At 63.6% G+C, this 226,552-nt stretch carries 236 protein-coding genes and 1 pseudogene (2 of these 237 cut by a window edge); 109 read left to right on the forward strand and 128 right to left on the reverse strand.

Annotated features, from left to right (window positions below):
- The 7 genes from NY08_RS13725 to NY08_RS13755 all read left to right on the forward strand — a co-directional run.
- On the forward strand, positions 1-1,266 hold the 3' portion of the coding sequence (locus NY08_RS13725; protein WP_045196899.1) for a hypothetical protein. 15 nt of this gene lie to the left of the window's left edge; only the last 1,266 of its 1,281 coding nucleotides appear in the window; its start codon lies beyond the left edge, outside the window; its stop codon occupies positions 1,264-1,266.
- Positions 1,263-1,967: a DUF998 domain-containing protein gene (locus tag NY08_RS13730; protein ID WP_052683804.1), complete on the forward strand. Its 705-nt coding sequence runs from the start codon at positions 1,263-1,265 to the stop codon at positions 1,965-1,967. Before NY08_RS13725 ends, NY08_RS13730 begins: the two co-directional genes overlap by 4 nt.
- The gene (locus tag NY08_RS13735; protein ID WP_235386897.1) at positions 1,964-2,950 is read left to right on the forward strand and encodes a glycoside hydrolase family 16 protein; all 987 of its coding nucleotides are present in this window, start codon (positions 1,964-1,966) and stop codon (positions 2,948-2,950) included. Before NY08_RS13730 ends, NY08_RS13735 begins: the two co-directional genes overlap by 4 nt.
- A 48-nt stretch (positions 2,951-2,998) precedes the next feature.
- A complete protein-coding gene (locus NY08_RS13740; RefSeq protein WP_235386898.1) occupies positions 2,999-4,285 on the forward strand; it encodes a glycosyltransferase family 2 protein in 1,287 nt (428 codons plus the stop codon).
- On the forward strand, positions 4,266-6,518 hold the full coding sequence (locus NY08_RS13745; protein WP_052683805.1) for a hypothetical protein: 2,253 nt from the start codon (positions 4,266-4,268) through the stop codon (positions 6,516-6,518). The genes NY08_RS13740 and NY08_RS13745 overlap by 20 nt, the downstream gene beginning before the upstream one ends.
- Before the next feature lie 214 nt (positions 6,519-6,732).
- The gene (locus tag NY08_RS13750; protein WP_082073801.1) at positions 6,733-7,590 is read left to right on the forward strand and encodes a glycosyltransferase family 2 protein; all 858 of its coding nucleotides are present in this window, start codon (positions 6,733-6,735) and stop codon (positions 7,588-7,590) included.
- Positions 7,587-8,549: a glycosyltransferase family 2 protein gene (locus tag NY08_RS13755; protein WP_045196901.1), complete on the forward strand. Its 963-nt coding sequence runs from the start codon at positions 7,587-7,589 to the stop codon at positions 8,547-8,549. Before NY08_RS13750 ends, NY08_RS13755 begins: the two co-directional genes overlap by 4 nt.
- Positions 8,550-8,591: 42 nt before the next feature.
- Here NY08_RS13755 and NY08_RS13760 read toward each other — a convergent pair whose 3' ends face one another.
- Together NY08_RS13760 and NY08_RS13765 are read right to left on the reverse strand one after the other, a co-directional pair.
- Entirely contained in the window at positions 8,592-11,012 is a 2,421-nt protein-coding gene (locus NY08_RS13760) for a glycoside hydrolase family 2 protein (RefSeq protein ID WP_045196902.1), read from the reverse strand.
- Entirely contained in the window at positions 11,009-12,013 is a 1,005-nt protein-coding gene (locus NY08_RS13765) for a DUF1839 family protein (RefSeq protein WP_045196904.1), read from the reverse strand. Before NY08_RS13765 ends, NY08_RS13760 begins: the two co-directional genes overlap by 4 nt.
- Positions 12,014-12,371: 358 nt before the next feature.
- Between NY08_RS13765 and NY08_RS13770 the strand changes: the two genes are divergently transcribed.
- Positions 12,372-13,310 carry an endonuclease/exonuclease/phosphatase family protein gene (locus tag NY08_RS13770; protein ID WP_045196906.1) on the forward strand — a complete coding sequence of 313 codons (939 nt, stop codon included), beginning with the start codon at positions 12,372-12,374 and terminating at the stop codon, positions 13,308-13,310.
- Positions 13,311-13,332: 22 nt separating this feature from the next.
- Here NY08_RS13770 and NY08_RS13775 read toward each other — a convergent pair whose 3' ends face one another.
- Positions 13,333-14,691, reverse strand: a complete 1,359-nt coding sequence (locus NY08_RS13775) for an Hsp70 family protein (protein WP_045196908.1) — start codon at positions 14,689-14,691, stop codon at positions 13,333-13,335.
- Positions 14,692-14,834: 143 nt separating this feature from the next.
- On the opposite strand from NY08_RS13775, the gene NY08_RS13780 reads away from it, so the two are divergent.
- Together NY08_RS13780 and NY08_RS13785 are read left to right on the forward strand one after the other, a co-directional pair.
- Positions 14,835-15,344: an arsenate reductase/protein-tyrosine-phosphatase family protein gene (locus NY08_RS13780; protein WP_045196910.1), complete on the forward strand. Its 510-nt coding sequence runs from the start codon at positions 14,835-14,837 to the stop codon at positions 15,342-15,344.
- 90 nt (positions 15,345-15,434) lie between these two features.
- A complete protein-coding gene (locus NY08_RS13785) occupies positions 15,435-15,815 on the forward strand; it encodes a hypothetical protein (protein WP_032396102.1) in 381 nt (126 codons plus the stop codon).
- A gap of 17 nt (positions 15,816-15,832) precedes the next feature.
- Here NY08_RS13785 and NY08_RS13790 read toward each other — a convergent pair whose 3' ends face one another.
- From NY08_RS13790 to NY08_RS13800, 3 genes are read right to left on the reverse strand one after another with little or no spacing between them, the layout of a single operon-like run.
- The gene (locus NY08_RS13790) at positions 15,833-17,620 is read right to left on the reverse strand and encodes an ABC transporter ATP-binding protein (protein WP_045196912.1); all 1,788 of its coding nucleotides are present in this window, start codon (positions 17,618-17,620) and stop codon (positions 15,833-15,835) included.
- 31 nt (positions 17,621-17,651) lie between these two features.
- Positions 17,652-18,107, reverse strand: a complete 456-nt coding sequence (locus tag NY08_RS13795) for an ATP-binding protein (protein WP_052683806.1) — start codon at positions 18,105-18,107, stop codon at positions 17,652-17,654.
- 21 nt (positions 18,108-18,128) lie between these two features.
- Positions 18,129-18,509, reverse strand: coding sequence for an STAS domain-containing protein (locus NY08_RS13800; protein ID WP_371828371.1), 381 nt, complete (start codon positions 18,507-18,509; stop codon positions 18,129-18,131).
- 80 nt (positions 18,510-18,589) lie between these two features.
- On the opposite strand from NY08_RS13800, the gene NY08_RS13805 reads away from it, so the two are divergent.
- On the forward strand, positions 18,590-19,006 hold the full coding sequence (locus NY08_RS13805; RefSeq protein WP_045196914.1) for a fluoride efflux transporter FluC: 417 nt from the start codon (positions 18,590-18,592) through the stop codon (positions 19,004-19,006).
- Entirely contained in the window at positions 19,003-19,368 is a 366-nt protein-coding gene (locus NY08_RS13810) for a CrcB family protein (protein WP_045196916.1), read from the forward strand. Before NY08_RS13805 ends, NY08_RS13810 begins: the two co-directional genes overlap by 4 nt.
- Positions 19,369-19,378: 10 nt before the next feature.
- Here the strand turns inward: NY08_RS13810 and NY08_RS13815 are convergent, their stop codons facing one another.
- The 7 genes from NY08_RS13815 to NY08_RS13845 form a co-directional block, all read right to left on the reverse strand.
- On the reverse strand, positions 19,379-19,954 hold the full coding sequence (locus NY08_RS13815; protein ID WP_045196918.1) for a YdcF family protein: 576 nt from the start codon (positions 19,952-19,954) through the stop codon (positions 19,379-19,381).
- Positions 19,955-20,004: 50 nt separating this feature from the next.
- Entirely contained in the window at positions 20,005-20,211 is a 207-nt protein-coding gene (locus NY08_RS13820; protein WP_032396107.1) for a hypothetical protein, read from the reverse strand.
- 79 nt (positions 20,212-20,290) lie between these two features.
- Positions 20,291-21,025, reverse strand: a complete 735-nt coding sequence (locus NY08_RS13825) for a MerR family transcriptional regulator (protein WP_045200403.1) — start codon at positions 21,023-21,025, stop codon at positions 20,291-20,293.
- Between the two features lie 112 nt (positions 21,026-21,137).
- Positions 21,138-22,661, reverse strand: coding sequence for a flavin-containing monooxygenase (locus tag NY08_RS13830; protein WP_045196921.1), 1,524 nt, complete (start codon positions 22,659-22,661; stop codon positions 21,138-21,140).
- Positions 22,658-23,578: a hypothetical protein gene (locus tag NY08_RS13835; protein ID WP_032396109.1), complete on the reverse strand. Its 921-nt coding sequence runs from the start codon at positions 23,576-23,578 to the stop codon at positions 22,658-22,660. Before NY08_RS13835 ends, NY08_RS13830 begins: the two co-directional genes overlap by 4 nt.
- Position 23,579: 1 nt before the next feature.
- A complete protein-coding gene (locus NY08_RS13840; RefSeq protein WP_045196922.1) occupies positions 23,580-24,458 on the reverse strand; it encodes an SDR family NAD(P)-dependent oxidoreductase in 879 nt (292 codons plus the stop codon).
- Positions 24,455-25,462 (reverse strand): alpha/beta hydrolase, encoded by a 1,008-nt coding sequence (locus NY08_RS13845; RefSeq protein ID WP_327205141.1) that lies wholly within the window; start codon positions 25,460-25,462, stop codon positions 24,455-24,457. Before NY08_RS13845 ends, NY08_RS13840 begins: the two co-directional genes overlap by 4 nt.
- A 107-nt stretch (positions 25,463-25,569) precedes the next feature.
- On the opposite strand from NY08_RS13845, the gene NY08_RS13850 reads away from it, so the two are divergent.
- A complete protein-coding gene (locus NY08_RS13850) occupies positions 25,570-26,664 on the forward strand; it encodes a ferredoxin--NADP reductase (protein WP_052683807.1) in 1,095 nt (364 codons plus the stop codon).
- A gap of 16 nt (positions 26,665-26,680) precedes the next feature.
- On the opposite strand, the gene NY08_RS13855 is transcribed toward NY08_RS13850, so the two are convergent.
- The 3 genes from NY08_RS13855 to NY08_RS13865 are packed head-to-tail and all read right to left on the reverse strand — an operon-like array spanning position 26,681 to position 29,741.
- Positions 26,681-27,358: a TetR/AcrR family transcriptional regulator gene (locus NY08_RS13855; RefSeq protein ID WP_045196924.1), complete on the reverse strand. Its 678-nt coding sequence runs from the start codon at positions 27,356-27,358 to the stop codon at positions 26,681-26,683.
- Positions 27,355-28,176, reverse strand: coding sequence for an alpha/beta fold hydrolase (locus tag NY08_RS13860; RefSeq protein WP_082073802.1), 822 nt, complete (start codon positions 28,174-28,176; stop codon positions 27,355-27,357). The genes NY08_RS13855 and NY08_RS13860 overlap by 4 nt, the downstream gene beginning before the upstream one ends.
- Positions 28,173-29,741 carry a flavin-containing monooxygenase gene (locus NY08_RS13865; protein ID WP_045200410.1) on the reverse strand — a complete coding sequence of 523 codons (1,569 nt, stop codon included), beginning with the start codon at positions 29,739-29,741 and terminating at the stop codon, positions 28,173-28,175. The genes NY08_RS13860 and NY08_RS13865 overlap by 4 nt, the downstream gene beginning before the upstream one ends.
- A gap of 199 nt (positions 29,742-29,940) precedes the next feature.
- Here NY08_RS13865 and NY08_RS13870 point away from each other — a divergent pair, with 199 nt between their 5' ends.
- Both NY08_RS13870 and NY08_RS26650 read left to right on the forward strand, forming a co-directional pair.
- Entirely contained in the window at positions 29,941-30,135 is a 195-nt protein-coding gene (locus tag NY08_RS13870) for a hypothetical protein (protein ID WP_045196926.1), read from the forward strand.
- A gap of 153 nt (positions 30,136-30,288) precedes the next feature.
- Positions 30,289-30,879 (forward strand): CsbD family protein, encoded by a 591-nt coding sequence (locus tag NY08_RS26650; protein WP_082073804.1) that lies wholly within the window; start codon positions 30,289-30,291, stop codon positions 30,877-30,879.
- A gap of 74 nt (positions 30,880-30,953) precedes the next feature.
- Here NY08_RS26650 and NY08_RS13885 read toward each other — a convergent pair whose 3' ends face one another.
- The 6 genes from NY08_RS13885 to NY08_RS13910 all read right to left on the reverse strand — a co-directional run bounded on the left by NY08_RS13885 (position 30,954) and on the right by NY08_RS13910 (position 36,429).
- Positions 30,954-31,250 carry a hypothetical protein gene (locus NY08_RS13885; RefSeq protein ID WP_032376174.1) on the reverse strand — a complete coding sequence of 99 codons (297 nt, stop codon included), beginning with the start codon at positions 31,248-31,250 and terminating at the stop codon, positions 30,954-30,956.
- A 105-nt stretch (positions 31,251-31,355) separates the two neighbouring features.
- On the reverse strand, positions 31,356-32,321 hold the full coding sequence (locus NY08_RS13890) for an alpha/beta hydrolase (RefSeq protein WP_442970842.1): 966 nt from the start codon (positions 32,319-32,321) through the stop codon (positions 31,356-31,358).
- A gap of 177 nt (positions 32,322-32,498) precedes the next feature.
- Positions 32,499-33,776 (reverse strand): hypothetical protein, encoded by a 1,278-nt coding sequence (locus NY08_RS13895; RefSeq protein ID WP_045196931.1) that lies wholly within the window; start codon positions 33,774-33,776, stop codon positions 32,499-32,501.
- Between the two features lie 95 nt (positions 33,777-33,871).
- The gene (locus tag NY08_RS13900) at positions 33,872-35,194 is read right to left on the reverse strand and encodes an NAD(P)/FAD-dependent oxidoreductase (protein ID WP_045196933.1); all 1,323 of its coding nucleotides are present in this window, start codon (positions 35,192-35,194) and stop codon (positions 33,872-33,874) included.
- Positions 35,195-35,303: 109 nt separating this feature from the next.
- Entirely contained in the window at positions 35,304-35,930 is a 627-nt protein-coding gene (locus NY08_RS13905; RefSeq protein ID WP_045200413.1) for a DUF305 domain-containing protein, read from the reverse strand.
- Between the two features lie 82 nt (positions 35,931-36,012).
- Positions 36,013-36,429 (reverse strand): DUF6153 family protein, encoded by a 417-nt coding sequence (locus NY08_RS13910; RefSeq protein WP_045196934.1) that lies wholly within the window; start codon positions 36,427-36,429, stop codon positions 36,013-36,015.
- 127 nt (positions 36,430-36,556) lie between these two features.
- Here NY08_RS13910 and NY08_RS13915 point away from each other — a divergent pair, with 127 nt between their 5' ends.
- Entirely contained in the window at positions 36,557-37,435 is an 879-nt protein-coding gene (locus tag NY08_RS13915; protein WP_045196936.1) for a universal stress protein, read from the forward strand.
- Positions 37,432-39,822, forward strand: coding sequence for a phosphoketolase family protein (locus tag NY08_RS13920; protein ID WP_045196938.1), 2,391 nt, complete (start codon positions 37,432-37,434; stop codon positions 39,820-39,822). The genes NY08_RS13915 and NY08_RS13920 overlap by 4 nt, the downstream gene beginning before the upstream one ends.
- Before the next feature lie 19 nt (positions 39,823-39,841).
- Here the strand turns inward: NY08_RS13920 and NY08_RS13925 are convergent, their stop codons facing one another.
- Together NY08_RS13925 and NY08_RS13930 are read right to left on the reverse strand one after the other, a co-directional pair.
- A complete protein-coding gene (locus NY08_RS13925; protein WP_045196940.1) occupies positions 39,842-40,726 on the reverse strand; it encodes a universal stress protein in 885 nt (294 codons plus the stop codon).
- Entirely contained in the window at positions 40,723-41,565 is an 843-nt protein-coding gene (locus NY08_RS13930; RefSeq protein ID WP_144407366.1) for a universal stress protein, read from the reverse strand. Before NY08_RS13930 ends, NY08_RS13925 begins: the two co-directional genes overlap by 4 nt.
- A gap of 315 nt (positions 41,566-41,880) precedes the next feature.
- Here NY08_RS13930 and NY08_RS13935 point away from each other — a divergent pair, with 315 nt between their 5' ends.
- From NY08_RS13935 to NY08_RS13950, 4 genes are all read left to right on the forward strand, one after another.
- Entirely contained in the window at positions 41,881-42,831 is a 951-nt protein-coding gene (locus tag NY08_RS13935) for an ABC transporter ATP-binding protein (protein WP_045196944.1), read from the forward strand.
- A complete protein-coding gene (locus NY08_RS13940; protein WP_045196948.1) occupies positions 42,828-43,658 on the forward strand; it encodes an ABC transporter permease subunit in 831 nt (276 codons plus the stop codon). The genes NY08_RS13935 and NY08_RS13940 overlap by 4 nt, the downstream gene beginning before the upstream one ends.
- Before the next feature lie 151 nt (positions 43,659-43,809).
- Positions 43,810-44,370, forward strand: coding sequence for a flavodoxin domain-containing protein (locus tag NY08_RS13945; RefSeq protein WP_045196949.1), 561 nt, complete (start codon positions 43,810-43,812; stop codon positions 44,368-44,370).
- 232 nt (positions 44,371-44,602) lie between these two features.
- The gene (locus NY08_RS13950) at positions 44,603-44,920 is read left to right on the forward strand and encodes a DUF1003 domain-containing protein (RefSeq protein WP_442970844.1); all 318 of its coding nucleotides are present in this window, start codon (positions 44,603-44,605) and stop codon (positions 44,918-44,920) included.
- A 23-nt stretch (positions 44,921-44,943) separates the two neighbouring features.
- Here NY08_RS13950 and NY08_RS13955 read toward each other — a convergent pair whose 3' ends face one another.
- The 3 genes from NY08_RS13955 to NY08_RS13965 form a co-directional block, all read right to left on the reverse strand.
- The gene (locus tag NY08_RS13955) at positions 44,944-45,444 is read right to left on the reverse strand and encodes a flavodoxin domain-containing protein (protein ID WP_045196951.1); all 501 of its coding nucleotides are present in this window, start codon (positions 45,442-45,444) and stop codon (positions 44,944-44,946) included.
- Positions 45,445-45,468: 24 nt separating this feature from the next.
- Entirely contained in the window at positions 45,469-45,897 is a 429-nt protein-coding gene (locus NY08_RS13960) for a hypothetical protein (protein WP_144407367.1), read from the reverse strand.
- Between the two features lie 284 nt (positions 45,898-46,181).
- Positions 46,182-47,561 (reverse strand): rhodanese-like domain-containing protein, encoded by a 1,380-nt coding sequence (locus tag NY08_RS13965; RefSeq protein ID WP_045196955.1) that lies wholly within the window; start codon positions 47,559-47,561, stop codon positions 46,182-46,184.
- 124 nt (positions 47,562-47,685) lie between these two features.
- Between NY08_RS13965 and NY08_RS13970 the strand changes: the two genes are divergently transcribed.
- Positions 47,686-48,459 (forward strand): sulfite exporter TauE/SafE family protein, encoded by a 774-nt coding sequence (locus tag NY08_RS13970; RefSeq protein ID WP_045196956.1) that lies wholly within the window; start codon positions 47,686-47,688, stop codon positions 48,457-48,459.
- Here the strand turns inward: NY08_RS13970 and NY08_RS13975 are convergent.
- Positions 48,434-49,864, reverse strand: a complete 1,431-nt coding sequence (locus tag NY08_RS13975; RefSeq protein ID WP_045200417.1) for a DUF4389 domain-containing protein — start codon at positions 49,862-49,864, stop codon at positions 48,434-48,436. The two genes, NY08_RS13970 and NY08_RS13975, sit on opposite strands and share 26 nt — an antisense overlap.
- 193 nt (positions 49,865-50,057) lie before the next feature.
- Here NY08_RS13975 and NY08_RS13980 point away from each other — a divergent pair, with 193 nt between their 5' ends.
- The 6 genes from NY08_RS13980 (at position 50,058) to NY08_RS14005 (ending at position 53,189) form a co-directional block, all read left to right on the forward strand.
- A complete protein-coding gene (locus NY08_RS13980) occupies positions 50,058-50,414 on the forward strand; it encodes a three-helix bundle dimerization domain-containing protein (RefSeq protein WP_045196958.1) in 357 nt (118 codons plus the stop codon).
- Between the two features lie 9 nt (positions 50,415-50,423).
- Positions 50,424-51,014, forward strand: a complete 591-nt coding sequence (locus NY08_RS13985) for an Rv1733c family protein (RefSeq protein ID WP_144407369.1) — start codon at positions 50,424-50,426, stop codon at positions 51,012-51,014.
- A gap of 139 nt (positions 51,015-51,153) precedes the next feature.
- Positions 51,154-52,209, forward strand: a complete 1,056-nt coding sequence (locus NY08_RS13990) for a zinc-dependent alcohol dehydrogenase family protein (RefSeq protein ID WP_045196962.1) — start codon at positions 51,154-51,156, stop codon at positions 52,207-52,209.
- Positions 52,206-52,409, forward strand: a complete 204-nt coding sequence (locus NY08_RS13995; protein WP_045196964.1) for a hypothetical protein — start codon at positions 52,206-52,208, stop codon at positions 52,407-52,409. The genes NY08_RS13990 and NY08_RS13995 overlap by 4 nt, the downstream gene beginning before the upstream one ends.
- Before the next feature lie 132 nt (positions 52,410-52,541).
- Positions 52,542-52,850 (forward strand): WhiB family transcriptional regulator, encoded by a 309-nt coding sequence (locus NY08_RS14000; protein WP_094630240.1) that lies wholly within the window; start codon positions 52,542-52,544, stop codon positions 52,848-52,850.
- Positions 52,851-52,970: 120 nt separating this feature from the next.
- Entirely contained in the window at positions 52,971-53,189 is a 219-nt protein-coding gene (locus tag NY08_RS14005; RefSeq protein WP_045196967.1) for an ANTAR domain-containing protein, read from the forward strand.
- A gap of 143 nt (positions 53,190-53,332) precedes the next feature.
- Here the strand turns inward: NY08_RS14005 and NY08_RS14010 are convergent, their stop codons facing one another.
- Entirely contained in the window at positions 53,333-54,547 is a 1,215-nt protein-coding gene (locus NY08_RS14010; RefSeq protein WP_032396126.1) for an EAL domain-containing protein, read from the reverse strand.
- Positions 54,548-54,990: 443 nt separating this feature from the next.
- Here NY08_RS14010 and praA point away from each other — a divergent pair, with 443 nt between their 5' ends.
- Together praA and NY08_RS14020 are read left to right on the forward strand one after the other, a co-directional pair.
- Complete coding sequence (gene praA, locus NY08_RS14015; protein WP_032396127.1) at positions 54,991-55,500, forward strand: alkane oxidation protein activator PraA; 510 nt, start codon at positions 54,991-54,993, stop codon at positions 55,498-55,500.
- 49 nt (positions 55,501-55,549) lie between these two features.
- Positions 55,550-56,266 carry a hypothetical protein gene (locus NY08_RS14020; protein WP_045196968.1) on the forward strand — a complete coding sequence of 239 codons (717 nt, stop codon included), beginning with the start codon at positions 55,550-55,552 and terminating at the stop codon, positions 56,264-56,266.
- A gap of 63 nt (positions 56,267-56,329) precedes the next feature.
- Here the strand turns inward: NY08_RS14020 and NY08_RS14025 are convergent, their stop codons facing one another.
- From NY08_RS14025 to NY08_RS14045, 5 genes are all read right to left on the reverse strand, one after another.
- Positions 56,330-57,439: a GGDEF domain-containing protein gene (locus tag NY08_RS14025; protein WP_045196969.1), complete on the reverse strand. Its 1,110-nt coding sequence runs from the start codon at positions 57,437-57,439 to the stop codon at positions 56,330-56,332.
- A 97-nt stretch (positions 57,440-57,536) separates the two neighbouring features.
- Positions 57,537-57,755 carry a hypothetical protein gene (locus NY08_RS14030; protein ID WP_032396392.1) on the reverse strand — a complete coding sequence of 73 codons (219 nt, stop codon included), beginning with the start codon at positions 57,753-57,755 and terminating at the stop codon, positions 57,537-57,539.
- A 398-nt stretch (positions 57,756-58,153) separates the two neighbouring features.
- Positions 58,154-58,525, reverse strand: coding sequence for a hypothetical protein (locus NY08_RS14035; protein ID WP_144407370.1), 372 nt, complete (start codon positions 58,523-58,525; stop codon positions 58,154-58,156).
- A 143-nt stretch (positions 58,526-58,668) separates the two neighbouring features.
- Positions 58,669-59,337, reverse strand: a complete 669-nt coding sequence (locus tag NY08_RS14040) for an SGNH/GDSL hydrolase family protein (protein WP_082073805.1) — start codon at positions 59,335-59,337, stop codon at positions 58,669-58,671.
- A gap of 34 nt (positions 59,338-59,371) precedes the next feature.
- Complete coding sequence (locus NY08_RS14045) at positions 59,372-61,201, reverse strand: DUF4012 domain-containing protein (protein WP_045196975.1); 1,830 nt, start codon at positions 61,199-61,201, stop codon at positions 59,372-59,374.
- Between the two features lie 456 nt (positions 61,202-61,657).
- Here NY08_RS14045 and NY08_RS14050 point away from each other — a divergent pair, with 456 nt between their 5' ends.
- Genes NY08_RS14050 through NY08_RS14070 form a run of 5 tightly spaced genes read left to right on the forward strand, consistent with a single transcriptional unit; the run spans position 61,658 to position 65,051 of the window.
- The gene (locus NY08_RS14050) at positions 61,658-62,881 is read left to right on the forward strand and encodes an alkane 1-monooxygenase (protein ID WP_045200419.1); all 1,224 of its coding nucleotides are present in this window, start codon (positions 61,658-61,660) and stop codon (positions 62,879-62,881) included.
- Complete coding sequence (locus tag NY08_RS14055) at positions 62,881-63,045, forward strand: rubredoxin (RefSeq protein ID WP_032396131.1); 165 nt, start codon at positions 62,881-62,883, stop codon at positions 63,043-63,045. Before NY08_RS14050 ends, NY08_RS14055 begins: the two co-directional genes overlap by 1 nt.
- Positions 63,042-63,215 carry a rubredoxin gene (locus NY08_RS14060; RefSeq protein ID WP_032396132.1) on the forward strand — a complete coding sequence of 58 codons (174 nt, stop codon included), beginning with the start codon at positions 63,042-63,044 and terminating at the stop codon, positions 63,213-63,215. The genes NY08_RS14055 and NY08_RS14060 overlap by 4 nt, the downstream gene beginning before the upstream one ends.
- Positions 63,212-64,420 (forward strand): NAD(P)/FAD-dependent oxidoreductase, encoded by a 1,209-nt coding sequence (locus NY08_RS14065; RefSeq protein WP_045196978.1) that lies wholly within the window; start codon positions 63,212-63,214, stop codon positions 64,418-64,420. The genes NY08_RS14060 and NY08_RS14065 overlap by 4 nt, the downstream gene beginning before the upstream one ends.
- Before the next feature lie 10 nt (positions 64,421-64,430).
- Entirely contained in the window at positions 64,431-65,051 is a 621-nt protein-coding gene (locus NY08_RS14070) for a TetR family transcriptional regulator (RefSeq protein WP_045200423.1), read from the forward strand.
- 173 nt (positions 65,052-65,224) lie between these two features.
- On the opposite strand, the gene NY08_RS26605 is transcribed toward NY08_RS14070, so the two are convergent.
- Positions 65,225-65,350, reverse strand: coding sequence for a hypothetical protein (locus NY08_RS26605; RefSeq protein WP_256980354.1), 126 nt, complete (start codon positions 65,348-65,350; stop codon positions 65,225-65,227).
- A gap of 61 nt (positions 65,351-65,411) precedes the next feature.
- Between NY08_RS26605 and yczR the strand changes: the two genes are divergently transcribed.
- Entirely contained in the window at positions 65,412-66,875 is a 1,464-nt protein-coding gene (gene yczR / locus NY08_RS14075; protein ID WP_045196980.1) for an aminotransferase-like domain-containing protein, read from the forward strand.
- A 136-nt stretch (positions 66,876-67,011) separates the two neighbouring features.
- Here yczR and NY08_RS14080 read toward each other — a convergent pair whose 3' ends face one another.
- Complete coding sequence (locus tag NY08_RS14080) at positions 67,012-67,461, reverse strand: YdeI/OmpD-associated family protein (protein ID WP_045196982.1); 450 nt, start codon at positions 67,459-67,461, stop codon at positions 67,012-67,014.
- 113 nt (positions 67,462-67,574) lie between these two features.
- Positions 67,575-68,042, reverse strand: coding sequence for an SRPBCC family protein (locus NY08_RS14085; protein WP_045196984.1), 468 nt, complete (start codon positions 68,040-68,042; stop codon positions 67,575-67,577).
- A 99-nt stretch (positions 68,043-68,141) separates the two neighbouring features.
- Here NY08_RS14085 and NY08_RS14090 point away from each other — a divergent pair, with 99 nt between their 5' ends.
- Together NY08_RS14090 and NY08_RS14095 are read left to right on the forward strand one after the other, a co-directional pair.
- Positions 68,142-68,750, forward strand: coding sequence for a ClpP family protease (locus tag NY08_RS14090; RefSeq protein ID WP_045196986.1), 609 nt, complete (start codon positions 68,142-68,144; stop codon positions 68,748-68,750).
- Positions 68,747-69,373: a ClpP family protease gene (locus tag NY08_RS14095; RefSeq protein WP_045196988.1), complete on the forward strand. Its 627-nt coding sequence runs from the start codon at positions 68,747-68,749 to the stop codon at positions 69,371-69,373. The genes NY08_RS14090 and NY08_RS14095 overlap by 4 nt, the downstream gene beginning before the upstream one ends.
- On the opposite strand, the gene NY08_RS14100 is transcribed toward NY08_RS14095, so the two are convergent.
- From NY08_RS14100 to NY08_RS14115, 4 genes are all read right to left on the reverse strand, one after another.
- Positions 69,331-69,633 (reverse strand): helix-turn-helix domain-containing protein, encoded by a 303-nt coding sequence (locus NY08_RS14100; RefSeq protein WP_032396143.1) that lies wholly within the window; start codon positions 69,631-69,633, stop codon positions 69,331-69,333. The genes NY08_RS14095 and NY08_RS14100 overlap by 43 nt on opposite strands.
- Before the next feature lie 45 nt (positions 69,634-69,678).
- Positions 69,679-70,116, reverse strand: coding sequence for a protein-tyrosine phosphatase family protein (locus NY08_RS14105; protein WP_032396144.1), 438 nt, complete (start codon positions 70,114-70,116; stop codon positions 69,679-69,681).
- A 20-nt stretch (positions 70,117-70,136) separates the two neighbouring features.
- Positions 70,137-70,808, reverse strand: coding sequence for a class I SAM-dependent methyltransferase (locus NY08_RS14110; RefSeq protein WP_045196990.1), 672 nt, complete (start codon positions 70,806-70,808; stop codon positions 70,137-70,139).
- Between the two features lie 62 nt (positions 70,809-70,870).
- Positions 70,871-71,719, reverse strand: a complete 849-nt coding sequence (locus tag NY08_RS14115) for an alpha/beta fold hydrolase (RefSeq protein ID WP_045196992.1) — start codon at positions 71,717-71,719, stop codon at positions 70,871-70,873.
- A 55-nt stretch (positions 71,720-71,774) separates the two neighbouring features.
- Here NY08_RS14115 and NY08_RS25555 point away from each other — a divergent pair, with 55 nt between their 5' ends.
- The gene (locus tag NY08_RS25555) at positions 71,775-72,185 is read left to right on the forward strand and encodes a MerR family transcriptional regulator (protein ID WP_045196994.1); all 411 of its coding nucleotides are present in this window, start codon (positions 71,775-71,777) and stop codon (positions 72,183-72,185) included.
- Between the two features lie 66 nt (positions 72,186-72,251).
- On the opposite strand, the gene NY08_RS14125 is transcribed toward NY08_RS25555, so the two are convergent.
- Entirely contained in the window at positions 72,252-73,100 is an 849-nt protein-coding gene (locus NY08_RS14125; RefSeq protein ID WP_045196996.1) for a helix-turn-helix transcriptional regulator, read from the reverse strand.
- A 111-nt stretch (positions 73,101-73,211) separates the two neighbouring features.
- Between NY08_RS14125 and NY08_RS14130 the strand changes: the two genes are divergently transcribed.
- Both NY08_RS14130 and NY08_RS14135 read left to right on the forward strand, forming a co-directional pair.
- Entirely contained in the window at positions 73,212-73,607 is a 396-nt protein-coding gene (locus tag NY08_RS14130; RefSeq protein WP_032396149.1) for a DUF1761 domain-containing protein, read from the forward strand.
- 209 nt (positions 73,608-73,816) lie between these two features.
- Complete coding sequence (locus NY08_RS14135; RefSeq protein WP_200893111.1) at positions 73,817-74,653, forward strand: phosphotransferase family protein; 837 nt, start codon at positions 73,817-73,819, stop codon at positions 74,651-74,653.
- On the opposite strand, the gene NY08_RS14140 is transcribed toward NY08_RS14135, so the two are convergent.
- Positions 74,647-75,057, reverse strand: a complete 411-nt coding sequence (locus NY08_RS14140; protein ID WP_045196999.1) for a polyketide cyclase — start codon at positions 75,055-75,057, stop codon at positions 74,647-74,649. The genes NY08_RS14135 and NY08_RS14140 overlap by 7 nt on opposite strands.
- The gene (locus tag NY08_RS14145) at positions 75,054-75,809 is read right to left on the reverse strand and encodes a helix-turn-helix domain-containing protein (protein ID WP_158462552.1); all 756 of its coding nucleotides are present in this window, start codon (positions 75,807-75,809) and stop codon (positions 75,054-75,056) included. The genes NY08_RS14140 and NY08_RS14145 overlap by 4 nt, the downstream gene beginning before the upstream one ends.
- Before the next feature lie 120 nt (positions 75,810-75,929).
- Here NY08_RS14145 and NY08_RS14150 point away from each other — a divergent pair, with 120 nt between their 5' ends.
- Together NY08_RS14150 and NY08_RS14155 are read left to right on the forward strand one after the other, a co-directional pair.
- On the forward strand, positions 75,930-76,601 hold the full coding sequence (locus tag NY08_RS14150; protein WP_045197000.1) for a TetR/AcrR family transcriptional regulator: 672 nt from the start codon (positions 75,930-75,932) through the stop codon (positions 76,599-76,601).
- Positions 76,598-77,530, forward strand: a complete 933-nt coding sequence (locus NY08_RS14155) for a TIGR01777 family oxidoreductase (RefSeq protein WP_045197002.1) — start codon at positions 76,598-76,600, stop codon at positions 77,528-77,530. Before NY08_RS14150 ends, NY08_RS14155 begins: the two co-directional genes overlap by 4 nt.
- Positions 77,531-77,549: 19 nt before the next feature.
- Here the strand turns inward: NY08_RS14155 and NY08_RS14160 are convergent, their stop codons facing one another.
- Genes NY08_RS14160 through NY08_RS14170 form a run of 3 tightly spaced genes read right to left on the reverse strand, consistent with a single transcriptional unit; the run spans position 77,550 to position 80,994 of the window.
- The gene (locus tag NY08_RS14160; protein ID WP_032396155.1) at positions 77,550-78,305 is read right to left on the reverse strand and encodes an SDR family NAD(P)-dependent oxidoreductase; all 756 of its coding nucleotides are present in this window, start codon (positions 78,303-78,305) and stop codon (positions 77,550-77,552) included.
- A complete protein-coding gene (locus tag NY08_RS14165) occupies positions 78,302-79,858 on the reverse strand; it encodes an acyl-CoA synthetase (protein WP_045197004.1) in 1,557 nt (518 codons plus the stop codon). Before NY08_RS14165 ends, NY08_RS14160 begins: the two co-directional genes overlap by 4 nt.
- An 11-nt stretch (positions 79,859-79,869) precedes the next feature.
- Positions 79,870-80,994, reverse strand: a complete 1,125-nt coding sequence (locus tag NY08_RS14170) for a DUF5938 domain-containing protein (RefSeq protein WP_032396157.1) — start codon at positions 80,992-80,994, stop codon at positions 79,870-79,872.
- A gap of 246 nt (positions 80,995-81,240) precedes the next feature.
- Between NY08_RS14170 and NY08_RS14175 the strand changes: the two genes are divergently transcribed.
- Positions 81,241-81,879 (forward strand): TetR/AcrR family transcriptional regulator, encoded by a 639-nt coding sequence (locus NY08_RS14175; protein WP_032396158.1) that lies wholly within the window; start codon positions 81,241-81,243, stop codon positions 81,877-81,879.
- Here NY08_RS14175 and NY08_RS14180 read toward each other — a convergent pair.
- On the reverse strand, positions 81,873-83,081 hold the full coding sequence (locus NY08_RS14180) for a citrate synthase (protein ID WP_235386900.1): 1,209 nt from the start codon (positions 83,079-83,081) through the stop codon (positions 81,873-81,875). The genes NY08_RS14175 and NY08_RS14180 overlap by 7 nt on opposite strands.
- An 89-nt stretch (positions 83,082-83,170) precedes the next feature.
- Here NY08_RS14180 and NY08_RS14185 point away from each other — a divergent pair, with 89 nt between their 5' ends.
- Entirely contained in the window at positions 83,171-84,316 is a 1,146-nt protein-coding gene (locus NY08_RS14185; protein ID WP_045197007.1) for a citrate/2-methylcitrate synthase, read from the forward strand.
- 281 nt (positions 84,317-84,597) lie between these two features.
- Positions 84,598-84,648, forward strand: a pseudogene (locus tag NY08_RS26440) (hypothetical protein); the annotation flags it as partial.
- Between the two features lie 93 nt (positions 84,649-84,741).
- Here NY08_RS26440 and NY08_RS26445 read toward each other — a convergent pair.
- From NY08_RS26445 to NY08_RS25565, 3 genes are read right to left on the reverse strand one after another with little or no spacing between them, the layout of a single operon-like run.
- Complete coding sequence (locus NY08_RS26445; RefSeq protein ID WP_045197009.1) at positions 84,742-86,097, reverse strand: MFS transporter; 1,356 nt, start codon at positions 86,095-86,097, stop codon at positions 84,742-84,744.
- Positions 86,097-87,029 carry an NADP-dependent oxidoreductase gene (locus tag NY08_RS14195; protein ID WP_235386901.1) on the reverse strand — a complete coding sequence of 311 codons (933 nt, stop codon included), beginning with the start codon at positions 87,027-87,029 and terminating at the stop codon, positions 86,097-86,099. The genes NY08_RS26445 and NY08_RS14195 overlap by 1 nt, the downstream gene beginning before the upstream one ends.
- Positions 87,026-87,706, reverse strand: a complete 681-nt coding sequence (locus NY08_RS25565; RefSeq protein WP_045197011.1) for a DsbA family oxidoreductase — start codon at positions 87,704-87,706, stop codon at positions 87,026-87,028. The genes NY08_RS14195 and NY08_RS25565 overlap by 4 nt, the downstream gene beginning before the upstream one ends.
- Positions 87,707-87,755: 49 nt before the next feature.
- Between NY08_RS25565 and soxR the strand changes: the two genes are divergently transcribed.
- Positions 87,756-88,259 (forward strand): redox-sensitive transcriptional activator SoxR, encoded by a 504-nt coding sequence (soxR, locus tag NY08_RS14205; RefSeq protein ID WP_045197012.1) that lies wholly within the window; start codon positions 87,756-87,758, stop codon positions 88,257-88,259.
- A 39-nt stretch (positions 88,260-88,298) separates the two neighbouring features.
- On the opposite strand, the gene NY08_RS14210 is transcribed toward soxR, so the two are convergent.
- The 6 genes from NY08_RS14210 to NY08_RS14240 form a co-directional block, all read right to left on the reverse strand.
- Entirely contained in the window at positions 88,299-89,060 is a 762-nt protein-coding gene (locus NY08_RS14210; RefSeq protein ID WP_045197014.1) for a class I SAM-dependent methyltransferase, read from the reverse strand.
- A 126-nt stretch (positions 89,061-89,186) separates the two neighbouring features.
- Positions 89,187-89,522, reverse strand: a complete 336-nt coding sequence (locus NY08_RS14215) for a hypothetical protein (RefSeq protein ID WP_052683811.1) — start codon at positions 89,520-89,522, stop codon at positions 89,187-89,189.
- A 3-nt stretch (positions 89,523-89,525) separates the two neighbouring features.
- A complete protein-coding gene (locus tag NY08_RS14220; protein WP_045197018.1) occupies positions 89,526-89,972 on the reverse strand; it encodes a hypothetical protein in 447 nt (148 codons plus the stop codon).
- A 655-nt stretch (positions 89,973-90,627) separates the two neighbouring features.
- Positions 90,628-90,993, reverse strand: coding sequence for a hypothetical protein (locus NY08_RS14230; protein WP_045197022.1), 366 nt, complete (start codon positions 90,991-90,993; stop codon positions 90,628-90,630).
- Positions 90,994-91,005: 12 nt separating this feature from the next.
- A complete protein-coding gene (locus tag NY08_RS14235; RefSeq protein ID WP_045197024.1) occupies positions 91,006-91,575 on the reverse strand; it encodes a cysteine hydrolase family protein in 570 nt (189 codons plus the stop codon).
- A gap of 24 nt (positions 91,576-91,599) precedes the next feature.
- The gene (locus NY08_RS14240) at positions 91,600-92,100 is read right to left on the reverse strand and encodes a MarR family winged helix-turn-helix transcriptional regulator (RefSeq protein ID WP_045197025.1); all 501 of its coding nucleotides are present in this window, start codon (positions 92,098-92,100) and stop codon (positions 91,600-91,602) included.
- Between the two features lie 104 nt (positions 92,101-92,204).
- Here NY08_RS14240 and NY08_RS14245 point away from each other — a divergent pair, with 104 nt between their 5' ends.
- From NY08_RS14245 to NY08_RS14260, 4 genes are all read left to right on the forward strand, one after another.
- Positions 92,205-93,122 carry an EamA family transporter gene (locus NY08_RS14245; protein ID WP_052683813.1) on the forward strand — a complete coding sequence of 306 codons (918 nt, stop codon included), beginning with the start codon at positions 92,205-92,207 and terminating at the stop codon, positions 93,120-93,122.
- A 292-nt stretch (positions 93,123-93,414) separates the two neighbouring features.
- Positions 93,415-93,786, forward strand: a complete 372-nt coding sequence (locus NY08_RS14250; protein WP_045200437.1) for a PLD nuclease N-terminal domain-containing protein — start codon at positions 93,415-93,417, stop codon at positions 93,784-93,786.
- Positions 93,787-93,818: 32 nt separating this feature from the next.
- Positions 93,819-94,700 (forward strand): SMI1/KNR4 family protein, encoded by an 882-nt coding sequence (locus NY08_RS14255; RefSeq protein ID WP_045197027.1) that lies wholly within the window; start codon positions 93,819-93,821, stop codon positions 94,698-94,700.
- A gap of 363 nt (positions 94,701-95,063) precedes the next feature.
- Positions 95,064-95,315 carry a hypothetical protein gene (locus NY08_RS14260; RefSeq protein WP_045197029.1) on the forward strand — a complete coding sequence of 84 codons (252 nt, stop codon included), beginning with the start codon at positions 95,064-95,066 and terminating at the stop codon, positions 95,313-95,315.
- A gap of 221 nt (positions 95,316-95,536) precedes the next feature.
- Here NY08_RS14260 and NY08_RS14265 read toward each other — a convergent pair whose 3' ends face one another.
- Genes NY08_RS14265 through NY08_RS14290 form a run of 6 tightly spaced genes read right to left on the reverse strand, consistent with a single transcriptional unit; the run spans position 95,537 to position 100,795 of the window.
- Positions 95,537-96,298 carry an HpcH/HpaI aldolase family protein gene (locus NY08_RS14265; RefSeq protein ID WP_032396170.1) on the reverse strand — a complete coding sequence of 254 codons (762 nt, stop codon included), beginning with the start codon at positions 96,296-96,298 and terminating at the stop codon, positions 95,537-95,539.
- Between the two features lie 9 nt (positions 96,299-96,307).
- A complete protein-coding gene (locus tag NY08_RS14270) occupies positions 96,308-97,264 on the reverse strand; it encodes an aldo/keto reductase (RefSeq protein WP_045197031.1) in 957 nt (318 codons plus the stop codon).
- Positions 97,261-98,100, reverse strand: a complete 840-nt coding sequence (locus NY08_RS14275) for an ATP-binding cassette domain-containing protein (RefSeq protein WP_045197033.1) — start codon at positions 98,098-98,100, stop codon at positions 97,261-97,263. Before NY08_RS14275 ends, NY08_RS14270 begins: the two co-directional genes overlap by 4 nt.
- On the reverse strand, positions 98,097-98,921 hold the full coding sequence (locus NY08_RS14280) for an ABC transporter ATP-binding protein (protein ID WP_052683814.1): 825 nt from the start codon (positions 98,919-98,921) through the stop codon (positions 98,097-98,099). Before NY08_RS14280 ends, NY08_RS14275 begins: the two co-directional genes overlap by 4 nt.
- Before the next feature lie 3 nt (positions 98,922-98,924).
- Entirely contained in the window at positions 98,925-99,863 is a 939-nt protein-coding gene (locus NY08_RS14285; RefSeq protein WP_045197035.1) for an ABC transporter permease, read from the reverse strand.
- Complete coding sequence (locus NY08_RS14290; RefSeq protein ID WP_032396405.1) at positions 99,863-100,795, reverse strand: ABC transporter permease; 933 nt, start codon at positions 100,793-100,795, stop codon at positions 99,863-99,865. Before NY08_RS14290 ends, NY08_RS14285 begins: the two co-directional genes overlap by 1 nt.
- Positions 100,796-101,123: 328 nt before the next feature.
- On the opposite strand from NY08_RS14290, the gene NY08_RS14295 reads away from it, so the two are divergent.
- From NY08_RS14295 to NY08_RS14320, 6 genes are all read left to right on the forward strand, one after another.
- Positions 101,124-102,701 carry an ABC transporter substrate-binding protein gene (locus tag NY08_RS14295; protein ID WP_052683968.1) on the forward strand — a complete coding sequence of 526 codons (1,578 nt, stop codon included), beginning with the start codon at positions 101,124-101,126 and terminating at the stop codon, positions 102,699-102,701.
- A gap of 20 nt (positions 102,702-102,721) precedes the next feature.
- Positions 102,722-103,933 carry a sialidase family protein gene (locus tag NY08_RS14300; protein WP_045197037.1) on the forward strand — a complete coding sequence of 404 codons (1,212 nt, stop codon included), beginning with the start codon at positions 102,722-102,724 and terminating at the stop codon, positions 103,931-103,933.
- On the forward strand, positions 103,930-104,622 hold the full coding sequence (locus NY08_RS14305; protein WP_045197039.1) for an SDR family NAD(P)-dependent oxidoreductase: 693 nt from the start codon (positions 103,930-103,932) through the stop codon (positions 104,620-104,622). Before NY08_RS14300 ends, NY08_RS14305 begins: the two co-directional genes overlap by 4 nt.
- A gap of 74 nt (positions 104,623-104,696) precedes the next feature.
- Entirely contained in the window at positions 104,697-105,878 is a 1,182-nt protein-coding gene (locus NY08_RS26450; RefSeq protein WP_045197041.1) for a four-carbon acid sugar kinase family protein, read from the forward strand.
- Complete coding sequence (gene pdxA, locus NY08_RS26455) at positions 105,875-106,888, forward strand: 4-hydroxythreonine-4-phosphate dehydrogenase PdxA (RefSeq protein ID WP_045197043.1); 1,014 nt, start codon at positions 105,875-105,877, stop codon at positions 106,886-106,888. The genes NY08_RS26450 and pdxA overlap by 4 nt, the downstream gene beginning before the upstream one ends.
- A 9-nt stretch (positions 106,889-106,897) precedes the next feature.
- Entirely contained in the window at positions 106,898-107,662 is a 765-nt protein-coding gene (locus NY08_RS14320) for a DeoR/GlpR family DNA-binding transcription regulator (protein WP_032396176.1), read from the forward strand.
- 69 nt (positions 107,663-107,731) lie between these two features.
- Here NY08_RS14320 and NY08_RS14325 read toward each other — a convergent pair whose 3' ends face one another.
- A complete protein-coding gene (locus NY08_RS14325) occupies positions 107,732-108,958 on the reverse strand; it encodes a GGDEF domain-containing protein (RefSeq protein ID WP_158462556.1) in 1,227 nt (408 codons plus the stop codon).
- A 163-nt stretch (positions 108,959-109,121) separates the two neighbouring features.
- Between NY08_RS14325 and NY08_RS14330 the strand changes: the two genes are divergently transcribed.
- From NY08_RS14330 to NY08_RS25205, 4 genes are read left to right on the forward strand one after another with little or no spacing between them, the layout of a single operon-like run.
- The gene (locus NY08_RS14330) at positions 109,122-110,327 is read left to right on the forward strand and encodes an MFS transporter (RefSeq protein ID WP_045200442.1); all 1,206 of its coding nucleotides are present in this window, start codon (positions 109,122-109,124) and stop codon (positions 110,325-110,327) included.
- Between the two features lie 14 nt (positions 110,328-110,341).
- Positions 110,342-110,698: an ArsR/SmtB family transcription factor gene (locus tag NY08_RS14335; RefSeq protein ID WP_032396178.1), complete on the forward strand. Its 357-nt coding sequence runs from the start codon at positions 110,342-110,344 to the stop codon at positions 110,696-110,698.
- A 27-nt stretch (positions 110,699-110,725) separates the two neighbouring features.
- Positions 110,726-111,265: a copper resistance CopC family protein gene (locus tag NY08_RS14340; protein WP_045197047.1), complete on the forward strand. Its 540-nt coding sequence runs from the start codon at positions 110,726-110,728 to the stop codon at positions 111,263-111,265.
- A gap of 35 nt (positions 111,266-111,300) precedes the next feature.
- Positions 111,301-112,032, forward strand: a complete 732-nt coding sequence (locus NY08_RS25205; protein WP_052683815.1) for a TetR/AcrR family transcriptional regulator — start codon at positions 111,301-111,303, stop codon at positions 112,030-112,032.
- Here NY08_RS25205 and NY08_RS14350 read toward each other — a convergent pair.
- The 3 genes from NY08_RS14350 to NY08_RS14360 form a co-directional block, all read right to left on the reverse strand.
- Positions 112,005-112,973 (reverse strand): AurF N-oxygenase family protein, encoded by a 969-nt coding sequence (locus NY08_RS14350; protein ID WP_045197048.1) that lies wholly within the window; start codon positions 112,971-112,973, stop codon positions 112,005-112,007. The two genes, NY08_RS25205 and NY08_RS14350, sit on opposite strands and share 28 nt — an antisense overlap.
- A 224-nt stretch (positions 112,974-113,197) precedes the next feature.
- Positions 113,198-113,524 carry a hypothetical protein gene (locus tag NY08_RS25865; protein WP_045200446.1) on the reverse strand — a complete coding sequence of 109 codons (327 nt, stop codon included), beginning with the start codon at positions 113,522-113,524 and terminating at the stop codon, positions 113,198-113,200.
- Between the two features lie 191 nt (positions 113,525-113,715).
- Positions 113,716-114,150 (reverse strand): hypothetical protein, encoded by a 435-nt coding sequence (locus tag NY08_RS14360; protein WP_045197050.1) that lies wholly within the window; start codon positions 114,148-114,150, stop codon positions 113,716-113,718.
- Positions 114,151-114,359: 209 nt separating this feature from the next.
- Here NY08_RS14360 and NY08_RS25215 point away from each other — a divergent pair, with 209 nt between their 5' ends.
- The 3 genes from NY08_RS25215 to NY08_RS14375 all read left to right on the forward strand — a co-directional run bounded on the left by NY08_RS25215 (position 114,360) and on the right by NY08_RS14375 (position 116,541).
- Positions 114,360-115,208, forward strand: coding sequence for a GGDEF domain-containing protein (locus NY08_RS25215; protein ID WP_268748799.1), 849 nt, complete (start codon positions 114,360-114,362; stop codon positions 115,206-115,208).
- 94 nt (positions 115,209-115,302) lie between these two features.
- Positions 115,303-115,917 carry a class I SAM-dependent methyltransferase gene (locus NY08_RS14370; protein ID WP_045197052.1) on the forward strand — a complete coding sequence of 205 codons (615 nt, stop codon included), beginning with the start codon at positions 115,303-115,305 and terminating at the stop codon, positions 115,915-115,917.
- 138 nt (positions 115,918-116,055) lie between these two features.
- Positions 116,056-116,541 (forward strand): DinB family protein, encoded by a 486-nt coding sequence (locus tag NY08_RS14375; RefSeq protein ID WP_235386903.1) that lies wholly within the window; start codon positions 116,056-116,058, stop codon positions 116,539-116,541.
- 6 nt (positions 116,542-116,547) lie between these two features.
- On the opposite strand, the gene NY08_RS14380 is transcribed toward NY08_RS14375, so the two are convergent.
- Together NY08_RS14380 and NY08_RS14385 are read right to left on the reverse strand one after the other, a co-directional pair.
- Positions 116,548-116,838 (reverse strand): hypothetical protein, encoded by a 291-nt coding sequence (locus NY08_RS14380; protein WP_052683818.1) that lies wholly within the window; start codon positions 116,836-116,838, stop codon positions 116,548-116,550.
- 100 nt (positions 116,839-116,938) lie between these two features.
- On the reverse strand, positions 116,939-117,967 hold the full coding sequence (locus NY08_RS14385) for an ABC transporter substrate-binding protein (protein ID WP_045197056.1): 1,029 nt from the start codon (positions 117,965-117,967) through the stop codon (positions 116,939-116,941).
- 176 nt (positions 117,968-118,143) lie between these two features.
- Between NY08_RS14385 and NY08_RS14390 the strand changes: the two genes are divergently transcribed.
- From NY08_RS14390 to NY08_RS14410, 5 genes are read left to right on the forward strand one after another with little or no spacing between them, the layout of a single operon-like run.
- The gene (locus tag NY08_RS14390) at positions 118,144-119,160 is read left to right on the forward strand and encodes a dioxygenase family protein (protein WP_045197058.1); all 1,017 of its coding nucleotides are present in this window, start codon (positions 118,144-118,146) and stop codon (positions 119,158-119,160) included.
- A gap of 40 nt (positions 119,161-119,200) precedes the next feature.
- A complete protein-coding gene (locus NY08_RS14395) occupies positions 119,201-119,434 on the forward strand; it encodes a twin-arginine translocase TatA/TatE family subunit (RefSeq protein WP_045197060.1) in 234 nt (77 codons plus the stop codon).
- Complete coding sequence (gene tatC, locus NY08_RS14400; RefSeq protein ID WP_052049758.1) at positions 119,431-120,219, forward strand: twin-arginine translocase subunit TatC; 789 nt, start codon at positions 119,431-119,433, stop codon at positions 120,217-120,219. The genes NY08_RS14395 and tatC overlap by 4 nt, the downstream gene beginning before the upstream one ends.
- Positions 120,207-120,647 carry a preprotein translocase gene (locus NY08_RS14405; protein ID WP_032396187.1) on the forward strand — a complete coding sequence of 147 codons (441 nt, stop codon included), beginning with the start codon at positions 120,207-120,209 and terminating at the stop codon, positions 120,645-120,647. Before tatC ends, NY08_RS14405 begins: the two co-directional genes overlap by 13 nt.
- Before the next feature lie 49 nt (positions 120,648-120,696).
- Positions 120,697-121,719 carry a hypothetical protein gene (locus NY08_RS14410; RefSeq protein ID WP_045197062.1) on the forward strand — a complete coding sequence of 341 codons (1,023 nt, stop codon included), beginning with the start codon at positions 120,697-120,699 and terminating at the stop codon, positions 121,717-121,719.
- Here the strand turns inward: NY08_RS14410 and NY08_RS14415 are convergent.
- On the reverse strand, positions 121,679-122,650 hold the full coding sequence (locus tag NY08_RS14415; protein WP_082073807.1) for an oxygenase MpaB family protein: 972 nt from the start codon (positions 122,648-122,650) through the stop codon (positions 121,679-121,681). The two genes, NY08_RS14410 and NY08_RS14415, sit on opposite strands and share 41 nt — an antisense overlap.
- Positions 122,651-122,712: 62 nt before the next feature.
- On the opposite strand from NY08_RS14415, the gene NY08_RS25220 reads away from it, so the two are divergent.
- A complete protein-coding gene (locus NY08_RS25220) occupies positions 122,713-123,321 on the forward strand; it encodes a TetR/AcrR family transcriptional regulator (protein WP_144407373.1) in 609 nt (202 codons plus the stop codon).
- Here NY08_RS25220 and NY08_RS14425 read toward each other — a convergent pair.
- Both NY08_RS14425 and NY08_RS14430 read right to left on the reverse strand, forming a co-directional pair.
- Complete coding sequence (locus tag NY08_RS14425; RefSeq protein ID WP_158462558.1) at positions 123,318-123,923, reverse strand: YveK family protein; 606 nt, start codon at positions 123,921-123,923, stop codon at positions 123,318-123,320. The genes NY08_RS25220 and NY08_RS14425 overlap by 4 nt on opposite strands.
- Before the next feature lie 410 nt (positions 123,924-124,333).
- Positions 124,334-125,953 (reverse strand): polysaccharide biosynthesis tyrosine autokinase, encoded by a 1,620-nt coding sequence (locus NY08_RS14430; RefSeq protein ID WP_045197064.1) that lies wholly within the window; start codon positions 125,951-125,953, stop codon positions 124,334-124,336.
- 388 nt (positions 125,954-126,341) lie between these two features.
- Between NY08_RS14430 and NY08_RS14435 the strand changes: the two genes are divergently transcribed.
- Positions 126,342-127,127: an SGNH/GDSL hydrolase family protein gene (locus NY08_RS14435; RefSeq protein ID WP_045197065.1), complete on the forward strand. Its 786-nt coding sequence runs from the start codon at positions 126,342-126,344 to the stop codon at positions 127,125-127,127.
- A gap of 6 nt (positions 127,128-127,133) precedes the next feature.
- On the opposite strand, the gene NY08_RS14440 is transcribed toward NY08_RS14435, so the two are convergent.
- From NY08_RS14440 to NY08_RS26275, 4 genes are read right to left on the reverse strand one after another with little or no spacing between them, the layout of a single operon-like run.
- The gene (locus tag NY08_RS14440; RefSeq protein ID WP_032396193.1) at positions 127,134-127,844 is read right to left on the reverse strand and encodes an SGNH/GDSL hydrolase family protein; all 711 of its coding nucleotides are present in this window, start codon (positions 127,842-127,844) and stop codon (positions 127,134-127,136) included.
- A complete protein-coding gene (locus NY08_RS14445) occupies positions 127,831-128,934 on the reverse strand; it encodes a glycosyltransferase (RefSeq protein WP_045197068.1) in 1,104 nt (367 codons plus the stop codon). The genes NY08_RS14440 and NY08_RS14445 overlap by 14 nt, the downstream gene beginning before the upstream one ends.
- 8 nt (positions 128,935-128,942) lie before the next feature.
- Entirely contained in the window at positions 128,943-129,473 is a 531-nt protein-coding gene (locus NY08_RS26270) for a DapH/DapD/GlmU-related protein (protein WP_045200458.1), read from the reverse strand.
- Positions 129,473-130,072, reverse strand: a complete 600-nt coding sequence (locus NY08_RS26275; protein ID WP_045197070.1) for a serine acetyltransferase — start codon at positions 130,070-130,072, stop codon at positions 129,473-129,475. Before NY08_RS26275 ends, NY08_RS26270 begins: the two co-directional genes overlap by 1 nt.
- A gap of 180 nt (positions 130,073-130,252) precedes the next feature.
- Between NY08_RS26275 and NY08_RS14460 the strand changes: the two genes are divergently transcribed.
- Positions 130,253-131,191, forward strand: a complete 939-nt coding sequence (locus NY08_RS14460) for a cellulase family glycosylhydrolase (protein WP_045197072.1) — start codon at positions 130,253-130,255, stop codon at positions 131,189-131,191.
- On the opposite strand, the gene NY08_RS14465 is transcribed toward NY08_RS14460, so the two are convergent.
- The 7 genes from NY08_RS14465 to NY08_RS14495 all read right to left on the reverse strand — a co-directional run bounded on the left by NY08_RS14465 (position 131,143) and on the right by NY08_RS14495 (position 138,250).
- Positions 131,143-132,408, reverse strand: a complete 1,266-nt coding sequence (locus NY08_RS14465) for a glycosyltransferase family 4 protein (protein ID WP_045197074.1) — start codon at positions 132,406-132,408, stop codon at positions 131,143-131,145. The genes NY08_RS14460 and NY08_RS14465 overlap by 49 nt on opposite strands.
- Positions 132,408-132,926: an acyltransferase gene (locus NY08_RS14470; RefSeq protein ID WP_045197076.1), complete on the reverse strand. Its 519-nt coding sequence runs from the start codon at positions 132,924-132,926 to the stop codon at positions 132,408-132,410. Before NY08_RS14470 ends, NY08_RS14465 begins: the two co-directional genes overlap by 1 nt.
- Positions 132,923-134,308: a lipopolysaccharide biosynthesis protein gene (locus tag NY08_RS14475; RefSeq protein WP_235386905.1), complete on the reverse strand. Its 1,386-nt coding sequence runs from the start codon at positions 134,306-134,308 to the stop codon at positions 132,923-132,925. Before NY08_RS14475 ends, NY08_RS14470 begins: the two co-directional genes overlap by 4 nt.
- 29 nt (positions 134,309-134,337) lie before the next feature.
- Positions 134,338-135,141 (reverse strand): glycosyltransferase, encoded by an 804-nt coding sequence (locus NY08_RS14480; protein WP_045197080.1) that lies wholly within the window; start codon positions 135,139-135,141, stop codon positions 134,338-134,340.
- Positions 135,131-136,039, reverse strand: coding sequence for a glycosyltransferase family 2 protein (locus tag NY08_RS14485; RefSeq protein WP_045197082.1), 909 nt, complete (start codon positions 136,037-136,039; stop codon positions 135,131-135,133). Before NY08_RS14485 ends, NY08_RS14480 begins: the two co-directional genes overlap by 11 nt.
- Positions 136,036-137,469 (reverse strand): hypothetical protein, encoded by a 1,434-nt coding sequence (locus tag NY08_RS14490; RefSeq protein WP_235386907.1) that lies wholly within the window; start codon positions 137,467-137,469, stop codon positions 136,036-136,038. Before NY08_RS14490 ends, NY08_RS14485 begins: the two co-directional genes overlap by 4 nt.
- Before the next feature lie 232 nt (positions 137,470-137,701).
- Positions 137,702-138,250, reverse strand: coding sequence for an acyltransferase (locus tag NY08_RS14495; RefSeq protein ID WP_045197084.1), 549 nt, complete (start codon positions 138,248-138,250; stop codon positions 137,702-137,704).
- A 242-nt stretch (positions 138,251-138,492) separates the two neighbouring features.
- Here NY08_RS14495 and NY08_RS14500 point away from each other — a divergent pair, with 242 nt between their 5' ends.
- Positions 138,493-140,655 carry an acyltransferase family protein gene (locus NY08_RS14500; protein ID WP_045197086.1) on the forward strand — a complete coding sequence of 721 codons (2,163 nt, stop codon included), beginning with the start codon at positions 138,493-138,495 and terminating at the stop codon, positions 140,653-140,655.
- 189 nt (positions 140,656-140,844) lie between these two features.
- Positions 140,845-142,203 carry an O-antigen ligase family protein gene (locus NY08_RS25575; RefSeq protein WP_082073809.1) on the forward strand — a complete coding sequence of 453 codons (1,359 nt, stop codon included), beginning with the start codon at positions 140,845-140,847 and terminating at the stop codon, positions 142,201-142,203.
- 133 nt (positions 142,204-142,336) lie between these two features.
- Here NY08_RS25575 and NY08_RS14510 read toward each other — a convergent pair whose 3' ends face one another.
- Positions 142,337-142,861, reverse strand: a complete 525-nt coding sequence (locus NY08_RS14510) for an SGNH/GDSL hydrolase family protein (RefSeq protein WP_144407374.1) — start codon at positions 142,859-142,861, stop codon at positions 142,337-142,339.
- Between the two features lie 779 nt (positions 142,862-143,640).
- Between NY08_RS14510 and NY08_RS25580 the strand changes: the two genes are divergently transcribed.
- On the forward strand, positions 143,641-144,438 hold the full coding sequence (locus NY08_RS25580; protein ID WP_200893112.1) for a WecB/TagA/CpsF family glycosyltransferase: 798 nt from the start codon (positions 143,641-143,643) through the stop codon (positions 144,436-144,438).
- Here the strand turns inward: NY08_RS25580 and NY08_RS26460 are convergent.
- The 18 genes from NY08_RS26460 to NY08_RS14590 all read right to left on the reverse strand — a co-directional run bounded on the left by NY08_RS26460 (position 144,425) and on the right by NY08_RS14590 (position 166,907).
- Positions 144,425-145,075 (reverse strand): glycosyltransferase family 4 protein, encoded by a 651-nt coding sequence (locus NY08_RS26460; protein WP_235386908.1) that lies wholly within the window; start codon positions 145,073-145,075, stop codon positions 144,425-144,427. The two genes, NY08_RS25580 and NY08_RS26460, sit on opposite strands and share 14 nt — an antisense overlap.
- A 1,053-nt stretch (positions 145,076-146,128) precedes the next feature.
- Positions 146,129-146,971 (reverse strand): glycosyltransferase family 2 protein, encoded by an 843-nt coding sequence (locus NY08_RS25595; RefSeq protein ID WP_158462562.1) that lies wholly within the window; start codon positions 146,969-146,971, stop codon positions 146,129-146,131.
- The gene (locus tag NY08_RS25600; RefSeq protein WP_082073813.1) at positions 146,958-148,079 is read right to left on the reverse strand and encodes a polysaccharide pyruvyl transferase family protein; all 1,122 of its coding nucleotides are present in this window, start codon (positions 148,077-148,079) and stop codon (positions 146,958-146,960) included. Before NY08_RS25600 ends, NY08_RS25595 begins: the two co-directional genes overlap by 14 nt.
- Positions 148,070-149,056, reverse strand: a complete 987-nt coding sequence (locus tag NY08_RS25605) for a nitroreductase family protein (RefSeq protein ID WP_158462564.1) — start codon at positions 149,054-149,056, stop codon at positions 148,070-148,072. Before NY08_RS25605 ends, NY08_RS25600 begins: the two co-directional genes overlap by 10 nt.
- 52 nt (positions 149,057-149,108) lie before the next feature.
- Entirely contained in the window at positions 149,109-150,377 is a 1,269-nt protein-coding gene (locus NY08_RS14520) for a lipid II flippase MurJ (RefSeq protein WP_158462566.1), read from the reverse strand.
- Positions 150,378-151,195: 818 nt separating this feature from the next.
- A complete protein-coding gene (locus tag NY08_RS14525) occupies positions 151,196-152,191 on the reverse strand; it encodes a GDP-L-fucose synthase family protein (RefSeq protein WP_442970747.1) in 996 nt (331 codons plus the stop codon).
- Positions 152,188-153,210 carry a GDP-mannose 4,6-dehydratase gene (gmd, locus tag NY08_RS14530; RefSeq protein ID WP_032366985.1) on the reverse strand — a complete coding sequence of 341 codons (1,023 nt, stop codon included), beginning with the start codon at positions 153,208-153,210 and terminating at the stop codon, positions 152,188-152,190. The genes NY08_RS14525 and gmd overlap by 4 nt, the downstream gene beginning before the upstream one ends.
- A 62-nt stretch (positions 153,211-153,272) precedes the next feature.
- On the reverse strand, positions 153,273-154,784 hold the full coding sequence (locus NY08_RS14535; RefSeq protein ID WP_082073815.1) for a sugar transferase: 1,512 nt from the start codon (positions 154,782-154,784) through the stop codon (positions 153,273-153,275).
- Positions 154,785-155,281: 497 nt separating this feature from the next.
- Positions 155,282-156,601, reverse strand: a complete 1,320-nt coding sequence (locus NY08_RS14545) for a UDP-glucose dehydrogenase family protein (RefSeq protein ID WP_045197102.1) — start codon at positions 156,599-156,601, stop codon at positions 155,282-155,284.
- 199 nt (positions 156,602-156,800) lie between these two features.
- Positions 156,801-157,100 (reverse strand): hypothetical protein, encoded by a 300-nt coding sequence (locus NY08_RS14550; RefSeq protein ID WP_094645992.1) that lies wholly within the window; start codon positions 157,098-157,100, stop codon positions 156,801-156,803.
- A 51-nt stretch (positions 157,101-157,151) separates the two neighbouring features.
- Positions 157,152-158,657 (reverse strand): sugar transferase, encoded by a 1,506-nt coding sequence (locus NY08_RS14555; RefSeq protein WP_235386909.1) that lies wholly within the window; start codon positions 158,655-158,657, stop codon positions 157,152-157,154.
- Between the two features lie 254 nt (positions 158,658-158,911).
- The gene (locus tag NY08_RS14560) at positions 158,912-159,763 is read right to left on the reverse strand and encodes a sialate O-acetylesterase (protein WP_045197106.1); all 852 of its coding nucleotides are present in this window, start codon (positions 159,761-159,763) and stop codon (positions 158,912-158,914) included.
- Positions 159,764-159,777: 14 nt separating this feature from the next.
- A complete protein-coding gene (locus NY08_RS14565; protein ID WP_045197108.1) occupies positions 159,778-160,995 on the reverse strand; it encodes a lipase family protein in 1,218 nt (405 codons plus the stop codon).
- Positions 160,996-160,999: 4 nt separating this feature from the next.
- A complete protein-coding gene (locus NY08_RS14570) occupies positions 161,000-162,271 on the reverse strand; it encodes an acyltransferase family protein (RefSeq protein ID WP_045197109.1) in 1,272 nt (423 codons plus the stop codon).
- Positions 162,272-162,287: 16 nt separating this feature from the next.
- The gene (locus NY08_RS14575; protein ID WP_045197111.1) at positions 162,288-163,526 is read right to left on the reverse strand and encodes a lipase family protein; all 1,239 of its coding nucleotides are present in this window, start codon (positions 163,524-163,526) and stop codon (positions 162,288-162,290) included.
- Positions 163,523-164,200 carry a YveK family protein gene (locus NY08_RS14580; protein WP_045197114.1) on the reverse strand — a complete coding sequence of 226 codons (678 nt, stop codon included), beginning with the start codon at positions 164,198-164,200 and terminating at the stop codon, positions 163,523-163,525. Before NY08_RS14580 ends, NY08_RS14575 begins: the two co-directional genes overlap by 4 nt.
- Positions 164,197-165,441 (reverse strand): alpha/beta hydrolase family protein, encoded by a 1,245-nt coding sequence (locus NY08_RS14585; protein ID WP_045197116.1) that lies wholly within the window; start codon positions 165,439-165,441, stop codon positions 164,197-164,199. Before NY08_RS14585 ends, NY08_RS14580 begins: the two co-directional genes overlap by 4 nt.
- Positions 165,442-165,446: 5 nt before the next feature.
- Entirely contained in the window at positions 165,447-166,907 is a 1,461-nt protein-coding gene (locus NY08_RS14590) for a polysaccharide biosynthesis tyrosine autokinase (RefSeq protein WP_045197117.1), read from the reverse strand.
- Between the two features lie 110 nt (positions 166,908-167,017).
- Here NY08_RS14590 and NY08_RS14595 point away from each other — a divergent pair, with 110 nt between their 5' ends.
- The 10 genes from NY08_RS14595 to NY08_RS14640 all read left to right on the forward strand — a co-directional run bounded on the left by NY08_RS14595 (position 167,018) and on the right by NY08_RS14640 (position 178,609).
- Positions 167,018-168,439: an O-antigen ligase domain-containing protein gene (locus tag NY08_RS14595; protein ID WP_235386910.1), complete on the forward strand. Its 1,422-nt coding sequence runs from the start codon at positions 167,018-167,020 to the stop codon at positions 168,437-168,439.
- 138 nt (positions 168,440-168,577) lie between these two features.
- Entirely contained in the window at positions 168,578-170,071 is a 1,494-nt protein-coding gene (locus NY08_RS14600; RefSeq protein WP_235386911.1) for a cellulase family glycosylhydrolase, read from the forward strand.
- A gap of 427 nt (positions 170,072-170,498) precedes the next feature.
- Positions 170,499-171,632 (forward strand): glycosyltransferase, encoded by a 1,134-nt coding sequence (locus tag NY08_RS14605; RefSeq protein WP_045197118.1) that lies wholly within the window; start codon positions 170,499-170,501, stop codon positions 171,630-171,632.
- Positions 171,629-172,624 carry a GDP-mannose 4,6-dehydratase gene (locus NY08_RS14610; RefSeq protein ID WP_045197119.1) on the forward strand — a complete coding sequence of 332 codons (996 nt, stop codon included), beginning with the start codon at positions 171,629-171,631 and terminating at the stop codon, positions 172,622-172,624. Before NY08_RS14605 ends, NY08_RS14610 begins: the two co-directional genes overlap by 4 nt.
- A complete protein-coding gene (locus NY08_RS14615) occupies positions 172,621-173,595 on the forward strand; it encodes a GDP-mannose 4,6-dehydratase (protein WP_045197120.1) in 975 nt (324 codons plus the stop codon). The genes NY08_RS14610 and NY08_RS14615 overlap by 4 nt, the downstream gene beginning before the upstream one ends.
- Positions 173,592-174,209 carry an acyltransferase gene (locus NY08_RS14620; protein ID WP_032396559.1) on the forward strand — a complete coding sequence of 206 codons (618 nt, stop codon included), beginning with the start codon at positions 173,592-173,594 and terminating at the stop codon, positions 174,207-174,209. Before NY08_RS14615 ends, NY08_RS14620 begins: the two co-directional genes overlap by 4 nt.
- Entirely contained in the window at positions 174,209-175,276 is a 1,068-nt protein-coding gene (locus NY08_RS14625) for a glycosyltransferase (protein ID WP_045197121.1), read from the forward strand. Before NY08_RS14620 ends, NY08_RS14625 begins: the two co-directional genes overlap by 1 nt.
- Positions 175,277-175,306: 30 nt before the next feature.
- Positions 175,307-176,467 carry a lipopolysaccharide biosynthesis protein gene (locus NY08_RS14630; RefSeq protein ID WP_045197122.1) on the forward strand — a complete coding sequence of 387 codons (1,161 nt, stop codon included), beginning with the start codon at positions 175,307-175,309 and terminating at the stop codon, positions 176,465-176,467.
- Entirely contained in the window at positions 176,464-177,573 is a 1,110-nt protein-coding gene (locus NY08_RS14635) for a glycosyltransferase (RefSeq protein ID WP_045197125.1), read from the forward strand. The genes NY08_RS14630 and NY08_RS14635 overlap by 4 nt, the downstream gene beginning before the upstream one ends.
- 1 nt (position 177,574) lies before the next feature.
- Positions 177,575-178,609: a hypothetical protein gene (locus tag NY08_RS14640; RefSeq protein ID WP_235386912.1), complete on the forward strand. Its 1,035-nt coding sequence runs from the start codon at positions 177,575-177,577 to the stop codon at positions 178,607-178,609.
- Positions 178,610-178,616: 7 nt separating this feature from the next.
- Here the strand turns inward: NY08_RS14640 and NY08_RS14645 are convergent, their stop codons facing one another.
- From NY08_RS14645 to NY08_RS14655, 3 genes are read right to left on the reverse strand one after another with little or no spacing between them, the layout of a single operon-like run.
- Positions 178,617-179,237 (reverse strand): GntR family transcriptional regulator, encoded by a 621-nt coding sequence (locus tag NY08_RS14645; RefSeq protein ID WP_045197128.1) that lies wholly within the window; start codon positions 179,235-179,237, stop codon positions 178,617-178,619.
- Positions 179,238-179,265: 28 nt separating this feature from the next.
- A complete protein-coding gene (locus NY08_RS14650; protein WP_052683822.1) occupies positions 179,266-180,210 on the reverse strand; it encodes a pyruvate carboxyltransferase in 945 nt (314 codons plus the stop codon).
- Entirely contained in the window at positions 180,210-181,454 is a 1,245-nt protein-coding gene (locus NY08_RS14655) for a CaiB/BaiF CoA transferase family protein (RefSeq protein WP_045197130.1), read from the reverse strand. The genes NY08_RS14650 and NY08_RS14655 overlap by 1 nt, the downstream gene beginning before the upstream one ends.
- Before the next feature lie 168 nt (positions 181,455-181,622).
- On the opposite strand from NY08_RS14655, the gene NY08_RS14660 reads away from it, so the two are divergent.
- The 5 genes from NY08_RS14660 (at position 181,623) to NY08_RS14680 (ending at position 186,182) form a co-directional block, all read left to right on the forward strand.
- The gene (locus NY08_RS14660) at positions 181,623-182,969 is read left to right on the forward strand and encodes a 2-hydroxycarboxylate transporter family protein (RefSeq protein ID WP_235386913.1); all 1,347 of its coding nucleotides are present in this window, start codon (positions 181,623-181,625) and stop codon (positions 182,967-182,969) included.
- Between the two features lie 72 nt (positions 182,970-183,041).
- The gene (locus NY08_RS14665) at positions 183,042-183,704 is read left to right on the forward strand and encodes a TetR/AcrR family transcriptional regulator (RefSeq protein WP_045200476.1); all 663 of its coding nucleotides are present in this window, start codon (positions 183,042-183,044) and stop codon (positions 183,702-183,704) included.
- A gap of 92 nt (positions 183,705-183,796) precedes the next feature.
- Positions 183,797-184,951, forward strand: coding sequence for an FAD-dependent oxidoreductase (locus NY08_RS14670; RefSeq protein ID WP_045197132.1), 1,155 nt, complete (start codon positions 183,797-183,799; stop codon positions 184,949-184,951).
- A 74-nt stretch (positions 184,952-185,025) separates the two neighbouring features.
- The gene (locus tag NY08_RS14675) at positions 185,026-185,310 is read left to right on the forward strand and encodes a hypothetical protein (protein WP_082073817.1); all 285 of its coding nucleotides are present in this window, start codon (positions 185,026-185,028) and stop codon (positions 185,308-185,310) included.
- Positions 185,311-185,384: 74 nt separating this feature from the next.
- Complete coding sequence (locus NY08_RS14680; protein ID WP_052683823.1) at positions 185,385-186,182, forward strand: hypothetical protein; 798 nt, start codon at positions 185,385-185,387, stop codon at positions 186,180-186,182.
- Positions 186,183-186,184: 2 nt separating this feature from the next.
- Here NY08_RS14680 and NY08_RS14685 read toward each other — a convergent pair whose 3' ends face one another.
- A complete protein-coding gene (locus NY08_RS14685; protein WP_032396566.1) occupies positions 186,185-186,592 on the reverse strand; it encodes a hypothetical protein in 408 nt (135 codons plus the stop codon).
- A 125-nt stretch (positions 186,593-186,717) separates the two neighbouring features.
- Here NY08_RS14685 and NY08_RS14690 point away from each other — a divergent pair, with 125 nt between their 5' ends.
- The gene (locus tag NY08_RS14690; protein WP_045197138.1) at positions 186,718-187,161 is read left to right on the forward strand and encodes a VOC family protein; all 444 of its coding nucleotides are present in this window, start codon (positions 186,718-186,720) and stop codon (positions 187,159-187,161) included.
- On the opposite strand, the gene NY08_RS14695 is transcribed toward NY08_RS14690, so the two are convergent.
- Entirely contained in the window at positions 187,158-188,918 is a 1,761-nt protein-coding gene (locus NY08_RS14695; RefSeq protein ID WP_045197140.1) for a 2-isopropylmalate synthase, read from the reverse strand. The genes NY08_RS14690 and NY08_RS14695 overlap by 4 nt on opposite strands.
- 177 nt (positions 188,919-189,095) lie before the next feature.
- Here NY08_RS14695 and NY08_RS14700 point away from each other — a divergent pair, with 177 nt between their 5' ends.
- Complete coding sequence (locus tag NY08_RS14700) at positions 189,096-189,776, forward strand: FadR/GntR family transcriptional regulator (protein WP_045197142.1); 681 nt, start codon at positions 189,096-189,098, stop codon at positions 189,774-189,776.
- 159 nt (positions 189,777-189,935) lie between these two features.
- Positions 189,936-190,286 (forward strand): hypothetical protein, encoded by a 351-nt coding sequence (locus NY08_RS14705; protein WP_235386914.1) that lies wholly within the window; start codon positions 189,936-189,938, stop codon positions 190,284-190,286.
- Between the two features lie 7 nt (positions 190,287-190,293).
- Here NY08_RS14705 and NY08_RS14710 read toward each other — a convergent pair whose 3' ends face one another.
- Positions 190,294-190,674, reverse strand: coding sequence for a VOC family protein (locus NY08_RS14710; protein WP_045197144.1), 381 nt, complete (start codon positions 190,672-190,674; stop codon positions 190,294-190,296).
- 102 nt (positions 190,675-190,776) lie between these two features.
- Here NY08_RS14710 and NY08_RS14715 point away from each other — a divergent pair, with 102 nt between their 5' ends.
- The 5 genes from NY08_RS14715 (at position 190,777) to NY08_RS14735 (ending at position 195,573) form a co-directional block, all read left to right on the forward strand.
- A complete protein-coding gene (locus NY08_RS14715; protein ID WP_045200483.1) occupies positions 190,777-191,829 on the forward strand; it encodes a YihY/virulence factor BrkB family protein in 1,053 nt (350 codons plus the stop codon).
- Positions 191,830-191,887: 58 nt separating this feature from the next.
- Positions 191,888-192,865 carry a bile acid:sodium symporter family protein gene (locus tag NY08_RS14720; protein WP_045197147.1) on the forward strand — a complete coding sequence of 326 codons (978 nt, stop codon included), beginning with the start codon at positions 191,888-191,890 and terminating at the stop codon, positions 192,863-192,865.
- A gap of 171 nt (positions 192,866-193,036) precedes the next feature.
- Positions 193,037-194,017 (forward strand): SDR family oxidoreductase, encoded by a 981-nt coding sequence (locus tag NY08_RS14725; RefSeq protein WP_045197150.1) that lies wholly within the window; start codon positions 193,037-193,039, stop codon positions 194,015-194,017.
- On the forward strand, positions 194,014-194,799 hold the full coding sequence (locus NY08_RS14730) for an SDR family NAD(P)-dependent oxidoreductase (RefSeq protein ID WP_045197152.1): 786 nt from the start codon (positions 194,014-194,016) through the stop codon (positions 194,797-194,799). Before NY08_RS14725 ends, NY08_RS14730 begins: the two co-directional genes overlap by 4 nt.
- A gap of 57 nt (positions 194,800-194,856) precedes the next feature.
- A complete protein-coding gene (locus tag NY08_RS14735) occupies positions 194,857-195,573 on the forward strand; it encodes a TetR family transcriptional regulator (RefSeq protein ID WP_032396574.1) in 717 nt (238 codons plus the stop codon).
- Positions 195,574-195,707: 134 nt separating this feature from the next.
- Here NY08_RS14735 and NY08_RS14740 read toward each other — a convergent pair whose 3' ends face one another.
- The 5 genes from NY08_RS14740 to NY08_RS14760 all read right to left on the reverse strand — a co-directional run bounded on the left by NY08_RS14740 (position 195,708) and on the right by NY08_RS14760 (position 199,983).
- Complete coding sequence (locus tag NY08_RS14740; protein WP_032397218.1) at positions 195,708-195,962, reverse strand: WhiB family transcriptional regulator; 255 nt, start codon at positions 195,960-195,962, stop codon at positions 195,708-195,710.
- Between the two features lie 69 nt (positions 195,963-196,031).
- Positions 196,032-197,345 (reverse strand): MFS transporter, encoded by a 1,314-nt coding sequence (locus tag NY08_RS14745; RefSeq protein WP_052683824.1) that lies wholly within the window; start codon positions 197,343-197,345, stop codon positions 196,032-196,034.
- Positions 197,342-198,205 (reverse strand): fumarylacetoacetate hydrolase family protein, encoded by an 864-nt coding sequence (locus tag NY08_RS14750; RefSeq protein WP_032396576.1) that lies wholly within the window; start codon positions 198,203-198,205, stop codon positions 197,342-197,344. Before NY08_RS14750 ends, NY08_RS14745 begins: the two co-directional genes overlap by 4 nt.
- A 36-nt stretch (positions 198,206-198,241) precedes the next feature.
- Positions 198,242-198,928 carry a DUF4286 family protein gene (locus NY08_RS26100; RefSeq protein WP_052049850.1) on the reverse strand — a complete coding sequence of 229 codons (687 nt, stop codon included), beginning with the start codon at positions 198,926-198,928 and terminating at the stop codon, positions 198,242-198,244.
- The gene (locus NY08_RS14760; protein WP_200893113.1) at positions 198,928-199,983 is read right to left on the reverse strand and encodes an NAD-dependent epimerase/dehydratase family protein; all 1,056 of its coding nucleotides are present in this window, start codon (positions 199,981-199,983) and stop codon (positions 198,928-198,930) included. Before NY08_RS14760 ends, NY08_RS26100 begins: the two co-directional genes overlap by 1 nt.
- Positions 199,984-200,105: 122 nt before the next feature.
- Between NY08_RS14760 and NY08_RS14765 the strand changes: the two genes are divergently transcribed.
- Both NY08_RS14765 and NY08_RS14770 read left to right on the forward strand, forming a co-directional pair.
- Positions 200,106-201,275 (forward strand): PucR family transcriptional regulator, encoded by a 1,170-nt coding sequence (locus tag NY08_RS14765; protein ID WP_045197155.1) that lies wholly within the window; start codon positions 200,106-200,108, stop codon positions 201,273-201,275.
- Positions 201,276-201,360: 85 nt separating this feature from the next.
- A complete protein-coding gene (locus tag NY08_RS14770; RefSeq protein WP_045197157.1) occupies positions 201,361-201,810 on the forward strand; it encodes a GNAT family N-acetyltransferase in 450 nt (149 codons plus the stop codon).
- Between the two features lie 13 nt (positions 201,811-201,823).
- Here NY08_RS14770 and NY08_RS14775 read toward each other — a convergent pair whose 3' ends face one another.
- From NY08_RS14775 to NY08_RS14790, 4 genes are all read right to left on the reverse strand, one after another.
- Complete coding sequence (locus tag NY08_RS14775; protein ID WP_158462568.1) at positions 201,824-202,567, reverse strand: EAL domain-containing protein; 744 nt, start codon at positions 202,565-202,567, stop codon at positions 201,824-201,826.
- Between the two features lie 45 nt (positions 202,568-202,612).
- Complete coding sequence (locus tag NY08_RS14780; protein ID WP_235386915.1) at positions 202,613-203,905, reverse strand: lipase family protein; 1,293 nt, start codon at positions 203,903-203,905, stop codon at positions 202,613-202,615.
- A 21-nt stretch (positions 203,906-203,926) separates the two neighbouring features.
- Positions 203,927-205,519, reverse strand: coding sequence for a GMC oxidoreductase (locus tag NY08_RS14785; protein ID WP_045197158.1), 1,593 nt, complete (start codon positions 205,517-205,519; stop codon positions 203,927-203,929).
- A 102-nt stretch (positions 205,520-205,621) separates the two neighbouring features.
- On the reverse strand, positions 205,622-206,173 hold the full coding sequence (locus NY08_RS14790; protein ID WP_045197160.1) for a TetR/AcrR family transcriptional regulator: 552 nt from the start codon (positions 206,171-206,173) through the stop codon (positions 205,622-205,624).
- Between the two features lie 95 nt (positions 206,174-206,268).
- On the opposite strand from NY08_RS14790, the gene NY08_RS14795 reads away from it, so the two are divergent.
- Positions 206,269-207,573 (forward strand): carboxylesterase family protein, encoded by a 1,305-nt coding sequence (locus tag NY08_RS14795; protein WP_235386917.1) that lies wholly within the window; start codon positions 206,269-206,271, stop codon positions 207,571-207,573.
- Between the two features lie 19 nt (positions 207,574-207,592).
- On the opposite strand, the gene NY08_RS14800 is transcribed toward NY08_RS14795, so the two are convergent.
- Genes NY08_RS14800 through NY08_RS14815 form a run of 4 tightly spaced genes read right to left on the reverse strand, consistent with a single transcriptional unit; the run spans position 207,593 to position 210,520 of the window.
- Positions 207,593-207,973: a hypothetical protein gene (locus tag NY08_RS14800; RefSeq protein ID WP_045197162.1), complete on the reverse strand. Its 381-nt coding sequence runs from the start codon at positions 207,971-207,973 to the stop codon at positions 207,593-207,595.
- A gap of 11 nt (positions 207,974-207,984) precedes the next feature.
- A complete protein-coding gene (locus NY08_RS14805) occupies positions 207,985-209,127 on the reverse strand; it encodes an NAD(P)/FAD-dependent oxidoreductase (protein WP_045197164.1) in 1,143 nt (380 codons plus the stop codon).
- On the reverse strand, positions 209,124-209,321 hold the full coding sequence (locus NY08_RS14810) for a ferredoxin (RefSeq protein WP_045197166.1): 198 nt from the start codon (positions 209,319-209,321) through the stop codon (positions 209,124-209,126). Before NY08_RS14810 ends, NY08_RS14805 begins: the two co-directional genes overlap by 4 nt.
- Positions 209,318-210,520, reverse strand: a complete 1,203-nt coding sequence (locus tag NY08_RS14815; RefSeq protein ID WP_045200495.1) for a cytochrome P450 — start codon at positions 210,518-210,520, stop codon at positions 209,318-209,320. Before NY08_RS14815 ends, NY08_RS14810 begins: the two co-directional genes overlap by 4 nt.
- A 160-nt stretch (positions 210,521-210,680) precedes the next feature.
- Between NY08_RS14815 and NY08_RS14820 the strand changes: the two genes are divergently transcribed.
- Positions 210,681-211,358 carry a TetR/AcrR family transcriptional regulator gene (locus tag NY08_RS14820; RefSeq protein WP_045197169.1) on the forward strand — a complete coding sequence of 226 codons (678 nt, stop codon included), beginning with the start codon at positions 210,681-210,683 and terminating at the stop codon, positions 211,356-211,358.
- Between the two features lie 6 nt (positions 211,359-211,364).
- Here NY08_RS14820 and NY08_RS14825 read toward each other — a convergent pair whose 3' ends face one another.
- Together NY08_RS14825 and NY08_RS14830 are read right to left on the reverse strand one after the other, a co-directional pair.
- Positions 211,365-212,126, reverse strand: a complete 762-nt coding sequence (locus NY08_RS14825) for a lysophospholipid acyltransferase family protein (RefSeq protein WP_045197171.1) — start codon at positions 212,124-212,126, stop codon at positions 211,365-211,367.
- A 98-nt stretch (positions 212,127-212,224) separates the two neighbouring features.
- A complete protein-coding gene (locus tag NY08_RS14830) occupies positions 212,225-213,205 on the reverse strand; it encodes an NmrA family NAD(P)-binding protein (RefSeq protein ID WP_045197172.1) in 981 nt (326 codons plus the stop codon).
- Between the two features lie 170 nt (positions 213,206-213,375).
- Here NY08_RS14830 and NY08_RS14835 point away from each other — a divergent pair, with 170 nt between their 5' ends.
- Positions 213,376-214,257, forward strand: a complete 882-nt coding sequence (locus NY08_RS14835) for an alpha/beta fold hydrolase (protein ID WP_045197174.1) — start codon at positions 213,376-213,378, stop codon at positions 214,255-214,257.
- Positions 214,258-214,327: 70 nt separating this feature from the next.
- Here NY08_RS14835 and NY08_RS14840 read toward each other — a convergent pair whose 3' ends face one another.
- The 3 genes from NY08_RS14840 to NY08_RS14850 are packed head-to-tail and all read right to left on the reverse strand — an operon-like array spanning position 214,328 to position 217,717.
- Positions 214,328-216,118 carry an FAD-dependent monooxygenase gene (locus NY08_RS14840; RefSeq protein ID WP_045197176.1) on the reverse strand — a complete coding sequence of 597 codons (1,791 nt, stop codon included), beginning with the start codon at positions 216,116-216,118 and terminating at the stop codon, positions 214,328-214,330.
- Positions 216,115-217,041, reverse strand: a complete 927-nt coding sequence (locus tag NY08_RS14845; RefSeq protein ID WP_045197179.1) for a fumarylacetoacetate hydrolase family protein — start codon at positions 217,039-217,041, stop codon at positions 216,115-216,117. Before NY08_RS14845 ends, NY08_RS14840 begins: the two co-directional genes overlap by 4 nt.
- A 40-nt stretch (positions 217,042-217,081) precedes the next feature.
- Positions 217,082-217,717, reverse strand: a complete 636-nt coding sequence (locus NY08_RS14850) for a VOC family protein (RefSeq protein ID WP_045200497.1) — start codon at positions 217,715-217,717, stop codon at positions 217,082-217,084.
- A gap of 118 nt (positions 217,718-217,835) precedes the next feature.
- On the opposite strand from NY08_RS14850, the gene NY08_RS14855 reads away from it, so the two are divergent.
- Both NY08_RS14855 and NY08_RS14860 read left to right on the forward strand, forming a co-directional pair.
- Entirely contained in the window at positions 217,836-218,444 is a 609-nt protein-coding gene (locus tag NY08_RS14855) for a TetR/AcrR family transcriptional regulator (protein ID WP_045197181.1), read from the forward strand.
- A 271-nt stretch (positions 218,445-218,715) separates the two neighbouring features.
- Positions 218,716-221,070: a transketolase-like TK C-terminal-containing protein gene (locus NY08_RS14860; RefSeq protein WP_045197183.1), complete on the forward strand. Its 2,355-nt coding sequence runs from the start codon at positions 218,716-218,718 to the stop codon at positions 221,068-221,070.
- Between the two features lie 166 nt (positions 221,071-221,236).
- Here the strand turns inward: NY08_RS14860 and NY08_RS14865 are convergent, their stop codons facing one another.
- Positions 221,237-221,668 (reverse strand): type II toxin-antitoxin system Rv0910 family toxin, encoded by a 432-nt coding sequence (locus tag NY08_RS14865; protein WP_032396598.1) that lies wholly within the window; start codon positions 221,666-221,668, stop codon positions 221,237-221,239.
- Positions 221,669-221,808: 140 nt separating this feature from the next.
- On the opposite strand from NY08_RS14865, the gene NY08_RS14870 reads away from it, so the two are divergent.
- Together NY08_RS14870 and NY08_RS25235 are read left to right on the forward strand one after the other, a co-directional pair.
- Positions 221,809-223,011, forward strand: a complete 1,203-nt coding sequence (locus NY08_RS14870) for an oxidoreductase (RefSeq protein WP_045197188.1) — start codon at positions 221,809-221,811, stop codon at positions 223,009-223,011.
- A gap of 70 nt (positions 223,012-223,081) precedes the next feature.
- On the forward strand, positions 223,082-223,747 hold the full coding sequence (locus tag NY08_RS25235) for a TetR/AcrR family transcriptional regulator (protein ID WP_052049861.1): 666 nt from the start codon (positions 223,082-223,084) through the stop codon (positions 223,745-223,747).
- Here the strand turns inward: NY08_RS25235 and NY08_RS14880 are convergent.
- The gene (locus tag NY08_RS14880) at positions 223,744-224,499 is read right to left on the reverse strand and encodes a TspO/MBR family protein (RefSeq protein WP_045197190.1); all 756 of its coding nucleotides are present in this window, start codon (positions 224,497-224,499) and stop codon (positions 223,744-223,746) included. The genes NY08_RS25235 and NY08_RS14880 overlap by 4 nt on opposite strands.
- Positions 224,500-224,568: 69 nt before the next feature.
- Between NY08_RS14880 and NY08_RS14885 the strand changes: the two genes are divergently transcribed.
- Positions 224,569-225,765 carry an alpha/beta hydrolase family protein gene (locus NY08_RS14885; protein ID WP_045197192.1) on the forward strand — a complete coding sequence of 399 codons (1,197 nt, stop codon included), beginning with the start codon at positions 224,569-224,571 and terminating at the stop codon, positions 225,763-225,765.
- Positions 225,759-226,552, forward strand: the 5' portion of a protein-coding gene (locus NY08_RS14890) for an alpha/beta fold hydrolase (RefSeq protein WP_045197194.1). 70 nt of this gene lie beyond the right edge of the window; the window shows 794 of its 864 coding nt (coding positions 1-794); it begins with the start codon at positions 225,759-225,761; its stop codon lies off the right edge, out of view. The genes NY08_RS14885 and NY08_RS14890 overlap by 7 nt, the downstream gene beginning before the upstream one ends.

Genomic DNA, 226,552 nt, shown 5'->3' on the forward strand with positions numbered 1-226,552 from the left:
CGCGCCAGCTCGTTGGACATGCTGCGGTCCGATTCGCGCATCGTGACCGTCCTGGGACCGGCGGACTTCGGCGATCTCGCCCGGGTGCAGAGCCGCGTACTCGCACTGGCCTCGATCGGTCCTGCCACACGGCTGGGCCTGCGCGCAGACCAGTCCTCGGCGGGCTGGGTCTACGAACCGGAACGGGTGCTCGAGCACATCGCCGATGGACCGGCCGTGGGTCGCGAGCAACTGGCCAAGGAACTCACCGAGTTCTCGCACGCGTCCACGCCCGGGATTCCTCTTCGGATGCGTCTGGCCGGTCGCTACCTGTTCCTCGATCTCAATCACGGTCTCGGCGACGCTCTGTTGCCGGTCGACCTGTTCGCGTACCTGGCCGACGCGCGTCCGGATGCACCGCTTCCGGCGTGGGCCGACCGTGCCGTCGACGGCCATCCTCTTCGAAAGGCCCTGCTGCGCTGGGTCGTTCGCAATCCCAGGAAAGTCGTCGACACGATCTACGACCGCGTACGCCCCGGCTCGAATCACGAGTCCACCACCTCGGCCGCCGCACCCGACACCCCGTCGCCGTCGGCATTTCGGCCGTGGGCACCCTCGGCCGCGGTGGCCACCGCGGTGACCCGGCTCGGTACCACCGACGCGATCCGGCGGTGGCGGGAATCCCATCTGCCCGGCGCGAGCGTCAGCGCGGTGATGTGCGCTGCGGTGGCCTCGGCGTTCGCCCGCACGTCGTTCCCCCTCGATCGTTCTGCTGCCTTCCTGTTCGACTGCAGGCGATACCTTCCGCCGTCGTCCGTGGTGCTCGGCAACTTCGCGGCCGGGATCGGCTTCACCGACATCGATCCCACCTCGGCCGGGGACGTGAACGACGCACTGGCCGGTGCCATCGCCAAGGGCCGTCCCATCGCGTCGGCGACGATCAGCACCATCAAGTACAAGCGAGAGCACCGGGCCGTGTCCGGTGTGTTCGACGACCGCGTACCGGTCCGGCCCAAGGTCAAGCTCATGTACTCCGATGTCGGTAGAGTCAGGCAGCTGGAGCCGGTCTCCTGGTTGGCCGAGCCCGCCGACCGCGCCTTCTTCGTGATCGCCGATCCGGGTCGACCGGAGTCGGTGATGATCACGATGGAGACCATCGGTTCGGTCGTCTTCGTCTCGGCGTCGTTCCACGACAATGTTTTCGACAGCCACACCGTGCAGGCCGCACTCGATCTCGTAGCGGCAGACCCCCTCGCATTGCTCGCCCCTCAGGAGAAGACCGCATGACCACCGAAGCGAAACGCCCCACGAAACCCGATGCGAACCGGCCGACGTCGAACACCGTCGCGCCCGCGCGCTCGAGTTTCGTCGCCCATGTCGCTCGGTGGGCCGGCCTGTCGGTGGTGCAGTTCGTCCTCGTCGAGTACATCGTGTCGGCCACGTGGCGCGGGCTCTACAGCTACCGGAACAACTACATCAGCGAGCTCGGCATCCCGTTCTGCGGGCCCACCGGCAACTGGCCGTGCAGCGAGCTCTACGTTCTGCTCAACGCGTCGATGGTGCTGTTCGGCGTGGCGATCGCGGCCGTGGGCGGATCCTGGTACATCGTCCGCCGAATCGACGGCAGAGCCGCCTCGTTCTTCGTCGTCGCAGGTGCCGGTGCCATCACCGCAGGCGTCGTCAACCAGGGCGTGAACTACCCGATCCACTCGTTCGGGGCCACCGTGTTCTTCGTGTTCGGAAACTTCGGCCTCGTCATCGCGGGCGGGCACGGAAGCCTGCGACGCCCCATCCGCGTCGTGGTCACCGCGCTCGGAGCCGTCGGGCTGGCCGGCTACTTCGCCTATATGAGCGGTCACGAGTTCGGACTCGGTATCGGCTCCATGGAACGCATCGCCACCTATGCGCTCCTCGTGGGCATAGTCGTACTGTCGGTGTCGCAGTTCAAGGCGACGCGGGTACCGAAGACCGGCGACGAGACCACGTGAGTCGTCACGCCGCATCCAGCCGAGAGTCCGGCGCGGGGACCGTCGAGGTTTCGCGGCTTCCCGGAACCGGACTCATCGTCGAGCCTCCCCGACGGCGGTGGCCGTCCGTGCTGGCGTTCCTGATCGTGCTCGGTCTGGTCGTGGCAGGCACGGTGTACGGGCTTTCTCACCGCTCGGACGGAGCCGACATCGATCCCGACTCCACCGCTGGAGGCACCGTCGACGCGAGTTCCACGACGTCGGCGTCCAACACTGCCGCCGCCAAGCCCGGATTCACCGTCTACGACGACTTCTCTGGGACGGCGGGCGACGCCGTGTCGGACGACCGCTGGAGTCACGACGTGGGACAGACCGGTTGGGGCAACAACGAAAAGCAGAATTACACCGATTCGACCGAGAACTCGTCTCTCGACGGTGACGGCCACATGGTCGTCAACGCGATGCGCAACGGTGACGGGTACACCTCGGCCCGCGTGACCACCAAGGACAAGTTCGAGTTCACCTACGGCCGCGTCGAGGCTCGGATCAAGATGCCGGCCGGAGCCGGACTGCATCCGGCTTTCTGGATGCTCGGTACCGACCTGGACTCCGTCGGCTGGCCGCTGTCCGGCGAGATCGACATCATGGAGACGCTGAACCAGGCCGACCAGTACCACACCGGAATCCATGCCCCCCAACCCGATTCGTTGACGAGCCAGAAAGTGGACGCGGGCGGCATTCCCCCGGAGCCGCTGTCCGAGAACTTCCACACCTATTGGGTCGAGCGGTCGCCGGGCCGCGTGACCACCGGTATCGACGGCACCACCTTGGCGACCGTCACTCCGGACGACCTGATCGGCGGCGACGATTACTGGGTCTTCGACAAGCCGTTCTTCCTGCTGTTCAACGTCGCGGTCGCCGGCGACTGGCCAGGTCCCACCGACAACTCCACGCCGTTTCCGGCGACGATGTCGGTCGACTGGGTGCGGTATCGCGCCGACTGAGACCGAGCTGCACTTGCCCGTACGTGTCACCCCGAAAGGACCATCCCCGTGTTACCTCCCGCGCTCCCCAGACACCAGGCTCCCGAATGGGACGGTGCCGTGTGGATCGGTGACATCGACCTGGAGCAGGATCTTCCGGAGTTTCTCGCCCTCGACGACTCCGATGGTTACCGCCGTGCCCGACTGTTGATCCGACGCGGACTCGACCCGCTCGGCTTCGTCGAACTCGATGTCGTCGACGGCGCGATCGCGGCACACGACGTGCGGCGGGCTGCGATGTCGCTCGCGCAGGTTCCGATGCCCGACGCGCTGCCCGACCCCGATGGGACGCTGCCGCCGATCACCGTGGTGATCTGCACCCGCGACCGAGTCGAGCACCTGAAGGGCGCGCTCGCGTCGGTGTCCGCTCTGGACTACCCCGACTTCGAGGTGGTCGTCGTCGACAACGCGTCCCCGACCGATGCCACGCAGCAGTACGTTCGCGGGCTGGGCGACCCCCGCGTTCGCGTCGTGTTTGAGCCGACGGCGGGTCTGTCGAGGGCAAGGAACACGGGGTTGCGGGCGGCGCGACACGACATCGTCGCCTTCACCGACGACGACGTCGCCGTGGATGCGAGGTGGTTGCGGAGCATCGCGCGCGGTTTCGGGCGGGCCGATGGGGTGACGTGCGTGTCCGGCATCGTGCCCAGTGGCGAGATCAGAACTCAGGCGCAGGCGTACTTCGATCGCCGCGTCGGGTGGGCGAGTTCGGTGACTCCTCGGGTCTACGACCTGAAGAATCCGCCGGCCGACGTGCCGCTGTTTCCGTTCCAGGTCGGGATGTACGGGACCGGAGCCAATTTCGCCGTCGACCGCGGGCGGATGTTCGACCTGGGAGGATTCGACGAGGCGTTGGGAGTGGGATCTCCGACCAACGGCGGTGAGGACCTCGACATGTTCTTCCGAGTGCTGATGGCCGGCGACAAGCTGGTCTACGAGCCCGCCGCCATCGTGTGGCACCGTCATCGCGCCGATTCGGAGGCGTTGGCGGTACAGGCCCGCGGATACGGACTCGGACTCGGCGCGTGGCTGTACACGGTCGCCACCGACCGCAGATCGGCTGTGTTGGCCGCCACGGTGGCCGTCCGCCGACTCGGCAGCGCGATTCGGTTGTCCGCCAAGATGAGCAAGGTCGCCTCCCCTCCCGACGATCTCGCTGCCGACCTTCCCGACGGCATCGGCCGGATGGAACTGCTGTCCATCGCCAAAGGCCCCGCGGCCATCCGGCGCAGCAGGCGCGAAGGTCGCGAACGCACTCCTCTGGCGGGGGTGAACCGTGACCCAGTCCTCGACTGATTCCGGATACCGGTCCATCGCGGATCTGCGGCACAAGCTGTTCGTTCCGTCCGATTGGACCGTCGACTGGCCCGTCGGCACCACCGACTCCGCTGCAGGAACACGGCGGCGCGCAGGTAGCCGACTGCGCTACGCCGACATCAGCGTTCTCGCTGCGCTGTCCGGTCTGACCTCCATGATCGCGCTGCCGACACTGGTTCGCGTCGTGCTTCTGACGGTCCTGCTGTTCTTCGGACCTGGGGCCGCGATCCTGTCCTGGGTCCGTATTCCTCGCACCGCGGTTCCTGCCGCCCTGCCGATTCTGAGCATCTCGGTGGTGACCCTGATGGTGTCGGCGGCGATGTGGGGCTACCGCTGGTCGCCCCGGATGTGGACGTTGTGGCTGTGTCTGGCCCTGATCGGGTCGTCGCTGCTCTGGTACCGCAAGCACGGCCGTCCCGACCTGCCGGTGTGGATCTCGCGGGCACGTGAGGTCGTCGCTCCGTCGTCGCGAGCGTCCGCCCTCGCCCACGTGCGGTTCGTGCTGACCGATCGCGAGACGTTGCGACGCAACGTCGCCGGCCTGATTCTGGCGTTGGCGTTCTTCCTGTGGCTGCCGCTGTTGCCGGGTCTCGAGCGCGCGACGTACTCGCAGTTCGGGCTGTTGACCGCCGGAACCGGCCCCGGACTGGTGCTGTGCATGGTCCTGGTCATGGCGGCGTTCCTGATCGCGTTGCGGCGTCATCAGCTTCGCACCATGGTGGTCGCCATCGGCCTGGCCATCGTGGTGCAGCGATTCACCGTCACGCTCGTCACGTCCGCTCCGATCTACGACTGGACGTACAAGCACGTCGCCGTCACGGAGTTCGTTCTGGATCTGAACCGACTGGCACCGGGCGGCGTCGACATCTACAGCGAGTGGCCCAGCTTCTTCCTCGTCTCGGCCTGGTTCCAGCACGTCACCGGATACGACACGCTGTCCCTGGCGCACGTGTTCGCGCCGTTGATCCACGTGGTGCTCGCGGCGGCCGTCTACGGCCTCGCACGGGTCATGAAGTTCGACAAGCGCGCAGCGATCACGGCGGCGATGCTCGCCGAGGTCATCAACTGGGTTGGCCAGGACTACTACTCACCGCAGGCGTGGGCGCTACTGCTCGCCGTGGGCTTCCTGGCGCTGTTGATGTCCTCGACACTCACCAGGTCCGCGGCGTACGTGTCCATCGTTCCGTTCGCGGCACTGGTCCCCACGCACCAACTGACCCCGTACTGGCTGATGGCCGTCACCGGCGTGCTGCTGGTGACGCGACGAGCCAAGCCGTGGTGGTTGATGATTCCGCTCGGCATCATCTTGCTGGGATACCTGTATCCGCGACTGCCGATCGTGGCACCGTACGGACTCTTCCAGGGGTTCGATCCCGTGCAGAACGCCGCGAGCAACGTCGAGGCGGAGGGTGTGCTCGGCAAACAGATCACGTCTCTGGTCTGCCGCGCACTCTCCGGTGGGGTGTTCGTGCTGGCGTTCGCCTCGGCCGTCTACGCCTGGCGCACCAAGAAGACGTTCTGGGCTCCGATGGTGATGGCATTCGGCTCGATCATGCTCCTCGCCGGCCAGAGCTACGGCGGTGAGGCGATCTTCCGGGTGTACCTCTATGCGATTCCCGGTTGCGTGCTCCTGATCGTTCCCCTGTTCCTGGCACTGTTCGATCGGACGCCGTCCCAGGATCGCCCCTCCCGGGCCCGCAGGCTCACCGCCAGGACCTCGGTCGCGGTCGCCACTGCCGGGGCCATCGGCTCCGCTGTACTGGGCTTGCAGAGCTACTTCGGCCTGTGGCCGATCGTCCTCGAGAATCGCGAACAGATCGACGACGCCCGAGCGGTGGCCGCGCAGTCGCCGAACGGAACCGCGATCACGATGCTGTACTCCTCGGGCTACCCGGCCCGGTCGACGTCGGACTACGGACGACTGACCGCGGCCAACGAATACTGGGACGTCCCGCTCTACGCGCTCGGCCCCGAGTACATGGAGGGCTTCCCGACGCCCGAGAAGCTCGGCCAGATCGACTACAACGCGTCGATCAGCGACACACCTACCTACATGGTGCTGACTCGTCAGTCGCTCGAGGCGATGCAGTACTACGGTTTCGTCGCCGACGATGCGGTCGCCCGTTTCCGGCAGTGGCTCGCCACCAATTCGGCGTGGTCGGTGCGGTATCAGGACGCCGACACGATCGTCTATCAGTACCGATCTCGTTGATTCGGTTCACAAACTATGACGTGAATCTCCAAACAATCTTCCAGTTGGTTTGTTTGCAGCTTGACAAACCAGCAGCTTCTTTTAAGCTTGCTTTCAGTCAAAGGAAACAGGTTCTTACGCTTCAGAACGAACGTCAAGGCACTGTCTGTGGATGCGGCGGGGGTCGATTCACGGAGCTCGGAGACATCTGCCCATCGCACTCGACCCATGTGGAATGGATATGTTGAATCGTCAGAATCCCCGCGTCAGTGTCGTCATCCCGACGCTCAACGAGGCCGCGAACCTTCGTCACGTCCTCCCCCTGCTCTCTCACGATTACGAGCTCGTGCTGGTCGACGGTGGATCCGTCGACGGCACCATCGACGCGGCACGCGAGATTCGCGGTGACATTCGCATCATCAAGCAGACCCGCAAGGGCAAGGGCAACGCGCTCGCATGCGGCTTCGAGGCCGCTACCGGCGACATCATCGTCATGTTCGACGCCGACGGTTCCGCCGATGCCGCCGAGATCCCGCGCTTCGTCGACGCCCTGATCGCCGGTGCCGACTTCGCCAAGGGCAGCCGGTTCTGCGAGGGTGGCGGGAGCCACGACATCACTCCGCTGCGCCGCGCAGGCAACGGTGGCCTGCACCTCGTGGCCAACACGCTCTTCGGAACTCGCTTCTCGGATCTCTGCTACGGCTACAACGCTTTCTGGCGCGATCTGGTGCCGGTCCTCGACCTGCCCGTCGTCGATCAGCCGGGTGCCGAGGGCATGATGCTCTGGGGCGACGGTTTCGAGATCGAGACCATCATCAACTGCCGCTTCGCCGAGGCGTCCGTGCGCATCGAGGAAGTGCCGAGCGTCGAACTGGCCCGCATCTACGGCCAGAGCAATCTGCGCACGTTCTCGGACGGCTTCCGGGTGTTGCGCACCCTGATGACCGAACGCATGCGTGCCCGCAGGATCAAGCGCAGGTCCATCGTGCGTCCGTTGCGTGAGTCGATCGACGCCCGTACCGACATGGACCTCGAGTTCGAGGCTCTGGAGTCGTACAACGAGGTTCTCGAACTCCGCGAGAAGACGGCGTGAGTCTGCCGACTTCCTCGGTAGTCATCTGCGCGTACACGTTGGCTCGATGGTCCGAACTCCGGACCGCCGTGACGGCCGTCCTCGACCAGGACGTGCCTGCCGACGAACTGATCGTCGTCATCGATCACAATGCGCAACTGGCCGAACGCGCACGCGACGAGTTCTCGCCGCTGCACCGGAGCGTGAACGTGGTGGAGAACAACCACCCTCGCGGCCTCTCCGGAGCGCGCAACACCTCGCTCGATATCGCGACCGGTGAGATCGTCGTCTTTCTGGACGACGACGCCTCACCGCGCACCACAGAGTGGCTCGGAGCCATTCTGTCCCATTACTCGGACGATGCCGTGTACGCCGTTGGGGGCTCTGCATACCCGGTATGGCCGGACAAGCGTCCGGCCTTCTTACCGGCCGAGGTAGTGGGTGAACCCGGCGAACTCGATTGGGTCGTCGGGTGCACCTACCGCGGGCAGCCGACGGAAACCGCTCAGGTCCGCAATCTCATGGGCGCGAACATGTCGTTCCGCCGTGAGCCCGTCGTCGCACTCGGCGGATTCGTCTCCGGCATCGGCCGGATCGGACGTGTCCCCCTCGGCTGCGAGGAGACGGAGTTGTGCATCCGTCTGCGCCAGACGCATCCGGACGCCCAGATCGTGTTCGATCCTTCCATCGTCGTCGATCACACGGTCAGTGCCGACCGCACTCGTCCGCGCTACCTCATCACGCGCAGCTACGCCGAGGGCGTGTCCAAGGCCGCCATCGCCCGGTTGATCGGGGCCGAGGACGCACTGTCCTCGGAGCGGGCGTACACCGCCAAGATTCTGCCTCGTGCGGTCGGCCGGGAGACCAGCGCCGCTGCGCGCGGCAACCCGGCACGCGCATGGGGTGCGATGGCCGTGGTGGCAAGCGTCGGTGCAGCCGGAATCGGCTATGCCCGAGGCAAACTGAGCACGAGCCGCTAGCAGCACGTGCACAGAACTTCGTAGCCCACTACGAATTTCTGCTCACGACCTCGGTGCCACCGAGGCCCGCTCCACCGAGTTGAGCGCGCGCACATGTCCGCGCGGTGCACTCGCGCCACGACCGACGAGGGTCAGGGTACGAGGTTCGTTCGGTGCCAGGTGGAACCACGAGTCCGACGCCTCGAAACCGTCGATGTCGACGCAGACGTACTGCGCCGGCCAGTCGGCTCGGACGGTCAGTTCCCAGTTCCCCGAGATCGTTTCGACGACACTGGCGACCAATCCCACCGTGTTCTGCCGACTCTGCGCGCCGACGAGCGCGGTGGTTCGCGCAACCTCCACACCATTGTCGTCCGAGAACACGACCGTGACGGCGGAGTAGGTTCGACTGCCGAAGCGGTAGGCATGGTTGGCGTCGGTGAAGGTACCGACGATCGAATCCACGGTCAGTGTGACGGATCCGTTCGCCGGGGCGTGCACCGCACGTTCGTACTCGTGGCTGCCGCGGGAGGCGTGCAACACCACTCGGATACTGCCCGAGCGTGCCGGCCCGTCGTTGACCAGTTCCACCGAATAGCCGTCGAGTCCGTTGTCGGACAACAGCAATGCCACCGGGGCGCTTGCCCGCGCCAATGCGTAGAAGGGAGCCTTGGGCACACCGGCGGTGTCGACGATGCCCCAGCCTGCGCCGGGGACGGTGTCTCGTAGCGTCAGCACGAGGGCTCCGGCGCACCCAGAGGATGCTCGACGCCAATGGCCGAACGCTTCGGTGAAGGCTTCGACGATCGCCGCTCTGCCGTAATCGAGGTACAGCTCTGCGTCGTCCCGCCGGATCAGGTGCGGGTCGACGCCGAAGATCGTGCGTACGTAGTGATCTCGCACGTCCTCGAAATCCCAGGACGAGCCGCGGTCACGGGGGACGGCGGCCTTCCAGTCCGGGTGGTGACCGGCGACGGCCGCGGACCCGAAGAATTTCTCCACCTGCGCCCGCTCCGGGGGGACTGCGAAGGCCAGGCATTCTGCCGCGAAACGCACGCCGGCAGTGCGGATATCGGACAGTGGCCGGAGGTATCCGCCCACGCCGAAGTAGTGCGCGATGCCGTCGCCCACGTGTGTGTGCAGTTCTCCGCTCACGCTGGACGGGCTCGATGTCACGTACGCGACTCCGGGTAGTCGATCGGCGAGAAAATCGGGAACGACGCTGTCCAGCATCGTCATTCGCTGATCATCGGCCGCGAGTCCCACCATCGTGGGTTGCTGCTGGGTCTCGCTTCCGCCACTGACGACCATCAGGGCAGGGTTGGCCGAGACGATGTCGGCGAACGCGTCGAGCTCGCGGGTGACCGCTGCGGTGTAAGCGTCGTCGGTGGGCGGGTCGATGGTGCCGAACATGACGTCCTGCCACACCATGATGCCCAGTTCCGCACACAGGGACCAGAATTCGGGCTGCTCGTACACCAGGGTGCCGACGATGCGCACCATGTTCAGGCCCGCCGACCGGAGCTGCTCGAGTGCCGCCCGCAGTTCGGGCTCCGGCGACCACAACCGCACCGGGTCAAGCGGGGTCCAGGTTCCTCCGCGACAGAAGACGTTCTCACCGTTGACCGTCAGGACCGCGCCGCCGGCCGTGCGGTCCAGGTCGACCGTACGAAACCCGACGACGCCCATGGGATGCACGACGCCGTCCACCTCGAGCGCGACGCGATAGGTCCGCGGTCGGCCGTGAGTGTGGGGCCACCAGAGTTCGACATCGGGTAGCGTCACCGACCGGTCGATGTGCTCGACGGTTCCGAGTTCGACCGTGTGAACTCCGGACACGGTGTCGTCGATCATGATTCGAGCCGCCCCTGGAGCATCGAGCTCGGCGCGCAGTGTGACGATGCCGTCCGTACCCGATACCGCCGTCGACAGGGCGACACGACGAACGTCGGGGATCACCGACATCGACACCGGGCGCCACGGTCCGACCGGTACCGGAAGGGGCCCGTACACGGGTGCGCGTCCGAGCATCGTCGTCCGCTCGTGCCTCAGCCCTTGCGCGGCGATCATCGACGATCGCCAGCGACCGCGTGCGCGTCGAGACTTCAGATGCGCACTCAGCGATTCGATGTGGACGGCGATGGCGACGGTGTCACCGCAGTCCGTCAGATCGAGAGTCTCGGGAACGAACATCGACGTCACGGTTCGGTGGTGGACGCCGTCGATCCAGATCTGGGCACGGGTTGCGATGCCACCGAATCTCGTTCGCACCCGGCGATGGTCACCGGTGGGGACATCGGCGACGAACCACCAGTCGTGATCGTCCGGATTCACTGCCAGTGAGCTTCCGAGCGCGGTGGCAACCGTGCCCGGCACCACCGCGTCGATCCAGTCGAGATCGTCTCGTAGGTCGCGGGGGTCGAGAACGGAACCGGCGTCGGTTCGGGCCAGACGCCACCGAACGCCGTCGAGCAGATCGATCACGTGCCCAATGCACCCGCAACGATGTCCATGGCCGCCATCCAGTTCTTGCTCATCTCGATCAGCGGCTCGTCGAGCACCACGTCCCGGCCACGTGCTGCGCGTGCCATCCGGAACTGAACGGCCTTGGCACCGGAGGCGGCGGCGAGAAAGTGCGGAGCGGCAACGGCGGCGCCCGCCACGCCTCGGCCTTCGAGGTAGTGCACATAGTTCGCGGCGAGTTCTGCCGTTGCGCCGAACTGCCGGAGCAGGCCGAACGACCACAGATGGAAGGCGTCGGGGCCGGCGGTCTGCACGAGCGGGATGTCGGCGATGATACGACGGGCGAGCGCATCGACCGGGTTACCCGGAGCGCGGCGCACCAGGTGTGCGCGAGCGACATCGAGGTCACGGTCACCGAAACCGGCGTCGAGAACCGCGGCGTCCACTTTGATCTGCTCGACGTACGGCAGCAGCACCTCGGCGTGCGGTTCCGGAGCGAGATTGAAGATGCCGTCGAAATCGGCCCCGGTGAGCTCGAAGTAGCCCCGATTGTGGAAGTACCCCATCACCTTGGCGTCGCGATCGATGAGGTTCGGCACGATGGTGGTCTTGGTGTGCTGATTGCGGTAGCTGGTCCCTGCGGTGTCGGGCAGCCAGAAGCCGTCGACCTCGACGGTGACGTGGATGCCGTCTTCCAGGCCTTCGACGACGTGCTCGAGCACCGGGCGCCACACGTTCATCTCGGCGACACCGATGCCGTACAGGGTGCGTAGGTCCTCGGGCGCGATCTTCACGAAGTCCCACTGTCGCCCGTCGCATCCGGCGCTCAGCACGAAAGCGAGAGCGGGGGTCGGATCGGCACAGAACGAATGCAGAACTTCGATCCACAGGTCGACGTAACAGTTGGTTTCGGTCCAGATGCGGTCGTGATTGTGTATCGGGTGCGGTCGGTAACTGATGGGGTCGAGTTCCAGGACTCGAAGGCTGGTCCCGAGCCTGTCCAGCACTGCATCGTTCGACATGAAGCCTCTCCTACCGGATCGAATGTCGGACGGTCCCCGAGCCGCATTTGTCCGTATTGCCTGTATCCAGGCCCCTAATTCTAACGAATCGGTTTGTTCTTCGCACTCGATCGGACGGTAGGATTGTTTTTGCCCGGACGAACTACCTGCGCGGCCACCACCTCGACAGCAGTGATTCCTGACCCCGATACCGGGGGCAATCACAGAGCGAGCAGTCGGTTCCGCGCCGGTAATGCTGGTGCGCAGCTTGTTCGTGATGGCACTTACACAATGGCTCTGAGCTGGGCACATGCCGAGTGTAGACAACACCTGACACATCCACGCCCAACTCGGGTTCGCATGAGGAGGCACACGCGCGATGCGCCGTTTTGCAACCAGCGCCGCGCTGGTCATCGGCTGGGCTCTGCTCGCAGCCGTAGTCGGAATGTTCCTCGTTCGCCAGATAGGTGTGACGGAGATCACTTTCGTTGCCTTCGTCGTCGGCGCTCCGTATCTCGGTATCGCTTCGATCGTCGCCGTGCTGTTGTTCGCCGCGGCGCGCTCGCGTATCGGATCGGCCGTCGCAGTACTGGTGACCATCGCGGTGGTCGGGGTTCAGGTGCCGATGTTCCTCGCGGACGGCCCGGACAACACCGGACCGGAACTGTCGGTCCTGACGATCAACGTGGCGCACGGTGACGCCGACGCCGCGTCCATCGTCGACGCGGTGCGCAGCAACGATGTCGACATTCTCGCTGTCCAGGAACTGACCCCGGAAGAGGTCACCGATCTACAGGCCGCGGGCATCGACGACCTTCTGCCGTTCTCCTTCACCGCTGCGCTCCCGGTCGCCGATGGCACCGGACTGTGGAGCCGCACCCCGCTGACCGACGGCACCCGCCTCGACAACTTCGGATTCGTACCGGTGCAGGCGAGAACCACCGTCGACGGGCAGGAGCTGACCGTCGTGTCCTTCCACGCCATGTCTCCTGCCACACCGCGCCACACCACCGAGTGGGATGCCGACCTGGCCCGGATGCGGTCGATCATGGACACCTACCAGGGCACTGTGCTGGTCGCCGGCGATTTCAACGCCACCAACGACCACCGGCAGTTCCGCACGCTGGCATCGTCCCCGTTCTCCGACGCGGCAGACGGGGCGGGTGCCGGCCTGTTCCGCACGTTCCCGTCGGAGCGTCCGCTCGCGCGCCTGGACCATGTGGTGACGAGTGAGAACGTCCGCGCCCGGTCGGTCGAGCCGTTGGCGATCCCGGACAGCGATCACCTGGCCGTTCTCGCGGAGTTGCAGCTGCCCTGAACTGGGCGGCCGCCGGCACCGGCTAGAAGCGGGGCAACTCGATCACCGGTGCGGGCGGAAGCTGGATCTGCGGCAACTGGATCTGCGGCAGGCCGGGGATCAGCGGAGCCGGGGCCGGCGCTGGAGCAGGCGCGGCGGGCGGCACGTATTCCGGCTCGGAGTACGTCCGAGCCGGAGCCTGAGCTGCCTCGGTGGTCGGCGGCACGGTGGTGGTGGGTGCTGCGGTGGTGGGCGGCACGGTGGTCCTCGGCGTCGTGGGCTCCGCAGTGGCGGGTGCGGTCGTCTCGGTCGGTGCACTCGTCGGCTCCGTGGAGCTGCCGCCGTACCCCAGGGACAACCCCAGTGCGGCGACTGCGACGAGACCGCCTGCGACCAGTACTGCGCCGCGCACCTTGCGCTTCGAGTCGGCGGGCTTGTCGGCTCCGGGCTCCGGGCTCAACCAGTCCGGAGCCCCGGTCAACGATGCGGGATCGGACGGAGACTGCCGAACGCCCGGCTGCGGGCCCGGTCGGCGCGGTGCGTCGGCCACCGGAGTCGCGAGCAGCGCCGCGCCGCGTGCGGCCACCGATTCCGGGTTCGCCGGGGTTACGACGGGGAGGCCGATCCACGCCGTGAGAATCGATTCGACCAGCGGGATGCGTGCTCCACCGCCGATGAGGAACAGCGCGTCGACGTGCTTGGGTGACCGACTGATCACGTCACGGACCAACCGTGCCGAGTACTCGATCGGAACGGTCACCAGAGACTCGAACGACTCGCGCGAGATCAGGATCACGCCGCCGTCACCGGGCAGGCAGACCGCGCCGCTGGTCGAGAGCTGCTCCTTGGCCACTCGGCATCGCGCGGTGAACTCGCTCAGTTCCTGGTTGTCGGCGATGTCGACGCCCTGCTTGGCGAGCTGGTTGTCCGAGATGAGCCGATCGAAATCGTCGCCGCTGATGTCGATGGTGCGCTCGGCGAGCAGGACCTGCCCGGTGCCGCGGTCGATGACACTGATCGTCAGTCCGGAGCTGCCGAGATCGTAGAGAGCGATGGTGCCGAAGTGTCCCAGTTCGCCCGACGCCTCGAGGTACTGCAACGCTGCTCGCGCCTCGGGAACCAGTCGGTAGTTGTAGAGCCGCTGACTCGCCATCGCCTGCTGGATCTCGCCGAACTGCTGCTGGTCTCGATACGCGACGCCCGTCGCTTGCACCGGTCCGCCGTCGCCCGGCTGCGAGAGCACGACGCCGATCGATTCGGCGGCCAATTCCTCCGCGCGGTCCCAGTAGGCGTCGACGGTGTCGTGGTGGAAGTCGAGCCGACCCGAATCCTGAGGGCGCGCGTCGGGACGAGCCATGCGCACGGCACTGGCTCCCACCGACACGCCGAGAACTTCGGTCATTACCCGCCTTCGGTCGACTTCCCCGTGAACACACGCCGAGACTCGATGTCACGAACGAGTCTCGATCCCCCTGCCAATGGCTCACTGTAGCGCGTCCCGCAGTGCACAGTGCAGCACCCGACCACAGCACTACAGTTGCGGGCATGCGCGTTCTGTTCGTCTGCACCGGGAACATCTGCCGATCGCCCACAGCCGAGCGACTTGCGGCTGCTTTCGCGCGCGAGGGCGGGTTCGAGCTGACCGCGAGCAGCGCCGGAACGCAGGGTTTGACCGGACATGCCATGGACCCGACGGCTGCGACGGTGGTGACGCAGCTCGGCGGCGACCCGGACGGTTTCGTCGCCCGACGCCTCACGCCTGCGATCGCTGCCGACGCCGACCTCGTTCTGACGATGACGGCGGCACACCGAGACGCCGTTCTCGCCCTTGCACCGCGACAGATGCGTCGCACCTTCACGCTGCTCGAGGCGGCCGGTCTCGCTGCCGCGTCGGGCGCGAGCACCGTCGCCACCCTGGCCGACGCACGGGCGGTGCACCGTGTCGACACACTCGACATCGGCGACCCGTATCGGCGTGATCACTCGGTGTACGAGCAGGCCGGGGAGTTGATCGCGGAGACGCTGCCTCATGTTCTGCGGTTGGCGACCCAGTGACCGTCCACCTCTCACCACTCCGCTCGCTGAGGTAACGTTCTCGCATCATTGCCGACCATCCGGGTCCGGCCACGGCGTTAGGGTCTGTGCATGCGCGACAAGGTCATCGCGTCGGCAGCAGTGGCGAGCGCCGGCGTGGCCGTCGCAGTGGGTTTGACCATCGGCGCTCTCGGTGGTGCGTTCGACGACTCGAGCGAGACCGTTCGTCCGCCGGCTCTGAAGTCGGACAGCCTGAGTTCGGTCGAGACGACACCGACCTCGACGATCGTCATCGTCCCGCCGTCGCCCACATGGCAGGTCGCGGTACCCACCACCGCTCGCCCCACGACGACGACTCCGGATCGGCCCGAGACCACGACGCGTAGTCCGCGCCGAACCCCGTCCTCGGACCGCACGACGACCACCACCTCGACGGAGGATTCGGACGACGAGAGCAGCACCACGGAACCCGAGTCGGACGCCGGGCCCTAGGCGCCGGCCTGGTGTCATCAGCCGGGCTTCGTCAACGCCGTGTTGTCACCGATTCGCAACGCGGCCACCAGTTCTCGGTAGAGCGAGTCGGTGTTCATGAGCTCGGAGTGCGTGCCTCTGGCGCGGACAACTCCGTCCTCCATCACGAGGATCGTGTCGGCGTCGAGCACGGTGGACAACCTGTGCGCGATGGTCACGACGGCCGAGTCGGTCGCGATCGATCGGATCACCTCGTGGATCGCCGCCTCGGTGCGGCCGTCGACCTGGGCGGTTGCCTCGTCGAGCAGAAGAATTTCCGGACGCCGAACGATGGCCCTGGCCAACGCAATTCGTTGACGCTGTCCACCGGAGACGGTCGATCCGATCAGGTCGGTGTCCAGCCCTTCGTCCAACGCACGGATCGCCGAGTCCAGATGCACCGATTCGAGCGCCGCCCAGATGTCGGCCTCGCTGGCCTCGGGATGGCTGAACAGCAGGTTCTCTCGAATCGAGCCGGGAAGAACCGGCGTCTCCTGTTCCACGTAGGACAACCGGGCTCGTACCTCGTCGATGGTCAGCTCGTCGTACGGGGTTCCGCCGAGCCTGATCTCGCCGGCCTCGGGCGTCAGGAAGCGCAGGATCAACGAGAAGACGCTGGTCTTGCCCGCCCCCGACGGTCCGACGATCGCGGTGTGTCCACGCGCGGGCACCTCGAGGTCCATCCCGCGCACGGCCGGCTCCCTACCCGGTGCGTATCGTGCTGTGACGCTGCGGAATTCGAGGGCCGGAGCGGGCGCACGGGTCTTCTCCGACCGGTTCGAAGCCGTCTCCCCTTTCTCGGTGACCAGGTCGTCGATCTGGCGAATACGGGCCGCCGCAGCCATACCGGCCTGCAGTGCGGTGATGTTCGTGGCCAGTGTGGACACCGGGCCCATCACCTGGAATGCGTACAGCAGAAACGCGATCAGGCTGGACACGGCCAGCGCTCCGGTACTGACGCGATAGCCGCCGAGGCCGAGGATTCCAATGATCGCCAACTGCACTCCGCCTCCGGCGAACGTCCATGCCAACGCGGAGATCTTGACCGCCCTGACGCTGTGCTGCGCGGAGATTCGCGCCTCGGAGATGACTCGCTCCGATTCGCGGGCCTCGGCCCTGCTGGACTTGACGGTCCGAATCGCCCGCAGCGTGCCGTCGAGAATTCCGCCGAGGCGGCCCACTGCCTCCTGGGATTGCCGCTGTGCGACGGCGATCGGAGGCATCAGGCGAGCGAACAGCACCGCGATCGCAATGATGGCCACGGCGATCGCGCCGAGCAGCACCAGATCCAGCACGGCCATGAGAATCAGTGCGCCGACGAGGCCGACCACACTGTTGACTATTGCCACCAACGCATTCGAGGTGGCCTCGCGTAGCAGAACGGTGTCGGAGGTGACCCGGGTGACGAGTTCTCCGGTGGGCCGGGTGCCCAGACTTCCGACGGTGGCACCGAAGTACTTGCGCACGATGGATTTACGGGCGTCCAGGACCACGCGTTCGGCCAGGACCCCCAGCACGATCCATTGCAGATACAGAACCAGTGAGCCCACCACCAGCAGACCGACCAGGATCAGCACTGGCATTATCAGAGACGAGTCGGTGCCGAGACCGTCGAGCACTCCTTTGGCGACCATCGGCGTCGCCAGGGCTGCTCCGGTGCCGATCAGACCGAGTGTCAGGCCGAGCGAGAGAGTCCGGCGGTGCGGGCGAACGAACTGCCACAGCACGCGCAGATTCGGGACCGTGATCTTCTTCTTCTCTGCCGTAGCGATCTGCACGTCGACCATGGCACCAGTGTGCCGGATCGGGCGGTGGGGTCTAGGTCGCGTTCCAGATCATGTGCACGGTCGTACCGTCCTGGTCCGAGGTGACGGCGGCGCTGTCGGCCAGCGCCCGCATCAGCGGCACACCACGCCCGCGGTTGGGATCGGAGTTGTGCGATGCCCAGTCCCCGCGATCGGTCACCCGCACTTCTATCCGACCCTCCGCGGCACATGTGACTCGAATGTCGAGTGTCCCGCGATCGGTGTGGTCTCGATACGCGTGCTCGACGCTGTTCGCTATCGCCTCGTACGTGGCCAGCACCACGTCGTACGCACGATCGGGGTCGACGCCCGCATTGCCCAACCAGTCACCGAGCTCACGACGAAGCTCCGACGCTCGATCCGCATCGGCAGGTTCACCGGTGAACAGCAGTTCTTCCATTCGCGCACCTGCCGTCGAGATCGAGCTGTCGGTACGTGAGTCGTCACCTCCGAAGAGAGTCGCCATCATGAATCCCGTCTACCCAAAAGTTCAGGATCTACCCGCATGAATTGCAACGAATGCTTCGTCGACCGTTGCATAGATTCCGAACACCTCGTCCAAACCGACGAGAGTGAGAGGCCGTCCGGTCGCCGGACCGTCCGCGACCACTGCAAACCCGGCCTCGCCGCCGAGCTGCTGATGCGTCGACGCCAGCAGGGACATGCCCGCGGAGGCGAGAAATCCCACATCACTGAGATCGATCACCACAGCCGTCGGCGATTTCTCGAGCACGAGAGCGACCGACTCGGACAGATCGGGAGCAGTCACCAGATCCAGTTCACCGGACACCGCCAGAACGACGTCCTGGTCACGCCATTCCACGATCACATCGAAGTGCTGGGGCCCGAGGCCCATGTCGTCCGCAGTCACACGAAGACTTTACCTCGCCTCCCCCTGGCGGACTTTCTCCCGATCGGCCGACCGACCCGACTCCCGTTAGGCTCGCTTCGGTGATCGAGGGACTGCACAGCGCGAACCGTCGCGAATCTCGTCGTCGTTCGGCCGGCGAATACGTCGCGGTCACGGTCGGCGGCGCGTTCGGTGCGGCGTTGCGGTACGAGGTCTGGACGTGGCGGGCATCGCCGAGGTGGCTGCTGGTGAGCACGTTCGGTGTGAACGTGTTCGGATGCCTCGTCGTCGGTGCGGCGTTGGGGTATCTGTGGGGCCGACCGGCTCCGGTTGCCCGTGCAACAGTGTTCGGGCTGGCGTGCGGGTTCACCACGTTCGGTCTGTACGCATTCCACGCCGTCACGCATCGTGGTGCATGGAATTCGGTTGTCTATCTGCTGGCCACACCGGTGGTGGCGCTCGTCGCGATGGCATTCGGCGCGGCGATCACGAGGCCGAGGACGGGCAGCGCTCGATGACGACGATGCTCCTGGTGGCCGCCGGAGGCGGACTCGCTGCGCTCGGGCAGTTCGTGTTCTCGCACGCGATCAGGTCTCGGCGACGGTTGTCCGCACTGAATCTGGTGGCGTGCGCGACCTTGGGACTGGTGTTCGCGCTCGATCCACCGGACCGGTTTCGTTCGCTCGTTGGCGTCGGATTTCTGGCCTCGGTGGCTCCGATGGCCACCGTGGTGCTGGCCACGCTTCGGCTCACTCGGGATCAGCAGTATCGCAGCGCTGCAACGTTCTTCGCGGCCAATGTGGTGGGCGGTATCGCCGCGGTGATGTTCGGGTTCCTGGCGTGGAAGTCCGGGATCACGCTCTATCACAAGATCGTCTGACTCGGATCCGTCAGTCGCTCGTCGAGTCCTCGCACGACCCCTGCAATCCGGCCTTGACGAATCCGGCGATCTGATAGAGGTAGGTGAATTCCCATTCGACGAGGGAGAAGTCGTAGGAGCGTGGCGTCGGACGCATGGTGACGGTGCCGTCGAAGCATCGATCGAAGATGTAGCGGGCGCGCGGTAGGTGATATCGCCAGGTGACGACGATGACGTGGTTCCACCCGCGTTCGCGGGCGAGTTCCTGGGTGAACATGGCCTCTCCGCGCGTGGTCGACGGCACCGGCGGGATACACAGCACCTCGAACTTCTGTGACGATGTGGCACACGCCTTCTTCATCGTCGAGTCACCGGATCCGTAGGGGTCGGAGAGCACAACCGTCTTCGCCAGACCCTGTTCGGCGAGCGAGATTCCGTAGGCCTCGCGGCCGTCGTGTTCACCGCCCAGTACGACGATCGCGTCGGCCGTGGTCAGCGGATCGACGCGAGCCTTGGTGAACGTGACGTATCCGCCGACACCGATCGCGGACACCAGGACAACAGGGATCGCGAAGGCGAGAAACAGCAGCAGGCGTCCGCGGAACACCTCCCCAGGTTAGGGAAGGCGCTCCGCGGGCGCGCGGTCAGCGACTCACATCACTCACTCGGCTGCGGAACCGTGACGTTGCAGTCGGTCACCTCGGGGTTGATACCGAAGTAGTTGAGCGGGCCTGCGACGACGGTCAGGGCGATGGTGCCTGCGCCCGCGCAGTTCTCCGGTGCGCTCTCGAAATCTCCACGCTGGTACGACGCGAATGCGCCGATGATCAACCAGACGAGAACGATCAGTGTTACGAACCTCATGGTGCCCCCTTAGGCGGTCAGCCGCCGTTCGGCTGTCGGGAGCCAGGTATGTCCGATTGTCGCAGTCTTCAAACTGTGCCTAGTCGTTCTGCCTGGCCAACGTCTGCGACAGGTAGTCGCTCAGTGCCTGTTCCTGGACGCGATCGAGGGCGCGGGCGAGTTCTGCCTGTGCCGATTTCATCGCCAGTGCGCGCATCTTCTCGAACATCTCGGTCGTCTCGGCCACCTCCCCCGATTTGGGGAGCCAGCCGGGACCGTGTTGGTTGATCAAGTGGTCGGTCACGCTGCCCACCATCGACTCGGCGATGGCGTTCATCTTCGAGGCGGTTCGTTCGTGTTGGTCGAGCAGTTGTTCCAGGGTGAAGCCGTACTGGCTCAGATCGACGAACACCTCGAGGAGGGTGGGGTCGAGAATCTCGCATTGGTCCCCGTCGATTCTGATCAGTTTCGCTTCGATCAGTCGGGCAACGATGTCGTCGTTGTCCTCGCCGAGAAATTGCGCGATCAGTTCGACGGGAATGATCGTGGTCTCGGCCGACGACCACTTGCGAGTCACGATTTCCTGCAGGCCCAGTATCTCTTCCAGGTCCTTGCCCTGCTCCCAGCCCGAGAGGAAATCCGCGATGTGCGCCGAGGTGAAACCCCGCTGGAGCAGCGAGTCGATCACTTTCAGTCGCGTCAGGTGATCGTCGTTGTAGATGCCGACTCGTCCTCGGAGCGTGGGCGGCGGCAGCAGACCGCGTTCCTGGTACGCCCGCACGTTGCGAGTGGTCGTCTTGGCCTCTCGGGCCAAGTCGTCGATTCGATACTCCACCGAGCTCCCTACCTCCGCCGCGCGTCGACCCACAGGATATACGTCGACAACGCGGCGGAAGGAGGATCGCAGTCCGAACGTCAGCACGTCGACGGGCTTGCTCCGGAGCAATTCACGACCGGACGACGGCCCGTGCCGGTTCGAGCGGCACGTCGACGCGGCGCGGAACGATGGTGAAGTCGTCCTGCTCGACGTGGCGGAGTTGATCGACGTACTGGGTGGCGAAGCCGGGGAACATGGTGGCGTTGAAGCCGTCCTCGGTGAGATACCAACTGCTGCAACCGGAATTCCAGGTCGTCTTGGCGAGTTTGCGCTGCATGTCCTCGTTGTACGCATCCTGGACGTCCTGGCGTACATCGGCGCTGTGCAGATTTCCCTCGAGCACGAGAGAGATCGCCTCGACGAGGTAATCGATCTGCGCCTCCATGTACACCAGCGCCGAACTGTGCCCCGGGCCGGAGTTGGGACCGAACGTGAAGTACATGTTCGGATAGCCCGATACCGCAATACTCTTGTACGCCTTGGCCCCTGCGCTCCACTCGTCGGCCAGCACCCGACCGTCGCGTCCGGTGATCGGTATGGGAGTCCCGGTATTCGAGACGTCGAATCCGGTGGCGAACACGATCGCGTCGAATTGGTGCTCGATTCCTTCCACGGTCCGAATTCCCTTGGGCGAGAGCGTCGCGATCGGCCAGGTCACCAGCGTGCAGTTCGGCTTCTGCAGCGCCGGGTAGTAGTCGCTGGTCATCAGCAGTCGCTTGCAGCCGGCCCGGAAGCGAGGTGTCAGCTGCCGCCTCAGCCAGGGATCGCGAACCTGACGGCGCAGATGGGCTCGCCCGACCGTTTCGACGATGCGTGTCAACGGGGTCTTCCACACGACACCGAGTGCGACGGATTCGTGACCCCAGAACCACAGCGACCGGGCCAGGGTCTGGGCCTGCGGGAACCGCGCGTACAGACGCTGCGTGCTGTTCCGCGTTCTCCGATTGACTCGGGGCAGCGTCCACCCGGGGGTGCGCTGGAACACCTTGACCGTATCGGCGATCTTCACCAGTTCGGGAACGATCTGCACGGCGCTCGCTCCGGTTCCGACGACGGCGATCTTCTTACCCGCGAAGTCGTAGTCGTGATCCCACCGAGCACTGTGAATCTTGCGCCCCTCGTAGGTGTCGATTCCGCGGATGTTCGGCAGGCTGGCGTTGGCGAGCGGCCCCGACGCCATGACCACGGTGCGTGCCCGAACATCGGCATGCCCGTCGATGCTCAGGTGCCAGTGCCCGGACGCCTCGTTCCAGATGATGTCGACGACGTTGTGCCCGAATCGAATACGCGACTCGATGTCGAACTCGTCGACCATCGTGTGGATGTAGTCGAGAATCTCGCTACTACCGGAGTAGGTGTGCGACCAGTTCGGATTGGGCGCAAAACTGTACGAGTACAACCGGGACGGGATGTCGCACGCCGCGCCCGGATAGGTGTTGTCGCGCCAGGTTCCGCCGACGGCGCTGCCGCGTTCGAGGATGACGAAGTTCTCGATACCTCTGCTGCGCAGTCGGATGGCGGAGCCGATTCCGGCGAAACCTGCACCGACGATCACCGCGTCGAGTACGGCTTCGCGCACGTCGAACTCGCTCATGCGACGGGCTCGTACGTCAGTTCCTTGGCCCAGGTCGGCTCGGAATTGAGTGTCCTGCTCGGGTATCGGCGAGTGAGCTTCACCAGCCCGTCCGCCAGGACGTGGTACGGGTGCTTGCGGTTGATCACGATGCTGCCGTGCCACTGCACGATGCGATACATCGGTACCCGCAAGGCCACCGGGCTGCGTTCCCCGACACTCTTGAATCGCTTCATCGCGGTGTACAGCCGCTCCTCGTCGACGCCCATCTCGACGATGTTGTCGCGCATCTTGTTCAGCAGCGGGATGTACCGCAGGGTGCCGACGATGAGGGCGGGGTTCATCCACGCCCCGACGGTGTCGACCAAGATCTTGCGCATCCGCGAATGACCGAGCAGTTCGATGACCGCGAAATCGACTGCCAGGTGGCGTGATTCGTCGGAGTTGATCTTCTTGAAGACCGCCTGACAGACCGGATCCTCGATCTCGTCCATGATGAATTTCACCAGCGCGCCGTCCAGCGCCACCTCGAGCATCGGTATGACGGTGCCCAGCACAGCCAGCGACAGTCCGTCGGAATGCTTGTCGAGCCAGTCGATCACGAGCTTGACGTTGATGTTGGGCTCGGGCATCTCGTCGCCGTCGAGCATGCCCCAACGACGCATGAGAGCGAGCTCGGCGTTGGCGTGCTTCTGCTCCTCGGCGTGGAAGTAGCGATAGATCTCCGCCAGCGTCTCGTTCGGAGCCTTGAGCGCCATCGCCGCGAAACCACGAGCGCCCACGTTCTCGATCCACATCAGATCCGACATGAAGGGCTTGAGTTTGGCGTGCAGCTCGGGACCGATGGTCTCGGCGCCGGGGCCGTCCCAGTCGATGTCCGCCAAGGCCCACTGACGGTCCTTGATCTTGGTCAACATGTCTTCGAAATCCATTGCCATGTCAGGCTCCTGTGGTCGTCGAGGTGAAAGATTCGTTCTTCGCCTGCTGCTGCTCGGCGGGCATCACACGATTGAGCAACCCGAGAAAACGCACGTAGACCGCGGGCAGCAGTCTCTTGAATCGCCAGACTGCCTTGGCGTCGAACTGGGGCACGACGTAGAGCCGACCCCGGTCGAAGGCGTCGAGGGTTCGGGCAGCGATCTTGTCGGGAGACCGTCCGGTCCAGCGCATCGCGAACTCGGCCAGCCGCGACGAGCCGGCGGTGATTCGGCCGTCGACGGCCACGTTGGTCTTGACGAACGTCGGGCACAGAACCGACACCCGTACACCGGTACCCGACAGCTCCGCCGCCATCGTTTCCGACAGGCTCATCACTGCGGCCTTGCCGACGTTGTACGGACCCATCAGCGGCGCAGCGGCAAAGCCTGCCGCGGACGCGACGTTGATGATTCCGCCCTCACCGGCGGCACGCAGTCCAGGGGTGAACACCTCGCAGCCGTGGATCACACCCCAGAGGTTGATTCCCAGAGCCCAGTTCCAGTCCTCGAAACCGATGCTGCCGACCGGCTTTCCGCCGATTCCGACGCCTGCGTTGTTGATGACCACCGTGGTGGGCCCGTCGAATTCGATGCCGGCCCGCAGCGCCAGCTCCTCGACGTTCTCGCGAATCGACACATCGCATTCGACGGCGTATCCGGTGCCGCCGAGAGCGTTCACCATCGCGACGGTCTCCTGCGCTCGCGGCAGCGAGATGTCGGCGCACATGACGGCTCCTCCGCGACGAGCCAGTTCGAGCGCGAACGCACGGCCGATGCCGCTGCCCGCGCCGGTCACCACCGCTCTCGACCCGTACGAGGGTCTTCCGGCCTTGGTCCTCATCTGCTCACCTGTTCCTTCGAATCATGTTGTCCGACTTGACTGTCGAGTGCCCTGGTGACGAACTGGGCTGCACGCTCGAGCGCATGTTCGGCCTCGGGTATCAGCCGTGGGAGGGCCTGGAACACGTGCATCTGATCGGGCCAGATTTCGAGTTCGCTGCTGCCTCCTGCCTGGTCGATCATCGAGTGCAGATGCCGCGCATCGCCCCGCAGCATCTCGGCTCCGCCCACTTGGATCAGCGTCGGTGGCAGCTCTCGCACACGGCCGAGATCGAGCCGTAGTCGGGGGAGGCTCGCGTCGTGGCCGTCCGTGTAGAGCGAGACCAGTCCTCGCGCCGCCTTCGCCGAGATCATCGGGTCCTTCCGTAAGCGCTCCATCCGGGCCGAGAGCTCGAAATCGAGATCGATCAGCGGCGAGAACAGCACCATCGCTCCCGGTTGCGGCGTGCCGGTCCGGTCGTTCTCGATCAGCAGGTCTGCGGCCAGGTGTCCACCGGCCGAGTCCCCGGCGATGACGATGTTCGCAGCGTCGTACCCCTGACTCAGCAGCCAGCGGTACGCGGCTTCGAGGTCGTCGGCCGCCGCGGGAAACGGGTGTTCCGGGGCGAGCCGATAGTCCACCGTGAACACCGGCAGGCCGGTGGACCTGGACAGCCTCGCGGTCAGGCCACGATGCGTCCGCGCCGAGCAGATGACGTAGGCACTGCCGTGGATGTAGAGGATCACTCGCTGCCCTGGCGTTCGGCCGGGCGCTCGCACCCATTCGCCGCGCACCGAGCCGTCGGCCACCAGGTCCACCGTCGTTCCCTTCGGCACAGGACCGAACAGGTTCATCGAGGTGGCGACGAGGCGTCGAGAGAACTCGATGCCGCCGCGGGAGGTCGGGAGCAGGTTCGTCACCGGGCGCAGAAGCAGCCGAGTCGTCACGGCAGCGAGACGTGTTCGCCTGCAGCCTGATCGCGATACGCCGTGCGGCAGATGATCGTCGTCGATGATCGAGGTCACGTGATCACTGTCACCCTCTATTCGCCATTTGTCAATGGCCTATTAATTGGTGGTGAAGTGTGGAACAGTGACGGCCGACACCATGTACGCAAGGAGAGCGAGCACACGTGACGATTTTCGAGAGCTCACCATCGGCGGATCTCGATACCTCTGCCATCGGTCCCGAGGACAGGATCTTCGAGGTGGAGATCGCCGAGGTGACCTACGAAATCGACGATGCGATCTCTCTCGGTTTCAGGGTGCCCGAGGACCACGAAGACCGGTTTCGGTACGAGCCGGGTCAATTTCTCACCCTCGAGATTCCGTGCACCGACGGCGGTTCGGTGGCCCGCTGCTACTCCTTCTCGAGCTCCCCCGTCCGTGACCCGCTCCCCACCGTGACAGTGAAGCGCATCCAGGGCGGAGTGGCGTCACACTGGTTGCACGACAACGCCGTTCGCGGGATGCGACTGAGAGCGCTGAAACCGTCGGGTATGTTCGGACCCGAGAGCTGGGACGTGGATTTCGTCCTCATGGCCGCAGGCAGCGGGATCACCCCGATCATGTCGATCGTCAAGACCGCCCTGTTCGAGCACGACAATCGGATCACCCTCGTCTACGCCAACCAGAACCGTGACTCGGTGATCTTCGGGGAGCAGCTGACCGAACTACGGTCTCGCTTTCCCGATCGTCTCGACATTCACCATTGGTACACCTCGGATTCGGGGCTACCCACCGCTGTCGGACTGGCGTCGATGGACGCGACAGTTCCCGACGAATGCGAGGCGTTCCTGTGCGGGCCTGCGCAGTACATGAACGTCGCCGAGGAATGGCTCACCCTTACCGGCACGACCGCGCACAGAACCCATCGAGAGGTGTTCTCCTCCTTCGAGTCCAATCCGTTTCGGACCGCCGACACCGAGTTGCCCCACCGAACCGATGCGAACTCCGTCACCGCTCGGGTCGAGATCGACGGAATGGACACCGAGTTCACCTGGAATGCGGACACGAAGCTGCTCGACCGCCTCCTCGAACTCGGTCTCGATCCGCCGTACGTGTGCCGCGAAGGAACCTGCGGCGGGTGTGCCTACACGCTCACCGAGGGCACCGTGACCATGCTCGCGAACGAGACTCTCGACGAGTACGAACTCCAGCACGGCGTCCGATTGGCGTGCCAGTCCGTGCCCGATTCGACGACGGTTCGCGCGGTGTTCGACCGCTGATGCCGGAGTGGGGCGTTCAGCCCTCGAGCGTCAGCGAGTGAGGCTCCGACGTGAAGGTCGCAGCCGATCCCGCGGCGCGAGCTATGCCTGCGATTCCGCCCCAGACCATCATGGTGAGGTAGTCGACGAGTTCGTCGGCCGTCATGGTTCGATCGAAGATCCACCAGTGCGATGCCAGCCGGACCGCACCGATCATGGCGAATGCGATGGGCATCGAGCCGGCCGTCGAGAACTCGCGCTCTCCGAATCTGTCGATGATGACCGTGGCCAGCAAGTCTGCGATCAGCCCCTCCGCCGCGGTGATGATCTCCTGATTGCCGCTGACTGCATTGTTGGCGTGGACGTAGATGTAGATATCGGGATCGGTGGCGACCGTCGTGACGTAGGCACCGATCACTGCGCGGGTGAGCCGGTACTCGTCGAGGTCCTCGGACATCGCGTCCTGGATCCGAGGCATCAGTGCAGTCTCGACGTATCGAGCCATCGCGGCGTCGGCGAGACCCTTCTTGTCGGTGAAATGTTTGTACAGAACGGTTTTCGAGACACCGTTCGCGGAGGCGATGGCATCCATACCCACGTCGTGTCCGTGCTCGCGAATTGCTGCCAGTGTGCGATCGAGCAGTTCACGTCGCCGGGTGATTCTGTGCTCGCGCCACCGGTCGCTACGACCGTCCACCTTCACCGCAACGCTCATGCCGATTGCGATACCGCTCGTGATCCCCTCAGCAGAATCGACGCCACCAACTCCGGATCGTCCGACATCGGCACGTGTCCGAGCCCCGGGTACGTCGTCACGTCGGCCTGCGGAAAGATTCGACGCACCAGCGGTGCCTGGTACACCGGCAGAACCCAGTCGCGACGCCCCCACGCGACGGTGACGGGAACGGTCTCGTCGACCGGAACGCTGAAGCGCGGCACCGCGTTACCCGCTGCGTCGATCGCACGGTTGGTGGTGATGCTCAGCGCATCGATCGTGGCCGTCGCCGCCGGAACTCGCCACGGCTTGGCGTAGAACACGCCGTTGGCGATCGTACGACCGACGACGTTCCTCATGACGGCCGGTGCGATCGGACCGATGACCCGGGACGCGGCCCTGAGAAAGCGAAAGACGAGCAGTGCTCGTGTCTGATCCCAGTGGCCGCGGAAGAAGCCCGCCGGTGAGAGTGCGGTGGCCGAGGCGACCGACCCACGGGCCGCGAGCTCGAGTGCGAAGTACCCACCCAGCGAATTTCCGGCCACGTGTGGCTTCTCACCGTCCACGGCCACGTGCTCGAGGAAGCGCTCGAGCTCTGCCACGATCCACGGACCGAGGTCGAATTCCTCGGTGGGCAGTTCCGGTGACGCTCCGTGGCCGGGCAGATCCACCGTCACCACTCGCCGGTGCCGTGCCAGAGTCTCGACGACGCTGTCCCACGCGTGTTGCCGGTGCACGATGCCGTGAATGAGCACCAAGGTAGGGCCCTCACCCCGGATCGTGTGAGCCAGGGTGAGTCCATCGATGTCCGACGTCACTGCATACCGATCTTTCTCGGCTGGATGCGATACACGTTCGCCGTTCCCGACGAGGCCGTCCCAGCCGCACTCGACTTCGCCGCACGGCCGAAGGTCATCGATTCCGTCAGATCGTCGAACCGTGCGTCGATTCTGTCCAGAATGTAGTTCTGGCGCACCGACCACGGGCGTTCGGTCCCCGATTTCGGTAGCTCGTTCAGAGACCGCGTGACGTAACCGGCCGCCAGATCGACGACCGGACGAGAGTCGACAGCTTTGCCCTGCCGGTCCGGGATCGCATGGGTGTATCCGTGAGATCGCATGTACACCAGGAGTTTGGCCACAGCCTGCGCTGTCATGTCCGCCTTGAGCGTCCACGATGCGTTGGTGTACCCGATGGACCATGCGACGTTGGGTACGTCCTCGAGCATGTGGCCCTTGTAGACGAACTTGTCGTGCGCTTCGAGCCGCTCACCGTCCAGCGACAACTCGATACCGCCGAACGCCTGCAGCTTCAATCCCGTTGCGGTGACGATGATGTCGGCCGGGATTTCGTCGCCCGATTCCAGCAGGATGCCGTCGGCGGTGATCTCGGCGATTCGGTCGGTCACCACGCTCGCTCGACCGGAGCGGATGGCCTCGAACAGATCGCCGTCGGGTACGACGCACAGCCGCTGGTCCCACGGGGCGTACGTCGGCTTGAAGTGCTTGTCGACGTCGTACCCTCGCGGCAGTTGGGCTTTCGTCATCGCGCGAAAGACCTTGCGGGCCGTCTTCGGTGCACGGCGGCAGAGCTGGTAGGAACCGACCATCAACAGGGCGTTGCGCCAGCGAAGTGCGCTGTGCGCGAGCGTGTCCGGAAGCAGGCGTTTGGTGATCGTGGTGAACGGATCGGTCATCGGCAGCGACGCTATGTAGGTCGGTGAGCGCTGCAGCATCGTCACCGACGCGGCCTCGGCCGCAAGCGTGGGCACCAATGTGATTGCGGTTGCTCCACTTCCGATCACGACGACCTTCTTGCCGGAGTGATCGAGGTCCTCGGGCCACTGCTGCGGATGCACCACCTGACCGGTGAACTCGTCCAGCCCGGGAAGGTCGGGGGTGTACCCGCCCGAATAGTCGAAGTAGCCGGTGCACAGGAACAGGAATCGACTGCGGTAGGTCGTGGGAACACCGTTCGTCAGGGCGTCGACCGTCCACATGTCCGTCGACGAGTCCCAGTTCGCTGCGGTGACCATGGTCGAGAAACGCGTGCGCTCGTCGATTCCGTTGGCGTAGGCGGTATCGACGATGTAGTTGCGGATGTCTTCTCCGTGAGCGAGCAGTGTGTCGCCCTGCCACGGCGTGTGCGGGAACGAGAACGTGAAGATGTCACTGTCGGAGCGAATACCGGGGTATCGGAACAGATCCCAGGTACCGCCTGCTCGCTCGCGACCTTCGAGAATCGCGTAGCTGAGCTCCGGCGCCATCTGCTGCAAGCGATATGCGGCTCCGATGCCCGATATACCGGCACCGATGATGAGAACGTCCTCGACGTTGTCGTCGGAACCGTCGAACTCGGGCCACCGACCTTGGCTTTTCGTCACGCCGCGCCTCACTGTTTGCCGAACACCACCGCGATTTCGACCGATCGAGCAGGCAATCGCGACCTACATCACACAATGTGCCATTGACGAGTGGTGATGTCAATGGCAGCCTCGACGCATACCGATGAGAGGAATCCATCATGAACCTCACACCCTCCGTTGGGAGTGGAGCCCACGGAACGACCCGTGAGCTCACCGGATGCACCCCCATCTCGACCGGGACCAGTACCCGATGACTCCCGTGGTGGTCGGGGCCGCAGGAGTCATCGCTCTCCTTCTGTTCACCTCGCGCGGCGCAGGCATGGACTTCGACCGACGCGCCCTCGCCGGCGCGTACAAGCCGACGCGGTCGACCTGGCCGAAGCGACTGCGGAGCCGTCGACGCCAACGATGAACCCGGAAGCCCCGACCGTCGATAGTGACCCATCACACTCCTGTAGGACGTATGTTTCGGAGCAGCCGGATCGACTCATACTTATCGGCGTCGTCCGCGACGCCCCCAGCTCCGGATGTCCGGAGACGACCTACACGAAAGAGGTACGCACCGATGGCCGACTTCATCGACAAGGCTCAGCACAAGGCAGAGGAACTGGCCGGGACTGCGAAGGAGAAGGTCGGCGAGGCCACCGGTGACGACAGCCTCCGCGCCGAGGGTGCAACGGATCAGGCCAAGGCCAACACCCACCAGGCTGCAGACTCCGTGTCCGACGCGGCCGAGAATGTGGCCGACACCGCAACCGATGCCGCCAAGGAAGCCAAGCACGCAGCCTCCGACGTTGCCGACAAGGCCGCCGACGTGGCAGAGGATGTCAAGGACACGGTCAAGGACAAGGTCCAGAACGTCGACGTCGACGATGTGAAGGAGAAGGCCTCCCAGGTCGCCGACAAGGCAGCCGACAAAGCCTCCGCCGTCGCCGACGACGTCAAGAACACGGTTCGCAACATCGACAGCGACGATGTCGCCCAGGCCGCGAAGGTCGGCACTCCGGTCATCGCCGCCATCGCAGCCGCAGCCGGTGCCGTCGCGTTCGTGCTGATCCGTCGACGCAACCGTCGCCGCAGCGCCGCTCACCTGTTCGTTCCGTCGAAGCGCACCACCCGCAAGCTCGCCAAGAAGGCACGCAAGCACAGCTTCTGAAGGTAAGTGCACAGAGAAGCCCCGCCTCCCGTTCGAGGCGGGGCTTTTCTCGTCCCTACACCTTTTGTTCGTCCCTACAGGGGCTTGAGTGCCCGGCTCGGCACCCAGTGCGTGACGGTTTCGCTTCGGTCTCGCGACATCAACTCGTACGTGACGCGACCGAGCCAATCCCCGTCCACGGTGATGGACCATTCGACCAGGTCGCCCGGTACGACGCGTCGTACGTCGAATCCCTCGGGGTTGAACTTCGACGCGTGGTGTGGCGGTAGTGGATAGAGGATGTTCAGGTCGATCCAGACCTTCAGCGGCGGGCGGAGCAACTTGAAGGGGCGCACGGCGGACGCCGGTCGAGGTTGTGCGCGCCGTGCCATCGTTCGATCATACGTTCGATTTCTGCGCCGATCCACCGCCTCGGGAAACGAAGAACGGCCACCTGCACGCGGGGTGCAGGTGGCCGTTGTTCGGTGTTCCGAGGATCAGATGCCGAGCGATCCCGCCAGGAAGGGCCAGGACTTGTGCAGGTCGTCCTGCCAGTAGCCCCACGAGTGGTTTCCGATCGGGCGGAAGTCCACGGTGGCCGGGATGCCGAGCTGGTCGAGGCGCTTGGCAAGGTTCGAGGTGCAGAAGTTGGTGGCAACTTCGATGCCGCCGCCGACGATGACCTGGTTGGCGAGCGTCGCCGGATCGTTCTTCAGGCGCGGGTTGGCGTAGGTGTCGTTCGGTGCACCCGGCAGGCCGCTACCGGTGCTCATGTAGATCTGCGTTCCGCGGAGCTTCTCGGCGTTGAGCAGCGGATCGTTCTCGCGCCACACGGGGCCGTCGAGCGGTCCCCACATGTTCTCGACGTTGCCGCCGCCGTAGGTCTCGACGACGAGCTTGACGAACTGCTGACCGATGGGGTCGGAGGTCTGAGCGCAGCCACTGTAGGCAGCGACGCCGGTGAACTTGCCCGGGTACTTGATCGCGATGTTGAGAACCGAGGTGCCCGTCATCGACAGCGCTGCGAGCGACTGGCGGCCGTTGGTGTCGAACTGGGCGTCGATCAGCGGGGGCAGTTCTTCGCCGAGGAAGGTGCTCCACTTGTTGCTACCGAGCTTCGGATCGTCCTGCAGCCAGTCGGTGTAGTACGACCACTTGCCCTTCTGCGGGGTCACGATGTACGCGTTCTTGTCCGAGAAGAAGGCCTCGGCGTCGGTCTGCGACTGCCACGATGCTGCATCCTCGCCGCCGCCTGCGCCGTTGAGCAGGTACAGCACCGGGCGGGACACGCTCTCGTCGGCGGGGCGCTGCACCGTCACGGGAATGGTGCGGTTCATCGACGCCGAGAACACCTGGAGCTGAACCTGGCGGTTGTCGAGGGTGTTCACCGACTCGATTCGCGATCCGTTGCTCGACTGCGTCGTGGCCGCAGGCAGTTCGTCTGCGGACGCGACGGGCGTCATCAGCGCGGTCGGAAGAATCGCCACTGCGAGGGCGACGGCCGTAGCCGAACCGATTCGCCGGAAGCCGTGTCGTCGAGATCGTGGCACGCTGTTTCACCTTTTCGTCGAGTTACACCGGTCGAGTCTCTACATCGGCCGAAGATGAGGTGACGTTACCTCGAGCAACCGTCCGAAGCGTCACGGACCGGACGATTCCGAGACTCGATCGTGATGGTCCGGGCGGTCGCCGCGGGTGGCGAAAATGCAGGCCGCGACGACGATCACCGCAGTCACCACACCCACGGGCAGCGGCGAATACAGCGAGACGATGGGCCGCTCGTAGTCGTCGGATGTGCCGTCCGTCCAGAAGAATTCTCGCGGCGGCACCGGAGCCGACACCCAGAACAGCGTCAGCGCGAACGGAATCAGGGGCGTGATGCTCGACGCCACCGCGCGCACCGGTTGCATCGATCCGACGGCCAGGCCGAGGGCGACCGGATACAGAGTGCAATACGCAACGGTTCCAACGACATTGACCGCACCGTCGTCGATCGCGAGCAGACCGGTGGCCGTGACCACGGCGAGCAGCACGAGCGCGAGGGTCGACAGGTCTCGGTGCAGACCCACCCGTACTGCGCCGACGAACAGCACAGCGGCGGCAGCGAATACCCACCACGACGCGTTGGACCATCCCAGCGAGTTCACCCCGGACACCGCGATCGCCAACCCCAGCATGAGGCATCTCCCGTCGCGACCGTCGAGCTTCAGCGCGACGGCGTACGTCGATACGACGGCGATCACCACGGCGAACATCCACAGCCTCGTCGTCGACGCCGTGTTGCCGAGGTAGGTGTAGACGATCAGGTACACGAGGGCGAGTACGCCGACGACTGCAGCATCGGACGCCTCGAATCCGATCACGAGTGCTCGCCGGGCCGTCGCGACCAGCAGCACTGCGGTCACGAGGAGAACGAGCAATGGGACGGTCGATTCGACGTAAAACGGTGCCAGACCATCCATCCACCGCCCCTCACGCGGTCCGCGTAGCGCAGAGATCGCGTCGTAGAACAGCATCGAGCCCAGCAGCCCTGTTGCGATGCCGGCAGACGGAACTCTGCGTCCGCCGACGATGACACCGCATACGCCCACCAGAGCGCCCGCGCCGAGGGCGTTGGTGGTCACCGCTTGATTGGCGGCGATCGGCACGAACGACGGCAGTGCAATCACCATTGCCCCGACCGCCGCGGCCACTGCAGCCGCTACCGAGGAGTGCCGAGAATGTACGACGGCCAGCACGAGCACGGCCACCGACACGGCCAGGAAGCCTGCCCACTGCGCGGAGACGAACGCCCCGTACCACTTGCCCGACGACTCGATGTGGAACACATCCCAGCCGAGCGATTCCCGAATCGAGTATCCGGCAACGAATCCACCGCATACCGTTGCCAGAACGGACCCGTACCGATCTGCGATCATGTCTCGAACTTAGAGGTGCTGCCTCGGAGCCGGGGACACGACAACCGCACAAGCTGACTCCGTCGACGCCTGCAGCAACTGACGTGACAAGGAGATCAGTTGTACGGCTTCCGCGCCGTTTCGGGGTCGCCGTAGGTGATGGCTCGTTCGCGTCGGGTGCCGGTGGCCAGGGTTGCGGCCCAGTTGATCAGTGTCCCGACGCGATTGCGGTTGCCGGCGAGGAACGCGATGTGGATGACGCCCCACGAGACCCAGCCGAGGAACCCGGACATGCGCAGCGGCCCGGCCTGCACCAGTGCGTGTCCGCGGGCGATGTAGGCCGCGGTTCCGAGGTCTCGGTACTTGAAATCCTTTCGCGCAGAGGCGGTTAGGTCCGCTGCGATTGCCGCGCCCGCCGCTCGGCCGCCCTGCATGGCCACCTCGGCGACTCCCGCAAGCTTGTTCAGCGACATGATGTCTCCGACGACGAAGACGTTGGGGTGTCCGGGGATCGAGAGATCCGGTTGCACGGCGATGCGTCCCGATCGGTCCTGCTCCACTCCCATGGCGTCGGCGAGTTGCTTCACGAACGGGACAGCTTCCACGCCTGCGGTCCACAGCACGGTGCGGGTGTCGTAGCGTGTGGCGGTCTTGGGTTCGGCTTTGGCCGTGACCTCGACGTCGGTGGCCGTGACGTCGGTGACGTGTACACCGAGATGCGTTTCCACGCCGACGGCATCGAGGGTGCGTTGCGCTTTCTTCGTCAGCGAGTCGGGGAACGATTCGAGTACGCGGTCGCCGCCGTGGAACAGCAGAACTCGCGCTTCCGACGGGTGAATCGAATCGAACTCCTTTGCCAACGCTCTGGTGGCGAGTTCTCTTATCTGGCCGGCTAATTCGACTCCGGTCGGGCCTCCACCGGCCACCGCGAAGGTGAGCCACGGCCTGCGCTCCTCGGGGGTGGGGAGAGACTCGGCCATCTCGAAGGCGGAGATCAACTTTCGTCTGATCGCAAGGGCGTCGTCGAGGGTCTTCATGCCCGGTGCCCACTGCACGTATTCGTCGTGGCCGTGGTACGCCTGCTGCATTCCGACGGCGACGACGAGGTAGTCGTAGGGCAGCTCGAAGGTCGAGCCGTCGAATCGGCTCGCCGTCACCACTCCGCCGTCACCCGCTGAGCCGTCGACACCGGGGGTCACCGAGGTCGCTTCACCCAGTGCCACATACACGTTCTTCTGTTTGCGCAGCAGGTGTCGCAGCGGACTGGCGATCGAGCCCTCCGACACCAGACCGGTGGCGCATTGGTAGAGCAGCGGCTGGAAGACGTGCGAGGTACCGCGCTCGAGCACGGTAACATCGACGTCTTCGTTGCGCAGACGCCGTGCCGCGTGGAGTCCGCCGAATCCTCCACCGATGACCACAACCCGTCGACGTGCCATTGCGAACTGTCTCCCTCGGACCGATGTGCGGAGAAGGATTCTCCGATTTTTCAGCGTACTCGAGGGCCGCACCCCCGATACGGGGATGCGGCCCTCGCTTCGGTGCAGCTCAGCCGAGCAACGTCCGCATGGTGTCGATTTCCTGCTGCTGTGAGGCCACGATCGTGCGAGCCATCTCCTGTGCTTGCGGGAATGTCCCGTCTTCGATCTCCACGTTCGCCATCTCGATCGCACCTTCGTGGTGCTCGATCATCATCGTCAGCCACTGACTGTCGAACTCGCCACCGGTGGCCGCGCTCAATGCGTCCATGTCCTGCTGAGTCATCATGCCCATGCCCGAGCTGTGGTCCATACCGCCCATGTCCATGTCCATGTCGGGCATGGGCTGGCCCCACTCTGTGAGCCAGGCGGTCATCCGGTCCATCTCGGGTTGCTGAGCGGCTTCGATCGCCGACGCCAAGGCCACTACGTCCGGATTCTCGGTGCGGCCCTCGACCATTGCCGCCATCTCGACCGCCTGCGCATGGTGCGGGTACATCATCTGCGCGAACATCACGTCCGCATCGTTGAATTCTGCCGACGCGTCGGCCTGGTCAGACGACGCCGAGGATTCCGACGACGAGTTCGGCGACCCCATCGAATGGCCGTCCATCGACGAGTCGTCGCTACTGCAGCCGGCGAGAAGGAATGCGCTCACGGTGGCAGCGGCCAGCGAAGAGACGAGTGTTGTACGCATGTGAATCTCCTTGAACAAGTGCGAAATACAGGGATCTGGGTATGCCGATTCGCCGGTGGTCGTCCGTCCACCGGGCTCCCTGTCACACTCGCAAGGTCACCGATCTGTCCAGCTCCCAGAGGGTCCACGGCGGCGCACGCTCCGAGATGGAGTCGGTGCGCCCACCGATACCGTCGTCCGACATCGGGGCGTGGACGACATCGACGCTCGTCGCCGGGACCGACAACGCAGCCCACGCCACCGTGGTTCCCGCGCACGGATGCATCATCTGATGCGTCGACGGGCAGTCGTGTTCGCCGGCCGCCACCTGTACCGGATCCTCGTGGTGGGTCGTCGACGCCATGGCAGCGTGTTCGCTGCTCACCGACATGGTCGGTGTCACCGAGTGCATCAGCAGCACCCCGAGGATCGTCAGCGCGATCAGCAATCCGGTCGCCGAGGCGAAGCCCGGCGACTGCGTCGGATCACTGAATGCATGACATCGACGATAGCAAGACATACCCCCTAGGGGTAACTGGTAGGGACTTCCGCCCCGCACCGAAGGACTTCCGCCTCTGTCCGCATCGGCCCCACTCGGTAATGCTCGAGGTGTTCCACACGCGAAGGTCAATGGACGGGACAAGGTCATGACTGCATCGAACCGGATAGTCGTCGGAGTCGACGGATCCGCCACATCCCTCGGCGCGGTCCGCTGGGCGACGCGCGAGGCTGTTCGACGCCACGCCCCGCTCGAGCTGGTCACGTCGTCGCTGTTTGCACCGGGAACCTACGGTGACGCCATCAGCCTTCGGATGGGCGCGTTCACGGACCCCGATATCGAGGCCAAGCGTGTGCTGACCGCAGCGGTCGATGCTGCGCACAAGACGGCGGCCGGTAATTCACTGATTCTCGACACTCGCCTCGAGCACGGCTCCGCTGCAAGAAACCTGACGCATTTCGACGTCGCACCAGCCATGATCGTGGTCGGGTCGAGGGGTCTCGGCGAGTTCACCGGCGGACTGATCGGGTCGGTCAGCACCGCGGTGGTATCGCACGCCAAATGCCCTGTGGCAGTGATCAAGTCGACCATCGTCGGCGACGGACCGGTCGTCGTCGGTGTGGATTGCACGTCCAACAGCCAACCGGCCATCGGGTTCGCCCTCCAGGAAGCATCGCTGCGGGGGGTCGACCTCGTTGCGGTGCACGCCTGGAGCGACCTCGAACTGGGCAGCGTGTTGACGCGCGACGACGAGGGACCGTGGGTCGACTCCGAACTCGCCGAGAAGACGTCGTTGGCGGAGAGCCTGGCCGGATGGTCGGAGGACTATCCGGACGTCACCATCCACCGGGTGGTGGTTCGGGACAGGCCGGTTCGTGAACTGGTCCGTGCGTCCGATACTGCGCAGTTGATCGTCGTGGGGAGCCGTGGTCGGGGCGGATTCGCGTCGATGCTTCTCGGTTCCACCTCACGTGCGGTGCTGCATTCGGTGGACGTTCCCGTCGTCGTCGTTCCCACGAACCGATGACCACGCCGACCGTCGACACCACATACGATTCCGAGAAACTGGACGCAGACCTGCGTTATTGGGCTGCGGCGAACTATCTGACGGTGGCTCAGATCTACCTGCAGGACAACGTATTGCTGCGTCGGCCACTGGAAGCGGAGCACATCAAGCCGAGGCTGCTCGGGCATTGGGGCACCAGTCCCGGCCTGTCGATGATCTACACCCTCCTCAACCGCGTGATTCGCCGAACCCATTCGGACTGGCTGTACGTCACCGGGCCGGGACACGGCGGCCCGGCGATGGTGGCGAACACCTACCTCGAAGGCACGTACAGCGAGATCTACCCGGACATCTCGCTCGACAGCGACGGAGTCCGACGGCTGTGCCGTCAATTCTCCACTCCCGGAGGCATTCCGAGCCACGTGAGCGTACAGACCCCGGGCAGCATTCACGAGGGCGGCGAGCTGGGCTACGCCCTCGTCCACGCCGCCGGCGCAGCGTTCGACAATCCCGATCTGATCGTCGCCTGTGTAGTCGGGGACGGTGAGGCCGAAACCGGTCCCCTGTCCGGTTCGTGGAAGATCCCCGCCTTTCTCAACCCGGTCCGTGACGGCGCAGTGTTGCCGATCCTGCATCTCAACGATGGAAAGATCTCCGGCCCGACGGTTCTCGGCCGTAGCGCCGACCTGGCAGTCGAACGCTTCCTACGGAGCCAGGGGTGGACACCGATCTTCGTCGAGGGCACCGACCCGCGAGAGGTGTTCCCGGCCCTCGAATCTGCCCTCACTCGCGCCCACGATGCGATCGGGAGAGTTCGGCACGCCGCACGAGGCGGCAACCCACGAGGCGACATCGCCTGGCCCGCCATCGTTCTGCGTACGCCCAAGGGCTGGACCGGTCCGCACGAGGTGGACGGCAAGCGCATCGAGGGCACCCACTGGGCGCACCAGGTGCCGTTGTCGGGTGTCCAGGAGAATCCTGCACACCTGGAACTGCTCGAGAAGTGGCTGCTGTCCTACGATCCCCGATCGTTGTTCGACGACAACGGTGCCCCGGTGGCGTCGATTCGGGAGCTCGTACCGTCGGGCACCGAACGTCTCGGTGCCACCCCGTACGCAAACGGCGGTGTGCTGCTGCAGCCCTTGGTCATTCGAGACCTCGAGAACTACGCGCTCACCGTCGAGTCCCCTGGTCGCACGTCGCACGAGACGACCACCGTACTCGGGGAGATGATGCGCGATATCTACCTCGACAACGCCCAGCCCAACGGCGGCGGCAACTTTCGCCTGTTCTGTCCCGACGAGACCGCGAGCAACCGCCTGCAGGCCGTGTTCGAGGCCACCGACCGGTGCTGGCAGCTGCCGACCACCGAGTTCGACGACGATCTCGGTCCCGACGGCCGCGTGATGGAGGTGCTCAGCGAGCATCTGTGCGAGGGCTGGCTCGAGGCGTACTTGCTGTCGGGTCGACACGGCCTGTTCGCGAGCTACGAGGCCTTTGCCATGGTGAGCGTGTCGATGCTGATCCAGCACACCAAGTGGCTCCAGCACGCGGCAACGCTCCCCTGGCGCGCACCCGTTGCGTCGCTCAACGTGCTGCTCACCAGCACGTGTTGGCGCAACGACCACAACGGATTCAGCCATCAGGGTCCCGGGCTGATCGACGCGGTGATTCCCCTGGCGCCGGACGTGGTGCGCGTATGGCTGCCACCGGACTCCAATACCCTGCTCGCCGTTGCCGATCACTGCTTCCGCAGTCGAGGTCACGTCAACGTTCTGGTGGTGGACAAGCAGAGTCACCCGCAGTATCTGACGCTTCCCGAGGCACGCGCGCACGCAGCGGCCGGTGCGTCCCGCTGGGACTGGGCCGGCACCGAAGTGGCCGATGCCGACGAGGACCCCGCGATAGTGCTGGCCTGTGCCGGCGACGTGCCGACCGAGGAAACCCTCGCTGCCGCAGACTTGTTGCGCACGTGGACTCCCGAACTCAGGGTTCGCGTGGTCAACGTCATCGATCTGATGGCGCTGCTCCCCGTCGTCGATCATCCGCACGGATTCTCCGACGAGCAGTTCGTGGATCTGTTCACCGCGTCGGTCGATGTGGTCTTCGCGTTCCACGGTTATCCCCGTGCGGTGCATCAACTGGTGCACGGCAGACCCGAACCCCAACGGTTCCACGTTCGCGGATTCATCGAACAGGGCACCACGACAACACCGTTCGACATGGTGGTGCTGAACAAGATCAGTCGGTATCACCTCGCGCTCGCTGCACTGGACCGAGCGCACACTGCGCCGGCCGGTGCCGAGGAACTGCGGCAGCACTGCCAGGACCGACTCGCACGACACGACGCCTACATCCGGGAGCACTTCGAGGACCTCCCCGAGATTCGGCAGTGGCGGTGGTCGTGACTACCGAACCCGTGGAGCGCTACCCGCGGGCGATGATCAACGGACAGTCGACGCGGTGGGCCAGCGAACGGACGGTGGATCCGAGAAGTCGGTCGCCGAAACCGTTGCGGCCGGTCGAACCGACGACGACGGCCTGCGCACGGGGTGATACCTCGAGGATCTTCTCGACCACATTGCCGCGCAACACCATTTGCTGAACCACTACATCCGGATATTGTTCGCTCCAGCCGGACAGGCTCTCGGCCAACACGGTTCGACCGTTCGACACGATCGCGTCGGATCTGTCGGTCTCGGACGCATCGGGTGACGAGATCGGTTCGTCCGTCGACACGTGGACTGCAACCAATTCTGTTCCTCGGAGTGAGGCCTCTTCGAATGCCAACCGAACAGCCTTCTGGTTGTCCGGCGACCCGTCGATTCCGAGGACAACAGGGCCTCGTGACGAATCCACCTCGACGCTTCCCGGCACGATGACCACTGGGCAGTGCGCTCGAACCGCCACCGCGGTGCTCACCGAGCCGAGCAGTTCGGCGAAGTATTCGCCGTTGCCGCGCGAGCCGACCACCATCATCGACGCACTCGAGCTCTGATCGAGCATGGCCTGAATCGTCGGTCCCACAATCGATTCGCTCATGATGGTGAGCGCGTCCGGGTTCTTCACCGAACGTCGAGCAACCAGCGACGCCCAGGCCAGGGTCGACTCTGCGACTGTGTGCTCCTCGGAGCCGATGTGAGACGGCAGCGCGACGAAACTCGTGTACGGGACCTTGACTTGGTAAGCGGACACCAGCTTCACCGGTAGTCCACGCAACTCGGCCGCACGCGCGGCCCAACCGACTGCGTCGAGCGAGGAGCCGGAGCCGTCGACACCGACGACGATCGGAGACTGCCTCGAGGTACTCATGCGTGCGGGACGACGAGGACGGGGCAATGGGCATGCCGCAGTACGGCGGTCAGTGTTCGTCCCGGCACTCGGTCTCGTTCGTGACCGACCACCATCAGCTGGGCTGTCTCGGACACAGCGACCAACTCCGATCCTGAGTCGGCCTCGGCGTACACCGACGCCACGCGAATGTTCGGGTAGTCCGCGCCGAAGGGTTCGAGCCGAACGTCTATTGCCGATTCGGGATCTAACCCGTCAGCAGGGCCACCGAGGGCGGACGCGAGAATGGATGCGGCAGATCGGGTGTGCACCGCCAGCACGCTGGTCCCCCGCATCGACGCCTCGCAGAATGCCTGAGCCACAACGACGTCGGTTCCGATCACGTCGGCATCCCCCAGTGCCGCGACCACAGGGCCGCGACGTTCGGCGTCGAAGTGACGGACGATCGCTACGGGTCGAGGCGAGGCTTCGACCACTGCACCGACCGTCGATCCGAGCACCGCGGCGGCCACTGCACCGACGGCGGTGGTTCCCAGTACGAGCAGGGACGCGGATCCGGCTTCCGTCGCCATCACCGATTCGGGACTTCCCTGCAGCACGATCGATTCGACCGTAACGCCCGGGTCGGTCTCCGCCGCCACCTCCGCTGCGCGGCTCAACGCCGCACACGCGTAATCACCGTCCACGTCCGGCGCCCCGTAGACGGTTTCGGGCATCGCATGTTCGTCGATCACGTGTACCAAGCGAAGGGTTGTGGTTCGCCCTCGTGCTTCGTGCACGGCGAAGCGGACGGCATCGAGTGCCGTCTCCGACCCGTCGGTACCCACAACGACCGGACCGGTGGTGTGTGAAGTGTTCATCAGCTGCCTCCCGACGGTGCTCACGTACAGCCGAAACGCTACGAGCGCGCAATCACAGGTCGCAACAGTCCGAGGTCATCGAAATCGGCGACCGAAGTCCCCCCTCACAGATGCACTTGTCCCGACGCGCGGGCGACGGTCCGTCGAGTCTGATGGAACTTCGACACCACGAAGGAGGTACGCCGTGACAACGACTCTCACAAGTCCGGAGGCTCGACCGTGCCGTGTCGCTGCGAGAGACCGTTCGGTCACCGCCGCACACGGTGCAGTTCGCACCCGAATGTCGATGGGATCCGGTGCAGGAGCGTCGACGCGATGAGCAGTCCGATCGAGGTGCGTTCGCTCGTCAAGCAGTACGGTGGCAAGACCGTCATCGACGATATGTCGTTCGTCGTTCGACGCGGTTCCGTAACAGGCTTTCTCGGTCCCAATGGTTCCGGAAAGTCCACAACCATGCGGTTGATAGTCGGATTGGATCATCCGACCAGCGGCACGACGCTGGTCAACGGTATCCCGTACGCACATCTACCTCGCCCTCTGCTGACCGTCGGCACTCTGCTGGACTCGGAGGCCGTACATCCGGGCAGATCGGCGTACGACCACTTACGCTATCTTGCTCAGACACAGGGCATTTCCAAGCAACGTATCGCCGAGGTGCTCGAGCTGGTGAGCCTGAGTGACGTCGGCCGCGAACGGGCCGGCTCGTACTCACTCGGCATGCGTAAACGACTGGGCCTGGCCGCAGCGCTCCTGGGTGATCCGCCTGTGTTGATCTTGGACGAGCCCGTCAACGGCCTGGACCCGGACGGTATCTACTGGATGCGAAACCTCATGAAGCACCTCGCCGGCGAAGGCCGGACGGTGTTCGTCTCGAGTCATCTCATGGGCGAAATGGCGCAGACGGCAGATCATCTCGTCGTCATCGACCGTGGGCGAGTGATCGCCCAATGCACCCCGAGCGAGTTGATTGCGCGAAGCAGTGAGGCGTCGGTGGCGGTGACCTCGTCCGACTCGACGTTGCTCGCCTCATTCATCCGAGAGGCCGGTGGTCACTGCGTCGTCAGCGGTCCGCAATCGCTGACCGTACGTGGGATGTCTGCGCATCGGGTCGGTGAACTTGCGCAACAGCGCGGGATAGCGATCTACGAACTGACTCCGCGGGAGGCATCCCTCGAAGAAGCCTTCAGGAAGCTGACACATCTTGGCGACTTCGTCGACCAGGAGCGCCCGCTCGCCTCCCACACCACCGCAGGTGGTTCGTCATGAGCGCAACGTCCACCCCGGTCGCTCCTCTCCACAGGACGCGGGCCGCGTCGATCGTCGGAATCGCGAAGTCCGAGTACACGAAGTTGATCTCGCTTCGCTCCACGACCTGGTCGCTGGCGTTGCTGGTGCTGATCACAGTCGGTTTCACCGGATTCTTCATGTGGTTCACCGTCGCGTACTGGGACCGAATGGACCCGATCTCTCGATCTCAGGTCCTTGCCGACCCCGGCCGTCAGATTCTCGGTGCCGGCTTCCAGCTCGGCCAGTTGGCCGTCTGCGTCCTCGGGGTTCTGGTCATCACGAGCGAATACGCCAGCGGCACGATCCGGGCCAGTCTTCTCGCAGTGCCGTCGCGGATTCCCGTGTTGATCGCGAAATCGGCAGTGTTCGTTGTCCTCGTCTTCGTCGTCGGTGAAATCGCTGCTTTTCCGACGTTCTTCCTGGGGTCGGCGATTCTGCGATCTCAGGTTTCGGTAGCGCTGAGCGACCCGGGGGTTCTGCGCGCGGTGATCGGGGTCGGGCTGTATCTGGCTCTGCTCGGCGTGATGTCGATTGCTGTCGGTGCCATCGTGCGACACACCGCCGGAGCGATCACCGGAGTCATCGGCTTCGTCCTGGTTCTGGCACCCCTGGCACAGTTGCTGCCCGGCACCGTCGGCAAACACATCGCGGCGTACCTGCCCTCTCAGGCGGGAAGCATGATCGCCTCGCCCCGGCAAGCACCGAGCGATCTCCTCTCCCCCTGGGAGGGATTCACGGTCGGTGTCATCTGGACTGCGCTGCTGATCGTGCTGGCGGCGTATCTCCTGCGACGACGGGACGCGTGAGACCGACGTCGAGGCCTGCGTTGCGCGTCGCTCACTTTCGACAGTTCATGCCGGGTCGTAAGTCCCTGTTCGGAGGAGACTGCACGGCGCACAGTGGTTCATCGAATCTCACGGCAATTCGACCGAAACCGAACCGACGACGGGACATCACATGCGTATCCTGATCGCGACCGCCAGCCGCCACGGATCCACCCGAGAGATCGGACACTGGCTCGCTTCGGCGCTCTCGCGCGAACTGTCCAGGGGCGACCTCAGGGCCACTGTCGACGTTCGCGACGCATCGGATGTGGACAGCATCGCCGAGTACGACGCGGCGATCATCGGTAGCGGGGTGTACATGGGTAGATGGCTCCGAGACGCCCGCAGGCTGGTCGCCAGAGAGCAGGCCGAGCTGAGAACCCTTCCGGTGTGGCTCTTCTCGAGTGGTCCAGTGGACGACAGCACTGGGGCCCAAGGTCAGCCGAAAGAACGGAAGGCGAGAGAAGGCAAGGCGGACTGGGCGATCGAACACCGTACGTTCGGGGGCAAGCTGGACCGGTCACAACTGTCGCGATTCGAGCGCGCGGTTGTTCGGTTGATCGGTGCCTCGGACGGTGACAGCAGATCATCGGCCGAGGTCTGTCGTTGGGCAGAAGACATCTGCCGTGTCCTCGCCGAACGGTTGCCGCACTCCAACTCCGCCGTCGACCGACGCCCAGCACCGGACGCGTAGTGATCGCGCTTTCCATGCCGTGGGCGCATACGGAGTCGAACGGCCTCGACAGCATGGGCGTTCGTCCCTGGCGCGTCCGGCCGCCGTCGAACACACTCGACGCCATGAATTCTGCTGCACACTCTCGATCGATGACAAGCCGATGATGAACCTGTGGAGGAAGCATCCGGGTGTCCGAACCGGTGATGCACTGACCGTCGGTGAGCGAGCCGCAGATTACGTCCGAAACGGTATGGGTTCGTGGCCGTTCGTGTTCCTGTTCGTCAGCGTGATGGCGCTGTGGGCCGCGTACAACCAGAACGATGGATTCGATCCGTACCCCTTCATTCTGCTCAACCTGTTCCTGTCGATGATCGCGGGACTTCAAGGTGCCATTCTGCTGATTTCCGCCAAACGCGCAGATTCGGTCAGCAGCGAGGTTGCCGTGCATACGCTTTCGAATACTGCCCTGCTACAGGACATGATCGAAGCCAATACCGTCTTGACCGAATCGGTGGCTCGGTTGGCGGAAGAGATCCACACGCACGTCTGCCCGGCGGCGCACCGCTGACGGTGCAGGACTGCCGCCAGCGGTCACGACCCACATTCCCCTCCCTCGAGCCAGGCGATTATCTCCCGAGCCCAATTGCACACGAGTACCCAGTCTCGGAAGTCTCCGGCCATCGCACCGGAACCGAAGAACACCTGGCGTTCCCCCACCGAGAGCGCGTCCACGTCGAGCCGTCCGGGAAACGTTCGATGCGCCCGGGCATTCAACACCGAGACTGCATGTGCGGCATCGGCGGTGTCGTTGACCGGTCGCTCACTCGAATGCAACGGCCCGCAGGAGAACAGCCATACGGGCGGATGCGCCGACCTCGACACTCGGTCTACCAAGCCGTTGACCGACGGGACCCAGCGATCGGAGTAGACGGCGCTGCCGATGACCACAGCGTCGTAGCGTCCGACGTCGTCGACGGAGTCAGGAGCACACAGATCCACATGGGCACCGTCGTGCCGAAACACCCGCGCCATCTCCTGCCCGAGCGACTCCGTTGCACCGTGACGCCCCGCCGCCGCAACCAGTATCTCCACTCGTTCGGCCCTCCATCTCCGGCGTCACGCGCGGCGAGCTGTGACACGGTTCGTGAGCACCGTTATTCGCCACCCACGTAGTGCGACGATGACGCCCAGCGCACCGAAACAGGCTTGTAGCCAGCTTGTTTCACCGATCACCATCGGCTGGACGACAATCCAGGCAGCAAGCAGCACCCCGGCCGTGTGAGCGATGGGTCCGGTCTTGCCGCCACCCGCGAGCGCCGACGCGGCCGCCACTCCCATCGGGACACCGACCACCAGGACCAACGCGATCGCGGCGAGAGCAGGACTCGACATCGGTAGTCGCGCCTGCGCGTCGGCACCGAGGTCGATCGCACCGGAGGCCAATCCGATCGCGCCGGCGAACGCGTTGACGGAGATCCCGGCGCACACCGCACCCAGCCACGGCCACCTCCGGCTCTGGTGGGTCAGTTCTCTTGTCGTGGACATGAGTTCATCGTGGCCCCGCGGGCAACACAGGAGCCAGGGAAGAAGGTCCACCCTTGCGGGGACTTCTCTCCTCGCAACGGTTCACCGACCGAAGAACGACCGAACAGTTCGACGTCGCTCGGTCGGCGGTGTCGAACTTTTGCGGCAGGTGCAGCGGTCGGAGGCCGACACCGATCGCAGGACGTCGTCGACGTGCCGACCGCAACCACCCCATCCGGTCTTGTGGCACGTGGCGCAGACAACGGGGTAACACATGACTGTCTCCTCTACGAGTCGATGGGATATCAGGCCGACGCGTGGGCTTCGGCCCATGCGTCGTAACCGCCGAGTAAGTCCGAGACGTTCTCGAATCCGTGCGCTCGGAGCAGTGATGCGGCCACACTGGAACGCCACCCGCCGGCGCAATGCACCACGATGGGCCTCCCTGTCGGCACATGTTCGAGTCGAGTTCTCATCTGCGCCAACGGTATCGGCGTTGTGTTCGGAATGGTGCCGATGTCGCGTTCGCCGGGGTTGCGGATATCCACCAGCGTGACGTCGTCCGCTGCCAGCAGTGCGTCGAGCTGCGCGACGGTGGTGCGCTCGGCGGGCTCGACCAGTTCGGTCAGTGCCGCGGGAAATCTTCCGTCGCGGTCGACCTCGAGATAGCCGATGACGTTGTCCGACCCGACTCTGGCCAGCCGCACTGCGGCTTCCTGCTCGTCACCCGGATACGCGACGAGAACGATGCGTCCGCCGATCTCGGCTACCATTCCACCGGTCTCGGCGAAGCGACCGTCGAAGCCCACGTTGATCGATCCCCGAAGATGACCGATCGCGAAGTCGTCCACGCTGCGCGCGTCGAGCACTCGTGTTCCGGCAGCAAGCTCGGCTCGCATTGCCTCGGGAGTCAGCTCGGGAACGGTGCGGCTCGACGACAGCAGTGGATGGATCTGCTTGTTCAGTGCGGCGTCGGCGGAGAAGTACGCCGGTGCTGCGGGCTGGCCGTCGGTGACGAGCGCAACGAAGGCCTGCTCGGTCATCGGTTGCACCGACGGGTTGGTAGACCGCTGCTCACCGATGGTGGAGGTCAGCTCGGTGGACAGGTTCTTGCCACAGGACGATCCGGCTCCGTGAGCCGGCATGACCACGACCTCGTCCGGCAGTGTCATCAGGATGTCGTGCACCGTGCGATACATCGCTTCGGCGAGATCGCCCGTGGATCCGTCCCCGGGATTGACCAGGTCCGGTCGCCCGACATCGCCGATGAAAAGAGAATCGCCGGTGAGCACGGCTGTGGGTGTGGCACCGGGATGGTCACGAACCAGCACCGAGATCGATTCCCACGTGTGGCCGGGAGTGGAGAGAATGCCGAGTTCGACCTCGCCGAGCGAGAGGCGTTCACCGTCGCGTAGTCGTCGGATGGGATATTCGGTCTCGGCGGCTTCACCGAAGCCGATCCACGCGCCGGTGGCGTCCATCAATTCGAGGTGGCCGGAGACGAAGTCGGCGTGGAAATGAGTGTTCACGACACCCTCGATCGTGAGTCCGAACTTCGCCGCGTCGTCGAGGTATTCGGCGATGTCGCGACGCGGATCGACGACGATGGCCCGGCCGGTGCTCTCGTCTCCGATCAGATACGAAGCGTGGGAGAGGCATTCGAGGTAGTACTGCTCGAGGATCAATATTCCTCCGTCTGACGCGCACCATGCGAGTTTCGCCGGGTGGTAGACACAGTGTCGTATACCCCCTAGGGTATGTCAAGTACCCCCCAGGGTATCGAGTCGCACCGATGATTGGAAACGAACGATGACAGTGGTGCTGGCGCTCGGATTCGGTGCCTCGATCGGAATTCTGCTGGGCCTGCTCGGCGGAGGCGGCTCGATTCTCGCCGTTCCGGTGTTGGTGTTCGCTGTGGGGTTGGAGGTAGAGGAAGCAATCCCCGTCTCGTTGATCGTCGTCGGTGCGGCATCGGCAGTCGGGGTGCTACCGAAGCTGCGCGCTCGGCGCGTCGAATGGCGGCTTGCGGTCGTCTTCGCGGCGAGCGGCATTCCCGCGACCTTCGCCGGGAGCGCCGTCGGCCGATTGCTTCCGGACGAGGTCTTGCTGCTCGGCTTCGCTGCCGTGATGGTGGCGGCCGGCGCTCGAATGCTCGCCGAGCGTGGGGATATCGGAACGGCCTGCAGAACCACGGGTTCGGGTATCGACTGGCGACACTGCGCGCCACGTTCCATTCCGGCCGGTCTTGCCGTCGGATTCATGACCGGACTGTTCGGCGTCGGAGGCGGTTTCCTCATCATTCCGGTGCTGGTGCTCGCGCTCGGAATCGAGATGTCGGTCGCGGTAGGCACCTCGTTGGTCATCATCGTCGCCAACTCTGTCGCCGGTCTGTTCTCGCATCTGAGCGGCACCGGTATCGACTGGTCCATCACAGTCCTCTTCGCGGGCGCGGCAACAGTCGGATCCCTCCTGGCCGCGCGCTGGGGCACGCGAGTCGACACCGATCGACTGCAACGCCTGTTCGCCTACCTGGTCTTCACGGTGGCTGGATACGTCGTCATCGACGCGGTTCTACTGAGCTGACCGTCACGTCGTCCGGACCCAGGTCGAGCCGGAAGGGTGGATACTCGTCGGTCATCAGGGCGGCATACGCGGCGACCCGAAACACCCACCGGTTGATGCCGAGCACGAAGTCGAACAGACCTGTCGGATATCGCCCGGTGAACAGAAGCGAGACCGCGGCGATCAGCACGAGCATTCCCAGTACCGAACCGAAGATGTACGGCTGCCCCGTAGCCCCGACGCCTCCACCGCTCCCCGCCACCCGGAAGCCCGCATACCATCCTCCCGCCAGCAGGGAGAGCACCAGGTAGTGCGGTAGCGCCAGCAGCCACCACTTGATCAATACCATTCCGCGCGAGAGCTTTTCGGGGTATTCGACCGTGAGGTCGGCGGGATGGTCGGTACGGTGCAGGGTGAACGGCGGGTATCGGTCGGTCCCCAGCGCGGAGTACGAGTAGAACTGCACACGCCACACCCAGCGGAGGACGCCGACATTGAAGTGGAACAATCCACGCGGATACTTCCCGGTGAACAGAATCGCCAACCCGGCTACGAATGTGGTGACGAGAAATCCGGCGGCCAGGAACATCAAGACGATGTAATGGGGCACTGCCAGTATCCATTTCACGATCCACAGGCCGCGGGAAAGGGACGCAGGACGTTCCCCGGTCAGCGTCAGCGGATATGGGGTCGATTCGGTCGATATCGGTACCGCGCGGGTTCGTTCGGACGGGTCCGATTCCGAGGAGTTCTCGGACGTGGACCGCTTCCCGAGCCCGGAGGCTCCGAACACGATCGATCCGACACCGACGACGAGAACGACGGCAGCGGCCGCCAGGACAGATGTGGCCAGCGGTCCGAGCGACTGCACCCGAACCCCTACTCTCACCTGCGCGTCGACCCCGGCACTCCCGTCCGCGTTCATCACGACCAGCGTCCACGAGCCACCCCGAGGCTTCCATTCCACTTGCGTTGTCCCGGTTCCGCTTTCAAGGGCCACCCACCACGGCTGGTCCAGAGGCGGAGCAGCATCGGCACCGCCGGCGACGTTGTCGTAACGAGCACGGAAGGGAGCGAACTCGACGTCGGTGACCTCGGTGTGTGCCACGCCGCGAAGATAGTTGTCGACCTCGGCAGTCGGCGCGATGCCGATCAGTACCTCGCGACCGGGGTCGGACCCGGCGACACGGGTCACGACCGTCACCTTGTCCACGATCTGCGAGTCGATCGAATCCGGAACCGAAATATTCTCGGACACAAGCGCACTCGCCGCCGTCGTGAAATTCTCGGTCGGTGAGGCGATCAGACCGTCGTCGTCTTGCGCGGCGTAACCCCAGAACAAGACCGCGCCGACGGCGAACAGCGCGAAGGATGCGAACGCCACAACGCATCCGATGACGAGTGCGAAAATCCTCGTGATTCCCATCGAGATCCTTCGGTCGGTACCGGCACGATTGCAGGACATCGGGCAGTCCGGACCACGCTACGAGGCCGGGAAGAACCACAGAGGGGTCATCGGTAACCGGCTTGTCGACGAAAGGCCCTGCATCCCAGAAGCCACATCGGTCAGCCTCGAGTACACAGTCTTCCTGTCCATGACCGCGAGGTAGGCGCTATTCATGACCATCACCGATTCGGCACCGACGACGTGGCCGACGACCGGCGAACTGACGTCCATCGCGAACATGCTCGCTGCGAGATTTCCCGATCTGTCACGCGGGGATGTCGACGATGCGGTGCACGCCACCTACGACCGGCTCGACTCGACCGCCCGCGTTCGCGGCCATCTGTTTGCGCTGACCGCCAATCGAGCCCGAGTGATCCTCGAACAACTCTCGAAGCCGAGCGATCGATCGACCCTCGTCGTTCGGCGTAGGCCCACAGCTCTCGAGGGATCGGGACCTTGTGCCCTTACCGGCCACCGTTCGACGGCGGACACTGACGATCGACGGATGGTTCGGTTCGGGCGGGAGTAGGTGACGGTCATGTTCGCAGAACACGTACACCGAGTGTGGCGACGGAGTCCGTGGACCTCCAACCCATTGATGCGCCTACCCGACAGGATCGAGCGAACGGCTGTCTTCGTCGGAACAGCGTTGCTGCTGTTGCTCGTTCCGGTCGCGGCAACGATCGGCTCGTTGACCTACAGCGATCTGTCATTGCGCTCTCAGCACCAACGCGCAACGTACGTTCACGTCGATGCCCGGGTCGTGGAGGTGCCGACGCGATCGCGCATGGACGATGACGCCCCCTTCAGCGTTACCGCGATCGTGCAGTGGAATGCGCCAGACGGGTCCCCGCGTTCGGATTCGATTCAGGTGCCCTCGGACGTGCAGATCGGCGACACGACACCAGTCTGGATCGGCGCGGACGGACATCTCGCGCGCACTCCCGACACCGCCGCCTCGGCTGTCGTCAACGGAGCCACCACTGCCGTGTTCGTGTGGTTTCTCGGGGCCGTCGTCATCGGTGGCCTGGTGTATCTCACTGCGGTGTTCGCCGACCGCTCGCGCATGCGGGCGTGGGACCGAGACTGGTACCGCTTCGTCCAGGCCCGTGACCATCCCTTGCGGTAGTGCACTCGATCATCGACTGTGACAACAGGTTCGGACGCTCCGTGCGTCCTCCTCCCACCATCGAAGGAGGCAAAATGACTCCACTGGTCGATTGCGGTCCGCCGGCTCCGACCGGTATCGCCACCGCCGGTGCTCGGTGATGGACTCGAAGGCTAATCGGCAGCAACGTGGAAGGGTCTGGCGCACTACGTTTCCGGGCTCGGTGGACAACAGCCCGTTGCAGCTCGTCGAGGAAGCCCGTCCGATCCCCGAGGAGGGAGAATTGCTGGTCGCGATTGAGTCCTGCGGGGTGTGCCGGACGGATCTGCACGTGGTCGAGGGCGACCTGCCGGTGCACTCACCACATGTCGTGCCCGGACACGAAGCGGTGGGTATCGTGTCCGCCGTCGGGTCGGATTCGGTCACTGCCTTCCGGATGGGAGATCGAGTGGGTATCCCGTGGCTTCGGCACACGTGCGGAACCTGCTCGTTCTGTGCTTCGGGGCGAGAGAATCTCTGCTCTCGGTCTTTGTACACCGGTTGGGATCGTGACGGCGGATTCGCCGAATGGGCTGTCGTCCCTGCCGAATACGCCCTGGCGTTGCCGACCGGGTACACCACCGCCGAACTGGCTCCGCTGCTGTGCGCAGGAATCATCGGTTACCGAGCCCTGCTACTCGCCGAACTACCCGAACACGGTGTCCTCGGTCTCTACGGATTCGGTGGGAGCGCGCACATCGTCGCACAGCTCGCTCGCGCCGACGGTGCGGCCGTGCATGTGATGACCAGAGACCTGGTCGCGCGTGAGTTCGCGATGTCACTCGGAATGGACTCCGCACAGGACACTTTTGCCACTGCGCCCCAGAAGCTGGACGCCGCGATCGTGTTCGCACCGATCGGCGAGATCGTTCCGGTCGCGCTCGATGCTCTGGTGCCGGGTGGCACCGTAGTCCTGGCCGGTATTCACATGACCGACAGCCCGGCCCTGAACTACCAGCAGCATCTGTTTCACGAGAAGCGCCTACGCAGCGTCGAAGCGAACACACGCGAAGACGCGCGGGCATTCCTCGACATCTGCAACCGAATCCACCTTCGAGTCGAGACCACCGTGTACCCGTTCGATCGGGTACCGGACGCCTTGCGCGATCTGCGGCACGGTCGATTCGCCGGTGCAGCAGTCGTGACGATGCGCCCCGGAGAGGAGACGATGTCATGAGCGATGTGGACATCGCGTTCGGTTCCGCGCGTGGCGATTACGAACGCGAGCTCATGCGAAGCCCGCTGGCTGCGCAACTGTGCGTGGTCGAGCGTCTGATGCAGGCGATGATGGTCGAGCAGGGGGTGCGGCACCCCCGAGATCTGGTGGCGACGGCGGTGCTGCCGTCGGTCGGGCACTCGGCGCTGAACTCCGCCTGACGTCTGCGCCGTCCTACCCGGTCGACTCCGGTGGGCCCAGGGGCGGCGCAAGGTATTTGGGTGTTTCGAGTTCCTCGCAACGGGGAACAGAGGTCGTGGAACGATCGGCACGACGCGAAACGGATCACGACGATGACGGATGACCAGGTCTGGCGCCTCAAGGGTGCGTGCATCGACGACATGGATGCATACGACTCGCAGCAACTTCCCCGCCACGGACGTAAGCGAGCAGAGCGGGCGTGGCGTCTGTGCGCCGACTGCCCGGTGCTGCGTGAGTGCGCCGAGCAGACGGCTCGCGACATCGAGTCGGGTCGCATTCCGGTGGGAGTGGTCGTCGCCGGTGCCGCGTATCACGACAACGCGAGCAACGGTCGTCGTACCGACGCGTACCGGACGCTCGAATTCCTTATCGGGCGGCCACTTTCCAACCCTGCAGCCTGATCACGGCGCGGTAACGGAACGCTACGAACCAGGTCACGGCGACAACTCTCTTCGACGCGTTTTCGGCGCGTCATTCAGTGTCTGACCTGCGGCGTTCCAACTCGGGTGACAATAGTGCGCATGGATGCAGGGGAGTCGTCGCACGTCGGCGAGCCGAGTGATGTGCAGAAGGCTCTCGACAAGCGCGCACCCATCGAACAGGCCAAGGGCATCCTGATGGCCATGCATCGCATCGGCCCGGAGGCTGCGTTCGACATGCTCATCGAGCAGTCTCAGCGCTCCAATCGCAAGCTGCGCGAAGTGGCACTCGACCATATTCGGTGGGCCACAGCCCGGTGAAGAAAGAAGATGGCCTCGCACGCTGTGTTTTCAACGTGCGAGGCCTAGGCGATGGAGTAGTCCGGACTACACAATCGCTTGTGTGCCGTATGCCCTGACGCGGCCACCCGAAACATAGCCGGTCGGGAGCTCGGCAGAAGGACTCAGAAGCGCGCCAGAATTGCTCGGGCACAACGAACTACGGTCGCGCGGTCGTAGGACATCACGTAATCGAACTCACGGTCGGCGTCCACCTCACCGCGATGTAGGTCGATTGCTGCCAGCACACCGCAGAAGTGCGGGCCGAGAACCACGACGTTCCACTCCTCGACGAGCGGATCCATCGGGTCGAGGGGCGCATGCACGATGCCGCCCTCTTGCACGTAACCCATGCCTACGCCGTAGACGCCGGCGTAGGAGATCTGCTCGGTCATCGACACCCAGCGGCTGCGGGTGGTCGGGGTGAAGTGTTCGGCGCGCTGAAAAGTACCGAGTACCAATGTCTCCGGCCCAGCAGCCGCGGCCTGCATCTCGAGCGAGGTGCTCATCGCCACCAGCAGTCGCTTGGTGCTGCGCGTTGCCGTCTTGCCTGCGGAGGCAATGCCGTACGGCGATTCGGCGGCGACGGTCGGCGTGCTCCAGGTCGGGAACGGAGGCATCACCTCGGCCGCGTCGGAAGGTAGCTCTTCCGTCGATTGCGCGGCCGGATACAGCTCTCCCACCCCGTAGGTGGCACCGAGTCCGAGTGCGCGGGTCCGATGCAGCGCACTGTCGACCCCGCTCGCCACGACCACGGCTCCGGTTCGTTCGACCTGAGCCGAGACGGCGTGAGCGGTACGCGCAGTCGACAGATCCGGGCGGCGGGAGACCATCGATTCGGCGAGGATGATCACGTCCGGCTCGATGAGAGGGAGCAGGGTCATCGACTGCGGCCGGCGACCGACGTCGTCGACGGCCACCACTTTGCCTTCGCGTCGAGCTTTGTCGATTGCGGCGAGAGTGCGCGCCGGGCTGTCGACGAGAGCAGCCTCGGTGACGACCACGATGTCGCGGCGCAACTGTTCTTCGGTGGCTGCATCCAGGGCAGCGAGCGAGTCGACGTCCATGGACACGAGCATCGGCAGTCGCACCGATTGGTTGAGCCGGGCCACACCCCACGCGAGCGCGTCGAGCTCGCGCTTGGCGTCCATGGCCCTGGCTGCGCGCTTGAGCGCATCTGCCGATGCGAGCGGACCGTTCTCCGGGCCGCGCAGCTGCACTTCGATGGCTGCGAGCGCACCGTTGTCCAGCCGACAGACCGGGGCGAAATACGGCTGCACCGTCAACTCTCCCGTGTCCGTGTCGACTGCAGATCCTGCTTCGGCCAGCGCGAACGTCACACCTCAGTTTGACACGAAAAAACGACCCCCGTCACGCGGGGGTGAACTGTAACTCCAAACCTGGTCGAGGTGTTTTATTTCGCTTCGACCATGCTCGACGACGGAGATGTCACCGAGACGGTCACGACTGTCTCGTTTTGATAACTTTGTATAACGGAAAGATAACGACGCACGGGGTGAAGATCGAAGGAACGCCAGGCCCGACCGAGGCGCGAAAATGGGACGAATGCCGGTGTTGCGCTGAACTTTCCGAGTAGCAGCCGGATTCAGTTACTACTGCGTACAACAAACATACCGACCGGATTGTGACTTCTCACAGAGTTGAAACAAACCATTTCCGACATATGTTTCGTCAACCTAACGTCCCTCCCGGCTGCCGAATCAACGGTGCCACCGGATGCCACGACCGGGTCCGGATCCGTCTTGGACTGGAGGATCGATCGATGACGCTCAACCCGCCGACCCGCTCTCGCACACTCGTCACCGCAGTCGCCGCTCTTGCCATCACCGGTGCGACAGTCGGTGCCGCCAGCGCCGGCGCCGCCACCATTTCCCCTGCGGGTACCGCGTTCACGGCACCCGGCACGATCGTCGTGAGCACTCCGGCGTCGTTCGGTCTGCCGGTGAGCTGCTCCATCAACCTGAGCGGCACCACCAGCGCAGACGGCTCGTCGGCGACGATCACCGATGCCCAGATCAGCGGCTCCAACCGACTGTGCGGCCTGCCCCAGCTGAAGAACCTGCCCTGGACCCTCACTCCCACCAGCGCCACCACCGGGGAGGTGTCCAACGTGGCCTTCTCGCTGGTCGGATACAACTGCGGGCCCGCCACGTTGGCCGGGTCCTTCGACAACATGACGAACACGCTCACCGCGACGAACCAGCCGATGTCCGGCAACTGCACCGTCAACAGCCTGTCGGTCCAGCCCGACCCGGCCTTCACCCTGTCCTGATTCCCGTCCTACCTCGTTCCACATCGACCGTTCCCGAGAAGGAGAACACGTGAAGATCCGCAACAAGACTGTCGTCACCATGACGGCATTGGCATCGAGCATCGCCCTGGGCACGCTCGTCGCCGCCCCGGCCAATGCCGCCGACACCCTTCCCATCACGTTTCAGGCAGATACGACGACGGTCATCGCCAAGACCGGCCAACCGGTGGTGTTTCCCACCACCGATCTCGCCACGGACGTCGATCTGGTCGGTGGCACGGTGACCGGGTCGCTCGAATTGCCGCAGGCATCGGCCGATCTGAAACTCGGTCCCGCGACGCTGGCGAACTTCACGATCTCGATCGTCGACGCGACCCCGGTGTCCGGCACCATCGTCCGCGGCGGACCGGACGAGGCACCGACGTTGGATCTCGACGTCGCGCAGAGCTTCAAGATTCGCATCGATTCGGTGAAGCCGTTGGGCATCGACACCGGGTCGGCCGGATCTGCCGCGGTCGACCTGATCCCGGCGGGTAGCAACTGCGTCACCGCCGAGACCACCGCCAACCTGTCCGGTTCGCTCGATGCTATCGATCTGATCCAGAACAATCAGGCCGATGCACACGTGAAGGGGACGTACACGATTCCGCAGTTCCAGAACTGTGGCGCGTTCACGTCGGTGCTGAATGCGATCATCGCCGGTCCCGACAACACTCTCGACGTGCATCTGACCGATCCGGTCTTCGATGTCGGCACCCGGTCCGCGATTGCGGCAGAGGTGGCGTAGCGGTTCACACCTCGATCGGCGGCGTCGACCGGTTCCATCGCGGAACTCGGTCGACGCCGTCGTTCAGTGCCGTTCGTCGACCGGATGGACGGACGGCTCCCCGTCGTCGTACACCGCGACGCGGTTGCCACCGATCCGTTTGGCCCGGTACATGGCTCGATCGGCCCGGCTGATCAACACATCGACGTCCTCCGCGACACCCCGCGCGTCGACAATCGCATGCGCGACGCCTATCGACGCCGTGAGCGGGGAACGGTCGGTCGACTCGCTCAAACGGCTGCGCAATTCCTCGGATCTGTCGATCACCGTGTCGACTTCGGCGAGGCACACGATCGCGAATTCTTCGCCGCCGAGTCGCACCGTCACTGCCGGTGTCGGGAAGAGTTCGAGGATTCGGCTCGCGGCCAGACGAATGACGGTGTCTCCGTGCTCGTGACCGAATCGATCGTTCACTGCTTTGAAGTTGTCGATGTCGATCACCACGGCCGCCAGTTCCGCATCCGCACCGGAACGAAGGTCGAGGTTGCCGATCGCCGCGTCGAAGCCCCGTCGGTTCTGCATTCCGGTGAGCGGGTCGTAGAACGCGCCGGTGGCGTCGCGGCGCAGCAGCATCAGGAAGGAATGGCAGATCAGCGGTGCCGAGAACATCACCAGAATCAGCATCACGAGATAGAGATTGGTCTGCAAGCGACGTTCGGGGTCGTTCACCATGGCCGAGGTGTAGAGCGCGGCGACGGTGACGAACGCAAAGAGGTGGTGAGCGGTGAACAGCTTGGGGCCGTGAAAGCCAACGACGTAACTGCCCATCACGGTGAACAGCGCAGCCATCGGCAACATCTCGGACGGCTTGTCGACGGTCAGAAGAACTGCGGCGAGCACGATGTCGGCGTAGAGCACGAAGGCGACCGACATCGGCCAGGACGGCCAGCCTCCGATCAGCCAGGCCAACCCGAGGGGCAGCGTCGTCGCGACGGTGAACCACAGTGCCCATCGCGCAGAACCGCTGTCTCCGAGACCCGGGATGGTCAGGGCGATCGCCGCAGCGGCCGCGTAGAACCAGCAGAAGATTCCGATGAGAATTCTGGTGACGTGCAGTGCTTGTTGGGACCGTGCGTACGCAACGTTCCACCCGTAGTCGACCGGAAGCGACCACCATTGGCGAAGACTGTTCACAGATCGAGCAGCTTTCCTAGTGTCCCGACGAGGATGAACAAGTCAACCACAGACGAAACCACCCGGTCCGAGAAGTCGGGAACTTGCTCACACGGCCTTATCCGCGCATGCCGTCGGCCAATTCGAACACGCGACCTGCGTAGGTCACCACGAACGCATCGAGGGCCTGCTGAGACAGTTCGGGGCATCCGGCTCGGCGAAAGAAGTGCTCCAGATCCACCAGTCGATCCCCCAGCCCGACGCGTTGCCGATCCAGGGCCTCGAGCTCGACGACCAACGCCTTCAGTTCCTCGACCTTGCGCAGTACGTCGTCCATCGGATCACCGTCCACTTCACTGGGCCTTCTACGGACCGTCCACATTCGGGCGGCGGAGCCGGGCTTCCCTCCCGGCTCCGCCGATCTCGACTCTACTCTTTGTCGAACACATGTGCGAACCAATTGCGACCGGACCTCGCTTTGTACCAGTCATCCTGTGCACAATCCGAGAATGTGACCTACAGTCTGTGTCATGCTCCAGAAAAGGGGTCCGAACGAGGTTCGACCGCCGGGTTCGACCGATCCAATTCATATGGCGCTCTTAGCAATCCTCACGATTGCTATGATCGCTCTCGTCGTCGTTGCGATCCAACAGGGCCGCCTCTGATCACGCACCTCGGCGCTCACCGTCGACTGGATTCCGCGGCATTCCGCGTCGGTCGCCGCTTCACGAACGGTCAGGTCCGCACTTCGGGCACCATCGTCACGTGCGCGCCCGGATCCGCATCGAGTACCACGGTCCGTATCGCGCGCAGATACGCGAGATAGGTCGGGTACCCCCGCAGTTGTCGCGGGCCGATGGGCACGAATGCGCCCGATGCCGGGTTGCAGACGAACTGCTCGATCTGCGAACGGGCTTGTGCACCATCGAAATCGGCGTCGACGGTGACGATGAACCGCATCACCGTTTCGCGTTTTCTCCCCAACCCGAGACGGTGCACTCCGAACCAGAGGCGGGTGCCGTCCGGTCCCAGATACTCGATACCCCATCGACCGAAGCCACGTTCGGCGGTGTCGACGACCGTTCGGGCGAGATTCGCAACGGCCATCGTCGACGAGATTTCGATGCACGCGTCTTGACGACGTGTGATCATCCACTGCCAGCTTTCTACGATTCCACCGAATACCTCCCCGACATTCGGTGCATATCGGGCGAATTTAGCAGCTCATCCGACATCCGGCACGACGACTGTTACGTCGTCCGAACTCCGACCACCGCGGCTACCTCCGCTGCCATCCGGGCAGCCGTCCTCGCAGTGGGGTGAACGCCGTCGAACGTGGCTCCGGGTCGGTCGAGCAGTGACGCGAATTCTGCGACGGGTATGCCGCGCTCGGCGGCCAGTGCGCGAATGTCGTCGTTCAGGTCGTCCGCGCTGACCTTCCGCGACGACGGCACCGTGGCGATCACAACCGTGTCGATGTCGTGCGCCCGGTCCAGGATGGCGCGTAGGTTCTCGATGATCATGGGCAGCGGTACCGATCGGGCGAGGTCGTTGGTGCCGCCGTTGACGACGAGGATGTCCGGGTTCGCGGCCAGCGCTTCGTCGGTTCGGGCAAGGATCTGCGTCGTGGTCGCGCCATTGATTCCCAAGTTGGCACCATCGGCGGCGGGAGCATCGTCTCCGCACACGAGGTACGAATACCACGACGTGTTGCCGTGAATTCCCCAGTCGACACGTGAATTGCCCTGGGCCATCGAGTCTCCCAGCGTCACCAAACGTGGTCCGGTCTCGTTGACGCTCCACCCGAAGCAGTGCGCGTTGTGGATCGTCAGCGCCGGCTTCCTCAGTGGTCCCGCCACGAGCGCGGCGGCGAGCGCCAACCCGAGTGCGCCGGCGATCCACAGTCGAGTTCTTCGCACGCCGGGGATTCTGCCCTAGGGGTGACGCGGGGAATCAGTTGCAGTCGGGGAAGTCCACTTCGGTGGGTGCCGGGACCGATTGCGGCTGAACCGGTGCCTGCGCCTCGCCGGCGACGGTCGGTTCGACGAGGTTGTACTCGATGGTCTTGGTCTGCCCCGGCTCGATGACGACCGGCACGTAGAACACGGGGTGGCCGCGCTCGGCAGCGGTGAGCAGAAACAGAGGAGTTCCGTTGATGGTGGCGTTCGTCAAGGTCGCGCCCTGAGTTGCGTACAGCGCCACCACCGATCGGTTGGTTCCCGGGGGTCCGTCGTATCGGGTGGAGTCGTTCTGTCTGCCGGCGATGTAGGTGGTATAGTCCTGCAGCGCAGCGTTGTTGGTGATCTCGGCGACCACGCGGGTGGTCCGCGTCGGGCCGTCGCAGGACTGTGCGGAGTAGGTGACCTTGCGCTGCAGGTAGTAGTCGAGCTTGCCGCCTGCACCGTTGTTCACCACCACCGCGGCGTACGGGTCGGGGCTGTCGGGAACTTCGTGACCGATCCTGGTCGGTCCAAGGATCGCTTGCAGTGCCGGGTCCGCGCTCCACACGGCGATGTGGCCTTCACTGGTGGCCTTGCCGAGTGCCTCGAGCAGCGCGCTGGGAGATCCGATGTTGCCCTGCATCTTCGCGACCACTCGGGCGGCGATGTCCTGGAGATAGGCCTTGCGCGCGGTGTTGTCGTCCTCGAAGCGGAAGTATGCGTCGGACTGCGTGATCCGAACGACGTTCGATCCGTCGATCACCTCACCGTCACCCATCGTGATGGGGCCGACGACATCGAGGATGTAGCCGAGGGCAACAGGGTCGGTGGCCAGAGCGCCGTCGACACGTTCGCCGGTTTCCTGCTCCCACATCGACTGCCAGATCTGCCCGGCATACGGGAAGTGCGGGCTGACGTTGCTGTTCTGCCAATTCTGCGTGGGCTGGAACCGACTCTCGTAGGTGTTGAAGAAGTCCGGACCGAGATCGATGGGGTCGTACGGAATTCGGAGCTCGGCGTTGCTGGCGAGCGAGTCGACCGCGACTTTGCCGTCGACAGCACGCACGATGCCGAATCCGCCTATCAGTCCACCGGTTCCACGAGATTCCGAGAGAGTCTGAAAGGCCATGAAGTAGTTGCGTGGACCGTCGGCACCGAGCATCGCGGGGAGCACCTTGGCGGCGATGTCGGTGTTGGTCAACAGGGTCGTCAGTTCGTGCGTCTGATCCTGCAGCTGAGTTCGAGCGTCGCCGACCTGAGCGACGAACTCCGGTTCCGCGATGGCCTGGGACTGCGTGTTCAGTACGTCCGCTGCGGCCGCGGCCTGTGACAGCGCAGGCGAGGCGGCGCGCAGAGCAGCGATGTCGATGGCACCGTCGGGCCCGCGCAGCTGACTCGGGTCGAGTGTGGCACCCACCTCGACCGACGGCGTCAGCACATCCACGGTCAGCCCGTTGACGACGTCGGTGATCTGCGAGACGACGTCCAGCGGTTGGCCCACGTACGGAATCGCGGCAGCCGCCTGCCAGATCAGCGAATCGGTGGCGTCCTTCGCCTGGGTCGAGGTGCGCACCGCGTCGTCCACGGAGGTCTCGGCCTTCTGCGTATCCCCTGCCAGCAGAGCAGTTTTCGCTGCCTGAGCGTAGCCCCGAGCCTGATCGAGGTACGTATAAGCGGTATTGGCCGTGTAGGCGAGCCAGGCACCGAGTCCGAGCGCAACGACGACGAAGACCCCGAAACCGAGCAGGATGCGTCGGCCGGTCCTCTTCTTGGAACGACGACGCCTGCGGCGACTACGAGAGCTGCGATGGTCGCCGTACGGGTAGTCGTTGTCGTAGCTCATGGCTGGATGGGTGCCCTTTCGTCGCGGCTAAGACTACAAACGACGTCCTCCCACCGCGACACGACGCTCGGGTCGGCTGCGCCGATATCGCACCGGCGCAGCCGTTCGAGGTCAGGAACCCAGAATTGCGCTCACTGCGGTGCTGCCGCTCTCGGCGCTTCCGCTGCCGATGAGCCCGAGGATGACGTCGACGATGATCTTGGCGATGAATGCGTCCATAGCTACTCCTGTTGTGAAGTACCCCCGACGGGATACAGACGGACCTGCGTGCGCTGCGACCGTTTGTTACCGGCCACAACGAATCGGAAGGTAGCAGCTGAATCTGTCCGAACGGTGGCTCTGTGGTCGCGGCCACAGAGCCGGACCATTTGTACAAATCTCAAAATTTGTCTACCGCAATGACAAATTCGGTGTATTGTCCAATCCATAGTGATCAGCCTTACACGAGGAGTGACGATGACCGCATCGAATGTCGACAACCAGGCGCAGACGCCGGTTGCCGAATGGCACGACCGAAAGCGTTACCTCTGGCTGATGGGGTTGATCCCGCCCACAGCGGTGTTCGTGGCCACCGGCCTGGTCTGGGCCTTCAACCAGCTCGGCTGGAACGCCGTGTCCCCGGTCTGGTGGTGGATCGGCGCGCTGCTCGTCTACGGGTTGCTCCCGATCCTCGACCGGTTCTTCGGTCCCGACGGCGACAACCCACCCGACGAGGTGATGAAGGCGCTCGAAGAAGACAAGTACTACCGCTACTGCACGTACGCCTACATTCCGTTCCAGTTGGCGAGCTTGGTGTTCGCCTGCTACCTCTGGTCGGCCGACAACTTGTCCTGGCTCGGAATCGACGGTGGACTGGGACTGGCCTCGAAGATCGGTCTGGCCATCAGCATCGGTGTGATGGGCGGCGTCGGTATCAACACTGCACACGAGCTCGGCCACAAGAAGGACAGTCTGGAGCGCTGGCTGTCGAAAATCACGCTGGCACAGACGTTCTACGGCCACTTCTACATCGAACACAACCGCGGCCACCATGTTCGCGTCGCCACTCCCGAGGATCCGGCGAGTTCGAAGTTCGGTGAGAGCTTCTGGGCCTTCCTCCCTCGTAGCGTCTGGGGCAGCCTGAAGTCGTCCTGGGAGCTCGAGAAGACGCGCATGGAGCGATTGGGCAAGAGCACGTGGAGCATTCGGAACGATGTACTGAACGCGTGGCTGATGTCCGTTGTTCTCTACGCGGTGCTCGTCGCGGTGTTCGGTCCGATCGTGCTGCCGTTCCTGGTGATTCAGGCGATCTACGGCTTTTCGTTGCTGGAAACGGTCAACTACCTCGAGCACTACGGCCTGCAGCGGCAGAAGAAGGAGAACGGCCGCTACGAGCGATGCACCCCCGAGCACAGCTGGAACTCCGATCACATCGTGACCAACATCTTCCTGTATCACCTTCAGCGACACAGTGATCACCATGCCAACCCCACCCGCCGCTACCAGACTCTGCGCAGCATGGACGGGGCACCGAACCTGCCGAGCGGATACGCGAGCATGATCTCGCTGGCGTACTTCCCACCCGTGTGGCGCAAGGTCATGGACCACCGCGTTCTCGACCACTACGACGGCGACATCACGAAGGTCAACATCCAGCCGTCCAAGCGGGAGAAGATCCTCGCCGCGCACGGAGCCAAGTGATGGCCGCCTTCGAGTGCCCGGTGTGCGAGTTCGTCTACGACGAGACCAACGGCGCTCCGCGCGAGGGCTTTCCGGCCGGCACAGCATGGTCCGACGTACCCGACGACTGGCCCTGCCCCGATTGCGGTGTCCGCGAGAAAATCGACTTCAGGAGTAAGGCATGAAGCTCTACCGCTGCGTTCAGTGTGGATTCGAGTACGACGAGGAACTGGGGTGGCCCGAGGACGGGATCGAACCCGGCACTCGCTGGGACGACATTCCCGACGACTGGTCGTGCCCCGATTGTGGCGCTGCCAAGGTCGATTTCGAGATGGTCGAGGTCGAGCGCGGGTGAGTGCGTCCGTTCCGCACGCGATCGCGATCATCGGTTCGGGTGCAACCGGGTACACCGCGGCCAAAGCCCTACGCGCCGAGGGTTTCACCGGATCCATCACGATGGTCGGGAGTGAACGGGCTGCGCCGTACCGCCGACCGACGGTGTCCAAGGAGTTGCTGACCGGAAGCAAGTCGATCGAGCAAGTGCAGCTCGGCTCGGCGATCGACGGTGTCGACGTGCGCTCGGGTGTCACGGCTGTCGGCCTCACCGATTCGACTGTGCTGCTCGACGACGGCGACCCGGTTCCGTACGACGCGCTGCTCCTGGCAACCGGCTCTCGGGCCCGGCAACTCGACCTTCCGGGCCACGTGTTCACCCTCCGAGGAGTCGCCGATGTCGAGCCCTTGCACGCCGACATTCTGCGCACCCGATCACTGTTGGTGATCGGCGGCGGACTGATCGGATGCGAGGCGGCCGCGGCTGCTCGGTCCCTGGGAGCCGAGGTGACGGTGCTCGAGGCCGCATCGGCACCGCTCAACCGGATCGCTCCGGCCGCGATCTCGCAGATGTACGTCGACCTGCACGCAGACAACGGCATCGCGTTCCACACCGACGTCGCCGTCACCGACCTCGCCGAGCAACCTGACGGAACACTTCTCGTGACCGCAGCGGACGGTCGTTCGTGGTCCGCCGGCACCGTGCTTGTCTCCGTCGGCTCGGTGCCCAACGTCGAACTCGGAGCAGACATGGGCCTCGAGATCGGATCGGGGATTCTGGTCGACGCGGGGATGCAGACCTCGATACCGAACATCTATGCCGCGGGCGACGTGGCAGAGGTACCCAACACGATCCTCGGTGGAACGTATCGGAGTGAGCACTGGAACGGCGCACTGGATCAGGCCACCCGGGCTGCCCGCTCGATGATCGGCGTGGATCCGGGCAGCCTCGACGTCCCGTGGGGCTGGTCCACCCAACACGGCGTCAACCTTCAGTTCGCGGGGTGGACCGGTGCGACCGACGAGTACGTGGTGGCTCGCGGCTCCGTTGCCGACCGCCGCTTCACCGCATGCGCGCTGCGTGACGGCCGACTCGTCGGGGCCATCGGCGTGGGGTTCCCGAAGGACATCAGGCAGATCAGATCCTTCATCGCCAGCGGAGATCCCGTCGATCGGGATCGCCTCGGAGAGGATTGGCTGGATCGACCACATGCGGTCGTTCGATAGAGTCGTGTTCATGCCCGCAGCCGAACAGACGTCGACCCCCGGTCGATACCGTGAAGCCGCGTCCAGTCTTGCGCGCGATACCGCGCTCGATGCGTTGCGTGAGTTGTTGAACGAGCGCAACTGGCGCAACGTCACGATGAGCCACATCGCCAAGGCAGCAGGGCTGAGCAGACAGAGCCTGTACAACGAGTTCGGTTCACGACGCGGCGTCGCGCAGGGGTACGCCATCAGATTGACCGACCTCTTCGTCGCGATGTGCGAAACGGCGCTGTATCAACACGAGAACGACGCATCGGCTGCTCTGCGCCAAGGCTTCTCGTCGTTCTTCCAGTTGAGTGCGCTCGATCCCCTGGTGCGATCGCTGCACGGTGGCGACGCACCCGAGGATCTGCTCCGGCTGATCACCACCGACAGTGCCGTACTCATCGAGCGCGCGGGAGACCGTCTGGCCGAGACGTTCCAGCGCGGGTGGGTGGGCGCGAGCCCGCGTCAGGCAGACGTCATCAGTCGGGCAATCGTGCGTCTGGCATTGAGCTACATCCCCGAGCCGCCACCCGATATCGCCTCCGCAGCAGATGATTTTGCACTACTGCTGACTCCGTACGTCGATTCCATCACCGCCGGGCGCTGACCCGACCTCCACGGCTCTCCCCAGCCCCACGTCCCGCCGCCCCCTGATCCCGCTCCCCCCCGGATTTCGCAAACGCGCGCGCGTTTGCCAGGTGCGCGCGAAACAGGCCCGGATTGGTGGCAAGACCGCACGCGTCTGACGAATGCGCGCGCGTTTGTCGAGGCGCAGCCGACTCAGTCGACGTCGATTCGACTACGCGGCGGCCCGGCGGGCGCGCTTCTTCCACCCTCGCGCAGTGCGACCACAGTCCACCCTGCGCCCACCATGGACAGGACCAATACAGCTCCAATTGCGATCATGGACCAACAATGGACTGCTTTCGGCCGAAAATGTGCAGTCCAGTGTGCAAGAGTGGCATGCATGGACTCGTACGACGCGACCGCAATCTCGGCCCCGGAATTGGCCGCACGGATCGACCCGTCGACGTTGCGCAACCGATCCGGCGGTCCCCTCTACCTCGAGATCGCCGACGAGTTGCGTCGGCTCATCGAGAGCGGTGAGGTATCGGCTCAGACGCGGCTGCCTGCGGAGCGGGCGCTGTCGATCAGTTTGGACGTCAGTCGGGTGACGGTTGCGTCGGCCTATCGTCATCTTCGGGAGAGCGGCTGGATCAGCGCCCAGCGAGGCTCGGGTACCTATGTTTCCCCGACGGGTTCGCTACCGTCCTGGGGATCGCTGGCCGGCGACCGGGAGACTGCCAATTTGGAGTTCGTCAACGCGTCCCCCTCGGCCTCGCCTCTGTTGTCCGATGCGTACGGCGTTGCGGCAGAGAAGATTCGAGACCGTTTCTCCCTGGGTGGCTACGCTCCGTCCGGTTTGTTCGAGCTCCGCGAAGCCATTGCCGCGTACTACCGAGGGCGTGAAGTACCGACCACGGCCGACAACGTTCTCGTCACCTCCGGTGCCACCGACGCCATCCACGCGGTGTTGGCCACGTTCACCGAGCCCGGTGCCCGGGTGCTGGTGGAGCACCCGACGTACCCGGGTGTCGTCGAACTCGTTCATTCACTGGGCGGTCGCTGCATCCCGGTGCCCATCGACCCGGACGACACCGACGAATTCGTGACATCGGCAGATCGAGCCACTCGACAGAGCGCTCCGACGCTGGCGTATTTCATGCCCGACTTCTCCAATCCGTCGGGCGCGCGGCTGCCCCTCAGGACCCGGCGGCAACTGTCCGCAACCATGCACCGCCATGCCGTACTGACCATCGTCGACGAGGTAGCAGCGGACCTGTCCCTCGACGGGTCGCCCGACATCGAACCTTTCGGGGCGGCAACCCCGGATATTGCGACGGTGACGATCGGGTCGACGAGCAAGACGGTGTGGGGAGGGCTGCGAGTCGGCTGGGTTCGAGCCGAGGCGGGCCTGTTGGCGAGAATCGCCGCAACCTATGCGCGACGACAACTTTCGGTGTCCGTCATCGATCAGCTGGCTGCTACGGAGTTGCTCGGTCGATACGACGAGGTGCGTCGGGTGCGCGCGGAGGCGTCGAGAGTTGCTCGTGACCACACCGTCGCGTTGATGCGTCATCAACTGCCGGACTGGCACTTTCGAGTGCCGAACGGAGGCCTGGCATTGTGGTGTTCCCTACCCGACGGCATTCGATCCAGTTCCCTCGTCGCCGAAGCCCATTCGCACGGATTGCTGCTGGCGCCGGGGCTGCGATTCGGAACGGGGTATGCCTTCGACGACCATCAGCGCATACCGTTCACGCGGTCACTTCCCGACATCACCTCGGCCGTCGAGATCTTGGCCGGCCTCAGCTCCGCGGGTACGCCTGCACCGACCATCGCGTCGAGCAGACCCGCAGCGGTGGTGTGAGCCCCGACGTCGATCGCAAACGCGCGCGCGTTCGCGAGACGCTCGCGAATCGGTCACCTGTTCGCCAGCTGAATCGCGCGCACCTGACAAATGCGCGCGCGTTTGCGGCCTCGACAGCAGCAGGCAGCACGTGGCCTCAGGACCGAAGGGACTCGACGATGGCCGCGATACGCCGCTCACGGGTGTCGTTACGTTTCGCGTCGGCGACGGATCTTGCGTGTTCTTTTCGCGTCGACGGTGACAGCGCATCGAACGCTGCTCGGACAGCGGGATCCGCATCCAGCGCTTGCGCCAACGCCTGCGGTAGCTCGACGACCCGCGGCTGGTCGTCCAATTCGATGGTCACGTCGACGGTGTCGCCGGCCTCGACGCCGAGTGTGGCGCGAACGCTCTTGTTCAGTCCGAGCAGATTTTCTCCGCCCATCCGGCCGATGCGCCCCTGCACCGTTTGCCCACCGATCGTGAACCGAACCGGTGGAGTCTTGGTGGAACCGAGGGACGCGACCTGCTCGTCACTGAGCACGATCGCTGCCGCGGGGCCCCGTGATTCGAGCACTGTGGATATCCGCAGAACCGTTGCTGCCATGCGGGCAGGATATCCGTCGATGGTGCACTCAGCGTCCACAATTCGCGTCAGCAAGCGGAATTTCCTTCATCGGCCTCGAATAGTGGACAGCGAGTGCACCTGGCCAACAGCGATCAGGCCTCGGCTTCCACGATTCGCTTGATTGCCGCCAGGGTCCGAGGGATACCGTCGAGTGCCGCCTGGCTACGAGTGTCGATTTCCTTCTGCGCGTCGTCGCCGAACTTGCGGTGAAAGTGCCCGATACCGCCGGGCAGGAAGTTCCAGTTCTCGGTCAGGCGTGTGCCACCGTCGACGGGCTCGAGCGTGTAGCCCCAGCGGACGAAGTTGTCGCCCACCACCCACGCGAACTCGCGGCCGGGTTCGGCTGCCGCCACTGTCGACACGGTTTCCCACGTGCGGCCCGGCACCACGTTCCGGCCGGTGAAGGTCGATCCGACGCCACCGCCGTCGGCCTCGTTCCACCAGCATTCCTGGCAGATCGGGCTCCATTCTCCTGTTCGGGTGATGTCGGAGACGACGGCGTACACGTCGTCGACCGGCGCAGCGACGACGATGGATTCGGAGAACTCGAGTGCGGTCATCTCACCATTGTCCCTCCACGTACAGCGAAGCTGTGAGCAGAGTCGCTGCCCACAGCAGAAGCACTGGAGTGCCACCGGATTCGGACGCAGACTCGAATCATGAGCGAATCACCTCGAATGTTCCCGCCCGAACTCCGCAATCAACTTCTCCGCCATCGGGTTCTCGTGCTCGACGGTGCCCTCGACGACGACAACGGCACCGTCCTCACCACTCACCTGCTGACGTTGGCGGCCGAGAATCCCTCCGCCGACATCGCCCTGTGGATTCACTCACCGGGAGGGTCGGTTCCCGCGATGCTCGCCATCCGCGACGTGATGCACCTCGTACCCTGCGACGTGTCGACGCTGGCACTCGGATTGGCCTGCAGCGCTGGTCAGTTCTTACTGTCGTCAGGCACGCGCGGTAAGCGGTATGCCCTGCCGCATTCTCGAATACTGATGCACCAGGGGTCCGCCGGCATCGGTGGGTCGGCCGTCGAAGTCGAGGTGCAGGCCAACGATCTGCGGCATACCCGAGATACGGTTCTCGGCCTCATCGCCGACGACACCGGGCAGACACGCGAGCAGATCTTCGACGACTCCCTGCACGATCGCTGGTTCACCGCGGAGGCCGCCCGCGAGTACGGGTTCGTCGACGCGATCGTCGACTCGTTCGATCAGGTGATGCCTGCGCGACGAGTGTCCTTCGGAATGGAGATGGCCCGATGAGCACGTACACGATTCCCAATGTCATCACGCGAGATGCGCGCGGCGAACGCGTCGTCGACGTCTATTCGCACCTGCTCAGTGAGCGCATCGTCTATCTCGGTACCGGAATAGACGCCGGTGTGGCGAATGCGATGATCGCACAGCTGCTCCACTTGGAGGCCGACTCCCCCGACCAGGAAATCTCGATGTACATCAACTGCGAGGGCGGTGACACGGCTGCCATGCTCGCCGTCTACGACACGATGCAATTCATCGGATCACCTGTTGCCACAACATGTGTGGGCCAAGCGGTGGCGGCAGGGGCGGTACTGCTCGCGGCGGGAGCACCGGGGCGACGCTCGGCGCTGACTCACAGCCGGGTGGTGCTGCATCAGCCTGCGGCGCAGGGCCGAGGGACCATCCCCGATCTGATTCTGGCTGCCGACGAGGTGGTTCGAGTACGAGCCGAGATGGAAGCGATTCTCGCGAAGCACACGGGACGCGACGTCGAGAAACTCCGCCACGACACCGACCGTGATCTGGTGTTGACGGCACCGGCTGCGCGTGACTACGGCGTCGTCGACCAGGTACTGGAGGGTCGTCAGGCCGCCATCAACGTCGCGTCTCCGCGGGACAGGTCGTGATGCGCCAGGCCTGAGATCTCCGCCATGGACGTGCCCAGTGCACCGACGACGGCCGCAAGAATCTCGCTCGACGGATCCTTGCGGCCGCGTTCGAGCTCCGACAAGTACTGCGGCGCAATGCCTGCCCGAGCAGCGGTGTCGGCCAGAGTGTCACCGCGAGCGTGTCTGCGCTCGCGTAGCCGTCGACCGACTACTTCGCGCCACAACGGTTCCACTGCGCGTGCTGCTCGACGCTCATCGATTCGTATCACCTCGCCCATGATCGGAGCCTAGGCCTCGATTCCACGACGGGTCGGCGATTCTGCTCAGAGCAGAGAGCCCGGTTTCACGAACGTCTTCGCAAAGCGCTTCTGCCAGGGCGTTTCCATGGCCCGAGGCGAGTATTGTCGCCGAACGTAGTCGATGGCCGCGTCGCCGGGCAGACCGTCGAGCGCGACGAGACACGCCAATGCGGTGCCAGTTCGTCCGACACCGCCGGTGCATGCAATCTCGACTCTCTCGGTTGCGCAGCGTCGCAGCACTTCTCGAAGCACGACCTCGAGTTCTTTCGAGTCGGACGGGAGCCAGAAGTCGGGCCAACGAACCCAGCGACTGTCCCAGTCGAACCCGCCGGGATCCTTGCCCTGCAGGTAGACCCCGAAATCCGGTGAAGGTCCGTCAGGCATCGGGTCACGCAAGGCGCGTCCACGAACTACGCTGCCCGACGGCAACTGGAGCACGCCCGGGCTGTGTGCGTCCCACATCCGGCGCTCAGGGTCGAAAGTCATCTGCGTGCACCCGGCTTCGTCCACTCGACTGTGTGTCGAAAACCTATGCGGTGTCGCATCATCGCACCCGGTAGCAACTTGTCGACCATGTCCCCGATCTCGTCGAAACTCACCACGGGGTCCTTGACCGGGAACGGTGGCGGCGGTGCTGTCACCGGGCTCGGCCATGGGTGGTGCAGAAATCCGATCAGGGGATTGGTCACGATGGAGACCGAATCCCACAGCAGATCTTGTACGCTTCGCGGTAGTGCGAGCCCGACGATGAGCGCCCGCCCGCCCGGCGCAAGTATTCGTTCGACATGACGCAATGCGTCGTCCATGTCGAGGTGATGCAGGACGGCGACCATGGTCACGAGATCGATCGAATCGTCTGCCCAGGAGTCGAGTTGGCGATCAGTGATCGACACATTGTTCACGTCTGCAGAGGTGACCTCTGCGACTCGGCGCATCTCCGAATCGGAGTCCACCCCGGTGACCTGATCGAAGTGTGGAGCCAACGCACGCACGAGACCGCCTCGCCCACAGCCCATGTCGACTGCTCGGATACGCCGGTCCGGCAGATTCGCCAGAATCCAGCCGTGAAAGTAGTCGTTGTGACTCCACGGGTGTCGCTCGTTCAGCTCCCGAACCCACTGGGCCCCTCTGCCTCCGATAAGGGACGTTCCCATTCGTCTCAGCACCACGAGTTCAGTATCCGTCAGGCGCGGCGATACGGCCTCGCCCACTCAGGTCAACGCAACCATGCGTCCAAGGCCTGTTGGACGAATGCTGGAGCTTCGAGCGGACTCAGATGCCCCACACCCGGGAGGGTGATCACAGGCGATCGACCCGGCACCAACTGTCGCAATCGATATGCCTGTTCGACGGGAATCCAGGGGTCCTGCTGGCCCCATCCGATGGAGGTGTCGCAGCGGACTCGGGGAAGCGCGTCGACGATCGGTCGCGTGTCCTCGGGCCGCAGTTCGGCGATCTGTCGGTAGAAGGCAGGCTGTCCCTCGTCGGATATCCAGGGTTCGGTCAACATCGCGACGATGTTCGGTTCCAGCCGATGATGCGCTGCTCCGGCAATGTATTCGGAGACCAACGCAGTGTGCAGGGACGCCGGCAACGCAGCGAAGCCCTCACTGTTGTCCGCCACGAGCCTGAAGAATGCGGACCCCCACGGGTCCAGTGTCACCACGTCCCACAAGAACAAACTGCCGTAGTCGCATCCGTGTATCAGGTGGGCTCCCAGAGCGACAGCACCGCCGATATCATGCGCGACGACGAAGGGCCGCTCCAACTTCCAGTGCTCGAGCAACATCGCGAGCCGCGACATCTGCGTGGCCAGGTCGGTACGCACCCGAGGTCCCTGCGCGGAGCGGCCGTATCCGGGCATGTCCCACAGGTAGACCCGATGACCGACGCCGAGGTGACGACCGGCCTGCGCCCAGACCTGCGCCGACCAGGGAGTTCCATGGCAGAGCACGACGTCAGTGGATGGTGCGTCCACCTCGGGGGTCAGCTCGTAGGTTGCGACCCGATCGCCGCCCACGGACACGAAGATGGGCTCCGGTAGATCGAATCTGTCGGTCGTCATGGCGATGACCTTAAAACTTCAGGTCGACCTGAAGTCAACGTGAGAATATCGGTGGGTGAAGATCGGAGAAGTTGCGCGGCAGATCGACGTTCCCACCCATGTCCTGAGGCATTGGGACGACGTCGGAGTCGTTGTGCCCGAACGCCTACCGTCGGGCCACCGCGACTACAGCGAGGAACATGTACGACGACTGCAGGTGTTGCGAGCCTGTCAAGGCGTAGGCATCAGCTTGGCCGACATTCGCCTGATACTTCACCGAGGCGAGCCCGAACGAACATCGGTCATCGAAGAACATCTGACGCGAATACGACGGCAACAAGCCCAACTCGACCATGCCGAGCGCTTTCTCGCGCACGTCGTCTCGTGCACGCATGGTCTGCTCACCCGATGCGCGCAGTGCAGCGAGTACTCCACTACGCAGCTTCGGTCACCACTGGACGCCGGCGCGCCGATCGATTCCGAGTAGTCGGTACACGACACGGTGACGGAGGCCGAGGTATCCGCGCGCAGAGGACCTTCGGCAGAACCTCTCTCAGGCGCGGACGAGTGCAGCGAGTTCACGAAGGTACGCGCCCGGCGTAATTCCTGCGACGCCTCGGAAGTCGTTGATCAGATGGGCTTGATCGACATATCCGAGATCCGCGGCAATGTGGGCAGCGTCGGCATCGGGAAGCGAGAGTCGCTGCAACACTTCCTGTAGTCGAACCCGCCGGGCGACTGCTTTGGGGCCCATCCCGAGTGTCGATCGCAGTGCCCTCTGCACGGCACGTTCACTGACCCCGAGCCTTCCTGCCACGGATTGCCCGGATTCCCTGCCGGCCCCCTGCGCCAATGCGTCGACCGCGGCGTTCGCGAGTCGGTGTTCGGGAGTGGGTGGTCGATTCGCCACCATCTCGGTGATCACCGAATCTGCCCGTCGAGCATGGTCGGCAGCCGAATCCTGCGCGGATACGGCGTCGAGCATGCCGAAGAGGAGGTCATCGAGTTCTCTGGTGATCGGTTGCGCTGCGGGAAGTCTCGTGGGATCGAGGTTGGACACCACAGCCAGGCCGGCTGGACGCAGTCTGACGCCGAACACGAAGCCTCGACCTTCGATCGTCCGGGACCACGCCCTGCGCTGAACATTTGTGAGCATGAACGGCGCAGGCACTGCACCGGTCTCCACACTGACCGTGACTGCCGGAAACTCGAGGACTCGCTGCTCGATGGTTTCGTCCGCGGACAATTCCCATCGCACACTCCAGTACGCGTCGACTACATCTCGAACCTCTGCAGCCGGATCGTGCCAGGTTGCGTCGAAGCGACGAAGAAGCGAGGGAGCCATGACGCCGGATCGTTCGTGAACGTCGATGGGCTTCGACACGGCCCGCCTTTCTTCCATGTCGCAATTCTGCAATACAACCGGCCTTCAGTCTCGAGACGATCACGTCATGACCACCAGATCTTGGACCGTCGTCGACCGGGCGACTCAACCGGGCCGAAGGACAGTGTCGTGAACTGGCTGTATGTAGCCGTGGCGGCGGTTGTGTACTACGCCCTCGGCGCGCTCTGGTTCGGTCCCCTGTTCGGGCGTGCGTGGGATCGTTCGATCGGGCATGATCGGGCGCAGACGGGCGGCCGATTCCCGTTGTCCTACTACGTGGTTCCGCTCTGCTGCTCGGTGGCGACGACCATCGTGATCTCTCTCGTTCTCGACGCCATCGACGCGGACGCCGTGACATCGGGCGTACTCGTCGGCCTCGGTGTCGGATTGGCCTCCGCTGCAGCATCATTGACCAACGCGCTGACGCCCCACACTCCGCAACCATTCGTCTTCGGAGCTGTCACCGCAAGCTATCACCTCACGGGAGCAACAGTAGCGGGCGCGATCCTCGGAGTCGTTCCGTGACGTTCGGTCAGTGCAGTACCGAATCGTCGCTGTCCCGTCAGGCAAACAACCTTGCACATGCTCGAGTCGTCTGGTGCAGTGACGTCGTGACCGAATCCGGACCACCCTCGACAGTGCGTCCGTCCACTCGTGCATGGGTGAGTCGACACCTGAACACCGGTGAACGCATCACCGAGTCCGAAATGCTATCCGGCGGTATCACCGCGGAGATGCGGAAGCTGACCGTCTGGACCACCGATGGATTCAGTCGGAACCTCGTGTTGCGCACCTATACAGAACCAGCCAGTGTGCAGCACGCACAGGACTCGTTGGAGCGGGAAAGCGCAGCTTTGACAGCGCTTTCGAGGTCAGCCGTACCGGTCCCCGAACTGATGGCATTCGATTCCACAGCCACTCATTGCGAGTATCCCTCGCTACTGATGACTCATCTGCCGGGTTCGACGGTTCTCTCCGACGCGGGCGTGGACGATAGAGTCCCCCTCCTCGCTCGGCAACTCGTCGAGATTCATGCAGTGGATTCCAGTACTCGGCCCCGTGAGTATCAGGCGAGGACGACGGCCGATACCGTCGTGGTCCCTGCACGGGCCGAAGCGGCTGTGTGGGCCGCCGCGATCGACGTACTTCGCAGGCCTGTACCCACATACGACGGGCGAGTTCTGCATCGCGACTTCCAACCCGGGAATGTTCTGTTCGACGTATCGCAGAACGCCGCGCCCAGGATCACCGGGGTTGTCGACTGGGCGGGGGCATCATGGGGGCCGACGGATCTCGACGTGGCACATTGTTCGACCAACCTGGCTCTGCTGCACGGGCCGCAGTGGGGACCACGGTTCGCCCTCGCCTACGAAGAGGCCGGCGGCGCTCTCTCCGAAAGCACTCTGACGCGACAGTATTGGCGCGTACGCGATGCACTGGCCTGCTCAGAGGAGGTGCAGTCCTGGGCCGCCCCGTGGCGCGATGCGGGCCGCATCGACTTGACGCCGCGACTTGTGGAGGATCGATTGAACGCGTACGTCTCGATGTTGATGGACCAATGTGGTCACTGAGTTTCCAGTACTTCCTTCAGCCTTCTCAGGTCTTCGGCCACCATCCAGAGGTCGCGCTCAAATTCTTCGTCGCTGAGTTCGATTTGACGCACCGTGAACAAGATTTCCGCGCCATTCGGGTGGCTCAGCACCCGTACGGGATTGTTCACAACGGTCCCTGCCGGCAGCGTCACGTCATGGTCGAGGACGCCCAGGTCGTTGTGTGGCACGAAACGTACTGTCACCTGTCTCATCGGCGATTCAGCGAGAAGTCTGTCGCCCTCGATGGTCACGGGACTGTTCGCCAGTCCTGCTGCCCATCTCGGTAGGTTCGCAGGGTTCGCCGCGAACTCGTACACCTCATCGGGTGTACACCCGATGACCTGACTGACATGCCGACTTGCCACGACGGATTCTCGATTCATACCAGCGACCCTACGTATGACGGTCCGCGGCGTTCTTCCAGAAATCGGACGGGTGTCAGTGTGGTGAGTGCACGCACGTCGTCACACATGTGCGCCTGACTCGCAAATCGCGCGGCATACGAGAGTGACGCCAGATCGGGAACGGTGGCGGCGACGTCGACGAGCCGACCGACTCGCAGCACTCGGGCGAGCATCTTCGGTCCGTAGCCGACCTCGTCGACGAACTTCCGATGCAACTGCCGGACACCGATTCCCAAGCCGTCGGCGAGATCGACGACTTTGATACCCGGCCGCGCCTCGAGTACCCGCACAGCGGCCAGGACCAGCCCGTCCTCGGCAGGCCTCATGGCCCGAACAGTCAGGTCGGCGAGGAGCTTTCGCCGCGCAGGCATCGCAGCGTTCGCATCGTGATCAGCGAGGGAACGGGCAACCTCCATCAACGACGCTCCCAAATCTGCGACATGCGGTTGCTGATCGCACAGTTCGCCGATCGGAATCGCACTGACCCGTCGAGCTACGGCAGGAGCGAGACGCACGCCGACCATCTCTACCGGAGCAACCGTGACGGCTCGTCGAGCTGCGGTATCCGGGCCCGCCACCTCCAGTCGTCCGTCGGAGAACCAGATCAGATCCACACATCCGTCGGGAACGATCAACGGCCGGTCCCCCGCGTGCGATCGACGCTGCCAGGTGCACCGAATCCCCTCGACGGGCGCGGGAAACTCGGTGTACGTCCTCTGCTGCGACAGCATGAAGACATTCTCCTCGGTCGGGCCCATCGGAACCAGAGCTTCCGTCGAACCGGAATCTTGAACATGTTCAAACAATGGTCTACGGTCAATTTTGAACATGTTCAGAAATGAGGTGAATCGATGGCTCGCACGTCCGAGACTCGCGACAAGGTGGTCGAGGTAGCACTACGTCTCTTTCGCGAGGAAGGGTTTCAAGCGACCACGATGCGTCGCATCGCCGACGAAGCGGGCGTCTCTCTCGGGAATGCGTACTACTACTTCGCCGGCAAGGACGAGCTGGTCAACGAGTTGTACATCGTGATTCAGCGCGACCACCGCGAGCGCGCCCTCGACGTTCTCGTCGACGGCGGTTCGCTGTCCGAAAACCTTGCTGCCGTTCTACATTCCGGCTTGGACGTCATGGAGCCGTATCACGCCTTCGGTGGCTCCTTCCTGCAGCTGGCGCTGCCCACGAGGTCCAGTTCCAGCCCGTTCTCGCAGGAATCGTCCGACGCGAGGTCCATGGCCATCGACCTCATGCGCACCACCTTGGAAACGTCGAAGCAGAAGGTTCCGACGTCTCTGAAAGACGTGCTTCCACAGCTGCTCTGGATGATCTACATGGGTGTCACCCTTCACTGGGTCACCGATTCCTCGGACAACCAGGCACGCACCCGCACATTGGTCGACGGGCTCGTACCAGTGGTTGCCAAAGCCGTACGCCTCGCTCGACTCCCGGTGGCGCGGGGGCTGGTCACCGACGTGGCCGGGCTGTTGAAACGCATGACGTCCCCAGAAGGGCTCGAACAATGAGTGATTCACCGTCGACCGTCGTCCTGTGCGGTGCCTCCGGCTACATCGGCGGCTACTTGCGTCGATACTACGAAGATCATGGCATTCGCGTCAGGACCGTGGGCCGCGGAACATCCAGCGACGCAACGTGGTCCGACCATCGCAGCCTCGTCGATGTGCTCGACGGTTCCGATCTGGTCGTCAATCTCGCCGGCCGCTCGGTGAGCTGTCGCTACAACAAGACGAACGCGGACGCGATCATGTCCTCGCGCATCCAGACGACGGATCGACTCGGCCGCGCCCTGGCGGACGTGCCCAACGCACCAGATCTGTGGGTCAATGCGAGCACCGGCACCATCTATCGCGATTCGCGCGACAGGCCGATGGACGAACGATCCGGCGACATCGGGTCGGGATTCTCCGTCGAGGTCGCCCGCGCGTGGGAGCGGGAGCTGTTCGATGCCGATGTGGCCATTCGCAGAGTGGCGCTTCGAATGTCGATAGTGCTGGGTGCAGGCGGCGGGGCGATCAATCCGATCATCGACCTGGCCAGGGTGGGGCTCGGCGGCACAATGGGTGACGGCGGCCAGATGTTCAGTTGGGTGCACGTCGCCGATGTGGCGCGCGTCCTCGATCACCTCTACAACAACACTGGCATCTCCGGCCCGGTCAACGTCGCCACTCCGTTCCCGGTGACCAACGAGGAGCTGATGCGGCAGGTCAGGATCGCTCTCGGCCGCAGTCACGGTCTACCGACACCGGCATGGCTGCTTCAATTCGGTGCACGGGTGATCCGCACCGAGGCCGAATTGGTCTTGAAGAGTCGTTGGGTGGATCCACAAGTGTTGACGGGCAGCGGTTTCGAGTTTCGGTATCCGAAGCTGGACAGTGCACTGGCGAACATTGCGTCCGAGACGCCTCGAGGGTTGCTCCCCGTCGCCCTGGGATGACGACGGGGAACCCTCGAACCTAGACGAGCGACGCCGACAAGCCTCCGTCCAGGATGTAGTGGCTCCCGGTGATCCACGACGCCCGGTCGGAGGCGAGGAACAGCGTCACTTCCGCGATGTCCTCGGGAGTGCCCAGTCGTCCCTGCTTGGCGGCGACGAGGTCACCGAACGGGATCTGGGTTGCGGCTTCGAAGTCCGGGACCAATCGATCGACCATTGCGGTATCGGCGAATCCCGGGCACACGGCGTTCACCCGCACTCCCGATGCGCGCATCTCGATGGCGGCGACGCGCGTGAGCTGAATGACCGCAGCTTTTGTCGCGCAGTAGGACCCGAGCAACGCTGTGCCACCGACGCCGGCGAGCGAAGCGATGTTGACGATGTTGCCCTTCGACTCGACCAGTGCGCCGATCGCGGCCTTCATCACCAGGAACGTGCCCTTGACGTTGACGGAGTAGATCTTGTCGAAGCTCTCCGTCGACTGCTGGAGAAGCGGCGACGACACTTCGATTCCCGCATTGTTGACGACTATGTCGAGTCCACCGAGAATCTCCACGGCCTGTGCCACCGCACTCTGCACCTGGCTCTCGTCGGATACATCGCAGTTCGCGATTCCGGCGGCCCCGATCTCCTCGGCCGTCTTCGCTGCTGCGCCTTCGTCGATGTCGCTGACGACGACGCGTGCACCGCGCTCGATGAACATCTGGGAGATGGCTTTTCCGATGCCGGCTCCGGATCCGGTCACGAATACTCGCTTGCCCTCGAACTCGGTCATGGTGTGTTTCCCTTCGATGATGAGTGAGACATGGTGCTGCGTACTTCGGTCTTGAGGATCTTCCCCACCTTCGAGCGGGGAAGATCGGTCCAGATCTGAATCTGTTTGGGTGCCTTGACGCTTCCGATTCGTGCCTTCACGTGGGTGATCAGATCCTCGTCGGATGCGTCACGGCCGGGTCGCAACAGGACTGCCGCGGTGACGCGTTCGCCCCACTTGTCGTCGGGCAGTCCGACAACGGCACATTCCTTCACCGACGGATGCGACAGCAGGGCCTGTTCCACCTCGGCCGAGTAGACGTTGAACCCGCCGGTGATGATCATGTCCTTGGCACGATCGACCACGTACAGGTAGCCGTCGTCGTCCAGGTACCCGATGTCACCGGTGTGGTGCCACCCCCGAGCACCGACTTCGGCTGTGGCGTCGGGATTCTCGTGGTAGCCCTGCATCACGAGCGGACCGCGGACGACGATCTCACCACGCTCGCCGCGTTCGACCACTCCACCGTCGTCGTTCATGATCGCCACCGTCGTCAGGGGCGTCGGCTTGCCTGCAGAACTCAGTCGTTCGGTGGCGATCGATCCGTCGCTGCGGAAGTGATCGGCCGGAGCGAGTGTTGCGATCATGTTCGGTGCCTCGGTCTGACCGAAGAGCTGTCCGAGAACCGGCCCGATGCGGGTGAGGGCCTCTTCCAGTCGAGTCGGTGACATCGGCGCGGCCCCGTACCAGAGGCAGCGCAGCGAGGACAGATCCGTGATGTCGAGATCCGGATGATCGAGAACACCGTAGATCACTGTCGGCGGCAGAAACGCGTGAGTGATCCCGTGTTTCTCTATGAGGGACAGAAACTTTCCGACGTCGGGTGCACCCATCACAACGACGTGTCCACCGAGACTGAGGATGGGAAACGTCAGTACACCCGCCGAGTGGGTGAGCGGCGCGAGAGCCAGGTACCGAGGCCGGTCCCCGAAGGGATAGCTCATGAGTGCGGTGGCCGTGGAGGTCATCATGTTCTCCTCGGTCAGCCTCACCCCCTTGGGCTTTCCCGTCGTCCCGCCGGTGCCGGCGATCATGCACAACCCGTCTGCCGGTCGTCTGTCGGCAACCGCATCGGAGCCGTGTTCGGCGAGCCATCGCTCGTACGACACTGCTCCCGGTACGTCGCCGTCCAGACAGACGAGCCATTCCAGCCGAGGTAGCTGATCACGAATGCGTCCGACGAGCTCCGCGAAGGCTTTCTGGAAGAACAGGAATCGGCAACCGAACAGGTCGAACAGTTGCCGGTTCTCGTCGGCTTCGTTACGTGGATTGATCGGGCACCACACTGCCCCCGCTCGCGAGATGGCGAAGACGCAGGTCAGCGCAAGTGGGTCGTTGGCGGAGAGCACCGCGACCCGGTCACCTGCCTCGATCCCGTTGTGCTGCAGAGCCGCGGCGATCGTCACCGTGTCGTCGTACACCTGGCCGTAGGTTCGGGTGGTGTCTCCGATGGTGAGACAGGGTGCGTCTCGGCCCAGTGACACACCCTTGTCGAGATAGTCGGACAGCCGCATCGGCCCTGTCCTCAGCTGTGTGCGGTGACGATGGGTTCGAGCACCAGCCCGAACGCGCGAAGCACGCCGAGCAGTTCCCGATGTCCGAATGCCTGGCAGCTGGAGGCGAATCCGACCTTCTTCGGCGGTCCCTGCAGCAGATGCGCCGCTGCGTATGCGTTGAGCAGAGCGGTCTGCTTGTAGTTGCAGTTGCCGTGGATCACGGTATGCACGCGACCGAGTGGTCCCGACGCGTAGACCGAGTCGAGTGAGGTGTTGATGCGCGGGTTCTCCCGTGGGGGCGTCTCGCTGCGCACCGACGACGACACCGTGTCGATGATCTGGTACTTCTCTGCGTCGGATTTGCCTTCCATCTGAGCCAGTGCGGCAGAGATGATCTGGGGCACTGCCAGCATCAGCGGCTTGTTGATCACGCCGCCCAGGGCCCGGGCGTTCGCTACGCGCGGATCGTTCTTGAACCACACCGGATGGGATGTCCCACCCCAGGGAAGAGCCAGGCCCAGGTCGTGTTGGCCGGGCACAACGACCTGCATGACGCCGTCGTCCGGCCATTCGACGTACTCGTTCTGCTCCAGGTAGTAGGCCTTGGAGAACGCGGCGTTGGTGAGGATCGTGTTCGTCGACGCGACCGTCGGGTGTCCCTTCCAGAAGACCTCGATGTCGAGTGTGTCCAACCCCGGCGTCTCGAGGCAGATGTTCGCTGCGATCTCACCGATGCTGTACATCTGCGCCAAACCCGGTGTGAGTACGAGGTTTCGGGATGCGAACTCGGTGCCGTACTTGGCCTCGGCGTCGATCATCCAGTCCTGCTCACCGGTGGTGTCGGTGTAGTGCGCACCGATCTCGATGCAGGCCTGGGCAACTTCGTGCCCGTATCGCGAGAACGGTCCGACCGTGTTGAGGACGATCTCGGCACCCCGGAATGCTTCGGCGAGAGCCGCTGCGGTGTGCTCGACCTCCACGACGTCGTGTTCGACGGTCTCGATTCCGGGAACCACGTCGATGATGCCCTTGACTCGGCCTTCGTCGCGTCCGGCAGCCAGGAACGGGATGTTGTACTCGCGCAGGTATTCACAGATCAGTCGGCCGGTGTATCCGGACGCTCCGTAGACGACGACGCGCTTGTCGGTTGGCATGAAAAGTCCTCTCGTGGTCGGCCCGTCCGCACGGCGGACCGAGATGGGTTGAGACGTCGGGCACCGGAGGGGACGTCGGGAACATCTGCCCTTCTGACGTGTGCCGTGGATCACACTAGGATAGAATTTGTACAGACGTCAAGGTTTTTCTGGACAACTGCCCAAGATCTGCCGGACGCCGAGGTTTCCCGATCGGACGTCGGGCATACACTGAGGTGACGACCACGCGCGGAAAGGACACGGACCATGACCCAAACCGCTGATCCGCGCGCGCGTATCGAGGAGCGCGCCCGCAACAAGTTCGAGTCCAAACGAACCGAACTGGCCCAGGCGACGCTGCACACGCTGGCCGAACTGGGTTATGCCCGCACCTCACTGCGGGAGATTGCGCAGAATTCCGAGTACTCGCACGGCGTTCTGCACTACTACTTCACCGACAAACTCGACCTCATCACGCACGCCGTTCGCCAATACGAGGCCATTTGTGTCACCCGCTACGACGAGGTGGTGGCCAACGCGGTCGACGCCACTGGCCTCTGCGCGGATTTCGAAGCGAAGTACTTCGCCACTCTGGCGGCAGACGCCGGCATCCATCGGCTCTGGTACGACCTGCGCAATCAGGCCCTGTTCGACGGCTCGTTCCGTAGCGACGTGCTCGAGATCGAAGAGCGTCGCGAGGACATGATCTGGCGCGTCGTATCTCGATACTGCGAACTTCGCGGCACCACTCCTGCGCTCGACAAGGCCTCCGCCTACATCCTGCTCGACGGCATCTTTCAGCGCGCCCTTCTGCACCACCTGGCCGGCAATGCAGCGGAGATCGCCGCCGCGCATGTGCAGCTGCGTGCTGCGTTCGCGTTACTGGATTGCCCGACGCCTCAGTAGCTTCCCGGTCGAGTGCCCGTGTAGATGCCGGGAACCCGAAAGCGAAGGGGCGCTTCGTCGTATTCCTCCAGTGCGTGTGCGGTCCACCCGACGATGCGGGCGAAGGCGAACACCGTTTCCGGCGTATCCGCCCTGAGCCCGTAGGCGAGCGTGAATGTGGCGAGAGCGAAGTCCGAGTTCGGAAAGGTATCGAATCTGTTGCTCACCTCTTCGATGACGACGTCCGCGGCAGCGACCACTGTGGGGTCCGCACCGTGGGCAGGGTCCCGAAGCAATCGCAACAGTTCCTCGGCGCGTGGGTCTCGGTCGGTGTAAATGACGTGTCCGAAGCCGGGAACCCGCTCTCCCGACCTCAAATGTGTTGCGAGAGCGCCTATCGGATCGTCGATCGCTGACGACATGAATCGAATGACGGGGTCTGCAGCGGAACCGTGCAGGGGGCCGTCGATGCACCCCAGTCCTGCGGCGACAACCGAGTACAGATTGGCCCGGGTGCTCGCTGCCACCCGAACTCCGAGCGTCGACGCGGCCAGGCCGTGATCGGACATCAGGACGAGCGCGGCCTGCAGCACCGTCAACCCGTTCGGATCGGTCTCATCGGACGTGATTGCGTCCCAGAGCGATTCGGCGATCGGCAGGTCCGCGGAACCACGACCGAGGGCTGCTGCGACCGTCACCAGCAGCTGCTCTGCCTCGCGGACAACGGATGTGGATCCGGTGTCGAATCGCATCGGTCGGTAGGTGGAGGCGATATCGACGGCGATACGGATCCGATCGATGGACCGGCAATTCGGTGCCATCAGACCCAGCGCGTCTCGGCATCGTTGCACCACAACGGGATCGGCGACGAATCGCGTTGCGTCCAGTAACTCACCCGTCCACACGAAATGTGCGACCGACTCGAAAGTGCGTGAGCTGAGTTCGACCGCGTCACGCCCCCGGTAGTACAGATGCCCGTCGTCGATCAGGGTGATCCGAGTCCGAATTCGTTCCACGGCACCGATGTCGGTGCGCCGAGCCGTGTCGCGTCCCGCGAGGGCTTCGACCTCGTCTACGTCGAACACGCTCCCCCGCACTCCGGGAAGCCGAGTGCTGGTCAACAGACCGCGGCTGACGTAGGCGTACACCGTTTCCGGCTTGACGCCCAGCCGTGCGGCGGCCTGCGCGGTGGTGAGCATGTTCCGACCGTCGGCGTGCGTCATGGCCGCCTTTCGTATTGACTTGATCAACATTGACAAAAATCAACATTAGCGCGGATCGTAGGGGTTGACCAGCGCAAAGGAGTGCAGCCATGACCGTTCTCGACGCCCCACGTGGGCTCCACAACGTCGTCGTCACCACCACATCGATCGGAGATGTACGAGGCGACGAGGGTTTCTATCACTACCGCCAGTACTCGGCGATCGACATCGCGCTACATATGACGTTCGAGGATGCATGGTTCCTCATGGTCGAGGGCCGGCTGCCGAGCGACCCCGAACGCGCCGAGTTCCTGCGTACGGTGGCACCACTGCGCGTGCTGCCGACGGACGTCGCCGCAGCCGTGAAGACGGTGGCATTGTCGGGTCCCGAGCAACCACTCTTCGCGTTGCGGACGGTGTTGTCGGGAATGGCAGGTGCTGTGCCGCTGTACGAGTCGTCGGAATCGGACAAGCGAACGACGGCGCTGCGGCTGTGCGCAATGACGCCGACCATTCTGGCTGCGGTACACAGGATTAGGACCGGCCAGGATCCCATCGAGCCGCGCGATGATCTGACGACGGCGCAGAACTGGTTGTTCATGATCACCGGGCAGGTGCCCAAGAACGACCACGCCCGAGCGATCGACCGATACCTCACCGCCACGATCGATCACGGATTCAACGCGTCGACCTTCACCGCGCGAGTCGTGGCGTCGACGGGGTCGGACATCGCGTCCGCAGTGTGCGCCGCGATCGGTGCCTTCGCTGGCCCATTGCACGGAGGTGCCCCGGATCGCGCCCTCGACGGGCTGGACGAGATTGCCGACATCGATTCCGCGGACGCCTGGGCGCGAGCGAAAATTACTGCAGGCGAGCGCATCATGGGCTTCGGTCATCCGGTGTATCGAACCGACGACCCCCGATCGGTGATGCTTCGCGATACGGCTCAGGAGTTGGGCGGCGACCTGATCGACAAGGCCGTGCAGGTCGAGAAGGTCATCACGGCTGCACTCGCCGACCTGAAGCCGGATCGCAAGCTGTACGCCAATGTGGAGTACTACGCCGGCGTCGTCATGGAGCTGTGCGGAATACCGCGTTCCATGTTCACCCCTACGTTCGCATGCAGTCGCATGGTGGGGTGGTGCGCCAATATCGTCGAGCAGTCGCACGACAGCAAGATCATTCGCCCGATCGCCCGCTACGACGGTCCAGCGCCTTCGGCAGTGGTGCGAAAAAGTGCCGCCCAGGGCACTTAGGCACGCCACTGGAGCGGAGCCGCACACCGCCTACAACTCGCAGGCAAGTGACCAGGTGGCCGACGGGTGTTGCCGCGACGTGTACCAGTGGGATGCCCGCCAGGACTGTGGCGTCAGGCAGATTCTCGATCGCGTTGCAGACAAATGGTCTCTTATGGTCGCGCTGTTGGACGAGCAAACTTTTCGATTCGGCGATCTCCGACGAGAGCTGACGGAATCAGCACTTACATGTTGACCGTGCTCTGGGCAACCTCGAGCGCGACGGCTTGATCGATCGGCGCATGTACCTCGAAATTCCTCCGCGCGTCGAATACCGACTCTCGGACCTGGGCCGAACGTTGCTGGGAACAATCCAAGCTCTCGTCGAATGGACCGAACACAATCAGCAACGAATTGCCCGCGCTCGGGCCGTATTCGACGACGCGTCAGCAGTGACTCCGTCTCAGGCTCGAGTCGGGTCGACGCGCAACGAGAACGGCGGCACCGCCGACACCAGCAATCAGCGTGTAAGCGATCAGGAACTCGTGCGCGATCGCGAGCGACAACACCGCTCCTGAGACCGCGATCAAGATCGATTGGTTCATCGACTCCGAGATCTGTAGACCGGAACTGTTGGCACCGTATTCGGCCTCCGTCGACTTCGCCAGAACAGTGGCGGTGATTCGCGGGTACGCCAGCCCCATTCCTGTCCCCATGACAATGCATGCGACCACCAGAGCAGGTACCGGTATCGCTCCGGCGATGAACAACCACGCGCCGACAGGACCGACGAACACCAGCACTACTGCTCTCGGTACCAGAGCGGAACCACCACCGCCGGCGCTTCTACCCTGCAGCCAGGCTCCGGCAATCCATCCGATCGCTCCGAGGGCAACGATCAGGCCGGACGAACTGGGACTGTAACCGAGCTGGCGCTGGAGGTAGAGAGGCAGATAGATGTCCGTTGCCGCAACGGTCGCACCCAGCAATCCACGCAGCACGGTCGCGCGAGGAATGCCAGGTCGAAACCTGAACGTGCCCTGGGGAAGAAGGCGTGTTGCCGACAACCCGATCAACGAAACGGCGCACGAGCTGCCCAGGACAAGAATGGGAACTTTCTGCTGACCGGCGAGGTGCAGCGCGAGCACGCCCGCCGCTGCAACCATCGACCATATTCCTCGACTTCCGAATACTGCTGTGCCGTTACGTAACTGGACCGAACCACGGACCGCGACAAGCAGTATCGTCAAGGACACCCCGGATCCGACGAAAGCCAGCGCGAACACCGTTCGCCAACCGACGAACTCGACGAGTACACCGGCGAGCAGCGGTCCCGAAATTCCGGGTAGAAGCCACGCAGCCGTCAACAGCCCGAAGGTTCGAGAATGCAGCTCGGCTGGGATGCACTGTGCAATGACTACGTACAAGACCACAGAGTTGATTCCGCCGCCGAACCCCTGCAGCAGCCGACCTGCCACGAAGAGCTCGATCGTGGGTGCCACCACACAGAGCGCAATCCCGACGAGAAAGGCAGTACCGCCCACTGCCATCGGGACCCTGACACCGCGTCGGTCGGCCCAATTTCCCCCAATTGTCATCCCCACCAGAGCTGCGGTCAGTGTCGAGGCATACGCAAGCGAATACCAGCGATCGGCATCGAAGTCATCGACGATCACGGGCAGAGCAGTCGTGATTGCGAACGACTCGAACGCAATGAACGTCATCGTTCCCAGCAGGCCGATGATCAGCGGCCGATGTTCTCTCGACAGCGGGCTCGAAGGACGGTCCACCCAGTCGGTCATCAGCTTCCTTCATCGACGAGCAACACGACCTTGCCGCGCCCGTGTCCGGTCTCGACGTCACGATGCGCCTGGCCGGTCTCCTCGAGCAAGTACGCGGCCCTGACTGTGACGCGCAACTGTCCGGTTGCGCACAGATCGACGAGTTCGCGCAGACGGTCGGCCGATCGATCGCTCGAAATCCATTGGCAATTCAGCTCTTTTGCCAGTGCCATGTCGACGATTGTTCCGATGCGGGAACGGTCGGACGTCAGATCGACTGCGGTGCGCAGGTTCTCATGCCCGGCCGCGTCGAGCACCACATCGACTCCTTCCGGAGCCGCTGCCACGATTCGTTCGATCTGGCCCTCACCGTAAGTCACTGCAACAGCGCCCATCTGCTTCAGATACGGGTGATTGTCTCGACTCGCCGTACCGATCACCCGCAGGCCTCGATGAAGCGCCAACTGAACCGCCATCGAACCCACCCCACCCGCTGCCCCATGGACCAGCAAAGTTTCACCTGCCCGCGCGCCCAACCGTTCCAGGGCGGTGTGGGCCGTCTGACCCGACGCGGACAGCGACCCCGCCGTGCGCCAGGAAACTTTAGAGGGCTTGGCTACAATCTGGTCGGTCGGAACGCTCACGTTCTCCGCGTAGCAGCCGAGAACTCGATATCCCAGAACGTCGTCACCGACCGCGAACTGGTGGACATCCGCACCGAGCGCCTCGACGGTTCCCGCAAATTCGTTGCCGAGAATCTGCGGAAACTCGATCTTCGCGCCCGGCGGTACCCACCCTTCCCGAATCGCCGCATCGGTCAGTTGCACACCGGCCACTCGAATCTTGACCAGCACCTCTCCCGGATTCGGAGTCGGACGGGCCAGCGTTCGGGTCTTCAGCACCGATGCGGGTCCGTGTTCGTCGATCGCAACGGCGCGCATCGTGTTGATCATCGGCCGACCGCCGGGCGACCTTCGACCCGATCGAGACCGACGCTCGGATCACCAGTGATTCTCACCGAGTCGGCAAGAACAGTCGGAATCGAGCTGATGCCGAGCGCGGCCGCGTCGCGTATATCGTCGTCGACGGCGGCCGAGTACTCGTCGGTCTCTACAAGCATCGTGATGTCGCCGCCCGCCAGGCCCACCTGTTCGCCGACCGAGCGGAGCACCGTCCAATCCGCGATATCGTCGTTGAACTCGAAGTGCCTCGAATACAGGGCATCCCACGCGTCGAATCTGTTCAACTCTCGATCCGCCACCAGCTTCAGCAGTCGGTGCGCATTGCGCGAGTCGACTACCAACGCGGTGTCGATGTTGATGGTGAGCGATTCCGATGTACCGCCCGCCACGATCGTCCCGCTGTGAGCTACCCACCGCTCTTCGTCGAAGCCCCACGAGGACAGCGCCGCTTCCCGAACGGTGATGCCGGCGCGAGTTGGACCGGCCGGTTCGAGCAGAAAGCTCCTGTACTCGACCCGCGTGCCGGATTCGAGACGACCCAGTGCCCGCCCCAGTTGTCGATGTCCAATCCAGCACCATGGGCACCGAAGGTCCGCCCAATTCGTGATCGTTATAGCCAATTGTCTCTCCTGACCTCGCCGAAGACTGCGATGTACAGTGCACTTCATCAAGTGCACTTGACGTCAAGGCGTGTGAGCGAACCCGGAGGGGCAGGTCATGACACAACTGGATACGGACGCGGTATGGCTCAAGCCCGGGCAGGTCGCAGAACGTGCCGGGGTCGCGGTATCCGCCCTGCACTACTACGAACAGGTTGGATTGATTTCCAGTCGGCGCACGAGCGGAAACCGTCGGGAGTACCGGCGCGACGTGCTGCGGGTTATCGCCTTCATCAGAACAGCTCAGCGTCTCGGCGTGTCCCTGGAGAAGATCAAGGATGCGCTCGACCAACTGCCGGAACAGGCGATACCGGGAAAACGCGATTGGGCGCGGATATCTCGACAGTGGCGCGACGAACTCACTGCTCGCATCGAAGAATTGACTGCGCTGCGAGACAACTTTTCCGACTGTATCGGATGCGGATGCCTGTCGCTGACATCGTGCCCCTACTCGAACCCCAATGACATTCTCGGACAGCAAGGTACGGGAGCACGACGCCTCACAGCCCGGATGACGCAATCGGCGAAACGCACAGGAACCGAAACCTCACTGTTTTCGTGATCGTGGAACCATCGACGTGCCACGGACTTCTCGAACAGCTCAGTCGATTTTTTTGGCCTCGATGAGGAATCGAGTCGAGTGTGCAACGAATGGCCCGTTGTTCTCGATTCGTTCGTGCAGTTCGTACAACGAGTCGCGATACTGCTCGACGGTGAAGCCAGGCACCATCCAGATCACCTTGCGCAGAAAATAGATGACGGCACCGATGTCGAAGAACTCGATTCGTAGCGACTCGAACCGGATGTCCACCACGTCGAGTCCAGCGTCCCGAGCATCTGCGCTCTCGTCCTCGTAGTGACGCGCGCGACGAGTGGCCGCGGACTGCGGTCCCAGAAAGTACTCGACGAGTTCGAAGACACTCGAATGTCCAACGTGCTGCGCGAAATAGGTTCCACCCGTACGCAGGACGCGGGCGATCTCTTCCCACCACACCGCGGCAGGATGTCTACTCGTCACCAGATCGAAGGCCCCGTCGGCAAAGGGCAGAGGCGGCTCATCGGCGTCTGCCACCACCACAGCTCCGCGCGGATGCAGCAGCGCAGTCGCCTTCGCTACGTTCGGCGGCCACGATTCGGTAGCGGCCATCACTGGCGGAAACGACGTTGCGCCCGCCAGCACCTCTCCCCCTCCGGTTTGGATATCGAGTGCCGCCTCGGCGAGTGCGAGCCGCTCGCCCATGAGCCGCTGATATCCCCATGAGGGACGCTGTTCGGACGCGCGACCGTTCAACCATGAGAAGTCCCAGCCATCGACCGACACGGAGTCCGCTTCGGCCACCAACTCCTCGAACGATCGGGTCATGGGGCACAGCCTGCCAGACTCCAGACGTTCAGTTCTAGACATTTTCGCGACGGATGGCGACGTTCTGCCGCTCATCACCGGAGCCATGTCGAGCTCCTTCGCGGGTTCGGCAACAAGAGTCACCAATCACAGGGTCTTGATTTTGGCGAACGGGTAGCCACCGATCACCACAGCGACGAACACGTAGGCTGCCAGCCCTGCCAACTCCCACGTCGTTCTTTCGCGCTGGAAGTCGGAGAATATCCAAAGAAACGGGGCTAGAAGCAGAATGGCGGCGACGACGCCGCAAACCACGAACAGTCTGTTCGCCCGCGCACGCAGGTGCGGCGTGGTCTTCACCCGGTCCGGAATGTCGCGGCCGTAGTAGTCCGGATATAGCACTTTGCCTCGCAACCCGACTGACGAGCCGTACGCAAACGAGACGATTCCCGCGATCAGCCCAAGAGCGAGTGCAGTGTTCACGGATCACCGTGCCGTTGCAGCTCGGCCAGATTTGGAGAACGCTCTATAGTTTCGAATCGTGTTGACGCACAACCACCCAGTGACGATGGGGGCGAAGAATCCGAGTGTCAGGCCCTCCCCCATCAGCGACATCACAACGACGGCGCACCCGAGCAGAGTGACACCCACCAAATCGATCTTTCGGCCGATAGACGCACCCGGGGGCGCGACGATTCCAGGAAATCGCGGCGAGTCGACAAGAATGCGTATCGCTGCGACGCACGCAATAAGTCCTGCAACGACCATGGATGCGAACACAATCGTTCCACCCCAGCCGATCTCAGCCCAGTTCAACCGCGGATCGAACAGCCCGCGGACGAATGCCCCGAGAATCGGGACCGACGCGAAGTAGCCCAGATACAGCAACACGATGGGTCCCGCCAGACCCGCTGCAGTCCGCCGATTCGCCATACCGAACGGTAACAAACGGCTGAAATGTCGTCAGGCGTTGACGCCGAAGGTCGTGATTTTGCCGTTCGGAGTGCTCGCATCCGTCGCAGCACACTCGACAGACTCGCCACGAATACGACGGCACATGCTCCCCCCAACCCCGTGTTCTGCCAGCTCCAGTGTCTGGTTCCCACGGCAAGGTCGATGTCGACATAGTTCACGCAAATTCCCACCGGCACGGGCAACCACGCCCAGTGCGCCTCGTAGAGCGCGCCGGGTATCCGCGTGCACAGTTCGTCGATTCCGCCCATCAGTCCCCACTGGGCGAAGATCCCGAACGACGCGATCCAGCCGACGAGCGATACAGCGGCGACCACGGCGATTTAGGGTGTCGCGATTCTGCTCATCCCATCTCCGTTCGACCGCTTCAGCGATGCCCACGTATTTCGACTCATGCTGGTGCACAATCGAAGTACTGGAACGACCGTCTAGATTCCACCTCGAACGCATCGCATGCATTCTCGCCATCCCTGCACATAGGGCTTCACATCATCGATTTCGATCAAAGCGACATCTTCGACCGGGTAGTTCCGACTTTCGATGACGAGCGAGATAGCGTCGACTTCGCCGGCGGCCCACCATCGGTCGGGTCCGCCCCACTTCGAGAACTCCACACTCACACCGTCGCAGGGTATTGGCACAGCGACCCCGGGAGCGTCGCGAACTGCCCGGTGCCGGTTCTCGTAGTCGGGCTCCCTCGGGGAAATTCCGGTAGCGCGTTCGATCGCTCGAACCACTCCCGCCGAGGATCTCCGACCACCGTGCTGATCTGTACAGACAGGTCGCCGTCAGGAGTGCCGTGCACGAGTCCGGCGGATGACAGTCGGTCGTCCACCCATCCCCAGTCACCGATCGTGATGGGGCCGATCCACTCCTTCAGTCCGAACACGCGAACCTGCCGAGCTTCCGAAAGCACTCGGCTCTCGAGCTGGCTCATGTGTTCCCAGAACTCGTCCGGGGACAATCGCCCTGCTACCTCCATTGCGCACCTTCTTCAGTCCGAGAGCAGGTCTTCTGTCGTGACAACAGTTGCGAATTCCCCGTGCAGGTTTGTCGCGGTGATCGCAGACAAGGTCGCGGCAGGCACAGTGATTCCATCGAGCCCGACGCGATCGAAGGTGTGTGTGGCGTCGATGACGAAGTAGGTTTCGTACCCGAGGTTTCCGGCCATGCGAGCCGTCGTCTCGCAGCAGTGATTTGTCGTGATCCCGCAGATGACGACCTGATCGATGCCCTCAGCCCGGAGCCAGGCATCGAGATCCGGGGTGCCGTAGAAGCTCGAATTGACCCGCTTGCTGATCAGCAGATCTGGACTTCCTTCGATGACGTCTTTGAACGCGTGCCCAGAACTACTCGGCGACAACGGAGACAGAGGGTTGTCGGAGTCGTGTCGGACGAACACCACCGGCCATGACCTGGACCGCCACAAGCGAAGTAGGGCAGCGATGTTGCTTTCGCACAACGGGTTATCTCGCGTACCCCAGAACTCGGCATCGTCGAATCCCGCCTGTACATCGATGGCGATCAGAGCGGGCCGTCGGAAGTCGATCTGTGATTCGCCCATGCGGCCAAGGATACGACGGGGTTGCTACTGCTGAATGTCGAGCAGCATTCGCTTCAGCAAGGCAGCGAGTTGGCTTCGTTCGCCTGGAGTAAGCGATGCCAGCAGCACTTCCTCATTCGCCACGTGCGCCGGTAGCGCGGCGTCCACTGCCGAAATTCCAGCAGGCGTCAATTGCACGATGACCACTCGACGGTTCGTTGGGTCGATTTCGCGTTCGATCAACCCTTTGTCGGTGAGCCGATTCAAGCGGTTCGTGATGGCCCCGGACGTGACCATGGCACTGTCGAGCAATTGACCGACAGTGAGGCGATGCGGGGCCCCGGCGCGTCGAAGCGTAGCGACCAGATCGAATTCTCCCGACTGCAAACCGTACTCGGCCAAAGTCGCCTGAATACGCTTGTCCAGAATGGATGCGGCTCTGCCGATGCGCCCGATGACTCCCATGGGGCTGACGTCGACGTCGGGCCGCTCGACCTTCCACTGTTGCAGGATCCGATCCACTGCATCCTGTACCTCGTTCGACACCTACAGACCCCTCACCGCTGAACAGTTGACGTCCGGCAAGCATACGCATACCGTTCAACGCAGTGATAGTTCAACGTTAAGATGTTCCTGAACCAGGAGGCGCGATGCGGGCATCACATGCCGGTGCTGATTCGACCCACACTCGGGGACCGCGCGGCGCATCCTCGACCCTGGGGATCACTGCCGCTGCCGCACTGGCCCCTATTGTCTGGGGGACAACATATTTGGTGACGTCCGAACTTCTTCCTCCGGATCGGCCAATGACCGCCAGCGTCCTTCGTGCGGTTCCGGCAGGGCTGCTGCTCCTGCTCATCTCACCGGGCATTCCCGGACACGGTTGGCGACTGAAAACTGCTGTCCTCGGGGTGCTGAACATCGGATTGTTCTTTCCTATGCTGTTCGTGGCGGCCTATCGACTTCCGGGAGGCGCTGCAGCCGTCGTCGGTTCTGCGCAACCTCTGATCATCATCGCGATGTCCACGGCGTTCGGGTGGGGGCGCACCCGTCCTGTTCAGGTCGGATGGGCGCTCGTCGCCGTAGTCGGGGTAGCGCTGACAACCATGTCCAGCACTGTTCGGCTCGACGCGATAGGCCTCGCCGCCGCAGCGATCGGCACCGCCAGCATGGCAACCGGCGTCGTCCTCACCAAACGCTGGGGAGTACCGCCGAACACCAATCCACTCAATTCCACTGCGTGGCAACTACTTGTCGGCGGCATGGTGATCCTTCCGTTGATTCCGATCGTCGACGACGGACCATGGGCCATCGACGCCGAGGCTGTACTCGGCTACGCGTGGCTCGCGGTCATCGGCGGTGCGATGGCGTACGCGCTCTGGTTCCGCGGTGCCCGCACTCTGCCCTCAGCAAACGTCTCTCTGCTCGGCATCCTCAGTCCGCTCACCGCGGCCGTACTCGGATGGATCGTGTTGGGACAGAACATGACAGGATTACAATGCGCGGGTTTCGGAATCGCACTCTTCGCTTCCACCGCCGGCCAGTTCGTGCCCAGAGATACTCGGTGACCGTTGGCAGCATGCATGCCGGCTCGAATCGGGTGCAGGCGACCGCGCTGAGCGCGGCTGGCTGCACCCGAAATTTGTCCTTGTCATGCAGCGATCGTGCACGATGGTGTCGTGACTCCTGCTGTGTCGGTTCCGACTCGCGGCAGTCGTCACTGTTCATCTACTCCCAAGGTCACTGACTGTTCCTACCTTGGAATCGCCCTGTCCATTCTGTGCCATCTGTTGATTTCACAGCAATCCCGCTACGATCCTCGATACAACAGACCGATTGGTCTTGAACATGGAGGATCACATGCCGTATCTCGGTCTGCTGGTGATGTTGCTGTGGGTGTTCTGTCTGATCGACGTGATCACGGCCGACGACGGTGGAGTGCGATTCCTCCCGAAGATCGTGTGGCTGCTGTTGGTGGTGTTTCTCCCGTTGGCCGGCTCGTTGGCATGGTTGTTCGCGGGACGCCCGATCGGTGGCGGAATTTGGGGAGGTTCCGGCGGCGGTAACCGTCGCGTCAGCAATTCTGCGTTTCCGGAGTACGAGACGCGCCCCGGTCGTCAGGCCGCGCAGAATCCCGATGCCGATGCGGAATTTCTTCGGCAGTGCCGAGCCCGCGCGGAGGAGCAACGTCGACTCGAGCGCGAGCGCCGCAAGCGAGATCTCGGATTCTGATCAGTGTTGCCGAATCGAAGGTGGAAGCTCAGATGAAGTGGTTCGTGTCGGCCCGCAGTGCAGAGACCATCAGCAGCACCATACGAACGGGCGACGCACCGGATTGGGATGCGGCCGTCACACTGGCGATCCAGACCGGGCGCGAATTGACCCACGCGGACGACGGCACTCCGCTCGGCCCGGCACGGATCTACCGAATCGGTGACGGTGACGGGGTATCGACGGACGACGGCAGCGACACCGCGCGCGAAGACGACCTTCGGCGTCGGATAAAACAACAGACCGAATACGACGCTGGAGTCGCGAATCCCGCTCCACCGCAGACCACATTTCTCACTCCGTCGACATCGGTTGCCGAACAATGGGCTCGAATTGCCCGGTGGCTCGGAGACAATCTCCCGTCGGTGTCGATCACCGGTGCCACAGAGGAACAGATCAACGAAGCGATGCGCGCAACCGGCGGCATCTGGCCGGAGGAGTTGACGTCGTTCTTCGGCCTGGTCAACGGATTCCCTCGCGACAACTGGGTGTCGATCTTTCCCGCCCATGAACTGTTCGACCTCGCCCGTACCGTCAGCGAGCGTCAGCTCGAACTCGATATCTGGAGCGAGATCGACGCCGAAATGGGTGCCGAACCTCGAACCGATTCACCCGCCGGAGAATACGTCGGAACCTACTCACCTCACTTCATTCCGTTCGCGGGAGCAGACGGGTATCTGCTGTTTGTCGACGCTCGATGGGGCCCTCGCAATGGGTGCGTCACCGAGTTCGAGAAGGTCGACGCTGACGGCGCAGGCCCCAAGTGGCCATCACTGACCGCGATGTTGACCGAGTTGGCCGACAGTCTCGAGACCGGCACAGCTTTCGACGGCCGGACACCCACCGTCGTCGACGATCAATTGCATTGGCAATAAATCGGTTTCGGTTCAACACAGTCATCGACGCTATCGGCCCGTCTAACGGTCCCTGCGTCGAGCCGAGCGCTCGTTGCCGGCAAACGCGCGCGCGTTTGCAGAAACTTCTCGAAATTCCCCGGATTCGCTCACTATTCCCCGCGCCGCTGGCAAACGCGCGCGCGTTTGCGGAGGAGCCGTTGTCGAATGGACAACGCCGACCCTGGATCGGCGTCGTCTCCGAACGGCGCCATGTGTACGCAATGCCCAGAACCACGAAGACGACCGCCGCACGCAATGCGACACCTCATGAGCACTCGAATCGGACAAATTCGACCGATCGGTATATTGTTTGGGTAACTACTGCACCACAGAAGGACCGACGTGTCGAAGCAGCGAACGTTTCGCGAGTACGTGATGACTGGCCCGCTGAGCAAGAAGAACGGCGCAACCCGTGGTGACTACATCAACGCGCTTGCGCTGGTTCCTGCGGTAATGATCGGCTTTCTCCTCGCGCAACTGGTGGTGAGCCTCGGCTCGATTGCACTCGACATCGCCGTCGGATGCTTTGCCGGTGGCGTAACTGGGTTGCTGTACCTCTACGTCGCGTATCGAGTCGACTGTCAGCGGACCTAGCGTCCAGCACGATTCGGATGGTCTCACGAGATCGATCCGGTACGGGGCTACCAGGCCTGCTCCCCCGCAAACGCGCGCGCATTCGCCAAACGCTCGCAAAACAGTGCCCGCCCACCTGACAATTCCGCGCGCACGTAACAAACGCGCGCGCATTTGCCACATCTGCAGGCCGCGCCCCGCCCACCCCGAGCCAGCCGCGACCCAGAGTCGATTGAACCTGTCTACCCCTGCGCCGCCGTTAGGTGCTCGGCCGACACGGCTTTGAGGTGTGTCAGGTCGGATGCCACTGTGGCGAGGGTGAATCCCTCGGACAGTCGCTGCGCAGCAATACTTCCCGAAGCAGTGTGAATTCCCGCTGTGATTCCTGCTGCGGCTGCGGCTTTCTGCACTCGCACCAGGGCTGCGTCGAATTCTGCGTCGACGGAGGGGTCGGTGGGCGAGGATCCGCCGACGGCCAATCGCAGATCCGAGGGTCCTACGTAGACGCCGTCGAGTCCTGGTACGGCGCAGATTTCCTCGACATTGGCCAGGCCTTGTGGGGTTTCGATCATGGCCAGCACGACGGTATCGCGGTTGGCTGCGGCGGGATCGGGTCCGATGCGTAGTTGTGAGCGCATCGGTCCGTAGGAGCGGATGCCCGACGGCGGGTAGGTCGCCGCGGATACTGCAGCGGCTGCGTCGGCGGCGGTGTCGACGAGCGGCACGATGACTCCGGCGGCACCGGCGTCGAGTGCGCGGCCGATGACGGTGGCGTTGTTGGCTTCGACGCGGACGAGGGCGGCGGGCCCGTGCGCGGCGTCGATTGCCGTGATCCCGGCGAGCATGCCGGAGTAGCCGATCAGACCGTGTTGGAGGTCGAGGGCAATGTAGTCCCAGCCCACGTGTGCGAGCCATTCGGTGGAGACGGGACTGTCGATGACCGACCAATACCCGAGGATGCGCTCGCGATTGCGTACGCGGGCAGCGAATTCCTGTGCAGACATCAAAATCCTTCAGCGGTTGTAGTTCGGCATCGGGCCACGGAGCGCTGCGCCGACCTCGTCGCACGCAGCGACGACATCCACGTCGAGCGGCCCGCGTCCGAGGGCTGCGATGTTCGATTCGAGGTGCTCGACCTTGGATCCGCCCAGGAGCACCGGTCCGGTCGCGGGCTTGGATACCAACCATCGTAGTGCCAGCTCGGTGAGCGGCATTCCCGCATCGTCGGCAACGATACCGAGCTGTGTGATGGCGTCGAATATTGCTGTGTTCCAGTACCGTTCGCGATACATCACAGCCAGGCGCGAGTCGCCGAACCGGCCATCGGTGGGTTCGTTTGCCGCAGAATGCTTTCCGGTGAGCAGTCCGCCGCCGAGCGGGTTGTAGACCATGGTGGTCAACCCTGTGACGGCCGCGAACTCGACGTATTCCTCCTCGATCCGGCGGGCGAGCAGGTTGTAGAGCTGCTGCGCGACGATCGGACGGGGAGCACCGACCTCGTCGGCCACTCGGTTGACGTCACCGATCTGCCACGCCGCGAAGTTCGAGACGCCGAGTGCCCTGATCTTGCCTTCCGACACCAGCTCCGCCACCGCAGTGAGAGTCTCAACCAGCGGCGTCGCACGATCGGGCTGGTGCAGGTAGAACAGGTCGACGTAATCGGTGTTCAACCGCGCCAGGCTGGCATCGACGCTGAGCCGCAGGCCTTTCGGAGACAGTGGACTGTTGTCCCCGGCGTCGGGATGGGGCATACCGGCTTTGGTCGCCAGGGTCACCCGGTCGCGGCGCGTGGCGAGCAAGGTGGCCAAGATCCGTTCGGATTCTCCGCCCGCGTAGCCGTTGGCGGTATCGATGTGAGTGACCCCGGCGTCCAGCGCCGCGTCGAGCATCTTGGCGGCACCGGATTCGTCGACGGTGTCACCGAACGTCATGGTCCCGAGGACGAGGGGTGAGATATCGAGCGAGGTCATGCGGGAACTCCTGCCGGTGTTTTCGTGAGCCGTGACACGACATGTCGCGGTTTGATTCCTGTCATGGCTGCGGGGTCGAGAGCCGCTGCGCGCAGCGCTCGGGTGTACGGCTCCTTGGGTCGCGCGAGGACCTCCTCGGTATCGCCGCCTTCGACGACGCGACCCTTGGACATCACGATGACCGTCTCGCTGATCTCGCGGACGACCCCGAGATTGTGCGAGATGAAGACGTAGGTCAAACCGGTCTGCTGTTGGATCTCACGCAGCAACTCGAGCACCTGCGCTTGTACCGAAACGTCCAGTGCGCTCGTGGCCTCGTCGCACACCAGGATTTCCGGACCCGACGCGAGCGCACGGGCGATTCCGATCCGTTGGCGTTGACCACCGGAGAATTCTGCCGGCCGACGACCGAGGGCAGTTGTCGGCAGTCCGACTCGGTCGATGAGTTCGGCGGCCTTCTTCGCTCGCTCGGATTTGCTGCGAACACCTTTGAGCCGCAGCGGTTCACCGACGATGTCGACGGCCGTCAGGTGCGGGTCGAGCGATCCGTACGGATCCTGGAACACCATCTGTACCCGGGAGCGAAAGGGCCGCAGTGCTTTCTCGGACAGGTGCGCGATGTCGGTGCCGTCGACGACGATGCGTCCCGACGTGGGGGTGAGCAGTCGCACGATGGATTTCGCGATGGTGGATTTGCCGCATCCGGATTCGCCGACGATGGCGATGGTGCTGCCCTTGTCCACCGAGAAGCTCACCGTGTCGACGGCACGGAATGTGCCGGTGGCAACCGGGTATTCGACGACGAGGTCCTCGACCGACAGAAGTGGTGCGCTCATACCGTGGCCTCGACCTTCTCGGCTGCTTCGTTCCACGGTCCCAGTTGTGGGATCGCGTCGAGCAGATTCTTGGTGTACGGATTCTGCGGAGCATTGACGAGTTCCTCGGCTCCGCCGTTCTCGACGAACACTCCGCTTTTCATCACGTAGATGCGATCGGACATCAAGCGTGCGACGCCGAGGTCGTGGGTGATGACGAGCAGTCCGATTCCGGTGCGTTCCTGCACTTCCAGGAGGAGGTCGAGGATGCTGGCCTGAACGGTGACGTCGAGAGCGCTGGTCGGCTCGTCTGCGACGATCAGTTCGGGACCGGCCGCGAGAGCGCCGGCGATCAGGACGCGTTGGAGCATGCCGCCGGAGAGTTGGTGTGGGTACTTGTTCAGCTGGCCGGCGGGGTCGGGAATGCGGACCTGCTCGAGCAGTTCGATGCATCGCGTGGTCTGCGCAGTTCGGCCTGCGACGCCGCTGTGCCGGACGGCTTCGCGCAACTGGCTACCGATGGTGTGTACCGGGCTCAGTGCCGTCATCGGATCCTGCGGTATGAGTGCAATGTGCTTGCCTCGAATACCGCACAGCTCCTTGGCTTTTCCGAGTATTTCCGTGTCCTTGAAGGTCACGGATCCGGAGAGCACGGCGAGATCGGTGGGCAGCAGGCCCAGGATGCCCATGGCCGTCGTGGACTTGCCCGATCCGGATTCGCCGATGATGGTGACGGTTTCGCCGGCTTCGATGCAGAACGAGACGCCGTCGACGGCCCGGATGAGGCCCTTGTCGGTGACCAACTCGATCTGCAGTTCGTCGACCTTCAGTAGATTGCCCATCTCTCAAGCACGCCCTTTCTTGTTCGAGCGGGAGAACATCCGCAGCAGGCTCGATCCGGCCGGTCGATCTCGGAGGCCGTCGCCGAGCAGGTTGACTCCGACGACGAGCAGCACGATGACCAGTCCGGGCAGAGTCACAAGCCACCACGAGGTGGTGATGTAGTCCTGGCCGTCGGAGATGATTCGTCCCCAGGTGGCGAACGGGCGTTGCGGTCCGGCACCGAGGTAGCTCAGTGCACTCTCGAGCAGTACGGCCTGGGCGAGGAGCAGCAGGACGACCAGCGATGCCTGCTTGATGATGTTGGGAACCACGTGGCGGAGCAGGATCGCGATGCGTCCGAGTCCGAGTACTCGTGCGGCTGCGATGTACGGCTTCTCGCGTTCGACGAGGACGAGTGATCGTGTCAGACGGGCGATCTCGGGCCACTGCGCGATGGCGATCACGAAGGTGATGACCGGAATGGACGGGCCGAACAGTGCCACGACGAGGAGCAACATCATCAACAGCGGCAGGGAGAGCTGCGCTTCGAGGAGACGGGAGACGACGGCGTCGACCCAGCCGCCGAAGAAGCCGGCGAGCGATCCGAGGGTGAGCCCGATCAAGCCGGAGACGAGGACCGCGAGGATTCCGACGGTGAGCGAGACCTGCCCGCCGTAGAGCACTCGCGCCAGCAGGTCGCGACCGAGCTGATCGGTTCCGAAGAGGTGGCCGTCGGTCAACGGTGCGAGTCGCCGTTGGGCGAGGTCGGTCGCGTCGGGTGAGGCCAGCGGCAGGACGCGAGCGAAGGCCACCGGGAGGATGACGGCCAGGGCGCACACGCTGCCGATCCAGATCTTGACGCGGCTGTCTCGTCTCCTGCGCGTGGCACCGGCCGAGGCGAAATCCTTGGTGGTGACGGCGCTGGGACGTGCTGTGTCCGAGGGCTTGTCGACGACTGTCATCAGCTTGCTGCCTTCCCGAGGCGAACGCGGGGATCGAGGAGTGGGTAACAGAGGTCGACGGCCAACTGCACGAGGACGGCGAGCACTGCGGTGACCAGAACCGTTGCTTGGATCAGCGGGTAGTCGCGGGTTTCGAGGGCGCGCACCACCAACGAGCCGACACCGGGCCAGGCGAAGACCACCTCGACCACGACGACGCCGTTGAGCATGGACGCGAAGCGCGTGCCGAGGGCGGTCACCACCGGAATCGAGGAGTTGCGCAGGGCGTAGCGCCAGGTGATCTCTCGCTCGGTGACGCCGCGGGAGCGGGCGACGGTGACGTAGGGCGAGGCGTACGCGCTGACCATCTCGCGTCGCACCATTCGGGAGATCAGTGCGATCTGCAGGATGGCGACGGTGACTGCGGGCAGGATCAGTGACGACCAACTGGTGAAGCCGGCTGCGGGGAGTACCGGAACCAGTACGGCGAAGAAGGTGAGCAGCATCAAGCCGGTCCAGAAGTCCGGCATCGACTGGCCGGCGATAGTGACGACGTTCGCGCCCAGCTCGCGGCGGGTGTCGGCGCGACGGGCCATCCAGATCCCCAGCGGAATGGACACCACGGTGGTCAGCAGGATGGCCGCGAAGGCCAGGGTGATCGTGTACGGAATGCGCTGCAGGACGACGTCGAGCGCGGGTGCCTGGAAGGAGTACGAGGTACCGAGGTCGAGGGTGAACAGGCCTTTCAGGTACAGCGCGTACTGGGTGAAGATCGACTGGTCGAGGCCCAGATTGGTACGGATCTGCGCCAGATCCTCGGTGGTGGCCAGTGGCCCCGCCATGGAGTAGGCCGGGTCGCCGGGGGCCATTCGGATCAACACGAACACTGTGGTGAGCGTCAGGAAGATGGTGAGCACGCTCTGCCCGAGTCGACGCACCACGTACCGAGCCATCGGCGCGGTGAGGAACGCGGGCAGCACGGAGTTCGTGGCGGACGTGGCCGCGGGCACGCTGGGTGGACTTGCGGTGAGCTGGGTCATCGCCCCACCTGCGCTACTGGTATTGCCTGGGTCATCGTCGACCTTTCGATAACACTGCCTCGTTGTAACTCAGCTCACAATTGCACTAATGCGCGGTTTGCGCAACCTTCAATATTTTTCTGCGCACTTCAAGCATTTCGTAGTACAGTCGCCCTGTGTCCACGATCACTTTCGTCGACGGCGGTCTTCGAGACCCGAACCGACATCCACATTTCGATGTGTCAGTCACGAGAGGTCAATGATGACCGAAAGCTTTGTCAACCAGCGTTTTTCACGGCGAACGCTGTTCCGTTCGAGTTTGATCCTCGGCGCGGGTCTGACCCTCGGCGGCGCGATGTCGGCATGCGCGACGCCCACCGGCAAGCCCGGGCCGAACACCGTCAGCCTCGCGATGAATCGATCGATGGTGAGCCTGGACAACAAGCTCCTCCAGTTCGACGCGGCTCTGACCGTGCAACGCTCCGTCCGCGAGGCGCTGACCACCATCACTCCGTCGCTGAAGGTCCAGCTCGTTCTGGCCGACAGCTTCGAACTCGTCGCGCCGACGCAGTGGCTGGTCCATCTACGTCCGGGCATCACCTACTCCGACGGCAGGCCCGTCCGAGTCGAGGACGTCGACACCGCCCTGCGCATGTACAGCCAGGTCACGGGCTCGTTCGTCGGGACGTTCTTTCCCGAGTGGCCCACGGTCGGCAAGATCGACGACTCGACGTTCACTCTCGACACCGAACGGCCCATTCCGGTGCTCGACTACCTGATGTCGAACATCCTCATCACGCCCGCGGAGAACAACGTTCCCGAGGATCTGCAGGACGGCGTCGGCACCGGCCCGTTCGTGGTGACCCAGGCCGATCGCGGCACCGGCAACTACTCGCTCGCGAGAAACCCGAACTATTGGGGCACCGAGGCATCGGTCGAGTCGGTCAGCGTCCGGTTCGTTCCCGACGAGTCCAACCGTGTCGTCTCCCTGCGCAGCGGCGAGGTCGACGTCATCGATGCCATCACTCCCGACGCGGCCGATCAGCTCGCGGGTCTGGCCGGCGTCACCGTCGAGCGCACCGACGGCGTTCGGCTCAACCAGCTGTTCTACAACTTCCGTAAACCGGCAGGCCATCCCCTGGCCGATGCTCGCGTCCGAAAAGCACTGAGCTACGCGATCAACGGCAACGCACTGATCGACCAGGTGATGCAGGGGGCGGCGACCCCGTCACGCGGCGTCGTACCGGGCATCCTGACCGGGGCCATCGAGACAGGCGAGTACGTCTACGATCCGCAGCGAGCCAGGCAGGAGCTCGACGCTCTCGGCGTCCGTGATCTCGAAGTCAAGATCATCTGGGAGACGGGCGAATTCGCCGCCGACACCGACATCATGGAGTCGGTTCTGCAGATGCTCTCCGCCGTGGGTGTTCGTGCGACGTTGCAGCAGTTCGAGCCGGGCGGTGACATCTCGACGTGGCGTCAGGGCAAGGCGGGTGACTGGGACATCCTGGGCAACGGCTACCCCAGTCCCACCGGGCTGGCCGTGACGATCATGCAGGGCATGTACGCAGGTACCGCCGCCAAGGAAGAGACCCGAGACACCTACCACGGGTACATCTTTCCCGAGATCACCGCCCTCATCGCCAAGGCCTCGGAGGATGCCGACGACACCACTCGCAACGAGACACTCGCCCAGGCCCAGCGTCAGATCTGGGACACCTGGCCCTGCCTGTGGTCGTTCGTCCCCAAGACCGTCATCGCCCGTCGCAATCGCATCGATGGAATTGCTCTGCGTCCCACCAACTCCTACGACATGGCTGCGGTCACGCTCAACTCCTGAGCGAGAACAGAAGGTAGAACATGAGCAACACCAGCTTCCTCACCCCGGGCGATCTCCTCGCCGACGGCGCTGTGCGCGAGACCTCCGAGCCCGGACGGTCCGACGCGTTCCTCCCGGCACCTCAGGTGCAGAATCACGCCGCCAACCTGGCGATCCTGCCCGACGGCGCGCTGGCGTGCGTCTGGTTCGCCGGCACGCAGGAAGGTGTTCCGGACATCAGCGTGTGGTTCTCCCGGCTCGAGGCCGGAGAGCATCAGTGGAGCACCCCCGTCCAACTGTCCGACGATCCGACGCGGTCGGAGCAGAATCCTGTTCTCTTCGTGCGTGATTCGGATGAGGTGTGGTTGCTGTGGACCTCGCAGCACGCCGGCAACCAGGACACCGCACGGGTACTGCGTCGCATCTCCCCCGACGGCGGCCTGAGCTGGGGTGAGGCGCACGTGTTGCTTCCCGAGACCGACGCCGGCGGAATCTTCGTTCGCCAACCCGTGATTCGGCTCGAGTCGGGACGGCTACTGCTGCCGGTGTTCCACTGCGTCAAGATCGACGGACGCAAATGGGTCGGCGATCGGGACTACAGCGGCGCCATGGTCTCGGACGACGACGGTACGACGTGGCGTGAGGTGGTGGTTCCGGACAGTGTCGGCTGCGTTCACATGAACATCGCTGTGCAGAAGGATGGTTCGCTCGTCGCGCTGTATCGGAGCCGGTGGGCGGATCACATCTACCGCAGCGTCTCCACCGACGACGGCGACTCCTGGAGCGCCCCGGTTCCCACGGAACTGCCGAACAACAACTCGTCGGTTCAGGTTGTCTCCCGGGCAGACGGGACGCTGGCACTGGTCTACAACCATGCGTCTGCGCTCGATGCCACCGCACGACGCGTGTCGCTGTACGACGAGATCGACGACGACGGTTTGGCCGACGGCACCGAGGAGGCCGAGTCTCCCCTCGACGACGGTGATGCTCGCGCCGCGTTCTGGGGAGCTCCGAGAGCGCCGATGACTCTGGCCATCTCGTCCGACGGCGGGGTGACGTGGCCTGTCCGTCGAGATCTCGATGTCGGGGACGGTTACTGCCTCACCAACAATTCTCGAGACGGCTCCAACCGCGAGTTCTCGTACCCGTCCATCGTGGAGGACTCCGACGGTCGGCTTCACATCGCGTACACCTACTTTCGTCAGGCGATCAAGTACGTCCAGCTCGAATCGGACCGGGCCGGCAGCGCATGAGTTCGACGCAAGAGGCCATCGTCACCGGGGTCAGCAGCGGGATCGGGGCATCGATCGCCCGGACGCTGTCCGGCCGTGGATGGCACGTCACCGGGCTGAGTCGGACCCGTCCCGCGCAGGGCTTCGAGGACGGCGGACCGAACCGCTGGATCGGTGTCGATCTCGCGGACACCCGGGCCGTCTCCGATCTGATCGACGACTTGCCGGATCCGCATTCGATCGTCCACGCCGCAGGCGTGCAGCGGTCGGGCCGGCTCGGGGATCTCGATCCTGCGCACAGTGAGCAGATGTGGCGGGTACACGTCGCCGCCGCCGAGGTTCTGGTCGATGGGTTGGCCGCCCGTCTGCACGACGGTGGCCGGGTGGTGCTGATCGGAAGCAGAACCATGACCGGGGTGGCCGGAAAGAGTCAGTACGTCGCCACGAAATCCGCGTTGGTCGGCATGGCTCGGTCGTGGGCGATGGAGTTGGTGAGCCGCGGCATCACTGTCAACGTCGTCGCCCCCGGACCCACCGACACTCCGATGCTCCGCGATCCGGGGCGGGTCGCCACTCCGCCGATCACTCCGCCTCTGGGTCACCTCATCGATCCCGACGAGATTGCCGAGACCGTCGCCTTCCTGCTGTCACCGCACGGGCGCAGCATCACCGGCCAGACCATCGTCCAGTGCGGCGGAACATCTTTATGACAATAGTGCGCGAAACACGCAATAATGCTACCGTCATATGCGCACATAGCGCAGATACGAAGGGGTGAGGCACGATGAGCAACGCGCAGCGCCCCCAGATCCTGATACTTGCCGACGATCTGTCGGGAGCAGCCGAAACTGCGGCACTGTTTCTCGATCGTGACGTCTCCCTCGGTATCGACATCGGCGACGTTCACGGCGAGAGCGACGTCCGAGTGGTCGATCTCGGCACCCGAGTCATGTCCGGTGCCGAGGCCGCCGACCGAGTCCTGGCCTCGGTGCGCACTCTTCCGACTCATGTTCGGGTGATCAAGAAGATCGATTCGATGTTGCGCGGCAACATCGCTGCCGAAGTGGAGAGCCTCCTCGCCACCGGACCGGTCGTCTTCGCCGCCGGGCTTCCTGCCCTCGGCCGTACCGTCGAGCACGGCGTTCCGTACATCGACGGGGTGCCCCTGAACGAGAGCGGGCGGTGGACGCTCGAGACGGCCGATGCCCCTGCTTCGATAGCCGACCTGTTCGGGCACGTCCCCACGATGCCCGTCGCACTCGCGGACGGAATCGACGGGCTCGGTGCTGCAGTCGATTCCGGTTCCGTAGCAGTGTTCGACGTGCGTTCGGACGCAGACCTCGACGACATCGTCGAACTGTCGGCGCAGGTACCGGGCATCCGCCTGGTGGGCACCTCGGCGCTCGCCGCGGCGGTGGCCAGAACGCTGCAGCCACGCACTCCCGGTGCTGCGCCGATCGACCCCGTCCCCACTCTCGTCGTGGTCGGAACTGCAGAAGCCGTTGCGGTACAGCAGGTATCGGAACTGGAGCGCTCCGGCGCGACGCACGTCCGGATTCACGTCGACCACCTACTGGCCGGCACCGATCCCACTCCGGTGCGCAACGCCGTCGACGCCGGCACTGCCCTCCTGACGGTGGCCGGTCCGGTCGATCCCGCTCGGTCGAGCGAGATCTCGGCCGCGCTGGCCGATCTGGTCGCCCGAGCCATCCGCGATCGGACCGTGGGACTCGTTCTCACCGGCGGCGAAACCGCTCGCCGCGTTCTCGACGCCCTGGGCGTGAACACTCTTCATCCGATCGCCGAGATCCATCACGGAGCAGTCGTGTCCCGCACGGCTGCAGGCGGATACGTCGCCACACGGCCCGGCAGCTTCGGCGGACCGGACAGTCTCGTCGCGATGACCGCGTACCTGCGCGGCGTCGACAGCACACACTCGTTCTCTCACAGTGAGGCATTGGCATGACCACAACACTTCAGCCCTACATCGCGGTAACCATGGGCGACGGCGCCGGAATCGGTCCCGAGGTGATCGTGCCCGCCATGATCGACCCTGCCACTCTCGAGCGGTGCAGGCCGGTCGTGATCGGCGACGCGTCGCGTCTACGACTGGCGGCGCAGGTGCTCGGGACCGACGTGGAGATCGTCTCCGTGCAGCGTGTCGAGGACGCCGAGTTCACGGCGGGTCGGATCAACGTCATCGATCTCGATCTCCTCCCAGCGGACCTCCAGTGGGGTGAGTTGTCCGCAGCCGCGGGCGATGCGGCCTTCCATTACATCCGTGTCGCAAGCGAACTCGCGGTGCGCGGCGAGGTTCAGGCGATCTGCACCGCGCCGCTGAACAAGGAGGCGCTGCACGCTGCCGGGCACATTTTCCCGGGTCACACCGAACTGTTGGCGCACCTGACCGGCACCGAGGAGGTGTCCATGATGCTCTCGACGCCCAAGCTCAAGGTCATTCACGTCACCACCCACATCGGATTGCTCGACGCGGTGGCCAAGATCGAACCGGGATTGGTCGAGCGCACCATTCGTCGCGGACACGAGGCGTTGGTTCGCTCCGGCACCGCCCGACCGAAAATCGGTGTCTGCGGGATCAATCCGCATGCGGGCGAGAACGGCTTGTTCGGCTACGGCGAGGAGGATCTCAAGATCGTCCCGGCCGTCGAGAAGTTGAAGGCCGAGGGCATCGACGCGGTCGGTCCCCTGCCCGCCGACACCGCCTTCTTCCTGGCCGGTCGTGGCGACTACGACCTCATCGTGGCCATGTACCACGACCAGGGGCACGGACCGGTCAAGGTGCTCGGGATCGAGGCCGGAGTCAACATCACGGTCGGCCTGCCGGTGATTCGCACGTCCGTCGATCACGGCACCGCATTCGACATTGCCGGCAAGGGCATTGCCGAGGCCGGTAGCATGATCGAAGCTCTGCGGCAGGCGGCCGAATTGGCCACCAGCCCAGCGCTACTGAGCTGACAGGGGTGGGTGTTGCGAGTATCGGAGGCCCGACGCGGTGAGATCGTGCGGCTGGCGAAGTCGGGCGGTCTGACCAGCGTCGAGGAGTTGTCGGCGTTGTTCAAGGTGACGGCCTCGACCATCCGACGCGATCTCGACCACCTCACCAAGCAAGGACTGCTGGCCCGCACCTACGGCGGTGCCATCGCCATCGGCGGCCGCCACGAGGCGTCGGTGAAACAGCGATCCCTCGAGGGATACGACGCCAAGCGGCTCATCGCGGCCAAGGCGGCCGAGTACATCGAGCCCGGTGAGACGGTTCTGTTGGACGCCGGCACCACGGTCGGAGCGATGGCGGAGTTTCTGCGCACCGCGGTCGATCTGACCGTCATCGCCGCGGGGTTGACCGCTCTCGAAGCACTGGTCGACGCGGACGAGGTGCATGTGGAGTGCATCGGCGGAACCTTGCGACACGTGAGTCAGGGGTTCGTCGGTCCACTGGCCGAGGCATCGCTGCGGCGAGTCTCGTTCGACCGAGCGTTCCTCGGAGCCGATGCGGTGACCGCCGATTTCGGTATCTGCGAGGCGGGTTACGAGCAGACCCAACTCAAGGAACTGATGATGGAGCGGGCAGTGAAGACCTACATCCTGGCGCACTCGGCCAAACTCGGCCAGAAGCCCTTCCACGCCTGGGCTCCCATCCCGCCGGGCACCACACTCATCACCGATTCCGAGGCATCTCGGGCCCAGATCGACGCCTTCGAGAGCAAGGGCGTCGAGGTCGTCATCGCTTAGAACCCTCCGAGTCGAATCAATGCGACTCTGTTGCACTCAGACCGGCCTAAACCCACATCGATCCGGACCTCAGGCGCGTTTGGACGAATACATTCGCTCGTCGGCGATGCGCAGTAGGTGGTCCGGGTCGGTGGTCGGTTCCCAGCTCCATCCGACGCTCACCGATACCGGGATGCTGGTGCCGTCGATATCGTAGGGGCCGGCGAGGAGTCCGCGGACTCGGTCGGCGAGGCGTTCGACTCCTTCGGCCGATTTGGCGGAGTGCAGCAGGGCCACGAACTCGTCTCCGCCGATTCGGCAGGCGATGTCCTCGGCGCGGATGTTGTCGAGGATGCGACGTCCGATGGCGGCGAGCACGCGATCGCCGACGACGTGGCCGAATCGGTCGTTGATGGACTTGAACGCGTCGACGTCCACGAAAAGTACTCCGACCGGCCGATCGCTCGACAGTTCCTTGAGACTGTTCAGCTCGGCCATGAGTCGTCGACGATTTCCCAACGAGGTGAGGTCGTCGATCAGCGCCTGGCGTTCCAGAGTCGCTTCCGCGTTCTTGCGTGCGGTGATGTCCTGGATCTGCGCGATGATCATGTCACCGGCCTCGGCGTCGCGCACCACGGTCACGTTGCGCTGCACCCAGATGGTGGCTCCGTCCTTACGGATGTACCGCTTTTCCGACGCCACCTTCGTCAGCGTCCCGTCGGCCAGTCCCTTCAGATGTTCGTCGGCGAGGGGGATGTCGTCGGGATGCGTGAGATCGCGAAATGTTTTCTGCTGCAACTCTTCTGCGCTGTATCCCAGTAGTTCGCACAGCGCCTTGTTCACTTGGAGCCAGCGTCCGTCGCGGGTCATCACGGCTTTGCCGATCGGGGCGTTCTCCATCACGTTCTGGAACAGCCGGATCGCGCGATCTCGTTCGCGTTCGATCTCGGCGCGCGCACTGACATCGACGACCAGCTCGGTGAACCCGACCACGACGCCGTCGACGAGATCCGGGACGTAGGTGGCCTGAAAGACGCGCACAGCACCGTTGACATCGATGAGCGTGCGGTCGAACTGTTGCTGCTCGCCGGCGAGGACACCGGTGATGTACGGCAGGTTCAGCTCGTACAGCGCCTCGCCGAGCAGTGTGCTGATGTGTTGACCGACCAGATCCTGCGGTTCGATTCCGAAGTAGTCGGCGTACACGCGGTTGGCGAAGACATTGCCGAGCGAGCTGTCCCAGTACCCGATCATCGACGGCAGTCGGTCGACGGCTCGACGCATCAACTCGTTGGACGTGTTGCGAGTTACGGTCATGAACCACCTCTGAATGCTCGATGTGACCGACTGCGCTCGATTCTGCACGACGCTACAGAAGGACATCGCTTCACGTGCGGCCAGTCGCGTTATCGACCCTGTCTGCGCCGTTTTCACAGGCGTCACGAGTGCGCACTTGCGCACATGTGTGTACGTTGAATTCATGTTGTTCGCCAACCCCGCTTTTCGACGCCTCTTCACCGCGCAGGTCGTCGCGTTGCTGGGCACCGGACTGTTGACGGTGGCGCTGGGGCTGCTCGCCTACGACATCGCCGGCAGTGCCGCGGGAGCCGTGCTCGGTACCGCTCTCGCGATCAAGATGATCGCGTACGTGTTCGTCGCTCCGATCGTGTCGTCACTGACCGGCACGCTCCCCCGCAAGCTCGTGCTGGTCAGCGCCGACGCCGTCAGGGCGCTCACCGCACTGGCTTTGCCGTTCGTCGATCAGGTGTGGCAGGTCTACGTGCTGATCTTCGTTCTGCAGGCGGCGTCGGCCACCTTCACTCCCACCTTCCAGGCCGTCATTCCGTCCGTGGTGCCCGACGCGCAGCAGTACACCCGCGCGTTGACGCTCTCGCGACTGGCCTACGACCTCGAATCACTGGTCAGCCCGCTGATCGCCGCCGCATTGTTGACGGTCATCGGCTTCCACACGCTGTTCGTCGGCACGGCTGTGGGGTTCGTCGTCTCCGCGGTGATGGTGGTCGGTACCGACTTTCCGAGGCACCTCGCACCCGAGATCCGACGATCGACCTCGGGCATCGCGACGTTCGTCAGGAATCCCGAACTGCAGGGACTGCTCGCGTTGAACACGGTGGTCGCTGCGGCGACTGCTCTCGTGGTGGTCAACTCCGTTCTCTACGTCCGCGATCTGTTCGGCGGATCGAGCAGTCAGCTGGCCATTGCTCTCGGCTGCTACGGCACCGGCTCGATGGTCGCAGCATTGTGCATCCCACGAGCCCTCGGATTTACGAACGATCACACGCTCATGCTCACCGGGGCTGCGACGGCCGTGATGGGAACTGCCGCAGCAACACTGGTGGCGACCCTGCACGGAGGGTCGACCGCCTGGGTTGCGCTGGCCGCGACGTGGGTGCTGCTGGGCGTCGGGACGTCGATGATCAACACCCCGTCGGCGAGGATTCTGCGTCGTGAATCCGACGAGAGCACCCGAACGTCCATCTTCACGGCGCAGTTCTCGTTGTCGCACGCGGCGTTTCTGCTCACCTATCCGATTGCGGGTTGGGTCGGGGCCCGGTTCGGACTGTTCACCGCGGCGCTGGTGCTCACGGGCTTGGCTACACTTGCGGCACTGTCCGCAGCACGCCTGTGGAGTCGCTCCCGAGTGTCGGTGGTCGCCTCCGCGTAGGGAGACGACGTTCGATGCCACCGAAGAAGGAACCGCGCATCAGTCTCGACCATGCCGTCGAACCGGACTCCGCACGCCTGGCCACGGCCAGTGACACCTTTCGGATGCTCTCGGACCCCACGCGACTGCACATCCTCTGGCTACTCGACCGCGGCCCTGCCGACGTCAGCGCCTTGACCACGGCCACCGGAACCTCCCGCACCGCCGTCAGCCAGCATCTGGCCAAGCTTCGATTCACCGGACTCGTCGAGACCCGACGCGACGGCCGCAACGTCATCTACCGCCTGGCCGACGGTCACCTCGCCCGGCTCGTGCGTGAGGGCCTCAACTTCGCCGACCACAAGGTCACCGGCGAGCCCCCACACGAATAACCCTGCACCACAACAAGAAAGCACCCGATGAAACGCCTGGCCGTGATTGCCGCCGCCATTCTCACCGCGACGGCACTGTCGATCGCCCCGGCAGCTGCGCACGCAACTCTGCAGTCCAGCAACCCTGCCGAGAACTCCGTGCTCGACGCCGCCCCGGACGAGGTGACCCTGACGTTCAATCAGTCCGTGCAGTCGAACTTCGCCACCGTCACTGTCGTCGGAGCCGATGGAACCCAATGGGGGGCATCGGATCCCGTCGTCGACGGCAGCACGGTGACCGTCGATCTCGACGGGCTCGGTGCGGCGGGCGACTACACCATCGGCTACCGAGTGGTCTCCGCGGACGGGCATCCGATCACCGGCAGTATTCCGTTCCAACTGACCCAGGCGTCCCCGACGTCGGCGGCAACCGCAGCCACCGCAGTCCCCGCCCCTACCGAAACGACACCGACTGCCGCAGAAGAGCCCGAGGACAGCAGCGGTTTTCCGATCTGGATCGTCGCGGTGGTCGTCGTCGCGGTCGGTGCGGCGGGTGTGCTGTTCGCGCTTCGTAAACGCAGCAACTGACGTCCTCACCCGATGTGGACGTGAGAACATGCAGCATGAGTGACGGTGACCAGCGCCCGGAGTCCGATGGCCGTAAGCGCCGTTGGGAACAGCACAACTCCGATCGTCGACGCCACATCATCGACGCGGCCATGACGGTTCTGGCGCGCGATATCGCACCCGGTGAGCGGCTCACCACCGCTCAGATCTCGGCCGAGGCCGGGGTGCACCGCACCGGGCTGTACCGGCATTTCCGCGATCGAACCGACTTGGACACGGCCATTCAGCGCGCCATCTGCTCGGAGTTGACGGCCACGTTGGTCTCGTCGTTCGCGTTGACCGGCACTCCTCGCGACGCGGTGCATCGCATGGTGAGCACCTACGTGCGCTGGGTGGCCGAGCATCCCGCGTGGACGCGATTCGTCGAGCAGGACGTCAGTGCCGAGTCACCCACGCCCCTCGAGGAGACCAACGCTCTGCTGGCCGAGCAGTTGGAAGTGAGCGTCGCGGCATTCCTGTCACTGGTGCACGCAGACCTGACCACCGACGACTGGTCGCTGGTGCGGCCGTGGGTTGCGGGCCTCGTCTCCGGCTGCATGGGTGCGGTGCGCAGTTGGAGCGGGCAGACCGAACATCGCACCGGTCTCGATCATTTCGCGACGTTCCTGGCCGACACCATCTGGCTGCAGGTCAAGGGCCTCGGGGCATCCCGCGGGATCGCGATCCCGCAGGTGCCCCTCGAAAGCGTCCTCGACGAGAGTCAGCTGAACGACGGCTCGCTGCGGTAACGCGAGGGGCGTCCGTCGATACCGAGGGCGCGCCAGACGCGTCGGGACACGCGGTTCATCAGTCCGAGCTCGCCGGCCAGCATTCGGACGTCACCGAAGGTGTCGCGCAATGCCTTTCGTGACGGTTCGCTGTTCCACCACACGGCGTCGACAACCTCGTCGGGGATGGCGAGGTCGCGTCGCATCTGCTTGCTCGGTTTCATGATCACGTCGCACAGCAGTCGCATGATGACGGGCATGAGGATCGAGATCGACGCCTTCTCGAAGCGTCCGAGCCGCGGGGCCTTGTGCTCGAGGTACTGATGGGCGAAACCGATGTGTCGTGCTTCCTCGGCGATGTGAATCTGCATCACTCGCTGGACCAACGGGTGCCCGACGCTACCGGCGCGCAGGACGCCCTTCTGCATGTGGTCGATCGGCTCTTCTCCCGCCAGCACTCCGACGAAGAATCCGAACGGTGCGGATCGGCTCGCGAAGAGAGTCAGTACGGGCACGATCTTGCGGAACCACGCGGGCCCACCCGGCACGTCGATGCCGATGCGGTTCACCAGTTCCTGGAACATCTGCGTGTGGTGGCACTCTTCGGTGGCCTCGTGCGTCGAGTACCGGAATTCGGGTGAATCGTTGGGCAGCGTGAGGGCGTACTGCATGAGTCCGCTGATGAGGATCTGCTCGAACTGCAGGCCGACCTTGACCATGCTGGCCTGGCGATACATCCCGATGTGAATCTGCCGGTCCAGGGGAAGCGACTTGTACCAGTCGGTGTGGCCGAGCGGGTCCGCGTCCGGGAGCACCCAGCGCGGATCGTCGGGAACGATCGCGTACTCGGGCTCGTCCCAGGGGATGTCGAGGAAGGCGTCGAAGTGCTGGTGCACCGATGCCGTCGACAGTGCGTGCAGCCTGTCTCGGTAGAGCGTTCGTGCGTCGTCGACTGCAGTCATGGTGGTCCTTCCGCCTGCGTCCGAACAATGTGTACGCAACACAGCGTCACACATAAAACTGGTTGGTGCAACGCTCCGTCGCAGATACATGAGAAATGTTCTTCGAAACGACGAAACCGGCCGACCGCAGTGCGGTCGACCGGCCTCGAGGCAGGCGCTTCGGTCGTGAACGGTAATTCGTAGTGGACTACGAAGTTCCGCTCACATGCGACGAAGTCGCTCCATCACCAATACGGCAACACCATCGCGACGAAGCCCACGCCGATGACGATGCCGAGAATTCCGGTTCCGATGGCCAGCGCGGTGTCACTGCGATCGGCGCGCGGGCCGGAGAGGTCGGGGCTGCGATCGGCCCACAGCGCAGAGGCGACGGCAATCAAACCTGCTGCGATGCCCAGGCCCGCGGCCCAGAACGAGACGATCGACATCGCACCGAACATGACGGCATATTCGGTCACCTGCGCGCGGGTACGAATGCGCCGGTTCCACCACTTCGGTGGCATGTCGTCGTCCGAATCACGTGTATCGAAGTGGGGAGAGGTGACGGTCACTGCGGACTCCTTTCGAGTGAGAATGTGCCTCCATTTTGGCACTCGACGGGTGAGAGTGCCAATCCCCTGGAGGAGGCCGACGCCCCCGGTTTCGCATACGCGCGCGCACTTGTCGGACGCGTTCGGATTCGCCACCGATCCGGGCACGATCTCGCGCGCATTCGGCGAACGCGCGCGCGTTTGCGGAGCGGTCAGGGCCACAGAAGTCGTTGCCCCACCGAAGCTTTCGTCGGACCCAGATCGAAGGTCGTGGCGTCGGGCATCAGGTACGGGACGAGTATCCGCATCGCATATTCGCGGTGTTCGAGCAGGACCTCGAGATAGGTGCCCGACGCCTCCTCGCCGGTGGCGTCGGAGACGATGGCGTACGACCGCAGATCATCGGCGACGGCGCGCAGATCGCGGACGAGTCGTTCGTGCATCGCCGCGTGCGACTCCCCGTCTCCCAGTGGCTGCTGCGGCGCGAGCACCCGCTGCCCGCCGGAACGGTCGTTGACGACGGCCACCGGGTGCAATCCCCAGTTCTCGCTGATCCGTTCGGCGGCGATGTCGATACAGACGTCGAGCAGGTCGTCGAAATCCTGTTGGCACTCGATGCTCGTCACTTCTCGCCACTTCGTCGTCATCGAGACCCCATCGTCGGCCGGCCACCCCAACCCCTTGGACGGCGCGTAGGCGCACACGGTTCCCGAAAGTCGTACATTCGTGCCAATCTGCCGCTGACCGGCGACAGTTCCCGCACGAGTCGGCCGGACGGAGCTGCCGGCAGCCGAATGCGCCACAGGCCTCAACTACACTCCCCATCCGGGAAGGGGAGAAAGAGGGTCGTTGCGTCGTGGAGGATCACTGGTACCGACGCATGTTCGCCTCCAGCCCCGTGGCGCAGGCTCTCTCTGATGCCGATGGGCTCTTCGTCGACGTCAATGCGGCCTACTGCGAACTCGTCGGCTTGTCCTCCTCGGAACTGATCGGTCGATCCGCGACGGTGCACACTCACCCGGACGACCTCCCGCTCCATGGCAGCGTCGAGGACCTGATGGCCGCCGGGACGGCCGCGGACGAACCCGTAAGGGTCGAGGTGAGGTTCGTTCTACCGAACGACGAGATTCGCTGGGTTCTGCTGACTCTGGTCCCTTTCACCGGTCCGTCCGATGCCGAGTGGACGCTCGGTGCCGCTCTCGATATCACCGCACGGAAAGAGGTCGAGGACGGCATCCTGCTCGCGTCGCGAACGGATCAACTGACCGGGGCACTCAACCGTCGCGGCTGGTCGGATTACGCGGTGTCCCTCGTCGACGACGATTCGGTCGACACAGTAGTCGCGGTTCTCGATCTGGACCATTTCAAGCAGTTCAACGACCACTTCGGCCACGCCGCCGGCGACGCGTTGCTCCGCGACTTCGCGTCGGCTGCCCGCAGCTGCATCGGCGTCGATGGACTCCTGGCTCGATGGGGCGGAGAGGAATTCGTGATCACTCTGCGCGATTGCGATCGTCGTGGTGCTCTTCGATCACTCGAGGCTCTTGCCGCCGCCACCACGTCATCGGGGGTGACGTTCTCGGCCGGGTACACGCTCCAGCGACCGAACGAAGGTCTTCGCAGCACACTCGACAGAGCTGACGCACTGATGTTTCAGGCGAAGCGCGCCGGCCGAAATCGAATGATCACCGACGCACCTTTATGACTCAGCGCAACTTGCCGATACGGCAAACTTACTTGCCATATCTATGAACGGGCTGTCACTCTGATCCTGGAACACCACTGGGAGAGGACGATCGATGACACACGCATTCGACAAGGAGTACTGGGAGCACCATTGGGATGACCGAACGTCCCACACCGTCGCGGCGAATCCGTATCTCGTGCAGGAGACGGCCGGATCGACGCCCGGTACCGCGCTCGACGCAGGCTGTGGTGCCGGAGCAGAAGCGATCTGGCTCGCCGAGCAGGGCTGGCGAGTCACCGGTGCCGACATCTCCGCCGCTGCCCTCGACACCGCCGCGAAGCAGGCGCGGTCAGCGGGGGTCGACGTCACCTGGATCGAAGCCGACCTCACGACCTGGGACCCGACCGACCGATGGGATCTGGTGACGACCCACTACGCGCATCCGTCGATTCCGCAGTTGGACTTCTATCGACACATTGCGCAATGGGTGGCACCGGGCGGTTCGTTGCTCATCGTCGGCCATCTGCACGACGGCGGGCATCATCACTCACACGACGGCGAGCCACCGCACGAGGCCACTGTCACCGCGACAGACATCACCGCCCTGTTCGACGCCTCCTCGTGGCGCATCGACACCGCACTCGAACGTTCCAGAACGGTCGGTGGCACGGGTGTGCACTCGAAGACGTTGCGCGATGCGGTGGTTCGGGTCACGCGTCGAAACTGATCCCAGCGGTCGCAGCGGTGCCTGTCGGCCGGGCCCAGGCACAAGGGTAGGCGATCGGGTGTACGGTCCGGTGATGCACGGCGAACCGGGAAGTGATCCGTACGGCTGTTTCCTCGAAGACTGCGAGCCGTACCCGTGGTGACCTCGCAGCAGGACGACGCCGAAAGCCGTGTCGCTGACGCCTTTCTGGCGATCACGGGCGCGAGCCTGTCGTCGATGACGGAGATCCTGCGGGACCTGGGAGACGAGCCGGCCAACACGAAGCCGGACCTGCCGGGTGCCAACAGTCCGTACGCCATCGTGTTCCACTGCGTGGCCGTGATCGAGTACTGGGCAGGTTCGGTGATCGCCGGTCTGAAGATCCCGCGGGACCGCGCCGCCGAGTTCACTGCCACAGGCCGAATCGACGATCTGATCACGCGGGTCGACGAGGTTCGTGCGCGTCTGCCCGAGTGGGTGAATGTCGCAGTACGCGAGGGGATTCGCGATCGAACCGTCATGGGTACCACCCGTCCGGAGCTCGCAACCGCAACACCGGAATGGGTGTTGACGCACCTGGTGCGCGAGTTGGCCCAGCATCTCGGCCAGCTCGAGCTCACCCGCGACGTCCTCCGTCGGGCGTGACCTGGGTCAACGATCGATGGTGACGGTCGGCCACGGCGGCCGCCTCAGGACCGCAGCACATCCCAATGTCGCAGCAACGAGGCCGGTGAGCACCCCGATCAGTTGGATGCGGCCGGTATCGACGGCGGGGGTCCACACCGCCGTGCCGTCCGTGATGGTGAACACCCCCACCGCGGTCTCTGCTCCCCGAGCCGATCGACGCGATACCGGCAGAATGGTCGTGCGGTCGTCCACTCTGACGGTCTCGCCGTACTGCACCGCAGACCGGCTGAATACGTCGGGCAATCGTGAGGTCATGAGTGCACTCCCGGAGTCGACCGATGTCGTCGCGGTCAGACTACTCGCGCGCAGATGCCTCCGGGCTCGTCCGAATGCCGTCCACCATTGCCCATCGTCGTCAGCGGTCGATGTTCACAGCGGCTGCGAGTCCGTCGACCAGAGTCGGCAGGAAGTACGGAATCGACAGTGCCGTCGGGCCCACTGCAGCTCCGGCCTCCTGACCGACGAATCCGGCGACCGCACCGGCGGCGACTGCCGGAATCTGACGTGAGACAGGCGAATCGAGGAATTGCTGCAGGGCGTCGTCGGTGTCGACCTGAGTGAACACCACATCGGCGTCGATCGTGGAGATGTTCTCGGCCGAGACCGTGGTCGAGTAGGTGGCATCGTCGGTCGCGAGGCCGGTCACCGATGCAGGCGAGACGAAGCCGAGGTTCTCGAGCAGCTCCACTCTGGGGTCCGACGGCAGTAGCAGGTAGTACACGTCGGCAGCCTCGGACACGTATGCGATTGTGCGGCCGTCGAATTCGGGATGGCGAGCACCTGCGTCCTGCACCTGAGAATCCAGATCGGCGACGAGATCACGCGCCCTGTCCGGCACCCCGAGAACATCACCGGTTGTGGTGATGACATCGCGCCACGGCGTCGACCACAGTTCCTTCGGCGGGGCGATGACGGGGACCCCGGCTGCGGTCACCGCGTCGTACCCGGCCCGCGTCAACCCGGAATGCGGTGCCAACAGCACGTCCGGGTCGGTGGCGAGAAGCTTCTCGACGGACAGTGCGTCGGTGACGTTGTCGAGCAGAACCGGGGCCGGACCGCCGGACGACTCGATCGCGTCGGACACCCACGGGTAGATCAGATCGTCACCGCCGCCGTACTCCGCCGAGGGCATCGCCACCGGGACGACACCGAGCGCGAGCACCGCGTCGGTGGTGCCGAATCCCCACGTCGCGACCCGTTCGGGCACTGCGTCGAGGGTGGTCTCGCCGTACATGTGCTGCACGGTCAGCGGAAACGAGCCGGTGGACGCGGCGGCGGCCGGGCTGTTGGTCGTTTCCGTCGAGCTGCACCCGGCGAGCGCGAAGGACGCGGCCGCGACAGCGGTGAGGAGTGCAGCGAAGCGGGTGGTCACACGAAGAGTCATCACAGTCCTTCAGGTCGGTACGCATGATGAGGTTAGCCTTAGCTACCAAGAGGTCTTTCATCGGGTCGAACCGTTCACAGGAACCTCGCAGCGGAGGTCCAGGGTCCTCACCGCAACGTCCCAGAGTATTGGCACTACCGAAACATTCAGTGCCGCAACGAAGGAGACGTACGACAATGACCCGAATCCCCGAGCCGACCGATACACCCGACGGACCCGCCTACGAGGGACGGCTTCTCGACCGCCCCACCGAGGAGGTCGTCGACCAGGGTGCAGGCTTCGATATCACCACCCTCGTCACGCGCCGCCGTGTACTGAGTCTCGTCGGCGCAGGAGCGGGCGCGTTCGCTCTGGCCGCATGCTCGAGCACCTCCAGCGCCGGAAGTTCCGCCGCCACCACGGCAACCGCGTCGACGACCACCTCGACGGCGACGAGCGAGATCCCCCAGGAGACCAACGGCCCCTACCCGGCGGACGGCACCAACGGCGTCAACGTCCTCGAGGAATCGGGCATCGTCCGCAGCGACATCACCTCCAGCCTGGACGGCGGAACCACGGTGAGCGGAGTGCCCCTCACGTTCACCTTCACGCTCACCGACCTGGCGAACGACAGTCGACCGTACGAGGGTGCGGCCGTGTACGTGTGGCAGTGCGATGCGGACGGCCAGTACTCGATGTATTCCGAGGGGGTCGAGGACGAGACGTATCTCCGCGGCATCCAAGCGGCCGGCTCCGACGGCACCGTCACCTTCGAGACCGTCGTTCCCGGCTGCTACTCCGGCCGCTGGACCCACATGCACTTCGAGGTCTACCCCGACGCCGCGTCGGCGACCAACGTGGACAACGCCATTGCCACCTCACAGGTCGCGTTCCCGCAGGACATGCTCGAGGCGATCTATCAGGACAAGACCGACGTCTACCCCGAGTCGGCGAAGAACCTGACCCAGATGGGCAGCCTCGACAACGACAATGTCTTCGGCGACGGCTACGAGCTGGAGATGGGCACGTTCACCGGCGGTCCCACCTCCGGCTACGTCGGATCACTCGCGGTGGCGATCGACGCCACCACCGAACCGACGATGAGCGCTGCCCCCGCGGGCGGAGGCGGCGGCGGTGGCGGCCAGGCCCCCATGGGCGGCGGCACTCCCCCGGCGGGCGGACCGCCCAATGCCGGCTCTGCCCCCACCAACTGATCACCCCCACCTCACACCACCCACCAGCTAAGGAATCACCATGTTGCACAACCTCACCGGATGGCACGCCCTCATCGTTCTCGCCATCCTGCTGCTCGTGTTCGGCTCGACCAAGCTCCCCTCCCTCGCCAAGGGCGTCGGTCAGTCGATGCGAATCCTGAAAGACGAAGTGCGCGAGGACAAGAAGACCGCGACGCGTGACGAGACCACCGCCACCACGGAACCGACATTCGCCGACGCGTCCGTTCCGGTTCCGTACCGCCACGCATCATGAGCACAGCCACCGCCGCGCGAGGAACGATGCCCCTTGCCGGGCATGTGCGCGAGGCTCGTCGCCGCGCAGTGCGCGCGGCGGTGTCGCTGATCGTCGGCGTAGCGATCGGGTTCGCCCTCACCGACCAGATTCTCGACATCCTCCGTGCGCCCGTCGAGGAGCTCGCCCTCTCCCGTGATGCCAGCCTGAACTTCGACACCGTCACCGGCGCTTTCGATCTCGAACTGAGAATCGCACTGTTCGCCGGCGTGATCGTGTCGTCTCCGGTGTGGCTGCGTGAGCTGTTCGCTTATCTCGCACCAGGTTTGACGCGTCGGGAGAAGAAGTACGTCTACGGTTTCTCGGCCGCAGCGGCTCCACTGTTCGTGGCCGGCTGCGTGTTCGGGTTCACCATCTTCCCTCGCATGGTCAGCGTGCTCGCCGGGTTCTCCTCGGACCAGGACAGCACCATCCTCAACGCCTCGTACTACGTGGACTTCGTGATGAAGATCGTGCTGGCGACCGGAATCGCGTTCGTATTGCCGGCATTGCTGGTGATGTTGAACTGCCTCGGCATTCTTTCTGCGCATCGACTACGTAGCAGTTGGCGGCTCAGCGTCGTCGGAATCGCCCTGTTCAGTGCGCTCGTCACTCCCGCCGCCGACGTCCTGTCCATGTTCCTGGTCGCGTTGCCGATGGCCACCCTGTTCGGTGCGGCCGTCGTGATCACCGAGATACACGACCGCCGAGCGGCTCGACGCATCCTGACTTCACCGAAACCGGAGCTCACATCATGTTCGGCTTGACCTTCGAGAAACTGTTCCTGGTAGCGATCATCGCCGGCTTCGTCCTCGGCCCCTCGCGACTACCCGGATACGCCCATCAACTGGCACGGACCGTCCGCTCCGTGCGCAGTTTCGTCGAGTCCACCCGCACCGCAGCAGAAGACGAAATGGGCGTTCCGCTGCGCCGCTCGGAATGGGAGTCGATGGATCTGCGCCAGTACGATCCACGCCGCATCGTCGCCGACGCATTGCGTGACACCGACTCCGCTCCGAAATCCGAGTGGCCGGACGAAGTGATCGACGAAGCAGCCCGCGTACGACCCGGCCAGAAATATCTCATCACCGGAGCGGCATCGCATCCACGACGCATCCTCATCGAGTCGTTACCCGAGAACGACCCCCGTCGTATCGCGGCGCAGGTACTGCCGGATGTCGCAGCCACAGGTTAGGGCGGCGAAAGAAGGACAACGTGTAACACACTCGGGCATGATGTAGCCCATGACTACCAGCGTCGTAGCTGCCTCGGAGTCGGGTGTCACGGCAGTTCAGGTGTGGACTTTGATCGTCGTCGTCATCGCTGCCCTCGGTGCGGCATGGGCGGCGCTCAGTGTGCGTCGGGTCGGCGCGAACGAGGACGTCATCTCCCGCGAGGTGGCGGCACTGCACACTGCCGTCGACCGTCAGGTACGCCAGTCGGGTGAGAGCGACTCGTGGAGCCGCGATCAGGTGACGGCGCGGTACCAAGAGTTGCTGTTCGCCCTGTCGAATGTCGATCGGGTTGTGGCGGAGGAGATTTCGGCAGCGGTGGTCTCGACTCCTGTCGGCGATCTCACGGCTGCGACGCAGTCCTTGAACAAGGCCTACGACCGGTTGAACCTTGCGCTCTCCGCCGCATTGGTGGTCGCGCGCAGGCGGGTTCATCCGTTGGCGTTGGAGTTGTCGACGGGCATCGACCGTCGGGTGTTCGCCCCGCTGGCTCCCGAAACGGGAATCCCCGCTCCGGCACACGAACGTCTGCAGAGCGAGCACGCGTACATCATCCGGATGCACTCGCTGCTGTTGACGGCCATGCGCGCCGATCTGGGTCTGCTCGATCCCAGCGCCGAGGCGACACTGATCTTCACGACGAAGGAAGTGGAATCCGGTGTGCTGGCGGATCGATCGACCGCGGCCGGACGTAGTGGGGTACAGCTGATCAACCTTCTCGAGGACTTCGGCGTCATCCCGTTGCTCGGAGCCGAGGACGACTTCGTGATGTCCGACGCGCTGGTCGTCCAATGCGAGGAGCTCTACAGCTCGGTGAGCCCGAACTTCGAGGCGGTGCTACGCCACATCGGCGACGAGATCCATCTCGCGATCAGACCCGATCTCACCGACCATCGCCTCGAGGAGATCTACGAGATCGCGGCGCGACTGGTCGAAGCCGGATTGCGCGGAAACATCCACCGCAGAGACGGATTGGACGGCAGCAGCCTGTTCCTCATCGATCCGACGCACCAGCCGGGTAAGGACCGGGTGTAGCGCGACCGCTACGAGACCCATGTGCGTCGACGGAACGCACAGGGCACCCGCCCGGAAACGTGCCCAGTTGGGCAATGTCGAATCCGTCCGAATAGGAACGCATTCGCTGCGAGTCGGCATTGCGTCGCTGCGTGAGGCGAGCAGGAAACAGTCGCAGAGCACGTCCTCGCGCACGCATCGCGGCTGTGACGAGCCGCTCCAGCGCCAGAGGAGGGTGGCTGTAGCCCAACGCATTTCGCAGCGGTGCATCCATGAGAGCGAGACTCACCACGCGAACGATTCCCTTCGGGACGGGTGAGACGAACGAGGCGAGTAGAGCCAGAGTGGCGTCGGCGACGCGTCGAGCGCCGGGATCGAAGGCGAAGCACTCCGCTTCGTAGTCGTCCATCAAGTGCGCGAAGCCCTCGAACGAGTCGGGCATGTCCGATATCCCCATGCGCTTGCCCAGCGTTCGAAAATACCTGACCGATGCTCGTACTTCGATGTCGGTCATGGGCCGTTTACCCCACACGGATATCCAGCGCTGCGGAACGACGACGAAAGTCGCGAGCACGTACAGCATCTCGTGATTGGGTATGTCGTAGCTTCGGTGCATCTGATTGATCCGGCGGATCGCGGCACGGCCCTGCTCGTCGTCGAAGCCCCGCAGGAACGGCACCTCGAGCAGCAGCACCGTGTCGTCGTAGCGCTTCTGAGTGGCCCCGGTGAATGCACCGGTGTCGTCGAGGAGCTTGCCGATGCCCGGTACCGCGAACGTCCGGAACAGCGCAAAGGACAGCGCCTGAGTGATGTCCCATGGAAACTCGTGCACAGCCAGATTTCGATAGATCTGCACGAAGTCAGTGTCCGGGTCGAGCGAGTCGTTGACACGCCTCCAGTGATCCCTGGGAACCCCGCCGAACCGCTGTCCGCGCACTGTGATCGTCGTCATATCCTCAAACTAGAATGCTCACTCTAATTTGGCAAGCCCTACGAGCCGACTAGCATGGGGCCGTGCGTACGCCCGTGCAGTCCCGCAGCGAAGGATCCACTGCGCGAATGGTGTCAGCGACCATCGAGTTGCTGCACGAGGGTGGCCTACAGGCGGTGACGATCGCTGCCGTCGCCCAGCGTTACGGCGGGTCCAACGGGTCCATCTACCATCGTTTCGGAGATCGAACAGGCCTGCTGAGTGCAGCCCAGGAAGACGTGCTGACTCGCATCGAACATGCTGCCGCAGCGGCATTTTCAGCCGCAGAACAAGAATCCGACGACGACCGAGCTGTGCAGATGCTCGCAGAGGCCGCGCTCGCGGTGTTCGCGGAGCACCGGGGAGCCATGCGCGCGTTCTTCATCCAGTCCCGCAACGCGACCGACGGAGAGTTGTTCGCCGCGCGGATCGTTCGCACCAACCATCAGTTGGCCGACACCGTGACCGGCTGGCTGTCGGCGAGGTTCGGAACGAGCGACGCCGATGCCGAGGCCACCTGGCGAATCCTGTTCGCCATCGGTGCGTCCCAGGCCGTGTTCGACGATCAGGACCTGTCCGCTCGTTCCACCAGCGAGAGTGAACTGTCCGACGCACTTGCCCGCGCAGTGTCGGCGGTCGCGCGACGCGCCTAGCGTCCGGTCCCGCTCACACGGTGACGGGCGAGCACCAACACGGTTCCGATGAGTACTCCTACTACTGCTCCGCCCACCAGATAGGCCCGGGTGTTCGGAGTGATCGGTGCATCGGACGCTTCGCTCTGGCTGTACATCCTCAACACCACCGAGGGCGGCTCCCCGTTCCCGGGGTCGTTGAGCTCCGCAACTACTGCACTCACTTCCGTGGCCATGGTGTTCGCGATATCGCGCGCGAGCTCCGGCGAGGTGTCGGTGGCGACGATATCGAACACGACGGTATCCGGCGAGGACGACGTCGACACCTTGCCAATCAACTCCGCCGGAGTGAGATCGAGCGCGAGATCGGCGATGACTCTCGAGGCCACAGCCTCGTTGGTCACCAATTCTGCGTACGACGACACGGCCTGCCCCACGAACAAGTTCCCCACGTACGTATCGCTCACAGTCGTGGACCCCGAGGTGGAGACGAACATCTGAGTGCGAGATTCGTACACCGGCGTGATCAGCGAGGTGATTCCGAATGCCGTCGCCATCGACAGCACGATGGACACGGCGACGACGCGCCAGCCCGCGATCACCGTCTTCACGAAACTACGCACCGACACCCCGACCCCCATCTCCCAGTCTCGAGGCTCTGGAATCGACCGGCTTGGTTGCGCTCCACATCTCGCGTTATTCGCCCGATCCGGACGGGCCGAAGTCGGACCCATCCATACTGTGATCGGTCACGAATATGCGGCGTGACCGCCATGATTCGCCGTCTCGTAGCCACCCTCACAGGTCGGCGCGAGCACACCCGAGTGTGCGACTGCGCTGCCTGCTGCTGGACCCGCGACTGAGCCGAGTTGTCGCGCTGTGCCACCGCGGTGACCGTCGCAACCGAATCGTCCCGGTTGCAGATGGACCCGGTTGCACTCGCCACGATGACCCTTGCGGGGGCTGTCATAGGCACGAGTGGAGGGTCCAAGCGAAGCTCTGGGCGATCGTGACGCACACGATCACCCAGTGCTCATTTCCTCAGACCGGGGTTCTCGACGCCGTTTCTGGGCACATCGCCGGGTGTCTCGGCGCGACGTGCCCGAGAGTACGGCGCGGCGGCGGGGGCTGCGGTACGTGCGGCTGCGCTCGGTGCAGCCGATGCGGTCTGGGTCGATCCAGGACGCACCGAGGCAGGTTGCGGCGCAGCAGGTGCCGATGCCGGGGTCGGAGGAGCCGGCGCCGCAACCGGAGCCTGAGGCGCGGGAACCGGCGGTGCCGTCTGCCTGGGCAGGCTGGCGTCGGCGGAGTAGTTGTACGAGTAGCTGTACATGTCGCCCTTCTTCGAAGGCGTCAATGCCAGCACCACGCCCAGGACGTGCGCCCCAATGGTTTCGAGATTGCCGATGGCCCTGGACAATTCGTTGCTCTTGGTGTGCCCGTAGCGGGTGACCAGAAGAGCGCCGTCGCTGTGGGTGGTGAGAACGGCCGAGTCGGTGACCGGCAGCAGCGGAGCGCCGTCGACGATCACGTAGTCGAACTTGGAGCGCAGCTCGACCATCAGTGCGCGAGATGCTTCCGAGCCCAACAGCTCGGACGGGTTGGGCGGCAGCGGGCCGGACGCCAAGGCCTGCAGACCCTCGTACCTTGTCGGCTGCAGCACCTCGTCCACCTTGGCCTGTCCGGCGAGAACAGTGCTGAGGCCGACGGATCCGATGAGACCCAGGTACTTCGAGATGCGGGGGCGACGCAGATCGCCCTCGACGAGAACCACGTGGTGTCCGGCCTCGGCGAGCGCGACGGCCAGGTTCACCGCCGTGGTCGTCTTGCCCTCGCTCGGAATCGCACTGGTGACGACGATGACGCGAGGAGGATGATCGACTTCGAGGAACTGCAGGTTGGTGCGGAGCTCACGGAAAGCCTCGGCACTGGACGACTGGGCAAGATCCTGGAAGTCGACGGCCGGATGCGTCTTGCGCTCCTTGTCGAACGGGATGGTGCCCACCAACGCCTTGCCGGAGATCGACTCGATCTCTCGACGGTCCTTGATGGTGTTGTCCAGACGATCACGCAGAACGGCAAGTGCGATACCGAGCAACAGGCCCACGGCGGCACCGAGGGCGAGGTTGCGCTTGGTGTTCGGGCTGACCGGTGATGCGGACGCGTCGGCCTGTTGGAAGGTCTTGACGCCCGCCGACGGGGTTCCGCCGTCTTCCGGGGTCTCCAGGTCGCGTACCTGTGACGTCAGCTCCGAGGCCATTGCGTTGGCGATGTCGCGAGCAGTCGCAGGGGACGGGTCGGTGACGGTGATGTCGAACAGAACGGTGTCGGGAGTCGACGACGCTTTGACCTTCGCGGCCAACTGCGACGGCGTCAGTCCGAGGGGAAGGACGTCGAGCACTCGGGCCGCGAGTGCCTCGCTGGTCACCAACTCCGAGTAGGACGCCACTCGCTGCTGCGAGAACAGGTTGCCCTGGTACGTCTCACTCACCGACGTTCCACCGGAGGTGGAGACGAACATCCGTGCGCTCGACTCGTAGAGCGGCGTCGTCAACAGGGACGCGCCCAACGCACCCAGGATGGCGACGATCACGGTGACGGCGATGATGATCCACCTCGCCTTCAGGATTCTCAGATAATCCTGTATCTCCATGCTTTCGCGCTCCTCGTTCGTTCGTACAACTCGCAACGTGTCACTGCGTGGCTCAATCGTTACATAGGTAATTCATTTCCGTGCACCGGATGAGAAGCCGCGTCTCTCCTCACAATTCATTCGTTTGATTCACGAGCACAATCAAGTAAATGTCCCGTTGTGAGGATTCATCGGGTCTACGGAACCCGATTTCGGACTCCCGACGTGCCGACCGTCCCCCGCTGGCAGCACTGCCAGACCCCTCTGCGGTGCGACGATAAGCAGTAATCGGGCGCCCGCGAAACTCGAGGTGATCCTCGCCACTCTCGACCGACGCTTTCGGTCTTTCGCCGAGTCGCGCAGAAATAACCGGACCGTCGAACTGTTGCGTCGGGCAGAATCTACCGTCATGGCCGGTTTGCGCGGTGCGTCGCGAGATGTGTGGTGGAAGGTCAGTGGTGCGATAGCAGTCGTCGCTGCGCTCGCCTTCGTCGCTGTTGCCCTGTTCGTGAACTCCACGCGCGAGGCAGCTCCGGACACCGCTTCTGTCGCTGCCTTCACTCCGTCCACCTCGCAGCCGCCGGCCACCACCACCAGCGCTTCGCCGACCACCGAAGCTGCGGCACCGCAACTCGTTGCCGCGTTCGTCGGAGATTCGTACACACAGGGTGTCGGAGCGGAACCGTCGAGCGAACGGTGGACGTCCCTGCTGGCGACGGCGATGAACTGGGACGAACGCAACTTCGGCGTGGCAGGCACGGGCTATCTCGCCACGGCAGGCGCGGAGGTGTGCGGACTGGATACGTGCCCCAATTATCAGACGACGGCGGTCGACGCCGTGGCGACGAATCCGTCGATCGTTGTGGTCTCGGGTGGCCAGAACGACGTGGCCGCCTACGCCGAGGATCCGACAGCGGTACAGGCCGCCATTGCGACGACGTACATCGAGATTCGCAATGCCCTGCCGAACGCGCGCATCATCGCCGTCGGCCCGTCGACAACGGGCGAAGCCACCGATACGGTTCTCGGCCTGGATCGCGACGTCCGCGATACGGCAGAAGTGTTTGGTGCGCAATATGTTTCACTGCTCGATCCACCAGTGGTCGATCCCGCGACCGTGCTCCCGGACGGTGAGAACGTGGACAACCTGGGCCACAGCGCGATAAGCCGGCGAGTGCAGACGGCACTGGGGTGAGAACCGCTACTTCAGGGCCTGTTCGACGGCGTCGGCGATGGCAGCGTGTCCCCGGTCGTCGACGTGCACTCCGTCGGGATCGAGCATGTCCTCGTCGATGACGTCCGGGTCGGTCAGTGACACGAACTCTCCGCCGACTGCGTTCACCGCGTCGCGCACCACGCCCTCGTAGGCGGTGACGAACGGCGGAACCTCGCCCGCCGAAGAAGGTCCGACGGCGATGATGCGTGCGGTGGGGAGCCCGGTACGAAGTGTGCCCATGGTGTCGTAGATCGCGTTGACGGTCTCGGTCGGGTCGCGAACGAACTCGGTGAAGTCGTTGGTGCCGCCGGCCACCACGACGATCGGCGGCTTCAAGGTCACGGCATATCCGGCCATCTCCTGGAAGCTGCCGCATCGCTCGGCTCCACAGTCCGGTGCCGCGAGTGCGTATCCGGTGGAACCGATTCCGATGTTCTGCTCGGTCCACAGCTTGTCGGCCGCGACGATCGATGTCCATCGATGGCCGAGATCGCTTGCACCCGCGCCGGATACGTACGAGTCTCCGATGAAGACGGCGGTCGGTCCCCCGTTGGACGACGGAACGAACGGCGCGGCGGAGACGTCGGACGATCCGGGCTCGGTCCGCGTCGCGTCGTACCGCAGGCCGACGACCACGACGCCGGCCACGACGACGATCACCACCAGGATCAGCAGCGCCGCTCTACCGCGAGACATGCTGCACCGCCTGTCGATATTGCTCGTCGAGCATCTTTGCGACGGCGTCGGTACCGAACTCGGTGCGCGCCGCCACCCGGCCTCGCCTGCCCATCTCGGCGCGTAGGTTCGCATCGCCCAGAAGCGATCTCACAGCGTCGACGAGCGGCTGCAGCTCACCGCCTGGAACCGCGATTCCGCACCCGATGCGGGTGATGTCCGGTGCGAGACCGCAGCTGTCGGTGACCACGACCGGCAGCCCGACCGCCATGGCCTCGAGCACCGACATCGGATAGGGCTCGTCGACGGAGGGCAGCACATAGATCGTGGCCGCTCGCATGCGTTCGGCCGTCTTCTCGGGGGCGCACGGCCCCTCCCATCGAATCCGGGGGCCGGTCCGCTGCGCGATGGAGTGTGCCATTCCCGCGTCCGGGCCGACCATCGCACAGGTCACCGAATCGTTCTCGCGGACCAGGATGTCGGCCATATCCACGAAGAGGTCCGGCCGCTTCCGCGGATGGAGGCGCGCCAGAAACAACACTTCCGGATCGGTGTTCGGCATCTTCTCCGGCAACGCGGGAACGCCGTTGATCACATTCACCAGGTTCATCCCCGTGCCCGCCACCTCGACCAAATCGGCTCGTTCTCGCTCGGTGAGGTAGAAGACTGCGGCCGATCGGCGCAGGACGGATCGTGTGGCCACAGCATCGAGCGGACGGGCGAGCAGTTTGTCGCTCGCATCGATCATTCCGTGGGTTTGCACCACCGACGGGACGCCGCGCAGTCGACACAGACCGGCAGCGGGGAGTGTCACCAGATCACGGGCCAGGTGGACGTGGGCGACGTCGAACGTCCTCGCGTGCTCGGCCAACCACCGCAGCATGCCGGGAGCGGCGAGGCCTGCAAATCCACTGTGCGGAATCACCGTTCGCGGTCGGAACAACCGGATGTCGACGGCACCTGCGGTGGGCGGAGGTCCGTTGCCTGCCGCGGCGACGGTCACCTCGTGGCCCAGATCGGCGAGCGCGTCGGCCTGGTTGAGCGCAACCCGTGCGGGCCCACCGTAGGCACCGTCCTCGGATATCAGCGTCACCACATGCAGGATGCGCATCACGCCACTCACTCCCGACGGCGGGCGGCGGGTGCCAACACCGTCGCGCCCTCGGCTACATCGGCGGTCACCAGTGCCGTTGCTCCGATCGTCGCGTCGTCACCGATGTTGACCCCGCGCAGAACGGTCGCCCGCGCCGCAATCCACGCTCGGTCGCCCACCACGATGGGTGCGTTGTCGAACTCGAATGTCGCCGAGCGCCGGTCGTGGCTGCCGGTGCACAGCAGCACGGCCTGGGAAATACAGGTGTTCGTTCCAATCGTCACCGGTTCCAGGTTGAGAATCCAGGCGTCCTCACCGATCCACGAGTGATCGCCGACGGTGAGCTTCCACGGCCAGTGGATGCGGACGCGGTGCCTGATCGACACTCCGTCGCCGATCCGTGCACCGAACATCCGGAGTACCTGCAGCCGAATCGAATTGGGACACCACCACGGCGAGACCAGCAGGCTCGACGCGAGCATCCACAGCACCTGGATGTGGAACGGTCTGCCTTTGTCGTATCCCGCTCCGGTGAAGCCGGCGAGCGATCGGCCGATCACGTGCGTTTCCTGAGCGGCTGCGCCAGCGGCGCAGCCATGACGGTGCCCGGCGGAACATCCTTCACCACAACCGCATTGGCCCCGATCGTGACACCGTCTCCGAGCACGATCGGGCCGGTGACGACGGCTCCGGCCGCCACCATGACGTCGTCTCCGATGGTGGGTCGCCCCTTCGGTGAGTAGCCGACGGACGCGTGCTGGTTGACCCAGAAATTTCGGCCGATCGAGGTTGCCGAGACCATGATTCCGTTGCCGTGGTGCAGGAAGATCCCGGGGCCGATGGAATCCGACTCGAGGAGGATCGTCCGGTCCGGTCGGTAGATCTTCTTCAGAGCGATCCGCACAGCCAGGGGGCTCTGCCGCAGTCTGAAGTGGACGACGTTCCGAAATTCGTGCAGTGCACCCGCGAGGTAGGCGAACCGCGAGTATTCGTCCAAGGGGACCAGAGCATCGTTGCCGATGCATTCGATCCACCTCGCGACGTCTGCTCGCACGAGGTCTTCGTTTCCCGATGTGAGCACACCCCACCACAGCGGCCGCGCCCAGATTCGAGCCAAGCGAATCAAAAAGGATTTCTTCGCGGTGTACGGCGGCATGGGTGCAAATCTAAGGTCGCGCAGCCGTGGTGTCCACCCGTCATACTGCATCGTATGGCCGTGCGACGCAGATGGGTTCCGCTGGCATGTGCGCTGCTTCTCGCATCGTCGTGCTCGACAAGCGTTGAGCCCGAACGAAGTCCGGAAACGAGCCCGCCTCCCGTTTCGGAGTGGGATTCGGTGCACGTCGCCAGCAATGTCGCCAGCATCGGGATGCCCGGTTCCGACGCCCGACGCGATATCGACTCCGTCGCCGATGCCGGCTTCGAGGGAATCAGGTTGCTGGTCAGGTGGTCCGACATCGAAAGCGTCGAGGGAATCCTCGATTGGAGCTGGGTGGACAGGGAAATGGCGTGGGCCGCCGAGCGCAATCTCGCAGTGCTCGGAGTACTCACCTGGGCTCCCACGTGGGCGGTGCCGGCCGACTACGCACTCGTCACACATCCCGCGCCTGCCTCTGCCGAACGGTTCGCCCAATTCGTCTCTGCCGCAGCGTCTCGCTATCGCGACCAGGTCGGTGCCTGGGAGATCTGGAACGAGCCGAACGTCGCAGCCAGCTACGGTCCGAGCGCGAATCCCGTCCAATACTGCGATGTTCTGTCGGCGAGCTCCGCGGCAATTCGCGACGCCGCGCCCGGCGCACTGGTGATCACCGGACCCACCTCTCCCGCAGTCGATTCCAGCGCCGATCTGTCGCCCGCGACATTCGTCGAGGCCCTGTACCGGTGCGCAGGAGCCGAGACGTTCGATGCCGTGGCGATGCATCCCTACAGCAGCCCGCAGCTGTTGAGCGAACCCACCGAACCGTGGTCCTCGGCCCACGAGATCGCGAAGGTCCGCGCCGTCATGGAGAGCCACGGAGACGCCGGCAAGCGAATCTGGTTCACCGAGTTCGGTTCACCCACAACGAATTCGGGCGTCGACGAGCAACGGCAGGCCGACATTCTGGTCGACGGCATCACCACGCTGACACAGCTACCGTATGCGGGTCCGGTGTTCGTCTTCGACTTCCGTGACTCGATGACGGGCAGCGCTGTGCCCGACTACAACTACGGTCTGGTGCGATCGGACTACACCCCCAAACCTGCACTCGACGCGGTTCGAGCCTTCGTGGGATGAGCGCTCGCCAGCGTGTGTACCCATTCCTCGAACCTGTCCAGGGCGACGTCCCGAGACATGTGTTGTCGCAGATACCGATTACCGGACTCGACCAACTGCGCCGATCTGTCGGGGTCCGTGGCCAGTTCGATCACTCCCTCCAGTAACGCTGCCGGGTTCGCGGGGTCCACCCGCACGCCTGCACCGGCCGATCGCACCTCCTGGTCGGTGACACTGCCCGCTGCAGTGGCGGCGAGGACGGGGCTGCCGCTGCCGAAGTAGGCCGTGAGCTTGCTGGGGACAGCCATTTCGGACACCTCGGGCCGCTCGTTGACGAGCAGCACGTCCGCTGCGTCGAGGGCAGCTCTGAATTCTTTCTCCGGCAGGGATCGTACGAATCTCAGGCTGGAGATGCCGGTACCCAGTTCCTCGAGTATCTGCCGCTGATTGCCGTCGCCCATCAGGACGAACTGCACCGGGCCACCACGCCGGTCCGACTCTCGCGCGGCCTCGACCACGTTCTCCAGTCCCTGCTTGAGGCCCATGTTGCCGGCATGCAGTGCGATCACCGCATCTCGTGACCACCCCAGCAGGTCACGCGCGTGGTCGCGGCTCATCGATGCCTGATGCGGCATGTGCGTCCAGTTCGGGATGACGGTGAGCTTGCTCTCCGGTACCCGTAGTGCGGTGTGGGCATGCTCGGCGAAACGACGGTGGATCACCGCGACTCCGTCGGCCGCACGCAGAATGCCGGATTCGAGATTCGTTGTCGCACCGGCACTCGACCCGTGCATCGTGCCCGTCTCGATGACTCCGCGACTGTAGAGATCTTGCACCCACACCCCCAGCGCGGGCCGGAAGGGTTGCGCTTTGAGGCGAGCCATCACCAGGCCGGTGGACACCAGCGCAGGCGATACGCACACCACCACGTTCGAGGACGGGATCCGGCTGCGCGCCACCCTGGTACCGAAGGACAGTTCCAGGTGCGCGCGTTGGGAGACGGTCATGCTGCCCGGAACGTAGTGGCGGTGCCGGGTGACGTGCACACCGTCCACCATCTCCTCGATGGTCGGGCCTGCGTAACGCGGATCAGGAGCCCATTGCGGGTAGTGCGGGAAGCCGGTGACGACGTGGACGTCGTACCCACGCTGCGACAGGCCCTCCGCAACATCGGCGGTGTAGGGCGCGATCCCGGTGACTTCGGGTTTGTAGTTGAGTCCGATCAGAGTGATCCGCATCAGCGTCTCCGTTTCCGTACTTCGAATTCCGACCGCCTCTTGTCCCACAGCTCGTCGGTCGTACAGATCCGGCGAGCAGGATTGCCTGCCACCACATCTCGCGGTGCGATCGACTGCGTCACCACGGACCCGGCTCCGATGATCGCGTCATCGCCGACCACGACACCGGGCATGATGACCGTTCCCAACCCGACGAATGCTCGTGCGCCGATCGATACCGGGGCACGGCGGTACAACTCTTCGTCGGGGGGAAGTTCTCCGCGCGCTTCGGCCACTCTGTCGAGGGAGAAGTCGTGGGTGAGTATCTTGACGGCATCCGAGACGACGCAGCGGTCGCCGAAGGTGATCGACCCGGGGCCGGAGTTGTCGAGGAACACCGAGGACGAGATCCACAGCGGCCTGCCCTCGATCGCCACGCCCGAACGCTCGAGCAATCTCACCACCACGCTCATGTAGGCGTTCTGGTCGATCCTGTTGAGGCTGCGCAACAGTGGCAGGAACTTCGAGACGTCGATCATGGGATCCTCGCTGCGGTGCTGAGTTCGATGCGCGCAGGTGGGGTGGATGGGTCGGCACCGCGCTGCCGTACCAACCGCGGAACCCACGCCATGTCCGGGATGAACTGGCACAACACCACCGCCCCCGCAGTGACGAGCACGACCCCCGCGGCCCCGGTGGTCGGAGCCACCGCAATCGCCGCGGCGGTGGTGACCGCCGCCATGGCGGCGAGGCACCCCGCCTGCCACCGCGCCTCGGTCGGCTTGGTCAGCAGCATCCCCGACGGCAGATGGAGACATTGGGCGACGAGCAGAACCGCGAACGCTCCGGCGAGTACCGACGGGATGTCGATGGTGTTGCCCGAGAGCACATCCGCAAGCCACGGACTCAGGAGCACCAGCGGGACGGCCGCGACCAGCGCGACCAGACCGAAGCCCAGCGTCGACATCAACCAGAGGCTGACGGTCTGCTCGGCTGCCGATCGGCGTTTGACGAATATCGGCCAGAAGGCCAGCGCCGCGGTGGAGAACACCGACCAGCACAGACCGTACAACTGTGCCATCAACGCGTATCGGCTCAGCTCGAGCGGAGTGGACAGATGCGAGAGCACGATTCGCTGGACTTGGAGGCCGAAAGGTATTCCGACGCTGACGACGAACAGCCACAGCGACCCCTCGAGCAGCCCCTTGGTCGGTATCGGCAGCGCCGCTCTCCGGAACACCGACATCCCGAGACCCGAAACTCTCAGCGCCAGAATCGTTCCCATGAGGTTTCCGAGCAGGGCACCGATGAGTGGCGGCAGGACGTACCAGATCCCGCGGACGCCACCGGCATACATTCCGACGGTGACCAGCAGTGCGAACAGCGAATTGCTCACCATCACAACGACGATCAGTTGTGCGCGGTCCACTCCGATCAGGATGCGCAGTCCCAGTCCCGCCGGAATCGTCACACCGAACAGGGCCACGGCGATCGTGATGACGAGCCTGTCCTCGGGGCCGGTGGTGGTTCCGATGAGTGCGCCCCAGCCGTCGAACATCATCACCGCGACGGCCAGCCCGGCCACGACGATGCTCACACGAGCCAGAATTCGGTACGCGCGGCGGATCACCGCGAGCGCGTATGCGTCGTTGATGGGGTCCCGTGATCGTGCGGTCGCACTCGTCACCACGGCTCCGATGCCGAGATCGGCGAAAGGCAGCAGAAGCCCCACGGTGGCAACGAGCGCGACGACGCCGTACGCCGACGGTCCGGTGGCGCGGATGACGAGTCCCGCACTGACGAGCCCGGCGACGGCCACGACGGGCGTCCCGATGATGCGGAACAGGGTACTGAGAACGACGGCTCTGCGTTCGACGGTGTCGAGCCCCGTACCGGGGACGCCGTCGTCATCGTCGTCCATCTCGCTCGGTCTGCGGTGACGTCCGCCCATCATCGATCACCCCCGTGCGTTCGACGCGAGAGGACCGTGCGCGCAGTGTGTTTGGATCGCGCGGTGTATTCGACGATGCGGGATGCCACGGTGGTCAGGCCTCGGCGTCCCCACGGGTGATAGCCGGTGACGTTCAAGGATCGTCGAATGTCGGCGAAGTGTTCGCGCTGTGGGCGAACGCTGCCGGCACCTCCGGCATCGAAGTCGCACAGAACAGCGTCGATGACGACGGGCTGTTCGCGCTGCGCAGCCTCCAGCATGTACAGGTGATCGGCTGCGAGGCCGAAGCCGACGTCGTAGTGCCCCAGGTCTCGCACGAGGTCCATCCCGAACAGGGCGGCCTGGTGCGGAATCGGCCGAATACCGAGGGCGAACGGTCGCATCTCGAAGGGGCTGTAGCCCCATTCGAGACCTTCGCGGAGCGGGTCGCCGACGATGCGGACTCGGCCGTAACCCCATCGGTCTCGCACGGTTCCAGCCGCACTCAGCGCCGCCATGCCGATCGCGGCGGAGTCCCGGGCTGCGAAGCAGTCGCCGGAATGCATCAGCCACACCACATCTCCGGTGGCGCGGTCGATGCCCTGATTCATCGCGTCGTAGCGTCCGGCGTCGGGCTCGGACTGCCAGTACGACGGGTTCGCACGTTCGAGCAGTTGCTCGACGGAGGGGCCCGAACCGCCGTCGATGACGATGTGCTCGAGCGGCGCGTACGTCTGTTCGGCGACGCTCGCCAGCGTGCGGGTAAGCCCGGCCAGGTCGCGGTAGCTGATGGTGACCACGCTCAGGGTGGCGTCAGTGGGCATGGGCCCTCACTTGCCGGATTGCAGTTCTGCCGAACTTCGCCGCGGCGTAGACCATCGCGGGCAGTCCGGGCCTGCCTTCGGAGAAGCCGCTGGCCACCGATTTGCGGATTCCGCCGAGCGATTGTGCCGACGCCGCCGCGGTGACGGCGCTGAACAGGAAGTAGTCGCCTCGAACACGCGCGGTCGCGCCGCGAAGGTGCTCACGACCCCATTCGATGTACTTCTCGGACACGTCCGCCGACTGTCGAGACACGGAGTTCTCGCTGACGTTGTAGATCGAGAAGCATTCGGGCACATGCTTGATGATCAAGTCCGGCACCGTGCGTTGGAGTTCCATCAGCCAGCCCGGTTCGTCGTGGATGGACTCCGGCGCGTAATTGAGCGGAACCTGAAATGCGAGCTCTCGCGGGAAGCACAGCGTGCTGCTCTGCAACATCGCGTCGCCGAGGGTGAAACGCCGGAGGGTGAACAGGTAGTCGGCGACGGACTGATGCTCACCGATCAGCGTTCTGGGCCATATCTTCTCGCGATGTCCTGGCTCTCGTACCGCGCACTTGCAGGTGACCACCCATCGTCCACTGTCTGCACCGGACACCTCGGCCAGCTGGCGTTCGAGCTTGTACGGGTGCCACAGATCGTCGTCGTCGAGCAGGGCGATGATGTCGCCCGTCGCGTGTTGGATTCCGCATTGACGCGCATTGGCTCCGCCGGATCCCGGCCCGGTTCGCACGACGCGAATTCTGTCGTCGTCGGGGAGAGCCAAGGGTTCGGTCGTATCGGCCACCACGACAATCTCGAACACATCGATCGATTGGGCCAGGGCGCTGTCGACGGCACCGGCGAGGCTCGGTCTGCCGATCGTCGGGATGACCACGCTGACGGTCGCGTGAGAGTTCATCGCTTCTCCTCGTGCAGGCTACGACTCCGGGGTGTTCGGTTGTCTCGCAGCAGACGCATCAGCAGGTGCGTGTCTTGGGTGGAGTTGTTGTGGCGACCGTTGGAATGCACTGCGACGCAGCAGCATGCGAGGCAGGCGAACACGGCGGGGAGGTTGTAGGACCAGGGCGAGAAGATCAGGTCCCAGATGGTCTGCATGCCCAGGTACATCATCAGTGGCGTCCACGGCCCGGCAGAGTCGGCCACGAAGATCAGTCGATAGCAGGCCCACAGCAGCCAGATCGGCAGCAGGACCGCGAATACCCCTGCTTCGGCCCACGATCCGAGCAGCACCGAGTGGAGGGAGATCGATCCATCGCTGAGCTTCCACGCGTACTCGAAGGGGAACGATCTCTCGAAGCCCAAGGACATGGCGACGTGTTGAGCGTCGACGTAGGCCGCTCGCGAGATGTTGTCGGCGTTGCCCCACCCCAGTAACGGTTGCTGCACGATCGCGGTGAGGGACAGTGGCGGTTCGGTACGTCCCGCCAGCAACATCGGCACCGAACCGTTCGATTGCATGAGCACCTTCTCGCGCAGCGATCCGCCGAGTAGGCCCTCACGCGCCGCGAACTCCAGTGCCCAGGTGAACCCCACTGCGAAGACCCCCAATGTCACCACCCGGGTGGTGAGAGACAGAGTCCCGCGGCGGTACTTCGAGAGCACGAGCAGCAGTGCCACCGCGCAGCAGATCACGGCGTGGGATCGAAAGTTCAGCACGAGGCTCAACGCTCCCAGTGCCAACAGCGCGATCACGACCGCCGACGTGCCGATCCGGGATGTGGCCAGGAAGTAGAGCACCGTGATGGTGGCGGCCGGAGCCACCCCGTATTTCCAGAGGTCGACGACGCCACCGGTCGCGGTGAGGAACGTGCCGATCACGACGTAGAAGAAGACCGAACCGAACGCGATGCCGAGCAGCACCGTGGCGATACGCTCGACGTCGCGAGCGAGCACCGTGATTCCACAGAAATACAGTGCGAACGACGCGAACGCGAAAACATCGGGTGAGAGGTAGCTGGTGTCGTTCACCCATGCCGAGGCCACGTAGGCGACTGTTCCCACAGCCGCCAGCACCAACGGGGTGTCGTTTCGGCTTCGGGTGCCGGGCAGAAAATACGCCAGCCCGATGGCGACGCACACCACCGAGAAGCCGGTGACCGTGAAATTCATCAGTGGCAGTGCGGAGGTCGCCCCCAGCATGAACAACCAGACCCGTTCGGGAAGGCGAAGTGTCGCTTCCCGCCGAGCCGCTCTCCGGGGTCGAGGTGTCCGTACCGGTGCGACGCGACCGACGCGCTTGGGAACCGGTAGTTCCCGTAGGAAGTCGGCATCGGGAAACACCGTCGCATGCAACCGGTCGGGACGAGTTCGGTAGTGGGCCAGACTCATCGGCACATACCCCATCCCATTCCCCCCGAAATGCCATTTGAGCTGTATTTCGGCAGCCTAGCGTGAGAATTAATCACATGCAGGACAAATCGAATCAGAGGCGGAGTTCTGAATTGCATTCACAATCGAATTCCCGATTGAAGCTTTGTTTTTCAGAAGTCCATCGATAAAAAATCCGACAAAACCGGTCGGCCTACACGAAGCCGGTACGGAAAGCGTCACACACCCTGTTTCAGAGTTCGTCGGTACTCAAATCGGTTGGTAGGCAGCGCTTACGAACCGCCGGGACTCCCGCATAAAAACCGTTCGGTTCGCAATCCGCCGCAACCACGCTGCCCGATGCGATGACGCACCCGTCGCCGATGCGGACACCGGGCAGGACCGTCACCCGTGCACCGATCCAGCAGCCGGTGCCGACGGTGATCGGCGAATCGACCGGCCTACCTGCGCGATCGGACTCACCACCGATCTCGTGCCCACACGTGACGAACATCGACTCGTATCCGATTCGTGTGTCCCTGCCGATGGTCACGGTCGACCCGAGATCGAAGAAGCAGCGATAGTTCACGAATACACGCTCACCCATCGTCAACCCTCGCCACGAACCGAGAAACACCCCGGCGTTCATCAGCGCGGAGGGGTGGATGTCGTGGCCGCTTCTGCGTAGCAACGTGGTTCGGATCTTCCGGGGAACTGCACCACTCGCGACGAGCCGGTTGAGGACGACGTCCCGGAATACTTGGCCTAGCTCCCCGAGAAGGATCTTCCGGTGCAACGTCATGGCCACAGAATAACTCCGCCATCGACTTAGCAGGAACGCAGAAACCCGTGCAGTCTGCGCGATCGGTAAATGACCCGAATTCCGGCTTTCTATTCGACTCGAAGCAGGTAAAGGCCATCCAGTTTGTTTCACCCATTCGGTCGAACGAAACGCGTCGTCACGTTCGACCGAAGCGGGTTACGATTCGCCTCGTATTCGACGTCTCGTACCCGACATCGCACTTCTCACATTGAGGACCGCGGATGACCACGACCCAACCGTCAGCCGCTCGTCGCCGACACCGCCGACGGATCACCGACTCCCACCGGCGCTCGGATATTCAGGGCCTTCGAATGGTGGCGGTGCTGCTGGTCATCGTCGATCACCTGTTCGGTTGGCCGCAAGGCGGTTTCATCGGTGTCGACGTGTTCTTCGTCGTCTCCGGCTTTCTGATCACCGGTCTACTGCTGCGTGAGTACGACACGACGCAGACGATCTCGTTCGCGGGGTTCTACCGCCGACGGATCCGGCGCATCTTGCCCATTGCCACCCTGGTGCTCGTGATGACCTGTGTCGCTGGGGTATTGGTGTATTCGTCGGCCCGTGCAGCATCGATCGGCACGGACGCGGTCTGGGCGTTCTTCTTCGCATCGAATTGGCGGTTCGCACTGGAAGGGACCGACTACTTCAGCGCGGACGCGGCCATCTCGCCTCTGCAGCACTACTGGTCACTGTCGGTGGAGGAGCAGTTCTACTTCGTGTGGCCGGCATTGATGCTCGCCATCGGAGTACTGGTGACGCGGCGATCCTGGCACGGCAACGTCAAGCGCATCCTGTCGGCGACGGTGATGGGCGTGATCGTCGCGGCATCGTTCGTGTGGGCGTTGCACGACACCGCGACCGACCCGGCCTGGGCGTACTTCTCCACGTTCACGCGGGTGTGGGAGTTGGGGGTGGGCGCACTGCTCGCCATCGGAGCAGGTTGGGTCGCACGGCTGCCCCGCGCTGCTCGGGGCCCCTTGGCGTGGTCGGGACTCGCAGCGATAGGTATCGGTGCATTCGTCATCAGCGAGTCGGGCTCGTTCCCCGCTCCTTCCGCCGCGCTCCCGGTGCTGGGTGCAGCGATGGTGATCGCGGCCGGCACGGGCGGAGCCACTCCCTACCTCGCTCCGTTGACGAACAAGGCGAGTGTGTACGTCGGAGACATCTCGTATTCGCTGTATCTGTGGCACTGGCCGATCATCGTGATCCTCGGATCGATCATGGATGTCGACGCCTACTACTACGTCACCGTGCTGGCCATGACGTTCGGACTCTCGGTGGCGTCGTATCACTTCGTGGAGAACCCAGTTCGGCGGTCCAACTTCCTCGAACCGAGGGCGGTGCGCGCCGAGGCTCGGAGAAAACGCCGGAATCAGATCGGCCGCAAGTCTCGGCCGCCGTCCGTGCGGTACGCGGCACTCGGTGCGTTGACTCTGGTGACCATCGCCGTGGCCGCGTTCTCACTCAAACCACTCGACCCGCCTGCAACCCCACCGGCCAGAGCTGTGGCCGACGCCGCTCTTGCTCCGGACGATATCGCGGTGTCCCTCGGCCCTGCGCAATCTGCTTTGGCGACCGAGATCGACGCCGCGGTGAACGCAGTCGAGTGGCCGGCGCTGACACCCACGATGGACGAGGCCATCAGTGGGGCTCAAGCTCCGGGTGGCATTGCCGAATGCGGGTTGGTCGACCGGCCGGGCCCGGAGCAGTGCACGTGGGGCGCTGCCGACGCACCCCAGACCATCATGATTCTCGGCGATTCGATGGCGATGAGCTTTGTTCAACCGATCAAGAATTTCGCCGAGGCCAGCGGTGGCGTGTGGAAGGCGCGCTCGGAGGCGATGTTCGGTTGCACGTTCGTCGACATGGACGTGAACACCCGAGATGCCGACACGTCCGCGGCGTGCCCCGCACGCAAGGCGGCCGCCATTGACGCGGTGAACGAGGTGGGGCCGGACATCGTGGTCATCACCAATCTCCACACCGACATCGCAGCGGAGCTCTGGATCCCTGGGGTGAAGCGGCTCACCGATCAGTTCGCAGCGAACGCGGGAAAGATCCTGATCCTCTCCGCTCCCCCGAACGACAAGAAGCCGGCGGACTGCTACACGCGCACCAGCACGCCTGCCGACTGCCTGAGCAGAGTGACCGATACGTGGAAGGCGCGATCAAGGGCAGACCGCAACTTGGCCTACCGGGTGGGAGGAACCTACGTCGACACCCGAGGCCTGTTCTGTACTCCTGACAACTACTGCCCCAGCTTTGTCGGCACCACCCCGACGAAGTCCGATTCTGCGCACATGACAATCGAATACGGAGACAAAATGTCCCCTGCGCTGATGGAAATGCTTGCAGCCATACCGTCTGAATCGATACCTGGTTAGCCGGTACCGCTGGAGGTAGAAGACGTCAGACCGATCCGGGGCCCTATCCACTGCGTACAGGTTCGATTGTTGGTCCGGCGCTGCAAGCACCTCATGCCCAAGCCCTCGATGGTGCCGCATAACTTCCTTTGCGACAGGTCTGTGCTGCCCTGACACGCGATTGAGCTGGCGAGCCGCTAGGGTCACTCTATGCCAGCTCTGACCTCGTCGCGTCCGCGCGCAGCAGTCGCTTTCCAGGGCTCCAACCATGACCCTGTCTTAGTTGTGGGCGCGTGCGCTGTAGCGCTCCTTGTGGCAGCAACCCGCTGGGGTTCCTATATCGGCATCAAGGGCCTTTATCTGACCGACGTGCTGCTTCTCGCCGGCGTGGCGGGCTACTGGGTTCTGCTGACCTACCCCGAGTACAGATCTCGAACTACCGGGTACACGGTTCGGTCGAATCCTGGGCTCGCTATGCAGGCTTTCGCACTGTATGTAGTACTCAGAATCTGCACTTCCAGTGACCGATTTCTAACGTCGGCGTGGATACGCGACGCCGTACCTTTCGCATACGTATTGCTCGCAGTCATCGCCGCTTCGGCTGCATCTAGGTCGACTGATCAAGCGCGACTCAACACGATGAAGTTGATGTGGGCAGCGATGCTATTTCACCTCGCATGGTCAAGTGTAGTGATTTTGGGTCGTGTCGAGACAAGAGGTCTGCCACGTTTTCCTGGCGCAGAAGTGCCGATCGGTACTATCCGTCCCGATATTGACTGCGCAATTCTGGGTGTTACCGCGGCCCTATTGCTTCGACGAGTACTCAGACGCGAGCGTATCTTCCTGCACTCACTCTTATTTGCACTGTCGTTGGCTTCTTTAGCAGCTACGAGCACCCGCGCTGGATTTCTCGCGGCAGCACTAGCGCTCTCAGCTGCGTTTGCCCTTATTTACTCGGCCGCGCACCGAAGCGGCCTAAAACGCGTCGCCATAGTCACGATCGTGTTGCTATCCCTCGTAGGGCTCTCGCTATACCTACCAACCTCGGAAGTCGGTCAGAGGCTCATCGCCACCGTCAATCCCGATGCCGCATCTGCCGAGGCCGCTGAACGTGCTGTCGGTACCTCTGAGGCACGAAATATGGCGTGGGAACGCGTCATCGAGTGGACTGAGCGCGACCAAATTCGGCAAGCATTCGGTGCCGGAGCGGGACCGAACTTCATAGTTGAGTCCGGGGCATCTACGATCCTGCAGGGAACCGAGTACCGAAATGTTCGCAGCCCTCATAACTATTTCGTTGGGCTGTACGCCCGAATGGGAACCTTGGGCGTCTTGCTATACACCTCAGTGCTCGCAGCAGTTCTTTGGTGCGTATGGTGCAACCGCCGCCGTATTGGCGCAGATGAATTCTTATTCTTCTGCACCATGCTTGTTATCACTATCGGCGTCGTCTCAACCCTCGGAGTGGTTCTTGAGTCACCATTCGGCGCAGTCCCATTCTGGTGGGCAGCAGGCACCCTGCTCGCGCTTGGCGGTTTGAAAATGCACCGTCGTAAGGCGGCGCTCTAAAAAAGCCCAAAACACCACCGAGACGGGTTTATATGCCCTCGAATAGTACAGAACCACGAGATATTGCCAGCCCTATCGCTCTCGCCAGCCACCTCCATCAGCAGTTCGGCTAAACCAGTCGGCACCGGGCAATCTACCTCAGCCCAAGTGCTTCAATAACCGTCTGCGCCCATAGCTCACTCCCAGCGTCACTGGGATGACGCTTGTCGACATACAGTGAGTCGATATCAGATGATGTGCGATATGCCCTGTCAACGTCGATGACGGTGAAATTTTGCTGCCGCTTCGCCCAATAGCGAACCTCGGCGGCTCTGGCGTCTGCCACCTCTACTGACTGCCCAAGGTACGGGTTCTGAACAGTCAGGCCAATCGGCACATTCGGAAATTGCTCACGCACTTTGTTAGTCAGCCGCGAAATATCAAGGACTGGATCCGGTCCCGTATTGTGACCGTGATTGATAAAGATGAACTCGGGTTGCTCGACCGGAGCGAGAACAGCGTCCAGGTGCTGTTGAAAGTAGCGGGGCGCTTCGCCCGGCGCTGAGGCGTTCCAGATGGTAACTAACTCACCTTCCCCCACAGCAACACTAGTGGGGGGATCGTAGGCGACAGTCTCTCGGTTCCATCTCGACAAAACCACCGGACGTTCGTAATCCACCGAAATCCTCTGCGCGATCCGATCCACCCAATAATTTGGTCGGAACCCAGTCGAGTCACCCATCACAATTATAGAAACGGCCTTCCCGCGGTCGAGCTGCTCACTCAAAAATCCCGGAGGATTGGCTACCTCCCTACTCGACCGGTTGTTGTCAAACCTCAACCCGACCGCGACCAAGCAAGCGGTCGCCACTAGAAGCGCGACAGTCACCGTGGCGAGCCACCTCCGCTTCGAAGTCTCCCGATCCGAAGAATGTTCCATTTTTTTCCTGCTGCCCATAGGTTCCCATCCTGCCGCATCGCCCCCGCAATGCCCACTCTGCCCGAAACAGCTGCACTGCGAAAGTGTTCATTGTGACGGCTGGACAAACCACAAAGGCTCTCGACGGGGAGATTTTCGACGGGCGACACCAAGCCTAGTGCCACATGACAGCTGATATAAAGCATGCGCACAGGGCACGGGCGAACTCAGCAGCGAACGTTGCGTCGCCAGGGTAGTATCTCACAACGTCATAGTTCACCGACGTGACCGCTACGTCCTAAAAGCCACCCTCTACGATCGAGCGAACCCTTCAAAGTCGCGAGTTTTAGACCTGAACAGAATCGCAAATTATCGAAGCAGTCGTCACCACCATAGGAGAGTAACCACATCGACTCCTCAGCTTCAAAGAGAAGCAATAGCTACTCTTGAGCTTCGTCCCAGATTTTGCAATTCTGAGCCAGGCCCTCACTGATCCTGGAGCTACAACTACTATCAACCCGTGAAAAGGAGAACAAAACGTGGAGATAACTCAAGCCAGCCCCAAGAGAATTTGGGTAGGGAAAGTACCCTTCGAAGTAACCTCACTCTCAGGTGCGGTCTCTCGAGTTATTGACGCAGCGACAGCTGTAGAATCATTATCCGTACGGCTATCGAATGCGTACTGCGTCGCCCTAGCCGCGAAGGAAGACGAGTACTCGAAGCTTCTGAATGGTCACGGCCTCAACTTCCCAGATGGAACACCAGTCGTATGGTTCATGAGATTGCGATCAAGGAATTCTGGAGCTGGGCGAGTCCGAGGACCATCGCTATTTGTAGAGACGCTACGACAAACTGAGGGCACCGCCGTTCGGCACTTTTTCCTCGGCACCACAGACGAAACTTTGAGAAGACTGACCGACGCGATAGAGACAAACTATCCCGGCGCTCAAATTGCTGGATCCTATTCACCCCCATTCGCACCTGTCTCCCCAGAAATCACCGCCTCTTGCACCGCGGAGGTTCGTAAAACAAATGCAACAATCGTTTGGGTAGCTTTAGGAACGCCTAAACAGGATTTTCTCGCTCAAGCATTAGCTGAAAAAGTTGGCCTACCATGTATCGCAGTCGGTGCGGCATTCGATTTCGTTGCCGGCACAACCAAAGAGGCTCCTACTTGGATCCAGAATAGCGGGCTAGAGTGGCTTTACCGGTTTGCCAGCGAGCCCAAACGCCTTTGGCGCAGATATCTTATCGGCAACATTCAATTCCTTAGGTCAGCTACAGGCGAGTTATTGGCCAACACACGACACAATCCGCCAAGATTTAGAGAGATGTAAGACGAGAGTACAAATCCTGAATCTGCGCCAACCATACGCCCGGAGCATATCGCTTTTCGTATAGCTTGCGTGCATTGTGCCGGTAACTGTCTAGTGCTTTGATTCGGTCAAGGCAAACACTAAATGCGTCTGGCTCAATGCTATGTGGGAACATCTCCCCAGCTCCATCAGCAGTCAGCGACGAAGCAGAGGCGCAGTTTTCTGAAATTACGATTGGCGTGCCTGATTGAAGCGCTTCGAGCGCTACCGTAGGTACGCCCTCTGACCACAGACTTGGTATCACCAGTCCAACTGAACCTGCAATCAAATCACGAACCTCGCTCGATTTCATCTGACCTTTATACCGAAATACATTAGGAAACTCCTTCTCAGCGCGTATCACCTCGCGCGAGAGCGGACCAGAACCTACGAAGGTTAGCTTTTGCGAATGCGGCCAGTTCTGCAGTAACCAGGAAACACCTTTCTCAGGAACCAGACGTCCAACAAAAACCCACGAATCACGCTTGCAGATGGCCTCGACAGTGCCGAACTCGGCCGCAAAATTAGGAATTTCACGAGTTAGCGTATCCGGTCGTAAATTTTGAAATAACGATGTCGCACGGGCGTTTAGAGTAACGATGGCATTCGCACTGTTCAAAATTGGAGAATGCTTGCCTGAAGACCGAGTTGCCCAAGCCAGCGGAACAGTCGCTGCAGCGGAATCTCTGTAGCATCTATGCTCGACAGCTTTTGCCGCCGAGTAAATCAAGCAATCTTGACAATCGTGGCCGTCCCGCCACAACAGCGCGGACGCGCAAACAGCCCGGAAGTTATGCATTGTTGCTACTACTGGAATCGCAGTGCGAGTTACCCAGCTTGTACCCCAATTCGGGAATAGATTATGAACGTGAATCACGTCCGGTCTAAAGCGTCCGAGCGAATCCGTAGGGTCGTTACGCCCATACCCCGCAGCGGACGCAGCAGCCTTCAGGGGGTATAGCCGCGACTTAGCTTCCTCGTCGGTCCACTTCAGGACTGGTAGCACGTCATGACCAGCCGCACTGAGACACTCGATCTGTGCGTCGACTACTTGATTCTCACCGGACGGAGAATCGCTTGAGTAATAGCTATGAACGACTGCAACCCTCACTCCTCAGCCCATCCTGGTACAGACGCTCCGTCGGCCGCCGCAGATGTTTTGAAGCTCACTACCGCGGGGTTGCCAAAGACAGTGCTATTGCTCGGTACTGAAATTAGCACCACGGATCCGGCACCAACCTTCGAATAGTCGTCGAGTTCGATGTCTCCCAGAATTATCGCACCACAGCCAACGACTACACCATTGCCTAGGCGCGGGACCGGTCCGCCGTCCCGTCGGCTGCCAATTGTGACACCGTTTCGCAAAGTCACGTCGGAACCGATGTTGCAGTGATCGTTTACGACCATGCCAAATCCGTGAAAGATCGTAAGACCAGGACCCACACTCGTTTTTGGGCGAAGCTCCAAGCCCACTACGAGTTCAGACCAAATCCGGTAAAGAAGCACCAGAGGAAGTGAGATCCTTCGCGGCCTCCACCGGTCTCCCATAGTCAACTGACACAGGCGAAAAAGAACCAGAGTGAGCTGAATCTTTAAATCTCGCGGATTTGCCTTGATATCTCGCGCGACAAACTGTCGAAAGTTCGCCGCAGTCGTCCAATGCCATTCACTATCAACCATTTGCAATCCCCCGAAATTCACGAAGCGATCGAATGAGCCAGCTCCTCCATGTTACTACTTCCGTCCGGACTGTCCATCTTGCTTCGTTCGGTAGATCAGCTGCGGGAACCCCTTCATTAGCAAGTCGGTGCCGCCGAAGTGCGAGATCAGCGTAGCGGGCGTTGCGGCGAACATATCCTAGGCTGACCGGTCGCGAAGTTCTGTAGTTCACCAGAACATCGGATAGACATCTCACCTTTTCGTTCTGTAGCTTTAGGAACAGAGCGTAGTCCTGTGCCCGTCTACAAGACTCGTCGTACCCTCCTGCGGCTCTGAGAATACTCGAGCGAAACATGCAGGATGGATGCGGTACTGGCATTTGATTAGAGTTCTGACGTGCCCGTATCATCTGGTCGTCAGTTGGCCACGAAGCGCGCGCAGGTCCGCCCCAGTCGCCAAACTCGGCCACCTGGCTTGCAATAACGGCCAGTTCATCGTCGGAACGCATCTCTGCCACTTGAAGCTCAAGCCTGGTGTTCATCGACACATCATCAGCGTCTTGGATCGCAACGAATTCTCCCACTGCGCGTGCGATTGCGCGATTTCGCGCAACACCCGACCCCGAGTTCTTATCTAGCTTGATCAGGACGATCCTGTCATCCTCCTGTGCAATATCCGCAATTGCGGAGGCCGTGGCATCGGTAGATGCATCGTCGACAACTATCAGTTCCCAGCTGTCGAATGTCTGACACCGTATTGATTCAACCGCTTCCGCGACAGTGTCAATGTCGTTAAAGGTCGGCATAACAACAGATACCGTAGGTGCACCCCGGCGAAAAGCGTCAGTGGTTGCCATGTAGCACCTCAGCAACATCTGACCACATAGTTTGTACCTCCCGGCTCAAGGCATCAAGCCGTAGAACAAGCTCTTCTGGCGCGCCATGCTGAACCAAAGCATCAAGCCCCGCAGTGGTCGCAGCCGAATCAGTCGGGCTCTTCAACCATTCGGAAACTCCAAACTGAGTCAGAACTTGCTCATACTTGTGTGACCACGAGTGGGTGACCACGGGGGTGTTCGTCGCCAAAGCAGCGAGTACGGCGTGATAACGCCCTGACAGGACAAGCTTCGACTTTCCGATATATTCTTTTGTTTGCCAACCAGTGAGGTTACTAACAATCTCAAGCGGTGCCGCTTCGGCAACTCTTTCCAGTAACTGCAAATCGCGGCGACCTTCATGCAGTAAACCGACCGGTTCAATTCTATTCATCCTGGCCCATTTCACCGCAGCCACCAGGGTGTCCATATATTTCGCGTCCGATCCCCGTACCGCCAGATTCCAATTCGGGACGATGACGAGCCGAGGTACTCTCGATTCAGCGGCTATGACCGAATCTCGATTCGCTTCGCCGATAGTGATATCGGGGGCAATCTTGCATCGTTCTGGCGGTAGGCCTAGATCCAAAAGGTGTTCGTAAGACGAGCGCTCCCGCGCATAGATTGCGTTGGCATTGAGCAGAGCTTCTCTAGCCACCCTTCGATAGGGCTCCCCTGTGAAGGGCCCAAATGCCTGAGGCAAAAGAACTATGTCAATATCATTCATCCTCCATTGCTGATACTTTCGCCCCAGCCAAAGGGCAGTATGGATGCCCCAGGCGTCGCCAAAGGCGAATCCAGAGGCGTCGAGAACTGCGGATACTGATTTGATGGTGGTATAGCTTCCTACGCGCACTCTGGGCGTAAATTGATCCAGGGACTTTAAACGGACGTTCCCTACGTACTTGTTCAGACCCAGTTCTGACGCCAGGCCTGGATCAACTTTCCCCGCGGATACTGAAGGCTGATAGCCGAAACTCCTGATCCGGGACGATGCAGTACGTAGAAGTTGTTCAGCGCCTCGATTACCCGAGCTGACGTTTTGAACTTCTGCACCTGAAATGAGTATATTGTCGCGTTTCATTGCCATCCGACAACCATTCCGGTGCTTCGTTTTCGACTGCGAGGAACAAGTTGGTTCGGCAGCCCGTATCCGACAGCGACCAGCATGATTATCCTCTCATCGTCATCTAGTGACACCAGCTTCTTCATTGCAGCTTCCTTCTGCTCGAGGTCAGGCCAGTTGATACAGCAGCTATTCAATCCCAAACCCTCCAACCCGAGGATGAATCCTGTGACAAACAGGCCGCCATCAACGTAGATCGCATGGCGGTCACGTTCGTGCTCGTATCCTCGAAGCTGGCCGACTACAACGCAGATCGTCGGTATCTGCTCGGCGAAGCCGGCAGTGCCCATTGGAACTTTCGATATTGCGACGCGTAATGCAGGATCGTCAACGGCAATGACCCTCAGGCTTTGCCTGTTGCATGCACTTGGTGCAGTGAGTCCAATTTCAACCGCTTGTTCAATTAAGTTTCTTGGAACAGGCTTCGTCTCGAACTGACGAATGGACCGCCGATGCCGAGCAATTTCGCGCAGAGCCGTGTATTTTTCTGAAGCGTTCGATAACTCAGACTGGATGAACGGATGCGATTTTTCAATTTCAGGCGATGAAGATGCTAGTGACACCGTTAGCGACAACCATCGTTGCCTGGCCGCGATAACCCTGGGGTCCCCGCTGTTCGAGGTCTCGCGAAAATACATGTCGAGCACATCTTTGAACCATTGCAGTTCGGGCTCGTCGCGATCATCTTGTGCCTGCAGGTATGAAGCAGCGGTCTTGACTGTTCTCTCAATGAAGTCACCAGCGAACGAATCCCTTCGAGGCTTCGAGACGAGCCCTTTTTCGAGACGGTGAATTGAGCGGCGTAGAAACATCCGATTATTTTCAGACATCTCAGTATCGAAATGCATGCGTTTGCCAGCCTGCACGGCGCGTTGCTCTCCGACGAAGGCCTGAGAAATCACGGAAGCGGCCGTAGCGCCAATAACCTTCGGCAGCGTCACTGACCACCTAGAGATAAGTTGCTGTTTCACTGGGGACAGCCTTGATCGGAGTCTATTTATTGATTGCATCGACCAATCTTCTTTCGTCAATGAGCTTCGCGCATGCTTGCTCGGTTCTGCGCACTGAAACAAAGGCTGAAGTGACAGATACCGTTAGAATTCTTCGGCCACGAGCTGTCGGACAGAATGAGAAAACTATGGCTAGAAAGTAGCTTGTGAGCGCCGCATAAACCGCTCCCCAGATTCCGATGACCGGCAAGAGCAATAGATTCAACGCGATATTCATTGAAAGTCCCAGCAGATTGCTCACGAAGCTATAGCCGTATGCTTTTTCTACTATCAGAAATTTGCTAATAAGCTGCCTGGAAAAGATTGGAATCAGCACTACGGCGTAGACAGTCATGATGTCGGCCGCTATTTCGAACTCCTGGCCGTACAGAGTGCGGACTATTTCCGGCCCAACTATTGCCATCAGGATCGTCGCAGACAGCCCGAGCACTAGCATCTTTCGGGTTGCCGACCTGGAGCTGAATGCGTATTCCGACGCTGAATTCGAGCTGATGGAGATCTTACTGAGCAGGACAGTAGCCAAGGCAGCGGCTGCGATCGTTGCCGCTTCCACCATCCGACTCGCAGTCGAATACTGCCCAACTAGGAATCCTCCCAGAAGCCCCGCAACAACAAATATGTCAGCTCGAGATGCAAGCACTGCCGCAATACTCGACATCCACAAGAATTTCAGCTCCAAGACTTCGCGGAAGCCCTGAGCTAGATTACCGAAGGACCTCTTCAAAACTTTGCAGTTAAGTCCTACACACGGCAGCAGAACCGCTTGCCACAGCGCGGCCTCAATTCCCTGCGAGATCACCACTAGTTCGATACTTCCCATCCACGCAGCCAGCACTTTTACTGGCAGGAATGCAACCACTAGTACAATGCGCCGTAGAGCGATTTGATAAAAGCCACTTCGGCTTGTTCGGATAATCTCAGCGATGTCGAATGTACCTATCGCATATCCCAGGAACAAGACTGAAATCGCCAGTTTCATCTGCGGCGTTTCGCCATCGATAACTGCAAATGCAATGGCTCCAGCAATGTAGAACGGTGGGATTAGCAGAGCCCTAGCAGCAATTATTACTGATATGGACTCCGAGAGTCCATCCTTCGCTACGAGTAGCCGATGTATAGCAGCTCCCGAGAGACCACCTATCGAGATTGCCTGTAAAACTGCGACCGCAGCCAGCAACACAGAAAAGCGTCCGACGGCGTCGGGTCCGATGACGCGTCCCAGAATTACTGTCAGAGCCAAGACGCTTGCCACTCGTAGAAGATTCGAGGCTGTGAGCGCAGCGGTCTGTCCACCGTCCCGCAGACCGTTTGCGGCCCTTAGGACCACGCCCTCTCTTCTCTTCGTGCGGTAATTATGACCGCTAGAATGCGTCATAGGGGGCTACGCCGGATGTCGATACCGACCGGAGGTTGACGAACCTCTGGTTGTCGAATGGGTGTAACGCTCGCCCAAAGAGACATTTTCATAGGCCCCGACTTAGGACCGCTGGCCGGAGCCACGCCCAAGTAGTCACGCGCATTCCCAGTCGAGCTTCGCGTGCCATTCAGAGTGACGCCGGGTGCAGTCGAATTGAAGTCCACTGGGTGTCGAGCCTGAAGGTTCGCAGCCGTGGCGTTGGCCGCAGCTGGACAAGCCGGAAATGTCTCGCTGCTGTCTTGCACATTCGAAGCCGAGTGTCCGTTGCCCAGGTGTGCCAAATATTCGCTACTTTCGTCCGCTGAGTAATTTGCCCCGCTTGCACTGAAAGCCGCTTGGTCGTGGAGCTCAGAGCCTCGGCAAGCGGCAACGGAGTGCCGACCGAGCCGGCGCCGAGGCTTGTAAGTGCCGTGCACGCTCGGCCATCTGGGCACCCACAATTCACGGCACCATATTGATTTCATCGGTATCACGACCATCACCTCCCTCACCATTGCAGTCGTTCTCTCAGTAGTCTTTGGGCCTTAAAATTTCGCGTTCGCGATGTCGTGTTGACCAATAAGGTTTTCGTAGTTGGTTAGACTCGGCCGCTTTAAGTAGTCAAGGCGACCCGAAAGTGAGTCTGCACTGGGGCACCATCAGCGATAGATTTGCTACGTTCGCAAGCTATCTACGTTCTCCCGATACCACTCAACGGTGGATGCGATTCCCCCCTCGAGGTCAATCTGCGGCTTCCATCCCGCGTCCCGCAACTTGTTCACGTCGAGCAATTTCTGCGGTGTGCCGTCCGGCTTGGAGGTGTCCCACTCGGTCTCGCCCTCGAATCCAACTGCTGCGGCCACAATCTGGGCGATCTCCTTGATCGTCGCGTCCTCGCCGGTTCCCACATTCACCTGATCTGGCCCGTCATAGTTCTCGAGGAGGTGGATGCATGCGGCGGCCATGTCATCGACGTGCAGGAACTCGCGTCTCGGCGAGCCGGTGCCCCAGTTGGTCACGGTATCGACACCAGCACGGCGAGCCTCGTCGTAACGACGAATGAGAGATGGCAGAACGTGCGAGCCCTTCGGTGAGAAGTTGTCGCCCGGGCCGTACAGGTTGGTTGGCATCGCCGATATCCACGGCAGACCGTACTGCTTACGCACCGACTGGATCTGTAAGATCCCAGCGATCTTGGCTATGGCGTACGCATCGTTGGTCGGCTCGAGATGCCCGGTGAGGAGGTACTCCTCTTTGATCGGTTGCGGAGCCAGTTTCGGGTAGATACACGACGACCCGAGGAACAGCACCCGTTCTACGTTTTGTGCCAGGGCCGCGTCCAAGACATTCACCTGGATGCGCAGGTTGTCCGAGAGAAAATCGACGGGATATGTGCTGTTGGCTAGGATGCCACCGACTTTGGCTGCCGCCAATACCACCGTCTTCGGCTTGGATTCCTCGAAAAACGCAAACACCGCGTCGCGGTCCTTGAGATCCAATTCGGATGACGGGCGGCCGATCAAATTACTGAAACCGGATGCCTCGAGCTGCCGCCAGATAGCGGATCCCACCAATCCGCGGTGCCCGGCCACATAGAACGGCGCATCACGATCCAGCGGAGCGGGTGTGTAGTCGCAGGCAGGCGACCCGTTAGTCACCACGGCGCTCACGCCCAATCCGGCAGAGCCGGACGGTCGATCCACGGACGTCCTTCGTGCTCGAGTGCCGCGATGTCGGCGTCAACCATGATCTTCGCGAGCTCCGGTGTGTGCACCGTGGCCTTCCACCCGAGCTTCGCTTCGGCCTTGCTGGCATCACCGATTAAAGCGTCTACCTCAGTGGGACGCAGGTAGCGCTCGTCGAACTTGACGTGCTTCTCCCAATCCAGGCCGGCTCGCTCGAACGCGACGACGAGGAAGTCTTTCACCGAGAAGTTGCCACCGGTGGCCAACACGAAGTCATCCGGCTCATCGACCTGCAGCATGCGCCACATGCCCTCGACGTACTCAGGTGCATAACCCCAGTCGCGGATGGCGTCCAAGTTACCCATGTAGACGTTCTGTTCGAGACCCGCCTTGATACGCGCGACCGCGCGGGTGATCTTGCGGGTAACGAACGTTTCACCACGACGCGGGGATTCGTGGTTGAACAGAATGCCGTTGACGGCGAAGATGCCGTACGCCTCGCGGTAGTTCTTGGTAACCCAGTAGGCATAGACCTTGGCTGCGCCGTACGGCGAGCGTGGGTAGAACGGAGTGTCCTCGTTCTGCGGGGGCGGCGTAGCGCCGAACATTTCGGAGCTGGATGCCTGATAGAAGCGGCACTGCAGGCCCGCAAGGCGCACGGCCTCGAGCAGCCGGATAGATCCGACGCCGGTGGTGTTTCCGGTGTGCTCGGGCTCGTCGAAGCTCACGCGCACGTGGGACTGTGCGCCCAGGTTGTAGACCTCGTCCGGCTGGATCTCGGTGAGCAGAGTGACCAGGCGCGCGCCATCACTCAGGTCGCCGTAATGCAGAAAAAGCTTGGCGTCCTTTTCGTGCGGATCCTGGTACAGGTGATCGATGCGAGATGTGTTGAAGGTGGACGACCGTCGAATCAGGCCGTGCACCTCGTATCCCTTGCTCAGCAGGAGTTCTGCCAGGTACGAACCGTCCTGGCCAGTGATGCCAGTTATCAACGCGCGCTTCATCGTTTCCGCTCCTCTAGGGCCAAGCCCTTATCTGGCATTTCAATCTGGTTTGGACATGGCACTCAGTAAGCTCCGTCGCTTCCAGCCACTGCCCGCATGGTCTTGGCGATGATCAACAGATCCCCCACCATCGACCAGTTCTCCACGTACGAAAGGTCCAGTCGGACAGTCTCTTCCCACGACAGGTCCGATCGTCCACTGACCTGCCACAGACCCGTGACTCCCGGCTTCACCAGCAGTCGCCGTCGAACCTCGCCGTTGTAGGTCTCGACCTCACGACGTAGCGGAGGCCTCGGCCCCACCACGCTCATCTCACGCTTGAGCACGTTGATGAACTGCGGCAGCTCGTCGAGACTGAAACGCCGCAGCACCTTGCCGACCGGTGTCACCCGCGGATCGTCACGCATCTTGAACAGGACCCCGCCGGCACCCTCGTTCTGGTCGAGAAGTTTCGCAACCTGCTTGTCCGCGTCGACTGTCATGCTGCGGAACTTGATCATCGAGAACGGCTTGCCGTCGATTCCCATGCGCTCGGACTTGTAGAACACCGGGCCACGACTCGTGGCCTTCACCGCGATGGCCACTGCCAGCAGAATCGGTGAGATCAGCGCCAGGACGAGAGCCGCGAACGTCAGGTCGAATGCGGTCTTGCTGAAGCGCGTCGCGCCGTTGTACTGCGGCTTCTCGACGTGAATCAGGGGGAAGCCGGCAACTGGCCTCATCACGAGTCGCGGGCCGGCCACATCGACGACACCCGGCGCGACCACAAGGTCGACGTCCTTCTTCTCCAGATCCCAGATCATCCTTCGGATGCCCTTGTGACCGAGGTGCTCGGTGGCCGTCACGGCAACGGTGTCTGCACCACATTCTTCGATTGCGTCGAGAACGTCGTGTTCACCGCCCAGCACCGGAATGTCGGAGCCTTCGACGTGAACCACGCCATCCTGCGGAACCTCGTAGCCGGGCATGCAGATTCCCACCACGGCGTACCCCGCGGAGGGAGACTTCTCGAAAGACTGCGCCATCGACAATGCCGCCGAACGGCTGCCTACGATGAGTACGGACGTCTTGTATTCGCCCTTACCCCTGGAGCGTGAAACGGCCTTTCGCCAGACCCAGCGCGTGAGCAGCAACGCGAGTAGCCCCACCGGCAGAGCGATCGCGAGATAGAGCCGCGCAATGTCGATGCGAAACAGAAGTGACACGATCGCGATGACACCGAACAGGCGGAAGGTTGCCGACACGATGCGCCGATACTCCTCAGCACCGTTTCCGATGACGCGAGGCGATCTGGTGCGGAAGATCGCGAGGAATGCGATCCACAGTCCGGCCAGTGCGACGGAGACACCCGTGTACGTCATGGTCGAGAGCAAGCCCGTCATCTCGACATCCCCGAACCGCACGATCTGAGCCAGACCAACGGACAGGATCACGACCAACACATCGGTCACCCGCAGGCGTGCGATGTACTGACGTTCCCACACGTGCCGCGACGTCAGCGTGCGCGTTGCAGCCACGTCCGAACGACGGGGAGATCCCCAGAGAGAGCGGTGTGCAGCCCCGACAGTTGCCACGTGCTCCCCTCCTCTGCACTAGTACGCACGCCACCGGCGAGCGGATGAATCCGATCGATACCCATCCGCTGTGCGACTGGTATCGAATTGAAATAGTCCCATGCCGTTCGATGTACCACCACGCGAGCGGTACAGATCACAAACCAATAACAGCATTGACGTTGTTTACCACATCGAAGGTAATGCTGCGATCCGCGAGAACAATCGAACACCGCTAGCAATTTTTCCGCCCAAAACCGCTCTGCGACAAGCGGATTGAATGTGAACTGTGACCAGTCACAGGTATCGAAGTTGTTTTTAGGGCGTTTATCATATAGCGCAGCGTGCGCTTACTGCCGATAAAGGGCCACAGCACCTCTACACGCAGGTAGAAGCCAGCGAAGTACCCGATACGAGCCGGTAACCGGCGTGAAAATTGGATTCCGCCGCAGATGCCCCCGGAGTTCCGAAATTCATTCCCTCGAATGAATTTCGGAAAACACCCTCGCCCGCTGCGATCAGGGACGCCCCAACCCGCGGTAATTCCATCCCGCCGCGCGCCACTCTTCCGGGTCCAGGCAGTTGCGCCCGTCGATCAAAGTCTTGCTGCGCACCGCACCCTCCAGATCCTTCGGAGCGAGTGCCTTGAATTCCTTCCACTCCGTCAGCACCAGCACCACGTCGGCACCCTCGCAGGCCTCGAGCGCGGAACCGCTGTAGGTCAGGGTGGGGAACAGAGCACGGGAGTTCTCCATGGCCTTGGGGTCGTACACGTTGACCGCTGCGCCCTGGAGCTGAATCTGCCCGGCGACATTGAGGGCCGGTGAATCACGAACGTCGTCCGAATCGGGCTTGAAAGCGGCACCCAGCACAGCAACGCGTGCACCGAGAAGAGACCCACACGCCTCACGCGCCAACTCGACCATGCGTGTGCGGCGTCGCATGTTGATGTTGTCGACCTCGCGCAGGAACGTCAGCGCCTGGTCAGCGCCCAGTTCACCGGCCCGCGCCATGAACGCCCGGATGTCCTTGGGCAGGCAGCCGCCGCCGAAGCCGATGCCGGCATTGAGGAACTTGCGGCCGATGCGCTCGTCGTGGCCGATGGCGTCGGCAAGCACAGTGACGTCTGCACCCGCGGCCTCACAGACCTCCGCGATAGCGTTGATGAACGAGATCTTGGTGGCCAGGAACGCGTTGGCCGATGCCTTGACCAACTCGGCGGTGGCCAGGTCGGTGACCAAGAACGGAATCTTCTCGTCGAGCAGCTGCGCGTACACCTCGCGGGCGAGCTCCTCGGCGCGTCCCGGACGGGCGCGATCCACACCAAGCACCAGGCGGTCGGGGTGCAGAGTGTCCTTGACGGCGTAACCCTCACGCAGGAACTCCGGATTCCATGCCACCTCGACGTCGTCGCCGGCCGGTGCAAGCTCGCGGGCGATGGTGCCGAGCCGCTCTGCCGTACCCACGGGAACGGTCGACTTACCGAAGATCACGGCCGGCTTGGTGAGCAGCGGGGCGAGTGTTTCGACGACCGAGTCCACAAACTTCATGTCGGCTGCGAATTCCCCCTTCTTCTGGGGCGTACCGACACCGAGAAAGTGGACCTCCGCGAAATCCGCGGCTTCCTGGTACGACGCGGTGAAGCGGAGGCGGCCGGCTGCGATGTTGCGCTGCAACACCTCTTCGAGACCGGGCTCCCAGAACGGGACCTCGCCGGCTTCGAGCTTCGCGAGTTTGGCCGGGTCCACGTCCACGCCGAGCACCTCGTGGCCGAGCTCGGCCATGCACGCTGCGTGAGTGGCACCGAGGTAACCGGTACCGAACACTGTGATTCGCATTTGTTCCATTCCCCGTCGGTCGTTCTGAACAATGGCGTACTCGACAAGAGCCCGTGACGACCCGTCACAGTAAGTGCCTGGAGGACATCGCCTTCAGGTCACGCGCGCATACGGGAATAGTAAACACAGGCGATCACGACCGTCACCCAGGAGACTGCGGTCACAGGATCGGTTGAACAACCGGCGAAGCGAAGGTTTCTCAGCGACGAACGGGAAACTGCGGGTTCTCCGGTTCTTCGACGGCCTCGGCGCAGCGGTGGATGAAATCGCTCAATTCGGAGCGGACCTCGGGAGCGAGTAGATCCAAGGGGACGTCGGTGCCGTGGTACTCCGCGAATGCCGAGGTGTAGGCATCGACGCTGTCGGAGATCACCGCGTGCAGCGAGGTGGACCTGTTCAGATGAACCTTGGCGATCACATCGATGCGATCGGCCAAGAAGTCGTGAAACGTATTCTGCGCCATGGTCACGTCACGTCCGTTCTCCGAAACAGTTGTCATTGCGTCATGGTACGAACAAAACCGACCGTCCGCAGGGTGAGCGTCCTCGAACTAGTACGCACCGTCGCTCTTGGCAACTGCGACCGCGGTCTTGGCGATGATGAGCAGATCCCCTGTCATGGACCAGTTCTCGACGTACGAGAGATCGAGGCGAACGCTCTCCTCCCACGACAGATCCGATCGGCCACTCACCTGCCACAGCCCGGTGATACCCGGCTTGACGAGCAGTCGACGACGCACGTCGCCGTCGTACGTTTCCACTTCGCTGCGCAGCGGCGGCCGCGGACCCACCACACTCATCTCGCGCTTGAGCACGTTGACGAATTGCGGCAGCTCGTCGAGGCTGAACTTGCGCATCACCCTGCCCACCCGGGTGACCCGTGGGTCGTCGCGCATCTTGAACAACACCCCGCCTGCCCCTTCGTTGAGCGCGGCAAGTTCCTGTACGCGCTTGTCGGCGTCCTGCACCATGCTGCGGAACTTGATCATCTGGAAAGGCTTGCCGTCGATGCCCATTCGCTCGGACTTGTAGAAGATCGAGCCCTTGCTGGTGAGCTTGATGATTGCGGCGAGAGTGATCAGGACCGGTGAGATCAGCAGGAGGACCGAGGCGGCGAACAGGAAGTCGAACGCCGTCTTGCCGAATCGCTTCGCACCGTTGTATTGCGGCTTCTCGACATGGATGAGCGGGAAGTTCGCCACCGGACGCATCACCAGACGGGGACCGGCGACGTCCACCACGCCGGGCGAGACCACGAGGTCGACCTTCTTCTTCTCCAGATCCCACACCATCTTTCGCAGTCCGCGATGGCCGATGTGTTCGGTGGCAGTCACCGCCACGGTGTCTGCGCCGGAGGTCTCGATGGCCTCGACGACACTGTGCTCGTCGCCGAGCACCGGGATCTCGACGCCGTCGACGGTGAAGGACGTGTCGTTGCCGGGCTCGTAGTTGGGTAGGCAGATCCCGACCACGCTGTAGCCGGCCTCGGGGGAACGCTCGAACGACTTGGCCATGGCCAGGGCCGAGCTGCGGCTGCCGACGATGAGCACCGAGGTCTGGTATCCGCCACGAGCTCGTTTGCGTGACACCACTTTTCGCCACACCCACCGACTGAGCAGAAGTCCGATCAGGCCAACGGGCAGTGCGATCGCGAGATACAGACGGGCGATGTCCAGTTGAAACAGCAGGGAGAGGATCGCGATGGTTCCGAAGAGACGGAACGTGGCCGACACGATGCGGCGGTACTCCTCCGAGCCGTTGCCGATCACCCGTGGCGAGCGGGTGCGGAAGATGGCGAGAAACGTCAGCCACAGAATCGCGAGCACTCCGGATATGCCGAGGTAGCCGATGACGGACCACGGTTCACGAAAATCGATCTCGCCGAAGCGGATGATCTGCGCAACCGTCACCGCACCGAGAACGACCACCGTATCGGTGACACGGAGGCCCTCGGTGTAGTGCGTCTCCCATTCACGACGCGATGTCGTTCTGCGTAACCGTCGTGCATCACGCCGCGAGACAACCGAACTCTGCGCTTCCAGATCGCTGACTGACACTTGCTTCCCCTCGGTACTTACGCGTTGCCGAACCCTTGCGTGATCGGCACAGCTCCGTGCCACCCCGTCGTGCAGATTATCTTTTCGTGCTTATTGTGTCACTTGGTAACGGTTTGTTGATCGGCGAGAACCCGCAGGTCGTTACATGTTTCTACTGCATTAACCGCACGCGTCCCCCGCGTTGCCGAATTCCCCCTGAAGCCCCCATTCCGGCCTTTGTCGACCACCTATTAGTGCCACATTCACCTCGTGTGTCAAGCATTGTCGGTCGAACGCCGTACGTTCGGAGAGATGTCTGCGAAGGCCTCCCACATTCGGCGGCCCAGTTCCCGTTGCCCCTCGCCGTTGTAGTGGATCTTCTCGGTCTCGCTGTTGTAGAGCCCGCGCGGACCCGGCACGTACGCCACTTTCGCCTTGCGCCGGGGAGTATCGGCATGCACGGCATCGATGACGGCGTAGTTCGCCTCCCCTGATTCGATCTCGTCGGGCACCATCTGGCCCACCACGAACGGAACGTCACCGAACTCGCCGCGGAGCGTGTCGATCAGGCTGTCGAGCTTCTCCGCGTACACCGGCCCGGTCAGCAGCGGCACATCGCTCTCACCCTGATGCCACAGCACCGCGGTGAGCTCGTTGCCGGGCTTCGTCGCCAGCCCTGTTCGGATGCGCTGCAGTGCATCCCAGAACAGATTGACTCGCGCGCCGGTATCGGCCGGATCCCAGGAGATGCCGTGGATCCGCGCGAAGCCCGAATCACCGCGCGCATACGGAACCAGCAACACCGGCCTACCCGTCGCATCGGCGAGGTGCGCCGCGAACGTCGGACCGAAGCCGACTGCCTTGGAGGGCACCTCGTGAAACAGAGGATTGCTGCCCGCCACGATGGTGTTCTTCGACCGCCCCGACGCGGCCCACTGATGCACTCGCGGATGCGGCGCATCCAGGCCTGCCCCGTCCAATCCGACGCCGGCACCGTGCGCATTGGACTGGCCGAGCACGGCAACAACAAGATACGGCTCGTCGATCGGTTCCACCGGAATGCCGCGTCCGAGACGCTTCTTCACGACGTCTTTCGCTCGCACCTTCGCGTTCTGCCGAAACCCCATGACGCTCCCCCTACCTACGTGCAGTCGTTCTGCGCCGGTACCCCGGCGAAACGATCCCCTATCCACTGATTGACGGCGTCGCCGTTCACATCCCCGTGCCCCCGCCCCGCCTGACGATCGATGGTGATGACGTCTCCGTACCCGCAGGCCTGCTCGAGAGCCGCGTCGGTCCACGCCGCATCGATGTACGTATCGGCATCACCGTAGGCCACCAGCATCGGTGCCGACGCCGGTCCCTGTGGCACGGCCATCGCCGCCAGTGCGCGCCGGAGGGCATCTGCGGCCGCATCGGATTTCGGGGCGAAGTCCTTGTCGCCGAGCCTGTTCACCGCGTCCTCACGGGCACCGGCCTTGTCCGGCGTGCAGCCGGTGAGCGCGGCCCAGTCCTGAGCGGCCTCGCCACTGCGGTAGTCGTCGAGGTTCAGAGCCGGGTCGCGTCGCGCCAACGACTCCAGTACCCACTGCAGCAGAGGGCCTTGATCGTCGGTCAGTGTTCCCGCGATGGCTTTGTCCACCAGCCCTACCATGTTCGCCCCCGGTGCCAGCGCGACCGCGCCGACCAGATCAAGCTCGGGAGCGTAGGAATCGGCGAGTTCGTTCGCCGCCCACGCGGCACCCCCGCCCTGCGATCCGCCGAACGCAGCCCACTGCGTACCCACATCGGGAAAGACCGTCCGCAGTGCCCGCACGGCATCGATGACGTCGTAGCCGGCGGTGATGTTGTCCAGGTACGCATGGTTGCCGGGATGCCCGAGTCCCTCGTAATCGGTGATGGCCACCGCGAATCCGGCTGTGGTGTAACCCTGTACGAGTGCCGAGGCCCCCAGCAGCGACGCGGACCGCGACGGAGCGCATGCCTGTTCGATACCCGTGGTGCCGTGGGCGTAGGAGATGACGGGCCAACCGCCCTCGGGTGCCTCGCCGGACGGGGTGAACACCGTGCCCGATACTTCGCGCTCGCCCACCCCCGGTTGCACCGAGCGGTACACCACCCGCGCCGCGTTCACGCCCGAAAGCCGCACCTGGATCGGCAGATTGGGCATTGTCTCGGCACTGACGATGGACCCGCTACCGGTTCCCGGATCCGCGATCACCATCGGTTGGGGGTCCGACCCGCGCAGTACCGCCGCGAGGGCTCCCTGCACCTGCCCGGCAACGGGCACAACGACCGCGCACCCGGAAAGCAGGGGTAGCAGCAACAGTGCTGCCAACCACCGCCGCGTCGTCGTCACGTCACTACTTGGAGGCCTTGAACCGACGCGCGTACGTCAGACCGGGCTTTTCGATGAATCGATACGTCAATGACCCGAACGCGATACTGATCGCGCCCACCAACACGAAGTTCCGCAGGAGCCCCAGGGGGCTGTCCCCGGCCATCCACCCGAAGCGCCCCACCATGATCAGGATGGGGAAGTGCCACAGGTAGACGCTGAGCGAGATCATGCCGACGTAGCTCAGCGGTGCCCAGTCGGCACGTTCGGCGAGCAGCGACTTCTCTCCACGTGCCAGCGGCACGATGATGAACAGGATCAGCAGCGCCGAGCCGAATGCCACGGTGGAGCTCTGCCAGCGTGAATTGTCGTCGATGAGTTTCAGCGAGATCGCGGCGGTGGGGATCATCGCGAGTCCGGTCCACCAGCGCATCCTGGTGGCGATCGCGCCCTTCAGCATCCCGTTGTCGATCGCGACGAACACCACGGCGGCGAGCATCCCGTACGTGAAATTGTCTGCCAGCGACCAGAAGCTGCGGCTGAGCACCGCGACCTGGTTGGGACCCCAATCCAACAACTTCGGATCGGTGATGCCCGACGGCCCGACGAGCGAGGCGGTGTAGAGCTTTCCGGTGATACCGATGACGAACATGATCACCACCGGGATCATCGCCAGCACCGGTGCCGAGATGGACGTGCGCTTGCGGAGATAGAACGCGATGCCCGTCAGCAGTGGCAGCGCAAGGTAGAACGCGAACTCCAGGGAGAGCGACCACGACGGGTTGATCCCGGTTTGCAGCATGCTCGGAATGTACGAGTGCAGCAGCGTCAGATTTGCCAGCAGCGTGAGCGGATCGGTGAGGACGCCCAGACCGTTGTCGGTGAAATGCCGTTCGGCGACGGCCGCGTTCTCCACGAACACCGCTCGCATGACGAAGTTCGCGAACAGGAAGATGAACAGATAGGCCGGGAACACTCGGAGCAGGCGATGCATCGCGTAGCTGAAGTTGTTCGGCATCGGTTTGCCTGCGAACAACTTTCGTACCATCGGCAGGAAGATCAGGAATCCCGACAGCGCGAAGAAGAAGATCAGGCCCTGTCCCAACAACCCCAACTTGTACGTCAGCACGGTCTGCGGTGAGTAATGGCCACCGACGTGGACCGCGAGCACGCACAGGCACGCGAAGCCACGCGGGCCGTCGAGGCCGACGATGCGCGCGGGACGCTTGGACTCACCGGCCACCGAAGGTGCGGGCGCAGTCGCTGCGGCTGCGGTGCTGTCTGGAGTAGCAGTCATGGGTACCTTCTTCAGGTCACGGCGCTGGTGGTGGTGCTGGGCAGAAGTTGACGGCCTCGGTACCGGCGAACCGGTCGCCGAGCCAGCCGAATGCAGCAGCACCGTCGATGTCTGCGTGACCGGAATTCGGTTGAAGTACATACTGGATCGTGTCGCCTGCGGCGCAGCCGGCACCGATGGCGGTGTCGGTCCACGCCTGGGAGATCAACGTGTCCTCACCGCCGTAGATCACCAGCATCGGTGCAGCAGCAGGAGACTTCGGCAGACTCATCTCCCGCAGGTATCCCTCGAGAACCGCGGTGGCCTCCGGCGTTGCCGGCCGCAGATCGTCGTCGCCGATCTGCGCGGCCAGCGACGTACGGTCGGCCGCGAGGACGCCCCCGCATGCCGAGAGCTCGTCCCACTTCTCGGCGACGATGCCGCGGCGATAATCGTCCAGATCCAGCTCGGGATGGGCCTGCGACAGGCCCACGAGCACCCACTGCAGCAGTGGCTTCTGGTCGTCGGTGAGGGTGCCGTCGGCGGCTGCGGCCGCCAGGCCGGTGATGTCTGCTGCCGGGACCAGACTGACCGACCCGACCATGTCGAGTCCCGCGCCATAGCTGCGCGCGAGTTCGTTTGCCGCCCAAGCTGCCTGACCACCCTGCGAACCACCGAACGATGCCCAGCGGGTCGACGTACCGGGCACCAACTTGCGGGCCGCACGCACCGAATCGATCAGGTTGTTGCCGACGGTCCTCGCATCGAGGTACGGGTGATACGTGCCGTCCAGACCGAGACCCTGGTAGTCCGAGACCGCGACCACGTATCCGGAGCGAACCAGCGCTGCCACGATCTGTGAGCTTCCGAGCAGTTCCGGATCGGTCGACGGCCCGCAATCGTTCAACACGCCGGTGGTGCCGTGACCGTAGGCAATGATCGGCCAACCCCCCTCGGGCGCAGCCCCTTCCGGGGCGAAGATGGTGCCGGAGACTCGTTGGGTGGACCCGTCGATCCCGGACGTCGACGTGTACACCACTCGAGCGGCGATGGAGGAGATGGCGCTCACCCGGCGGTCCACGGTGAGCAACTCTTCCGCACTCTCGAGCGAACCGGGGCCGTCGTCGCTGTAATCGGCGGACAGGGTGGCCCCGACGGCGACGGACTGTGGATCGACCGCCGGATCGTCCGAAGAACATCCCGCGGCGACCAGTACCAGCGCCAGCACACCTGTTGTTGCGGCTCTGCGCAGCAGCGTCGTTCGTGTGTTCGTCATCGTCTCTCCCCCGTGACCTGCTTGACCAGATGTTCGACCTGATCGCGATGGTCGATCGAATCCCTCGCGATACCGAGCGCGAGAACCAGTACGCCACCGAGCACGACCCCCATGCCCGCACCCAGCATCACGTTGCTCTTGACCTGCGGTGTCGTGGCCGCACCCGGCGTCGTCGCCGCATCCACCAGAGTCAGGACCGACACCGGCCCGTCGACCCCCAGATCGATCTCCCCGACCAACTTGATCAGCTGCACCGCAACGGAATTGGCGATGTCCCGTGCTTGCTCGGCATCGGCGTTCACCACCGAGATGTCGATCAAGGCAGAGCCGGGACTCGGCACCACCGTGATGTCCTGCTTCAGCACGTCGGGCTCGACGGGCAGGTCCTGGGAGGCGATGACGCGGCGCAACACCTGCTCCCCGGTGGCAAGCTCGACGTACGACTCGACGCGAACCAACGCTCCTCGGTTGCCGTCGAGGGAGTTCTTGGGCGACGGTGGTCCAGGGGTGGTGACGAACACTCGCGACACCGCGGTGTACGAGGGCTCGACGAGATAGGTCGCCAACCACGCGACGCCCGCCGACAGCACCGCGGCGGCCAGGATCGATGCCCAGCCGGACACCAGAATTCGGCCGTAGTCCTTGAGGGTCGGAACACCGGTCGGCGCGATCATTTGTTCAACTCGCACGTGTTGACCGGGCGTTGGCCGGCGAACATGCCCTTGACCCACGGCAGCGATCGGCTGCTGTCCAGATTGCCGTGCCCCTCGCCCTGATGCAGCTCGTACTCGACGAGGTCTCCGGAGTCACACGCGCGCTGCAACGCCTTCTCGGTCCACGGTTCGAGGATCAGATCGTCCTCGCTGCCGTACATGACCAGAAGCGGTGTCGTCGAACCCTGCTGCGGCAGCGCCATATCCGACAGGTAGCCGCGTAGCCGATCCGTGGCCTCGGCGCTCACCGGCTTCAGATCGGCGGGCTCGAGCTGTGTCTGCAGTTCCGGGACATCGAGCGACCCCGGCGGGACACACTCGAGCAGATCGTCCCAACGCTCCTTCGCGAAACCGGACCGGTAGTCGTCCAGGTTCATCTCGGGATGCGAGATCGCCAACGAGTGCAGCGCGTACATCAACAGGGGGTACTGAGCACGAGTCAACGTTTCGTTCGCGGCCGCGTCGGCCAGCCCCGACATGTCCGACACCGGCACCATCGCGGCCGTACCGACCAGCTCCAGGCCGCCGCCGTACTCACCGTTGCGATCGCTCGCCGCCCATGCGGCCATCCCGCCGAGCGAGACGCCGTAGGCCGCCCACCGCGTGCTGAGCGTGGGCATGAAGTTCCGGGCCGCTCGTACCGCATCGATCATGTTGTAGCCGAACGTCTTCGAGTCCAGGTACGGATGGTAGTCACCGTCCATACCGAGACCCTGATAGTCGGTCATCGCCACCGCGAAGCCGTTCAGGGCCAGAGCGGCCACGATAGGAGCATTGCCGAGCAGGTTCGCGTACAGCGAGGGTCCACAGGCATTGAGAACGCCCGTGGTGCCGTGGCCGAACGACACGATGGGCCAACCACCCTCGGGCGCAGTACCGGCCGGAACGATGACGGTTCCCGAGACCTCGGTCGGTGAACCGGTGACACCCGAGGTCGACCGATACACCACTCGAGTAGCGGTGGCACCGAGCTCGGTGATGTCGGTCGCGATGTCCTCGATCGGCTCGGCCGAGATCAGCGAACCGGGAGCTGTGCCACCGACATTCGACGGCGGAGGCGGCTCCGAGGCCGGAGCCTCGGCGGTGACCGGAGCCGTAGGCGCGTTGGGCGGAAGAACGACCGACGGCTGCTGCGAACAGGAGACCAGCACCGCGGCGGCGGTCAGCACGACGCCGACCTGTGCCGCGAACCTACCTGGCATCGAAACTATCCTCTGCTCGCCGAGGAGGTCGCGGTATCGCTCTGCGCCGGCTTCGGCCTGACCGATGTGGAATGGGCAGGTGCCGAGGACGGTGCAGTGAACGGTTCTGCGGAAGCGGGAGTTTCGGCGGCACTCTCGGTAGGCGTCGCGCTGCCACCGAGGAGGCGTCGGGCTGCGGGCTCGAAGGTGGTCACGACGCCGAGCACGGTGGCCCCGACTCCGTCGAGCACCTTGATCGCACGCCTCAGCTTCTCACGCGTCGTGCGGCCGGTGCGCGCGAGAACCAGTGCGCCGTCGGACAATGCGGTGAGGATCGCGCCGTCGGTGACCTGGAGCAGAGGTGGGGTATCGACGATGACGTAGCGGTACTCGCCGCGGAGCGACTCGAGTAGCTCCTGAGCGCGGTCCGACCCGAGCAACTCGCTCGGATTCGGCGGCACCGGACCCGAGGGCAGCACCGAGACACCGCCGAACACATCGTCCTGGATGGCATCCTCGATGCTGTGCTCGCCCGAGAGCACCGTCGACAGGCCGCTGCTCTGATCGATTCCCAGCCGGGTGCCCAGGGTTGCGCTGCGAAGATCGCCGCCGACGAGAAGCACCCGGTGCCCTGCTTCGGCGAGAACGGCCGAGAGGTCGATGGCGGTGCTGGTGCGTCCTTCGCCCGCCGCCGCACTGGTGACGGTGATGACGCGAGGAGGAGTGCCCCCGCCGAGAAAGCGAATGTTGGTGCGCAGAGCGCGGAGTGGCTCGCCCATCTTCTGCATCGATGCCACGGCGGCCTTGGGTCGCGTCGCGTCGATCGGGAGGCCGCCGAGGACGACGCGACCCGAAATCTCCTCTGCGCGCGGCCTGTCCCGAATCGAACGATCCAGAAGACCGCGAAGCAACGCGAGTGCGATGCCGAGCACGAAGCCGATGGCAGCGCCGAGGCCGAGGACAGTGGTCAAGCCCATGCCGATCGGCGAGGTCGGTACATCACCCTGATCGACGACGGTGGCGCCGGCTGCTGGGCTGCCGCCGCGCTGAGAGGTTTCCAGTTCCTGTACCAACTGGGTCAGCTGACCGGCCACTGCGTTGGTCAACACCTGAGCGACGGCGGGATCGGGATCGGTGGCGCAGAGATCGAGCAGCACCGTCTTCTCGATGGGGGTCGCAGTGACACGCGAACGTAATTCGTCCGGGGACATCTGCAGCTGCAACTGATCGATCGCGCGTTGCGCAACCTGTGTGCTGGTTGCCAATCCGGCGTAGGACGTCACGCGTTCCTGTGAGAACAGGTTGTTCTGGTACGCCTCACCGACCGAGCTGCCACCCTCCGTGGTGACGAACAGACGGGCGCACGCCTGATACTGCGGCGTCGTGAAGAACGTGTAGGCCCAGCCTCCGGCGATGCCGATGACCGTCGCGAGCGCAACGATCCACCAACCCGCGCGAAGAATTCGCCCGTACTCTCGAATCTCCACGAGTGCTCCTATCGAATGACATCGGTCAAGGGGAAAGAATAAAGCGCAGCGAACGATTCGGCACGGCGTAGATGTTGCGAGTGCATGAAAGCGTGACAACATCAGAGCCTATGAGCATCACGCAACGAGCCGGTGCGGCAGCCATCGTGATCGTTCCCGTTTTCGTTACATTCGCCATGATCGTCGGCGGAACTCCAGCGAAATTGGGGGCGTTCGCCCTCGTCGTGCTGACTGTGGGAGCGTACATCGGCCTACGTCATCCGCTGTATCTATCTCGCGCTCTTGCATTTTCACTCGGTGCGTTGCCGTTCGGATACGTACCCGGTGTTCACGCTCCGTTGGTTTTCGCGTTGGGTATCGCGGTCGTTCTCGCCACTGTGATCCACCGCACAGCCGTGAGCCGCATCACATGGCCGGAACTGCCCATGATTGCGCTCATCGCTGCGTCCGCGTTGTCGATATTCGCGACGAGTGGCGCTCTGGTCGACTACGTCGAATTCGGTCAATGGCTCGTTTCCACACTCGTAGTCGTCTGCCTGTTGAGAATGCAGCGTGACGAATTGGCATTGTTCGGGCGCATCTACGTCTACGCAGCCTCGGCCGCAGCCGCTTTCGCCCTGGTGATCTTCGCCGTCGACCCCGCCGGGAAACTCATCCGCTATCTGTCGATATTCGGCTACGGCAGCGAGGAGGAAAGCACTCGCTTCGTCTACAGCAGCACCGGAGCCGCAACCGTCCGATTGGCAGGCACGTACGTCGATCCCAACGCAGCCGGAATCGGATTCGTGCTGGCACTGATGCTGTGCGTGCTGCTCTTGCGCGGCTACGTGCGCACAGCCCTTGCGGCCCTGCTGTTCCTGTCGATCGTGTTGACGCTCTCGCGGGCCGCACTGTTCTCGGTGGTGTTCGGTGTGGTGTTGATGCTGGTGTTCCAACAGCTACGCACCCGCGAACGCCTCGCCATCGTCGGCGCGTTCGCGGCCGCCTTCGTCGGTGCCATCGCCGTACCCACCGTCCGCAATCGCGTCTTCTCCTCCTTCGGCAACGAAGACGCGGGCTCGAGTGCACGCGGTGATGCACTCGTGGAATTCCCCGGTCACATGCAAGGCCACTGGATGTTCGGACTCGGCTGGGGCCGTGCAGAATTCAAAGACCCCACGGTCGCTTTCGAGGTCAACTACGTTGCCAACACTCCCCTGCTGACCATCTACCGCGGGGGTCTCGTCGCCGGAATCGCCTTCGTCGCGATACTCGTCGTCATCGCGATAGTGGGGTACAAACTGCTCCGCGCTCGGCAGTGGGAGTACGGGTTCTACGGCGGCGGAATGATCGGCTTCTCCGTCGTGGCACTGCAGCTCGACTTCCCTGTCGTCACCATCCCGGCCACGACGATGGCGTTTTCGGTCATGTACGCCTTTCTCGTCCACGCATGGGAAAAGGCGTCCGAAACCGATCTCGACGGCGAGAACTCCGAGAGTTCCAAAACGAAAAGCTTGCTTTTACCGGACAGTACTCGACCAGCAGTTTCATAAAAATCGCGCCAATTCTTGTGATTTGTACAAAGCTGCGTTCGTAGTGCAATGATTCACCGCACCGGCCCGTCGATTGGTACGGACCCCCTGGTGGAGAGAATGATGATGGTTCACTTTCGCGGTGGCTTTCGCACAATAATGTCAGCGACAACGGTAGTGGTCGTCGCTGTCGGGCTCGCTTTCGGAACGACGTCCGTTCTCCTTTCACCCGACCACCTCGTCGGCTCCCAATCACGTGCCGAGGCGGCCCCGAACCCGCCCGGTGTCGGACTCTCCGACGGCGGCGGACTGCTCTGGGCCACCGACGCCGAACTCGATACGACCGTGCAGTTCGTGACCGCCATGGGCGTGAAGTCGATGCGCATCGCCATCCCGTGGTCGACCGTCGAACCCACCCAGAATCAACTGAACTGGGCGCCCGTCGACCGGGTCGTGAACAAGCTTCGCGCAGCGAACATCTCCATGCTCGGCATCATCGCCTACACCCCGGCCTGGGCGACCTCGCCCGTGAACCAACCCATCAACACCCGACCGGCATCGCCTGCAGCATTCGGCACCTTCGCCGGACAAGTCGCGGCTCGATACAAGGGCAAGGTGGCCGACTACGAGATCTGGAACGAGCCCAACGGGGCGATGTTCTACGCACCGGAACCCGACCCCGCCGGCTACACCGCGCTGCTCAAGGCCGCGTATCCCAAGATCAAAGCAGCCGACTCGGCCGCCACCGTCGTCGGTGGCGTCCTGGGCGCGGCCGAACAGGCATGGGGAATCATCAACCCCGTCGATTTCACCAACCAGATGTACGCTGCCGGTGCCGCAGGGTATTTCGACGCCCTCTCCTACCATCCGTACCAGTACTCCCTGAAGTTCTCCGAAGGACCGTACGTCGACCACTCACCGGCCCGGCAGGTCATGGACATGCGGACGGCCATGGTCGCCAACGGCGACGGCAGCAAGAAGATCTGGGCCACCGAGTACGGCGTGCCGACATCGGTGGCGTCCGAGGACCAGCAGAGCGCGATGATCACGGACTTCGTCACCAAGTGGCGCGAACTGCCCTACACCGGCCCGATCTTCCTCTATCAGCTCCGTGACAAGCAGACCGGCAGCAACGACCCGGAGATGACCTTCGGACTGTTGCGCACCGATTGGTCGGCCAAGCCTGCCTTGTGGGCACTGATGAGTCTGTTGCAGAACAACATTCCACGGACAGCCGAGTACAACCGCTTCGCCGCAGCACCCAACAACTTCGGTGCCGTTCTGGGGCCGGTGTTCCCCGTCCGAGACACCTGGGCGCAGTACCGCCAGGATGCCGTCGTGTACGAGATGCCCAACGGATTCGTCGGAGTTCCCCGCGCGGTCGCAGAAGCGGTGCGCTACACGGGCTTCTTGCCCACCACGCCGTTCAACGGCACCTACCAGGACTTCGACAGCCCTTACGGCCTCAGGGTGTTCTCCACCGCCATCGGCGGCACCCACAACATCGGTGGTGGCATCTTCAGCGCCTGGGATCCCACTCTGGGGCCGGCAACCAGTGACGAGGTGCCGCAGTACGGCGGCGGCGTGCGGGTGACGTTCCAGTACGGCGCGATCACGTGGGCACCGTGGGTCGGCACCACCGTCACTCGTTGAATTCACACACATCTGATCGATAATTCACAAACCGCGCGGACCTTTTCTTTCGATCCGTGCTGCCATTTCTCGGTGACTTCGTTGCGGCCACGTTAACTCTGCGCAAAGGCGCGGTTTCCGTTCTCTGTAAATCTATTTTGCCTTGTGAACCACCTCACTTAGCGCTATCTATTTGTCCCCGAAACGGATATTCATATACAGCGAACGAATGACTCTTCGTGGCAGGATTATGTCCAGTGTTCGCACGTCTCGTCGGGGGACGCCAGATATTCGACGCTCTTGTTGTGCATCGGCGCACTACGGGGCGCTATTCGGCGTGCGGGAAGCCCCAGCTCCATTCGAGTACGGACCGACACGATGGGTAGCTCATGAAGACCGATGTTTCTGTGTTGCAGCCGGGTTCACTGCTCCATGACGCGGCGGCAGCATGACCGACCGCCTCCGCGTGGCCATTGCGCACGACTACCTCACCCAGCGCGGTGGTGCCGAGAAGGTCGTCCTGGCCATGGCCCGCGCCTTCCCCGACGCACCCATCTACACCACGCTCTTCGAGCCGTCGACGACGTTCCCGGAGTTCTCCGATCTCGACGTACGCCCGTCGTCCTTGAACCGAATCGGTTTCCTACGCAAGAACCACCGTGCCGCGCTTCCGTTGCTGCCCTTCGCATCCTCCTCGATCGAGATCGATGCCGACGTGGTGCTCACCAGTACCAGCGGTTGGGCACACGGCTTTCACACCTCGGGACGCAAACTCGTCTACTGCTATTCACCTGCGCGTTGGTTGTACGAATCGCAGATGTACCTGGGGGAAAGTCGCAGCCCCGTCAAACGTGTTGCCCTCAAGACGCTTTCGTACCCGCTTCGCCAGTGGGATCGACGGGCGGCCCTCTCGGCAGACCGTTACCTCGCCATCTCCACGGTGGTGCAACAGCGCATCAGCGACGCGTACGGCATCTCGTCGACCGTCGTACCCGCACCGTTCACCGTCGAGACAGCGCCGGCCGAATCGATACCCGACGCCGCCGCGTGGCTGGGCGCAGACGGCTACTACCTGTGCATCTCCCGCCTGCTTCCGTACAAGAACGTCGACAAGGTGATGGCGGCCTTCGCCGACACCGATCGCAAGCTGATCGTCGTCGGACGCGGCCCGGAGGCCGATCGACTGCGAAAGCTCAAGTCCGACAACGTCCTCATGCTCAGTGACCTGACCTCGGGACAGATGACCTGGCTCTACCAGGGCTGTAACGGTTTGATCGCCGCGAGCTATGAAGATTACGGATTGACCCCCATCGAAGCGGGTCATCACGGCAAGCCCAGCGCAGTGTTGCGCTGGGGCGGCTTCCTCGACACCGTCGACGAGGGCGTGACCGGAGTGTACTTCGATGAGCCCCAGCCGGATTCGATCTCCAACGCGATCGACGCCCTGGAACGCACGCACTGGGAGCCGTCGAAGATCCAGAACCACATGGAGCAGTTCAGCGAAGAACGCTTCGCAGCCGAGTTGGACGCCGCAGTGACAGACATTCATGCAGGACATATGGAGAGGACGGCGTCGCGATGACCAAGCGCGCACTGATCACCGGCATCACCGGGCAGGACGGCCTGTACCTTGCCGAACTGCTACTGAGCAAGGGCTACAAGGTGTTCGGTCTGCTACGGGGACAGAACAATCCGAAAGCCCCGATGCTGGAACGAGTACTGCCCCAAGTCGAAATTCTGCACGGTGACCTTCTCGACCTCTCCGCGCTGATGCGCGCTTTCGCCGTGGCCGATCCCGACGAGGTCTACAACCTCGGAGCCGTCTCCTTCGTGGCGTACTCGTGGGAGAACGCGCGCCTCACCACCGACGTCACCGGCGGCGGAGTGCTGAACATGCTCGAATCCACCCGGCTCTACGAGCAGGTAGCAGGCAAGCAGGTTCGCTTCTACCAGGCCTCGAGCTCGGAGATGTTCGGCAAGGTGCAGGAAGTACCGCAGCGCGAGGAAACACTGCTCTGGCCACGCTCGCCGTACGGCGTCGCCAAGGTCTACGGCCACTACATGACCATCAACTACCGCGAGTCCTACGGCATGCACGCCAGCTCCGGAATTCTGTTCAACCACGAATCACCCCGTCGTGGACCGGAATTCGTCACACGCAAGGTGTCCCAGGCCGTCGCGCGCATCGCACTGGGGCTGCAGAGCGAGCTCTCGCTCGGCAATCTCGACGCCAAGCGCGACTGGGGCTTCGCCGGCGACTACGTCGAAGCCATGTACCTGATGCTGCAACAGGACCAGGCCGACGACTACGTGATCTCCACCGGTGAGACCCACTCGATTCGTGAACTCCTCGACCACGCGTTCGCCGCAGTCGACATCGACGACTGGGAGCCCTACGTCACGGTCGATCCCCGCTTCTTCCGGCCCGCCGAGGTCGATCTTCTCGTCGGCGATTCATCGAAAGCGCAGGCAGCTCTGGGCTGGAAGCCCAAGGTGGCCTTCCCCGAACTGGTGGCCATGATGGTGCACAACGACCTCGCCGAACAGTCCCCCGACACCGTCAAGATCGCGTGAACACCGGGCCCCTCCCGACCGCTCTGATCACCGGAGTGGCGGGCCAGGACGGCAGCTACCTCGCCGAACTTCTGCTCGGCCGCGGCTGGACAGTGCACGGCGTCGCCAAGCCTGGCGGGACCCACCACTCGGTGAACCCCCTCATCGAACAGCACGAGACCAACCTGAGCGACCACCGAGCCGCACAGGAATTGGTCACCGAAACAGACCCCGACTACGTCTTTCACCTCGCCGGGATCTCCTCGGTGTGGCGGTCGTGGAACGACCCGGTACTGACCACCAGGGTCAACGGCGTCTCTGCAGCAGCACTGCTCGATGCCTGCTTCACCCACCAGGAGGCGTCGGGAAAGCGGATCGTGATGATCAACGCATCCAGTGCCGAGATCTTCGCCGGATCCGGCGTCTCGCTGCAGAGCGAGGCGACTCGAATTGCACCCACGTCGCCCTACGGTGCATCGAAGGCGCTCAGTCACCACATGGTCGATGTCTATCGATCACGAGGACTCGAAGCCACCAATGCCATTCTCTACAACCACGAGTCACCGCGGCGACCGGAATCCTTCGTCACTCGGAAGATCAGCAAGGCCGCCGTCGCTATTTCGCGAGGGAACCAGAGCACGCTCGAACTAGGCAACCTCACGGCGGTACGCGATTGGGGCTGGGCTCCGGACTACGTGGACGCGATGGTGGCGATGGCCGAGTACGGAAAGGGTGACGACTTCGTGGTCGCCACCGGACAGGCTCACAGTGTCGCCGACTTCGTGGCCGCCGCCTTCGCAGCCGTAGGTATCGAGAACTGGCGTGACTACGTGCGCAGCGATTCCGAGATGCTCAGGCCCGCCGACTCGGCAAGAATGGTCGGTGACGCCGCCAAAGCCCGTGATCTGTTGGGCTGGGCACCGACGAAGGATTTCGACCAGATCGTCGACGCGATGGTCCAATTCGACATGACCGAGGAGATGGCAGCATGACAGCGGTGGAACGGCCTGTGGGCGAAGCGGAGCCCGAGATCTACGACGTGTCGAACTACAAGATGCAGGACATCACGTTCAAGCGGAAGCTGCGCAACCGCATCGGCACCCTCGGCTTCAACATGATCGTCACCTTCATCCCGTCGCACTGGATTCGGCAGAACTTCCTGCGTGCGTTCGGGGCGACGATCGGCAAGGACGTCTCGATCTTCCGCGGCACCACCGTCCTCGACCCCGAGGGCCTGACCATCGGCGACGCCTGCTCCATCGGTTTCCGCTGCATGCTCGACGCCCGCGGCGGAATCACGATCGGCAGCAACGTCGTCATCGCCAGCGATACACACATCATCGCCGGCTACCACGATCACAACTCACCGGAATTCACTCCGATCCTCGAACCCTGCGTCATCAATGACTACGTCTGGATCGCCAGCCGCAGTACCCTTCTCAGCGGGGTGACCCTCGGTCGCGGCGCCGTCGTCGGTGGTTGCTCGATGGTGCGCGGAGACGTCGGCGAACTCGAAGTGGTTGCCGGAGTGCCCGCGAAGGTGCGAGCGATGCGTGACCCGAAGGCACTGGCCTACCGCCCCAAGTATCGGCCGCTGTTCTACTGATGATCCTGCGTGACTGCCGACTCGTCTACGTCGCCCCCCGATCCGGGGTCGGCGGCGTGGGCGACTACGCCGACGACTTCGCCGACGCCGTGCGGCCACACTTCGCCGAGGTGATCGAGTACCGCCACGACGGACCCGGATCTCACTCGGTGCGCGATATCGTGCGACACCGCAAAGCGATTCAGGAGCTCGTCGACGCCGATCCGGGCCGTGTCATCGTTCACTGCGAACTCAGCGGCGGCTCGGTGATGCCGTTCTGGGCCACAGCTCGGCTCACCGGGAACCCGATGGTGACCGCGACGGTGCACGACCCACCCGGAATCGTCTGGTGGCCCGCCCGCACCAAGTTCCTCGCGGGAAAGAAGGTCCTCAATCACGGCCTGCACTACCCACTTCGAGCGGCCTGGCGTCGCCTCGAACGCTCCGTGGTGGGCAGCCGGACGCTGTTCGCGCTCACCCGTTCCGGTGCCGACTCCCTCGAGCGCAGCTACCCCGAAGTGACGGCCGAGGCCGTGATGCACTTCGTTCCCGAGCGCCCCGACATCACCCCCGCCGAGGATCGCCCCCTGGCCGTCGGCCTGTTCGGATTCGTCTACCGCGGAAAAGGATTCGACCAGCTCCAGCAGCTCCGCGATCGTGTGCCGAACGACATCGCCATTCGCATCGCCGGCCGCGGAACCGAACTACTCGACCCCGTCGACGGCGTCGAGATCCTCGGTGAGGTCAACGGACCGGACGAGGACGCCTTCTTCGATTCCATCCGTGCACTCGTGGTGCCCTACGGCAAACGATCCATCTACGGTGACGCCTTCCCCGCCTCCGGTTCGGTCAGTCGCGCCATCGCTTATCAGACCCCGGTGGTGTGCCTTCAGGAAGGCGCACTGTCCGAAACCGACGGCGGTGCACTGGTCGTCGCGGGAGGAACGAACGAGATCGCCGACGCCACCGCAGCCCTGGTCACCGACCGGGCGGCACTGACGAGGCTGCGCCGAGAAGTGGAGACTCTGCGGCGCGCCAACTCCCCCGACATGGTGGCTCAGAACTTCGTGGCTGTGTGGTCCAAATGATGCGGTGGTTTCGATGATGCGGTGGTGCGAATGAACGGCAACCTGATCAAGGCCGGGATCGCGGCCCTGTGGACCTACGGCGGCCGCGGCATCGGCCTGCTGTGGACCGTCGCGCTGATCGCCAAGCTGGGGATCAGCGATTACGGCCAGTACGCGATGGCCTTCGCCCTCGCCGCGATTCTGGCTGCGCCACTGGATCATCCGTTCACCGTGCGCTCGATTCGCGTGACCGAACGCGATTTCCTGGGCGAGCGCACTACCCGCGTACTCGTCGGTGCCGTGCTCGTCGTCGCTGGGCTGTGTCTGGTACAGGTCAGTTACATCGCCTGGTTCGCCCTCGTCATCGGCGGTGGTGAGCTGGTCTTCAACGCATACAAGAGCAGGGCACTGCGCGACGGCCGTCCCGACCTCACACAACGACTGGACACCACGAGGCAGGCAACGTCCATCGCGCTGGCGACGGCGTACTTGTTCGCCGTTCCCGACCCCACGTTGACAGTCGCCAGCCTGCTCTACGCCGCACCGTATTTCGTGATCGCACTGCTCGCAGCCCTGCAGGCCCGGGTCGCCGCGCCGCGCGTTCCCGGCTCGTGGCGCGAGATGTCGATGCTGTTCTCGGAGAACCTCGCCAACGCGGTCTACATCCAAGGCGACGTGCTGCTGCTCGGCTTCCTCACCGATTCCACCATCGCCGGCTACTACTCCGTTGCCGCGGTGACCGCCTGGGCGGTGGCCTTCATCGGACAGGCCTTCGGCAACACATTCCACGAAAAGCTGCGTGCAGCAGACGGACTCGTGAGCGCCGGACCGGCCTTGAAGCACACCGCGGCTCTCGGCACCGCAGCGGGCTCACTGCTGCTGGTGGCCGGCCTCCTGCTCTTCTTCACGCCCGCGTCGGATCAGATCGCGGGTGCCCTGGTGGTGATGTCGCTGTTCGTGGTGATGCGGGTGATGAATCACGTGTTCACCACCGTGCTCTACCTCCAGCACCGCGACCGCACGCGAGTGCTGGCGGCCGCAACCCTGGCACCGCTGAAAATGGTCCTCGTCCTGTGTCTGTTCCCGTTCGGTGCCGTCGGCGCAGCCGTCGCCTCGGTGATCACCGACGCCGTACTGCTCGTCTGGTTCATGCGCGCCCTGTACCGCACTGCGGTGAAAGACAAATCGGTGAAAGAAGAGGTGCCGCAATGAGACGCGCGACGTTCCTGCTGTCCAAGGACCCCGTCACCGAACACGGCGGCGACATCGCACTGTCCCGTCTGATGATGCAGCTCGCCCGTGAGGCGTTCGAGGTGCGATCGATCTGCCTGTCCAAGGAGACCGACGTCGTCCCCGACGTGGTGCGTGTCCCCAAGCCGACCGTCGACGTCGCTCTGCTCCTGAAGTCGGTGCGGCCGACGCGCTCGGTGGTACACGGACGCTACGACGTCGACGCCTTCCGCGACGCCATCGACACATCCACCTCCGATGTGTATGTGGCCGAACACAGTTACATGGCCGAATCGTTCCTCCGCTCGGCCAAGTTGGGGTCACCGTTCGCGATCAACACCGTCAACACCGAATCGCAGGTGTGGAAGGTGACCCGTGGACTGATCGGCCGTATCGAGGCACCCCGCATCCTGCGGGACGAGATCCGCGTCGCCCGCGCGGCCCATGCCGTCGGGACCTACGACGCCGACGAGGCCCAGATGTACCGAGACAACGGAGTCCGCGACGCTCGGTGGATCGACCTCACCCTCGAACCAGCACCGCAACTCGACCTGTCCCAGACCGCGAAGCGCCTGGTGTTCATGGGGACTCGCGATTGGCCACCGAACCAGGAGGCCTTCAAGATCGCGCTCGAGTACTGGCCTGCGATCTCGGCGGGAATCGAGGGTGCCGAACTGTGCATCATCGGCGCCAAGGCTCCCGGTGCCAAGGATCCCGTCTACCCCGCCGGCGTTCGCGATCTCGGCTTCGTCGACGATCTGCAGGAATTCCTCGGCACCTGCCGGGCACTGATCGCCCCGGTCGCCACCGGCGGCGGCGTGCGCGTCAAGATCCTCGACGCAGCCAGCAAGGGACTCCCCGTCGTCGGTACCTCGGCGGCCGTCGGATCACTGGATTCGATCTTCGAGCTGCCCACGTTCGACGACAAGGAGCAGTTCGTCGCCGAATGCCGCCGCTACCTGCTCGACCGCACCGCCGCCGTCAAAGCAGGGGAGCGAATCTACGAGCTGAACACCGCGCGGTGGAACGACCGTGTGCCCCATTCGACCGTCGAAGCACTGATCAGCGCCCCGTTGACGAGCACTTAGGATGACCGCCATGACCTTCCGCTCACGCCTGCTCACCGTTGCCGCAGCCGCCGCGATCGCTGTCGGACTCTCCTCGCCCGTCGCGCACGCGGCCCCGGCCGACCTGGGCTTCACCGGTGGCGCACCGTTTCTGACGCTCGACGACGCCACGCTGAACAACGAACTCGGTGCCGGACGCGACATCGGTGCCTCGTGGGTGCGGGTGGTCGTGAACTGGGCCGCGATCGAGTCGGCCCCTGGAGTCTTCGACTGGGGCAACACCGATCGCGTGATCAATGCCGCGAGAGCGCAGGGCTATTCGGTACTGGCCGTGCTGGGCGGAACCCCCGGATGGGCGCAGGGCGGCATCGCCTCACCACTGCCCGGCGCAGTTCCGCTCGATCCCAACACCTTCGGCGCATTCGCCGGCGCAGCCGCTGCGCACCTCGGTGATCGCGTGGACCACTACGAGGTGTGGAACGAGCCCAACATCCCCACCTTCTTCGCACCCGTCGATGCAGTCCGCTACACGAACATGCTGCGCGCGGCCTACCCCGCAATCCACAACGCCGACGCCGGAGCCACCGTGCTGAGCGCCGGACTGGCGACCACCATCAACGCCGGAGCCTGGACCGTCGCGCCGGTGACCTTCCTGCAGCAGATGTACGCCGCCGGAGCAGCCGGCTTCATGGACGCCGTCGCCATGCACCCCTACACCTTCCCCTTCACCGTCGAGAACGACCCCAACGGCCAATGGGCACAGGTGGATCAGGCCTACGGCACGATGGCGGCCAACGGAGACGGCGGCAAGAAGATCTGGATCACCGAGCTCGGCGCACCCACCGGCACCGGCGCGGGAGCTGTTCCCGAGGATCTGCAGGCCGCCATCATCGGCTCGAGCCTGGCCAAGGCGTCGTCGCTCCCCTACGTCGGCCCGGTGTTCGTGCACTCCCTGCGGGACTCGGGAACCAACCTCGCCGACACCGAACAGAACTACGGACTGCTGCGCAGCGACTTCAGCGCCAAGCCGGCCTACGACGTGGTGCGGGGTTCGTAGCGGAAGATCAGTCTTCTGCGGTCGCGCTGTGACAGCCGGCTCGAATGTGTGCACGCATGATGGCCTCCACCCACTCGGCGTCCTCGCATTCCAACGCGTCGACGATCTCGAGGTGATGTGCTGCGCTGCGCGAGATCTCCTTGGCGTTGTACTTTCGAAAAGTTCGTGCTGCAACAAGAGGTTTCAGCAACGCGATGGCCATCTCCGCCATTCGCGCGTTCGGGCACTTCGACAGCACGGCAGTGTGGAAGGCGTTGTTCAGACGCGCGATCTCCGGCAGGTCCTCGGCCTCGACGACGATGTCGTGCATCCGCTGCGCCGTACGACGTAGCTCCGCCAGCTCCTCGACCGAGAAATGGCCCGTGGCAAGCTTGGCGGCGTGCGGTTCCAGGAGCGACCGGGACGAGTAGATCGCCTCGACCGTCTCGCGGGTGAACTCCGTGACCCTGGCCCCCTTGTTCTTCTCCACCGTGACCACGCCCGTGGTGGCCAGAGTGAGAAGCGCTTCACGCACCGGAGTCCGGCTGACGCCGAGCCGCCCGGCGAGTTCGGCCTCGTTCAGCTTCTCGCCCGGGCTGTAGAGACCCGAGACGAGCAGGTCCAGGATCTTGTCGCTCAGCTCGGACACTGTGTGTGCCCGGCCGTCGGAGGTGTTCTCACACGGGCCATTGTGCATCAGCGAGCTGTTGCCTGGTGCCACCTCGGGAGACGAACGAGTACGACGGCGTTCCGGTGAACCTCTCACCGGCCCGCACCATTGCCAGATAGGCATCGAGGTCGATGCCCGTCTCGATCCCGAGCGAATCCAACAGCGCCACCACGTCCTCCATGGGGGCGTTGCCGAGAACGGACGGGTCGCCGGGAAACCACATGTCTCCGCCGAGGCCCCCGAAGGACGCCTCGATCCAATCGGCTCCCGCGGACAGGCTCGCCAACGCGTTGACGGTGCCGAAGCCGTTGCGGTTGTGCAGATGAACCCCCACCGGGATCCCGGGGTGACGGCCCTTGACGCGTCGAACACCGTCGTAGAACTCGTTGGGAGTTTCCACCCCGCTCGTGCCCGCCAGGTACAAGGAGTCCGCTCCGGCATCGACCACGCGCTCGATCACCGCATCGAGTTGGGCAGCGTCGACCGCGCCGCGGCACGGAGCGAAGAAGGCGGTCGCCACCGCCGCGCTGACTTTCTTTCCCGAGCGATGACCCTGGTCGACGATCGCAGTGAAATCGTGCAGCAACTGCTCGGGCGTCGAATTCTGGTTCTTCGCGGCCATCTCGCGATCGACCGGGATGATCGCAACGATCTCCTCGATCTGGGTATCGCAAGCCCGTTGTGCGCCCCGAACATTGGGTACCAGCGCCTTGTAGTAGACGCCGTCTCGTCGCGGTGCCTGCTCGATGATGCGTTCGGCATCGCTGAACTGCGGCAACACTTTCGGGTGCGCGAAGGACGTGATCTCGACGGTCGTCACACCGGAATCGACGATTCCGTGCAGCAGCTCGAGTTTGTGGTCGGTGTCCACGAACTGCGATACCGCCTGCAGACCGTCTCGAAGGCCGACCTCGACCAATCTCGCGCCCGTGGGCAACCCGTCGAACACCATCAGATGGTCCCCGCGGCACGGAAGCCGTCGATGGCTTCGCGCGTGAATTCGCCGACGGTGCTGAGGATCTCGTCGGTGTGCTCGCTGAGCTTCGGGCCGGGCCAGCGCACCGACCCGTCGGTACGACTGAGCCGGGGGAACGTGTTCTGCATCGGCACCTCGCCCAGGGTCGGATGCGGGGTGGTGATGATGGATTTGCGGGCGATGAACTGCTCGTCGCCCAACATGTCCTCGGGTCGGTAGATCTTGCCGACCGGAACCGAATGCGCGAGCAGTAGCTCTTCGAGTGCACGCGCATCGTGCTCGATGGTGAACTTCCCGACCATCGCGTCGAGCTGTTCCTGCCGCTCGCCACGCGCACCGTGCGTGCTGAACTGCGGGTCGGTGGCCAACTCCGGCATACCCATCGCCTCGGCGAGACGCGCGAACACCGTGTTCTGGTTGGCTGCGATCAGGACCCATCCGCCGTCCGCGGTGGGGTAGACGTTGCTGGGCGCGACATTCGGCAGAATGGCACCGCTGCGTTCGCGCTGATAGCCCGAGATGACCCACTCCGGCACAATCGATTCCATGATGCCGAGTACGGCCTCGTAGATGGCCGAATCCACCACTTGTCCACGGCCACTGCGGGTTCGTTCGTACACCGCACCGAGTGTCCCGATGGCGGCGAACACCGCAGCCAGGGTGTCACCGATCGAGATTCCGACCCGTGACGGCGGCGTCGAGGGATCTCCCACCACGTAGCGCAGTCCACCCATTGCCTCACCGATGGAGCCGTAGCCTGCGCGCGAGGAGTACGGGCCGCTCTGACCGAATCCCGAGACCCGAGCCAGCACCAGACCCGGGTTGTCGGCCGAGAGCGTGTCGTAGTCCATCCCCCACCGCTCCAGGGTTCCCGGGCGAAAATTCTCGACGACGATGTCGGACCGCGAGATCAACGTCCGCGCGATGCCCTGCCCCTCGGGGGTGCGCAGGTCGACCGTCACCGATTTCTTGTTGCGACCGACGACCGACCACCACAGCGATTCGCCCTGCGGACGCGTCCGACCCCATTCACGCAATGGGTCTCCGGTTCCCGGCTGCTCGAGCTTGATCACCTCGGCACCGAGATCGCCGAGAATCTGCCCGCAGAACGGCCCGGCGATCAGCTGACCCATCTCGATGACGCGCAGGCCCTCGAGGGGGCCGGTTGACGCCGGCCGAGGTGTACTCGTCTCATCCGTGGCTCGATCGTCGACAGTCACAGCTTCTCCTCTATTGCATGCAATCAATGTGTAGTTCCAGTCTCTGGCCCAGTTCTACCAGCAATCGGTGTTGTTTTGCATACAATCAGGTTGACGTAGTGATCCGCAACACATACCGTTGCGGCAGCCCGATCCCCTCATCGCGCATCGAGATTTCAGGAGAGTTCGTTGACGTCAACCCGCCCGACCGAATCCGAAGTCGACACCCAGGACGGTGAACGCGCGTCGGACATGAATTCGACCCTCGGTTTGCCGATGCGCTGGTTCGTACCCATGGCGGTGGCGATCGTCGTGCTGGCGTACCTGTTCACCCCCGCGAAGGGAATGACGGCGGGCTTCGCCACCACGATGGCCCTCGGCGGCCTGCTGATGGTGATGGGTAACGCGATCCCGTGGTTCAACCGCATCGGCGGTGGCGTCATCCTCGCCATCCTGGTTCCGGCCGTGCTGTTCAGCTACAACCTGATGCCCGAGCGCACCGCTACGGCGATCGACGACTTCTACACCCTGTCGGCGTTCGGTGAATTCGTCGTCGCCGCATTGATAGTCGGCAGCATCCTCGGAATGGACCGCTCTCTGCTGATCAAGGCGGGTTCGCGCATCATCGTGCCGATCGTGGCCACCATCGCGGTGTGTTTCGCTCTGTTCGGATTCATCGGGTATCTCACCGGATACGGACTCGGCAAGATGTTGTTCTACGTCGTCGGGCCCGTTCTCGGTGGAGGCGTTGCGGCAGGGGCCATTCCGATCTCCGAGATCATCGCGCAGAACACCGGCGGAGCCTCGACCGACTACCTGTCGATGCTCGTGCCCGCAGTCGTCGTGGCCAACACCGTCTGCATCGTCGTGGCGGGTGCGCTGGCGTGGCTCGGCAGGCGAAAGCCGAACCTGTTCCCCCGCTTCAACGGCAACGGCGAACTTGCCGTCACGAAGTCGAAGATGATCGTGCCGGTGGGCAGAGCAGTGTCCTCGGCAGACGCCGTTCGCAGCTCCATCATCGGATTGTTCACTGCCGGAATGCTGTTCATGATCGCCGACGCCATGTCGTTCTACCTCCCCTCGATCCACAGCTACGTCTTCCTGATCGTGTTGTGCGCCATCGCGAAGATCTTCCTGCCCATCCCGGACTTCCTGGTTCAGGGTGCGGACATCTGGTACAAACTCGTCGCAAGCGCCTTCATCCCGGCCATCCTGGTGGCAGTGAGCATCGTGGCGATCGACTTCAAGCAGGTGCTGACCCTGCTCAACGATCCCGTGTACATGTTCTCCACCATCGCAGTCGTTTTCGTCGCCCTGTTCGCCGCCGGATTCGTGGGATGGCTGGTACATCTGCACTTCATCGAATCGGCAATCTCGGGCGGACTCGGTCTGGCCGACTTCGGCTCGAGCGGCGACCTGGCCGTACTGGGTGCCGCGAATCGACTGGAACTGCTTCCCTTCCTGTCCATCTCGTCACGCATCGGTGGCGGACTGGTGGTGTTGACTCTGTCGATCCTGGGGCCTCTCGTGCTGTGACGCGCGACCTGGCACCCACCCGCCGAAGCCGAGCGGTATGGAACAACGTTCCAGTTGTGGCAGGATCTGGCCATGACGAACACGAAGCCGACATCAGCGCGACGTTCGGATGCTCTGTCGAAAGAGCGCATCGTGACGGTGGCGATCGAGATGCTCGATGAGGGCGGAACCGACGCGTTGACGTTCCGCACTCTGGCCGCACGTTTGTCGACAGGCCCCGGAGCGCTGTACCACCACCTCGGCAACAGAGACGATCTGCTGGCGGCAGCGGCCGAAACCGTCATGGCATCGGCCCTCGAATCATCGTCCGAGAACGGTGCGGCAGAACATGATGTTCGCGGCCTGATGATGAGAGTGTTCGACGTGATCACCACTCGCCCATGGGTGGCAACGCAACTCGCCGCAGCTCCGTGGCAGCCGGCCATCCTGCATCTGTTCGACCGCATCGGAACCGAACTCAACACACGCGGAGTTCCGCAGGATGCGCAGTTCGACGCCGCATCCGTCCTTCTGTACCACGCTATCGGGGTTGCGAGTCAGCGCGATGCCGGGAGGGAACTGGCCACCACGGTGACGGACCGTGCGGCATTTCTCGACTCCACGCGCACAGCAGTGACGGACACCGGCGACTATCCGTTCCTGACTCGGATCGCGTCGCAGTTCGCAAGCCACGACGACCGCGAGCAGTTCCGGGCCGGAGTCGACATCATCCTGGCCGGCATCGACCGAGGTTGAACCGACCGCCAGCCGACACCCCCGCTTGACAGGCTTGGAACAGTGTTCCATTCTTGGTTGGAACGGCGTTCCAACAACGAGCGGAGACAGTCATGGGTTCATCCATCTCGATCATCGGTGCAGGCCTCGGCGGCCTGGTGCTGGCACGAGTACTGCACGTGCACGGAATCGCCGCCACGGTGTACGAGGCCGACGCCACGCCTGACGTGCGCACCCAGGGCGGGCAGCTCGACATCCACGAGCACGACGGGCAAGTCGCCCTGGCCGCAGCCGGGCTGACAGAGCAGTTTCGGGCCATCATTCACGAGGGAGGCGAAGCGACTCGCGTACTACGCCCGAACGGCGAGGCTCTGTTCGACGAATCCGACGACGGCACCGGAGGTCGACCGGAGGTGCTGCGCGGCGACCTGCGACGCATTCTGCTCGACTCACTGCCCGCCGACACCGTTCAGTGGGGCCACAAGCTCGCCTCCGCGCGCCCGCTGGGCAATGGGCAACACGACATCGAGTTCGAGAACGGAACCACCACGGTCAGTGATCTGCTCGTCGGCGCCGACGGCGCGTGGTCACGAGTCCGATCTCTGCTCTCCGCCGCCGTGCCCGAATATGTGGGCACGGTCTTCATCGAGACCTACCTGCACGACGTCGATGCGCGTCACCCCGCCACCGCCCGGGCAGTCGGTGGTGGCGCAATGTTCGCCCTCAGCCCGGGTAAGGGAATCACCGTGCACCGAGAGGTCGGCGGCATCCTGCACACCTACGTTCAGCTCAACCGCAGCCCCGAGTGGATCGACTCGATCGATTTCTCCGACGCCGCTTCCGCCAAAGCAACGATCGCAGCCGAGTTCGACGGGTGGGCAACGGAATTGACGGCGTTGATCACCGACGGGGAGACCGCGCTGGTTCCCCGCAGGATCTTCACGCTGCCCAACGACCACCACTGGGATCACACATCGGGAGTGACACTCCTGGGCGACGCCGCGCACCTGATGCCGCCATCCGGCGACGGCGCGAATCTGGCGATGTTCGACGGTGCCGAACTCGCTCGCGCGATCGCCGATCACCGCGGCGACCTCGACACAGCTCTGTCGGTCTTCGAGAAGGCCATGTTCACCCGAAGTGAAGCGGTGGCCGTCCAGGCACACGAAACGCTCGACCTGTGTCTCGGGGAACGATCACCGTTCGGGCTGATCGACCTGATCACCGGCGTCACCACCGGCAGCTCCGGTGATCGCCTCGCGCAGTAGCACATTCGCTGTCCGCCGCGATGTCGAGTGCGAGGGTGGGACCCAACCGCCTCCATGTCGGTCATGATGTACCGGTGCCGACTACCGATCCGTTCCATGCCCTCGTTCTGATGAACGCAGTGTTCGCCTCTGCCGCATGGAGTCTCGCCAAGCCCTCGTGGCCCGCAGCGATATCGCTGGTTGTTGCCTCCATCCTGTGGTTGTTCTTCAACGCCCCCATCGAAGGCGCGGTGTTGTACGTGGTCGACTCGGACAGAGGGTTGACCGAATCCGACTTCCTCACTGTGGCCGGGGTGATCCTGGCTGGGGTGACTGTTGCCAGAGTCCGTCGCGGCCGGCGACCGGGCGTCGACTCCTGAGCTGGTACGTCGTCGGTCAGATGTAGTCCTGTAGACGGATGCGCAGTCGAGTACCCGGTGATTGACTCTTCCCCGTGAGTCGTCCGATGAGTGTGCTCGTCACCCGAAGTCGCTGGTCGATCGTCGTATTGGCATGCGGCGGGGCGGCGTTGGTGGCCGCGTTCGTACTCGGCCCAGCTGCGTTGCTGCGCGGACGCTATCCGCAGTTCCAGGATCCATCCGTCATGGGTGAGTTGCTCGGCCGCGGCGTGGTCGAGTACTGGGGTAACGGCGTCCGCACCTACCCTCCCGGCTTGGCGGAGATGGTGGACTACTGGTTCGAGTGGCACGCGATCAAGATCGTCATCTCGGTGCTGCTGACCGTGGTTCTGGGTCTGCTCGCGGCGACTCTGTGGCGGCGATCTCTGACGGCAGGCGTAGGTTACGTGGTCGCTGCGGCCACTACGACTGTGCTGTCGTTGTTTTCGGTGTTCGTGGCTGTGCTCAACATCCAGTCGACGGTCGCACCCGTGGTCGCCCTGCTTCCGATGCTCTCCGCTGACAATGCGGACGGGCGAGCGGCGCAGTCTCTGATCGAGAACGGCGTGCAGAGTGGAGACACCAGGCCGCCTCTGCTCGAGTTGCTCACACAGGTCGAGCACTACAACTGGGCGGTGATCGTCGCTACCGCAGTGGTGATCGCGGTCGTCGGTACCGGAGCCGTGATCGCCTTCCGACGCTACGGATCGTCGGACGGTGCTCACCGTCGAATGTTCGTCATCCTCGGATCGCTCGGCGCGGTGATGACGATCGCGATGGCGCTGCTGTTCGTCGCGGCCGTCGTTGCCGTCGTCGATCCCAGCGCAGCCCTGCTCGGCGCGGTCGGTCTCTGACTCTATTGCCGGCTGCGATCGCGGGCACGTGCACGGAATTGGCCGAGTGCGAGGACGATCAACGCGACTCCCAACAGCGTGAGGGGAATGTGGGCGAGGGGCGCGTAGATGTCGAGTACGACGAGCTGCCACACCACCCACCCGATGGTCACCAGTCCCACACACGCGACGTACACCGCCGCTTCGGACGCATCGACGAGCACCGCGGCCACGCAGATCAACGGCCCGAGACCGAGAAAGAACAGCACGAACAACCCGGATACGCGGTAGTCCCAGGTGTGCCACGAAGGGAGCATTCCGACGTCTAACCCGAGCGACCGCCCACTGGGGTCGGAGGTCAGGGACAGTCCGTTGAACATCCCGGCTGCACCGAGCACGATCAGCAATGCCACCGTCGAGAGCTTGTTCACGGTGGCGTCATGAGTTGGTCGTCCTTCGGTCGTGGCCGCCGCACCCCGGCGTAGCTGTTGATCCTGCCAGAAGGAGGCCGCTCGGTCTTGTTCTATCCGAGAAAGCACTATGCGAGACTCAGCGTATGAGCATCAAGCTCGAAAACGTCGGCATCGCCGTCCGCGACATCGAAGCCACGATCGACTTCTTCACCGAGCTCGGCCTCACGGTCCTCGGCCGCGACACGGTCAGCGGTGAGTGGGCGGACATCGCCGTCGGCCTCGACGGCAACCACGCCAAGATCGCAGTGTTGCAAACCCCGGACGGCCTCGGCCGTATCGAGCTTTTCGAGTACATCCACCCCGATGCCATCGAGACGACGCCGACGCTGCCCAACGAGATCGGCATGCACCGCATCGCGTTCTCGGTCGACGACATCGACGCCGCTCTGGCGATTGCAGCTCGCCACGGTTACTTACCCCTGCGAGGCGTGGCCGATTACGAGGGCGTCTACAAGCTCACCTACCTCCGCGGGCCGAGCGGCATTCTTCTGATGTTCGCCCAATCGCTTTCGACTCCCGAAAGCTAGGTCACCGCGTTGGCGGCTCGAACAACCGCGTCGAGGGTGGCAGACAGAACGGAGCGATCGATACCGGCCGCCCACTCGGAGCCTGCGGCAGTGCGATATTCGAGCATCGTGACGGCATCGCTGTCGTTGCCGGCCCGCACACTGGTCTGGGTCAGGCCGAGAATCTCCACGTGACGGCCATGCGCGGCCAACGCGTCGACGAGTGCCTCGACCGGCCCGACGCCCCCGTGTGACGTGCTGTAGGACGTCCCGTCGATCTTCAGTGTGACGCAGGTGTCGGCGGAACCGTTGTCATCGTGAGAGTCGAAGCCGATCAGCGTCACATCGGCGTCGTCGATATCGATGTACTCCGCCCTGAAGATGTCCCAGAGCTGCTCGGCCGACAGTTCGGTACCGATCGAATCGGTGCGGTTCTGCACGTGCCGGGCGAGGTCGATCTGAAGGCGACGCGGGAGTTCGATGCCGTAGCCGGTTTCCAGAAGGTAGGCGATTCCTCCCTTGCCCGATTGCGAGTTCACTCGAATGACAGCGTCGTACGAGCGACCGATGTCGTTGGGGTCGATCGGCAGATACGGCACCCGCCATTCGATCTCGTCTTCGGAGCGACCTTCGCTCACCGCTCGCGTGCGGTGCTCGGCGAAACCCTTCTTGATGGCGTCCTGGTGCGTACCACTGAAGGCGGTGTGCACCAGATCGCCCACATACGGGTGCCGAGGATGGATCTCGAGTTGGTTGCAGTATTCGACGGTGCGGCGAATCTGGCCGATGTCGGAGAAGTCGATCATGGGATCGATACCCTGTGCATGCAAATTGAGTGCGAGAGTGGCGATATCGACGTTTCCGGTGCGTTCGCCGTTGCCGAACACACAACCCTCCACTCGTTGCGCACCGGCCAGAACTGCCAGCTCGGCGCAGGCAATGCCCGTGCCGCGGTCGTTGTGCGGATGGACCGAGAGGATCACGCTGTCTCGACGCGCAAGGTTGTTGTTCATGTACTCGATCTGGTCTGCATAGACATTCGGTGTCGCCACTTCCACGGTGGCAGGCAAATTCAGGATGACCGGCCGCTGCTGCGTAGCGTCCCACGCAGTCGTGACTGCATCGCAGACGTCGAGAACATAGTCGGGTTCGGTGAGATTGAAGACCTCGGGTGAGAATTCGAACCGCACGTTGGGCAGGTCGCCGGCAAGTTCGAGAACGTCGGCCGCGCCCGAAAGTATCAGTGAGCGAAGCTCGTTGGCCTCGCGGCCGAGTACCACCTCACGCCACGTCGGAGCAGTGGCGGTGTACATGTGGATCACCACGTCGTTGGTGATGCCGCGAATCGACTCCACCGTTCGCTCGATCAGGTCACGTCGAGCCGGGGTGAAGACCACCACGGTGACGTCGTCCGGTGCAAGGTCGGTGTGGTCAAGCAGTCGCACGAAATCGAAATCGGTTTGCGAGGCCGACGGATAGCCGACTTCGATTTCCTTGTAGCCCATGGCAACCATCAACTCGAAGAACTGCTTCTTGCGGGCAGGATCCATCGGCTCGGGAAGCGCTTGGTTACCGTCGCGGAGATCGACAGGTACCCACAGCGGTGCCTCGGTCAGCCGTCGGTCCGGCCATTGACGTTCCGTCAGCGGAATGTCGACCTTCGAGTAGACATCACGGTAACGATGTGACGGCATCTGGGAGCGCCGCTGCCGATTCCAGGTGGGCGCACCGGAGGGGACGGGACCAGCGGGAGTGGACAGGGTGGGAAATGCAGACATGGTGGAGGTACCTGTTCTGATCGGACGGTGAGGCGAACCGGCAGGCATCGGGCTCCACGACGGGGTTGCCGGTCCTGGCTATGCCCCGTTGTGGCCGATAAGGAGAAGGCCCGTGAATGTGCGCATGCGAGCAATGTATCACTACTCCTCAGACAAGCTGAGGAGTAGTGTTCCAGTGTGACCGCGATACGCCGAACATCCTTGGCCGATCAGGCCGCCGAACTTCTGCTTGCACGAATTCAGTCCGGCGAGTGGCCAATCGGCACCAAACTGCCAGGTGAAACCACCCTTGCCCCCATGTTCGACGTCGGTAGATCGACGATGCGCGAGGCCATCAGACAACTGGCGGGGCGCGGAATCCTCGTCACCCGGCAGGGCTCAGGAGTCTTCGTCGAATCACTCGACGAGGCACGGACGGAATGGGACCGAGTTCTGCAGCGGGTTCACATCACCGCAGTCCTCGAAGCCCGCCTCGCGATCGAAGGTGAGGCCGCCGCCCTCGCCGCAACCAGACGCACCCCCACCGATCTCGACACCATTCGCAGCTCACTCGAAACGCGCAACACCGCTCGCAGCGACGCAGTCGATCTGGTGAACGCGGACATGGCTTTTCACCGCTCCATCGTGGTCGCGTCACACAACGACATTCTGCTCGGACTCTTCGACTCCATGGCACCACGTCTCCGCGACGCCATGATCGACATGTTGCGAATGGCCGGATCGTTCGGCGACAAGGCCGACCACGACACGCACGCAGACGTCGTCGAGGCAATCGGGGCCCGCGATTCACAAAAAGCTCACGTCCTCACACGCGCGCACCTGCTGGAGTTGTCGGAGTCGATGAATCCGTCGATGTAACGGGCCGGCAGGTAAGGGAGGAACAAGGTGTATCCGGGATGGGACTTCATGCGGAACGACAGCTTGGTGTGGCGACTGCCCATGTACGCGGGGACAATTGGCTCTGAAGGCAATCCAGCGTTCGAGCCACCTGTTGCGTGGACACGCGCGCTCGAGGCCGTGGCACGGGACCTGGAGTGCCTGCGGTTCGGGCGTGAAGTCAACCTGAGCCCACTCGTATGGGAGTTCGAGATCACCCCCCAATACTGCGTGATAATCGGGTGGGCCGGAGCCAAGGGCATCGGAGGTTTCGGCCGAGGCGACGGTATGTCGATGGATTCGACCTACCCCGACGCCGCCGTATGGGTGGCCGAGACAGTACAAACGGAGTTGGCCGGATACGAATTCGTGCAGTGGCCGAGCCACGGCAAGCACTTACTGAAGCCGTCCGCCCACTCGAACGTTGCGCGATGGATAGATCCGCACGACAACACCGTGGTGGCCGATATCGGATCTCTCTGCCTTCCCTGAGGAGTTTTCACACAGGGTTGAGTCGTGTTCGCAGCAAACAGAATTCGTTACCTTCGGGATCGGCGAGCACGTGCCACGACTCCTGGCCGGTCTGACCGATGTCCACTCGTCGTGCGCCGAGCGCGAGAAGTCGTTCCAATTCGGCGTCCTGATCCCGATCGGTTGCGCTGACGTCGATATGCAAGCGAGGCTTCGCGTTTTCGGGATTCTCGTTACGACTGAGGATGATGGTCGGCTGCGCCCCTCCGAACCCGTCGCGCGCACCGATCTCCACGGAACCGTCGTCCTCCCTGTCCAATACGACGAAGTCCAACACCTCACACCAGAACGTGGCCAAGGCCACGGGATCGCGACAATCGAGTATGAGTTCACTGATTCGACATGCCATGGGCGCGAATCTACACCTGGCACAGGGTCGAAAAGCGCGTTGACGGTCGACCTCCGCCGAACACCTTTGTTTTCATAGGAATTGCCCGGGTATGCGCCCTTGATGCCCGATTCAGCGACATCACCCGCACCGACCGAAGCAGACCCCGACGACCCCCGTAAGGCGGATTCACCCGCGGATCTGACCAAGCCGTCCTGGATCTACGTACTGAAGAAGACCGCCCGTGAGTTCTCCCGCGACCAGTGCACCGACCTCGCAGCCGCGCTGACCTACTACGCCGTGCTCTCGCTCTTCCCCGCGATCCTGGCCATCGTGTCGTTGCTGGGCGTGTTCGGTCAAGGGCAGGCCACGGTCGACGGAGTACTGCAGATCGTCGGCGATCTCGGACCCCAATCGGCGGTCGACACCCTGCGCGAGCCGATCGAACAGCTCGTCCAGGCACCTACCGCGGGCTTTGCGTTGATCATCGGTATCGCCGGTGCGCTGTGGTCTGCGTCCGGCTACGTCGGCGCATTCGGCCGCGCGATGAACCGCATGTATGAGGTGGACGAGGGCAGGCCCATCTGGAAGCTGCGTCCGGTGATGCTTCTGGTCACGCTCGTCGCTCTCGTACTCATCGCACTCGCCGCCGTCATGCTGGCGATCAGTGGGCCCGTAGCGAAAGCTGTGGGCGACGCCGTCGGACTCGGTGATACCACTTTGACGATCTGGAACATCGCGCGCTGGCCCCTGGTCCTGATCGTTGTGGTACTTGCGGTGGCGATCCTGTACTACGCAACACCGAATGTGCAGCAGCCCAAGTTCAAATGGATCAGTTCCGGTGCCGCCGTCGGCATCATCGTGTGGATTCTGGCCACCGTCGCGTTCGGCTTCTACGTCGCGAACTTCTCCAGCTACAACAAGACCTACGGATCCCTCGCTGGAGCCATCGTGTTCCTGCTGTGGCTCTGGATCACCAACTTGGCCTTGCTGTTCGGAGCCGAACTGGACTCCGAACTCGAACGTGGCCGTCAACTCCAGGCAGGCATCGTCGCCGAGAAGCGCCTGCAACTTCCGCCCCGGGACACCCGAGTCTCGGACAAGAACGACGAGAAGGATGCGCAGGCCGTGGAGCAGGGTCGCAAACTGCGGGAGGAACACAACCCGGAACAGTGAGCTCAGCGAAAGAGCTAGACTTCCCGACGCCGTGCCCAACCACCTTTGGAGTCTCCACATGCCCCAGCTGAAGACCGTCAGCGAATTCACCGGCAAGTGGTTCGCCCTGATCGTCGTGGCCGCAGGAGCGCTGGCCCTGATCACTCCCGACACGTTCAGCGGCGGCACACCGGCCGTTCCGTGGCTGCTGTCGATCATCATGCTCGGCATGGGAATGACGTTGCGGCTCTCCGACTTCGCTGTCGTCGCCCGGCGACCGTGGGCACTGTTGCTCGGGGTCGCCGCGCAGTTCATCGCGATGCCGCTCCTCGGACTCGGCATTGCCAACACGCTCGGACTGTCGGCGGCACTGACCGCAGGCATGGTGTTGGTCGGCTCCGCACCGGGCGGTACCGCATCCAACGTGATGGTCTATCTGGCCAAAGGCGATACCGCACTGTCGGTGGCGATGACGTCGGTGTCCACCCTGCTCGCACCGATACTCACGCCACTGCTGGTGCTCTGGCTCGCCGGTGAATACCTGCCGGTCGACGCCGGTGGACTGTTCGTCTCGATCCTGCAGATAGTACTGGTACCCGTCGTACTCGGAGTTGTTCTGCGCCTGCTGTTTCCGGCGATCATCGACCGCATGCTCGATGCTCTACCGTTGATCTCGGTCGCCGGAATCACCGCCGTCGTCGTTCTCGTCGTGGCTGCCAGTGCACCCACACTGCTCTCGATCGGAGCACTCATCGTCGTGGCCGTGGTTCTGCACAATTCGCTCGGACTCGCGGTGGGGTACGGCATCGGCAAGGCGTGCGGACTCGATGTCGCCAGCCGACGCGCGATCAGCATCGAGGTGGGTATGCAGAACTCCGGCCTGGCCGCAGCACTCGCGTCGGTCCATTTCAGTCCCGCGGCGGCTCTGCCCGCGGCCATCTTCTCCGTGTGGCACAACGTCTCCGGCTCACTTCTGGCCAGCTACTGGTCCAGGCGATCGATCGAACCGCGGCCGGCCGAGCGCACGCCGGAGTCGACACGTACAGCGACCGAGTAGAACCCGCACGCTGGATTTCGACACAGAATCCGGTGCAGCTGACCGTGCTGAGCGCGGTCGGCTGCACCGGATTTTTCGGTTCTGCTCCGCACTTCCTTGCGTTATCTGCATTCGTTATGCAATATATGCATAGTGCTCAGTGTCCGCCGAGCTCGACGTCGAGGAGGCCCCATGATCACAGTGACCAGCGCCGCGGGTGGTGTCGGCCGCTTGCTCGTTCGACAGCTCGCTGCGCAGAACGTGCCGGTTCGGGCGGTGGTCAAGAACACGACGCAAGCCGAGACCACCCGCGGCGACGGAGCCACCGAGGTCGTCGTGGGTGATCTCCGATCTCAGGACACGCTCCATACCGCCCTGGCAGGGACCGACGTCCTCTACCACGCTGCACCGACGCAGATCATCGACGAGAAGCCGATCATCGATCACCTGATCGCAGTGGGACCGGCAAGCGGATTACAGCACATAGTTTTTCATTCCGTGATCCATCCGAACCTGCACCAACTGACGCACCATCACCAGAAGGACATCGCCGAAGGGATGCTGCGCGACAGCGGAATTCCCACTACGGTGCTCAGGCCGTCGCACTACATGCAGAACTACTTGGAAGTGTGGGAATTTCTGCAGGCCGGAGTGATGCCCTACCCGGTTTCTCCGGACAGCGTCATGGGCGTTGTCGACGTAGCCGACGTGGCCGAAGCCGCCGCGAACATCCTGATCGACCCATCGCCGCACAAGGGTCGCGTCTACGACCTGTCCACCGTGGAACTCACGCGTCACGAGATGGCAGAGATCTGGTCCGATGTGCTCGGCCACAAGGTAACTGCCCTTCGGATCCCGCCATCGTCGCTGACGAACTCACTGACGGTGCTGCCTGCACTTGCCCCGGTCATCGGACATGCGTTGGTCTCGACCAAACTGAAATCCATCGGCCACCTCGTTCGTGGCGCCAAAGCTGCGTCCAACCCGCGTGACATGAAGAACTGGCCCGCCGACGCACGCACGGCGTACCGAACGATGATGACCCACTACGACGGCTACGGCCTACCGGCAGGAGACCTGAAGGTTCTTCCGACGCTGCTCGGCCGTGCTCCCACATCGTACGAACAGTTCGCACGGCGTTCGGCCGCTGAGCTCGGGCGGTCGGACCGATGATCCGCCGAGGGCCCCACTACCGCCCCGGCCGGTCGTTGGTCACCGGCGCGAGTTCCGGAATCGGTGCCGAATTCGCCCGAGCGCTGGCGGCACGAGGATCCGATCTCGTACTCGTCGCACGACGAGAAGAGCGACTGACCGCTCTAGCGGAGGAGCTCGAGCAGAAGCACGGAATCCATTGCCGCACAGTGGCCTGGGACCTGTCGGAAAAGTCGAGCGGCCGCCGACTGCGCGAGCTGGTGCCCGAGCGGATCGATCTCGTCGTCAACAATGCAGGGTTCGCCGTACAGGGACCGTTCGCGGACGGCGATGCCGACGACTTCGAGCGCCTCGTCGCTGTAGACATCCGCGCGGTCGTCGACATCTGTTCGGCGTTCCTGCCGGACATGATCGACCGCAGGGACGGGACCATCGTCAACGTGGCCAGCACGACTGCGTTCCAGCCCGTTCCGTCGCTCGCGGTGTATGCGGCCGCCAAAGCATTCGTTCTGAGCTTCAGCCAGTCCCTGTGGTACGAGTCTGCCAAGAACGGAGTCAGGGTGTTCGCACTCAATCCCGGGCCGACCCGCACCGAATTCTTCGATGTCATCGGAGACTCCGCCGCAGCGACCGGTACCTACCAAACACCGAACGAAGTCGTGGACACTGCCATGCGCGCACTCGACGCCAGAAGATCTCGGCCGCAGGTGATCTCGGGCCGACGAAATACCGCTCAGGCCATCGCGGCGGGTCTGGTTCCCGCGCGAATTCTGTTGCCCGCCCTCGCGCGCATGCTTCACTAGTACGGTTCCGAACGCGGCGTTCTCCCGACTCCCCCACCGAAATGTAGTGTCACGAACATGGCCAGGGTCTCCAGATTCACACTCGCCGATCGGCAGGAAGCGGTCGCGCGCGCTTTCGGCGGTGCCGAAAGCCCAGCGAGCGTGGCGACCTCGCTGGGTATCCACACCACCACGCTCTATCGCTGGGCCGGATCGTCGACCACCGACGAGCCCGGGCCCGCAGCGGCCCGACTGATCGAGGCCACCCAGGAGCTGTTGCGTCACGCCGACTACTCGGACATCACGATCGAAAGCGTTGCTGCCCGATGCGGTCTCGCACCGAGAACGGCGTTCCACCACTTCCCCACCAAACGTGAGCTGTTCCAAGCGGCGGTCGACGACGCCGCCACCGTACTGATCGGCCGCATTCACGAGGGCTCGATCACCGCGACGTGGCCCGACTCGCCCCTCGAGCAACTGCAGACGTTTCTACACATCGCGGCCGCGAGCATCTACGACACCCCGCGTACCCATGTGCTGTTCCGCAACCTCGGAGTACCGAGATCCGAGGGCTCGGCAGAACGCTGGCACGACAGCTTCGTCGATGCGATCGCACAACTACTGAGGGCCGCGGCGGAAGCACGACAGATTCGCAGCGACACGGACATCGTCGCGACCGCGCACCTCCTCACCGGAGCCATGCGAGGGATCCACACAGCAGTATTCGAGGGCACGGACCCTGCCACCGCATTGAGCCTCGTCGACAGGGTTCACTTGTTGGTCCCACCGCGCTGACATCAAGTACGAGTCGAATACCTGAGCACAACAACGGAATTACGGTTCGGTGAAGGGCCGGTCGCACTACGCCCGCGAACGAAAATCATCTCGAGCTGGACCTGCTACCTCGACTTGTACTTCTCTCGGTGTGGTCATCGATCTCTCTCGGCCAACCCCGCCCATACGCCGTGACGTTCCTCGAACGTCATGCAATGGTCGTAACACGAGTCGATGACCGGACACGCCGTGCAGATCAGCTTGGCGGCGCGTTCGCGCTCGGACTGTTCGCGACTGCTCTCGTTTCCGTCGCCGTAGAACAGATACCCGAAGCCGCGACAGTGTGCGTCTGCCTGCCATACCCACTGTTCGACCAGTGGCACCAGCACTTTCCGATTCCCGCTGTTCATTGCTTTCGACCCAGTCTTCTTTCACTGCGCACGATGGGCCCCGAGGCGTCCTGCCTCGGGGCCGATCGATCAGTCCGTGGTGATGACTTTCCCTCGAGTTTCGGGAACCAGAAGGCACCCGAGCATTCCCACGACCGCTCCGATGACTCCGAACCCCATTGCACGATGGATGTTTCCGTCGGCCAGCATGATCGCGAACAGCGGAAACAGTCCCGACCCGATACCGCGTGCCACGTAGTACGTGGCACCCGAACCGAGGGCTCGGTAGCGCGTGGGGTAGAACTCCGATATCCAGGTGCCGATCACACCGAATCCCGCATAGCCGATGGCACAGCCGGCCAGAGCTGCTGTGGCGGCGGTCCACACACTGCCCGTACCGGCAGGCATCTCGGTGTCCGACCCGATCGACAGAAACAGCCCGAATCCGACCACACCTACTGCACAGGACCAGAATGTGGATCCGCGGCGACCGATCCTGTCCGACAACGCTCCGAACGTGATGTACGAAGCGATGCCGAGCACAGTTCCGATCGAAAGCACGATCGTCGCCCAGCCCAACGACAACCCGGCGTATTCGCGCAGGTAGGTGGGACCGAACGTGATGTAGCAATAGCTGGCGGCGAAAATTCCGGTGGTGGCAAGGGTCAGGAACAGTCCACCGACGATCGTTCGACGCTTGTCGGCCGCGCTCGTCAGCTGCTGCGCTTCGGTAGGTTCCACGGCGACCAACGGCGGTGCGTCCTTGGCTGCGCGCCACACCTTGGATTCCGGCAGCATCCGGAAGGCGAACAGCCCCACTGCGACGCTCATGGCTCCGATGATGACGAAGCCGGTACGCCAACCGGATTCCGATCCAAGCGTGGTGATGGTGCCGAACAGAATTGCCTGAGTGATAAGAGTTCCGCAGATGAACATCCCCTGCAGAACACTCCCCATCAGTCCTCGGTTTCGCGTCTTCCACGTCTCGGTGAACATCGCGAAGATGACGCCGAAGGCACCGCCCATCGCCACACCCGCCAATACGCGGGTCAGGGTGAAGAGCTCGAAGCTGTCGAGGAAGGCTCCGACGATCGCCAGCACGCCGTAGATGGCGGTGAACGCGACGTAGGTCGGCCGACGGCCCCAACGATCGGCGGTCCAACCGAACAGAAAGCCGCCGGCAATCGACGCGATGCTCTGAGCCGTGATGACGCCGACCACAGCCTGAGTCGATACCGCGAACGAATCGGCGAGATCCCTCAACGGATAGCTCAACAGGTTCAGTTCCATGCTCTCGATGAGGGCACCGGTGATGGCGAAGCCGAGAACCATCTTTCGTTCCTTCGGCGTGTACGCGTTCTCGGCGTTGAGCCGGCTCTCCCCCACTGCGCTGGTCGACTTCACAGTGCTCCGACCTTCCCTGCGCGAGCCCTGACCTTGTTGGTCATCGACCCGATTCCCGTGATGCTGCTGGTGATGACATCGCCGTCGGTGAGGAACCGCTGAGGCGTCATACCCAGGCCGACACCCGCGGGTGTCCCGGTGAAGATCAGATCGCCGGGGTAGAGGGTGACTTCCGCCGATATGTACTCGATCAACTCCGGAATCGAGAAGACCAGGTCCCCGGACGTTCCGTCCTGGACGAGTTCATCGCCGATCCAACACTTCAACGACAGCCGATCGAGGTCCTCGAACTCGTCGGGAGTCACCAGCACCGGCCCGATCGGCGCGTAGTTCCGAAACGACTTGCCGAAGCTGTACTGCGGAGTGCTTCCCTGCAGCTGGACCTCTCTGTCCGAGATATCCTGCCCCACAGTCAACCCCGCGATGCAACTCCATGCGTCGTCCTTCGAGACCCTGGCTGCTTCGCGTCCGATGACCACCACCAATTCGACCTCCCAATCGACGGAGTCGCCCGACAATTCGACGTCGGCGTCCGGTCCGGCGATCGCCGACGGGAACTTGGTGAACAACAGCGGGACCGTCGGCAGCGGTGATCCTGCCTCGCGGGCATGGTCGACGTAGTTGAGCCCTACCCCGATCACCTGACGTGGTCGGGGGCTCACCGGACCCACGTCGGCAGTGCCCGAAGACGCGGCCGGGTGATCGGGGTTCACCGCCGCGGCCCACGCTGTGAACTCCTCCCAGCGCTCGAAGATGTCTTCGATACGGTGGCCGAACCTCTCACCGCTGAGCCGAGCAACGTCGATCTCGGCCCCACCGTGCAGCAAGGTGAGCCGACCCGCATGATTGGCGATACGCATTGTCGAATCCTGTTCTGAGACTGTCGTTGGGCAACACTATGATTGGGACGATTGGTCGCTGACGAGTCGGTAGGTGGACCAGCGCGCGTGTGCACCGATCCTGTCGACCGCCGCCGATACCGAACCTGTCGGGGACACCGCCAGCGATCCGTACTGCTCGATGACCACGAACACGGACGGTCGCTCGTCGGCCGCGGCCGCGGCGGCGCTGCCGGCCGCTTTTCCCTCCGCGGTGCTGTCTTTCGCCGACGCGGCGACCGCGTCCGTTTCGTAGACCGCGACTCCCTCGGCCAGACCGCTCTCGATCGTCGCCCTCGCGATGTCCTCCACCGCCTCGACGAGCGACCCGTTCATGCCCACCCCACCGGTGATCCGGCCCAACAGAATTCGGCCGGTTCGGCCCAGCCCTCCGCGGAAGCGTCGAGTTCCCACCGTTCTTTCGTTCTGGCGGAACAGCGCTACCGCATTTTTCGTGCGCGGTGTCGGTGAATCCAAGGCGGCGAGATACTCCGGGCTCGTCAGTACCTCGACCGAGTCCGTCTCGTAGATGGAGAAGTACTCCACTCGGGCAGCCCCTCTGTCGGGATCCTCGACGAATCGACGGGCGTTGCGGAAACCGGTGACAGCGAGCCTTTCCGGGAAGTGCTCACGTGAGTACCAGTCGTCGAATTCCGGAACATCGTCGCGGTCGACGGCAATTACGTTCATCAATGCGCCGGTCATCAGAACAGACCCTGCCGCTGTTGAAATTTGGTGGGCTTGCCCAACGTCTCGCCATCGCGGCCGACCCACGCTGCGACAGCGTCGATCATGAAGGACAAAGTAGTGGAGGGATATCCGAACTCCTTCTGCAGTGCCGTTCCATCCATCACGTACGAGGTACCCGTCTCGGTCCCCACGAATCTCGGTTCTTTGCCCAGGATTTCGCCGAATCGGTGCGCAAGCCATCGAATGGACACGATCTCCGGCCCGGTGATGTTCAGCCTCCGTGGCGGCGAGCTGGCAAGCGTCAGCGATCGAATCGCGTAGTCCGCGACATCGCGTTGCCAGATGACGCTGGCATGGCCCATCTCGAGTGGGATCTCGGATCCATCCTGAACTGCCTGCGCAATCTCCTGGAGCACTCCGTACCGGGTCTCGATCGAGTATCCGAGCCGGAAGATCAGCAAGGGCGTCCCGAACTGGAGGGAGTGGTACTCGAACACGCGCTCGCGTCCGACGCAGGAGGCCGCGTATTCACCGATGGGGTCGACCGGATCGTCTTCGCGCGAACCGCCCGTGGCGACATCCGCCAGCGGGTACGTCACCAGGGTGGAGAACGCAACGATTCTGCTGTCGCGATACTTGGTGGCGACCCGACCCGGCAGATACGCATTCATCGCCCATGTGAACGACTCGTTGCCTGTCGTGCCGAACTTGTTGCCTGCCATGAAGATTACGTTCGCGGCCTCGGGTAGGGCCTGTAGCTGGTCGTCGTCGGTCAGATCCGCGGCAACGCAATCGACGCCGTTGCGCTCGAGAAACGCACGGGTACGCACGTCCGAGAACCGAGCGACGCCGAAGATGCGCTTGTCGGTACCCGCTGCCTCCGCGGCGCGCTTGGCCATCACCGCCACACTCGGGCCGACCTTGCCACCCACGCCCAGCACTGCAATGTCACCCTCGATGGTCCGCATTGCGTCGATCAGTTCCTGCGACGGTGTTGCGAGCGCCTCTTCGATGGCGTCGACTCCGTCGAACTCGGCGTCCTGTCGCCGGGTTTCTTGCGTGATACTCACGTGTTGTCCTCTCGTTGTGACCTGTGACATACATCGTGACCCACAATCAACCCGCGCAACACCGGTCATATCGCTACCCGAAGAGCCGAAACTATGTGGGTTTCCCACAGTAGGGTGATGGAATGCGGAGTTACCACCGATCGATCGACGAACTGGTCGACGAGGCAGTCGGGCTCATCTGGAACACGTACCGCGGTTATACGAACGACGTGCTCAGCCGGAGCGAACTCGACTATTTCGTCCGTCGCAACATCGAGGTGGTGCTGGACTGCGTAGGACGCGGTGTCACGCCGTCCGGCGAGGAACTGGGCCATGCACGCGAACTGGGTATCTCGCGGGCGCAAGAGGGTGTACCGCTCGAGTCGGTCATTCAAGCGTTTCGCTCGACCGAGCGAGTACTGCTGCTGCATGTACTCCGTAGCCAGGACAGCGCGACGGGGACGACACCGACCGAACTCGCCCTGTCTTGCTTCGACGCGCTCACCAATTCGATGATCGACGCCTACCGTGAGGCCTCGTCCGTGATCGACGCAGTGACACGCCGAGCCGAGGACGAACTGGCGACAGCACTGACGAACGGCTGGGACGTGGACACTCAGGAGCTGAACCGGTGGACCAGCGTGCTCGGGGTCGACCCGAACGCCGCGCACGTGTGCGCGATACTCACGATGGCCGACAGTGCAGATCCTCTTGCCGGCCAACGACTTCGACGTCAGGTGAGCAGTACGATGACCACCGCACGCCTCGGCCCCTCGATCTTCGGGGAAGCAGACGGCAGCCTGATCGTCTTCGTACCGCTTCCCGACGGGCCGTCCTCGCTCGGAGCGCTCGACACCGTGCTGACAATATTGCTGAGGCATACCGCCGACTGTCTGGCGGTGTCCGTGGGCGAAAGCACGTCCTCCTTGAGAACCGTCCATCGGTCATTCACACAGGCGAGTGCGGTTCGCAACGCTTCCAACCCCGACCTGACGTCGAGAACCCTGGTGCACTACGCCGACGTACTGCTCGACATCCTCATCAACAGCGATGTGGAAGCACGAGAAAAGTTCGAGATCGACCGCGTCGGACCCATCCGTGACGCGGCGCACCTGATGGACACGATCACCGCTCTGGCCGAATCCAACATGTCGCAATCCGCCACCGCCAAAAGGCTTTACGTACACGTCAACACCGTGTCTGCACGGTCGAAACGAATACAGGAACTGACCGGTCGAAATCCGCTGGTCTTCAACGACCTGGTCGAGTTGTATCTCGCGTCGCGCGTGGTGGTACGAACCCGCATTTCCTGACGAACAGCCGAGTTGGGCATCTCCGGCACGGACCGCAGGTCCAGTGTGGCCTGGCCTCCAATATGCTCGGTCGGTGAGAACTCGGATGAAGGAGTCGAATCTTCGACATGCACCGCTTGCGGGCGTGGCCCCGAATACCCTCTATCGCATCATGGCGCTTCGGGTCGCGGTGTTCGTCCACGAGCAGAAGATCGTCGACGAGGCGGAACTCGATGGCGCGGACCTACTTCCGACGACGGAGTTGTTCTGGATCCAGGACGACCACGGCGAGGTGTTGGCCACTCTTCGCGTCCTCGTCGACGACACGGTTCACATCGGACGGGTCGCGACCGCAGCTCATGCGCGCGGTAGCGGCTACGCAGGCGAGCTCGTCGATGCCGCACTGACGGCCTACCCCGGGGTGGTCGAAATCTCCGCGCAAGCGCACCTCGAAAAATGGTACGAGCGCTTCGGATTCGTTCGAGTGGGAGAGCAGTACCTGGAAGCGGGGATCCCGCACGTGAAGATGCTCACCCGGGATGCGGAACCCCGATAGATCACGCAGACGACTACGGCTGCGCAGGGCGGCCCAGTCGGTAGCCCTGCAGCAAGTCTGCCCCGATCGACATGGCCGCCGCGAGGTCCTCGTCGGTCTCCACACCCTCGAACACGCATCGGGCGCCGGTCTTGCGCGCGAACTCGAGCACCAGTTCCGCCAAAGCCAGCTTCGCCCGATTCGCCCTCATCTCGTGGACGACGAAGGCATCGAGTTTGACGATCTCGGGTTCGAGCAGAACGAGGTGCCGCATTCCCGCGTATCCCGATCCCAGATCGTCGACCGCCACGGCCACCCCGCCGCGTCGAAGCTCGGCCAGGACGGACACCACCGCGTCCTCGTCGACGAGGGCGGCATGCTCGGTGATCTCGACAACCAATGGCCGACGTCGCCCGACATCGAGCAGTACGTCGACCAGAGCCGTGTCGACCAACAGCGTTGCAGCGCTGAGATTCACCGCAACGAAAGGCCCACTCGGCAGACGAACGGATTCCTCCAGTGCTCGGACCGCCGCCGATCTGTCGAGCGCAGGCCCCAGGCCACAGTGCGCAGCATCGGCAAACCATGCTTCGGTGTCACCGCCGCCGGCCGGAAAACGAGAAAGAGCCTCGTATCCCTCGATCGCACCGTCATCGGCTCGAACGATCGGCTGAAAGACGATCTGCGGACCACCGCACGCAATCACGGCCTCCACCCGACGCCTCGCACGCAACAGTGTCGAATGCAGCGGCGTCGAGGCACCTCTAGTCGACGACACGGGTCGTCGAATACATCGGAGAAAGCAGTTCGGCCGCGACCTCGATCAGTCGACGCTGCATGCTGTCAGAGGAAGATCGGCGAATCGGTCCATCAGGAACTGGGCAGCCTCGCCGCCGTAGCCGTCGATCAGCTGCGGTCCGAAGTGGTTGGGCAACACCGCACCCTGCAGGATCGGCGGCAACGAATTGGTTCGGAACTCCACCCGGGCACCGAGCGCACACCAGTCGTACGCCAGTTGCCTGGCCTGGCCGTACGGCACCGTGTCGTCATTTATTCCGCTGGTGATCATCACCGGAGCATTCGGCGTACTGCGGCCGATTCGTTGCTCGTCGAAGATCGCCTCGGCCTGCGGGATCCCACGCAGGTTCTCCAACATGGACTTTCCGTCCTTCGTCAGCGTCTCCGTGCGCAGGAACGGGTGCTCGAGAATCGTGTCGCCGATGCATTCCGTCGACAGCTCGTTCAGCACCGCCTTGCCCTGATCGGTGAGCCGCTCGTCGATGAGCGGGCGCAGACTCGGGTCACGTTCGACGAATCCGTTGAGGGCATAACCGATCACACCGCCGATCAGTGTTCCGTCGACCGTCTTCAACACCTCGAGCAGATCGGCCGTCGGAGCCCCGGCCCACGTCCCCTTCAGATTCAGCTCCGGCGCGTACTCGCCGGCGAGTTCCGCGGCAGCCGCGGCAGCCCCACCGCCCTGCGAGTAACCCCAGATGCCGATCGGTGCATTCGCGTCGCCGCCCAATTCGACTGCCGCCCGGGCACCGTCGAGAACTGCATGCGCCTCCTCCACCCTGTTCACGTACGTGTGCAGGCCGGGCGTTCCCAATCCGATGTAGTCGGTGACGAACACGTTCGCCCCCATCGACCCCCACAGCGTCGACGACAGCAGTTCCTGATTGAACGAGATCGACAGTGGTTGTGTCACAGCGTTGATGGAGGTGGGAAACGCTCTCGACGGGGCACATTGATCGCCCTGCCCGACGGTTCCCGGGGCGACGACGATCGTCGGTCGCGGGCCTGCTCCACGCCAGGGCACCTCGGTCTCGACGAACGTGCCCGACACGGCCACCGGCGTATCGTCCTGCGTACGCGAGGTGTACAACACCCGCTGCGCCTGGGCCGGATACGAGCCGTCGTTGCCCGGCAGTGCAGCGAACAACGACATCGGCTGGGTTCGGTCGACGGATCCAGGGCTGTCGGTCGGCTGGGCAGGCGGGACGTAGAAGTCGTCGACGGGATCGGCGTGCGCGGCCGAGGCACCGAGTGCGGTCACCGAGGACGCGAGTACGGCGGTGACGACAACACCGATCATGCTGCGATACAGATGCATTGGGCTCTTTCTGCTGAGGGGTCAGACAATCGTGTCGAGGTCGCGGGCGACGATGTTGTCCAGCGCTCGTTCGGCCAGCGCCGCGATCGTCATGGACGGGTTGCAGGCCGCAGTGTTGCCCGGCATCAACGCACCGTCGAGAACGTACAGTCCGCGTTGACCGTGAACACGGCCGTCGAGGTCGCACACCGGGCCCATGTTCGCCCCGCCCAACGGATGCCAGGTGGAGGGGAACACCGCATTGGTATCGGTGAGGATGCTGCCCGAACCTGCGATGCGACGCACCGTCGGATCGATGGAACCGTCCTGAATGACGGAGTCGCCGTTGACCGGCCAGTACAGCTGGGCTCGATCGCGCGTGGAATCGTAGGCGAAGTGGCCGCGACCGTCACTGACTCCGTAGCCGACGATCATCGTGCTGTGGGCATCGACGCCCAACGGCGGAATGGATGCCTGAATGACCGTGTGCGCGGTGCGCGGATCGTCCCAGTTCAAGCTGCCGAACACCACCGGACCGCCCTGCGGCGTACCGAACTGCTGCTCGATACTCGACCACACGTAGATGCGATCGGCATTGGTACCCCAGCCCTGCCCGAGCTGGTCCGGTAGATCCGGGATGGCACCGGTGGCCCCGGCGCGGACCAGCAGCTTGGTGGTGTTCAGACTGCCTGCGGCCATGATCAGCGCACCGGTGGTGAGGATCTTGTTCTCCAACACCGTTCCATCGGAATCGATTCGGTCGACATGGACGATCCAGCGACCGTCGGTGGCGCGCTCGACGTGGGTGACGTTGTGCTGCGTTGCCACAGTGGCCAGCCCGGTTGCCTCGGCAGCGGCGATGTAGGTGACGTCGACGGAATGCTTGCCGCCGTTGTTCACTCCGAATGCGCCCGCGCCGTTGGTGTACGACGGCTTCATCACCCCGCGGGTTTCGTCGAGGGCGTAGTTCCAGTCGATCGGCATCGGAATCTTCGACACCGGCAGACCCGCCCGCCGCGCACTGTCCGCGAACACCCGTGCCGCTCGATAATTGGGCGTTGCGATCAACTCGTCAGGGGCCTGCGCGAGCTGCAGCATCCGCGCGACGCGGGGGTAGTGGACCGCGTTCAACGTGGCCCAGTCGAGGTCGATCGGAAAGTGAGTCTCGAACACAGTCTGCGAGGGCTGCAGCGTCATTCCCTGGTAGATCAGCGACCCGCCGCCCACTCCGGCTGCACACAGAGCGGTCATGTTGTCGCCGGAGACTGCCTCGAGCAGGCCGACGTACGGATCGAACGGAACCGGTCTCCCGAACAGGTTCGGGCTGGAGCCGTACCACAGCATCCGCTTGTCCGGCGCGGTCGCGTTGGGGAAGGTATCGGCATTCGGCCCTGTGGGCCAACGCCTTCCGCGTTCGAGCACCAGAACCGGGATGCCTGCCTCCGCCAAGCGCAGCGCCGCGACACCGCCCCCGAACCCCGATCCGATCACGACGACTCGATGGTCCTCACGGGTGAGCGGGACCTGAACCCTCGAATGCGGGGCGGCCTGCGCGGCACCGGTACCCGACGCCACGGCAGCAATCCCGGCCACCGCGGTCGCGCCCAGAAATGACCGGCGATTCAGTGTCGACACGTTCCCCCCAAGAGATTGCGGCAACGTACATCGAAACCCGAGTTACGTGTACGCGTCGTGCAAAACTAGACAGAAGGGGACTTGGGTGTCAAGTTTCCGACGCTAAGAAAAGGGCAGAACCGGGATCAACCATCGTTCGAGGTAACGCCGCAACCCTTCGTCGTGGTGAATGGTGGGGTCGTCGAACAGAATCACCGACAGCCCCACCCGCACGATGACGCCGTCGATGCCGTGGAACTGCGCGGAATCGAAGCCCGGATTGCGCTCGATGTATCCGTCGAGAAACTGGCGTACCACCGGTTGTGCGCGATCCATCATGTCCGGGTCGAACAGTGGGTTCGCGTTGCCCGAGCGCAACAACGAATTCAGAACCGGTTCGCGCCGAATGAGATTGCGCGCAGCAACCACGGTCTCGACGATGAACTCCGTCGGAGTTTCCGCCTGATCGGCCTTCTCCCTGATACCGCCCAGCACGTCCACGATCAGTCCCACCATCGCCTCGGAGACCATGTCCTCGCGGGTGGTGAAGATCGAATAGACAGTCTGACGCGTGACGCCCGCAGCGCGCGCCGCCGCAGCGATCGTGACACCCTCGAAGCCGGTCTCGGCGATCAACCCGAGGGTGGCATCGAGAATCTTCTGCTTGGACCGCACCGTCCGAGTATGACGGCATCTCGGTGTTGCGGCCTCATCCGATGACGTGCCGGAGACGATAAGCTCGGTCCTGTTCATCGAATGGGGGTTCACACGTGAACGACGAGACGACGGCCGGGCCAACTTTGCGCACGGTCACTGGCACCACCAGCGGAGACCTCGAAGCAGTCGAATTCGACGGGCTGATCCACGCCCGGGGAATTCCCTATGCCACCGCCACGCGATTTCGTCGGCCCGAACCGATCGACACCCCGGATACGACGCGCGATGCCACCCGCCGCGGACCGGTCTGCATTCAACTGCCGTCCCGGATAGACAATGTCACCGGTCCCATGATCGACGGGCTCGAACAGAGCGAGAACTGCCTGGTGTTGTCGGTGACCGCTCCCGCTGCGGCGGAGAGACTTCCGGTCATGGTGTGGCTGCACGGCGGTGGCTACGTCTCCGGCGGCGGGGAGGCCGAGAAGTACGACGCCGACCACCTCGCTCGGGAGGGTGTCGTGGTCGTCAGCGTCACCTTCCGGCTCGGCGGGTTCGGCTATCTGACCCCGAAAGATTCGGGAGAGAGCAACATCGGTGTTCGAGATCAGATCGCAGCACTGCACTGGGTGTCGACCAACATCGCGCGATTCGGCGGTGACCCACACAACGTGACTCTGTTCGGCCAGTCCGCGGGCGGCGATGCCGTCCTCACGCTCATGGCGTGCGAGTCGGCCGCAGGGCTGTTCTCGAGAGCAATAGTGCAGAGTGCGCCTCTCGGATTGCGGTCGGGACGTTCGGCTCTGTACGACACGGCACGAACGGCGTTCGCACGTCACTTTCGTACCGACCCGGCCACCGCTCCCGCGTCGGATGTGCTCGACGCAGAGAATGCCGTGACGCGAGCGGTGCGCAGGTTCGGTGCCGCAGGCGGAATGCCGTTCGGGCCGGTCGCTCACCTCGAACCACTGTCCGGCAACCCCGACGACGCCCTACGCCGAAGCGCCACCCGAGTCGAACTTCTGATCGGTCACACCAGGGACGACGCCGCCCCGTTCGTGGACATCGTGACGAACATGCTGTGGCTCAACAGGTTCGGCGTCGTGAGCTCGACACTCACCGCGCCGGTGGTCCGTCTCGTCACCAGCATGCTGTTCGGCGTCGACGGGATGGTGAAGATGTGGCACCGCGCGGGCGGTCGGGTTGCCAGCTACCGGGTGGACTGGGCACCGAAAGGTGCGCCACTGGGGGCATGTCACTGCATGGAATTGCCACTGCTGTTCGGCGACGCGTGGTCGGACGCGCCGATGCTGGCCGGCCACACACCGCCGAAGGAGTTGGCCGCCAGGGTCCGTCGCACGTGGGCCGCGTTCGCCCGAGAAGGAGTGGCCGGGCTGCCCGAGCGCTCGCTGGTGTTCTGACCGGCCACCCTCTCCGGCGTCAGAGCTGCACGTCGGCAAGCACACCGGCAACAACGAAACCTCCAGCGATGGCGCAGCCTGCCACGCGTGTCCTCTGCGGGAGGTACGCGGTCAGCGCGAATGCACCGGTGTCCCAGACATCGACAGCCACCCCGGCGCGAAGCAAGGGACGCACGAGCTTCGGGGCGTATTTCGTGGCCGCGTACAGCCCACCGCCGATGTAGATTTCTCGAATCCCGAAGGTGCGGGCGGCCGCTCGCGTGGTCGCCACTGCGGCGTCGGGGCCGGCGAGCAGTTCGTTGGCGCGGGTGGGAGCGATCATGTGGGCGACGCCGATGGCGGCGCGGCCGAGCCCGACGATTTCGGGCAGGCGTCGTACGAGTGTGGAGCCGATGGCCATGAATGCATTCCTCAATTCGTCGAGACAGCGCTGTCGCGTGCCAGCCGCCGGAGCCGACCGACAGGCTTCTTGATACCGAAGGCCACGATGGTGACCCGACCGTCGTCGTGATTCCACTGCAAGAGGGCCGACCCCTCGTCCACGGCCCCCTCGAGTACGGTCGGGTCACCCTGCAGCGGCAGGGGGCCGACAACCTTGATCGGCAACCCGAGGATCTCGGTCCAGAAGTAGTCGTCGGTGGGGGCGCAGGTCGGTTCCACGCCCAGCGCGGATGCCGCAGCCACTTTGCCCTGCGCAACGGCGTTGGACCAGAACGGAGCTCGGGCCGACGCGTCATGGAAGTAGGTGACGTCCCCGGCGGCGAACACGCCGGGAGCGGTGGTGGCACACTGGTCGTCGATGGCGACGCCCCGAGCATCTGCGATCCCGGTGCCCTCCAACCAGTCCGTCTCGGGAAGATCGCCCGCGCAGGTGACCACGAGATCGGCTGTGCGCGTGCCGTCACCGAGTTCGATGCCGGTCACCGGATCCCCGGTCAAGCCAACCGGCCCGTCGACCAGGACGAACTCGATCGACCATTCCTTCGCGCGCCGGTCGATCGCCTCGGACAGAAACGGCCCGAGGAGCCGCTGCAGCGGTGGATCGACATCGACGACGGTGACCTCGACACCGCGAGCGGCGCACGCGGTGGCAACTTCCAGACCGAGGAAGCCAGCGCCGACGACGATCGCGGTTCGAGCCTCGTCCAGCTTCGGACGCAGCGCCCGGACGTCGGCGAACGTCCGTAAGACGTTCTCGCCCATCTGATCCGGGCCGGCGATACGACGGGCCGACGCCCCGGTCGCAACGATGAGCGCGTCGTAGGCGACATCGGTGCCGTCGGCCGTGGTCACGGTGCGTCGATCGGTGTCGACCGATACGGCGCGATCGACGACGGCAGTGATGTCGAGATCGGACAGATCCCACGTTTCCGCCTCGGCCCCATCGCCTTTGAGCACGTGCTTCGACAGCGGCGGCCTGGCGTAGTAGCCGTCGGCGTCGGCACCGATCACGGTGAGTGCGCCGTCATGTCCTCGCGCGCGCACCTCACGGGCTGCGGTGCAGCCCGCGATGGAGTCTCCGACGATGACGATCCGACGTTCTGTGGTGCTCACTTGCTCTCTCGGAGCGCGGCCACCGGACAGACGCCGACGGCCGATCGTGCGGCAGCCTGCTGGTCATCCGGAATGTCGTTGCCGTCGAAGGCATAGTGAAGCTCGCCCTCGTCGTCCAGACCGAACACCTCCGGGGCCTGCTCGGCGCAGATGCCGTGGCCTTCGCACCGATCCCAGTCGACGTCGATTCTCATTGCTGTGTCCCTTCTGTGGCCACCAATGTCAGCGGCAACTTTTCGTAGCGGTGAATGACGTTGTTGACGGCCCGTTTCGGCGTTCCCGACGGGACGAACCGTTCGACTCTTCGCGCCAGCACTCGGAGCATGGTCTGCGCTTCGAGGCGCGCCAGACCCTGACCCGCACACCCATGCGCTCCTGATCCGAATCCGAGTTGCCTTGCGGCGTCACGGGTGACGTCGAATGCGTCGGGGTTGTCCCACTCGCGTTCGTCCCGGTTCGCCGACGCGTAGACCACCAGCACGCGTGCACCTTGCGGGATTCGCGATCCATCGATCTCGACGTCGCGCACTGCTCGGCGAGAGAAGGCCCTGATGGGTGATTCGTACCGGACGACCTCGTTGACGGCGTTGGGAATCAGATCCGGATCCTGCCGGACGGCCTGCCACTGCTCGGGGTAGCGAGCGAACAGATCGAGTGCCCCGGAGATCGCTCCGATCGTCGTGTCGAGCGATGGGCCGAGGTAGTCGATCATCAGTGCCGGGCATGCGGACTTGCTGATCTTGTTCTCGTCGGCGGCTTTGAGCACGTCGTCGCCCATGCTCCCGGGGAGCACCGATCGCTGCCGCACCACCTTCCTGGAGAACGCGAGCATCTCGGTGGCCGCCTTCACGGCCGTGACGGAGTGACGATTGACGGGCCCGAGCGAGTCGAATGTTGCTCCAGCCCAACGGAGCAGCTCCTCACGACCGTCCTCGGGCCACCCGACGAGGTCGGGCACGACGGACATCGGCAGCGCGGTGGCGAGGTCGTCGACACCGTCGACGAACTTCTTGCTCAGGGCCGCATCGACGATGCCCTCCGCCTTCTCCTCCACCGCGGCCTTCATTTTTCGCACGGCCTTCGGGGTCAAGCGGTGCGCGAGAACCCCACGCTTGGTCGCGTGCTCGTCACCGTCGCTGTTGAGCGTCGTGCCGCGTCCGAGCCTGTTGGCAACCGGATTGAGTCCGACCCCGTCCCCGGAGATGAAGGTCTCGTCGTCGAGCAGGACCTTCTTGCAGTCGGCATAACGCGAGATGGCGAACACCTGCTGATTCGGCAGCCACACCACCGGTCCGAGTGCCCGGAGCCTCGCGTAGTGCGGGTACGGATCGAGGATCGCATCGGTGGAGTAGATGTCGGTGCGGTACTGGGGAATCGTCGCGTTCGTTGTCATGAGGTCCTTCGCCGCCGGAAGAGTAACTTCGCCCTGCCTGCACAGGATATTGACGATATCGTCACCCATGACACAGCTGACCGTCAAGCTTTTTGACGAATTCGTCATGAATGGAACGCGATAGGCTGCCCTCACTCACACCGCAGACCAGGAGCAGATCGTGACCGAAGGCAACCGCGTCGAGCGCCGCAAGGCACGCACAAGAGCCGCGCTGATCCGCGCCGCTCAAGGGCTTCTCGCCAGCGGAAACACCAACGCACCGGTCCTCGAGATCACGCAGGCCGCCGACGTCAGCAATGGATCGTTCTACAACTACTTCGAGAGCAAAGAAGAGCTGTGGCAGGCGGCCATCGACTCGGCCCTCGAATCCGCAGGCGACTATCTCGACTCGCTCACCGTCGACCTCGACGACGCGGTGGAGAAATTCACCCAATCCTTTCGATTGTCCGGACGCCTCTTCCGCCTCGAGCCGGAACTCAGTCGCGTCCTGCTGAACTCCGAAGCCGCGGCATTCGCCGCAGCCGGGGGCCTGGCACCGCGTTCGCGCCGCGATATCGAATCGGCCGCCGCACAAGGACGATTCGACGTGGACGACGCGGATGTCGCACTCGCCATCGTGGCAGGCTCGCTGCTGTCCATGGGACGACTGCTACTCGCGCAACCCGAGCGTGACGAGGCCGCCACCGTCGACGGCACGACGCAGCGCGTTCTCCGTGCACTCGGAATCTCCGCCGAAGAAGCCGAAAGCCTCTGCAGTCGAGAACTTCCTGGCTCCTATCGGGGCGGAGTACATGCCGCCATCGACCCCACGTCCGAGGCGGACGATCGGAGTCGATGATTCGGGTCAGCCGATCACCGGCGTGCGGTCCTTCGTCAATTCGTCGAGTTCTGCTTGCATCGCCGAGTGGACTCGGTGTGCGAAGTCCTCTGCGGACTCGTCGGGTTCGGGACGCATGGGAGCGAGGACCGACGTCTCCAATTTCGTGGGCAGCGGTAGATACGGAAGCAACCCCACCACCCCCACATTGAAGCCCCAGGGGATGGACAGCGACAACGGGACCGTCTTGGTTCGAAGCGATGTCTTGTCCAGCCCGAGCGCTCGGGCGATGCGCTTTCCACTGCTGAGCACCAGGAGGGACTCGCCCGCGCCCGCGGTCACGACCGGGACGATCGGCACCCCGGCTTCCATGGCCAGACGGGCGTAACCGCTGCGTCCGGCGAAGACGATCTCGTTGCGATGCCGCCACGATTTGAGGGCATCGAGGTCACCACCGGGGAAGACCACGACATTGTGTCCCTCGTCGAACGCATCGAGCGCATTCTGCCGGGCAGCCGGCCGCGCACCGAACGGCTCGACCAACTTTCCTGCACCCAGTGTCCACGCGATCTGGTGCGTCAACGCGATCACTTCCCTGGACAGCTTCAGATCGTCGTACGCCGCCGCGAACGCGAACACGTTCAGATCGATCACTCCGCCGAACCCGTGATTGCACACGAACAACACCGGCTCGTCGGGAACCGGTTGTGCGACGGACACTTCCAGGCGGTTGTAGAGACGGACCGCGTTGATTCCCATGGCGCGAATCGCGCGAGGTACTTTGTGCATGGCCGCACTCTAGCGGGCGATCCCGCATCACCGGGTGCGATCCACCCCCGTCCTCGAATTCACGCTTCTCGCCGGAACTCGAGCGTCCGCGGGGAGACTCATGCTCGCCGAACCCCTCTGCGTTCGGCTTCGCGGACCGCGAACTCGCGATAGGTGGTGGCAGGGCGGGAGAGCAGCTTCGGCAGCACCGTCATGTCACCCGCCGGCAGTCCGTTCTTGTCGTAGTAGTTCATCATGCCCTCGTAGCAATCTCGCGAATCCTGAGGCCAGTTGCGGATTCCCCGGGCATTCGAGGACTGCGCGAGCCCACGAATCACCTGCCGAGGTGCCTGAATCCTGGTGGACAGCAACGACTTGACAACGACGGTGGCGAGCGCGCCTGCACCTCGCAGCGGATTCTGCAGAGACGCCGGTGGGAGTCGCACAGCAGACACGCGATGTCCGAGAACGTCGGACCAGATGCGTGCCATCTCGTGTCGATCGAGCTCATGCGACGACAGATCGTACGTCTGCCCCTCGTGCCCCTCGGGTACGGTCAGGATGTTCGCCGCGACCTCGCTCACGTCCTCGGCGTCGACGACCCCCATCACCGAATTCGGCGACGTCGGGTACGGCAGAACACCACCCTGCACGAACTCCCAGAAGTCCAGGTAGTTCTGCATGAAGTGCGAGGCCCTCAGGTTGGTGGAGGCGATCCCCGATCGCCGGAACACCTCCTCGACGCGACCCTTCTCCTGATGGTGAAACATCTTCTCGATCTCGGGATGGATCACCGAGTGGTAGACGACGTGCTCGACACCGTTCGCACGGCACGCGGCGACGATGTGTTCGGCGATCGATACTTCGTGCACGAGGGACGTCGGATGGATATGGAACAGCCGTCGAACATCGGTGGTCGCCGTCAGCACATCCGCTGCCGATCGAATGTCGCCGATCACGACATCGTTCGCTCCATCTGCCCTCGCGCCCGCGGCCTGCTTCTCGTCCTTGACGAAGGCGCGGACCTTTTCTCCGCGTCCGTGCAGTTCGCGCAGCACTGCGCGTCCGACGCCACCGCCGGAACCTGTCACCAGGATCATCGTGCACCTCTTTCGACTGCCGAGTTCGAACAAGTCACATATTGACTTGAAGTCAAAATGTACGATACTGAAAAAACTGACTGATAGTCAATGTTTCGTTTCGTCCCGCCACCGATCCCTCGAGAGAAAGTTGCGAAGTGACCCAATCCGACCTCCGACGATGGCAAGACATGAAGTGGGACAAACACACTCGTGACATAGATGTGGACGGATCGCGTATCCACCTCGTCGACCTCAATCCGACCCAGGACGACGTCGTGATCTTCCTGCACGGAATTTCGGCCAGTTGGCGCTGGTTCGTCGAGATCCTTCCCGAGGTCGCGCGGTCGCATCGAGCCATCGGCATCGACCTCCCCGGCTTCGGTGGCTCGCAGTACTCACGGGGGCACAGCAGCTTCGCCGCACTCGCTGATTCCGTCGCCGCCACGTGCTCGACCCTCGGTATCACGCGCGCTACGTTCGTCGGACACTCGATGGGTTCGATCGTGGCGACGCGCCTGGCCGCGGAGCACCCGGAACTGGTCGAGCGCCTCGTCGTGACCGGTGGACCGATCCTCACGCTCACCGGCCTCACCCGACGTCCGATCAGCACCATCCGTGACCAACCACGCGCGGTAGCAACCCTGTTGGCCGAATTGATCACCATCAGCCTGCCCATGCCGAATTGGTTGGCGCACAGGGCCGCACGATCGCCCAAGATCCTCAAAGCCACACTCGGGCCGTTCGTGAACCGGACCGACCGACTCGATCCCGAGCTCATGGACCAGGTGATGTTCGCATTGGGCGCACCGGGATCCTTCCCGGCGCTGCTGTCCACCGCATCCGCGGACCCGAGTGCAGGGCTGGACCGCGTCACCTGCCCGACGCGGATCATCCGCGGACCGGGCGATCCCCTGTCACCGCCCGCCGACGTCCAGCGGTTCCTCGACGCCGTTCCGACCGCCACCGCAGTCGAGATCGAGGGCACCGGACATTGGCCGCACATCGAGAAACCGACCGAGTTCCTGGCCGAACTGACTGCCTTCCTGGACATTCCGGCACAACAGCGCTGAACGCTTCGTCGAGCACGACCGATGATGCCCTGCCGAATGTAGGGCACCATCGGTTCGTGTCGCGCGAGGGCTACACGCGGGCGGACACCGCGAAGTAGTGCCCCCATTGTCGGCTCACGAACTCGCTCAGCTCCCGCCTGGCGTCCTCACCCGATGCCGATGAGCGCCAGGCGACATGGCCGTCGGGCCGCACGAGCACCGCTCCGGTCTCACCCACCTCGTACAGTCCGATCAGCTCGTCCCGAGCGGCACCTGCCGGTAGTTCCGCAGAGATCAAGGTGACGCCGGGTCCGACCTTCTCGAGCTCGGACACCACGCCTGCCCATCTGTCGCCATCGAAAGTGAACAGCGACAGTGTGTTCGGGTCGAGTGTCTCGTGCACCGCCACCTGCGCACCACCCACCGAGACCATCGCGTGGGGGAGTCTTGCCCCCGGGTAGGTCGTGGGCAGGTAATCCACCACGTCTTCGGCGGGCTTTGCCGACGGGTCCCGTGCGATCAACGGACTGGCGTAGAGGTAACCGAATTGCAAGCCGATCGACACGAAATGCTCGACCTGAAGCGGGATGGCGTCGGCGATCTCGCGACGAAGCTGGGCGGACCCGGGTGCGTCGGGATCGACTTTGTGCGATCGCGCCATCTGCTTCCGGGTGGCAGCGGCAGCCAGTGGCGCGATCAGCTTTCCCGGAACCTTGTTCAGCGGCGGCCGACCCACCACCTGAGTCGCTTTCGCTAACATCTTGTTGGTGATGCCCACCCTCTTTCCGATGTCGTCCATCCGGAAGTGGTTCGCCACACTCTGCTCGGCGAACTTCTCCACCACCGGACGACGCTCGGTCTCGTAGGTGTCCAACAGAGACGGGGACGCGGTGCCGGACAGAACGGCGTCGAGCTTCCAGGCCAGATTGTGGGCATCCTGAACACCCGAGTTCAGCCCGAAACCACCGGTGTGCGGAAACCGGTGCGCCGCATCGCCGAGCAGGAGCAGACGGCCACGACGGAACGCATCGGCGGTCTGCGATGTCATCACCCAGGTTCCGGTCGATTCCAGATCGAAGTCGTGGTCTCCCAACACCTTCGGCAGCGTGCGTGACCAGTAGGCTCGACTGTCCTTGGCGATCTCCTGGTCGGGGTGCAGGTACGCCGTCATCAGAATGTATCGATGGTCGGCATGCGCGATCATCACTCCGCACAGGTCCGGCGTGTAGATCCAACTGAGCAGCGGCCGAGCATCATCGGGGAAGAGTGTCTTCGAGGTGAAGAAGGCACTGCCCATGTTCGCCAGGACAGGTCCGGTCAGTCCGACCCCGGTACCGTCTCGTGTCGCGCTGTTCGCACCATCGCATGCCAGCACGTACTCGGCCTCGATCTCGGCCACTCCGCTTGCGCAACGCCCACGCACACGTGCACCGGACGAGTCGGTGTCGACGGACTCGACAGCGCATCCGCGGCGAAACTCGATCAGCGGTTCGGCGTCGAGCGCATCCCACAGTGCCGGCATCAACAGATGCTGACCTATGTGCGAGACCAGGAACGGACTCTGGCTCTCGACGATTGCCTTGCGCTCGGGGTCCGAGAGCAGGTCGATCGAACCGATGGCCTCGTCCGCGAGATTCCCGAACCAGCTGATGAGATTGACGGTCTCGTGCGGCGGCGACATCGCAGCGATCGAGCGCGCCAACTCGGAGCTGTATTCGTTCCAGATCTCGAGAGTGCGGGCGTTGATCACGTGCGCGGCGGGATGAAACAGGGGCGCGTTGCGGCGCTCGAGAACGACACTGCGAATCCCTCTGCGTGCCAACAGCAACGCGGCGGTACAACCGGCCGGTCCGGCTCCGACCACGGCGATCGGCACGGTCATCGGACCACCGTCTCCTGCATCCCGAGATCGATGGCTCCGTCGGCGGTCCTGATACCGGCAGTGATCACATCGTCGACCGAGAGGTAATCGGGATTCTTCGCCTGCCGGGCGAAGAAGAACTTCCACTTCAGCGCCGGCGGAATCAACTCACCGATCTTCTGCACGATCTTGGGCGGCGCGGAAATGGCGGTGCCGATCGGTGTTCCGGTGAGGAGTACGTCGCCGGCAGTCATGTTCTGGAAGCGGGCCAGCCTGGTGAGCGCCTCGGCCGGCGGAGTGATCAGGTCGTTGCCGATCGTCTGGTCCTGGCGCGTCTCGCCGTTGACCGCCAGCGTCATGTGCAGCTCGGGGATGCGGCGGAGCTCGTCGTTGTCCAACAGCACCAACCGAGGACCCAACGGGGTGAACGTGGGATACGACTTGCTCTCGTACACCTGAACTTTCGTCAACTGGATCTCCCGCGCGGACACATCGTTCGCCACGATCACCCCGGCTACGTAATCCGAGAGGTTCTCGTCGGTGACCGTCGTACCGATGGGAATCTCGGCACCGACGACGATCCCCAGTTCGATCTCGTAGTCCAACAGCGCCACCTCGGGTGGCTGGCGGATGGGATCGAACGGACCACTGACCGACGCCGAGGACTTACGAAAGAACGTCGGCTGCAACGTGTTCGGATCGGAACCCGCGTCGATCGCGTGCGACCGATAATTGAGCAGCTGCGCCACCACCCGGCACGGTGTGGTGACCGGAGATACGAGCTCCAGCTCGTCGACACTCGACCCTGCGCCCGACGCACCGGTGATGGCGTCGCGGTCGGCAAGAAGTTCGCGGGTGGTCTCGGCCGTCGTCTCGATACGGATTGCACGGTCGCCGTCGAGGCGCCACCAACCGTCGATGGTCCGGACTACGTTGACTGACATGTGAGTCTCTATCCCCCTGGTTCGATCGAAATCGGCGCGTTCACAATGTTTTCGGCGTGATGGTCTTCTTGTTCGCGACCACCGGATGGCCCGGCCGAGTTCCGGCCTCGCGTCGGCGAAGCTCCTCGTGCGGCACGCCGTTGCGCAGCTGGCTGAGCAGGTAATCGGGGTCGATGTTGACGCCGATCGGGTTCTGGGCGAACTCCTCGGTGAAGAAGAACGCCGCGGTGTTCTCGGCGTCGAAGTTCTCGACCTGGAACTCGAGGCGCACCCCGTCGGGATCCTCGTAGTAGAGCGAGATCGTCGGTCCGTGATTGATCGACCAGACGGGGAGGATGCCCAACCGCTTGAGCCGCACGTAGTTCTCCAACAACCGCTCGAGCGAAACGAACGTCAACGCGATGTGATCGATCCCGTATGCCTTGCGCTTGAACTTGGAGAACGGGAAGAGGAACCTGACCGGCTTCGGAACGGCGATGATCGCCAGTCGATGCGACTCGTCGTCCCAGGTCAAGAACGTGATTCCCTCGTCCTGGTAGACGATCTCGGCACCGAACACCGCTCCGTACCAGCGCACCATCTCCTCGGTGCGAGCCGACTTGACCACCCAGTGGGCGATGAGATCGGGAGCAACCCTCGGCGCTCTCCGACTCCCTGCATCCTGCGTCGCACTCATCGAACGAGCCTTTCCTCGGGTCACCTGTTGTGACCTACGCTACGACCACTTTGACTGTCAGTCAAGAAATTGATCGAGCGTCAGGAGAGATCGCGCCGGGTGGGCTAATGTCGGATCGGTGTCGAACAACTCGCCCACCGGTGCCGAGCGGTCTCGCCGTGCCCGCCCCCGACTGGACCGTCGGCAGGCCTTGATCGACGCCGCCATCGAGCTGCTGGCCGAGGGCAACAGCGCCGACATCAGCGCGGCCGCGATCTCCCGTCGAGCGGGCGTCGCACACGGACTGCTGTTCTACTACTTCACCGACAAACAAGGCCTGGTCGCGGCCGCCCTCGCCGACGTGCTGTCGAAGCTGGCCGAGTCTCAGGAGCCCGCCGCCGACGAGACATCCGTGCGCGCACGCATGGAAGGTTTCGTGCGACGCCATATCGAATTTCTCGAGCGCCACCGTGCCCTCTACGTCCGAGTGGTCCGGGAAGGTGAATTGGGCGATTCCGTCGTCGAACATGCCGTCCGAGAGGCACGGGCCGAGGGCGCACGTCAGGTCGCAGCCCTGGCCGAGCTGCCCGATCCACTGTCCCCGCTCCAGGCGGCCGCGATCTCGGGATGGACCGGCTTTCTAGACCGCACAGCAGACGCCTACTTCGACACTCCAGGGCTCGAACTCGATGCGATCGTAGCGCTGGTGGTCGACGCCTTCGAAGCGGTCGTCGACGCATCGAAGTAGACCCACCGGCGTCTCGGAAGAGGTCAGAACGACCATATTCGCCCACGCTCCTGCACCGGATATTGAGCAATATGCACCCTGCGGGACTCAGCACTTGCGCAACAACGCAGGCTGCTGGTGCACTGTCTCCCATCGCAGCTCAGTTGCATCCTCTCGGCGATTCGAAACCCGAACGCCCGCCCGGACCGCAGAACCGCACTCGGTTCTCCCTCGTCCGCTCTACCTTCTTCGTGCCCCCGGCACATTCGACGTCGCTTCAGGAGCACCTGTCATGACCAGCATCAGTCCCGCCGATCACCGCTCACCCACCGGTGATCACCACGATCTGCACGAGCTCGCCCAGCGGGTGCTGTGGCTGTCGACGTCGATGATTCACCATGCCAATCGAATTCGGCCCAACCCGACCGGACTCAAGGTCGGCGGCCACCAAGCCTCCTGCGCGTCGATGGTCTCGATCATGACCTCGCTGTGGTTCGAGCAGCTGCAGCCAGGCGACCGTGTGTCGGTCAAGCCTCATGCCTCGCCGGTGCTGCACGCGATCAACTACCTGCTGGGTGAGCTGGACCAGAAGTACCTGACGACACTGCGCGCATACGGCGGTCTGCAGTCATACCCCTCGCGGGCCAAGGACCCGGACACCGTCGACTACTCCACCGGATCGGTCGGCATCGGTGCTACGGCACCGATCTGGGGAGCGATGTCCCGACGCTTCGTCGAGGACCGGTTCGGCCCGGAGGAATCCACACCGAAGACGCCCGGCTTCAGCGGACGGCAGTACTCGTTGGTCGGCGATGCGGAACTCGACGAAGGCGCGGTCTGGGAGGCGATCATCGACCCGGGCATCGCCGAGCTCGGCGAGATCGTCTGGATCGTCGACCTCAACCGTCAGTCGCTGGACCGAGTGGTCCCCAACATCGCTGCGCGTCGCCTCGAGAAGATGTTCGACGCCGCCGGCTGGCAGGTCATCACCGTCAAGTTCGGCCGGTTGCTCGAGGACCTGTTCGCCAAGCCGGGTGGCGACGCATTGCGCACGCGCATTCTGGACATGCCGAATCCGGAATACCAACGCCTGCTGCGCTGCACCGCCGAGGAGGTGCGCACCAGACTTCCCGGATCGGGTCCCGACGCCACCGCCATTGCCGACCTGATCGCCGATCTCGACGACACACTACTGACCGAGTCCATTCGCAACCTGGGTGGACACGATCTGGATGCGTTGCGCGAGGCCTACTCTCGCATCGACGACACCCGCCCCACCGTGATCATCGCGTACACGGTCAAGGGGTTCGGCCTGCCGACCCAGGGACATCCGCAGAACCACTCCTCACTGTTGACCGTCGAGGAGTACGCAGAACTCGCACGTACCCTCGGCACCGACCCCGAGAAGCCCTGGGGCCGCTTCGATTCCGACAGCGGACCCGGCCGGCTGTGCACTGCCACCGCCGAACGGCTACGCCGCGAACCGATTCCGGCGTCGACGCCACCTGCCGTCCCCACCGACATCGGACGCACCCCCAAGGGCACGGCCACCACGCAGGCCGCGCTGGGACGCACCCTGATCGACCTCACCCGAGAAGCCCCCGACGCGGCTCGTCGTGTCGTCACGGTCAGTCCCGACGTCAGTTCGACCACCAACCTCGGCGGTTGGGTCAACAAGGTCGGCGTCTGGTCGTCGTCGGATCGGCACGACTGGTTCGGCGACGACGCCGAGACGATCATGCACTGGCGCGAAGGGCCGTCCGGTCAGCACATGGAACTCGGTATCGCAGAGACCAACCTGGTCGGCCTGATGGGCGAGCTCGGTGCCACGTGGAGTCGGTGGGGGGAGCCGCTGTTCCCGATCGGGGTCATGTACGACCCCTTCGTCGAGCGCGCACTCGAGCCGTGGTCTTACGGCATCTACGCGGGTGGTCAGTCGATTCTGGTCGGCACGCCGTCGGGAGTCACCCTGGCCGCGGAAGGTGGTGCGCACCAGTCGATCAAGACCCCGTCCATCGGACTGGAGCAGCCCGGCTGCATCACCTACGAGCCCGCATTCGCCATCGACGTCGAATGGACACTGCTCGCCAGCATCGGCCGACTCGGACGCCCCGACGGCTCCTCGGCATACCTGCGTCTGTCGACGCGTCCCGTCGATCAGTCGAAGGCGGACGTCCCCAGCGATCCGGCTGCCCGGGAACGCAGGCGTCGGCAGGTGGTCGCGGGCGGCTATCCGCTGGTGCGTCGAGACGGAGCAACGGTGACCATCGCCGCCATGGGCGCGTTGATGACCGAAGCGCTGGACGCCGCAGAGCGTTTGGAGCGGATCGGTGTCATCGCCGACGTTCTGTGCATCACCAGCCCTGGCGAGCTCTACCGCGCGCTCCAGGCGCGGCAAGGACACCACGTCGGCGAATCCTGGATTCTCGATCAACTGCTGCCCGCCGACCGAGCGACCCCGATGGTGACGGTGCTCGACGGGCATCCACACACCCTCGCGTTCCTCGCCACCGTCAACAGGGTTGCGTCGACATCGTTGGGTGTGAGCAACTTCGGACAGGTGGGCTCACTCGACGAGGTGTACAAGCACCACCGAATCGACACCGATTCCATCGTGGGCGCAGCTCTCGATGTGACCGGTCGGTGACAGGGCTCCTTCGACAGCGAACGCAGCCATGACCGCATCGTCGACGGTGCCGCTCGCTACCTCGGCGATGTCGGGCTTGCTCGAAAACGGTTACACAGCAGCTCGTCTCGACTGACAATTCGAACTCTCCGATCGCCCCGCTCGCACGTGCGGGGCGATCGGCGTTTCACGCGAGGTACTCCGCGAGTCCGTTCAGGGTGGCGGTGAGCTTCTTCCTGAACGTGCCCTGCAGCGCCTTGCCCACCACTCCGAACAACAACGGACTGGTCACCTCCAGCTCGAGGGTGACGGCGGAGCCGCCTCCGCGAGCGGCGCAGTTCATCGTCAGCCGAATCTTCGATCCGGTCGACCCGGCACCCACCAGGACCAATTCCTCCGGCGCACGCAGACTTTCGACCTGGAACTCGATGGTGTCGATGATGCTCGCGATCTTGATCTTCTCGACCATCGTCGACCCGACTTCGAGGTCCCTCGGGGGCGTCTCCACCCACTCCTCGTGCAGGGCATGCCACTTCTCGAAGGTGCTGACGTCGGACAGAGTTGCCCACACGTCGTTCTGCGAGGCAGGCAGTTCCTGCGTCATGGTGATGTTCAGCATCGGAGGTTCCTTCGCTCGAGGACGGTGTTTCACCACTACGCCATAGGATTGATCGGAAGTCAATATTGACCTCAAGTCAAGTACCGTTTACTTTCGTGACACACGCCTCACTGCCACGGGGCCGAACCGGAAGACGAGCCATGACGACGACCGAAGCGCTGCCCATTGCAACCGCCACCGATGTGATCGCCAACCTTCGAGCCCTCGTGCCCGACCTGAAGGCCGGAGCCGCCGAGAACGAGAAGGCACGACGCCTCTCCGAGGACACCGTCGACGCCCTCCGCCGCGCTGGCGCATTTCGAGTCGCAGCACCGGCGAAGTTCGGCGGACTCGAAACCGACCTGCGCACCATGCTCGATGTGTCCGCGATCATCGCCGAAGGTGACGCCGGTGCCTCCTGGGTGGCCACCCTGTCCAACGTGAACAACTGGGCTGCAGGCCTTTACAGTGACGCGGCTCAGGCCGAGATCTACGCCGACGGCCCCGACGCCATCATTTCCGGCGTCGTCACCCCGGGCGGCACCGCCCGGAAGGTCGAGGGCGGCTACCGACTGACGGGAACATGGCCCTACGCCTCGGCCAGCCTGCACTCGCAGTGGTTCACCGGCGGAATCATCGTCAACGACGACGACGGCGACATGCTCGACCAGGGAATGGCGCTGCTCCCTCGCACGGACTACCGCATCGACGACACCTGGTACGTGGCAGGCATGCGCGCATCCGGGAGCAACACCGTCGTCGCCGAGGACGTCTTCGTCCCCGAACACCGGATGCTGTCGATGATCCCCGCATTCAGCGGTGCCAACGTTGCCGAACGTACCGACTCCGCCTTCGCCCGTTCGGCCTTCGGGCCCATGCTCGTCATGGTTCTCGTCGGTCCACAGCTCGGAATGGGCCGCGCTGCAGTGGAACTGGTACGAAAGAAGGCCGCAGAGAAGGCCCTCGCCTACACCGTGTTCGACCGTCAGGCCGATTCGGTGGCATTCCAGATGCTGCTCGCCGAAGCAGCGCTGAAGGTCGACACCGCGCACCTGCACGCCTACCGCGCAGCAGAGGACGTCAAGCGGTGGGCCGAGGCCGGCGAATACCCGGACCTGCTCTCCCGTGCGCGTGTTCGCGGCGACGCAGCCGTTGCACTACGGAGCATCAACGAGGCGCTGAACATGCTCGTCGACGCCACCGGTGCCGGAGCCTTCGCCGAAGCCAATGCTCTGCAGCGCATTTGGCGCGACTCCAATGTCGGTGCCCGCCATGCCGTCATGCTGCCACGAGTGTCGATCGAGACCTACGGCAAGGCGCTGCTCGGTTTCGATCTGCACGACCACATCACCCCGATCATCTGATGACGTCCTAGGCTCGTACCGAGCCCTCGGTGACAGCCGGACGGGTAGGCCAAGGCAGATAGGACTTTCGGTGCCAGATCGTTCCGCCAAACCGGTTGCCCGAGCCAACCGGGCCACCGCCCGAGCGGCCGAGACCCGGCAGCGAATCGTCGACGCAGCGGCGAGCCTGTTCGCCGAGGCCGACTACGACAAGGTCGCCGTCTCGGACATCGTCGAGTCGGCCGACGTCGCACACGGCCTCCTGTTCCACTACTTCGGCAACAAGAGGGGCATCTACCTCGAGGCGATGCGGGCCACCGCCGCGGCCATGTCGGAGGCCTTCGCGGACATTCCCGACTCGACACCCGACATCCAGATTCGGGCTGCGCTGACCAGCCACCTGAACTATCTCAGCCGGCACCGCGGACTGGCGTTACGAATGGTGTTGGGCGGCAGAGGCGCAGACCCCGAAGCCTGGGAAGTGTTCGAGAACGCGCGAACCGCAGTGCTGGAGGCGGCGGCCACGCAACTCGGACTCGACGCGGAGAACGCAGGCGTCGGACTCGTCGGACACAGCATCGTCGCGGCAATCGACGGCGCGACGGCCCGATGGCTCGAACAGGACGCCAGAATCGACGTCGAGCAGATGGTCGAATGGTTGGTGCACATCATCGTCGCGTGCCTACGTACCGCACCGGTCCTGGACCCGGCCCTGAACGTCGACGACGCTGTCGAGGCGATCCTCGGACGCGGCTAGGTTACCGACCGACGCCCGCGAACCCTGGTCACCACAGTCGATACGACGACCACGAGGGCTGCGAGAATTGCGGTGTATCCCACCGTGGAGTTGGTCAGCTCGCCGGACAGGCGACCCTGCGCCAGCCATCCCAGTCCCCACCCGATCGACAGCATCGGAGCGATCGCTCCGCGCGAGTAGCGGGCGAGCAGCAGCCCTACTGCGGCCGCAACGACGAGCACTACGATCGCCCAGACGGTTGCACCTGCACCGCCGGTGAGCCCGAGGCTCACCAACCAGGCAGAGATGTTCGCGATCGTCGCGACACACACCCACCCGAGGTAGAGGCCCATCGTGCCGTCGGTGATCACTGCGTCGGCGACGCCCTCGGGCCGGAACTGCTGCATCAGGACGAACACGCGCACGAGCGCCGCCAACAGCGCCACGATGACCAGCACGCTCAACCACACCTGGCCGAACTGGACCGCGAGAATCCAGGCCGGATTGAGCAACATCGACGCGATGATCGGTGCCCGCAGCGCGTCGTGGCGTGCAGTGCGCCCGGGCAGCAGCTGCCAGACGGCATAGACGATCAACCCCGCGTAGATCACCGACCAGATCGAGAACGCGGGCCCCGCGGGTGCCACCAGAGTCGACGTGGCACTGAGCGCTCCGTCCGCCGCTTCGGCGATGGGCGTCCCGATCCATGCGCCCGACCCGAGAAAAGACACGACAACGGCCACGACCGCACTGAGAACGACGCCGATTTTCACAGTCGAGTTGATCCCCGATCGACGGGCAGTGCAAACACAGCAGCAGCCCGGTTCTGGTAGACACGCGGTGTGCATTCCTACTCGCGTTCGATCTCTGCTGCCGTCTGCTGCCTCGCGGTGGCCGTGACCGCCGGATGCAGTTCCACGCCGGAGCCCGCTCCCACGGAATCGACGTCTGCTCCGGAACCGCAGTACGAGTTCACAGGAGTGCCCGGCACCGTTCTCGATTCCGCGGACTTCGGTGATCGATCCCCCGCCCTCGCCGCGACCGGTGCCACGCTCTACCGATTCGTCTACGAATCGACATCGGGCGTCGACAATTCCCCCACCGCGGTCTCCGGGGTGGCAGCCGTTCCGGCGGGCACGCCGCCCGAGGGCGGGTGGCCGATCATCGTCTACGGGCATGGCACCACCGGTGTGCAGGCCGATTGCGGACCGACCCTGTATCCCGATCTGCTCGGATACCAATTTGCGGTGCAGGACTTCACGGCACTCGGGTACGTCACCGTGCTACCCGATTACCAGGGCCTGGGCACCGGCGGTAGCACCCACCCGTATCTGGAGCCGCGAACCACCGGAAACAACATGATCGACGCGGCTCGCGCGGCCCACACCGCGCTGCCCGACGTCTCCACGCGCTGGGCTGCCGTCGGCCTGTCGCAGGGTGGCCAAGCCGCCTGGGCTGCAAACGAACTCGCCGCTTCCTACGGTCAGGGCCTGGACCTGGTGGGATCGGTGTCGCTCTCGCCCCCGACAGATCTGAAGCCGTTGATTCGATCCAGTAACGACGGCACCCTGACCAGGCCGCAGAAGGAACTGTTGCCGTACCTGCTCTACGGCGCTGAGCAGGTCGACCCCTCGATCGATCCGACGGACTACAGCGGCAGTGTCGCCGAGGCCAACAACGAACTGCTGCTCACCTGCTCGGGCGGCGACACCGCAGGCAAGGAGCGAGCCGTTCAGGCGATGGCACCCGACGAGTTCGCGGCCGACTCCACCGAATCCGAGCAGAAGCTGATCGACGTGGTCGATCGCTACACGCTCCCGCAGGTGCGAACGGAGGTACCGCTGTTCGTGGCGTACGGCGCGAAAGACGACGTCGTTCTGCCGCAGTGGACTGCCGACGGTGTCGAGAAGGCCTGCGCCCTCGGCGATTCGGTCGTCGCCCAGGAACAGCCCGAACAGGGCCACGACGTCAGCGACGAAGCGGCAATGCAATTCCTGGCCGCCCGGTTCGCAGGACAGACGGTACCCAGCACATGCTGACGAGCGGCTCTGCACCCGAACGAATCACCGAGTACACCCACGCCGGTCTCGTGTTCGACGTCCTCGACCAGGGACCGCTCGACGGCCCGGTCGTGTTGTTGCTGCACGGATTTCCCGAACGTGCATCGTCGTGGTCCGCGGTGATGGAGATACTCAACGAACACGGGATGCGCACGATCGCACCGGATCAGCGCGGATACTCCCCACGCGCCCGGCCCACGAGGCGACGAGACTATCGCGTCGGCGCACTGGTGGGCGATGTGGTCGCCCTGATCGACCTCATCGGAACGCCGGTTCACCTGGTGGGACACGATTGGGGAGCGAACATAGCCTGGGTCACCGCCGGTCGTCGTCCCGACCTGGTCTCGTCTCTGACGGCGCTCTCGGTACCCCACCCCGGCGCATTCATGACCGGCCTGCTCAGCTCGAAACAGATACTGCATTCCTGGTACTTCGCGTTCTTCCAACTGCCGGTGCTGCCCGAGAAGTGGATGACGCAACCCGGCCGCAGGGCCGAAAGATGGTACGAGAAAAGCGGAATGACCGAAGCCGATCTCGAACGCACGCAGACGGAGATCGTCGACTACGGCGCGCTGCCCTTCGCCGTCGACTGGTATCGGGGCCTACCGTTCTCGAGCCCGGGAATCGGCCGCCTGCGCATCACCGTGCCGACGTCGATGGTCTGGAGTGACGGTGACACCTTCATCGGACGCTCCACCGTCGAGAGTGCCCAACGGTACGTCGATGCGGCCTACACACTGACCGTGTTGCCCGGCGTCTCGCACTG

Origin of the sequence: Rhodococcus sp. B7740 (assembly GCF_000954115.1) — a bacterium.
Lineage (GTDB): Bacteria > Actinomycetota > Actinomycetes > Mycobacteriales > Mycobacteriaceae > Rhodococcoides.

Coding starts and splice junctions, on each gene's coding strand:
- NY08_RS14730 (WP_045197152.1), top strand. CDS start 194,014: ATGATCCGCCGAGGGCCCCACTACCGCCCCGGCCGGTCGTTGGTCACC.
- NY08_RS14035 (WP_144407370.1), bottom strand. CDS start 58,525: ATGGCCGTTGCGAATCTCGCCCGAACGGTCGTCGACACCGCCGAACGT.
- NY08_RS14850 (WP_045200497.1), bottom strand. CDS start 217,717: ATGAGTGCGACGCAGGATGCAGGGAGTCGGAGAGCGCCGAGGGTTGCT.
- NY08_RS14145 (WP_158462552.1), bottom strand. CDS start 75,809: ATGCTGTCGCAGCAGAGGACGTACACCGAGTTTCCCGCGCCCGTCGAG.
- NY08_RS14810 (WP_045197166.1), bottom strand. CDS start 209,321: ATGAGAATCGACGTCGACTGGGATCGGTGCGAAGGCCACGGCATCTGC.
- gmd (WP_032366985.1), bottom strand. CDS start 153,210: ATGAAGCGCGCGTTGATAACTGGCATCACTGGCCAGGACGGTTCGTAC.
- NY08_RS13905 (WP_045200413.1), bottom strand. CDS start 35,930: ATGCGTACAACACTCGTCTCTTCGCTGGCCGCTGCCACCGTGAGCGCA.
- NY08_RS14335 (WP_032396178.1), top strand. CDS start 110,342: ATGCCACCGAAGAAGGAACCGCGCATCAGTCTCGACCATGCCGTCGAA.
- NY08_RS13910 (WP_045196934.1), bottom strand. CDS start 36,429: ATGTCTTGCTATCGTCGATGTCATGCATTCAGTGATCCGACGCAGTCG.
- NY08_RS14285 (WP_045197035.1), bottom strand. CDS start 99,863: ATGACAGTCGTCGACAAGCCCTCGGACACAGCACGTCCCAGCGCCGTC.
- NY08_RS13890 (WP_442970842.1), bottom strand. CDS start 32,321: ATGACGCCCGTCGCGTCCGCAGACGAACTGCCTGCGGCCACGACGCAG.
- NY08_RS14445 (WP_045197068.1), bottom strand. CDS start 128,934: ATGCGCATCCTGCATGTGGTGACGCTGATATCCGAGGACGGTGCCTAC.
- NY08_RS14390 (WP_045197058.1), top strand. CDS start 118,144: ATGACCCGAATCCCCGAGCCGACCGATACACCCGACGGACCCGCCTAC.
- NY08_RS14290 (WP_032396405.1), bottom strand. CDS start 100,795: ATGGCTCGGTACGTGGTGCGTCGACTCGGGCAGAGCGTGCTCACCATC.
- NY08_RS14635 (WP_045197125.1), top strand. CDS start 176,464: ATGAGACGCGCGACGTTCCTGCTGTCCAAGGACCCCGTCACCGAACAC.
- NY08_RS26275 (WP_045197070.1), bottom strand. CDS start 130,072: ATGCCGCCGTACACCGCGAAGAAATCCTTTTTGATTCGCTTGGCTCGA.
- NY08_RS13730 (WP_052683804.1), top strand. CDS start 1,263: ATGACCACCGAAGCGAAACGCCCCACGAAACCCGATGCGAACCGGCCG.
- NY08_RS14380 (WP_052683818.1), bottom strand. CDS start 116,838: ATGACCTCACGATTGCCCGACGTATTCAGCCGGTCTGCGGTGCAGTAC.
- NY08_RS26605 (WP_256980354.1), bottom strand. CDS start 65,350: ATGATCGCAATTGGAGCTGTATTGGTCCTGTCCATGGTGGGCGCAGGG.
- yczR (WP_045196980.1), top strand. CDS start 65,412: ATGGACTCGTACGACGCGACCGCAATCTCGGCCCCGGAATTGGCCGCA.
- NY08_RS14630 (WP_045197122.1), top strand. CDS start 175,307: ATGAACGGCAACCTGATCAAGGCCGGGATCGCGGCCCTGTGGACCTAC.
- NY08_RS14865 (WP_032396598.1), bottom strand. CDS start 221,668: ATGCTGAACATCACCATGACGCAGGAACTGCCTGCCTCGCAGAACGAC.
- NY08_RS14395 (WP_045197060.1), top strand. CDS start 119,201: ATGTTGCACAACCTCACCGGATGGCACGCCCTCATCGTTCTCGCCATC.
- NY08_RS14005 (WP_045196967.1), top strand. CDS start 52,971: ATGGATGCAGGGGAGTCGTCGCACGTCGGCGAGCCGAGTGATGTGCAG.
- NY08_RS14610 (WP_045197119.1), top strand. CDS start 171,629: ATGACCAAGCGCGCACTGATCACCGGCATCACCGGGCAGGACGGCCTG.
- NY08_RS14435 (WP_045197065.1), top strand. CDS start 126,342: ATGGCCGGTTTGCGCGGTGCGTCGCGAGATGTGTGGTGGAAGGTCAGT.
- NY08_RS13820 (WP_032396107.1), bottom strand. CDS start 20,211: ATGAGGTTCGTAACACTGATCGTTCTCGTCTGGTTGATCATCGGCGCA.
- NY08_RS14275 (WP_045197033.1), bottom strand. CDS start 98,100: ATGAGCGCACCACTTCTGTCGGTCGAGGACCTCGTCGTCGAATACCCG.
- NY08_RS14100 (WP_032396143.1), bottom strand. CDS start 69,633: ATGGGCGAGGTGATACGAATCGATGAGCGTCGAGCAGCACGCGCAGTG.
- NY08_RS14000 (WP_094630240.1), top strand. CDS start 52,542: ATGACGGATGACCAGGTCTGGCGCCTCAAGGGTGCGTGCATCGACGAC.
- NY08_RS14430 (WP_045197064.1), bottom strand. CDS start 125,953: ATGGAGATACAGGATTATCTGAGAATCCTGAAGGCGAGGTGGATCATC.
- NY08_RS14050 (WP_045200419.1), top strand. CDS start 61,658: ATGACCGCATCGAATGTCGACAACCAGGCGCAGACGCCGGTTGCCGAA.
- NY08_RS13775 (WP_045196908.1), bottom strand. CDS start 14,691: ATGACCGAAGTTCTCGGCGTGTCGGTGGGAGCCAGTGCCGTGCGCATG.
- NY08_RS14695 (WP_045197140.1), bottom strand. CDS start 188,918: ATGTCTGCATTTCCCACCCTGTCCACTCCCGCTGGTCCCGTCCCCTCC.
- NY08_RS14545 (WP_045197102.1), bottom strand. CDS start 156,601: ATGCGAATCACAGTGTTCGGTACCGGTTACCTCGGTGCCACTCACGCA.
- NY08_RS14235 (WP_045197024.1), bottom strand. CDS start 91,575: ATGGGCGAATCACAGATCGACTTCCGACGGCCCGCTCTGATCGCCATC.
- NY08_RS14330 (WP_045200442.1), top strand. CDS start 109,122: ATGTTGTTCGCCAACCCCGCTTTTCGACGCCTCTTCACCGCGCAGGTC.
- NY08_RS14750 (WP_032396576.1), bottom strand. CDS start 198,205: ATGCGTATCGCCAATCATGCGGGTCGGCTCACCTTGCTGCACGGTGGG.
- NY08_RS14085 (WP_045196984.1), bottom strand. CDS start 68,042: ATGACCGCACTCGAGTTCTCCGAATCCATCGTCGTCGCTGCGCCGGTC.
- NY08_RS14340 (WP_045197047.1), top strand. CDS start 110,726: ATGAAACGCCTGGCCGTGATTGCCGCCGCCATTCTCACCGCGACGGCA.
- NY08_RS14135 (WP_200893111.1), top strand. CDS start 73,817: ATGCGGAAGCTGACCGTCTGGACCACCGATGGATTCAGTCGGAACCTC.
- NY08_RS13915 (WP_045196936.1), top strand. CDS start 36,557: ATGACTGCATCGAACCGGATAGTCGTCGGAGTCGACGGATCCGCCACA.
- NY08_RS13765 (WP_045196904.1), bottom strand. CDS start 12,013: ATGTCGAACGATGCAGTGCTGGACAGGCTCGGGACCAGCCTTCGAGTC.
- NY08_RS14825 (WP_045197171.1), bottom strand. CDS start 212,126: ATGCACAAAGTACCTCGCGCGATTCGCGCCATGGGAATCAACGCGGTC.
- NY08_RS13750 (WP_082073801.1), top strand. CDS start 6,733: ATGGATATGTTGAATCGTCAGAATCCCCGCGTCAGTGTCGTCATCCCG.
- NY08_RS14710 (WP_045197144.1), bottom strand. CDS start 190,674: ATGGCATGTCGAATCAGTGAACTCATACTCGATTGTCGCGATCCCGTG.
- NY08_RS14280 (WP_052683814.1), bottom strand. CDS start 98,921: ATGGGCAATCTACTGAAGGTCGACGAACTGCAGATCGAGTTGGTCACC.
- praA (WP_032396127.1), top strand. CDS start 54,991: ATGACGCTCAACCCGCCGACCCGCTCTCGCACACTCGTCACCGCAGTC.
- NY08_RS13975 (WP_045200417.1), bottom strand. CDS start 49,864: ATGGGAATCACGAGGATTTTCGCACTCGTCATCGGATGCGTTGTGGCG.
- NY08_RS14030 (WP_032396392.1), bottom strand. CDS start 57,755: ATGGACGACGTACTGCGCAAGGTCGAGGAACTGAAGGCGTTGGTCGTC.
- NY08_RS14255 (WP_045197027.1), top strand. CDS start 93,819: ATGAAGTGGTTCGTGTCGGCCCGCAGTGCAGAGACCATCAGCAGCACC.
- NY08_RS14815 (WP_045200495.1), bottom strand. CDS start 210,520: ATGACAACGAACGCGACGATTCCCCAGTACCGCACCGACATCTACTCC.
- NY08_RS13790 (WP_045196912.1), bottom strand. CDS start 17,620: ATGGTCGACGTGCAGATCGCTACGGCAGAGAAGAAGAAGATCACGGTC.
- NY08_RS14230 (WP_045197022.1), bottom strand. CDS start 90,993: ATGGAGGTAGCAGGGCGATTGTCCCCGGACGAGTTCTGGGAACACATG.
- NY08_RS14185 (WP_045197007.1), top strand. CDS start 83,171: ATGACCGTTCTCGACGCCCCACGTGGGCTCCACAACGTCGTCGTCACC.
- NY08_RS13985 (WP_144407369.1), top strand. CDS start 50,424: ATGTTCGCAGAACACGTACACCGAGTGTGGCGACGGAGTCCGTGGACC.
- NY08_RS14640 (WP_235386912.1), top strand. CDS start 177,575: ATGACCGCCATGACCTTCCGCTCACGCCTGCTCACCGTTGCCGCAGCC.
- NY08_RS14090 (WP_045196986.1), top strand. CDS start 68,142: ATGAGCGAATCACCTCGAATGTTCCCGCCCGAACTCCGCAATCAACTT.
- NY08_RS13940 (WP_045196948.1), top strand. CDS start 42,828: ATGAGCGCAACGTCCACCCCGGTCGCTCCTCTCCACAGGACGCGGGCC.
- NY08_RS14665 (WP_045200476.1), top strand. CDS start 183,042: ATGACGAACACGAAGCCGACATCAGCGCGACGTTCGGATGCTCTGTCG.
- NY08_RS14465 (WP_045197074.1), bottom strand. CDS start 132,408: ATGCGGATCACTCTGATCGGACTCAACTACAAACCCGAAGTCACCGGG.
- pdxA (WP_045197043.1), top strand. CDS start 105,875: ATGACCACAACACTTCAGCCCTACATCGCGGTAACCATGGGCGACGGC.
- NY08_RS13780 (WP_045196910.1), top strand. CDS start 14,835: ATGCGCGTTCTGTTCGTCTGCACCGGGAACATCTGCCGATCGCCCACA.
- NY08_RS14620 (WP_032396559.1), top strand. CDS start 173,592: ATGACAGCGGTGGAACGGCCTGTGGGCGAAGCGGAGCCCGAGATCTAC.
- NY08_RS13980 (WP_045196958.1), top strand. CDS start 50,058: ATGACCATCACCGATTCGGCACCGACGACGTGGCCGACGACCGGCGAA.
- NY08_RS14080 (WP_045196982.1), bottom strand. CDS start 67,461: ATGGCAGCAACGGTTCTGCGGATATCCACAGTGCTCGAATCACGGGGC.
- NY08_RS13935 (WP_045196944.1), top strand. CDS start 41,881: ATGAGCAGTCCGATCGAGGTGCGTTCGCTCGTCAAGCAGTACGGTGGC.
- NY08_RS14405 (WP_032396187.1), top strand. CDS start 120,207: ATGTTCGGCTTGACCTTCGAGAAACTGTTCCTGGTAGCGATCATCGCC.
- NY08_RS14245 (WP_052683813.1), top strand. CDS start 92,205: ATGCGGGCATCACATGCCGGTGCTGATTCGACCCACACTCGGGGACCG.
- NY08_RS13840 (WP_045196922.1), bottom strand. CDS start 24,458: ATGAGGACCAAGGCCGGAAGACCCTCGTACGGGTCGAGAGCGGTGGTG.
- NY08_RS14475 (WP_235386905.1), bottom strand. CDS start 134,308: ATGGACGACGATGACGACGGCGTCCCCGGTACGGGGCTCGACACCGTC.
- NY08_RS14780 (WP_235386915.1), bottom strand. CDS start 203,905: ATGCATCTGTATCGCAGCATGATCGGTGTTGTCGTCACCGCCGTACTC.
- NY08_RS14195 (WP_235386901.1), bottom strand. CDS start 87,029: ATGATCAACACGATGCGCGCCGTTGCGATCGACGAACACGGACCCGCA.
- NY08_RS14325 (WP_158462556.1), bottom strand. CDS start 108,958: ATGACCGTAACTCGCAACACGTCCAACGAGTTGATGCGTCGAGCCGTC.
- NY08_RS14165 (WP_045197004.1), bottom strand. CDS start 79,858: ATGCGGCTGTCCGACTATCTCGACAAGGGTGTGTCACTGGGCCGAGAC.
- NY08_RS13950 (WP_442970844.1), top strand. CDS start 44,603: ATGGGTTCGTGGCCGTTCGTGTTCCTGTTCGTCAGCGTGATGGCGCTG.
- NY08_RS14295 (WP_052683968.1), top strand. CDS start 101,124: ATGACCGAAAGCTTTGTCAACCAGCGTTTTTCACGGCGAACGCTGTTC.
- NY08_RS14300 (WP_045197037.1), top strand. CDS start 102,722: ATGAGCAACACCAGCTTCCTCACCCCGGGCGATCTCCTCGCCGACGGC.
- NY08_RS13920 (WP_045196938.1), top strand. CDS start 37,432: ATGACCACGCCGACCGTCGACACCACATACGATTCCGAGAAACTGGAC.
- NY08_RS13885 (WP_032376174.1), bottom strand. CDS start 31,250: ATGGCACGGCGCGCACAACCTCGACCGGCGTCCGCCGTGCGCCCCTTC.
- NY08_RS14370 (WP_045197052.1), top strand. CDS start 115,303: ATGACACACGCATTCGACAAGGAGTACTGGGAGCACCATTGGGATGAC.
- NY08_RS13785 (WP_032396102.1), top strand. CDS start 15,435: ATGCGCGACAAGGTCATCGCGTCGGCAGCAGTGGCGAGCGCCGGCGTG.
- NY08_RS14570 (WP_045197109.1), bottom strand. CDS start 162,271: ATGACTGCTACTCCAGACAGCACCGCAGCCGCAGCGACTGCGCCCGCA.
- NY08_RS14140 (WP_045196999.1), bottom strand. CDS start 75,057: ATGAATCGAGAATCCGTCGTGGCAAGTCGGCATGTCAGTCAGGTCATC.
- NY08_RS14115 (WP_045196992.1), bottom strand. CDS start 71,719: ATGACGACCGACAGATTCGATCTACCGGAGCCCATCTTCGTGTCCGTG.
- NY08_RS14210 (WP_045197014.1), bottom strand. CDS start 89,060: ATGACCCGATCGTTCGAGGAGTTGGTGGCCGAAGCGGACTCCGTGTCG.
- NY08_RS14770 (WP_045197157.1), top strand. CDS start 201,361: ATGAAGGAGTCGAATCTTCGACATGCACCGCTTGCGGGCGTGGCCCCG.
- NY08_RS14800 (WP_045197162.1), bottom strand. CDS start 207,973: ATGGCCATCGGCTCCACACTCGTACGACGCCTGCCCGAAATCGTCGGG.
- NY08_RS14305 (WP_045197039.1), top strand. CDS start 103,930: ATGAGTTCGACGCAAGAGGCCATCGTCACCGGGGTCAGCAGCGGGATC.
- NY08_RS26450 (WP_045197041.1), top strand. CDS start 104,697: ATGAGCAACGCGCAGCGCCCCCAGATCCTGATACTTGCCGACGATCTG.
- NY08_RS14840 (WP_045197176.1), bottom strand. CDS start 216,118: ATGACCGTGCCGATCGCCGTGGTCGGAGCCGGACCGGCCGGTTGTACC.
- NY08_RS13925 (WP_045196940.1), bottom strand. CDS start 40,726: ATGAGTACCTCGAGGCAGTCTCCGATCGTCGTCGGTGTCGACGGCTCC.
- NY08_RS14670 (WP_045197132.1), top strand. CDS start 183,797: ATGGGTTCATCCATCTCGATCATCGGTGCAGGCCTCGGCGGCCTGGTG.
- NY08_RS25600 (WP_082073813.1), bottom strand. CDS start 148,079: ATGGCAATGAAACGCGACAATATACTCATTTCAGGTGCAGAAGTTCAA.
- NY08_RS14740 (WP_032397218.1), bottom strand. CDS start 195,962: ATGAACAGCGGGAATCGGAAAGTGCTGGTGCCACTGGTCGAACAGTGG.
- NY08_RS25595 (WP_158462562.1), bottom strand. CDS start 146,971: ATGGCAACCACTGACGCTTTTCGCCGGGGTGCACCTACGGTATCTGTT.
- NY08_RS14595 (WP_235386910.1), top strand. CDS start 167,018: ATGAGCATCACGCAACGAGCCGGTGCGGCAGCCATCGTGATCGTTCCC.
- NY08_RS14155 (WP_045197002.1), top strand. CDS start 76,598: ATGAGTGATTCACCGTCGACCGTCGTCCTGTGCGGTGCCTCCGGCTAC.
- NY08_RS14605 (WP_045197118.1), top strand. CDS start 170,499: ATGACCGACCGCCTCCGCGTGGCCATTGCGCACGACTACCTCACCCAG.
- NY08_RS14715 (WP_045200483.1), top strand. CDS start 190,777: ATGCCCGATTCAGCGACATCACCCGCACCGACCGAAGCAGACCCCGAC.
- NY08_RS13960 (WP_144407367.1), bottom strand. CDS start 45,897: ATGTCCACGACAAGAGAACTGACCCACCAGAGCCGGAGGTGGCCGTGG.
- NY08_RS25575 (WP_082073809.1), top strand. CDS start 140,845: ATGCCAGCTCTGACCTCGTCGCGTCCGCGCGCAGCAGTCGCTTTCCAG.
- NY08_RS26445 (WP_045197009.1), bottom strand. CDS start 86,097: ATGACCGACTGGGTGGACCGTCCTTCGAGCCCGCTGTCGAGAGAACAT.
- NY08_RS14095 (WP_045196988.1), top strand. CDS start 68,747: ATGAGCACGTACACGATTCCCAATGTCATCACGCGAGATGCGCGCGGC.
- NY08_RS14125 (WP_045196996.1), bottom strand. CDS start 73,100: ATGGAAGAAAGGCGGGCCGTGTCGAAGCCCATCGACGTTCACGAACGA.
- NY08_RS14180 (WP_235386900.1), bottom strand. CDS start 83,081: ATGACGCACGCCGACGGTCGGAACATGCTCACCACCGCGCAGGCCGCC.
- NY08_RS14480 (WP_045197080.1), bottom strand. CDS start 135,141: ATGCCCACTGACGCCACCCTGAGCGTGGTCACCATCAGCTACCGCGAC.
- NY08_RS14470 (WP_045197076.1), bottom strand. CDS start 132,926: ATGATCGACGTCTCGAAGTTCCTGCCACTGTTGCGCAGCCTCAACAGG.
- NY08_RS13870 (WP_045196926.1), top strand. CDS start 29,941: ATGCACCCCCATCTCGACCGGGACCAGTACCCGATGACTCCCGTGGTG.
- NY08_RS14055 (WP_032396131.1), top strand. CDS start 62,881: ATGGCCGCCTTCGAGTGCCCGGTGTGCGAGTTCGTCTACGACGAGACC.
- NY08_RS13895 (WP_045196931.1), bottom strand. CDS start 33,776: ATGATCGCAGATCGGTACGGGTCCGTTCTGGCAACGGTATGCGGTGGA.
- NY08_RS14725 (WP_045197150.1), top strand. CDS start 193,037: ATGATCACAGTGACCAGCGCCGCGGGTGGTGTCGGCCGCTTGCTCGTT.
- NY08_RS25205 (WP_052683815.1), top strand. CDS start 111,301: ATGAGTGACGGTGACCAGCGCCCGGAGTCCGATGGCCGTAAGCGCCGT.
- NY08_RS13990 (WP_045196962.1), top strand. CDS start 51,154: ATGGACTCGAAGGCTAATCGGCAGCAACGTGGAAGGGTCTGGCGCACT.
- NY08_RS14625 (WP_045197121.1), top strand. CDS start 174,209: ATGATCCTGCGTGACTGCCGACTCGTCTACGTCGCCCCCCGATCCGGG.
- NY08_RS14860 (WP_045197183.1), top strand. CDS start 218,716: ATGACCAGCATCAGTCCCGCCGATCACCGCTCACCCACCGGTGATCAC.
- NY08_RS14175 (WP_032396158.1), top strand. CDS start 81,241: ATGACCCAAACCGCTGATCCGCGCGCGCGTATCGAGGAGCGCGCCCGC.
- NY08_RS14150 (WP_045197000.1), top strand. CDS start 75,930: ATGGCTCGCACGTCCGAGACTCGCGACAAGGTGGTCGAGGTAGCACTA.
- NY08_RS13810 (WP_045196916.1), top strand. CDS start 19,003: ATGACGACGATGCTCCTGGTGGCCGCCGGAGGCGGACTCGCTGCGCTC.
- NY08_RS14720 (WP_045197147.1), top strand. CDS start 191,888: ATGCCCCAGCTGAAGACCGTCAGCGAATTCACCGGCAAGTGGTTCGCC.
- NY08_RS14870 (WP_045197188.1), top strand. CDS start 221,809: ATGACGACGACCGAAGCGCTGCCCATTGCAACCGCCACCGATGTGATC.
- NY08_RS14160 (WP_032396155.1), bottom strand. CDS start 78,305: ATGACCGAGTTCGAGGGCAAGCGAGTATTCGTGACCGGATCCGGAGCC.
- NY08_RS13830 (WP_045196921.1), bottom strand. CDS start 22,661: ATGAGCGAGTTCGACGTGCGCGAAGCCGTACTCGACGCGGTGATCGTC.
- NY08_RS14835 (WP_045197174.1), top strand. CDS start 213,376: ATGAAGTGGGACAAACACACTCGTGACATAGATGTGGACGGATCGCGT.
- NY08_RS14270 (WP_045197031.1), bottom strand. CDS start 97,264: ATGACCTCGCTCGATATCTCACCCCTCGTCCTCGGGACCATGACGTTC.
- NY08_RS13770 (WP_045196906.1), top strand. CDS start 12,372: ATGCGCCGTTTTGCAACCAGCGCCGCGCTGGTCATCGGCTGGGCTCTG.
- NY08_RS14110 (WP_045196990.1), bottom strand. CDS start 70,808: ATGGGAACGTCCCTTATCGGAGGCAGAGGGGCCCAGTGGGTTCGGGAG.
- NY08_RS13930 (WP_144407366.1), bottom strand. CDS start 41,565: ATGAACACTTCACACACCACCGGTCCGGTCGTTGTGGGTACCGACGGG.
- NY08_RS14500 (WP_045197086.1), top strand. CDS start 138,493: ATGACCACGACCCAACCGTCAGCCGCTCGTCGCCGACACCGCCGACGG.
- NY08_RS14845 (WP_045197179.1), bottom strand. CDS start 217,041: ATGTCAGTCAACGTAGTCCGGACCATCGACGGTTGGTGGCGCCTCGAC.
- NY08_RS14580 (WP_045197114.1), bottom strand. CDS start 164,200: ATGATCGCGCCGACCGGTGTTCCGACCCTCAAGGACTACGGCCGAATT.
- NY08_RS13970 (WP_045196956.1), top strand. CDS start 47,686: ATGACAGTGGTGCTGGCGCTCGGATTCGGTGCCTCGATCGGAATTCTG.
- NY08_RS13945 (WP_045196949.1), top strand. CDS start 43,810: ATGCGTATCCTGATCGCGACCGCCAGCCGCCACGGATCCACCCGAGAG.
- NY08_RS14105 (WP_032396144.1), bottom strand. CDS start 70,116: ATGTGGGACGCACACAGCCCGGGCGTGCTCCAGTTGCCGTCGGGCAGC.
- NY08_RS14830 (WP_045197172.1), bottom strand. CDS start 213,205: ATGATCCTGGTGACAGGTTCCGGCGGTGGCGTCGGACGCGCAGTGCTG.
- NY08_RS26100 (WP_052049850.1), bottom strand. CDS start 198,928: ATGACCGGCGCATTGATGAACGTAATTGCCGTCGACCGCGACGATGTT.
- NY08_RS14060 (WP_032396132.1), top strand. CDS start 63,042: ATGAAGCTCTACCGCTGCGTTCAGTGTGGATTCGAGTACGACGAGGAA.
- NY08_RS14360 (WP_045197050.1), bottom strand. CDS start 114,150: ATGACGACGAAGTGGCGAGAAGTGACGAGCATCGAGTGCCAACAGGAT.
- NY08_RS14485 (WP_045197082.1), bottom strand. CDS start 136,039: ATGAACTCTCACGCGACCGTCAGCGTGGTCATCCCGACGATCGGCAGA.
- NY08_RS14495 (WP_045197084.1), bottom strand. CDS start 138,250: ATGACGTTGCACCGGAAGATCCTTCTCGGGGAGCTAGGCCAAGTATTC.
- NY08_RS14575 (WP_045197111.1), bottom strand. CDS start 163,526: ATGACGAACACACGAACGACGCTGCTGCGCAGAGCCGCAACAACAGGT.
- NY08_RS14735 (WP_032396574.1), top strand. CDS start 194,857: ATGGCCAGGGTCTCCAGATTCACACTCGCCGATCGGCAGGAAGCGGTC.
- soxR (WP_045197012.1), top strand. CDS start 87,756: ATGACACAACTGGATACGGACGCGGTATGGCTCAAGCCCGGGCAGGTC.
- NY08_RS14045 (WP_045196975.1), bottom strand. CDS start 61,201: ATGAGCTACGACAACGACTACCCGTACGGCGACCATCGCAGCTCTCGT.
- NY08_RS14220 (WP_045197018.1), bottom strand. CDS start 89,972: ATGGCGAATCGGCGGACTGCAGCGGGTCTGGCGGGACCCATCGTGTTG.
- NY08_RS14265 (WP_032396170.1), bottom strand. CDS start 96,298: ATGTCTGCACAGGAATTCGCTGCCCGCGTACGCAATCGCGAGCGCATC.
- tatC (WP_052049758.1), top strand. CDS start 119,431: ATGAGCACAGCCACCGCCGCGCGAGGAACGATGCCCCTTGCCGGGCAT.
- NY08_RS14350 (WP_045197048.1), bottom strand. CDS start 112,973: ATGACTGCAGTCGACGACGCACGAACGCTCTACCGAGACAGGCTGCAC.
- NY08_RS14765 (WP_045197155.1), top strand. CDS start 200,106: ATGCGGAGTTACCACCGATCGATCGACGAACTGGTCGACGAGGCAGTC.
- NY08_RS26650 (WP_082073804.1), top strand. CDS start 30,289: ATGGCCGACTTCATCGACAAGGCTCAGCACAAGGCAGAGGAACTGGCC.
- NY08_RS14490 (WP_235386907.1), bottom strand. CDS start 137,469: ATGAGTCTGGCCCACTACCGAACTCGTCCCGACCGGTTGCATGCGACG.
- NY08_RS14560 (WP_045197106.1), bottom strand. CDS start 159,763: ATGGGGTTTCGGCAGAACGCGAAGGTGCGAGCGAAAGACGTCGTGAAG.
- NY08_RS14585 (WP_045197116.1), bottom strand. CDS start 165,441: ATGCCAGGTAGGTTCGCGGCACAGGTCGGCGTCGTGCTGACCGCCGCC.
- NY08_RS14550 (WP_094645992.1), bottom strand. CDS start 157,100: ATGACAACTGTTTCGGAGAACGGACGTGACGTGACCATGGCGCAGAAT.
- NY08_RS13835 (WP_032396109.1), bottom strand. CDS start 23,578: ATGGCAATGGATTTCGAAGACATGTTGACCAAGATCAAGGACCGTCAG.
- NY08_RS14250 (WP_045200437.1), top strand. CDS start 93,415: ATGCCGTATCTCGGTCTGCTGGTGATGTTGCTGTGGGTGTTCTGTCTG.
- NY08_RS14440 (WP_032396193.1), bottom strand. CDS start 127,844: ATGTCTCGCGGTAGAGCGGCGCTGCTGATCCTGGTGGTGATCGTCGTC.
- NY08_RS14410 (WP_045197062.1), top strand. CDS start 120,697: ATGACTACCAGCGTCGTAGCTGCCTCGGAGTCGGGTGTCACGGCAGTT.
- NY08_RS13900 (WP_045196933.1), bottom strand. CDS start 35,194: ATGGCACGTCGACGGGTTGTGGTCATCGGTGGAGGATTCGGCGGACTC.
- NY08_RS14385 (WP_045197056.1), bottom strand. CDS start 117,967: ATGACTCTTCGTGTGACCACCCGCTTCGCTGCACTCCTCACCGCTGTC.
- NY08_RS14650 (WP_052683822.1), bottom strand. CDS start 180,210: ATGGTGTTCGACGGGTTGCCCACGGGCGCGAGATTGGTCGAGGTCGGC.
- NY08_RS13855 (WP_045196924.1), bottom strand. CDS start 27,358: ATGAGCGTTGCGGTGAAGGTGGACGGTCGTAGCGACCGGTGGCGCGAG.
- NY08_RS13795 (WP_052683806.1), bottom strand. CDS start 18,107: ATGATGGCGACTCTCTTCGGAGGTGACGACTCACGTACCGACAGCTCG.
- NY08_RS25565 (WP_045197011.1), bottom strand. CDS start 87,706: ATGAAGTGCACTGTACATCGCAGTCTTCGGCGAGGTCAGGAGAGACAA.
- NY08_RS14415 (WP_082073807.1), bottom strand. CDS start 122,650: ATGACGACGATCACAGTGCGCGGACAGCGGTTCGGCGGGGTTCCCAGG.
- NY08_RS13995 (WP_045196964.1), top strand. CDS start 52,206: ATGAGCGATGTGGACATCGCGTTCGGTTCCGCGCGTGGCGATTACGAA.
- NY08_RS14070 (WP_045200423.1), top strand. CDS start 64,431: ATGCCCGCAGCCGAACAGACGTCGACCCCCGGTCGATACCGTGAAGCC.
- NY08_RS14170 (WP_032396157.1), bottom strand. CDS start 80,994: ATGCCAACCGACAAGCGCGTCGTCGTCTACGGAGCGTCCGGATACACC.
- NY08_RS14600 (WP_235386911.1), top strand. CDS start 168,578: ATGTCAGCGACAACGGTAGTGGTCGTCGCTGTCGGGCTCGCTTTCGGA.
- NY08_RS14690 (WP_045197138.1), top strand. CDS start 186,718: ATGAGCATCAAGCTCGAAAACGTCGGCATCGCCGTCCGCGACATCGAA.